The following is a 179,875-nucleotide window of genomic DNA, read 5'->3' as shown; positions in this document are numbered from 1 at the left end:
AGATAATATCCAAATTTAGTTACTAACACACTTTACAGTTAATGCTACACCATACACAGTCGATGATACACCGTCTACAGTTTAGGATACACCCGATGCAGTTTATGATACACCTAACACGGTTTAGGCTACACCCTGATCATGCATAAAGCCAATACTGACAAGGCTTTAAAGCGATCAAGGATCAATTTGGATCTATTAGGTTCATATTAGGTTCATATTAGGATAATTAGAACTGTGGATAAGTGGATAACTATTCGAATCCTTTATACTAAATTACTGACGGGGAACGCTTTTGGCGTTCCTGTGTCTGATTTATGCGATGGACAACTATTCGCTCGTACCTCACGAAAGTTGACCACACACAAATCTGAAATAAATAACTCAACACCTGATCTGAGAAAGATCTTTAAGCTTTGTTGTATATTGAGGCGATAAAAAGTTACGATTAATCTGCCAATGTTGTGTTGTTCCTTGGGAGAAATGACGGTCTCGATTTCTGAAAATACTTCAGACAAAGCTCATCCACAACCTGAAAGTTTATGGTAATCTTCTCTGTCAGAGCCTTTGCGTGGATAATATAATTCCCCCCACTCCAAAGTGGGCTTTTTTCTAACTTAGCTTCGCGTTAACGCTGTTCTTTTCCTGATGCCACTTCCCTTACCAAACTCTTTGAGGCCAGTCGAATCAATGGTGCAACGATTCCGTATTCAGCGGTTAAGCCTCTAATCTGATTAGCTCTAGCAGTTCTCTGAGCAATTAGTTCTTCTCGCACACGGTGCATTGATTGAATATCTTGTTGCTTGCTCATCTTTACAGACACAAAGCGCATATTCGGCCTATTTATCGCTTCGCAAATGGCTTCAGCATCGACTTTGTCATTTTTATTCGTTTTGACATAAGGCTTTACAAATTGAGCTGCAACAAGCTTCCTTGTATACCCCGCTTTGATAAGCTCTTGCCCAGTAATGAGAGGAACCACATGCTTCCATTCCAATGATTGCTGTAAAAGGCATTCGCTTCATTATCGTTTTTAGCCAAGTGTTTCTTGCATATTTTCCCTGCCAGTTCGTTTTTTCATTTTCATCAATAACATGAAGATGGAACACATTTTTTGCCAAATCGACACCCACACGAATAATCGTTCCCATTTGAGCCTCCCATCCTACAAATAAACCATGTTTATATAATCTGATCCAGTGTGATAAGGGTGAGGGGGCCCATACCATTGGCTACATTCACTTCCTCTCGTAGCCCTATGCCTAAACCTCGTTACAAAACAACCAATCACTCATTAACCGTGGCTCTCTGAACTTTTGGATTGATGAAGAGGCGATTAGCGGGTTGGCGCAAAGCAAACAGAATAAGCGCGGGAGGCCACGTCGATTCAGTGATTTGGCTATCACGACAGCACTCATGGTGAAACGAGGTTTTTCTATGCCGCTGAGAGCACTGCAAGGATTTATCGACTCGATATTTAGACTTGCCCATGTTCCATTAAGTTATCCGCATTACACTTGCATTAGTCGTAGATCTAAGCAAGTTGAGGTCTCATTTAAGACTAAAACGAGAGGGGCAATACAGCACCTAGTCATTGATACGACTGGCCTTAAGGTTTATGGCGAAGGTGAATGGAAAGTCAAAAAGCACGGGACAGATGGTAAGCGGAGAGTTTGGCGAAAGCTGCATATTGCCGTCGATACATGCACTCATGAATTATTGCAGCCGAGCTAAGTTTATCGACGGTTACAGGTGGAGAAGTACTCCCGAACTTACTGAAACAAACACGCCGAAGTATTCTTGAGGTGTCTGCTGATGGCGCTTATGACACGAGAGCGTGTCACGCTCGAAATCTCGCCGTGGGTTGCCAGAAGTTATACGGCTCAAATAAGTATTGGAAAGAGCGGTATGAATACCACAAACGTTCACTCTCAGAAACAGCGATGTATCGAGTTAAACTGTTGCTAGGAGGGCAACTGAGTTTAAGAAATTACAATGCACAGGTGGGTGAAACTTACGCGATGATAAAAGCGTTGAATAAGCTCACTGGGTTAGGTATGCCTGAAACTTGTCGTATTGACTAAAAAGCATGCGAAACAGGGTGACTCTGTCTCTAAACTGAATTACGCCACAAAGCCGCGTAGCTGCTATTTTCGTTGAACTTGAAGCCGAGATGGCAGGGTACTTAGAGGCGTTGGATTATGGTGCTTAATGGTTGAGTTTTAAAAAACTATCCATACTCATAGACAGGAGCTTAAGCGCTAAGCGACTTATTTAGATACAAAAATGGCTTTATTTGTGATCTGATGTTCATCGCAAAACAATACATCAAATACGAATAAAGCCGATGACGATTATCTCCTTAACAAACGACTATGGCGTCAATAGTTAATTTTTGGCGCTGTTTCATCCCATAGAACACCATCTCTGAGCATTGAATTTAAGATCACAACCATCTTGCGCACGCATGCAATAATAGCGACTTTCTTTGGTTTACCAGCGTCTAAAAGTCGCTGATATGTCGCTTTAAAAACAGGATTACATTGCATGGCTGACATCATTGCCATATATAACACAGTGCGTACTTGCGCTCGACCTCCTTGGATCACGCGCTTACCTTTGTAGCGCCCACTTTCGCGTGTTATTGGAGCGACACCAATCAGTGATGCCGCTTGTTTATTCGTGATGTAACCAAGTTCAGGTACGTTGCTAATTATTGATGCGCGGCAATGTTTCCTATTCCTGGGACGCTTTGCAATATTGTGTTTTTAGCCTGGTATTCAGGACTATCTTCAATGAGTTTAACGAGCTTTTCTTCTAACTTGGTGATTTGATTTTTTATAGTGGTTAGCATTGGTTTGATAGTCGGATGGAGAGAGGCGGGAAGTATCTGGATTCGGTTCTTTTCCATTGTTTGCATGGATAACAACTGGTTTCGGCGAATGACTAAGTCACTCATTAGGCGTATGTTTCTTGGCTTTATGACAGTAAGAGCTGGTTTGATTGCTTCTCCATAGTGAGCGATCAACTCTGCATCTAAACGATCATTTTTGGCTCTGCGGCCAATAGCACCAGCGAATCGTTTTATGTGGACAGGGTTTGCTCTGACAATTGGTAATTGAGCCTCTGCACATGCAAGAACAAAAGGCATTTCTAATCGGCCTGTAGCTTCAATAACGATTCGTTCAGGACTGTGACTTTTAATCGTTTTGAGTGCTTTTTTGATGCCTTTATCATTGTTATCTACTGAGAAAAATAGATCTAGTGGCCTGATGTGGATGTCTAATTGTGTTTTGCCAGTATCAACTCCAACGTTGATGCTTTGATTGATTTTGGTATTCATAATAAGCTAACTCATACTTGCGTAATGCGGGTTCGAGACCCAGTCGACTATTCGAGGTTTATGCTTGAAGTCCTATGTAGCGTTCATGTTTGTTATCGGTCTCTCGATAGAGGAGCCAGCATTTAAACGAACTGCTACATAGAAAGCTTTAGTTGCAGCTAAAGCCTGGGTCTCACATTACCCGATTGGAGTGCTTATTATCCATACAAATCAATTTAAACAATTCTTTAATGCTGACATCCTTCAAAAAATGGCTAAAAATACAGGCCTGATGAAACGGTGTCGGGCGATATTACCCGAGCAGTTAGTCATTAGCTTAGTGGCCGCGTTAAGCAAAGGAAACTGCACTTCCATCGCGGATTTACTGCGACAATTCAATGGCATGTGCTTAAGCCCTGAAGATGCCGTGGCATACAAGCTTTACCATAACCAGTTGAGAAAAGACGAGTTTCCGAAATTCATGCGGCAACTTGTCATGCGAGCAATAGCCCAATTTGCTCGCCAGCAGAATGTCGGCCTACCAGATAAGCTCGACACCTTTGATGATGTATTGCTTCAAGATGGCAGCTCTTTCCACATCCATTATGACCTGGCGGATGTTTATCCGAGTCGATTTAAACGTAACCCTGCCGCGGTTGAATGCCATATGACAATGTCGTTGAAAAGCTTTTCTCTAGTCGCGATGAGCATCAGCGCTGATACGGCATCAGAAAGAGATTTTTTACCTTAGCCCAAAACGATGAACAACAAATTGCTGTTGGCTGACGCAGGGTATCCTGTTTTAAATTTGTTCGCGAGCTTGAACAGTATGGCGGGCTCTATATTGTCCGAGGTGCGAAGTCTCTGAATCCTATGATTATTGAGGTGAGAAACGGCCAGGGGCGACTTCTGCCTAAGCTAGAAGGGAAGAAGCTGAAAGACATTACTCGAGGCACCAACCGTTCGCAAGTCCTTGATCTAAAAGTCCGTCGAGGTAAACAAGAGTTTAGAGTTGTGCGACGTTGGTTTGCCGAAGAAAAACGATTCTGCCTTTGGATAACTAACTTACCTTCAGACACCTATACTGCCGATGACATCATGGCGATCTACCGCTGTCGATGGCAGGTGGAGCTGCTTTTTAAAGAGTTAAAGTCTCACACCAACTGGCAACGATTTGTCACCGCACAAAAGGCCATCGTTGATGGGCTCATCTGGGCCAGTTTACTTGCGCTGATCATTAGGCGCAGTATTGCGCTTCAGATAATGCCATCGGTCTCACTATTTAAAGCGGCAAAAAATGTGGATGTATGGCTGTTGCCAATATTTGAATGTATCAGCCACAGAGCATGGTCAGAAATCAGCAATAAAATCGAATGGGCTGCCAGTTATATATCAGGAACGATCAAAAGTCCGATCAGAGGAAATCTAAAGAAAACATTACGTTAGACGGAATTTACGCTGGGCTTAATGCTTAAGGTTCAGTCTATGATCCATACTAGGAAATAACATAAAACCTGCTGTTAAAGCAGGGCTATTTGGTTCGGCTATAAAAAAGAATTCTATGTTCCACTTCAATAGGTCGTGAATTACTTTCCTTATACCTAATGTTGTTCTATAACTAGTAGGTGGGTGTTAAGAGTTATATTAATTATTTTCTCTTATGAGCAGCAGTTGGTTAGTACTTTTACTGAGGTCGTAATAATTTGTGTAGTCAATAGTTGGTTTGGAGTGTGTATGACTGGGAAGACTCGGGCCACAAAGCTCTCTTTAAGTATATTAATATTGTCACTCAGTGTGACAATAATGTGTTGGTCTATGGCTAGCGATTATGTTGAAAATAATGCTGAAAGTCATTTTACTAATTATACCCAAGAAGTTAAAGCGCTTATTCAAAACCGTATGTTGAATTATAAACAGGTGCTCTCAGGGGGCGTTGCTTTGTTCGCTGCTTCCGAGCATGTCAATCGTAAGGAGTGGGCGAAATATATTGATAAGTTACATCTTGGTTTATTCTACCCCGGTATACAGGGGATTGGTGTTTCTATTCCCGTCTCTGCTCAAGATAAAGAGGCTCATGTTTGGCAAGTTCGTGCGGAAGGTTTTCCCCAGTATGATATTAAACCTAATGGGATTCGAAATGAATATACTACCATTATCTATTTGGAACCTTTTGATGAGCGTAACCGTCAGGCATTTGGCTTTGACATGTATTCTGAAGCCGTTCGGCGTCAGGCTATGGCCAGGGCTAGAGATACAGGACAAGCCGCTTTATCTGGTAGAGTTGAGTTAGTTCAGGAAAGCCCCGAGGATAAACAGGCGGGCTTTTTGCTTTATTTACCTATCTACAAAACGACTTATTCACCTGAGACCCTTGAAGAGCGTAGGAAGTCCTTTGTTGGTTACGTTTATAGTCCATTCCGTACTACAGACCTCATGCAAGGTATCCTTCAGCCTGAAGTCTCAACGGTTAGCTTTCGGGTATATGATGGCGCTGATGATGATCCTAGTCGTTTGCTTTATGACGGGAATAACGCCTTAAATATTGATGAAGAGCAATTCAGACCGGCATTTCGAAGATCGGAAGTGATTAATGTTTCAGGCCGAGATTGGACTCTTATTTATACTTCTACCCCAGTATTTGAAGCAGCTCTCGACTTCACGCTACCTCGTCTTGTTGCTGCTACAGGGGGACTTTTAAGTATTCTGTTTTTTTTCCTTATTCGTATGTTGATGGTTTCGCATCAAACAGCTGAAAGGCTGAATCATGAAGCCTCGGCAAGACGAGAAGCTGAAGGGGCTCTCAAGGTTCTAAATCATGAATTAGAAAGCCGTGTTAGCAAACGCACTCAAGAACTAAAGCAACAAGAAGAGCTTAATCGAATGCTTTTAGAGAGTTTGAGCGAAGGGGTGGAGGCTTGTGACTCGGACGGAAATTTAACTCTGTTCAACCGCACAGCAAGAGAGTGGTATGGCTCCGATCCATCACTGCTCCTCCCCGAACAGTGGAGCAACTATTACAATTTATATGAAGTCGACAACCTAACGCCGTTGGCGAAAGAAAATATACCGTTGCTCAGAGCATTTAATGGAGAGCATATTCAAAATGAGGAATTTTGTGTGGTCGCTAAGGGGCAATCGCCCCGATTTGTTTTGGCCAATGGTGCACCAATTCATGATATCGATGGTAACCGGCTAGGGGCTGTTCTCGCTATGCACGATGTAACTGAAAATAGGCGGCATGAGCGCCGCTTCAGTGATATTTTTGAGTTTGCACCAGATGCGATGCTGATGATAGAGAGGGATGGCGGTATTACTCAGGCCAATAGCCATGCAGAGGTTGTTTTTGGCTGGAGGAAAGAAGCAATTAAAGGGCAACCAATAGAGTGTCTACTACCGGGTATTTCTTCCGAGATTAAGAGCTATTTCTTTGATAACGACGAATGGGGTGAAGGAGAGCGTGTTAAGCAACTCTCAGCAACGGTTAGACGTAAGGAGGGAGAGGATGTTCCAGTTGACATTAGTTTAAGCCCTGTTGAATCAGAAAAGGGCTTGCAGGTAGCTGTCGCTATTCGGGATATCACCCAACGTGTCCAGTCAGAGAGAGCAAATAAAGAAGCGATGGCTATGCTTAATGCTATTGAGGACGGAGCATTTATCTTTGATCCAGAAACGCTTCGCCACAGTTATGTCAATGAAGGTGCGGTTTGTCAACTGGGTTATTCCAGAGAGGAGTTGTTGGAGCTTACTGTGGTTGATTTTAAAGTTGATTATGATGAAAACCGTTACCGGAAGTTGATGGAGCCCTTGTTAAATGGTGAGCAGAAGGTTATTCACCTTTCTACCGTTCATAAACATAAAGATGGTCACCTCATTCCGGTTGAAGTTAGTCTTCAATACCTTTCTCTACCAGGAGGGAAAAGGCGTTGTATATCAATGGTTCGGGATGTAACTGAGCGTTATCAAGCCCTACAGCAACTCGAGGAGGCTGCAAAGCAACAAAAAGTAGCTAATCTTATCATAGATCAGGAGCGGAAAAAGCTTACTCAACGGGTATCTGAACGCACGGCGTCATTGCGAGCGACAAATGAAAAACTCGAACAGGCACGGACTGAGGCGGAGCAAGCAAGCCTCGCGAAATCGGCCTTCTTGGCAGCAATGAGTCATGAAATACGGACGCCAATGAATGGAGTTATTGGCATGTTAGATGTTTTGTCACACCGTCGATTGGATAGTCAGCAAATGGATGAAGTTAAAATTATCCATGACTCGGCGTTTGACCTGTTGGGGCTAATTGATGATATTTTAGATTTCTCAAAAATTGAAGCGGGGAAGTTAGACCTAGAACAGCTTCCAGTGTCTGTCGAAGAGGTTGTTGAAGGGGTCTGTACCTCGCTTCTCTCTGTTTCAGAGAAGCAAGACGTTGACTTGCAGTTATTTATTGCCCCAACTTTTCCAAGTCATATTCTGTCTGATCCAACCCGACTGAGGCAAATCTTCTATAATTTGATTGGTAATGCTATTAAGTTTAGCTGTGGCCGTGAGGAAAAGCGGGGAGACGTCTCGATCCGCGTAAATATTGTTGATAGTAAAATGGTTGTCAATATCGAGGATAACGGTATTGGAATGTCAGCGGAGGCCCTAGCTATGCTATTTACTTCTTTCTCTCAGGCTGAATCCTCCACAACGCGTCGTTTTGGAGGCTCGGGGTTAGGCTTGGCGATCACGAAGCGCTTAGTGGATTTGATGAACGGAGGTATCACAGTAAACAGTAAGTTAGGCAAAGGAGCAATGTTTACAGTTAGCTTACCTTGTGAAGTTAATAAAAAAGCGGTTTTACCGCCCTCAGCTATCCTTTCAAATACAAAGTGCATTCTAGTTGAGGGTTCAACATTTAAGACTGATGATCTACGAGTGTACCTTGAGCATTCGAATGCTAATGTTCGAGTCGTGAGCAACTATCCTGAAGCGTTGCGTCTTGCAGAATCACTTGAAGATATTGTTGTTATAATTATTGGTGCTCCAAAAAATGCCCCCGAACTTACCGCTGATTTTCTGAAAACATTGAATATATTACGAAGTGAAAGTGGGCATATTAGGCATCTTTTGATTAATCGAGATCAGCTTAGACCTCTGGCGTTCGAATCCCCGGATCTTGTTATCTTGAATGGTAACCTATTACGTAGGCAAGAGTTTTTACGGTCTGTTGCCGTGGCTGCCGGAGTCATTTCACCCGAAATAATACTTGAGAAAGCGAGAGATGAATATCTGCCGTTAACAGCGGGACTGAGTGTGGCACAAGCCCGCACAGAAGGACGGTTAATATTGGTTGCAGAAGATGACAGTATTAATCGAAAAGTAATCCTCAAGCAACTGAATATTCTTGGTTATGCCGCAGAGGTTGCTGAAAACGGACTGCTGGCTCATCAACTTTGGCAAGAGGGGAATTATGCATTGCTCTTGACGGATTTACATATGCCAGGACTGGATGGCTATGGATTAACGGAAGCGATCCGGAAGCAGGAGTCCGAGTTAACGAAAAAACCCATATTGGCCTTGACAGCTAATGCTCTGAGAGGTGAAAAGAATCGAGCAAAAGCGGTGGGAATGGATGATTATCTCACAAAACCAGTCCAGCTCCATTTGCTTAAAGAGGTACTCGAAAAATGGTTGCCTAACCAAAATGGGGCAATAATTGAAGAGGAACAGATTGAGCACACTGAAATATTAGCCGTCAGTAAGCTGGCTGAACTTGTGGGGGATGAACCAGTTGTTATAGGTGATTTTTTGGTAGATTTTTTAAGTTTAATGAAAATGCAGCATAAACAGTTAAGAGTCGCCTCTGTCGCCAAGGATAGTAGAAAAGTAAGCAGTATCGTCCATAAGCTCAAATCGTCATCTCGTTCGGTGGGTGCCATGAGGTTAGGTGATTTATGTGCTGAGCTTGAAAATGCCTGTACTACAGATGATGCCGTTGTACAGGCGTTGACAATGACCTTGTTAGAGAAGTGTTTTGCTGATACAGAAGAAGAGGTAGTAGGTTACCTCGATAAAACTAATCATAGAGGAGAAACTTATGGCGATAATGTTGATTGACGATGAATCGTTTTCAAGGAAGTTGGTTGCTCATCAGTTACAAAAATTCGTGAACGAAAAGGTTGTTTATGAATATGAACATGCTGTTGAGGCTCTTCAAAAACTAGAAAGTCAGTCTGAAGATATTGAACTGATTTTCTGTGATCTGCAGATGCCACAGATGGACGGAGTGGAGTTTGTCCGTCATTTGGGGTGTATAGGCTATCAGGGAGGTGTTATTTTAATGAGTGGTGAAGACCAAGCCATTCTAGACAGTGCTAAAAGGCTGGCAGATACTTATCGCCTTAATATTCTTGGTAGTCTTCATAAGCCTTTTAGTCTTGCTCAGTTAAAAGAAATTATTGAACTGCAAGCCCCTCATCTAGAGACGGTAGGTTTTGATGCTCCGAGAGAGTATTCTGAGGCTGAGCTTCGTTGTGCTCTTGAACAAGGTGAGCTAATCAATTATTACCAGCCACAGGTTAGACTTCGAGATGGTAAAACTGTTGGTGTTGAAGCCTTGGTACGTTGGCAACACCCTAAAGATGGCCTAGTGTTGCCTGAGAGGTTTGTCCCGCTCGCTGAAGAGTATGGACTGATAGGTGACTTGACGAGAGTTGTCTTGGCTGGGGCTCTAGAACATATCAAACATTGGAAATATTCGGAATTAAAGCTTTGTATGTCAATTAATGTCTCAATGGAAAGTTTGACGTCATTGGAATTTCCAGACTGGATTCAAGATACTGCAAGTAAGGCAAGATTTCCATTGTCAAACTTAGTATTAGAAGTTACGGAAAGTCGGATGATGAAAGATCGGCAAGTAGCTTTGGATATCCTGACGCGACTGCGACTTAAAGGCGCTGCTTTATCTATTGATGACTTTGGTACTGGGTATTCCTCGTTAGCTCAATTACGGGATATTCCATTCAGTGAGCTTAAGATAGATCGAATTTTTGTGCATGGGGCTCATGCGGATAAGTCTTTACGCGCGATTTTTGAAGCTAGTTTAAAAATGGCTCAACAATTAGGATTATTGACCGTCGCTGAGGGAGTTGAAAATATTGATGACTGGGTATTTTTACGTGAGGTAGGGTGTGATGTTGCACAGGGTTATTTTATTGCCAAGCCGATGTCTGCAAGTCATTTACCTCTCTGGTTAGATGAGTGGGAGAGCCAGCGAATAGGAGACAATACTATGTATGATTCTATTCATATTATGCCTGAGGAAATTTCTGGTTCTGAGTGAATATTTAGCGTGTCAAGAGTTTTTAGAAAAAATTAAATTGTATAGGGGCTTTGTTGCGTAATTCAATGGAACTAAATCCAGAGCCTACGATCTGATCAGTTACATCCACTATCTCTCGTAGCCTCATGCCTAAACCTCTTTACAAAACAACCAACTGGAAGCAATACAACCAATCACTCATTAATCGAGGCTCTCTGACCTTTTGGATTGATGAAGAGGCGATAAGCGGGTGGGCGCAAAGCAAACAGAATAAGCGCGGGAGACCACGTCGATTCAGTGACTTAGCTATCACGACAGCGCTCATGGTAAAACGAGTTTTTTCTATGCCACTGAGAGCGCTGCAAGGATTTATCGACTCGGTATTTAGACTTGCCCATGTTCCATTGAGTTGTCCACATTACACCTGCATCAGTCGTAGAGCCAAGCAAGTTGAGGTCTCATTTAAGAGTAAAACGAGAGGAGCGATACAGCACTTAGCCATTGATGCGACTGGCCTTAAGGTTTATGGCGAAGGTGAATGGAAAGTCAAAAAACACGGGGCAGATGGCAAGCGGAGAGTTTGGCGAAAGCTGCATATTGCAGTCGATACAAGCACTCACGAGATCATTGCAGCCGAGCTAAGTTTATCGACGGTTACAGATGGAGAGGTCCTCCCGAATTTACTGAAACAAACACGCCGAAGTATCCTTGAGGTGTCTGGTGATGGCGCTTACGACACGAGAGCGTGTCACGCTGCTATTAAGATTAAGCGAGCCGTTGCGCTTATTCCCCCAAGAGAAGGGGCAGCCTTCTGGGAGCGCGGTCATCCTCGAAATCTCGCAGTGGGTTGCCAGAAGTTATACGGCTCAAATAAGTATTGGAAAGAGCGGTATGGATACCACAGACGTTCACTCTCAGAAACCGCGATGTATCGAGTTAAACAGTTACTAGGAGGACGATTGAGCTTAAGAAATTACAATGCGCAGGTGGGTGAGACTTACGCGATGATAAAAGCGTTGAACAAGCTCACTGGGTTAGGGATGCCTGAAACTTGTCGTATTGACTAAGAAATACCCGAAACGGGGTAGCTCTATCTTTAAATATAATTACGCAACAAAGCCCCTCGGTTGAGCAATACTTACCAAATAAAACATGCCACTGCGGTGGTTGTGTTATTCCAAATAGAAAGCCTTTTAAACGACATCAACTCTTTAAAGGCGAGTGCTCATGGTGCGGTGATCAACATCAAGCCGAGCTTCCAGAGCATGTACCTGATGTTCAGATGGGGCCAAATCTGCATAGCTTTCTCTCAGTCCAAGCAACGCAACACCATCAAAGCATAGGTAAAATACAATCGATGTTGAAAGATGTCTTTCAGCTTAACTTCTCTACAGGTGCGATATCAGCCGCTCAAGGGAGAGTGACAGAATACTTAGCGGATACCCACAAACAAATCCATGAAGCAGTCAAAGCCTCCCGACTAATTATGGCTGATGAAACCTCACATCAGCGTAATAATGATAAACGTTGGATGTGGGCTGCACTTAGTAATGACGTAGCCTTTTTCCAGATTAACAGCGGTAGAAACCAACATGCGGCCAAGCGACTACTTGGCGAGGCTGTCTCACACCTTTTAGTCACCGACCAATACTCAGCCTACAAATATATTGATGAATCCAAGCGACAGTTATGTTGGGCCCACATCTTAAGAAACGTGATAGCTATCGAGGATAGTGTTTGCTCTGAAAATCAAAAAATAGGAGAAAAACTCGCTTTAATCGCTCATAGCGTATTTAGGTGCCACCATCGATATATCGAGAGTAAAACTACCGATAACCAATATTATCGTCGACTCAGGCGATTAAGAAAGAGCTGGCTTCAGTGGCTCAAACTCGGCAGTTATCAATGTTCAAAACGATATCGGGGTCGGTGCCGTAATCTCATCGCAGGTGATGCGATGGTCTGGCGCTTTATAGATGACTCCGAATGCCCGTTAACAAACAAGGCTGCAGAGCGAGTTCTCCGAAATTACATATTGATGAGAAAGTGCTGTTACGTAACTCGCTCATATCGAGGAGATCTATTCCGTGAGCGATGTTCTCACTTATCGAGACCGCTAAACTTCAACAGATCTCAGCTTATAAATGGCTGCGTGAAATCATCGAGCATCATATGTTCAAAGTGGATTATCAAACACCAGCGTTCTTAGCATAAACCGACGTCAATAGCTCGTGGGTGAATAGTTACCATGAATCAACTGTCGCTGGCCATCTCAGAGACTATGTTCTTTCAGAAAAAATTAAGCCTGAAAATGGTTGCAGCCAAAGTAAACTTTCTGCCACTCAAACTATTGCATATTTCGGAGCATTCCGATCAGTCATTTCGGGATAATCCGATCGCCCATTTCCCCCCTGTGTCAGCATAGTTGTCGCCTTAGAATTTAATTCAGTTTGGAGATAAATATGCCTAAACCGTCAATTGACCTAGAGATCCAAGAACAAGGTCGAACCTGGTTACTCCCACCATACAACTACTCCTTGCGAAGAGTGGCTAACGAACTTAATGTTGGCCATGCGACAGTTCATAAATGGAGGGAACAATTGAAGATAGAAGGCTTGCTAGACGGAGAAAGTTCAAATCAAAAAGAACTTTCAGCAGAGGAAATCTTTGCCATTGTCATCGAAACAGCTGTTATGACAGAACATGAACTAGCAGCATATTGTAGGTCTAACGGCCTTTTTGTTGAACAGGTCAAACAGTGGAAAATTGCATCAATACAAGCTCACCAACCTAAGAAGAACCCTGCTAACAAAATAGATTCAACTCACAGAGTGGATAAGAAGCGAATCAAGATATTAGAAAAAGAGTTGGCTAGAAAAGAGAAAGCTTTAGCTGAAACAGCCGCATTGCTTGTTTTGCGGGAAAAGTTCAATGCCCTCTGGGAACCAAGCGAGGAAGATTAACTCCTCTCTCCGAGCGGCTAAAAATAGTTACATTCATTGAAGACGCTATCAATAGTGGAGCCACTAAAACTAGAGCGTGCAGGTGCGTTGGGATATCGATAAGGACGATGCAACGCTGGGTGCAAGATGGGGGGCAGATAGTAGAAGATTTGCGTAACCTGCCAAAAGCAAAAACTCCTCACAACAAGCTCACCGCCCAAGAGCGGCAAGATATTTTAGATGTATGCAATGCACCTGAATATGCGGATCTGCCTCCCAACGTAATAGTGCCTATGCTTGCGGATAAGGGGATTTACATAGCCTCAGAATCAACAATTCTACAGAGTCTTAAAAGAGCACTCTCAACTAAAAAGACGAGGCGGCTCTGCCTCAATCAGTAGACCAAAGCCCAAGGCTCAGAAAGCGATAAAACCAAATCAGGTTTGGAGTTGGGATATTAGCTACTTACCATCAATTACTAAGGGTGAGCATTACTACCTCTATGTAATTATGGATATTTTTAGCAGGAAAATAGTTGGTGCAGAAGTATTCCAACAAGAGCTTGGCGAGCATGCTGCCGATTTGCTTCAACGTACAACTTGGAAAGAGAAATGCGTCAACAAAGGGTTAGTACTGCACTCTGATAATGGCGCACCTATGAGAAGCTATACCATGTTGGCCAAGATGAATGATCTTGGTGTAATGAGTTCGTACTCTCGCCCTAGAGTTAGTAACGATAACCCTTATTCCGAGTCACTATTTAAAACGGTCAAATGTATCCCGTCATGGCCAGTGGCAGGATTCAGATCCATTGAAGAAGCAAGGAAATGGGTTGGAGATTTCACCTATTGGTACAACTTTGAACATAAGCACAGCGGCATAAAATATGTGACACCTCAGCAAAGGCACACTGGTGAAGATCATCACATCTTAGAGCAACGGAAGCTTGTTTATCGTAAAGCTCAAGCAACAAGCCCTGGGCGGTGGAGCGGGCAAACTAGAGACTGGAGCTTTATTGACGAGGTGTTCTTAAATCCAGAGAACAAAGCTGCCTAAGATGTTGTAAATATGTAAAAATGACGACAACTTGCTTGAAAAACAGCGGAAATGAGCGATCGCAATCACCGAAATACGCAAACTATGCAACTTATCGAACATTTGACCGAGAATACCTATGATGATACTCATCAAATTGTCGACTATGTTAAAGAGGCGTTCGGCTTCAGGTATGAATAAATGGTTCACTACAATGGTTTTAGCTACAAGAAACCGAAAGGCATTCCGCACAAGTTTGATGAGTCAAAACTGCAAGCGTTCATTGATGATTACGAAGCTCTAAAGACAAGTTGCGGTGAGGATGAATCGATACTGCTCCCGCAGCCGCAGCACAGTCGACTAAAATTACCCATGGGTGGAGTTCTGGAAACGACAGGTAATCGTAGCCGGCTGAATATTATTGGTGTGTTAAACCTGTCTGACATTGGAGCGACCATTGTTAGCGATTACGAAAGTATTAACAATGGTCGTTTTTTCTGTAAGCTCCGAGATGGCTATCCAATTAAACCACAAGATCCATATCATCTCAGATGAAGCAGGATATCACCGCAGTGATTTAGTCAGAGATGCAGCATTTGTCCTTAACATTGAGTTGCATTATCTCCCACTTTACAGCCCAAATATCAATCCAATTGAACGGCTTTGGAAGGTAATGAACGAAAAGTCGAGGAATAACGTTTAAACGAGACTTCAAGGAAGCTATTGACCGATTATTTATTGTGTCTTTTCCTGAGTTCGCAGGTTCATTGACGTCTCGAATCAATGATAATTTTTAGGTGTTCAAGCCTATCTCTTCAAGTTGAACGGGTAAATTTTATTTGAAACTATTCTTCTTATTTAAGTTTCTATTTTAGTGGGATTGTATTTTCCTGCCAATAAACTCTTTATTATTTCAGAAACAACTTCATTGCTTACTGGCTTATGAATAACATCATTTTGTCCTGCTGATAATAATAAATATCGAGTCTCTTGGAAGGCGTCAGCAGTACAGCCTATAATTGGGATTTTTGATTTATAATTATCGTATGCACGTATTTTTTTTGTTGCCTCAATACCATCCATTTCAGGCATATATTGGTCCATGAATATAATATCAAAATCTGATTTTTCAATAATATTAATACACTCAATCCCATTTTTTGCAATCGTTACTTCATGTTTTTGTCCTTCTAACATCCATTTTAAAAAGAAGGCATTTAAAGTGCAATCTTCAACAATAAGTACTTTTAATATTTGATTTGTCAATATTTCTTTGGATTTACCGCTATCTAAAAGGTCATCAATTGCAATAGGGGGCTGGCCAATTTCATCAATTTCTAAATTTAAATGAAAGTTATACTGCATTCCTTTATAAGCTGGAATAGTTGCTTCAATATCTCCTCCCATTAATTTTATTAAATAACTAACAATACTTAAATGTACACCTGTTGCACCAGATTTTCTTGATGAAATTAAGTTGACAATTGAGAAAGGTTTAAATAATGTTTTTATATCTTCTGGAGATGACTGAATGCCCGTATCTTCTAATTGGAAGTTAATACGTTGCATGTGACTTGAAAAGTTTTTACCTGAATCTGCACTCACTTTGAGAGAAATGTGGCCGGTTTCTGTATAGGTAAATGCATTAGAAAGTAGATAATCAATTAATTGATAAAATCGCTTTTGGTCTCCGATATAAACATCATTAATTGTTTTATCAAGGGAAAACTCAAATATAATTGCCTTTGCTTTTGCTTTTTTTTGATATTTATTAATTATTAACTCTATTACTTTTTTTGGCGAAAATGGGTCTGAATCTAAAGTTATTCTTTCCATCTCAAAGTCAATTAACTCCATTACATCATTAAGTAAAAGGTTCAAATTTTCAGATGCAGTGATGATTTGTGTTAACTTAGCTTTTTGCTCAGAGTTTGCACTTTTTTCATTGGCAAATCGTGTTAATCCCATAATAATGTTAAGAGAAGCTCTTGATTCATAAGAAATAATTGACAAGAAGTTCGTTTTCATATTTTCGGCTAATTGACTGGCTTTTAATTTTTCTTTTAAATAAGCATTAATTCTTGCAATTTTTTTATTTTCTTTGCGAATTAAATTTGCAGAGAGAAATATTCGCCAGATTATAAAAAAACCCAAACAAATTAAATATATGTACAGTATGTTATTTGTTTCTTTCTTCTGATTTTTTAATTCTTTTTGTTGTTTATTGTTTTTTTCTTTTAATATATTTGCGGCATTTTTTAAATTATATTCAATGCTATATCTTTCATTATTAAGATCGATAACAAGAGGTAATACTTTGGTTTTTTGTAACCAGATGTTCTCTATTATTTCTAAATAATTTTCTAATTCATTTTTTAAATAAGATGAAATTTTTATAAGCTCAATAATGTCTCTTTTAAGCACCGAATATGAATTTTCAGATAATTCATCAAGAAATACATGATTTTCCATTGGAAGTCGGCTTATAATAGATAGTAATTCCCCCCCTTGTTTACTTTCATCTAAACGACCTAAAAAATTATAAAATGATGTATTAGCTTCCGAATTTAATATACTTATACGTAATGCATAATCTGAAGCTAAGCGCCAATAAGCTATGTTTTTTTCTAGTGATTTAGAAAAAGGAGTAGACTCAATGCCCATCTCTGTTATTAATAAATCAAGTTCTCTTAATTGGGTGTTTGTTAGTGTTTCTGACTCAATATCATAATCTTTCTCCCAACGTCTGGCATCTATATTTAAATTTTCTATCATAGCAAAAGCTTTTTCTAGCGAGGTATTATAGGATAGTAATTCCTTTTCTTCCTTATGGTAAAGAGAAGTTTGATAAGTCCAACCGTAGATACCTACCACAATAAAAATACAACTAAATAAAATTAGCATACCCAACCGACGAGTCTGCTCATAACTATTTTTTATACTATTTTTTGCCATTTTCATTATTCCGTATCAATAATTTAGGGGGAATTGATTTTTAATTCTGGTTAATTATTATCATTAATCTTCCACTTACTAATATCTTCATTTTTTAATTTAATAATTTTCACATAAACTCGCTGGTTTACAGCGTCGGATGCATCATGTTTATTATTAACCGATTTTGTATGTTGTCCTTGATTAACTATCTCAATATTATCAGGATTAGCACCATAATAAACTAATGCATCTTTTACTGCATTGGCACGTTGTAACTGCAATTTTTCATTCACTTCATTTGAACCAATTTCGCTGGTATGCCCTTCAATAAAAATAGTTGAATCGTCATGATTTTCAATATAATTAGAGTATTCTTCTAACTCGTTAGCATACCAACCCTCAATTTTAGCTGACCCAATTTTGAAAAAAATAATTATTTCTTTTACTTCCTCTACTGATTTAATAACAGCGCACCCATTATTATTAATAATAATATCTAATTCAGTGTCAGGGCATGCATCTCTTATATTAATCACACCATCACCATCTTGGTCTGCAAGTCTCGCCTCTTGATTAATTGATTTAATAGTATATTCATTAGTCTCAGTATTCGCACAAGAAATTATTATTAAGAATGTACTAAATATTAATATTTTTTTTATATTCATTGGCCTTTCTCCCATTCTTGAGGACGTTCAATATATAGTGATTTTAATAGATTACCCATTGCGTGCATTAGCTGGTAGGTTGCAATTTCTTTTTGAACATTTATTTCTAAATATGCTTTTTTTGCTTGGAATAAATCTGTCTTAGAAATAAGCAAATCAAGTAACTCTCTACGGCCAACTTTAAATTGCTCTTCATAACCTTCAGCAGCGATAGCTGATTTATCAACATTAGTTTTTAAATATTGCATTTGCTCCTGTAGTAAAAGATGGGAATTCCATGCTTTAATAACAGATTGATGGATTTGACGTTGTGTTAATTTTAAGGAATTGGTTGCTTCTACTTTACGCCAACTATTTGCATCTCTACGTGCTCCCCGTTTTCCGCCACTAAAAACATCAAATTCCATGTTAAGCATAATCTGCATCTCCTCTGTATCCCCCTGATTTGGATAAGCAGGGTTAGAATAACCAGAATAATCCTTGTAATTAGCAGAGGCTTCAATGTAGATTTCAGGATAATAATCAGATGCAGAAGCTTTATAGTCTTTGTTTACACTATTAATTTTTTCGACTGCGGATTGAATTGAAAAGTGATTAGCTAGCGCATAATCGACGGACTCTTGTTGTGTTTTAATTAAAAATGAGGTGTCAGGTTTTGGCTTAATTAAATTCTCTGCAGGAGACCCTACTAATAACATATATTCTGCTTCTAAATCCATTACTCGATTCTGAGCTGCAATTGTCGAGGCTCTTGAGTTTGCAACACGTGAAGCAACTTGTGCTAAATCTGATTGTGGTGCTAGTTGGTTATTTACCTTTACTTTTACATCTTCATATATTTTTTCGTGGTCCTGTTGATTCAGTTTTGAAAGCTGTAATAGTTGATTGGCAGACACTAAATTTAAGTACACATTAATCACATCCATTGCGCTTGATTCTGTTTCTGAAAATAGACTTAATCGTTCAGACTCTGCTTTATGACCCAAACTTTGTACATCATAATAAGTACTCAAACCAGTAAATAATGATTGTCTTAATACAAGGCTAGCTTCTTTTAATTGTGCATCATCATCAATTTTATTGCCTGATTCATTATCGTATTTTTGAAGCCCAGCGCCTACTTTTAAGGTTAAAGTAGGGTAGTAGTCCCCTCTACTATAATCTTGGTCTGACTGAAGAGTTTTAAGACGCGAAAATGATTGCTGTAGCTTAGGATCTATTTTTATTGCATGTGCAATACTTTCTTCAAGAGAAAGCGAAAAGGCAGAGCTTGATAAAAATAAAATTAATGAAAAAAATATTGATAGATAAATTTTTTTTGTCAAAAATTTAATTGAATTATTATATTTTTCTTTGAACTTTTTCATCGCTATTCCTCAATTATTAATAAATATTCTCAAAAAAATTACATTTCTCTCATTGCATTAGCTTTTGCTCTCAAAATTGGTTTTAACCAATATTGCATAATTGTTTTTTTGCCTGAAATAATGTCAACATTTGCTTGCATACCTGGCTTCATTACCGTTATATATCCAGAATCAGTCGTTGTATTTGATAAATTAACATAGCCAATATAATAAGCATTTCCCTCTTCATCAGTAATTGTATCGGCACTCAAGTGCGTGAGTTCTCCAGTTATCCCACCATAAATTACAAAGTCATAGGCGCTTAACTTAATAAGGGCTGGGAGCCCTATTTTTAAAAAACCAATATCTTGAGGAAGAATTTTTACTTCAACTAGCATCTCTTTATCAAAAGGGACAATCTCAATCATAGTTTCGCCTGGTTGGATAACGCCACCCGATGTGCTTGAGAAAATAGATTTAACAATTCCTGAAACAGGGGATTTAATCACAGTCCTTTTTACTTTATCTTGAATCGCTGTATTATTCGTTTCAAGTTGTGCAAGTTCACTCAACTTGTCATTCAATCGGTCTTGTGTTTCTACTTTTGCTTTAGCGATTAAGCCATTTAACTCTAATCCAGCCTCTTGTTGCTGTTTGATTTTTCTTTGAATATCAAATTCAGTAGCACTTAATTCAGCCTTAGTATCATTCACCGCTCTTTTTAGTTTAAGGATTTCAATGCCGGAGATCGCCCCTTTCTCAAAAGCAGGTAAATTTAAATTATGTTCTTCTTGGGTAATGCGTAAATTATCTTTTAAAACTATTAAATTATTTTTTTCTTCTTGAACATCTTTATTTGCTTGTTCGATTCGTTTTCTTAATGTATTTACTTCAAGTTTTAAAGACTCTATTGAGGCGTTAAAAGCTGCTTTTGCGCTACGGCGGGATGTGTTTGATAACGCATCATGGTAAAATTTATTAATGCTGACATGAGTTGTAAATTCACCTTTTTCTAAATAACTAATGGCAGCTAGTTCTGCTTGGTAGCGAGCAACATCCCCTCGTAAACTATCAATCTTTTGCAATTGTTCTTTAAGTGCTGCTTTAAAAGCAAGATCATCTAAACGAAGTAAAGATTGGCCTTGTTCAACGGGATCACCTATTTTTACAAAAAGATCACGAATAATCCCGCCTTCTAATGACTGGATCTCTTGTATATCTGTTCTAGGTTTTAATTTTCCCTGTGTTACAATTACTTGATTAAGCTGTGCAAAATAACTCCACACAATGATAGATATAATAAAGATAGCAATGGTATAAATAGTGAATCTTGGTCGAATTAATATATTATTAATTACTTGCATTATGCATCCTTCTTACGTAGATTATCAGCACTTCCATCATATTTTATACTACCTTGGTCAAGTACAATTACACGGTCAACGACTGAGAGTAGGGCTATATTGTGGGTGGAAATAATTATGGTTGTCGTTTTAGGTATTGCTTTTAGTGTTGTAAAAACCCGCAATTCCGTATTTTTATCCATCATTGAAGTGGGCTCGTCTAAAATAAGCAAGTTAGCTCGTTTATAGAAAGCCCTAGCAAGAGCAACACTTTGTACTTGTCCACCAGATAGACCTACATTGCCTTCGCCTATTTTTTTCTCTAATCCGCCTTCAATTTTTTCTAATATTATATCTAAGCCACTCTGTTTTAATGCGTGTGCTAAATGATGTGCGAGCACACTTCCATCTGTATTGATTGTTATATTTTTGTAGATGCTTTCTTTTAGTAAGTGTGGGTGTTGGTCACAGGTTGCTATGTGTTTCCTCAGTAAATCTACATCCCAGTATTTTGCTTCTAGATTATCGTAAAGTAAACGTCCTTGTGTAGGTAAATAGATAGATTGTAGTAACTTTAAAAACGTTGTTTTACCTGCTCCATTTCCACCTAAGATTGCAATGCGCTCACCAGGTTGGATAGTTAAATTGATATTTTTTATTGCAACAGAATCGCTTCCTGGATATTGAAATGAAACATTATGAAATTTAAGGTCACCGTAAAAACTTCTTCTTTCTATTTTTATCTCATCAGCAGATGGGCGTTCAGCTGGTAATTGAAGTAGATCATTGATTGAATTCATTCCTTCTTTTGCTTGCTGCCATCGGGTGATCAGGGTCGTAATTTGCATAATTCCACTAACTGATCGTCCACTTAACATGGTGACGGCAATCAAGCCTCCCATTGTTAAATCACCTTGCGAAATTAAGTAAACACCTGTTACAACAACCGCGATTGTTAACCATTGCTGTAAACTTTGTGTTGTATGATTAAGTTTGCTAATAACTTGGTTATTTTTAAGCGAACCATCGGCACATTGGTTCACTGATGATTCCCAGCGATTTAAAATCCATTGCTTACCGTTATTTAGTTTCAACGTATCCATTTGTTGTAACGCTTCAAATGATAATCCTGAGCGTTCTGATTTGAATTTTGATAATTCTTTAATATTTTTAGATATTTTAGGTTGGACTGAAAGAGTAACAAATAACATTAATAGCATAACGGCAGCAGGGGCAAGAACGAGAGGTCCCCCAACAATAAATATAACTAATAAAAATAGAATCGTAAAAGGTAAATCAACAATAGCGGTAATTGTCATTGAATTTAAGAAGTCCCTAACCCCTTCAAAGTCTTGAAATTGTTTTGCAAAACTTCCGATTGAATTAGGGGAGTTTTCACTTTTCGAGTTTAAAATTTTTGTGAGGATACGTGTTGAAAGGACAATATCTATGTGTTGTCCAACTTTATCTGTCAACATGGCTCGTGACGATTTCAAAATCCAATCAAATAGTAGGCCAATCATCACTACAGTTGTTAAGACCCAGAGAGTATCAAATGCTAAATTTGGGACAACTTTGTCATAAACACTCATTGTATATAATGGAATAAAGAGTGCAATAAGGTTAATAATAACGGAGGCAAGTAAGGCATCGCGGTAAATACCCTTATATTTGAAGACTTCTTTGACAATCCAGTTATTTAAAAAACCTTTTTTAAGAACAATTTCTTCTTCTTGTGGTTTTTTGAAGCTAACATGGAACTGTTCAAGCAATTTAAGCTTAATTAAGTCCTCTGAAGATAAATATTTTTCTGTTCGATTATGAGGGTCAAATACACGCCAGTGAGCAATTGTTTGTTCTAGAATGACGTAAAGAACACTATCTTTTCCTATTAACAAAAGAGGAATCGAGCCCTGTAAATCTTTTACTGTTCCTTCTTTAATAAATTCACTGGTTTCCATTGATAAGTGGTTTAGTTCACTTAACTCTTTAAATTGTTCAATAGAAAGTCGGGTATCATCAGGTATATTAGGTAGTTTATTTACTTCTTGATAAAAATCAAAATATGAAAGAAACCAAGCAATAATGTCAAAAGAGTCTTGGTAGGCGAGCACTTGTAAGTGCTCTACATCAGAGAAAATATCTTCATTATCATCTATTAGATCGCTTTCAATAGCGTCATTTTTAATGTGTTCCTGATCACCTTTTAACATTCATGTCTCTCCAAACATCCCATTAAACATATAATACCGGCCAAGTATTTTAGCGACTATAATGAATTGTAGTTAAAGTGTTGATAAAAGTATCTTATTTCGTAAAGTTTTTTGATCAATCTATTGGTTTCAAGTGGCTTTGATGCGTAGGGTGAGAGCGTGAACGTTCTTTAGGCTTTGATGTGGCGTTGTTACTAAATCAGTTGAACCTTTTCCAAACCCAGCGATCTGATCCTCTGTAGTGATTAGATTGGTGACGACATGGGCAAGGCTAAAAAGAAGATAACTAACTGGGAAGAGTACAATAAGGCTCTGTGCAAACGTGGGTCGGTTACGTTTTGGATAGATGATTCAGCCATAGATGCATGGCGATGCAAAACTCATCATGGCAAGCGTGGCAGAGGCTTTCAATACTCAGATACAGCGATTGAAACAGCCTTGATGATTAAGGGGATTTTCTCTCTACCATTGCGTGCGCTTCAAGGCTTTATTGATTCTATCTTTGAGCTATTAGATGTTCCACTGACGTCCCCTGATTACACCTGTATTAGTAAACGCTCTAAAACAGTTCAGGGGCGTTGTTGCTTAAATCGAATTGAATTTTTTCCATAACTACGATCTGATCTCTTATGAATGATTGAACGAGAAGAGAAATGGGAAATTCGAAAGCTAAAATCACGAACTGGAGCCAATATAACCGCGCACTCTGTAAACGTGGTGATGTGCTTTTTGGATTGATGATTCAGCCGTTAAAGCATGGAAATGTGCCACGCACCATGGGAATCGAGGCCGAGGGTTCCAAGACTCAGGTACTGCGATTGAAAAAGCCCTTATGATAAAGGGCATATTTTCTCTCCTACTTCGCGCTCTGCAAGGATTCATTGATTCAGTATTTAAGTAGATGGACGTACCGCTCAACTCTCCCGATTACACCTGCATCAGCAAGCGTTCGTAGATTGTGCAAGTAAAGTATCGAGGGCCAGTTCGTCATGTCGCCATTGATTCTACAGGCCTGAAAGTGTTCGGTGAAGGCGAATGGAAAGTCAGAAAACACGGCTATGAAAAGCGAAGAACATGGCGAAAACACTACCTTGCTGTTGATGTAGATACACATGAAGTTATCAGCGCAGAGGTAAGCTTAGTCAATGTCGGAGAGAGTGAAGTACTACCAACGTTGCTCAATCCGCTTCGAAGGAAGATTCACGCAGTCTCAGGTGATGGAGTGTATGATACGAAAGAGTGTAATAAGGTGCTGCAACGAAAATTTAAGACCGCCACGTAAAAATGCAGGGTTCTGGGAAGGCGGGCATGCAAGAAACGAAGCCGTACAAGCTTTAAAAGATGATGCTTTAGTTCAATGGGAAGCAGACTCTGGTTACCATGGCTGCTCAATATCAGAAACAGCAATGTTTCACTACAAAGGATTAGCTAGTGGCCAATTAAGCTTGAGAAATTACAATACTCAAGTATCAAGTATCAAGTATCAAGTAGGTTAAGCACTTGCTAACGTCAAAGCTATGAACAAGGTCATAGGCTTAGGTATGCCTTAGAAGTTAACAGATATAGACCATGAGGCAAGATCTACCTATTGTTTAATTTGATCATATATGGACACTCCTTATTGGCAAGTAGCAATTGAAAAAATGGTAGTAGATTGCAGACATATATCCGAGTTCTAAAACTCTTAATGATTTCCGCTGAATGTGCTCTTATCAACAACACGAACTTTAAGTCCCAAGATCAAATCAGAGTTTCACATTCACGGTCTTACCTGTCTTCTCATTTGCTTCATGCGCAATTTGATGAATTAGTTTGATTTTTATGCAGACAATAGACTTGGATTATACTCCTGTTGCTTTGAAAGCAATGCCCATGCAATACGTGCATTTCGATTAGCCAGTGCAACTATAGCTACATTTTTATGCTTGCGTTTAAGCAGTTCTGCTAACCAACGGTGGGTATAAGTCTCAGAGTTTTGTTTCAGATGACCAAGGACAGCACGAGCCCCATGAACAAGCAACCTTCTCAAATATCCATCGCCTCTTTTGCTTATGCCTAATAGGACTTGTTTGCCCCCAGTAGAAAACTGTTTAGGCACAAGCCCGATCCAAGCAGATACTTGGCGACCATTATTGAACGATTTTGGGTCACCGGTGCTAGCTACCAATGCTGTTGCCGTTATTGGCCCTATTCCTGGGATTTGAGCAATTCGCTGCGAATCTTCATTAAGTTGATGCCAAGAATCAATTTGTTTATTTAGCTCTTTGACTTGTATATCTAGTTCGTTGACTAGCTCTTTCAACTGCGACACCAGACTGCGGACAGTCACTGTCAGTCCATTCTCTGCATCCTCTAAAATCAGAGGAATTTGCTTATTCAACGCTGAAGATCCTTTAGGGATGACGATACCAAATTCACCGAGTAATCCCCTAAGTTGATTAACCTGTCCCGTTCTCATAGAAACTAATCGTTCACGAGCTTTATGTACCGATAGAATAGATTGCTGCTCTACTGTTTTTATTGGTACAAAGCGCATATTAGGTCGAGTAAGCGCCTCACAAATAGCTTCAGCATCAGCCGCATCGTTCTTATTAGATTTAACGTAAGGCTTTACAAATTGAGGAGGCATCAATTTAACGCTGTGACCCATTTTGATAAATAATCGAGCCCAATAGTGTGCTCCTGAACAAGCTTCCATTCCAATTAAACATGGTTCGAGCTTTGATATCACCTTAGCTAAGTTCGCTCTTCTAACATTCTTTTTTATCAACACAGAGCCTTGTTGATCTATGCCATGTAAAGCAAAAGATAATTTTGCCAAATCGATGCCTAAAGTTGTTACTGCCATGGTTTGTGTCCTCTTCAATGCTCACACAGTCAGTATAGGTGTGAGGTTGGGTAGGAGTGTCCATATCATTAACAACGCTCTCTTGCATCATTAGCATCGTTCTTTTGTTGACCAAAGAACGGCTTAACATGTTGTGTTGGCATGAGTGATACCTTAAAACCAAGCCCTAAAAAGACTCGTCCCCAATAATGTGCTGATGCACATTACTCCATAGCCAGTGGCGTATTATCTGGAAGTTGACGAATTGTATGGAGCAATCTGTCTCGATGAACCTTACGGTTTGACGAGATAATTCCGTCAATATTCAATATGCATACTTGAAAGAAATTTTTGGCTAAATCGATACCGAAAACTTTAATGGACATGGTTGTTACTCCTGCTTTTAATGGCTGTACTTTTAGTGTGGGACAACAAGGCTAGAAGGGAGGTGCGTCCATCACGTCAAAGCCTAGACAAGTAACAACAATACCTTTTGATATAGCAAACATTGAGTTGATATGTGAAGTAGACGAGCAATGGTCGTTTGTTGGCAATAAGAAAAATCAGCGCTGGCTTTGGTATGCTGGGAGCCTAGATATAAATGCCTCATAGCCCATGCTTTTGGTAAAAGAGACACCGATGCGTTTAACTAGCTACAACGTCTTCTATCGAAATTTATCATTCTTTTTTATTGTACAGATGACTACCGCGTTTATTTAGCTAACTTATTGATAGATAATTTCATTATAGGTAATGGTTATACACAAAGGATTGAACGAACCAATCTCACCCTAAGAACTCGCTTTAAACGACTAGTGAAGAAAACCATCGCTTTCACCTGATCAGAATAGATGAACGATAAGGTCATCGTCACCTTTCTCGAAAGAGAGTTTTACTCTTGAACAACAGGTTGGAGTCATGACCCTTTTTTCCATTTGATGAAGGTTTTTAGCCTAGTGAAGAATATCGTTCTATGCTTGTGTAATACTTTCTACGTTTATCAAAATTTTAAGGATCTTTATTATGCGCTACATAATACTAAAAAATCCAACCGAGTTATCTAATACAAATACAATATTATGGGTAATGTCCCCGTCTGGCAACATACTCCCTATATCTAAAGGGGTTGTTTTACCAGCGGGGACGGTTATAGGTATTAGTCAGGAAGTAAGTAGTGAGTATTTTATTGATACGTCACTTTATATCGCTCCCAGTAAGTCTGCACGTAGCTTTATGTCGGATAATATAGAGGATAACTTCAATGATAATATGGATGAGGACATTATTAAAAATACCTTATCCAGATTACATTCTGATACTGGTGATTATCGTTTCGACGCTCACTTCCTAGAATACGTTGATGTTACTGATCTATCCTTTTTGTCTAATGACAATGAGACATTGACAGAAGAAATTGAAGGTGAAGAGTTAGGTGAAATTGAACCTGATGAATCCACCAATGCAGCACCAACGCTTATCGCCAATGACAACACCTTCACCGAAGATGAACTTGGCACTGGCACTGGCATCAACATCGACGCTGCGACCAGTACTTTGCTCTATGGTGCCGCTGATATCGATGACGTCGACGCCACATTAGTGATTGGTAGTATAAATGGCGCAACAGTAAACGTAGGCGCGGCGGTAGTGGTGACCTTGGCGTATACGGATATAGATGGAAACGTACAAACCCAAGATGTGAATTTAACGGTGAATGCCGATGGGTCGTATAGCCTCGATGCGGTCGACTTAGACGCGCTGCCCGATGGCGTGAGTGCCACGGGTACGTTCATGTATCAGGTTGAAGACGACGAAGGCGCATTGTCGAATACGGTAACCAGTACTTTAGAGATTACCGGTACTAATGACGCGCCGGTACTCAACGTCGCCAATAACGGCTTCACGGAAGACATGGTAGAAGGTGGCATTAACATGCCAGCTAATGCCAGTAATTTATTAACCGCCGCCAGTGATGTTGATGGCGCGGCGGGTACGCTTCAAATCGGCACCGTCAACGGTGATGCCGCCAATGTGTTAAACCCAGTAGTGGTCACACTGAGCTACACCGACGCTGAGGGTGTTGCACAAACTCAAGACGTGAACCTCACCGTTAACTCTGACGGTTCGTATATCTTAGCGGCCTTCGATTTAGATGCGCTACCGAATGGCGCAACCGCTTCAGGTACTTTCGATTACCAAGTGCTTGATGACAACGGTGCGCTTTCTAATACCGTCACTAGTCGTATTGATATTTTCGGAACCAATGATGCTCCGCAAGCGGTCAACACAAACAACACTTTTGTTGAAGATCATTTAGGTGTGGGCATTAACATTGATGCCGCCACCAGTAATTTATTACTCGGTGCTACCGACATTGATGACGTCGACGCCACTTTGGTGATCGGCGCTGTCAATGGTGCGACAGTGAATGTTGGCGCGGCAGTTGTGGTTACTTTGGCTTTCACTGATGCTGATGGTAATGCGCAAACCCAAGACGTCGATTTAACTGTCAATGCCGACGGTTCATATAGCATTGCCGCCTTTAACGTAGATGCTATACCAGACGGTGGTAGCGCAAGCGGCACCTTCACGTATCAAGTTATCGATGATGATGGTGCACTTTCCAATACCGTCACTAGCACCATCGAAATTACCGGCAATAATGATGCACCAGTACTTACCGTTGCTAACAACTCAAATACCGAAGATGAATTGGCTGCAGGCATCAGTGTCGATGCTGCGACCAGTAATTTATTTGATGGCGCAACCGACATTGATGATGTCGATAGCACCTTAAGCATCTCTGCGGTTAATGGTCAAAACACCAATGTGGGTAACGCGGTTACTGTCACTTTAAGCTATACCGATGCCGATGGTAATGCCCAAAACCAAGATGTGAATTTAACCGTGAATGCCGATGGTTCTTACGATATCGCAGCCTTCGATTTAACAGCATTGCCAAGTGGCAGCGCGGCAACCGGTACCTTCACTTATGTGGTCACTGACGACGGTGGATTCGTATCGAATCAAGTCACCAGCACCATTGAAATTACTGGCACCAACGATGCGCCTGTTGCCAACGCCTTTAACAACACCTTTGTTGAAGATCATTTAGGTGTGGGCATTAACATTGATGCCGCCACCAGTAATTTATTACTCGGTGCAACCGACACTGATGACGTCGACGCCACTTTGGTGATCGGTGCTGTGAATGGTGCGACAGTGAATGTTGGCGCGGCAGTAGTAGTTACGCTGAGCTATACCGATGCCGATGGCAATGCACAAACGCAAGATGTGAACTTAACCGTTAATGCCTCTGGTTCTTACAGCATTGATGCCTTCGATTTAGACGCACTACCTGACGGTGTAAGTGCAACGGGTACTTTCACTTATCAAGTCGCCGACGATGAAGGCGCGCTATCTAACACCGTCACTAGTATGCTCGAAATTACCGGTAACAATGATGCGCCGGTGCTAACGGCTGCCAATAATTCATTAACAGAGAATGCGCTTGAGGTTGGTATTAATGTTTCGGCTAACGCCAGTAATTTACTTGATGGCGCAACCGATATTGATGATGCTAACGGCACACTAACGATTGGCACTGTCAATGGAACCAATTTAAACGTTGGCAATGCGATTACGGTAACTCTGAACTACAACGATGCTGACGGTAACGCACAAGTTCAAGACGTCAACTTAACCGTAAACGCTGATGGTTCTTATTCGATCGCAGCATTCGATTTATCCGTCTTACCTGCAGGTAATAACGCAACCGGCACCTTCACTTATACCGTGACAGATGACGGCGGATTCTTATCGAATCAAGTCACTAGCACCATTGAAATTACCGGTACTAATGACGCGCCGGTACTCAACGTCGCCAATAATGGCTTCACCGAAGATATGCTCGAAAACGGCATTAATATGCCAGCTAATGCCAGTAATTTATTAACCGCCGCCAGTGATGTTGATGGCGCGGCGGGTACGCTTCAAATCGGCACCGTTAATGGCGACGCAGCCAATGTGTTAAACCCAGTAGTGGTCACACTGAGCTACACCGACGCTGAGGGTGTTGCACAAACTCAAGACGTGAACCTCACCGTTAACTCTGACGGTTCGTATATCTTAGCGGCCTTCGATTTAGATGCGCTACCGAATGGCGCAACCGCTTCAGGTACTTTCGATTACCAAGTGCTTGATGACAACGGTGCGCTTTCTAATACCGTCACTAGTATGCTCGAAATTACCGGTAACAATGATGCGCCGGTGCTAACGGCTGTCAATAATTCATTAACTGAGAATGCGCTTGAGGTTGGTATTAATGTTTCGGCTAACGCCAGTAATTTACTTGATGGCGCAACCGATATTGATGATGCTAACGGCACACTAACGATTGGCACTGTCAATGGAACCAATTTAAACGTTGGCAATGCGATTACGGTAACTCTGAACTACAACGATGCTGACGGTAACGCACAAGTTCAAGACGTCAACTTAACCGTAAACGCTGATGGTTCTTATTCGATCGCAGCATTCGATTTATCCGTCTTACCTGCAGGTAATAACGCAACCGGCACCTTCACTTATACCGTGACAGATGACGGCGGATTCTTATCGAATCAAGTCACTAGCACCATTGAAATTACCGGTACTAATGACGCGCCGGTACTCAACGTCGCCAATAATGGCTTCACCGAAGATATGCTCGAAAACGGCATTAATATGCCAGCTAATGCCAGTAATTTATTAACCGCCGCCAGTGATGTTGATGGCGCGGCGGGTACGCTTCAAATCGGCACCGTTAATGGCGACGCAGCCAATGTGTTAAACCCAGTAGTGGTCACACTGAGCTACACCGACGCTGAGGGTGTTGCACAAACTCAAGACGTGAACCTCACCGTTAACTCTGACGGTTCGTATATCTTAGCGGCCTTCGATTTAGATGCGCTACCGAATGGCGCAACCGCTTCAGGTACTTTCGATTACCAAGTGCTTGATGACAACGGTGCGCTTTCTAATACCGTCACTAGTCGTATTGATATTTTCGGAACCAATGATGCTCCGCAAGCGGTCAACACAAACAACACTTTTGTTGAAGATCATTTAGGTGTGGGCATTAACATTGATGCCGCCACCAGTAATTTATTACTCGGTGCTACCGACATTGATGACGTCGACGCCACTTTGGTGATCGGCGCTGTCAATGGTGCGACAGTGAATGTTGGCGCGGCAGTTGTGGTTACTTTGGCTTTCACTGATGCTGATGGTAATGCGCAAACCCAAGACGTCGATTTAACTGTCAATGCCGACGGTTCATATAGCATTGCCGCCTTTAACGTAGATGCTATACCAGACGGTGGTAGCGCAAGCGGCACCTTCACGTATCAAGTTATCGATGATGATGGTGCACTTTCCAATACCGTCACTAGCACCATCGAAATTACCGGCAATAATGATGCACCAGTACTTACCGTTGCTAACAACTCAAATACCGAAGATGAATTGGCTGCAGGCATCAGTGTCGATGCTGCGACCAGTAATTTATTTGATGGCGCAACCGACATTGATGATGTCGATAGCACCTTAAGCATCTCTGCGGTTAATGGTCAAAACACCAATGTGGGTAACGCGGTTACTGTCACTTTAAGCTATACCGATGCCGATGGTAATGCCCAAAACCAAGATGTGAATTTAACCGTGAATGCCGATGGTTCTTACGATATCGCAGCCTTCGATTTAACAGCATTGCCAAGTGGCAGCGCGGCAACCGGTACCTTCACTTATGTGGTCACTGACGACGGTGGATTCGTATCGAATCAAGTCACCAGCACCATTGAAATTACTGGCACCAACGATGCGCCTGTTGCCAACGCCTTTAACAACACCTTTGTTGAAGATCATTTAGGTGTGGGCATTAACATTGATGCCGCCACCAGTAATTTATTACTCGGTGCAACCGACACTGATGACGTCGACGCCACTTTGGTGATCGGTGCTGTGAATGGTGCGACAGTGAATGTTGGCGCGGCAGTAGTAGTTACGCTGAGCTATACCGATGCCGATGGCAATGCACAAACGCAAGATGTGAACTTAACCGTTAATGCCTCTGGTTCTTACAGCATTGATGCCTTCGATTTAGACGCACTACCTGACGGTGTAAGTGCAACGGGTACTTTCACTTATCAAGTCGCCGACGATGAAGGCGCGCTATCTAACACCGTCACTAGTATGCTCGAAATTACCGGTAACAATGATGCGCCGGTGCTAACGGCTGTCAATAATTCATTAACTGAGAATGCGCTTGAGGTTGGTATTAATGTTTCGGCTAACGCCAGTAATTTACTTGATGGCGCAACCGATATTGATGATGCTAACGGCACACTAACGATTGGCACTGTCAATGGAACCAATTTAAACGTTGGCAATGCGATTACGGTAACTCTGAACTACAACGATGCTGACGGTAACGCACAAGTTCAAGACGTCAACTTAACCGTAAACGCTGATGGTTCTTATTCGATCGCAGCATTCGATTTATCCGTCTTACCTGCAGGTAATAACGCAACCGGCACCTTCACTTATACCGTGACAGATGACGGCGGATTCTTATCGAATCAAGTCACTAGCACCATTGAAATTACCGGTACTAATGACGCGCCGGTACTCAACGTCGCCAATAATGGCTTCACCGAAGATATGCTCGAAAACGGCATTAATATGCCAGCTAATGCCAGTAATTTATTAACCGCCGCCAGTGATGTTGATGGCGCGGCGGGTACGCTTCAAATCGGCACCGTTAATGGCGACGCAGCCAATGTGTTAAACCCAGTAGTGGTCACACTGAGCTACACCGACGCTGAGGGTGTTGCACAAACTCAAGACGTGAACCTCACCGTTAACTCTGACGGTTCGTATATCTTAGCGGCCTTCGATTTAGATGCGCTACCGAATGGCGCAACCGCTTCAGGTACTTTCGATTACCAAGTGCTTGATGACAACGGTGCGCTTTCTAATACCGTCACTAGTCGTATTGATATTTTCGGAACCAATGATGCTCCGCAAGCGGTCAACACAAACAACACTTTTGTTGAAGATCATTTAGGTGTGGGCATTAACATTGATGCCGCCACCAGTAATTTATTACTCGGTGCTACCGACATTGATGACGTCGACGCCACTTTGGTGATCGGCGCTGTCAATGGTGCGACAGTGAATGTTGGCGCGGCAGTTGTGGTTACTTTGGCTTTCACTGATGCTGATGGTAATGCGCAAACCCAAGACGTCGATTTAACTGTCAATGCCGACGGTTCATATAGCATTGCCGCCTTTAACGTAGATGCTATACCAGACGGTGGTAGCGCAAGCGGCACCTTCACGTATCAAGTTATCGATGATGATGGTGCACTTTCCAATACCGTCACTAGCACCATCGAAATTACCGGCAATAATGATGCACCAGTACTTACCGTTGCTAACAACTCAAATACCGAAGATGAATTGGCTGCAGGCATCAGTGTCGATGCTGCGACCAGTAATTTATTTGATGGCGCAACCGACATTGATGATGTCGATAGCACCTTAAGCATCTCTGCGGTTAATGGTCAAAACACCAATGTGGGTAACGCGGTTACTGTCACTTTAAGCTATACCGATGCCGATGGTAATGCCCAAAACCAAGATGTGAATTTAACCGTGAATGCCGATGGTTCTTACGATATCGCAGCCTTCGATTTAACAGCATTGCCAAGTGGCAGCGCGGCAACCGGTACCTTCACTTATGTGGTCACTGACGACGGTGGATTCGTATCGAATCAAGTCACCAGCACCATTGAAATTACTGGCACCAACGATGCGCCTGTTGCCAACGCCTTTAACAACACCTTTGTTGAAGATCATTTAGGTGTGGGCATTAACATTGATGCCGCCACCAGTAATTTATTACTCGGTGCAACCGACACTGATGACGTCGACGCCACTTTGGTGATCGGTGCTGTGAATGGTGCGACAGTGAATGTTGGCGCGGCAGTAGTAGTTACGCTGAGCTATACCGATGCCGATGGCAATGCACAAACGCAAGATGTGAACTTAACCGTTAATGCCTCTGGTTCTTACAGCATTGATGCCTTCGATTTAGACGCACTACCTGACGGTGTAAGTGCAACGGGTACTTTCACTTATCAAGTCGCCGACGATGAAGGCGCGCTATCTAACACCGTCACTAGTATGCTCGAAATTACCGGTAACAATGATGCGCCGGTGCTAACGGCTGCCAATAATTCATTAACAGAGAATGCGCTTGAGGTTGGTATTAATGTTTCGGCTAACGCCAGTAATTTACTTGATGGCGCAACCGATATTGATGATGCTAACGGCACACTAACGATTGGCACTGTCAATGGAACCAATTTAAACGTTGGCAATGCGATTACGGTAACTCTGAACTACAACGATGCTGACGGCAACGCACAAGTTCAAGACGTCAACTTAACCGTAAACGCCGATGGTTCTTATTCGATCGCAGCATTCGATTTATCCGTCTTACCTGCAGGTAATAACGCAACCGGCACCTTCACTTATACCGTGACAGATGACGGCGGATTCTTATCGAATCAAGTCACTAGCACCATTGAAATTACCGGTACTAATGACGCGCCGGTACTCAACGTCGCCAATAATGGCTTCACCGAAGATATGCTCGAAAACGGCATTAATATGCCAGCTAATGCCAGTAATTTATTAACCGCCGCCAGTGATGTTGATGGCGCGGCGGGTACGCTTCAAATCGGCACCGTCAACGGTGATGCCGCCAATGTGTTAAACCCAGTAGTGGTCACACTGAGCTACACCGACGCTGAGGGTGTTGCACAAACTCAAGACGTGAACCTCACCGTTAACTCTGACGGTTCGTATATCTTAGCGGCCTTCGATTTAGATGCGCTACCGAATGGCGCAACCGCTTCAGGTACTTTCGATTACCAAGTGCTTGATGACAACGGTGCGCTTTCTAATACCGTCACTAGTATGCTCGAAATTACCGGTAACAATGATGCGCCGGTGCTAACGGCTGTCAATAATTCATTAACTGAGAATGCGCTTGAGGTTGGTATTAATGTTTCGGCTAACGCCAGTAATTTACTTGATGGCGCAACCGATATTGATGATGCTAACGGCACACTAACGATTGGCACTGTCAATGGAACCAATTTAAACGTTGGCAATGCGATTACGGTAACTCTGAACTACAACGATGCTGACGGTAACGCACAAGTTCAAGACGTCAACTTAACCGTAAACGCTGATGGTTCTTATTCGATCGCAGCATTCGATTTATCCGTCTTACCTGCAGGTAATAACGCAACCGGCACCTTCACTTATACCGTGACAGATGACGGCGGATTCTTATCGAATCAAGTCACTAGCACCATTGAAATTACCGGTACTAATGACGCGCCGGTACTCAACGTCGCCAATAATGGCTTCACCGAAGATATGCTCGAAAACGGCATTAATATGCCAGCTAATGCCAGTAATTTATTAACCGCCGCCAGTGATGTTGATGGCGCGGCGGGTACGCTTCAAATCGGCACCGTTAATGGCGACGCAGCCAATGTGTTAAACCCAGTAGTGGTCACACTGAGCTACACCGACGCTGAGGGTGTTGCACAAACTCAAGACGTGAACCTCACCGTTAACTCTGACGGTTCGTATATCTTAGCGGCCTTCGATTTAGATGCGCTACCGAATGGCGCAACCGCTTCAGGTACTTTCGATTACCAAGTGCTTGATGACAACGGTGCGCTTTCTAATACCGTCACTAGTCGTATTGATATTTTCGGAACCAATGATGCTCCGCAAGCGGTCAACACAAACAACACTTTTGTTGAAGATCATTTAGGTGTGGGCATTAACATTGATGCCGCCACCAGTAATTTATTACTCGGTGCTACCGACATTGATGACGTCGACGCCACTTTGGTGATCGGCGCTGTCAATGGTGCGACAGTGAATGTTGGCGCGGCAGTTGTGGTTACTTTGGCTTTCACTGATGCTGATGGTAATGCGCAAACCCAAGACGTCGATTTAACTGTCAATGCCGACGGTTCATATAGCATTGCCGCCTTTAACGTAGATGCTATACCAGACGGTGGTAGCGCAAGCGGCACCTTCACGTATCAAGTTATCGATGATGATGGTGCACTTTCCAATACCGTCACTAGCACCATCGAAATTACCGGCAATAATGATGCACCAGTACTTACCGTTGCTAACAACTCAAATACCGAAGATGAATTGGCTGCAGGCATCAGTGTCGATGCTGCGACCAGTAATTTATTTGATGGCGCAACCGACATTGATGATGTCGATAGCACCTTAAGCATCTCTGCGGTTAATGGTCAAAACACCAATGTGGGTAACGCGGTTACTGTCACTTTAAGCTATACCGATGCCGATGGTAATGCCCAAAACCAAGATGTGAATTTAACCGTGAATGCCGATGGTTCTTACGATATCGCAGCCTTCGATTTAACAGCATTGCCAAGTGGCAGCGCGGCAACCGGTACCTTCACTTATGTGGTCACTGACGACGGTGGATTCGTATCGAATCAAGTCACCAGCACCATTGAAATTACTGGCACCAACGATGCGCCTGTTGCCAACGCCTTTAACAACACCTTTGTTGAAGATCATTTAGGTGTGGGCATTAACATTGATGCCGCCACCAGTAATTTATTACTCGGTGCAACCGACACTGATGACGTCGACGCCACTTTGGTGATCGGTGCTGTGAATGGTGCGACAGTGAATGTTGGCGCGGCAGTAGTAGTTACGCTGAGCTATACCGATGCCGATGGCAATGCACAAACGCAAGATGTGAACTTAACCGTTAATGCCTCTGGTTCTTACAGCATTGATGCCTTCGATTTAGACGCACTACCTGACGGTGTAAGTGCAACGGGTACTTTCACTTATCAAGTCGCCGACGATGAAGGCGCGCTATCTAACACCGTCACTAGTATGCTCGAAATTACCGGTAACAATGATGCGCCGGTGCTAACGGCTGCCAATAATTCATTAACAGAGAATGCGCTTGAGGTTGGTATTAATGTTTCGGCTAACGCCAGTAATTTACTTGATGGCGCAACCGATATTGATGATGCTAACGGCACACTAACGATTGGCACTGTCAATGGAACCAATTTAAACGTTGGCAATGCGATTACGGTAACTCTGAACTACAACGATGCTGACGGCAACGCACAAGTTCAAGACGTCAACTTAACCGTAAACGCCGATGGTTCTTATTCGATCGCAGCATTCGATTTATCCGTCTTACCTGCAGGTAATAACGCAACCGGCACCTTCACTTATACCGTGACAGATGACGGCGGATTCTTATCGAATCAAGTCACTAGCACCATTGAAATTACCGGTACTAATGACGCGCCGGTACTCAACGTCGCCAATAATGGCTTCACCGAAGATATGCTCGAAAACGGCATTAATATGCCAGCTAATGCCAGTAATTTATTAACCGCCGCCAGTGATGTTGATGGCGCGGCGGGTACGCTTCAAATCGGTACCGTTAATGGCGACGCAGCCAATGTGTTAAACCCAGTAGTGGTCACACTGAGCTACACCGACGCTGAGGGTGTTGCACAAACTCAAGACGTGAACCTCACTGTTAACTCTGACGGTTCGTATATCTTAGCGGCCTTCGATTTAGATGCGCTACCGAATGGCGCAACCGCTTCAGGTACTTTCGATTACCAAGTGCTTGATGACAACGGTGCGCTTTCTAATACCGTCACTAGTCGTATTGATATTTTTGGGACTAACGATGAGCCAGTAGTTACGGCCAATACCGTTGCTACAATTAATGAAGACAATGCGATAACGGTAACGGAAGCAGAACTTCTTGCTAATGCAAGTGATATTGATAATGCAACGCTAAGTGTCGTGAATGTTCAACTGGTTGGAACCGATGCAACGCTCATTGACAATGGTGATGATACTTGGACAATTACACCAAATGCGAACTTTAGCGGCGACGTAACGATCACTTATGATGTGAGTGACGGCCTAACAACAACCGCAAGCCAGTTAGATGTAACTGTCGAAGCGGTTGCGGATGCTGTGGTTGCAAGCCTTGCAGAATCTGTCGCCACTGACTTTGAAGAAGCCGATGGCTGGGTTAACCCTGAGGTATTTGGTTGGTCAACCGATAATGCTGATGGTATCGTAGAACGCTCCCCTGAAACGACTTATGGTGGTGTTGATGCAACCAATAACGTTGTCGAAATGGAAAAATTTGCGGGTGAAGCGAGTAACATGTATCGTGTTCTCGATACGCAACCGGGCGCTACCTACACCTTTGAGCTAGATGTTTCAGGGCGAAATAATGCCACTGCGGCAGACTCGCAAATTGAAATTCTATGGGAAGGCGTTGTCATCGACACCGTCGGCTATGAAAACTTTGGGTGGAACCATCACGCTTATGAGCTAGTGTCCACTCAAACCAACTCGCGTATCGAGTTTAGAGCGGCAGATCAAAGTGGCTCGGGCGGCTTGGTAGATAATATTAACCTTACGTTCACCGGTTTCGTTGGCGATGAAGATACCGCGATTCCAATCGATATCTCCGCCGAGCTTACTGATACTGATGGCTCAGAAACTCTATCAACCTCAATCACTGGCCTGCCCGTCGGTGCTGTGGTTACCGATGGAGTAAATGTTAAAACCGTTGCCGCGGCCAACGAAGTCATTGATATGAACGGATGGGATAATTCGAACGTTTCGATTACGCCGCCGACTGACTTTAATGGCAACGTTGATATTGTGGTTGCCGCAACTTCAACGGAAGCTAGTAATGGCGATACGCTGACCACCAACATACCCATCACGCTTGCGGTCAATGCGGTGAACGATGCGGTCGAAACCCCGGTAGATGTAGATATTGCAGCCAGTCTTGTTGCGGAAGACCTAGCCATTGGTTCCACCGTTGGCATAACAGGCCTTGCCAACGATGTGGATAACACGGCCGCCGAAGTGACCTATAGCCTCATCAATGAAAATGACACCGGTGCCTACACCGGCCCATTCACCATTGCTACTGCCACTGGGGTGGTTACCGTTTCTCAGTCGTTAGATAGAGAATTGGCGGAAACCCATTCGTTCAGAATTCAAGCGGACAGTACAGATGGCACCAACGCCATTAGTGCGGTGCAAACCGTCACCGTTACCGATGTTGACGAGTTCGATGTCAGCGTTGCAACCGATATCGACGCGACTGCAAATATCGTCGATGAAAATGCCACTGTCGGTACAACGGTGGGTTATACCGCGAATGCCACCGACGCCGATGCGACGACTAACACTGTGACTTATCGCTTGATGGATTCAGGCCCTACGACGCGCCTTGGTTCAGACGGTACCATCATCGCCAATGAAAACGGCTACACCACCTACGATGGTAGTGCATCAGACATCAACACGGTTATGTATATTGGTGGTGATATTCCCGCTGGCGGTGTGTCAAGCTTTACCTTTGAACATCTTGATGGTGGTCGCTTAATCATTGATATTTTGTCGGAAGATACTGTTGGTGCCGCAGGAGCGGCAAACTATAAAGACCTTAACGGTGATGGCGTTCAAACTAACAACATGGACCTTGCCATCAAAGTCTTTGACGCTGCGGGCAACTTGGTTGCGCAAAACGACGATGGCCAAGCTGGTGCCGACGGTAGTACCTCAACCTGGGACCCTTATTCTGCGTGGGCCGACAGTTTAACAGCTGGCACCTACACGGTAGAACTGCGAGAAGTTGCAGGCGATGCCACTCCTTTCCTTTTAAGCATGACTGGTAACAACAGCGCTGATTTGAATCCTTATGAAATGGCGCAAAGCACGGCCGACAGCCGCACCACGCATGTGATCGATGCCGCCACCATTTTGGCCAACGCAAACGATACTGATGGAGATAATATCCGTATTCAATCGGTAGAAAATGCCCAGCACGGTACAGTGTCGATTAACGGCAATGGCGATATTGAATTTGTACCTAACAATGATTACGCAGGCCCAGTCAGCTTTACTTATACCGTGGTTGACCCAGATGGTAACACTGATCAAGCACGTATTACCTTAAACGTAACAGGTACCAACACCAGTGGTGAAAATGCAACGCTTGATGCAGATCCTGAGTTTATTGATTCAGGCACTACGCCAGTAGACATTCCGGTTGCGCCTTATACTGGGCCATTGGCGATTGATACTAACACCGGCGTAATCACCGTTGACGACACCATTGACCATGAAACGGATGCTACGTTGGATTTTGTAGTTGAGTCCACCAGTGCCGATGGCTCGGTTAGCTATACCACAACACAAACTATCACGGTCAATGACCTCAATGATGATGGCATCACGGTAACTGCCAATGCCACGCAAAATGTCGATGAAGATAACGCCATTACGCTTACCCAATCAGACCTGCTGGCGAACTCAACACCGGATGTTGCGGGCACCGCCTTGACTGCAAATAACGTCATCTTGGTGGGCACCGATGCCACCTTAACCGATAACGGCGATAGTACCTACACAGTCACACCTAACGCCAACTTCAATGGCAATATCGACCTCAACTTCGATGTTACGGATGGTCAGTTCACTGAGTCGACAAGCATGAACTTAGCCGTCAATTCGGTGAACGATGCGGTAACTACCATTGGTAACATCGTCGCAGCAGTCGATGAAGACAATACGATTACGTTGACACAAGCAGAGCTATTGGCAAACGCATCTGACATCGAAGGAGACGCATTAACGGCGACTAACGTTGCGGTCGTTGGCACTGATGCGACGGTTACAGACAACCTAGATGGCACATTTACTCTTACCCCAGATGCTAATTTTAATGGCGCGATTAATCTGACCTACGACATCAGCGATGGTACGACGAACACAGCGACAGGCATAGATCTAACGGTTAACGCTATCAATGATGCGCCAGATAGCCCGTTGAATACCTATAACGCGACCGAAGATCAAACGTTTGTATTAAACGATGCCGATCTTTTGGCCAATGCGACGGATGTCGAGGGTGATGTAATTAGTGTGACGAACGTTACCTACGCGGGCACCGATGCAACCATGGTCGACACGGGTACCATTCAGTTGGGTAACGACACCAATAACCGCATAGAACTCGACACCCGTCTAGACGGATACGATGCTTTCACTTTTCAAATGGAATACACCTCAACGGGAACACATACAGGCGGTATCGAAAACATCTTCGGGGCCCCGCCAACGGGTGCACAAAATAACCACTTTAACGTGTTTGTAAATAACGCGACCAGTGGTTTAGAAATGAATTTATTTGGCGCCAATGTGGTTTTTGCCAATTCGCCAGACCTGAACGACGGTAACACACACAACATTACCATTGCTTGGGACAGCGCTTCAGGCACCATGACCGCATTCAATAATGGCGTAGCCTTTGATACGAAAACTGAATCTCAGGGTTCCGTTATGGGCGCGGGTGGCTATGCCATTATCGGTCAGGAGCAAGACAGCTACGGTGGTACTTTTGATGCCAACCAAGCGGCCACTAACTCAGAACTCGGTCATGTCTCCATGTCGTATGATCGAGTGTCAAATGCCGACATTCAAACGGGTGCAGACCTTGCCGATATAAGCACCGATGTCGCTTTCGATGTGCGGGTTGTTAACGACACAGTGGTCGATGCCGGCCCAGATGCGATGACACTCACCACCGCAGGCGATGTTAGCCATGTACGTGAATATGAATTCAAGCCGGATGCGAATTTCAATGGTGACATTTCTATTGATGTTGAGTACAGCGACGGTACTGACACCAACACAGTAACCCACACCGTGAACTTTGCACCGGTGAATGATGGCCCAGTAGCTACTGACCCTACCGATACGCTGATTAATGATAACGAAAGTATCACTTATACAGAGGCTGAGTTACTTGCCAACGCTAGCGATATCGACGGTGAGACTTTAAGCGTGACCAACGTGGCCTACGCCGGCACCGATGGTACTTTGGTGGATAACGGCGATGACACTTGGACCTTCACTCCCAATAACGCCTTCACTGGAACCGCCGATTTAGTGGTGACGGTAAGCGATGGCACTGCTACGGCTAACTTCACCCAAAAGGTGGATGTTAATATAGCGGTGAGCGCAAATGATGATGGCCGAGACGACAGTGGATTGATCGGTATTATGACGTCTAATACTGGCGTGTTTAACGGGCAAACAGTGACCGTAAGTGCGCACAACGAGGAGTCTGCGCCTTACGCTGCATGGAAGGCTGTTGATGGTGTTGACGCCCATGTGCTTAACAACTCCAACAGTTGGGCGGGTGATTTACTCGCTCCATCGGGCACTGGCGCGATCATCGGCTGGTACCAAGTTGACCTTGGTCAAACAACTACGCTGTATCAGTACGACTTGAAATCAATCGTGAACCAGGCCGTTGGGCGTGATCCGAAAGCATGGACGTTTGAGGGGAGTGACGACGGAGTTAATTGGAACGTGCTTGATACTCGCGCCAATGAGGATAATTGGGGCAGCGCGGAAACGCGCAGCTACACGTTAAACCAGCCTGAAAGTTATCGTTATTTCCGCTTTAATATTACCGAAAACAACGGTGATGCTGTTTGGGTTGGCTTCGACGGATTTCAGATGTATACAATGATAACGGTCGATGAGTCAGATGTAAATCACGACTTCGACGTACTGGCGAACGATGTAAATCTAGACGGCGACCCGCTCACAATCACTAGCTTGACAGATGTAGTCGATAAAAATGGTAACGTTGTCGGTACGGTTCAGGTAGTGAATATTGGTGGCACCGATCAAGTACGTTTTTCGCCTAATGGGGCGATTGCTCAAGGTGCGACTGAAGCGGCCAGTTTCACCTATACCGTAAGCGATGGCCGTTCAGAATCAACTGAAACTGTCAACTTCTTCCTAACTGGGCAATATGATGCTATTTCAGCAGGAGCCTCTGTGGAAACTAATGTGATTGAAGGAAACAACATTATTATGACTGTCGATGAGCTAACGGCTAATATCGACAATCCTGAAGGTACAGTATTAACATTGTCAAACTTTTTAGTCACAAACGGTACCTTTGTTGATCATGGTGATGACACATTTACTTTCAGTCCGGCAGCTAACTTTAATGGAATCATGGAGATCACTTACGACGTTAGTGATGGAACAACAACTCTAAATGCCTCAAGTGAGGTTACGGTACTCAATGAGGTAATAGGTACATTAATTGGAGAGAACTTAGACGGTGGATTTGATGCTGATGCTATATATGGTTTGGCAGGTGATGATATTCTTAGTGGGGGAGAGGGGGATGATACACTAACAGGTGGAGCTGGTGATGATACACTAACAGGTGAAATTGGTGCAGATACTTTTGCGTTCATAAATGGTGATGAAGGAACGGTAGGCACACATGCTGTTGATACCATCACTGATTTTGAAGTAGGCACAGATCACATAGACATTTCACAGTTCTTTGACAGCCAACCCAACTCAACGGGGGGCGATATGGCAAATGTTATTGATATACAGGAAGATAATGGTAATACTATTTTTTCTCTAAAATCTGATGGTAACAACATTGATCAAGAAATTATCGTAGAAAATACCACGTTAAATGAATTTTATGGAGGTGACAGCTCGGGTATTAGTGAAGCTGATATTTTACAAAAAATGATCGATGATAATAATTTAATAAGTTAAAAAACTTATTTTTAAGAATCATAATTCATGCCAAAGAAACGTTAAAATGTGTGATTCATAGACATCCTTTCAACTATACTGGGTGTCTATGGACAGAGAAATCCAACAAAGACTACAGTGGGTAAAAATGTATGAAGAATGTGCCGACGCTGTGGTATTTCCAGGCCAACATTACGCAAGTGGGTGAAGTGATATAAGCAGTTTGGAATCGCTGGTTTAGAAAGTCAGAGCAAACACCCCCACTCATCTCCAGATACTAAGATCACTGATGAGCTAAGGGCATTGATCCTTACTATGCGTGAAAAGCGCAATTTGGGGGCACGGCGTTTACAATTAGAATTAATCCGACTTCACCAAATACACCTAAGCACCGCGACACTCCATAAAGTACTATCAGCAGCTTCCGTGAAGCCGATAGTAACTTACCGCCGCAAAAAAGATTTCCAAAGATATGAGCGGCCAATCCCTGATGATAGAGTCCAGATGGACACCTGTAAAATAGCACCTGGTATTTATCTGTATACAGCTATCGATGACTGCTCCCGCTATCGGGTTCTAAGGTGCTACTCTCGGCGAACAGTAGCCAAGACAGTCGATTTTATCGTGGAAGAAATGCCATTTCCTATTCAGCGTATTCAAACGGACAGAGGGCGTGAATTTTTCGTTGATCAAGTTCAGAAGCAAATTATGACTTATGGCATTAAGTTTCTCCCAAATAAGCCTGGCTCACCTCATTTGAATTGCAAAGTCGAACGCTCACAGAAAACAGATAAACCCGAGTTCTATCCGACCATAGATGTCTCTGTGGGGCTGGAAGAGCTGGATCTGCTACTGGCTGAGTGGCAACACTACTACAACTGGGAACGGCCCACAGCTCGTTAAAGGGACTAACCCCGATAGACAGGATTACTGAGATATCTGACCAAACTCCTTTTTCTGAAGAGGTATCTCAGCACTCCCAGAGCAAGAAAGAACGGTTTCAAGAGCAGAATTACAAGCTCGATCTTCAGCTAAGAAAATTGAAACCATCTCTGTGAATAACACAGTTAAACACAAAGAATAAACTCGAACGGGTCAACCTTCACATTCTCTTTCAGCATCGCGGCGTAACTTTGTATTTCAGGTGAGCCTTCAGGAGCGATGCCTAAAGCATCGTAGACCTTAGAGAGCATCTCACTATGACGTCGGTTCGATAGAAAACCAAAGTATCGAATCATTTTGAAATGCTTATCTGGGATCTGCTCAATCATGCGAGTTATCAGCGCTTCCGGACTCAAGACGAGTGATTCTGTTTGTCCATTTCTATGATTTAGGTAATCAAATGTCACTACCCATCCTTGGAAGTTATGTCATAGACAGGATGCAGATCTGGGTGGGCGATTTAAGTATCGACCTAGGTAAGTCATGGTTGGTGTCACATTAGCCGTTTCTTTGCAAGGTGAAGCTTCCATCGGCGGCAATATTGGCTGATTAAAAATCGAGACCAATCTTGCTCATGACGAATATAAGGACAGCCCTCTCCAGTTAAGTCTAACTCTGAATAATTTGATTCGAGAAGTTGAGTGATGGCGGCACGCCAACACTTTTCAGTGGTTTTAGCTTTAAAGTTAATGGGCTCCCACAGACTCGTCTTCTTACATAATCCCCCACGCGTGACAGATAAATGGAGGCGCACATTCCAATTCAACTTTCTGCCGTAGGTGTGCAGCACACAGAACACTCCGATATCAATATCAGTTGCTTTACCCCCCAAGAATCTGTTGGCCGCACAGCCAAAGAGACGGTTGAGAAGAAATCACTTATCACGATAGATGGGCCATAGCGTATGAGGAAGTGTCAACGTAATACCAATCTAAGTGAAAATATGATCTAATTGAGGCTATTTCTTCGTGAAAAAAGACGCTATGGACAGCCTCGATAACATTGATTTTAAAAAGCTTGCTAGCCAACAAAAATCTATTCAAATGAAGATGCGATTGCTCGCCTTGGCCTATTTTAAAGATGGTCACTCTCGAACCCAAATTGCTAAGTTCCTTAAGGTAAGCAGAACTAGTGTGAATAAATGGGTACAAACATTCCTTGAAGAAGGATTTGAGGACTGCAAGAGAAACCAAGAACGGGTCGCCCAGCATTCCTCAACACTCAGCAACGTGAACAGCTAAGCCAGTTCATAAAGGCACGTGCCGAATATTCATCTGGGGGTAGATTAACTGGTACTGATATTCATGCTTATATCGTGAAAGAGTTTGGTAAACACTACCACCCAGATTCTATCTATTATTTGCTTAATCACATGGGCTTCTCTTGGATAACTTCACGCGGCTTTGTTGCGTAATTATATTTAAAGATAGAGCTACCCCGTTTCGGGTATTTCTTAGTCAATACGACAAGTTTCAGGCATCCCTAACCCAGTGAGCTTGTTCAACGCTTTTATCATCGCGTAAGTCTCACCCACCTGCGCATTGTAATTTCTTAAGCTCAATCGTCCTCCTAGTAACTGTTTAACTCGATACATCGCGGTTTCTGAGAGTGAACGTCTGTGGTATCCATACCGCTCTTTCCAATACTTATTTGAGCCGTATAACTTCTGGCAACCCACTGCGAGATTTCGAGGATGACCGCGCTCCCAGAAGGCTGCCCCTTCTCTTGGGGGAATAAGCGCAACGGCTCGCTTAATCTTAATAGCAGCGTGACACGCTCTCGTGTCGTAAGCGCCATCACCAGACACCTCAAGGATACTTCGGCGTGTTTGTTTCAGTAAATTCGGGAGGACCTCTCCATCTGTAACCGTCGATAAACTTAGCTCGGCTGCAATGATCTCGTGAGTGCTTGTATCGACTGCAATATGCAGCTTTCGCCAAACTCTCCGCTTGCCATCTGCCCCGTGTTTTTTGACTTTCCATTCACCTTCGCCATAAACCTTAAGGCCAGTCGCATCAATGGCTAAGTGCTGTATCGCTCCTCTCGTTTTACTCTTAAATGAGACCTCAACTTGCTTGGCTCTACGACTGATGCAGGTGTAATGTGGACAACTCAATGGAACATGGGCAAGTCTAAATACCGAGTCGATAAATCCTTGCAGCGCTCTCAGTGGCATAGAAAAAACTCGTTTTACCATGAGCGCTGTCGTGATAGCTAAGTCACTGAATCGACGTGGCCTCCCGCGCTTATTCTGTTTGCTTTGCGCCCACCCGCTTATCGCCTCTTCATCAATCCAAAAGGTCAGAGAGCCTCGATTAATGAGTGATTGGTTGTATTGCTTCCAGTTGGTTGTTTTGTAAAGAGGTTTAGGCATGAGGCTACGAGAGATAGTGGATGTAACTGATCAGATCGTAGGCTCTGGATTTAGTTCCATTGAATTACGCAACAAAGCCACTTCACGCTCCAAGCACCCTCGTCAATCCCAGCAAATCCAAGACGATTTTAAAAAATTCAAAATTGAAACGATCCTTAAGCTCCCTGGTCACATGGGGCTTGATAACGTCGATTTCTGGTTTCAAGATGGCCAGCAAAACACGACAACTCGACTTTGGGCTGAACGTGGGTCAAGGCCAAGAGCGGTAAAACAGCAGCAGTTTGAATATGCGTATTTGTTTGGCTCAGTATGTCCCGCTAGAGGTATTGGCGAGGAGATGGTCGTTCCTTGGGTTAACAAGGACATTATGGCTGAGCACCTTAAGCAGAGCTCCGCGGTGCTCGAAAAAGGTCGTCACGCAGTGGTCATTATGGATGGTGCTGGTTGGCATACAAATGACATTGCAGAACAGTTTAGTAATGTCAGTATCATCAAGCTCTCACCATATTCACCAGAGCTAAACCCGATAGAACAAGTGTGGAGTTGGCTCAGACAACACTATCTTGCCAATTAGAGTTTTACCGACTACCAAGATATTGTGTCGAAAGTATGCACTGCATGGAATCGATTCTTGGAGCGTGCAGATAGAGTTACCAAAATGTGCACCAGAGACTGGATTAACCTAACCAGTTAATTTTTCAGATTGGTAGAACGTGTTGATACTCACATTCAGGAAAGACATGTTGTTGACGTCGTATCCAACACTCTATCGCCTTAATACCATAACTGCTGCAAAAACGGGATTTACACGTTTGGTGAATGTATTTGTGATGAGGGCAATTTTCATGGCTGCCAAAGATAGCGGTGCTGCAAGCGAAGCGAGCATCTTAGTTACGTTTTCTATGACGGCTTGTCGGAGAGTTTTTCGATGCTTATTGAGGTAGTTTAACCAGTTACCTTTGGCATTGAAAAGTTGTTTGATGGGTTTATTCAAGTACATGAGTTATAGAATAAACGATTCATGGACACCCCCCCCCTAATTGATTGATTTTCTTTGTTTTCGGCCGTATGCCGCTAAGGCGACTACGTCGTAGGTTTTAACACCAAGCTAAGCGAATTTCGCTCGGTAATTAAGCGAACGACACAGTCGCTCGGTGCTCGCATTTCCGCACAAAAGTGCCTAAAAGATGATTCATGCTCTATTATTAGAATGTGGGGTTTATGGCTCGCTTACGATTGAGTTGTGCTTAGACATCATGAACCGCGAGAAATCAAGGTTGATGGCTCATCTCATCTAGAGGGGAAATCGATAGGCACAGGCATTTTAACTGCTTCTTGGGGGCGAGTTAACAGTGAGAATGTCAATGTTACAATTACCGCATCAACCAATGACGCTATAAATACGCCAGTCTCACTTCAGTTAATTCCGAGTCAGACGACAATCCCTAAAGGGGTATCAACACCAATTCAAGTGATTGCTCACTATGCCGGTGGTTTAACAGAGGACATCACTGAAAATGTTGAAACAGTGGTCACTTTCGCAGACCCAAGCATTTTAAAACTGAGTACTAATAACAACCATTTTGTTGGGGTTAACGTCGGTCAAACTCAAGTGACGGCATCGTATCTTGGGGTAACCAGTAATTCAGTGTTGATGACTGTAACAGATGCGGTGCCACTTTCGCTAACAATCAGTCCAACCACTCAAAATATTCCGAAAGGGCTGACGCATCAATATCAAGCGGTGGCGATTTTCTCAGATGGTACCACATTCGATGCCACCAATGATGTGACGTGGTATGTTGGTGATGCCAATGTGGCGACTATCGATAATTTGTACAACCTTGGTGTACTAACTGCTAATCAACTGGGTTCAACGACTGTATGGGCGCAACTTCAAAATGTTCTTAGTGAGACCGCAACCGCAACCGTCACCACGGCAATAATTCAAAGTTTAACCATTACCCCGAATCAACAAACCGTGGCGATTGGTGAAACGCTTCCATTTGTGGCTAATGCGGTTTTTTCTGATGAAACAACCTTAGATGTTTCAGGTAATGCACTTTGGCAAATTGGTGATACAAGTATTGCCACTGTTGACAATTCAGGGGCGGTCACTGGTGTCAGTGCCAATAACACCACGCTCATTGCGCACTTTAATGGCATGACCAGTGACGCTGCTGAAGTTGAAGTTATCACTGCAGTCTTACAGTCTATTCAAATTACGCCGGCCCTTTTAGATATTCCAAATGGACTGCATCAGCAATATCAAGCGATAGGCCACTATTCAAATGGTTCAACGGCCGATATTACAGGTACAGTAAGTTGGAATACCTCAAACTCAACGATTGCAACGATTGCCACTGATGGTCAACTAACCGCAGCTGCGATTGGTGCAACCACCATAACAGCTGTGCATGATGGTGTTACTAGTAATGACAGTGCGGTAAATGTTACTAATGCTGTTCTTACAGAGATACAGGTAACGCCGGCCGTAGAAACAACGCATGTAGGACTTCATCAGCAATATCAAGCGGTAGGGTTCTTCTCAGATAAATCTTCAAGAGACATTACCACTGAAGTGTCATGGCTGAGTTCAGCCACTAATGTGGCGTCAATGAATTTGACTGGACAGGTAACGGGCGTAGCGGTAGGCAATGCTGAGGTAACCGCAAATCTTAACGGTATTACCAGTAATACCGCACAATTGACCGTTGATAACGCAATTCTGGTTGAAATTGATATTGCACCGCTGTTAATAACCCTTCCTTTGGGTGAAACACAACAATATACGGCAGTAGGGCTATATTCTGATGGTTCTAATCAAGACATTACGACCGAAGTGACTTGGTCTATCGATGATACCAGCATCGCTACTATCGATAATACCGCTTTACTTACCGCTGCATCGCTTGGCACGACCAAGGTCAATGCTTCATTGAATGGGCTGACCAGCGCAACAGCTGCACAAGTGAATGTCACCAATGCAAGTTTAGTGCAATTGATTGTAACACCAGAGTCAACCGTCGATTTGCATTTGGGCTTGCACAGGCAGTTTCACGCACAAGGCGTCTTTTCTGACGGTTCTGCCCGAGATGTTACCAATGAGGTAAGCTGGGATAGCAGCAATATTAGCATTGCGACCATCAACACCACAGGGAGTACGGAAGCGGTAGGGATTGGCTCAACAAACATTACCGCCAACATGGCCGGCATTACCAGTAACACTGAGGTATTGACGGTTACGACCGCGGCTTTGGTGGAGATTGTAGTCTTACCAGATAATGCAATTATACCTAAAGGGTTAACCGTCAACTATACAGCTCAGGGGCATTATACCGATAGTACAACCCTAGATTTGACCAATGACGTTACCTGGCACTCACAAGACGCTAACATCGCAACGATTGTAAGTGGCGGTACTGCGACAACGGTCAATATTGGTACCACGGCTATTCACGCATCGTTTGGCGTCATTGAGAGTACTCCCGTCCAATTGACGGTAGATAATGCGACATTAACCAGCATAGCGATTACCCCGGAGATAGCCTCTGTCTCTAATGGACAAACACAGCAATACCAAGCATTAGGTACCTATACCGATGGCAATACTCTAAATATCACTAACTCAGTGACGTGGGTAAGTGGTCAGACTAACATTGCAACGATTGATACCGCTGGTTTAGCCTCGTCCTCTATAGTAAGCGGTACAACAACCATTCAAGCTACGCTTGATACGCGTGTGAGTAATACCGCAACGTTAAATGTCGGACCTGTACTGACTAGTGTGAGCCTTGAATATGGTGCTCCGGGGCTTGATACCACCATTACCAATGGATCATCTCGCAGTCTTAAGTTGGTGGGTCATTATAGCGATACGACACAAAAAGTGCTCAATACACCGTTTGACAATGGCTCTGTATGGACTCATACGGGCAGTGGATTTACGCATACCGGTAATGGGCATTATCAAGCAACAAGTACCTCGGGAACTATCTCTGTTACCGCGACTTATGAAGGGTTTTCGGACACGATGACCAATGCGATTACTGCAGTACCAGTGTCAAATAGGGATTGTGGTGTGTCGCCATTAACCTTGTCAAATGGAACAAGGGTATATTGCCCACTGAGAACAAATTCGCCAGAGATCGCCGATCCTAGTATTTATGGTTCTCAATCATTCACAGGCCTTGGTGGGCCAAATGGTATGGAGTTGATCACTGCGAACTACACTCAAGTCGAAGCTCTTTGTACAAGTTTGGGAAGACGGCTCCCAACACAGTTGGAATTTCAGTTGTTAACTCAAGAATATGCTTTAGAGGATGTACCCGCACCTCTATATGGTGTTTACCATTTAGTGGGTTGGCCTGCTGAAGTATTATTCTATACAGATTTCAATGAAAACGGCAAATTTGTACGGGCCAGTTTGACTGGTAGTTCAGGCTTACTACCTAATGGTACCGCACTGTATGGCGTTATTTGTGTTGATTAGACTTGAACCAGCTGTTTAACCCTATGCCTTCCCTTAGCTAATTGTAAGGGGAGGCTCAAAGTAACGTATGCGCCCCATAAACCCATCTGTCTTTCATACACAAATCCTGCGATTTTCATCGCAGGATTTGTGTATGAAAGACAGATTTTAAGAAGCGTTCCGGTGTCCATTGTGCATACTGACGATGATTTTCTGGTATGTGTTTTTCTAACGTACTGTAACCGAACTGTCGCTTCCTTGGGTGACTAGAGACAAGTTGACCGTTATGGTAAAGCGTGACTAGTTCACCGCTAATATGTGCCTCTAACTGCTCCCGAAGTAATCGGTATGGTACTGAGTAGTAATGCCCATCAAGCTCTACATGATAGTCCATATGAACGCGTACCTTTTTTACGTAGGTGTAGTGATACGCTTGCCGTGGGAGTGCGTTAAGCTCAGGTTTATCGGGTTGGGTGAAGAGTTCGTATCGAGAACTCTTTAGCTTCTGCATCGGTCTTTGACTGAGCTCGAGCAAGAGCTCCTTGATACGATAATTGAGTGAACTCAGGCTGAAGAAGGTTTCATGTCGGAGCTTAGCCATTATCCACCTCTCAACGACTTGGACGGCTGTTTCCACCTTTGCCTTATCTTTGGGCTTTCTTGGTCTTGCTGGCATCACAGCGACGCCATAGTGTGCCAACATCTGTTGGTAAGTAGGGTTGATGTCGGGGTCATACCGGCATGCTCTTGTTGTGCTGCTTTTTAAGTTATCAGGAACCACGATTTCAGGTTGTACCTTCCAGATAACCAAAGCATCGGACATGGCTCATGGACTGCCAGTTCAATCTTGTTCAAATCGCCCGAACACCAATAAGAAGACATGTAAAGATCAGAAGCAATGCAACGCCATACAACCCTGAATTTGCTAGATACTTAAAAGAGCGAAATCAGCCCAAGCGATGCAGGAATTTTTGGTCGGCTCCTGTCACTACTATGTTTTGATTGCTGGGTTCTTATATGGACTCCCAATTGTAATCAACAAAAAGTTTTAGATAAAGCAGTTGAGATGCGCGCTTATATACGGGCTTTTTTGAGGTGCTACCTCGCCCTAAAATGTAGTCGCACCAATAGGCTAAGTCTTAGGAACGGCATCATCATTTTGTGCCCAAGAACCCAACTAGTTTCTATTGGTCGGTCTTACCTGTTTATCATTGTCGCTCTCTGTTGATTATGCTGAATGTATCAAGCCAGTTTTTCTGGCTGATACATCAAGTCATTCTTTAAGATGGCATAAGCTGTTCGTACTGTTTTATTTGCTAATGCTATCGCAGCTACTTTCTTCCCACGTCTCTCTATCAATGCCAGCAACCACTGATCTTTGTTTGTTCTAGGGGGACGATTTACGACTTGTGCTATAACTGAAAGCGCTCCTTGAAATAGAGTTGAACGGAGTCGCTTGTCTGCACTACGTTTTGAGATATGCCCGATTCGCTCTTTACCACCAGATGAGTATTGCTTTGGTGTTAGCCCAATACTTGCCGAAGCACTTCTTCCGTTAGAAAAGTTCTCACCTTTACCTAGTCGTAAGGCCAATCCCAATGCTCCTATAGGCCCAACGCCTTCAAGCTTCATTAGTTTCTGACACAGCGGATTATCCTTAATTGCTTTTTCTAATTGTTTTGTAAGGGTATTTACATGGTCAAGCTGAAGGAGTAAATGTTCCCATAAACACAAAAGCGACTCTCGGAATTTAGCAGGTAAACCATTTTCAGCGTCCTCAAGAACATACGGAATTTCTTTTCTGAGTACCGCTAATCCTTGCGGGAGAATAATTCCAAATTCAAACTTTGGGCAATCTGATTATTTAGCGCTAGATTTCTGGCTCAATTTGTTGTCTACGAAACAGCAGTAAGATAGAGCTGGGCAGGAGGGGGTAAAACCCCTCCTGATTTAGGATTGTGAAGCATGGTCTAAGAGCGCCCTTATTCCTACGAACACGTTCCTCGATGAAGGTAGTGAGGCGTGATCTCTTTTCTGAAATGGCCAAACTCTTGGTTGATGATTTCCAGTTTACTTGACCACTTCACCTTACCCTACTAGGCCATACCATCCGGATGAAGGTGAACGTTAAGTGAGGAGATGATGAAAGGGGGCCACATGACTTAGCGTTAAATCGAAGAAGGTGCCTGTCGTATGACAAAAGAAAGTTTCCGCGTCGTTTTTTAGCTTGTCCTTAATTATTTATTTTTTTATTCATTTAACTATTTATCTTCATACGTAGTGTTCATAAGCGCCGCCCCTTATTGATCACAATTTTAGCCGTTTTTTTTATCCTCCTTTTATTGCACTGCTTTTCTCATGAAAAATCGTGAATAGAAAAATCCTTTCCGAATAAGGCCAAGCGTGCAAGTTAACCCTAAACAACCCGGTGATTAAAACAAGAAAAATGAGAGATAAAGCAGGGTAGGATAAGGTTCAGACGTGCTGATCCCTCCGCTTTCGCGGAGACAAAAATATCCCTTTAATTAGGGGCTAGGTCGGGTTGATACTCACTAAAGAAGGCTGAGGTTGATTGAGCGTACGTGTTTAATGTTGACGCATTGAAGATCTCTTGTATCCCTGACGCGATCTTACGAAAAGACAGCCACTGAAAGCTCAGTCCTTTCTTTGTCTGACGCTTCCGTGTCGCGAGGATCAATTCGCTGATGTTGGCGTAACGCACGACTTTTAAGTCATTAAAGAAGCGAGGGGTAAACTGTTTGTATGCAGGTGCGCTGCGTATCGTCCCTTCGTCTTGGTCGACACACACATTGATCCGCTCACTGTGAAAATAGCTGGCACGCTTTAGATACTTCACCGCTTTCGCAAAGGACTTCGGCGAAATAAACTCCCCAAAGCGCAACGCATAATCTTCTTGAAGTTGATCGTAGCTGATGGTTTTCAATCCCGCTTCTGTGGGCAAACCGATGCGCCCTCCAATGAGGTCTGTGTTCGGCAGAATGCACGCTAATACTTTCGCAATTAAGGTGCGACACTGCACATTATTCACCGCTTCACCGCCCCATGCATTGAGTGACGGGAAACGATTGGGGTTGGTAATAAATTCTTCACACCCTTTTAAGATCCGCGCGTATTCTGGCGGTAGGGTTTCTACCTTACCGCTTCGGAGCAACCGGCGAGACTTAAATCCGATCTCAAAAGGCGTCTTAGGGTTTCGTGCGTTCTCTTCTTCAACGACACGTTGATACAATTCGATCAAATCCAGTTTCCGAGCCTTACGCTTACGGCGATACTCCGCATCGTAACTCGATTTATCGAGCGGGGGAGGGGAGGAGTCGTGTCCAGGCGTCTTCATAACATTCACCGTCCACGTTTAAAACACACAACGCTTCATCCCGAGGGATAAACAAGCGGTGTTATTGAGAATGTGGAGTCTACTGGGCGTTAGCCCAAGCGAAGGCTGAGTCAAGGTCATATTTTGAAGTCCAAGAGGTTTTTGGGGTGTTTGGATTGGCCGTCCAAACGGTGAAATTTCACGCTATCTCAACCGGGAAAAGAAATCAAATGCCGGTTTTTTAGACACAAAAAAGCCGACTACTCTTGGAAAGTCGGCTTTTTTGCGAGTGCTATATAGTCAGAGTACCACCTCTAACACACTCTAAATCCTAGAAAAAACACACAACATTGGGCACTACAGGTTAGTGAGCAATGTTGTGTGTTTTAACCTTATAGACCTCAGGCAATTATAGCGTGTCGTCACCTGAGATTTCAATCTCGAAGTCTCAAAATGCTCTCTCGATGGTTAATTGTTAACATAATGTAAATAATACGCAGATATGAAAAATCCATAAATAACAACAAGATAAAAAATAACCTTAGAAAAATTTATAGCACATTGAGGGGTGGAAATTAAAATAATTAATCTATTAATTATATAAAATTCAAACAAGCCATCCGTTAAATATCATTTAATTTCTATTAAAATCAATAGTTTATTCTTATGCGTATTATTTACATTATGTTAAATTCAAGAAATGATAAGTCAGTCACAAACCCAACAAAATTAGACGCCAGTGAGCGATTACATGACTCATTGATGTTTCGGTCTGAACGAGAGCGTTTCGGTTTTTTCTATTTAGGAAGACTTTTGTATGAATTTTAAATCAGAATGTATGGTTGAGAACAAGGAAGTCGGTATCGCTTTTAATCTTTCATCAAAGGCGAATAAAACGTTAACGCTCTCGGCGAAAAGAGCAGAGCGGGCCAAAAAGCGCGAAGGGAAACTTCGATTAGAAGATCACCTCAAACGTTTTCCTAATTGGTCGCTGTAACGAATCAGATTGCCGTCTGGGATTATTACCTCTGATGGCCTCGAAGGTGGGCTGCCTTCACTATTGCAAAAAGCGCCGCAGAGGGGCGCAGGCCTGCGTAATATGCCTAACAAATTCAGGAGCCCTCTCTGGGGCGACGTCCAAGGCTGTTTTTCTACTCAATTAAGCACGCTGGTTGAGTGGTGAAATAGAGTTACTTGGGAATACCAGACACCACATCCTTTGGATGTGCGCCTTCTACTACAAGAATGCTCAAGCCAGTTTGTAGCACGGCTCTTGAAAGAGAGCCCATCGTTTTGTTTTTTTAAAAGAACAAAACAATGCCCTAACAAGGAGTGTGGACGATGCAAATTATCTACGGATATTGTCGTGAAGATGAGGCCGCGAGTTTATTAGGCCACTTTGTTGAACAAGGGGATTTTGTCAGCGTCAAAGAACTGGGAACGGTTGGGCGTGAACACATGGCGTTTGCCGCTTTGTTGCCTTTTACTGGGCACCTTGCATTTCCTTTCTGTTGGAAGGGTGTTCATTTGGTCGCGGTTCAAAAACAAGCTCAGTCAGTTAATCGTCTCACTCTCCCAACTTCAAATAATGCTTGTAAAAAACGTTATCGGAAGCTTAAGAACACCATCATTAGCGCTCAAAATTGGAAGCAACATGTGAGCCGTAATCGTGGTTTGAAGTACGCGAAGTCTTCGATGTTTTCTTAAGGATGTGGGAGGGAGCCCCCTTTCCCTCCATCCTGACCATGTACTTGATAATTTTATCACTCAATAAGGATACTTATTATGAAAACACGCACCCAGCGCACCCTCCTTGTCGGGCTTGGCGTTGCTGTTTCGACACTTCTTATCACTCAGCCTGCTCTGGCTGCCGATATCTTCGCGTCAGGTAAGCAAGCCATGAAAGACACGGCGGGCAAAGGCTCTGCGGTTGAAACCGCCATGCTGGGGACTGGGCTTGCAGGGGCGGTCGTCACTGGACTGATGAGCCGTAACTGGTTTGCGGCCGTTGGCGGGTTCATTGGTGGCTCAGTCTTGTGGAATGTTGGAGCGCCACTCGTCGGCTTAGGTTAAGGAGTCACAATGGAAGACCCTCATCAGTTTTTCTCTATCCCAAAACACATGAACAAAGGTCGCCGCTGGCTCGGGTTCCCTGTTGATGAACTCGTGCCTGCCCTCTGCATTTTTGGCCTCTCATTCTGGCTTAAACACGAAATGATAGGGCTGACGTTATCGCTGGCTTGGTTTGGGGGGTTGCGTTACATCAAATCACAATACGGTGATAATATCGTTACCCTGTCACTTTATTGGTGGGGCGCTTCTTTTGTCAGCCCCGCCCTCTTTAAGCGTACCCCCTCAGCCTGTCGTCGCTATTGGATTTTCTAAGGAGACCCTTCATCATGGACCCGTTTGTTAAACGGGATAAGCTGGCCGTCAAAAGTCTCCTCAATCTTTTTTTGAGTGCAGGCTTTCTTTTCATGCTTATCACTAACCTGGTGTTGGGTTACACCAGTTATCAAGCCCTTACCCATCAGAGCCGAACCCTAATCCCACCCACCCTCTCTCAAGCCTTTACGGTTTCGGATGGCACAGTCGATGAGCCTTATCTTGAGCAAATGGCGGATTATCTTCTCTACTTGAAACTCAACATTACGCCAGCCAGCGTTGGACGTCAGTTTGGTCAGTTACTTGAATATTTAGACGAGACAAGCTGGCACATCGTTCAACCTAAGTTGCTTCGAGAAGCCACGGTAATTAAAAAAGACAACATCAGCAGCCAATTTTCTGTCGAGTCTGTCCGTATTTCTCTCAACACTCTCCAAGTGCAACTCTATGGGAAACTCCAAAAGCACGTAGGCCAACGCGCCCTAGATCCGGAGATGAAGTGGTATCAAGTCAACTTTAGCTATGACCAAGGCGTCATAGGTTTACTCTCCATTGAAGAAGTCGAGGTCGACACCGATGAATCTTTATGAGCAATCATTCACCCCATCGCCGCAATGGCACCTTTATTTTTTGTCCATCGCGCTTTGGGTGGTCTTTTTCATCCCCTCTTTTGCCCTAGCTGAAAATGCCGCTATGGTGAGCTATGAGTTTGACGAAGGCGACACGATCCCCTTGTCACTCTCTTCCATTAACGTGAACCGTTTGCTGGTCAAAAATGACCGTATTATTTCGATCGTCTGCCCGAAAGGATTTTGTACCTCAACGGGCAACCAAAAAGACGCTTCCGGCTCTATCACCTTAAAAATTAACCTTCCCTTACCGTTTACCGCGCACCTGACGACAGAAAAAGGGCGATTGTTTGCTCTGTTTATTACCCCCAAAGCCACCCCGTCTTTGGTCACGGAGTTTGTTTGGTCGCAAAACTATAAAGAGCAGCAAAGCCCGACTGAGCAGGCGGCGGATTACCCCGCCGCCATGACAGCGCTCACCAAAGCCATGATGCGTTTTGTTCATGATGGCGCCCCCATCGCCGGCTTTAAACGTCACGACGTTGACCCCAAAACCTTACCCAAAGATGCAGCGTCACTGGCCATCATCCCTCAAACGGTCTTCGTTGGCCGTGATTACTCTGGGGTGGTTTATCAACTCAAAAATCAAAGCCGCAGTGACATGGCACTGACCACCGCACAGTTCTACAGCTATTCCGCACGCTCAGCCGCGCTCGATACCTATCAGTTAAAACCTGGGCAAACCACCACGCTCTATCTCATTACCGGAGGAGGCGCCACCCATGATCGATAACCCCAAAGACGCCTTTGACCGCTTTAAAAAACGCGTCTTCAAAGATACCGACGGTGACTTTGAAGACGGTGGCACGGTCAATGCCGTAACAAGAAAGCGCAATCGCACCATTACGTTCACGGTATTACTGGTGCTTGCCGCCCTGGCTTTTGCTGTTTGGCGGTTAACATTGCCTCCCCAAGAGCAAAGCAAGGACATTCAAGACGTCGGATTTGGTGCTGTCGTCACCGATGATTTTACCGACAAAGACAACCAGTCCGCCCTGACGTTTCAACAAGATAAAATCAACCAAATCGAGCAAAGCTTAGCGCGGTTCGAAGGCACCTTAAGTCGCTTTGGACAAAGCTTAACCTCTGAGTTGGAGAATATTAAAAAAGCCAATGAGCGCGATAAAGCATCGCAATTGACGGAGCTTGAGCAGCAGATGCAACAAAAGCTCGATGAAGTTGACGCGCTCAAGGTCCAACTTGAGACGCAATTAGCCTCAGCCCTCAATGCAGGCGATCCTTCGAATCAACATAGCGTAGAGATCCATCAGGGAAGCACTTTTGGCCAATACAAACTGCCCCCAAGACCTGCCATTAATAGCAACATAGATACCGCCAAGGTGAATGAGTTCCAGTACCAAGAGCAAGATGATGTGGCCTTTAGCGGGGATGCCTTTGATAGTTTTGAATTTCACTGGCAAGCCAGTGTAGAGGAGAGACAATCCCGTCGCACGACCGATAACTACGTGCCAACAGGCACCTTTGTGACCGCCGTGATCACCGGCGGCGCAGACGCTAATGGGGGCGTCTCTGGACAAGGGGATACCTCACCGATTGTCTTTCAGACCGTCAATCAGGGGATTTTACCCAACGGTGAGCAATCCAAATTAAAGAATTGCACGATCACCGGTGCCGTTTACGGCGAAATCTCATCCAGTCGCGGCGTCGCTCGCACCAATAGAATGAGCTGCATCCACCCTAATGGCGATATTCTCGATATCCCCGTCAATGCGACCGTGTTTAACTTTGGGCGCAATGGTATTCGCGGTACCACCATTATGAAAAACGGTAAAATCGTTCAAATGGCCGGCATTGCGGGGATCTTGCAAGGTGTCGGTGATGCGGGTAAAGCCCTGGCACAAACCACGACACCGACGGCGCTCGGACCAAGTCAAAGCATCAACAGCGATAAAATTGGGTTGAATCTGCTTGGCGGCGCCACGGAAAGCGTTGGCAGCAAATTGGCGGACTACTACATCAAACTGGCCGAGCTCTATCATCCGATAGTGGAAGTCAATCCTGGTGCCATCGTCAATATTGTCTTTTTGGAAGGCTTTCCATTAGATCCCCTATTGGCCGATGAATACGAAACCCGTATTAATGAGCAGCGTGAGCAAGTCTCCAACAGCAACCAGCTCTTGGATGTCATCACCAACGTTCCCTCTCTTCCACAAACCACTCAAACTGCCCCCATCAACCCATTAGCGCAAAAAATAACCCAACAAGGGTTAAGCGACGTGGGCTTTGGGCGTGAGGAATAACCATGAATAGGCATTCTTTGTTCTCACTATCGATACTCTTAGGTCTGACCGGTTGCAGCGCGGGCTTTGAGAGCGAATACAGTTGCGATAAGGTCGGCGGCGTTTCAGGGTGTGTCACCATGAACGAGGTTCGAGACAACCTATACGGTTATACCGGAGACAGTGGAAATGCCACCGTCTCTCCTCAATCTCGTCTCGCCCCACCTTCTGTCTTTACCTTACTGCCAAGGCGTAGCCGAGATGGTGAGCCTGAGCGAAGCCAAGAACACGTTAAAAAACTCACCGTCTTCCCTTTCATAGACAAAGACAATCACTACATCGATACGATGGATGTTTACTTTGTCTTAGACGATAGCCGTTGGTCTGGGCGCCCTGCGCGCGCGATTTGGAAAGATTGATTAGGAAAAAAAAGAAACGAAGCTTAAACATCATTTTTATCATGGGCGCGCGACATTCAGTCTCAGACTTCTCTCAATTAGGGGGTAATCCATCAAGCGATCCAAGATTGTGTCACGCCCCCTAACATTAAAATAGAAAAAGGGATCCCCCATGTTTTCCTCCTCACGCAGTGGCTTATCCGCCTTATTTCAAGAGGCCAAGCAAGCCCAAAACCACCTTCACCATGAACTGCCGTATCGAGACTACGATCCCATTGAGCAGGTGTTCGACAATACTCACTCTCGCGGTTTTGGTTTTAAAATCAGTCTCCTTGGGGGCGCTAACGACGATTTAATTCAGTCGTTAAGCCACCTTATGGGGGATTTACCCGCAGGGGATAAATGGGATTATCAAGTGCAGCTTTTTGGTCACAACCGAGTGGCGCACTATCTCGAAGGGAACCAAGCCCTTCTCAGTCAGCGGGGCGGTATCTGTCAGAAAATGGCCAACGATGACGCCATTTACGCCCACTACGCGGCGCAACACGGGTTTCTACATAGGCAAAAAAACAATCGCTTTGATTTGCGCGACTACGACGCATTCTTTTTTGTCTCCACCACGGAAAAAGACCCACAAGAGCTGCTTGATGCGAGAATGACTCTAGAAACGGGGCTGGCGCAGCTTGGTTTTGATTTACTGCCCGTCACGCCTGAGGGACTGTTGACCAGCGTCGGTGATACCTTAAACTTTGATAAAAGCCAAGACAGACCCAATGAAAAAAGCTACAACCCATTAGAACCTTTGAACCTGCAAGCGTTATCTCCCGATACCGAAGCGTTAACCCATCGTGGTCATATCGCCACCCGTCATACCAATGACCAAGGGGAAGAGGTACGCACACGCCTTGTTCATTTAGGGCTTTCTCGATTGCCTGGTGATTATCGCTTGTACGCTTTACCAGAAGCCTTTTCTTCAATCCGTAATGTGTCGCGTAACATCACTTGCCCTCATCGCGTTACCTTGAGTTTTCGCAATGAGCCAACCGGTAAGCAAAATGCGGATAACGATAACAAGATAAAAGACTTAACCAAGACGGTGAACAGCCAAATGGCGATACTCGCGCCCATGGCTGAAGATGAACTCAAAGAGCGCAAAGCCTTGCAAAAAGGGTTGTTGTCTAAAGAGTTCACCATTGCATCTATGGTGCTCACGGTCTCGCTGATGACCGATAAAGCCCACCAGAAAAAAGACACCCAAGCGGCGAAGGAGTCATTTAGCCATGCTGGCCTTGACATCATTCCACTGAAAATGAATCAGCCACAAGCGCTGCTCTCCACGTTGCCTTTTATGATGAGTGAAGGATTATGGGGCGATTGTAAAAAAGCGGGGCGCGTTCGTACCTTAAAGAGCTCTAACCTGGTGAATTTCTTTCCGCTCATCATGGACTTTAGCCAGCTCAAAGGTGGCGTATTGCTGCCCACTATGCGCCAACAAATTTCGTTCTTTAACCCTTTCACCTGTGGCAGTGATAACCAAAACATCGCCCTGACGGGAGGCTCAGGCGCAGGGAAAAGCTTCCTAGTCCAAGAAATCGCTGAAACGGTTTACGCCATGGGCGGTAAAGTGTGGATCCTCGATAAAGGAGCCAGCTATAAAAAGCTGACCCTGAGCCTTGGGGGGACCTACATGACCCACGCCAACATCTTCTTAAACCCGTTCACGCATTTAGGCGCCATGCAAAGTGCTGAGTTTGAGTTTGTGGATGATGACGGCAGACCTGTCGATCCCATGATGGAAGCGCTCGATAATATCACGGCGTTGTTTGCCACCATCGCGTCACCCTACGTACCACTGACGGCGTTTCAACAAAGCGTCTTAGGCGATGCGATAGTGACGGCATGGGAGCGTAAAGGTCATCAAGTCTTGGTGGATGATGTCAGAGACGCCTTGATTGAGATTGCTGGAGAAGAAAGCGACCGACGCATTAAAGACATAGCGGTGCAACTGAAAAAGTTCTGCACAGATGGCATGTACAAAGACGTGTTCAACAAGCCATCCATGCTCGACCCCAATGTGGAAATCACCACGCTTGAACTCGATGGGTTCCCGCCTGCTGTGCTCAGACCCGTGATTTTTGCTCTCATGGTGTCGATTAACCAGCAGATGTACCTAGCTGGATCTCGCTCTACCCCAAAGCTGTGCATCATTGAAGAGGCCTGGAGCCTCCTCTCTGGGGCAAACGAGCAAGCGAGGGAGTTCATCAACACCGGTTATCGCACCGCCCGTAAGTTCGGCGGCGCTTTTTGTACGGTGACTCAAGGGATTGAAGACTTCTTTAGTAACGAGGAAGCCAAAGCCTGCTACAACAACTCAGACATTCACATCATTCTTCGTCAAGGGGAAGGGTTTGATAAGTATCTGCTCCAAAACCCGGATGCCTTCTCACCGTTTGAGCAGCGCATCATTAAAAGCTTCGCCCCGTCTGTTGAAGCAGGATACAGCAGCGCGCGCATCAAAGCGGGTGGCCATGTCACCTATCACCGCTTTTTCGCCTCTCCGGTGAAACGCGCCATGTTCTCAACCGAGCCTAAGGAGTTTGAGTATTGTGAAAATCTTTATAAACAAGGCCAATCACTGGAGCGCGCCATTGAGCAAACCTCCAGGCACTTTTATGGCAAAGACATTGACGCCTTTAATCAAGCCATTGGGGCAAGCACTTAGTTTGCTGCCTTTTATCCTCGCAGCAGGCATGGCCACTTTTAACGCTCACGGGAAAGCGCTGGGGCAAGTCGCCCCGGTCTTCCCTATCGGTGAAATCGACATGCTGGAATGGATACACCAAAGACTGAAAGGGTTTGAGGCCAGTGGTCAATTGGCGGACATGCAAAACGAGTTCACTGAGCGCGCCCTGCAAAGCATTGAAAACCCGCCGCCGGTTGCAGGCTTAACCACCACAACCGATCCCCGCACCTTTTATGTAGATCCAAGCATCACTCTCCCTAAAGACATCATCGCCCCCACCACGGGGGCCGTGATTGCCAAAGCGGGCACCAGAGTGAACCCCTTTGATAGCCGCACTTGGCCAAAGGTAGACGGTCAAGACGTTTTGCCTCTATTTGAGCTCAGTAAGGTACTGGTCTTTTTTGATGCCAGAGACGCGCAGCAACGAAGGTTCGCCAGCGAGTATCAAAACGCCAAGCCAATCAAGTGGGTGCTGACGGGAGGCAGCCCGAATAAAATGGCGACCTTACTTGATGCAAGAATGTATTTTGCGCAGCAAGGCCACTTAACCCAATCGCTTAACATCACTCACGTCCCGGCCATTGCCTATCAAGATGGCACGCGCTGGCGCATCGATGAAGTGAACGTATCGGGTTTGCAGCCCTTGGAAGTAGAGCAATGATAATGAAATGGCCTTAGAAGTGCGCGCCTCCCCTTGATCATGCTTCCAATATCACTTCTTTTTCTATTAACCAAGCTCGCTTTTGGCTGCGATAATGTGGCGAAGCCTGTTGTCGAGACAAAAGGAGTCCCACGCTCTGCGTGGAAAAAGGACCCCACCATGACTCAACGACACTTGCGTTTACTGTTGTGCTGCCTATTGGTTTTTATTGCCCCATCAACCCTAGCAGCCAGTGCGGCGTGTAAAAGCCGTTTTATTAACCCCATTACCGATATTTGTTGGGATTGTTTGTTCCCGATGACAATAGGCTCATCCACAGTCATGCCGTCCAAATATCCAGACACCAATAACCCCACAATGCCTATCTCTTATTGCCCGAAACCGCCGCCTATCTTTGTGCAAATCGGCATCAACATTGGCTATTGGGAGCCTTATGCCTTAACCGATATCACGCGCGTCCCTTATTGTATGGTGAACATGGGCGTGCAAATGTCAGGCGCCAACACTCAGCGTATCGGTGGTCGCGTGACCGCTCGTGACAGTGACAGCAGTGACGGAGGTTTTTATCACGCCCATTGGTATAAGTACCCCATCATTTATTGGCTACAACTGATGCAATCCACCGCCTGCATGGCCACAGATGTGTTTGATGTTGCCTACATGACGGAAATTGACCCACTTTGGGACGACGATGAGTTATCCCTCATTCTCAATCCCGAAGCGTTACTGTTTGGTAACCTAGTGGCTCAGCTTGCGTGCGTGCCCGAAGCCATGTTGACCTCCACTAACACGGCCTTACCTATTGATGCGTTATTTTGGTGTTTAGGCTCACAGGGCAGTGCCTATCCGCTTACTGGCACCACCAACTATCGAGACACGCCCATCCAGGCGGCGACACTCTTGATGCAAAAGCTTAACTACAAACTGCATCGACAAGGGATCATCTGGGAGACGCGCGGCGAAGATGGCGCGATTTGTTATCAATATCCCGATCCTATTTTGCCAAAATCTCGTTATCGGTATCAAATGTCGGGCCCTATTCCCGATGCCGCCTGGTGTCACCCGTACACCACCACGACCACGCTCTGGGAAGCCGGCCATGACAATCCGGTCACAGGGGATAACTTTGGTTTTGTACAATGGCGAAAGCGCAACTGTGTCTTTTTATAAGGTGACGCGATGATGCCCAGACCTACCCACAAAAATGAGACTGACCTATTCATTGCCAGTCACCCTGACTCCCTTACCGATTTTTTAAAAACAGATCTCGCCAACCACAAGCACATTTACTGCTGTTTCTCGCTCTCGCAGTTTTGCTTCTCGTTTTGTCGCGATCTCAATGCTCGTCAGGTGCTGTCAATCAGCTGCCAAAACGCTCACACCCTCTACCCACCCTTTCAGCGGCCATAATGAAGAGGTTACTATGACCATTCCATCTTTTGAGAGCACCTTTAGGCGCTCTCTTGTTTTTCTGTGTTTTTTTATCGCGTTACCCACCCAAGCTTACACGGAGCAAGAGCTCAAAGCTTTTGCCAAGCTTGAGCAAAAAATGACTCAACAACCGGAGGCGGCGAAGGCGTGGCCTACGGACGACATACAAAATAAAGCCCAGGCTTATCGAGAAGAAGCGCTGACTCTCAGCCGCAAGGTTCAAGAGTTGATAAAAGAAGAGACTCTTTCCCCCTTGCTAGGAAGACAAAAGCCCACGCGCCACCCTGACCAAGCCCCAAAAGGGGTGATGGTGTTTGTGTCACTCACCATGCCCAAGACCGCGCTCAAGCAGCTTCTGATGCAAAGTGAACACTTAGGCGTGCCACTGGTGATACGCGGTGTCTTACCCGAAGGTTTTCCGGCCACGGTCAAGCGGATCGAGGCCTTGATACGCTCACCCAATAAGGCGCCCATTCAAAGCGGCTTTTCCATCAGCCCCGATTGGTTTAAGCAATTTGATATTCACCACGTACCGGCCTTTGTTTCGGTTAAAAAAAACCGCTGCTTACCTAAGCAGCCTTGTAAAACCAGTGACTACGACATCCTTTACGGCAACATTTCACTTTACCAAGCTCTGGATTACCTCGCTGCCGGGGATGCGCAGCAAAACATTCACCCGCTGCTGCGCACGCTCTATTCCCAATAACCCTCTCTCGCCCCAATTTTTGATGAGGTGCTCTATATGCGCATTGACCTTTGGACTGCGCTCACGCTCAGTCTTTTATCCACTATCTCGCTTGCCAGCGAACAACACACTTTTACCGAGAGCGCTCATTGGGCGAAACAAACGGCAAGCCAAGCGCTCACGCCTCATGCCCTCCCGCTCAATGTCGATGACTATTGCAAAGACGCCACGTGTCGAAAAGAGATCCGCAGTCCAAAAGAATCCACACTGTCAGACAGTGAGATCAATGCACAAAAAGGGACAGAGTTTGTGACCAATGAACTGGCTCAAGACATCAACGCGAACTTCAATAAAGGTCGACCCGATGTTAAATACGACCCGGCGATGCGCTTTGCCTTACTTGGCCAAGAGAATGCTTTTGAAATCACTCATGGCATCTCAAATGCCTATGTCGATTGTGATAGCGGCTCCCAGTGCCTTATCGAACACATTCCTAAACAGTGTCATCGTCCAACGAATAACAATGTGCCTTGTACAAAAGTTCCCGTTGCCTCCGTGAGCACCGGTGAGGTGAGCTACCGCTGTCCATCCGGTTGGACACAACAAGGGAGGGATTGCCAACGCCCCCTCCCACAATGCCGATACAATAATGACAATTACGTAAGGCAATCAGGGACTAGAAGAGGTTTTTCGGGATTAGAAACCACGTATTTTTGGGATGGAAAGATAGTCTCTCCCAACCAAGGCTACACGCTTGGCGAGTTAATACATACCATCAACTTAAACTGGCAATGGAGCGCATACTGGCATAAACGCTACCAGATTTGTCGACCCACCACACAAACGAAAAAAGCCACATTGAGCTGCTCAAACGGATTCTCTTTATCCGGGGGGAACTGCATCAAGAACAATATGACCTGGCGAACACAATGCAGCCTGATGAACTCGTGCAATGTCACTAGCCAGCAATGTCTTGAAGGCCGAGCCACACGCTCGGTGAATGGCATTCCCACCACGCTCAACTGTTGGAAATATCAGGTTAACCATCGTTGTGACCGCCCTGACACCTGCGCGGACCTCCCGAAAGACTGTACGACTCAAACTCGACATTGCAGCCTGAAGCAAAATGGGGTGTGCGTCGAGCAAGAGGTCACAAAGAGCTGTGCTGAGAAGACATGCCGAGCCACTGACCTGCAATGTGGTGAGCACTCCTTCTGTCTTGACGGAGAGTGCTATGTGCCCGAGCCCAAACTTAACGGCAACTTTGACAAGTCCGTCGCCGCGCTAGCGGGGCTTGCCGAAGCCGTGAAAGACATCGGAGACCCACCCAAAATATTCACGGGTAAGCCGATGAAGTGCAATAAGAAACTCGCGGGTTTTAACGATTGTTGTAAAGACTCAGGATGGGGGCAAGGATTGGGAGCGAAATGCAGCGAAGCGGAAGAAGCGCTGGGGAAAGCCAAAGAGAAAGGCTTAACCCTGTACGTGGGGCAATACTGCGCCAAGAAAGTGCTGGGTGTCTGCACACGTAAAAAGCGCAGTTACTGCGTTTACGACAACAAGCTGGCCAAAATCATTCAAGAGCAAGGCTCTATTCAGCAACTGGGTAAACGGTTAGGCAGTGCAAAAAATCCCACCTGCGCCGCCATTACTCCCGAAGAACTGGGTCAAATCAACTTTGAGCACATTGATTTTAAAGAGTTCTACCCAGAAATGCGAGCCAACACCAACCTCCCCAACTTTGATGAAATCAAGAAACGACTTCAAAGTGCCACGGGCGGATAACCACCTCGACTGAACCAAGGTCTATGATGATGAAAAATCCACTGCTTTGCGTCATTACCCTAACGCTGCTTGCCCACCTCCCACCCACTCTGGCTCATGAAACCCCTCTAGGGTGGCGATGGTACAACGAGCCTAAGGCAAGGCCCGACAAACCCAAACCTAAGCCGCTACCAAGCAACACGCAAACCACAGTATCAAGCCCTAAAACCCTATCGGCCACCGAACAGATGGACTGGTTTCACTCTGTGCATATTGAGGCGCAAAACGACGCGGTCATTCATCCCAAAGATAAAGACAAGCTCGCGAAGTTTTTAGCGTTAAATCATTTTATCACGGACCAAACCGACCAATTGGGCATGACCTTTAAAGCGCTGCTGCTCGAAAGACCGGAGTTTTCTTACACCAAAGACCATCCGACCGAGCAAGCAGCAAGACAGGTGTATTTAGAGTTAGAGGAGAAGAAGAAAACCGCGGCGGTTGAAAATATGAAGCAAGACGGATGGGGCTTTTTCTTTGTCTATGACGGGGAAGATACACTGAGCCAGCAACTCGCCCCATCCATTCAAGCGTTTGCTGACCGATACCATTTTGAGCTCCTTGGGATCAGTAATGACGGAACCTTCATCACTCACCTCAAAGAAAACCGCCACAATCAAGGCAAAGTCTCGGTGCCTTTTACGCCCGCCTTAATTTTGGTGCAGCCAAGCACTGGAGAGATGAAGCCACTGGCGTACGGCTGGATAAGCCAAAATGATTTAATTGGACGCTTTTACAACGTCGCCACCAATTTTGAGCAATCGGATTTTTAAAGCAACTTCGTCCATGCCGCTCTCTTAAAGGATGTTCACTCTCTTTTATTTCTTCCTAAAACGTCAGGAGGCGCTATGCCATTTTTTCGTACCCTTGTGCTGGCTTTTTTGATTCATGCAACCACCGCACATGCTGCTATGCAAAACCAATATGCCCTGGTGTTCTTTTTTGAAAGCACCTGCCCGTACTGCCATAAGACAGCTCCTAAAATCACTCGCCTTGGCGAACGATTTCAATTACCGGTTTACGCCTTCTCTGTTGATGGTCCAGGCATTCTAGGGTTTGAGGTCCCTATTCCTGTCACACCAGAGATAGGCAAAACCTTTTTTCCAGGCCAGAGGAAAACGGTCATGCCTGCGACCTTTTTAATGAACGTCAACAGCCGTAAATTCTCACGTCTGAGCATTGGAGACGTCCCAGAAAGCACGCTGGCTCATAGCATTCAGAACGCCCTTAACGATCCGCGTGTGCAGGAGGCGCTGCAATGAAGCGATCACTTTTCCACCACTTATCCACCGTTTCGGTGCATAAGCGAGTTATTCCTTTCGTTCTTATCAGCTTATCAAGCGCTAGCCACGCCGACACCAACCACTCACTGGCGCGTTTTTTTGATAACTCAGGGTATAACGCCAACGTCTCAAACCCAACGGCTTACCAAGGGCAGTCGGCCAACTACTACACCGGTGGCAGTTTGTTTGTGCGTAATCAAATTGTCGATGCACAATTGGTCAGCGTCACGGTCCCTTCAATCAGTACGGGATGCTCTGGCATTGATATGTTTATGGGAGGATTTTCACACATCAGCTCAGACCAACTGGTGAAACTGGGCAAAGCGATTATTCATAATGCTCCTCCTTTTATTGTCAATTTAGCCCTGCAAACCTGGGCGCCGCAGCTCAAACAAAACCTGGATAATCTCCAAGCCAGGCTCGACAAATATCTCAATCAATCGGTGAACTCTTGTGAAGCCGCGCAAGCGTCCATCGGTGGACTGGCCGCCTTTGCTTTGCCCGCCACCAAAAAGCACGTCTGCGCGGCCCTCGGCACACAAAACAATGCCTTCTCGGATTGGGTGCAAGGTCAGCAGGAATGTGGCGCAGGAGGCAAAGCGGCCGGTCAATTAGCGAACGCCAAAAAGGATCCAGCGCTAAAAGATATGACCCAAACCCATCACAACGTGGTCTGGTCTGCGATCATGAATAACGCTTTTTTGTCCTCCGACAAAAATCTAGCGCAATTTATGATGAGCTTGTCAGGCACTTACGTGTACGACAAAGACGGCAACCCGCGTTACTACCCTAGCCTTTTGACCGACAACAACAATCTGGTCAATGTCTTGCTCGAAGGGGGCAAGTCTGACGTTTATCAGTGTCGCAAAACAGCCCCTGATGCGTGCATTACCATTACCAAGCGCAATAACCTCTCCATCACTCAAGCCAACGGGATTCAAAACCAGATACGCAAACAACTGGACTCGATACTGCAAAAGATAGCCACCGACCAAAGACTCACGCGTCAACAAGAGGGCTTTCTGGAGCTGATTCAAACGCCGGTACTCAAGTTCTTTATTGACGACTTATCCGCCAAGCAACCCCCCGATACCAGCAACTACTCGCGAATGATAGCGGTGGAGCTGCTTAATCAGTACCTCGTGAGCATGTTAAATGTTGCCAGCCAATCCTTAGCCAACACCAACAACAGCCAGGATGACATCGCCCTCATCACTCGTGATATCGATAACGCCAAACGCTTTACCGCGGGGCTTGCCGATAAAGCCATTGAAGCGCTCAACAAACGCAATCAACTGATTGATTCGCAGAGAAAAACCGCGCTGCAAAGCACAAATGAAATCAGCACGACCACCAAACCTGCGCAAGCTTATGGGAACTGACCTATGATACTCGAATATTACACTTACACTTCCGGCGAAGTGGTCAACAAAGCCTTTAATGCGCTGGCCACTTTTTTTAGAACCAATACCTTTGGGGATTACTTACAGATGTGCATGATGCTGGGGCTTGTTACCAGTTTGTTTATCTTCATGCTGTCACGGAATCCCAAAGACCTCATCAAATGGATGGTGGTGTTCTTTGCTGTGCCCCTGTTTCTAATCAATATGAAAGCCGACATGCTTATCATCGATAAGACGCAACCGGGTAAGGCTTACAAGGTGGATAATGTCCCTTACCTCGTGGCCGTGCCTACTTACTTTTTCTCTTCTATCATGGTGGGGATGGCCGAAGGCGTGGAAGGCATTTTCACCACCTCTGACGATGAGCGTTATGGTCGGACTGGGATGCTGTTTGGCTCTGAGCTTTATCAGCTCTCAAGACAATCCAGAATCAATGAGTTGGCGCTACAAAAGCTCTGGCGAGACTACTTTCATAACTGCATGATTGGGGATGTGAGAATCAACGGGAAATACACCTGGGATGAACTCTTTGCCGCGCCTGATATTTTTGCCTTTCTAGACGGCGTTAGGCAAAGCCCACTGCGCGCCCTTTTTCTTGATGAAGGGGGCGGTCAAAGCACCTACAAGCGGTGCGAAGAAGCCTACCCTATCATCAAGCAGCGCTTTAATGATGCCGCAGATAAAAACATGAGTTTGTTAGCGCATCAATTGCTCGGCAAAGACGCGGACCGTTATAAACCCCAAGTGGTGCAATCGTTGCAGCGCAGCTACAACAAATTTTTTGCCATCAGTACCAGCGCGTCCAACACCATCAAACAAAATATGTTGATGAACGAGCTGCGCTATAACCTTGATAGCCTAGACCCAACGCAAGCCGCGCTCAATTACGCCTATACCACCAACAAACTGCAAACCACCTCGATGTGGGCGTCATTGGGCTTAATGGCGAGAGAATACTTGCCGATGCTCCATACGATGATGTTTATGTTGTTCGCGTGTTTGGGCTTCTTTGTTGCCGGGGCGGCAGTCATTCCTGGCTTAACCATGATGGTGCTCAAAAACTATTTTGGCACGTTTGCCTTTTTGGCCACTTGGCCAGCCTTGTTTGCCATCATCAACGGCTTTCAGCTTTGGGGGCTGGAGTCTCTGTCTACGGATGTCTCGGGGAAGTTCGGAGGGCTGGTGCTCTCCAACGCGAATACCGCGGATGAGCTTCACAGTCGCTTCGCCTGGATGACCGGTATCTTGATGGTAGCCGTCCCTATGATAGCCAAAGGGATTTTAAAAGGCGGTCAAGAAGTCCTGTCGAGCATGAACTATCAGCTATCGAGCATGATTAACTCGACCAATGCTAGAGCCAGTGCTGCGGCTTCCACGGGTAATCTGGATTTTGGCAGTATGCAGATTGACAACCACAGCATGAACAACACGCATGCCAATAAGTTTGATACAAATACCCTAACCAACCAGGGCCACACCTACACCCAAAACCCAGACGGCTCGGTGACCACACAACACGGAGATGGGCGCACCACCTACGACAGCTCACAAACCACCAGTCGCGGCAACATCAGCGCCAACACGCAAAGCATGCTGCAAGAGAGTGTGGCGAATGCCCGTAGTCACACAGCGCAAAACCTAGAGCAAAATAGCACCCAACTGGGTCAAACTATCCAAGGAGGCGCCGCGCTGAGCGACCGCTGGCATGACAGTGTGAGTAAAAACCTGGCTTACGGTGAAGGCAGCACCAGTGGCTTTAACACTCAAGTCAGTCAAGGCATGAATGACATGCAAACGGCAGTGAACAGCGTAAGTCAACAAACGGGTTGGACGAAAGACCAATCACAAGCTTACCTGCAAAGTGTCTATGGCGGCTTCGAGGGCGGCGTAGGCACAGGCAAAGGGGCATCGCCATTCAATTTAGGCGCCAGTGGCGGTGTGAAATGGTCTGATGATGAACGTACGGCTTACAGCAAGATGAATACCGAGCAAAAGCAGCAGCTTGAGCAAGCCACGAAACAATACACCGAAGGGGCCAATGCCGTGACCAGTGCCGGTACGCAGGTGGATAATAAAGACACCCGAACTTCGGTTGAGCAGTTTGCGCATGATTTTGCGATTAACGCCAGCAACACCAAGTCTCTTGGTGCTAGCGTGATGCAAAGCCAATCGGACTTGAACGCCCTATCGAATACTCAAACGCGCCTAGACTCTGGCAGTGCCAGCTTTACGGCCAACGCGATTCAAGGCTTCCAGAATTACCTAGAAAAACAGTTAGAACAACCAGACGTCCAACGCCTAATGACCGCCCATCAACCGGAAGATATTGCCGATGCTAAAAAGTCTTGGCAAGAATTCACTCGCACTGAAGCGTTCGCCACCATGGCGGGGCTCGATGGTGATGCGGCAAAAATTGTGGGCAAAATGAACCAAGCGCACCAAGCCACCACACCGACAGGGCCACTTACCCTCTCACCGGAGCAAAACAACACGATGGAGAAAGAATGGGGGAGTACCGTCGATACCGTGGCTGCTACCCGCACGGCTATGCTGCACAACAATGAAACGGGCGGACTGTTTAATCAAGAGCGCTTTGATGGTGTCACCGATGAAGTGAGGTATCAACAAGAGGAGGCGCAGAAACCCATCAGCAAACCTGAGCCGATGATTAAACTGACCATCGCGTCGCAAGTCGAAGAGGAGGTCACTCCACCCGAAAGGACGGAATACGTCACCTCCGACCAAGCCTATCCATCAGCGCCAAGATACACAAAAAAACCGAAAGCATAATATTGATCTCGATTCATAAAATAGAACTTTATGCACCACCTAGGTGCTGGTATTATGAACAGGGTTCTAAAGGGAGAGTGACCATGAAAACTGTCTTACCATTACTGCTACTTACCTGTGCGAGCGTGCAAGCTCAACCCCGCTCTCCTGAGCTCACTCAACTGCTGAGCGAGATACACGAGCAGTACGAGCTCGCGGTAATAAATAAAAGACCATATTCCCAAGACCTGCCAGACATCACCAAACTGCCCTACTTCTTGCAGCACATTGATGAAACAGACACTGTGGGATCCATACGCTTAAACGCCTACCTACAAGGTTTGCAATCCGCGTATTTTTATAGTGCTTACCGCCAGCAAAAATTAGGGGGCAATAACTGGTTTTGTATGCGCGATACGATGGCGCTCGATCCAAAGCGTCACCCTGAGTTCCTTGAAGAAATGATTTGGACGGTGCTTGAGAAGACAGCCAAAAACGATCCAAGAAAGTTTAGAAGAGATAATTACGCCGGCTCCTTCAGCGCGACTCTTGATTACATTATTGGATATGGATTACAAACCGAATACCCTTGCTACAGCCCTATTCCTAAATCGTTACAATTTAACGGTTGGAAATATTAATCTCGGCACAGCTATTTCTAGAACGAAGTGGCCCATTGTTAGTTTCTTCGAACAAATTTGTCTTTTTCAATCAGTCGCAATTTACCCAGATATTGCTCATAGGACGGAAGTGTTTTTTTAGAAACAATTAAAGCGTTACGACCTTTAAACATCCGAGGAGATAGGACATTCTCGCCTGAAACCTATCGAAAAACACTAAAAATATCTGTTAGTTAAATCATCATCTAACCTGTCGTTTTAAATCTAATGGACCGTTGAATTGAGCAGCCTTCGGCTTGTATTTAGAAGTTATTCGCAAAAGCGAATCGATGGAGAAGTTTTTTCGGGGCATATGAGTAGAGTTCATAGCAATCTGGACGAAAGAGAAGGCTGGTAATGAAACATAAACTGTTTAGCGTAACCGATTGGTCTAAATATCAAATCATAAAGGCAATGGACGCAAATTCAGCTGTACAAAGAGCACATTCAAGAAAAAACTATACGTTGATTCCTTCAAATGAACTTACAGAGTATACCGTAACCAATGTGATGTGCTGCGAATATAGTGGAGCTCTCAAGCATCGCTTGGATGCCTGCATAACTGATATAGATAGAATTTTATTGATGGATATGTCACCAGAAACCCAGCATTATCAGATAAGCTAACTACTCTTGAACTTGAACAATAAGACTAACAGTTTCATATTCTTTTGGGTTGGGTAGTTTGATATATGCTTCTTCGCAAGCCTCTCGACTTGGTTCATTCGGGTTTTTGTCTTAACTGAACCATCGTAATCAATTGAAACAACAAAACGACAGTTTTTAGTCTAGCCATTTTTATGGATTAAAAGTGTCTCACCCAGACGATTAAAAGCTTCGACTATCGCTCTCGCAAGTTTGAGCAAATGTGTTGACGTTATTATTTCTAATTCAGACTGAATCCCTAAAAGAGCTATTCCTTCCAAAATTTGTTGCCATCCGTATTAATCCTTTACACTCAGGCGGAATGGGATTTCCCTCATCTCAACCAGCGACAGCTCTCACAGATTTAAAACACAGTTCAGAGACCTCTTCCTTTGTCATTTGGCCTTCTAATTCTCGAAAAATGGAATTCTTACTCATTTCGCGATACTTCACGATAAAAACCTATATAAGCAAGAGGTTGTATAGTGTTAGTCTGCTTTAATGGCACCGTGTCCAGCCTTTGAACTGATATAAAAATGGACTTGGTGAACTGGCCTGTAACAAGACGCTAAGAAGAAGAATTAGCAACACGTGACATGTTTACTGTGCGCTGCGTTAAGTATTTACGGTAGTACACGAGAGCCTTAGCATTGCGCGCCACACCTTAAAAAACTACGCCTTTTGGGAGAAAATATGAAGTTTTACAAAGCAGATGAATATCAAGCATCTTGTGAAGCTCTATATCGTAAGTACGAACTTGAGATAGCTGCTTTGATTTCAGACGCAGTGATTGAGCATGTTGGAGCTTCTTCTATACCTAATGCTGTATCGAAAGGTGACTTAGATATACTCGTCGGTGTTAACGGAAGCAAATTAGAGAAAGCAGTAAAGCTGCTTTCTACCTTAGGCTTCAACGAAAAATCCAATACGTTAAGAACTCCAGAGCTTTGCATGCTGGAAAGTAATTCAGGTGAGGACGTAGCTTTCCAGGTTGTGGCGAATGGTTCGGAGTTTGACAGCTTTGTGGGGTTTAGAGACAAACTCCGCGAAAATTCTGATTTAGTTCAACAGTACAATGAACTGAAAATGTCTTGCACAGGTTGGTCTCCTCATGAATACCGCCGAAAAAAGGCAACTTTTATAGAGCGCGTGTTAGGACAAGCCTCGCATCAAATATGAAGTGCAACAGTTTCTACAAATGGGCTTCACTATCAAAACTGGACATCGAGTTAGGTGAATTTACATACTTTTAGTTATTCAGTGACTAATTTAGAGCATCCGCTAACAATTTTTTGCCCCAAAAACACTTAGATCAAATACTCTACACAATTAAGAGGGCGTGCGTTTATCCTACTAAAACTTATTCGATTGAGCTGATAACTCATCATTCCTGTTATTAGGCGACATCTTGTAATCTAACTTCCCTTTATGTGGCACAACGTATTGATTGTCAGTTGAGTTAATATAAAGATGAATGCATAACCAAAGGATAAAACACAACAATTTTTCGTCTAATAAGCGTTATATGCCAGTGCCTCAAAAAACGTGATATTATCTATCTCAATTAATGATTGATAGACATAAATGCATGAATAACCAAGCCATTGCTAATAAATATCAACAACTTAGACGTGCTGTGTTGGCTCAAGCTCAAAATGAGTTTGAGCAATTCGAGGCTGATTTTATTGGTCATATTGATTTAACTGAAATCACGGAAGATGCTATCCGTTCTCAAGACGAATGGGATATACCGGTAAATCGTCAGATAGGATGGGATTGGCGACAGGTACGAGACCAATATCGTAGAGATCATATGGCTAGGGTGGAGCTTGCTGTTTGGCACGGTGAAGAGCTCTGCGGTCTCATGATCGGAAAAGCCAGCGAAGGGAAATTGGTTGTTAAGATCAATTATATTCAGGGTGGTGAAGTTGAAAACCCTTTGAAAGGGTATATCGTTCCTATTGCTTCACGCTGTGCCGAGCTGTTTGCTGTTGCTATTGAGGCTGATTGGATTGGTATCCAAGATCCAATTGATGACGATGACTTATTAAACTACTATCGTGAGTTGGGTTTCGATGAAAGTGATCCATTTGACCCTAGGAATAATGCATTGTTTAAACGTGTTGTAGTAGATGAAGATTAAGCCGCTTTCCAACTTAGTGATGATCGGTTATAGTTAAGGAAACTAAGGGGGCTATTATGTTGACTGTAGCAGCAAACAAAACAAATGATGTGAACGTAGATAAAGCTATCAAGCGTATGCAAGCTCACGCTTCTAAAAGTAAATCATCGTTTGGTAAAGCTTTGAAGGTAAAGGCTCCTAAATCTGCTTATGGACGTCTCGCCGGACCTGCCAAAGCATAGATAAATTCAGATATTAAGCATCGCAATAGCGGTGCTTTTTTTATGCCTGAAAATGGCATACAAGCGTTTAAGACGGATTCCCAACGCTTGGCATTTTCGGTTTGATTCAGCTTTAGTGTTTACGGCACAATATTTTAGGTTAGGTGGTAGCGTTGCTCACCACTTAACGCGGCTACAATTCAGTAAGGTTCAATATGCAGAATGTGGATTATCATTTAAAGTTTTATAGGAAGTTCTTCTATTCAAAACGATTTTTGAGCTATATGACTTGGATTCATTCTGGGTGTTTTGCTGCTAGTTTTGCCTTTTTCTTGGCTCTTTTTAGTGTTGGGAAACCAGAAAATTTTTCGAGTTTTCTTGATGTATCAGGCTTTATGTTTGCCATCTCGTTAGTGGCGAATATGATTGCTACTTTAGTATGTATATGTGGTCAAAGAATACCTAGAGTAACAGCAAAACTGGTTAAATCTGGTTTGTTTCTAATGTTACCGTTACTTGGTGTTACTTCAATGACAGTTGGAGTATTGACCATGATCTGTCACTTTTCAGTCTCATATGCAGTTCTACCAAGTGTATTAATAATTCTCAGTGTAAAAGGCTTACTCAAATCTATCTCAGTGCTATCGTTAAACCAGAATGAGTTTGATGAAGTGTACAGTCGTCAAGAATAATTATAACAAGAGACTATGGCGTCAAGATACTTTTTCTAATCTTAGTACATTACGTTAGAGTCTTTGTTCTAACGTGCTTTTGTCCAAGGACGTGCTGGTGCTGATCTCTGCAAACTGTGATCTCTGCAAACACGGCTTTGCCCCCAAAACGTGCCAGCTCGATTTAGGGCCGATAAATTTCGTCCCTGATTTATCGGCACTGCCCGAGCGAACGGAAGTAAAGATTCGGTGAGCGATTTCTCCCATTTTCGGTCAAAAATGGCATACCGCTCTAAAATCATCGCTTGTATTGTTATGCAGTCATGCAAAGAAACCGAAACTGTTTACACACAGAGTTTTTCTACTAGCTCAGCAAAAGACGCATCGATAGTATGACCCGCTGTGTCAATCTTGATGACATCTGTTTTCCACTTGTCGTAGTGGCGATTCTGTACCTGTTGCCAATTTGGTAGATTTAGGTTCTCAATTTCATTATCTCGTGTCTTAACTCTGTGCTCGTGCTCAGTGAGATCTGAGCACACAACCTCGATATTAACGAAATTAGCCCCTGTACTTTTTGCAACATCTTGCCATTCGTGTCGTGTTAGCTCTATTGGATTACAAGAGTCTGAAATAGAGCTAATCCCGAGAGCCAAATTATCTCTAATTATTCGGTAACTTAATCTGTACCCCTCCCCTTCAACTTTGAAACTACATAGATCTCTAAGCCCCTGCTCGAAGGTGTCGATACGCACATACATTGCGCCTGTACGGCTAGCAAGTAACTTAGCCAGTGTAGATTTTCCTGAAGCTGGAAGACCTGAAAATATGTACAAAGTAGGAGTGCTCATTTCGCCTCTTTTCCTTCTGTTTCTTTACGCAATTAGTGAACACAAGCCCGTATTTAACAGTACTGATGAACAGTATGGCAGAGTTACCTACAAACTCTACCAGATATCACCTAATGCATGGAGTTGAATAATCTGATGAAAATTCTGAATAGGTTGAATCCAAGACTATCGGTCTAGGATGAAAGCTTTTGTCCATTTTCTATCACGAACGGCATCATTTGAAGTGGTGTCGTTCTGCTACTTGGGAGATGGTAAACTCTTTGATGGGTAGGTTTCGTCCTAAGCTTCAAACTCAGATCTGCCCCAAACTGCGTTGGAGTAGAAGCTCTACTATTATTGATAACCTGTCTTTTCTCATATCTAATCTAATGCCATCACAGCTAGTTGATCGACCTGAATGTAAAGCAAGGTATGCTCTTGTGAAACAGCTAATGGGTGCATAAAGCCTTGTTTTTTAATCTGCTATAATGGTAGCAAATAATGCCAAAAAAAACCTTAATTTGTCACTATAGTAGCAATGGAGACCCGTCACAGTGATGGAATTTTTTGTCATTCGTGTTAATGAAGTAATGATTGTCATTACTCTATATTTGCTACAATAATAGCAATTAGACTATGATTGGCGTTATAATTGATACCATAATAGCAACTTACGAGGCATGTATGTTATCTCTTTATACCGCTTATGATTTGCAGATGGAACTCAAAGAGTTTATCAAGTCTGCTCGGAAAAAAGATAAACTCAGTGTTCAGAAGATGGCCGCTCTCTCTGGCGTACCTTACGCGACGATCCGAAAGTTTGAGTCATCTGGCAACATCTCATTGCGTCAGTTCCTCATGCTTTATGAGACAGTCGGTGACTTGAAAAAAGTGAAAGAGCTAACAAAGTCGTCTGAGCCTGAATTTAAATCAATAGAGGATGTGCTTCGACATGCTTAAATCAGCCCTAACCGTAAAACGAACGCTTAGCACAGGTGAAAAGGTATTTGTCGGCAAGCTAGTTGAAAATAGTAAGCAAAGCTTCTTTCAATTTGATGAGGCTTATTTAGGCGCTCACTCAACCTCTCTGGCTCCGTTCAATTTAAAGGCTGATACGAGCCTACAAGTTGCGCCTAGAGGGCCGCATTACGGCATTCATGGGGTATTTGGAGATAGTCTCCCTGATGGTTGGGGCCTTTATCTCATGGATCGTGTATTTAGACAGAACGATCATAACCCAAAGGAAGTTACCGCCCTAGAGCGTTTGGCTTATCTGGGTGACAGATGCATGGGGGCGTTGAGCTATGAGCCTGAATTAGATTTACTTGATGAGTCCAAGGAGTCGATTGATATCATTACCCTTGGCCGAGCTGCGATTGAAGAGTTTGAAGGCACCGAGTCTGCTTTGCTTGAGCACTTGATGAATACTGGTGGTTCGGGTGGTGCTAGGCCAAAAATGAACGTGACACGTTTATTGAATGGGCAATATTCAACATTAGATGACGCACTAGGAACAAAGCTTATCGTAAAACTGACATCTGAAAAGTTTGACTTGAAGCACTCTGAATCATTAGTCGAATATTGCTACATGCAGATGGCCCGTAATGTCGGCATTGAGGTTCCTGACTTTGATTTAATTGATGCAGGTAATGGACGATTTTGGCTAGAGCAGGAACGATTTGATTGCACCGAGCAAGGCGGTCGAATCCATATGATTTCTGCGTGTGGGTTGTTAGATGCACCGTTTCGAGAGCCTTCTTTGGACTATGTGGATTTAGTTAAAGCTACGCGCATCATGTGTAGTGTCACTGAGTCTCAGAAGCTCATTAAGCGCTGCATGTTTAATTACCTAACTGTTAACCAAGATGATCACAGTAAGAACTTCAGTTTCCTTGCCAGTGACGCCGATAACTGGACGCTATCGCCTTTCTACGACATTGTTTACAACCCTAACCCTTACAAAGAGCATATGACGGCATTTGGTGGTAATGGCCGAACGCCAAAGAACGCACTAGACCAGTTAGCTGCTCAGTCGGGGTTGTCATCAAAGAAAGCGATTATGGTTATGGCTGAGGAAATATTTGAAACAACACGCTCGTTTAGTCTTGAGGCCAAACACCTGGGCTTGTCCCCTAATCTAATCAAGGAGATTGATAAGGATATGGTAGAAAAATTTAAGGCGCTGTAAGTGTAGGATGAATCAAATTCGCCATGACTTTGTAGATGATTTGAGGGTTTTACAGTGGCTGAGGTTATTCGAGTTAATCTGTAATATAAAGTTCGTAACAAGGTTTTGTCCAAAGATTAGTTTCAGTTATATCTGTCATGTTAATGCATACGGCAATCGTTTACGCCTCGTTATTCATTCGTAACTTGCCATCTTTCTTGTTGTGTCTGTGAAGTTGTCTGATACTTCGATACGTTTCATTGCGATGTTCATGGTGGGTTCGATTTTTTTAAGACGTGCTATATCACTGGCTATTCGTTTGCAGCCTAAAAACAAGATGCCATCGAGTGGTGTTATGACATCTCCAGCCTTGAGGCAACCAACGAGGGAGGTGGCAGAGAGTGGTGTTTTTGTCCCAGCAACGTAGCGGGTTGCCACAAACTCATTCGTATAGTGGATTTCTCTTGGTAACATTTGTTCGCTTTTAGCGTAAATCATTCCGCTTTGTTTACCATTAATAACTCGATGCTCTTTATACACTCGTGTTTCCTCGCCTATGGTGGCCATAGCTTGTGGTGCGCGGGTGATGAATAAGCGAAAAGGTAGATCTTCACTTGTGATGTAATCGACAAGGTTAAACGCTAATCTTGCTCTCGCGATCTCTCCGAGTGGTTTGTCACGACAGATTTGTAGAACCTGATCCCATTGGCTGGTCAGTCGAGTGCTTTCTTTATCGCTTCTAACTTTAACCTTTTGAATATCGTAGTGAATTATCTTTTCCATGGTTGATTTGGCCTTCCGTTTTGCTTGCTTCGTTAAATTCCAACCTAACATTATGTTTTTATAACAAATTATAAGCAGTTATCCACAAAGTTTGGACGTGACCTGTCTAAAACCTTCGTAGGTTGAGTTTATGCTCCTGGTACTAAATAGCTTGAAATCACCTAAAAATGCCGATAATTGTTTTCAAATTGAAGTAAAAAGCGCCAGTGATTCTTGAAGCAAGAATTAGAGCAACTGCCATTGATTTCTTGAGAGGTAATGGGGGTTGGTTAATCTATGCACCCTCGTCAGGGTACCAATAGGCTGATACATACTTATAAGCTCTCATCCGATCCAAATTCACGAGTTGTGATCTGATTTAACTTTTTGGTGAAATTACCTCTGTTAATCCCTAAAACCCTAGCAGCCTTAGACTGATTACCGCGCGTATGAGTTATCAACTCAGTAAACAATATTTCAAACACAGCAGGAGTCACCCAAGACATATCAGGGCTAACTGATTGCTTATCAAACCATGTCGGTTCCAGTTCTGCTCGGATAAGTTTTTTTAAATGGTCTTTGTTGATTGGAGTTAGTTGGTCATTCATTGAAGTTGAAGGTCATAAAGAACTTTATCATTCTAACAAATTTACCATGAAATCGCCTTGAAATCAGCCGGCGAGGGAAATTACGAATACGATGGATCACTGCCCAGCGCAATAAGCAACGAGGACATTTTTAATCATAGGCTCAAAGCCATTCGTTTCCAAAAACACTCGACCAATCACTGTCCGGTGATGCCCATCCTCAACATAAAGCTCACCATCTCTATTACACAGAGAGCAATTTCGCTTTTCTTCTGAAAAATAGTAATCAGGATTGCTTTGAAGGTTTCGAGCACAACACTGACCACGTTCGAGACCGTGACGATTATCAGCGCAAGGAAATAAAACCACCCAAGTTTTGCCAACATCTCGGGGCTCTACACAGCAATACCATTAGCCAACAACCGTTCAATTGTTGGCCAGCTTATCTGCATACGCAGGTAATTATCTAAAAAGTACTCCATTTCACTCTCAAGGAACCACGATGCCTAGACCTAAACGCGCGTCCGGCAACCACTTTACCCGTGGCGGACAAATTACTTTTCACTCCATTCGGATGTTCTTTCAAGTCAACAATACCTTAGTCTACGCCGCCATTTGGTCGGTGATAGCGCTCACTGGCGTTCTTACCTGGCTACGCGCGCCCGATAACGCCTTTTGGTCTGTGTTCTACTATTGGCGCAATCATATCTATGCCAGCCTTGGACACGATCTTAACAGCGAAGTCACGACCTTCTGGAGCGGGAAACGCTACATTGGCACGCTCGCTTCCCAACTGGACAACACCCAACTCATCAATCTCTACGATAACGTGATACGCCAAATACAAATCAACTTTTTGATTGGCATCGGTATTGCTTTCACCATCTTAATGCTCGCCATGACTTTCTTTAAACGACAAGGCGAAAAACAAAGTGAAGATTTTCACGTCCGAGGCTTTCAATACGCAGAGCCCAAAGTGCTCACTAACGATTTAAAAAAACGGGCAAAGAAACTCAAAAAACAGGGCGTAGGAAACGGACGGATTTCTGATTTCAAAGTGGATGGGCAGGCCTTATTTAAACATGAGTTTGAAGTTCAACATATGCTCATCGACGGCACCACAGGGGCAGGTAAATCCGTCATGCTTCGTAAACTATTACGCTGGATACGTAAACGTGGAGATAAAGCCATTATTTATGATAAAGGCTGCACCTTTACCAGTAAGTTATTTGACCCTACCCAAGACACCTTACTCAATCCCTTCGATGAACGCTGCGCCAATTGGGATGTGTGGTGTGATGCGAAAGAAGCCCCTGACTTTGAAAATATAGCCAGCGCACTTATCCCGCAACATGGCGAAGGCGATCCGTTCTGGGTGGATTCCGCTCGGACTATTTTTTCGAGTGCGGCGTATCGCATGAGCCAAGATGACAAGCCCTGCTCGACCGCAAGGCTGCTCAGTCTGATACTCACGTCTGAACTTGAAACCCTGGGTAATTTCCTGCAAGGCACAGAGTCTGCATCCCTGGTCTCGAAAGACATCAAAAAGACGGCCATCTCCATTAAGTCGGTGCTCGCCACCTACATCAAGAGCCTACGATTTTTGGATGGATTGGATGACAAAGACGCGAAAGGAAAGCCCAAACGCAAACCGTTTTCTATCACCGATTGGGTGCAAGACGATAAACAAAAAGGCTTTTTGTTCTTATCCAGTAACGCGCAGCAACACGCCTCTCTGCGTCCTTTGATTTCGACTTGGCTTGCCATTGCTTCTAACGCTATCTTGGGACTCAAAGACGATGAAGATCGCCGTATCTGGGTGATCATGGATGAAATGCCAAGTCTGCATAAACTGCCTGAGCTTGACACCATCATTGCCGAAGTGCGTAAGTTTGGAGGCTGTTATGTGATTGGTCTCCAGTCTTATGCTCAGCTCGTGAAAACCTACGGCAAAAACACCGCGGACGTCATTTTTGACTTACTCAACTCCCGTTTTTACTTTCGTGCCCCCTCCGCGCAAATGGCGCAAATCTCGTCAAAAGATTTAGGTGAGCAAGAGGTGGACGTGTCAATAGAGCACATTTCTTACGGTGCAAATGCGTTGCGTGACGGGGTATCGATTGGTCACCAAACCGTCACCCGCCCGGTTGTCTCTAGCAGTGAAATCCAAGCCATGGATGATTTGCAATGTTACCTTCGCGTACCAGGAAGCAGCTTTATCACTCAACTGGATTTGCACTTTGATAAGATGCGAGATGTGACACCGGCCTTTATTAAACGTCATTACACCCCATCGCCCGCCATGACCAAGGCGTATCAAAAAGCGATTTACTTTGAGTGTGTCGCCCCAGGTATGCTCCTCAACGAAGAAGAGCGTAACGCACTCACAGAAATCCAAGCCAAGCAATTTGAAACGCCGGAAGAGATGAAGCTGGAAACCGACCAAATCCAACAAGCACAACGAAGTGAGACAGTCAAAGCGTTAGCCAGCAAGGAGTCGGAAAAGCTCAAATCAGACAATGACCATCAAGAGCGCGCTCAAAAAGAGCTTGAAGAGTCGGCGATATCTCAAGATATCGAGATGGAAGCGGGCGATATGGTTGAATAGCGCATCAAATAGTCGATAGCCAAACAAGACAAAAATAGGTCATTGCAAACCAAATGTATTAGGTATTTTTATGTTACCGAGTTTGTCTAGATTAATCTTCGAGACCTTGGTCGTCTCACTCTTATTTTTTGCACTTTGTCTTATGCAGATCACCGAGAGTCAATTTCAGTAGACGCAACTTTTCATCGCGTCCACTGGCTTTTTATCACTGTATAGTTTGAAGCGCCTCGTGGTTTTTTTTGTTAAAAAACACCCCAACACTCCTCACTACATTGTACTCACCTCTGCAGGATTCGCTTTACTCCTGAGCATCAGCATGGAGTACTCGTTATTTGGTTTATTGAATTCGATAGGCCTGACTTTCATGTACTTAGCACCCATAGTGTTAAAAAGTGCACTGATTCAATCTTAGTCATGATTAGATATTTAGTTATAGTGCACCATAAGCGCACGTAAGCCCTATCATTGATGAGATTCCTCAAAGGAAAATCGATGAAAAGCGTAACGCCCCATAGAGACTGCACCCTAGAGCCTCATCATCTCGAATAATCACTCAACCACTATTCCAAGCCTTGCCATTGCAAGGCTTTTTTACGTTCATTCATCAAGGATTAACCATGCCAAATAAGACCCTCTTTAATTCTGACCATCTACCGATATTAAAGAAACAATTACACACTATATTCGATCAACTTACCTTCGCTGAAATCATTCAGGGCAACGCCCCCGAAAAAAACACATGGTTATCGATTTGCGCTCAAGCGGTAGGTTATGGTGACTGGGACGACTTAAAAGCGCAAGCAGTCACGCACCACGAGCCAACCCACAACATTCTATTTAACCAAGCATCCATCATTCCTTTCATCCAAAGTGTCAGAGTCAGCTTGGGGGAGCACATCGACAATATTGAAGGCTTTACCCATGTCATACTAAGAAACTTAACTACCGAAGAGTTAAACGCCATGAATGGCAATAAAGAAGAGCTTCCACCACTACCCAAAGCGCCAACGTCCTATACGTTAGAATTAGGACCGAATACGGCCTATGCCCGCGACCTTTTAGATTGGCTGTGGCCAAGAACAAAAAATTACCAAGTAGACCCTATCAACACTCAGTATCTAGCGCACATGAAAGAAAAGCGAATGAGCTTGAGCAAGTCTCAAGCAAAAGAGCGCGCTTTGGATGTTTACCCACACTCTGGCATGCTAATCAGAGACATATTAGAGCAACTGATTTCAGAAAATTACCTAGAACTCAACGATGATCAAAGGTGCGTAACTTTTACTCGCAAAGGTCTTAATTATCTCAACGGAAAAATGACCAACGAATATGACGACCAATGGAAAGAATGGTTTAAGGCATTTGCAGCGCATCTCAAAAAAATCCCATACCGATACATCAAGATAGATTGGACACCCTATATCGATTTATATGCCCGGGGCATGTCACCCATTGAGGCAGCAAAAAGTCTTGAATGGTCAGAATGCTACACTCAAGCACACTCAGAGATCCAATCGGCCATTAAACACCAACTCGACATCCATTTGCCTCAATACCCCAAGGAGCGATACCTTCAATTTACGCCTAGAATATTTCTGACACCTGAGCTGACCAGCAACAAGGTAACAGACATTCATTTTGAGTTTATAGGCCCCGACTGGGCGAAACCAAACGGCAATCTAAAAACAAAGCGCTTTTGGCCAAACAAACGCTACGTGTCTGTGCATTTAGAGACCTCGCCGAAAAGTCGAGGTTGGTATGCCGTCATTCCCGATGAGGTTGATTGTTTTCAAGTAAGCTACAAATGGACAAGCCAGTCCCATTCTTTTGCAAGCGTCACCCACCATATGACTTACCAGTTAGAGCCAAATATAGAGTGTGCTCAAGATTGGCTGTATGGCAATGAGTGCATGAAGCATTCTGATTCTTCGAAACTAGCGATGACCGCCGATGAATATAGCTTTAACCGCCTGGAATGCCTAACTCATGGCAAACATTTAACCAATGAAGAAATTGTAGCGTTAGACCGATTTAAAGCGGGCATTACATCCATTCACATTGATGAAAATGGCGTCATCATTCACGAAGAACGAACGTTAACCGCTAGCAATTCCTTTGCTTGTGTTGGGATCATTTTGTAACCACACCTCTTTTAATTCCACTTCCCCCTTAACCTCCACTCACCGCTCAGTTTTGCTGCTAGCGGCAATTTGCGTTGCATAAGGAAAATACTCATGCTTTCTATTAGCCCACTGAAATCCGCTTCTGGCGCTGCCAAATATTACCTCAGCGAAGAAAACCCCAAAGACCTACCTGACGTCTCTTTAGAAAAAGACGCGGACGATAACTATTACCTCAAGGAAAAAGACCAGGGAGAAAACACCTTCTGGCATGGAAAATTAGCCATCGAAGCGGGACTGGCGGGTAAACCCGTAGAGCAAGCCACCCTAGAATCGGTGCTTTCTGGCAACCTTGGTGGTGAAACCATTAAAGGGAAACGAGATAACCATAAATGCGGTTTAGATCTGACTTTGTCCGTATCTAAAGGCTTCTCCATTCTAGCGTTAGGCGGTGGGGATACACGATTACTTGGCATTCTCAAAGACGCAGTTAAGTTTGTCGCCAATGAAATTGAAAAAGACACCGCACAAGTCACGTCAACCAATAAAGAAGGGGAACGTGAATACATCAATACAGGTAACATGATTTTCGCAGCTATTGGCCATAAGACCAGCCGTGAAAACGACATGCAGCTTCATTACCACTTGTTAGCGCCAAATATGACACGAGATCAGGATGGACAACTTCGCTCACTCGCTTCAACCATTAAGCAAAAAGGGGGCATGATTAACGGGACTGGCGAGCGCATCTATAACTTCCAAAAATATTACACGGCGTTATTTCACAGCAAAATAGCGCATGACGTTGAAGGCATTGGATATCAAACTCATGGGCTAGGCAATGGACAGATAGACATCTCTGGTGTACCGCAACCTCTCATCGAAAACTCTTCCACTCGAACGCAGCAAATCAACCAACAAGCCTTAAACTTTGGAGACACACAAGCAGCAAGGGATATGGCAGCACTTGATACACGCAAAAGTAAAACTTACCTGAGCACCGGTGAGCTCACCACAAAGTGGCAGCAACAAATTAAAGATATGGGGTACAAGCCCGAAGAGTTGGTAAAGAATGCACAACAATTCACTAAACAAGAATTTCAGCCAGCCTTAATCGCTCAAGAAGCCCTGGCACGAGCTGTTTCTCATCTTGAACAAAATAATACAGCCCTTCGCTTGGAAAAAGTCGTTGAATTGGCCGTTTCTGACTTTACCAAAGGGGGTATTCAAGCCAATGCCATTGAAGTAAAAACCATCGCCGATGAATGGATTAAAAATGGCACACTCATACCTTTAGGAGAGAAAGGGCAATACACCACCAAAGGCTTAATTGATAACGAGAAAGCGCTTATCGACAGCACCCAAGGTCGGGCGCATCACATGCGCACCCACGTTGAATCCAGCACGCTCAACAAGCTTGCTATCCCTGAAAACCAGCAGCGTATCTTGACTGACCTGTACCACTCCACCAAACAGTTCCATGTGGTCCATGTACACGGCTCATCACAGGGTATTGCGCAGCAGCTACTCAATGTGGGCAATCACAGCGGTAAGCGCATCCAGCTGGTCTCCCAAAGCGTGAAAGCCAAGACAGAGGGCATGGAGAGCGTACAGCGCAAGAGTCAAACACTCAGCGCCTGGGTCGGTCAGCTCTTTTCACCAGAGCAGCGCCACACTACCCACAGCTTATTGCAAAGCGATACGCCGCTGACCAATAAAGACGTCTTGCTCATCGATGACGCCAATAAGATGAGCGCCAATGAGTTGTTAGCCCTCACCGATAAAGCCAAACAATCGAGCAGTAAAGTGGTGATGCTTAACCGCGTATCAAGCCGTCAGGGATTTAAAGCCAATAACGCTATCTCGCTGTATCAAAAAGGCAATGTGGAGAGTCATTCTTGGGTCGGCAAGCGAGCCAGCCATACCAACGTGAAACTGCATGACAATGACACTGATAGGATAGCGCGGGTGTACGCCGACCTCCCTGATAAAGCCAACACGCAAGTGATTGCCACCTCCGGCGTCGAGCAGCGGCGGTTAACCGAAGCCATTCGGGACAGGCTCAAAAATACCGGCGCCCTCGCCAGACACGAAACCACCCTATTCACTCAAACCCCTCACCACCTCTCCAAAGCGCAACAACCCCTCGTTCAACACTACAAACCAGGCATGACACTCACCCACTGGGAGAAAAACAAACCTCAGAGCTTTGTCATCGCCAGCATCGATAAAGAGAGCAACACCATGACCGCACTCAGCAAACGCGATGGACAGTCACACACCTTTGACCCGTCCAGTCGCACCTTTAAGCGCATGAAGATGCAAATCAGCAAACCGCAAAGCCTCAACATCGCCCAAGGCGAACGTCTTCGTACGTTAGGCAAACACTTCCCTGCCGGTTTGGACGCCAATCGAAGTTACCTTGTCACGCACACTGACAAAGAGAGCCTCACGCTTGAGAGCCAAGGTCAAACGCAGCGCGTCAACTTAGAGAGCTTAAAAGACGCGCCGCTGCAATACGACTATGTTCACGGCGCCCACCATATTGAGCAAAAAGCCCATACCTTGCTGTCAGGTAAAGCATTTACTTTATCTAAGCCCCTGATAAACGACCTGACCGAAAAAACAGAGCGCCTTGATATCTTCACCGACAAACCGGACAAAGCCCAAAGCGTACTTGAGAAAGAGCAAGTCTCCCCGTCAGCCATTGAGCGTGTATTACAGACGCAAAACGTCAACGACCGCTACCTAAATGACGCCACCCAAGATTGGCTAAAGCACGATGTCAGTCAGGCACTGTCAGCACTAGCCAAAGCGCAAAACGCCCCACTCATCGAAAAAGCGGTCAGTTTTGCCCTGAACCACCTCTCAGAGCGAGAAGCGGCGTTTAGCCAAAAAGCGTTAGTGGTGGAAGCGGTGCGTTACGCCTTTGAAGAAGCCGGTGGCTCTATTACCAAAGAGCAGGTTGAAACAGAACTGACTAAACGCAGCGACACCCTCTCTGCAGAGTACAGTGACGGCACACGCTGGACGACGCACGCCGCGCTGGAGACTGAAAAGCGCATCTTGCAAAACATCGATGATGGTAAAGACCAACATCAGCCTTTTGCCACACCTAAACAGGTGCAAGACTTTCTCAATACCAAGCCTCGCCTAACCCAAGGGCAAAAGGACGCCATCACCCTCATATCAACCACCAAGGACAGCTTTGTGGCCATCCAAGGGTTAGCCGGCACAGGTAAGTCCACCATGCTTGAATCCAATACTGAACTTATCCAGTTAGTGAAAGAAGCCAGCCAGCAACCAGAGCAAAGCGTCATCGGTCTTGCGCCCACTCACGCCGCGGTTGCAGAGCTAGAAAGCAAAGGCGTGAAAGCGCAAACGCTAGACAGTTTGCTTTCTGACATCCGGCAAGGCAATCGAGAAGCCAGTGACTATCAACACACCTTGTTCTTTCTCGATGAAAGCTCCATGGTCAGCAACAAGCAAGCCGATGAGTTCACAAAGCTCGTCAATGACAGTCAGTCCAAAACAGTCAAATTGGGCGATAAAGAGCAGCTTTTATCACTCAGTGCCGGTAAACCCTTTGAGCTAGCCATAAGCCAAGGCCGCATCGATACCGCTTACATGACCGACATCATCCGTCAGCAAAACGACACCTTACTTAATGCGGCGCAAAACATCATTGATAAGCAGCCACAGAGCGCCCTGGATAAGCTCCAGCAGCAAGCCCCTGATACTCAAGGCAACCGCCAGCATGTCATCTCTACGCTGGATGAACACCGTAAAGACCGACACAAAGCGCAGTTAGAAGCCACAGAAAAACTGCCCTATATGATCGCCAAGGACTATCTAGAGCGCACACCAGAGACGCGAGAAAACACACTTCTCATTCTTTACACCAACAAGGAGCGAGACCAAACTACCGAATACATCCGAGTCGGATTGATGAAAAAGAGTGAGTTAGGCAAAGAGAACGTCATCGCAACCCGGCTACGCTCAATCGGTGCGACGGGTGAAGAGCTCACCACCATGATGCCGTATCAAAAAGGCTTAATACTGAGCACCAGACCCGGTGAGTACGCGACAATCACTCACGTAGATTCAGAGCATGGCGTAGTAACACTTCAAGACGCGAGTACAGGTAAGACAAGGCCGTTCTTACCCCGCAATCGAGACCATACCTTCACGACACTGTTTAGCGTGTCAGAAAAACCCCTCTCAACGGGCGATAAAATCATCACCCGTTTTACCGATAAAGAGCGCGGCATTAAAGCCAACGTGGAGTACCGCATCACGCAAGCGACTACAGACAGTATTGTCGCTCAATCTAAGACAGGACAAACACTCAACCTTCACCCTAATGCGCTTAAAGACGGGCACTGGGACTACGCGTACAGTCGAACCGCAGACATGGCGCAAGGGTCCACCTATCAACACGTCATTAGCGCGATACAAAGCAAAGGCGCACTGACCAACTTAAGACGCGCCGGTATCGATGTGACTCGTGCCAGTCAGCACATTCGGCTCTATACCGACAACACAAAACAACTGGTCAAAAGCTGGCTTTCTAAAGATAGCCATAAAGCCAGTGCGATAGAAACCCTCAACCAAATCCCACCCAAAGACACCACTTACTTTAACCGTAATGCCCTCCCTCATGAGGACGTCCGGTTCCAAAATAAAAGCGGTGACTTTGACTACAACAAATTTAGGGAGCACATCAATACGCAACTACCAAAATACACAGAAAGCCTCGCCGTTCAGTTATTAGGCCAGCCGAATCAATCCAAATCAGACCGGGATTACTTAACCTTTGGCATTGGTAAATCAGCCATTAAAGTGACCCTAACAGGAGAGCATCGAGGGTATTTTAAAGACTACACCACGGGCGAAAAAGGCGCATTGATTAACCTAATCATGAGTCATAAGGAAATGAATTATAAAGCCGCGATGAATGAAGCGCACAAGATGCTCAATGAGCCGGACAAATATCAATTGGAGGAAAACAGTAAACACGAAAAATTACTGAGCACCACCCCAAGGCATATTGCGCAGTTTGAAGAAAGGGCTAAGGATTATATCAATCAAAGCTTACCGATGGATAACACACTGGCCCAAACGTACTTAAACAAGCTCGGTGTCAATAACATTGAAAACAACCATGTAAAATTCCACCCAGCGGTCTATTCATCCGAAGATAGATCCCTTCACCCTGCGATGCTAACCAACATCCACAATAAACAAGGTGAAACCAAAGCCATAGAAGTGACCTATTTAGACACTCAAGGAAATAAAGACTCCTCCCTAGATATTAATCCAAGAACCCTAGGAACAAAATCCAAACAATTAACACAATTCCATCAGGGGGAGGATTTAAACACCACCATCATCAGCACATCGATAGAAAACTCGTTTTTAATTCGAGACCAAACTCAAGGGCAGATTGACATTATCAACGTCAATCATAAGAACGACATTCAAAACATCTCTACCGATGAACTGAGACAGAACATCATTATTGTATTAAATCACGGCAACCACGATTTAAACCCGAACAACATTGAGAAAATCGTCGAGAACTTTAATGGTCGAGACATTCAATTCATGTCAGACGATAACCTTAAAGAGGACATCAAATCATGCCTTGATAAACTAGAGCAAGATAACAGCGCACATAACATTGAATTAAGTGAGCCACTCATTTCTCATCAAGAGAGCGAATTAGACACCCTCAACTATAATGAGAAAAAAGAAACCGACAGCCAATCACTCGATCACTTTGAGCCAAAAGAATATTCCCCTCAAAAAGAGATGGAATTTAATCAATCAGAGAAAGAGAGCCATTGGGAAGACAGAGAAATCGACAGAGAGTTAGAGCGATAATAAAAGGGTAGCCAATGGCTACCCTTTTTTTTCGCCTTCAAGATATTCATCGACGCTTTTATCAACCAAAGCGGTATTGGATTTTCTTTGCTCAATCGAATCCGCTTTATTCTTATAATACCCCTCCCCATCAAAGCTATGCGCCAAATTTAAATTTAGCACGCCTTGTACTTGCCTAACTCTACGATACGTTTCTTCCATCAACTCACGGTTCGACGGCCGTTCATCGTCACTGTCATTCAGTTTGATACGCAACGCCAAGGTGAAAAGCTGACGAGTTGCCTCAGCATCACTTAACTTTTCTCTATCTCTGAACTTCTTAAAATCTTGCTCTAGCTTCCCTCGAAGGGAGCTTTGTAAAGGGTAAGAACGCGACATAATTTAGCCTTTTCTCCTCAATGAATGTCAATGAAGTCCACTTTTAAACCCCAATGAAATCCAATAAACTCTCAATGTAAACCCATTGTACTTAGTTTAAAAAAACCGCCAAATCCTTACCTACAAAGGGATAAATAATAATTCAATTAAATCCCATTGGATTTAGATTGAAATAACCGCAACCCCTTATACAGAAAGGCGTCAATGATAATTCAATGTGATTACATATTTTCACACTAGGATTTCAGCGGCTAATTAGTTGAGATTTTGAAAATTTTTTCACGCTCTATCTCGCCTCCACTAATAAATATAAGTCATTATTTTTATTATATTTATATTTCTCACAGACAACCATTCACATTGAAATCAATGTGCCGTAGGGTGTGGTCACCAACTCAACTAACCAACAACTCAGAACAAATGATCTGAGTTCCTTAATCAAAGCGACGGGAAAAACTGACAGCGAAAGACGAAAGCCGACCAGGTGGCGAATGAATCTGACGAACGAGGGATGCGAGGATCTGGAAGTTGAAGGAAGAAAACGAGAGGAAAAGCTAAAGGCCTTGCACCGTTATGGTGCAAGGCCTTTTATTTAACGTTCATCTTAAAATAAACCGATTGGACTTTTTGGATGTATATTTTTCTGGCGTTCTCGGTGTGTTTGGAAAAACCCGCATTATACGCGCCGACACTGTTTCAGTTATAACCATGACTAGAAAAATTAGAACTTAATACCCACGCGCTAAGATGAACATTAAAGCAAGGGTTATAGATGTTTGTTTCATTCACATTAAATTCGGATAGTCAATCAAACCAATGGGAATTGATTTGCATCAATCCAAAATCACGACTAACCACCTCACCAACTTTATTTTTATTTTCATTGTACGCATTCGGCTTTAGGCTACTTTCTACCGTGACAAGGGATTTTAAAAGCTGTGGATCGACATTATAAAATCGCCCTGCCTCATCAAAGCAAAAAGCCCAACTGAAACACGGCGATAACAAAGAAAGGTAAAGCAATGGTTTCATCATAAAAAAGAGCCCTAATAATAGGACTCTCATTTTATGCCATCCCATTGAGATATCAATATTCACAAGGTAATAAAATAGTGGTCACGCTGCGATCTCGTTCTGTTATTACCCAAACCGTTTGATCACAAATCTTATAACTCGATATAACTCGCTCGCCTGTTTTGGTTGCTTCGTCATTGGTGATTTTATCATCAATGCAAGTCTCTCCCCAATCCCCACTTTGGTGGCGCTGTAAATAAATCGACAAGTTAACACCGACATTATTATCTAATAACTGCTCAATACCTTGCATATAGACCACTTTACCCAACGAAAACGGTACGGCCGTACACATGTAAAATTTTGCTTTTGTTTCTTCTCTATCTTGTGTAGCATTCAGAATGTTCATTAAATCTAACTCCGATGTAATTGAACATGCCTTGATATTTGATGGAACAAATATCAAGGCGCTTTAATGTTAACGCCTAATAAACGTCTTCCGTTTTACGAATATGATTAAACACTTCATAAATTTCATCGTAAGTGATGCCATACCCTTCGAGCTTTTCCACACAATCACAAATATCATTGGTGTAGAAACACTCATGATTAAATAACTCACGACGAATGATCGCTTTTTTACCATTTTCCTTGATATCTTCGGCGATCCCTTCTTGAGCAATAGAGTATAAACGGATCATTAATTGCCTCACGTTATCGGTGGGACAAATTAAACCCATACCTAGCGACGCATATTTCACGCCCTCTTTTTTTTCATCATCGAACTGTTGATTAGAAAAAGCAAAGAATGCCCCTGCCTCATTAAAAGCCTGAGTTTGTTTGTCTTGAATATAGTGTGAGAGATATTTCATTGTGTCGTTCCTTTTATTAAAAACAGAAAAAAGCCTGAGCCCTACGAATTAGAATCAGCGCCTAAAGAGATATCATTTTTTGGTGAGCTTTCGCTCTCCAACGGCGAGACGTTGGTCGCTGTTTGGCATTTAGGGAGAGTTAGGGTTGAGTTTTGTTGCGCCATGATGAGTTTCCTTTTTGTTTGAGTATCACTTTTCGGAGCCGCTTAGCTGTCCGCACTCACAACATCGTTCTGGATTGACAAAGGGCTAGCAGCCCTTAGCAACTTGTTGCTTTAGGGATGCAGCGCGAAGCCTCCCTTGCAAGACAGGTTGTGTTGAGAGAAGGTTAAACAGCTTGCGAGCCCGTAACGTGATGCGAGTAGAAAGGAAAATCAGCGCATAAATAAACCAGCCTTTACTCGAACTTAATGCCAGGCAGTGAAAGGCAACAAGGAGGTACTACGAGGCGCAACGAACGCAGTGAGAGGAGTGCGTTCAGGATTGCAGCGATATCCTTTTAGATAGGGACGGTAGAGAGGCACATTCTGGGGCGGCACGCAGTAACTCACCAAAGTGTGCCACTCTTAGGCCATAGATGAAAGATACAAGCGGGATGCCGCCCAGCGGAAAGCCTTGCCCGAAGGGTAAACGCCCAAGTTAAGCCCATACCACAACGCAAAACTTCAAATCGGCCTTAAAAAATTCGCCTAGAAGGTTCTGTAAGAGCAATGGCATCACCGCAGGGATGGTTATGATAAAAAATGACCGCGCTTGCATTTGTGGCCAGTGACTCTTTGACCACTTCACGCGGGTAAACGGAGGCGGCGTCAATGGTGCCGTTAAACATCTCTTTAGTGCGTAAAACTCGATGCTGACTCTCAAGAAAGATCACCCCAAACACTTCGCTTTCATTGGAAGCGAGTGAAGTCTGCTCTGACACAAACAACTTAGATTTTAAAATGCTCGCGGCAGAACGCCCAAAGGTTCAAAGGTTCAAAGGTTCAAAGGTTCAAAGGTTCAAAGGTTCAAAGGTTCAAAGGTTCAATATGAGGGTTTAGCAAAAAAAATCCCTACCTTTAAAAAGGTAGGGGTAATAACTTATTTAAAAACTTGGATAGCAAGGCTAGCAATAACACCGACAAGAGTAGTGACAAGCAACCAGTTCATACGGTCAAACTTCTTGTCGAATTTGGCTTCTAACTTCTCAAAGCGTTCATCGATTTTATCAAAGCGTTCATCGATTTTATCAAAGCGTTGATTAGTACGATTCTCTAGCGCCATGAGTTCTTCACGCGTGGCGTTATGCTGAGCTTGATCAAACAACAGTTTGAGCAAGTCTTTTTGAGTGATATCGTTATTGTTATCTTGGTTCATATGATTCTTCATTATCGTTCCCTTAGTGGATAATACCTTAAAGCGATGTTTTTTTCATCATGTTTACACGTAAGCTCAAGGTTTAAAATCAGGTTCTTACCACTTGTCTAGCGAGCGTACGAGTGGTGAGTGGTGAGTGGTAGGGTTCTTATTTTTGACCTAGCTTGAAAAGTGTGAACAAGAAGAAAACAGAGCGAGACATTGACAGTAAGGCTTGGTGATGAAGTTGAACAAAGGTAACGAAGCGTTTCACCAAAGCTAAAGGTCTCAGACAAGCGTATCACGCCACGCGTTGGGTGATTATTCGCAGGAACTTAATGCCACATCGAGCTGGCTCGATATGGGTGGCATAAGTTATCGCGGGAGGAGTGAAACGACGAAATGAACCGACCGAAGGGAGAACGCCAAAAGCATTCACCATCGCAACACTTTAACTTCATGCCTCAAGAAAAGGGGTTGATATCGAGTACGAAAACAGGCGGAAAAGCCGCCTGTCTCTTAAATCCAACCGCGTTCTGCAAATGAAACTACGTTCTCAGTTGAGATCACAAAGTGGTCAAGAACGTTGATGTCAACGAGAGCAAGTGCGTCGGTTAAACGTCGTGTAATACGGCGGTCAGCTTGGCTAGTTGTTGCATCACCCGATGGGTGGTTGTGGTAAAAAATGACAGCAGCGGCGTTCTCAGCAAGAGCTTTTTTGACAACCTCACGAGGGTAGACCGAAGCAGCATCAATCATGCCAGTAAACAATTCTACAGAAGCGCGAGCACGATGCTGAGTGTCTAAGAAGATGACACCGAACAATTCGTGTTCCTTAGCTGCTAATGAGTTTTGACAAAACAGTTTTACCATATTGGGGGATGTGAGAGCGGGTTGATCACTAACAAACATTTTCGACTTTAGGATCTCAGCGGCGTGAGACAATACTTCTTGCTCCTGCGTTGTGAATAGTGAAGTGTTTGTGTAGTTGATGGTTGATGGTTGATGGCTGATTCAGTCATGGCTTATATCCTTGTGTTCATGTTGTTGTCGCTTGACTGTCCGGCCTACTGTCATGGTTCTGGGAAGCAAGGGCGCGCAGCGGCGCAGCCTCCCTTGCAAACCAGGAGCTGATGGTAGACGGTTTAAAGGAATGCGATAAATAACTGAACACTATTAACACCCTGACTTGTCAACAACACGAACTGACCTCGCGGCCAGTTCATGCTAGAACATTTATACAGCGGTAGCCTTGTTGTAGTTAGCTCGGATAGTACGTAACACTGTTGATAGTTTACGAATGCTGTTAATCATTACTTGGATACTTGATTTCGCCTCTTCTAACGTCAAGCCTAAACCACTCACAACGACCTCATACTGATCACAAAGGTTTTCGATTTGCGGCTCTGTCAGTTCTGTCCACCTGGTGCGAACCATATCAGCATAAGCGTGTATACAACGCGTTTTCTCGTCATGCTCAAACACCTCATTCAATGGTGTATCTTCACTTGACATACCACATTCAGACACCGATGGGAACTCTGTATCTGGGAAATGTTGGCGTTCAAGCGCTTGTAAATCAGGTGTCACAGGACACTGTACATGACACAGCATTGGCTTTAACACCAAGTAATCGAGCGGTCGCATCTTTCAATATTTTAACGAGGAAAAGGTACTCACTGTTTTTACCAATCACATTACGCTCAAAATCCACTAAACCAACAAAACACGAACAGTTATTTGCCATATCGACAATCAACATTGGTAAGTCGTCGCGTTGATTGTATGTGTCGCTGATACTGAGACTCGGTTTCACGGTCTGGCCGTTAATATCAGAAAATGCTTGTTGTCGCTCTTCCAAAGGCATTTCTAAAAACAGCATCAGCGGAACATTATGACTCCGCAAATCGACATTACCTTTAATGGCATCGATGATGCCCGTCATTCTATGTTGTCCATCTAAGAATGAAATTTCGCTGTCCATACTCACCTTCAACAAACCCACATTGGCGTGTTCGGATCCAATGAACTCAGAACGTTCATTAATCACGCCCGTTAATGCCGTCAATACGTAGGTATGAGTGTTATCTTGAATGTATCTGGAAATGTTTTTAGCGCGGGTCGGATTAACATCACGTTGAGAGCGAGCCAACACATTGCCAGTATCAAATGCAACCAAACGTTGCAACACACCAAAGGGCGCGTTAAGGGTAAAGAACTCACGTACAGCGGGAATTTCAAAACAATAATCAGACATAATAATGATCTCTTTAATAAAAAATGAAGGGTTAGTTAAAGTTGGCCATGCCATGCTTCTTTCATTGCTTTGATGGTTCGATAATAATGACTGCACAACCAATCTCCCCACATGGAATAGGTTTCAACGAAATACAAAGGCTTATCGTCCACGTTGGAACAGTTCAAGCTATGGTAAATGTGCTCTTGATATTCGCTTGACCAGTTAAAGACATTGCATTTCTTGCCCTCGTCATAAAAATCAAAACGGCGCTTAGGAGTGATAACGGCTTGCTTCTTAAAGTCACGTCGAGTTAACTCTGAGAGCGCAACAAAAAAGATAGGTATATCCATACTCTTTCCTTACTACGCTAATCGAATATCGAAATTAAAGCCTATGCAGTGAAAAGCCTCACCCCTCTTTTGAAAGCGCAAGCCTGGGTACACAGAGCCGTAAGAGGCATATACAACCATCTCTTTTGCGCTCTCGTGTAGACGCCATTGGCCAAGTTCCACGACGTTACTTAGCTCTAACAACAGCTCATAAATGTCATGGCGCTGAAACGCTTGCTGACCAATATCAGGGAACTGAACCTTAATAGCTTCACGAACTTTCAACCCTTTCAAGTCGTCCACATCACCTAATTGCTCAGGGCTTTGACCACGACTGAACATTTTCAAATAATTCAAACGCTGCGTCATTGCTAAGCGTCGAGATGATAAGGTAGGTGTATTCACCGCACCTTCTGACTGACGCATCATTTTAAGTTGCTTACGAAGCGTTGAGCCTGCCGTATTGCTTAATAACCGTGTCATGTAAAATCCCCTACTTAGTATTCCGACGTACCAATCCAGTTGCCTTGTGCGTCAAACGCATCCCATTGCTGACGTTCGATAACTGCATTGCTCTCTTCCACCTGCTCAGCTGTCCCTTCCCAACACGGTTTCACATCCACAGGTTCATCGTGAGTGAGTTGGCTGTGGTAAACTTTAACCTTGGAGTTTTTAGATAATGCATTGAAGAATTTGGTGGGATGAACATGATCGGTTTGCACCACAAACTGCATAACCACATCTTTACTCATGTTCCAGACGTTCGTTTTTAAGTACTCAAAAGACGCTTCATCATTTAATCCCTCCCGCTGTGCTAGAACCTGCTTAGAATTGCAATCAATGAGTTGAATGAAACCGATTTGCCCTTCGCACAAAGAGATATCATTTTTTGGTGAGCTTTCGCGTGCCAACGGCGAAACGTTGGTCGCTGGATTTAATTTAGAGAGAGTTGGGGTTGAGTTTCGTTGTGCCATAATGAGTTTCCTTTCTGTTTGAGTATCACTTTTATGGAGCCGCTTGGCTGTCCATTCCTCAAACATGGTTCTTCTCTGCAGGGGCGCGTAGCGTTCATTTACCCTTGCAGATAAGGTTCTGATTTGAGGAGGGTTAACAGCCTGCGAGCGCCATCAAATGATGGCGAGTCAAAAGGAAAATCGGCACATAAGAAAACAAGCCCTTACTCGACCTTAATTAAAGTCAGTGAAAGGCAATGAGGAGGCACGACGAAGCGCAGCTACGTAGTAGCGGAGGCGTTCAGGATTGCAGCGATATCCTTTTAAATAGGGGCTGTAGAGAGGCACATTCTGGGGCGGCACGCAGTGACTCACCAGGGTGGTGCCACTCTTAGGCCATAGATGAAAGATACAAGCGAAAAGCCTTGCCCGAAGGGTAACGCCCAAAGCAAGGCTCAATTGTTCTAGGTAGAGGCTAACTCATTGACCTTAATCGAACTGTTATAATTAACCTATGCCATAACGAACACTATTTGGTAGAGCACACGTGCTTGTCCAATTTTGCATGCAAAAGTCACAATGCAAGATTGAAAGTCACTCGCCACGCGTGCAATGAGTTTTGAGTTAGTCATAACAGAAATATTCTCATACTTTCTAAATTAATCCTGAGCAATTTTGCATGCAAAATCGAGTGTCGCTTTAACGCCCTTTGAGTTTGATAGAAAAGAACGTTAAAAGAAGTAAAGAAGGGATACCGATCAAATCAATCTTGAACAATCTTAAATTCAGATCAGCTAGTCTCGCTTTAGGTTCATTTATTGGCTTTCCAGAATACGTCCAGGCACCGAGAATCCAAGTAATCACACGCTCTTCTAGCTCCCGTTTAAGAGTATCAACATTGTAATGTATCATTTGTCGGCAATGCTCTTCATCAGGAGTTACCACACCACTGTAATCCTCGATATCAAAATCGTTGTAACTAAGCGTAAAACCGATTCGAAGGTCATTTAAAATGCACAATAGATAGAAGTGATTTCTAGAAAAAGTCGTGAGAGAGTAAGAGCCTGAGCCTGAGCCTGAGCCTTTAATTGTGTGATTTATAGAGATGGTTTCAACTTTCTTAGCTGAAGATCGAGCTTGTAATTCTGCTCTTGGAACCTCTCTTTCCATATCCGATAATGCTGATATACCTCTTCAGATAAAGGTGTTTGGTCAGATAGTTCCGTAACCTTTTCAATTGGTGTTAGCCCTTTTAGAGAGCTATGTGGTCGTTCCCAGTTGTAGTAGTGCTGCCATTCAGATAGCAACAGATTGCGTATTTCGGAGCATTCCGATCAGTCATTTCCCCCCTGTGTCAGCATAGTTGTCGCCTTAGAATTTAATTCAGTTTGGAGATAAATATGCCTAAACCGTCAATTGACCTAGAGATCCAAGAACAAGGTCGAACCTGGTTACTCCCACCATACAACTACTCCTTGCGAAGAGTGGCTAACGAACTTAATGTTGGCCATGCGACAGTTCATAAATGGAGGGAACAATTGAAGATAGAAGGCTTGCTAGACGGAGAAAGTTCAAATCAAAAAGAACTTTCAGCAGAGGAAATCTTTGCCATTGTCATCGAAACAGCTGTTATGACAGAACATAAACTAGCAGCATATTGTAGGTCTAACGGCCTTTTTGTTGAACAGGTCAAACAGTGGAAAATTGCATCAATACAAGCTCACCAACCTAAGAAGAACCCTGCTAACAAAATAGATTCAACTCACAGAGTGGATAAGAAGCGAATCAAGATATTAGAAAAAGAGTTGGCTAGAAAAGAGAAAGCTTTAGCTGAAACAGCCGCATTGCTTGTTTTGCGGGAAAAGTTCAATGCCCTCTGGGAACCAAGCGAGGAAGATTAACTCCTCTCTCCGAGCGGCTAAAAATAGTTACATTCATTGAAGACGCTATCAATAGTGGAGCCACTAAAACTAGAGCGTGCAGGTGCGTTGGGATATCGATAAGGACGATGCAACGCTGGGTGCAAGATGGGGGGCAGATAGTAGAAGATTTGCGTAACCTGCCAAAAGCAAAAACTCCTCACAACAAGCTCACCGCCCAAGAGCGGCAAGATATTTTAGATGTATGCAATGCACCTGAATATGCGGATCTGCCTCCCAACGTAATAGTGCCTATGCTTGCGGATAAGGGGATTTACATAGCCTCAGAATCAACAATTCTACAGAGTCTTAAAAGAGCACTCTCAACTAAAAAGACGAGGCGGCTCTGCCTCAATCAGTAGACCAAAGCCCAAGGCTCAGAAAGCGATAAAACCAAATCAGGTTTGGAGTTGGGATATTAGCTACTTACCATCAATTACTAAGGGTGAGCATTACTACCTCTATGTAATTATGGATATTTTTAGCAGGAAAATAGTTGGTGCAGAAGTATTCCAACAAGAGCTTGGCGAGCATGCTGCCGATTTGCTTCAACGTACAACTTGGAAAGAGAAATGCGTCAACAAAGGGTTAGTACTGCACTCTGATAATGGCGCACCTATGAGAAGCTATACCATGTTGGCCAAGATGAATGATCTTGGTGTAATGAGTTCGTACTCTCGCCCTAGAGTTAGTAACGATAACCCTTATTCCGAGTCACTATTTAAAACGGTCAAATGTATCCCGTCATGGCCAGTGGCAGGATTCAGATCCATTGAAGAAGCAAGGAAATGGGTTGGAGATTTCACCTATTGGTACAACTTTGAACATAAGCACAGCGGCATAAAATATGTGACACCTCAGCAAAGGCACACTGGTGAAGATCATCACATCTTAGAGCAACGGAAGCTTGTTTATCGTAAAGCTCAAGCAACAAGCCCTGGGCGGTGGAGCGGGCAAACTAGAGACTGGAGCTTTATTGACGAGGTGTTCTTAAATCCAGAGAACAAAGCTGCCTAAGATGTTGTAAATATGTAAAAATGACGACAACTTGCTTGAAAAACAGCGGAAACAAGCGTTCGCAATCACCGAAATACGCAAACAGATCCAGCTCTTCCAGCCCAACACCAACATCTATAGTCGGATAAAACTCACTTTTATCTGTTTTCTGAGAGCGTTCAACTTTGCCATTCAAGTGAGGGGAACCAGGCTTTTTGGGGCGAAACTTGATGCCATAAATCATAAGTTGCTTCTGGACTTTATCGGCAAAGAATTCGCGCCCTCTGTCCGTTTGAATACGCTGGATAGGAAATGGCATTTCCTCGACTACATGTTCAATAAAATCGACTGTATTTGCTGCTGTACGCCGAGAATAGCACCTTAGAACCCGATAACGAGAACAGTCATCAATGGCAGTGTACTGGTAGCTCCCTGGCGCTATTTTACAAGTATCCATCTGAACTCTGTCACCAGGAATTGGCCATTCGTATCTTTGGAAGTCTTTCTTGCGTCGGTAAGTTACTATCGGCTTCACGGAAGCTGCTGATAGTACTTTATGGATAGTTGCTGTGCTTAGGTGTATTTGGTGAAGCCGAATTAGTTCTGTTTGCAAGCGTCGCGCCCCTAGATTACGCTTCACGCGCATTCCAAGTATCAATGCTCTCAATTCATTAGTAATTTTGCTATCTAGTGAAAAATGAGGTCGCCTGCTTTGGCTTTCCAAACCAGCGATTCCATCCTGCTTATATCGATTTGCCCACTTCCGTAATGTTGGTCTGGAAATACCACAACGGCGACATACGAAGCCTGCATCACCAGATTCCTCATACATCTTTACCCACTGTAGTCTTTGTTGAATTTCTCTGTCCATAGACATCCAGTATAGTTGAAAGGATGTCTATGAATCACATACTTTAATGTATGCAATAGCAAGTTTCTTAGCTAAAGCCTGTCTAGCGTCTTTAGCTCGTTTTTTTCTTGCTCATCTCTAAGTCGTTTCTCTTTAAGGTGAGTGAACTTATATTTAACACTCTCCAGGGCTTCTCTAGCTTTTTAGATATCTTCAACTTCTTCATCACTAAACAGTGACTTAGTATTTCGGTCTCCTAAAAGCTCCTCAGTTAAACCATTACTTAAACGCGTTAGCGCGGTTTGTTTTTTCTTGGCCTTATCTGAATCCCAATATTTGAATAGTTCTTCATCCATAATCAATCCCTTGAATATTTACTTATCTGAAAACGCTTAACCCTTTAGTAGACATACGCCAAAAAATCTTTGCCGTATTTCTTTGATAGTTATCACCAATAACGACTTGGCCATCTTTATCCAACACTCTGCGCTCAATAAAACCAGCATCGAGCAACAAATAAAGCACCTTATGAGAGTTACTAAGACTCGGCACATTAAGTAGTTGCTCTTTAAGCGAATTTGCCTCATAGAAACAGCTTTCATCATCTAATTTCAATCGTTCAACTTTGCCATTATCCAAGTTTAGATGACAAAGATTCATGATCGTTAAAAGCTGAAAGCAAAGCGATTGTCTAGGTAATTGAGAAAGCTCATGTAAGTGCTTAATTCTTTGTTCATATGAAAAAATCATGACGGATTCTCTTGTTTGTTTTTTGGCGTCATTGACTGCATTGATGCGACCAATCTGCGCTCATTGATTCTTTGTCTGTGAGAAGTTTGGATTTAGTCTTATCAAATAGCATACGCGCGCCAAGTTCTCAGTCTTCACGTTGTTCTACAGTATTAAAAAACACCAGAACTAACGTTTAGTTATTCGTATTCACCGGAGTTCTCATTTTGTGCTTGCTTGGCAAGTTCTAACCACTCGCCTAATAACGCTTTCCAACTTTCATTGATTGGGTAGTCATTCAAGAGAAGAAAGCGAGCTGCGATAGCTTTTTCAATATCAGTATTTGGCAACCAATCAAGTTCAATCAACAAATCAAAAGTGGCCCTACAAGCCCATTGAGGAGCACGACTTTCAATAACCCAAGCTTTCATTACTTCACCCGGGGGAGGGGGCCTATGAGCAACATAGGCCCGTTCAACCGCTCTAGTCGTTATTTGTTCAATAGCTTGAGTAGCGCTGCTTTCAAAGTTTAATGAGTACAACTTAATTAGGTTAGCTCGATGTGTATTCACGACTCGAGCCAGCTTCTTTTTATTAGTGGACATGCTCTATCGAGTGATACCCAATCACTGCAATATCTCTGGCTGGTACTGTCAATTTCCCTGAACTAGCATCGAGTACAATAACTATTTGGCCACTTTCGGCTTGGCCATTGAGATCAATGAAGCCTTGCTCACCCTTAAACGATATTCTTATTCCATTATTTTGTGGGGTAGGGGTAGCACCTGATACTTTAGTTTGAGTGACTTCATTTAAAGGCGTCTCATTCGGCGCTTCTAGAGACTTAGGGGAGGGTTGTTCTTCATCAGCTTGTTTTGATTTAGCCTCTTTCTTAGAAGCCTTTAGGCTTTTTACAAGCTCTTTAGCTTCTTTACGTGAAACAGGGGATTCAAGAAGTTTCTTTGTTTCTACCTCACTGAGTTCTCCTGCAATACGTAGAGAGTTGACGGTATCAACATCACGGATAATGCCATTGTGATAAGCAAGTTCAATATAAGGAGGGCATTGAGCTGCCTTTCGAAAAGCGCTAATACGAGATTCTGACAAGCTCACAACATTGGCTAGATCTTTGTTCTCAACAATCCCTTGCTCTTCCATTAGCAGCTCTAAAGCGCGGCCCGTTTCAAAAGGAGTAAGGTCGTTTCTATGAAGGTTTTCTGATAGTTGCGCTAACACTGTTCCCGCGTCACGCACCAAACATTCTACGTGAGTGATTTTATCACTCAGGTTGGCAGCTCTCCAACGACACTCACCCACTTGAATTTTGTAACCACGAATATCTTTATGAGTCACTACGATGGGTTGAAGCTGTCCAATATCGTCCATATTTTTAGATAGATCGGCAATGTACTCTTCATCAAAGAATTTACGTACTTGTTCAGTTGAATAGATATCCTCTTTAGGGATCAGAACAACGCTCTCGCCAGGTTTTACCTCGTTGATTTCTTCATCGAGCAACGATTTAGACTTATTATTCATTAAAGATTTAAAGTCTTTTTTACTACTCATGACAACGCCTCCGCTTTCAACTCAAACTCTTGCATCAAAGCATTGATATTGATGTATTCAGCTTTTTTAGCGTCGTACTCAATAATGCTTTGCTTGAACGCTGAGGCTTCTGAAACTCTAGTTGTATGGATCACCTGAGTCTTGAATACCAAGTCGCCATAATCCTCAGACAACTTGGTAGCGAAGTAATCTTGCAGTTGAGTTGAGACTTTTTTCACCATGTTTAGGTACATACCTAATACAGATACATCCAAACCATAAGTACTTTTGATACGCGCTACAGATTTAAGGATTTTCGATACACCTTGAAAACTGTCTTCTTCTGCTGTGGTAGGAATCAATAGACCATCACACGCGATAAGGGCCGAGTATTGCAGGTTTCCAACAGAAGGGGCGGTGTCGATAAATACGTAGTCGTATTGTTCAGCCAGTTTATTTATGTTTTGAGCAAAGAAACCAATTTCATCATTTGTACAGTTGTTAAGACTGCTGATGTTGAAAGTAGCACCAAAGATATGAAGATTAGAATTGAGTTCGACAGGCTCACCATAGAACTCTTCATCAAAGAATGAAATGACATTCGCCTCACCGACTTTTCGAGTGATAGAGGCGGGTTTCGCTTTGCTCTCGTCATTTTGGTCAAAATACTTATCCGTCAAATTACATTGCGGATCCATATCTACAACCAACACTTTTTTACTGCGCACATGAGAAAAGTAGTAAGCCAAGTTAACAACAGTAGTCGTCTTACCGACTCCACCTTTTTCATTACCGATCGCGACGATTTTACCCATTAGTATTACTCCTTTGAGACTGGCGTTAACGCCTGATTACAAGGTTAATACTACGGACAAGCCATTAAAAGGTCAATAAGAAAAAATAAGATTTTGCATGCAAAATTGAGCGGTCATAATTTATACACAATTTCAGGGGGTAACTACCGAATAACTTATGAGATCTTTTATCAAATTCCAATTATCGTGATACGCCTCTCTAAGATGTTAACGCTACTTTTCTGATAAACTAAGGCTTCAGTTATCTAGATAGAATAAACTCATGAGTCGGAACCTTAAACACTATCAAGCCCTTGATGAACTTGTAACAAATTCACTTCTCGGACTGTATTGCACGATGAGTCAGCAAGGCGGATTTTGGACAACTAAAAGAAGAAACGAGCTGTTAGTAAAGTTCATCAAACCAAAAGTAAAGCGCCCTCAGTTTTCGACATGTAAAAATGAACTAAAAACAATGCTCAGTATTGGCCGCAGTGGAACAGGTAACCTTGAAGCAAAACTATGGGATATCAATCGACTGAATCTCGAGTATCAAGCCAAATTCTCACAGGCTGACGAACTCTATATCATGTTAACGGAATTATTTGAGCAGTATCAATTCCCATCGCTGCTGGAAGATATAGAAAAAGAGATTGAACGAGACACTCTCTACATGAAAGAAAAAAGCGTTGAGCAAGGATTTGATGAAGACAGCAATCAAATAAAGCCATTGGCCATGACAGTGAAAACCCATCGATTGAAATTGTTAATTAAAGCACTGCAAGCCAAAGGGATTTATCGCGTTGAAATTGTTAGTGAAGATAAAGATGAAGTCATTCACCTTTTACTGCATCGTGAGAAGTAAGGGGACACTACTAAGGAGAGTGATTACTTCTATAAACATTTTTCTATTAGTTAATATGCTCACGAAAACAAGCACATCTAGTAAGAGCAGGGGGCTCTAGTCTATTTTTTTAACAATAAGAATAGATACAGTAGGGTGGTGCTCTACTACTTTTATATGTGTGATTCATAGAGATGGTTTCAATTTTCTTAGCTGAAGATCGAGCTTGTAATTCTGCTCTTGAAACCGCTCTTTCTTGATCTGGTAGTGTTGAGATACCTCTTCAGACAAAGGAGTTTGATCAGATATCTCAGTAATCCTGTCTATCGGGGTTAGCCCATTTAACGAGCTGTGGGGCCGTTCCCAGTTGTAGTAGTGTTGCCATTCAGCTAGTAGCAGATCCAGTTCTTCCAGCCCCACAGAGATATCTATGGTCGGATAGAACTCACTTTTATCTGTTTTCTGCGAGCGTTCCACTTTGCCATTCAAGTGAGGTGAGCCAGGCTTATTTGGGCGAAACTTGATCCCATAAATCATGAGTTGTTTCTGGACTTTCTCAGCAAAGAATTCACGCCCTCTGTCCGTCTGAATACGCTGGATAGGAAATGGCATCTCTTCCACGACACAATCGATAAAGTCGACTGTATTTGCTGCTGTGCGCTGAGAGTAGCACCTTAGAACCCGATAGCGAGAGCAGTCATCAATAGCTGTGTACTGATAAATTCCAGGCGCTATTTTACAGGTGTCCATCTGGACTCTATCACCAGGAATTGGGCGCTCATATCTTTGGAAATCTTTTTTGCGTCGGTAAGTTACGATGGGTTTGACTGATGCTTCAGATAAAACTTTATGGAGTGTCGCTGTGCTTAGGTGTATTTGGTGAAGTCGGATTAATTCCGTTTGTAAACGCCGCGCCCCTAAATTGCGTTTCTCACGCATCGTAAGGATCAATGCTCTTAGCTCATCAGTGAGTTTGGTATCTGGAGATGAATGAGGGCGTCTGCTCTGGCTTTCTAGACCAGCGATTCCACACTGCTTATATCGCTTAGCCCACTTGCGTAATGTTGGTCTGGAAATACCACAGCGTCGACATACGAGGCCTGCATCACCACATTCCTCATACATTTTTACCCACTGTAGTCTTTGTTGGATTTCTCTGTCCATAGACACCCAGTATAGTTGAAAGGATGTCTATGAATCACACATTTTATAACACCTCCACAGCTCCCATTTTCATGATCCCAATAGACTGTATCACCTTTGCCTACTGGATTAGCAAAATACGCAATAGTCCCTTCTGAACGCTCTACCTCTTCACTATCCTGGCTAACTATTATGAAATACTTAAATTTGTCAGTCATTTTTGTTTTCACCCTCGTTAAATGTTCCAAAAACAGTGATTAAAGCATCAACAAACTCACCGGCTTTAACTTCACCAAGAAAACACGGCTTGAAGGAATCTGTAACCATATATTTTCCTTAGCAGGAACGTAGATCATCGAATCTGGATTAGCCGCTAAATAGTCTTTAATAAATGTGGTCGAACCAATTTTCCAATCTCTTATTTTTCGCATACTTTATCTATTAGCAGCGTCTTAATGCTTTATCGTGATACTTCATTGTTGCCGCTCCCATAGACAATGTGCTAACAGCAAAGAAAGCAAACCAACGATAATTTAGATATTTAGTTACGGCTGACAATGCATCCGTTGGTACTGGTGATGTCCACGCAATAATGAAACTAATAACGCTACCTAACATAAGAGCAACGGTAATAATTATTCCAGTCTTAACTTTCCAATCAAAAAATTCAAAAAGCATGTTCTCCATTCCCTACGATATGAGATCAATTTAACGTCATGACAAATACTATACATACTGATGTATAGAAAGCAAACGACTTGACTTAAATAACGTCATGACAGAAAATGAAAATCATGAAAATTAAAAACGGCAAAAGAGGGCGACCTAAACAGGACGTAACTCTTGATAAAAAACAAGAAATTCGATGTACAGAGAATGATAAAGCGCTGTGGAAACTTGCAGCCCAAGATCATGAGTCGGTTAGTGAATGGGCTAGAGAAATCCTTACGCGAAGCGCTAAGAGGAAGGTTAAGGACAGTTAATGACTTGGAAAGGTTTCACTATTGAAGGCGACTTTTATGACTTAACCCATCTACAAAGTACCTCTCATGACATCGAGGTTGATGGTAACTCAGTAAAACTACATGTTAGTTACGCCAATCACTGCTTTACTGATGAGAAAGAAAATGGGCCAATACTTTTTAGGCAGGAAGGGCGATACTGGTGTCATGAGAGATACCAACGCAGCATAGAACTTCCGGATCTCATCAAAAATAAGCTTATCGATAACTATGCTGTGCCTTACATGACCAAGAAAGGCGAATCCTATCATTACATGGAAGCATTTGATTACGCTATCTTAAACCAAATGGCACTACCAATAAATTGAAACTTAGAGTCAATTCAGCTTATGAGGTGGACGACTGGGGTAAAGGAACTCTACCGAAGGGTAAAGCCAAGCGTGTTAGCTGGATACTTTCACAACGACTTCAAGGAAAGTCGGTGCTTAAAAGAAAGTAGTAGATATGAAAAAAGCACCCTAAAGGTGCTTTTAACAAATAAAAAATCTGGTCTGGTCTTTATCTTGGATTATCCTGTTCACTGACTAGGGGAATCTCTTCCGACACCAACACCCTCAAAGAGAGTTCCAGTATGTGTTGACACCTCTAATATTACGCAATAGCGTATCAATTACCAATAGATTTGACCTATCAAAAAATCAAATGCCTCCCCAAATTCCTATCTGAAAAGCCATATCAGCAATTGTTAGTATACTCACAGTATTTGTATCTGGGGTTTTGTGCCCATTTCAGAGAAAAGTCCAATGTGAGTCGCCAGCTCTTTATTTATAAGGGCTGAATGCTGGGGTATGTTTCTTGGGCCATCTCTTATAGCGTCAATGCTGTTTGGGGTTCTGTCGCAAATATTGCTAGAGGCGTGGCAGACCCGTCCTCCAGGTACAATTATTCCGCTAGCGCGTAAAATCGCTCAAAGGCTGTATCACCTTCAATTTCTATTTGGTCACGTTTCAGCATCGTCCACAATTCTTTACCGTGGAGGCTAGCTTTCGCTCCCTCCAACGACTTCCATCCGAGTGCTTGACGGGTTTTTTGTTTTACCCAGCGATGACTTTGATCCACGATATTGTTCAGATATTTGACATCCAATATCTCTATCAGTGACAGCATAAAGAAGCCTGTTAACCAAAGCTGGACATTCATTGCATCGATGGCAGCGTAGTTGCTTTTACTGCCGTCAATCACCACTTTGTCAGGGAGGCCGTATTGAGCTATCGCCTTATTCAGAAAGGTTTTCGCAGCTGCCTCATCCCGATTGTAACTAAGGTAATAATCAATGACTTCACCAAATTTATCGACAGCTCGATAGTAGTAGAGCCATTCTCCTTTCACTTTGATATAGGTCTCGTCCATACGCCATGAGCCAGATACAGGCTTCTTCCGACGCCTTGCCTTGTGCTCTAAAATTGGTGAAAACTTAAGAACCCAACGGTTAATCGTTGCGTGATCAACCGTTACTCCTCGCTCCCTCTGAATCTCTTCAATTTCACGATAACTGAGCTTGTAAGCAATATAGTAGCGAACGGTTTCAAGAATAACTTCGGAAGGAAAGTGACAACCTTTAAACATCATGATTCTGATTTGTAAGAGGAAACTGGGCGAATCTTAACCGATGTAAAAAAAGTTTGCGACAGAACCCATATTGTGCATTAAATACAAAAACGACTCCTTATTGAGAGTCGTTTTTATTGGGATTCTACTTTTACTATTTGGTGTTCTTTATATTTTTCTCATTAAAAATTAAGCTTGAGCTTGTGTTTTAAATGGGATAATTGGTGTTTCTATTTCCATGCTTTCAGCTTCCCAAGTATCTAATTTAGCTTGCATCATAATCCAAATGCCAACGCCAGTTCCGGTCGTTTCTGCTAGGCGTCTAGCCATTGCATGTGAGCATTTGGCTTTACCATTAACAAATTCACTGAGTGCTTTTCTTGTTACACCTAAGTTCACTGCTGCTTCGGTAATTGATATTCCTCTTTCATCCAAAATAGTGTGTTTAAAAAACTTACCTGGATGTGATGGTTTTCTCGTCATTCTCATTTCTACTCTCCTAAAGCCTATCTTGTATGTAACGAGATAGGCTAAGGTCACATGTATAGTGACCCGTAACCTAATCTTTTATTAGGCAGCTATCGGGCTTTTATTTTTTTCCCGTGATAATCGATATAATCAAGAAATTCAGCGCCTTCATCTTGTATTTGAAAAGTTATTCGCCAATTTCCATTAACTTTTATACTGTAAACCCCTTTACCAGAACCTTTCTTTTCAGAAAATTTATCTCTATAAATTGCTTTCAGATCTTTAGGGTGGTGTGAAGCTTCTACAGCATCCAGTATAAACGCAATGCTATCGATGTGATTTGGATTTAAGCCACTTTCGTTTCCGTCATAGTAAAATTGCTTAAGCCCTTTATGCGAAAAATTTTTGATAGCCAAAATGAGATCTTCCATAGGCAGTTGTTAAATATTTTCATTAAGCTAATGATATCCATTTGATATTCCTTTTAATTTTTTTTGTTATCAAAGAACTCGTACCTAGCTATTGAATATATTTTGCCTACGCAGTTCACATAGAGGTCGGTATTTGCAACCCTTGCAATGTAACGCGTAACGTAACAGGTGTCAACTATTTATCTTTACACCTTCTAGAACTTTATAAACAGTAGTTCGACTGCATTCTAACTCTTTACTGATCGCATGTTTATTCATACCTTGCTCTGCAAGCTCTTGAATACGTGTATGAAGCGTCTTATTAGGAAATCGGCCAAGATGCCTTCCTTCAGAGCGTGCACGCTCCCTTCCCTCATTACAGCGCTGTAAGATTCGTTTTCTTTCCATTTCAGCAAACGCCGATATGGTAGTGTAAATAACTCGACCTACATCGCTATTGATATCTAAATCCCCCAAATCATGAAAGACTAAACCGGCTTTCTTTTTCGCTAGCTGATCAGCAATTTGCAAAGCATCGATGGTATTTCGAGCAATGCGGTCGACTTTGGTAACATGAATAACATCTCCCTCCCTTGCAAAATCCAGCAACAGGTTAAGCTGTTCTCTATCAGAGGATTTACCGCTCGCTTGCTCTTGGTAAATTTTGTCACAACCAATACGTTTAAGTTGTTCAAGTTGAACATCGAGCGTTTGGTCTTGGGTGCTAACACGAGCATAACCAATTTTCATAAAATGGCCTAAAAGTGAACTTAAAGATATTGACACACAAGTGTACATGTTCACTTTAAATTATAAAGACTAACTGAACAGTTATTAGATGATTGTGAGCAATGTCCATAAAGTTACACCTTTATGGACACTACATCAGATTACCTTCAATCACAGAATCATACAAATTGGTTAAATCGTTCGATTCGTTTATAATGAACGAAAAGGAGAATATTATGCAATCACTTACTGCTAATACAGCTAAAACCAAATTTGGTGACTTACTGATGAAGGTTCAACGTGAACCTGTACAAATTAATAAGAACGGTTCACCCGTTGCGGTGATGATGTCTTGTGAAGAATATGAACAACTTGAAGCACTCAAATTGATGGTGGTGAAATCACGCTTCGAACAAGCAGAGGCCGATGCTCTATCAGATAACCTGGTCGACGGTAACGACTTCATGAACGCACTTAACCAAGGTAAATTTGATTAATGATGCACTACAAGCTTTCTTCTGCAGCGCAATCTGATCTCATTGAGATTCGTCGCTATACATTAGAGCGATGGGGGCAAACACAATGGACGACTTACTTTTCAGAGCTCAAGCAATCAATGGAATTACTGGCGAACAACCAGCTGCTTGGCATAGAAGTTTCTGAACTGGGAAAAAACTACTTCCGGTTTCCTTTAAAGCACCATGTGATTTATTACATCCAAAAGCAAAATCACATTGTGATTGCAGCCGTTCTTGGTAAGCACATGTCACCTGCCAAGCACTTTTCACAACTCTCTTAACCCTTAAGCTAATTTAAGGGTTAACCCGCGTCGCTTCATGTAGTCACGCAGCGTACTCGGCGCTTCGTCGATCAATTTGGCTGTAGGACGAATCCCCAAGCCCATCTTTAAATACTTCTCTATTTGTTCACGTTTAACATCGAGCTTCAACTTCTCAGCTTGGCCCTTTGGTCTTCCGAGAATCATGCCATTTTGCTTTCTAGCGGCAAGCACTTCCTTAGTCCTCATCGGGATAAACTCACGCTCTATCTCTGCCGCAAGTCCTAGCACCGTTGCGGTTATGCGAGATTGCATTGAACCATCTAGTTGTAAATTCTGTTTGGCGATATAGACATTGATCTTCTTTTCCATACACACTTCGAGAACCTCAAGCACTTGTAAAGTAGAACGTGCAATTCGACTGACTTCAGCAAACACTAAATTACCTCTCCCAACCTTACTGGTGTAGTCATAGATTCCGTGCTTTTGATTTGCCACATCTTGACTGTCTGATGAAACTCTTAAAGACGCCTAGTTCGCCATGATTCCCCCTTAAATAAAGCACTCAAAACTGGACAATCTGAGCGAAAAAACATGAACGAGTAATAGAGAGTGCGAGTTGTGTCAGATAAAAAAACAGCACCGAATGTCGGTGTTGTTTGAATGTGATAGAGGTCGCTTACAAAACGTCTCTGAGGTTTTTACGCTCTTCTATTTCCTCTTGCTCTGGAATAGTGCCAGGCAACGTAATTTTTTTAGGATTCTGCTTAATACTTTGCGCGGACCGAGCAAGCTTAGACCCTTTAGATTTCAAGCTGAATACCTGTGGATTAATAGTGAGGTTTTGTCTTACTTCAACCATGAACTCTTGATTTTCATTTTCAGGTAAATAATTGCTCTTAAGGTATTTAATCGATAAAGAGTCTTTGTTTCTCTTTAACGTAAACAAGCACTTTGTTAATCGCATTATTGATGTTAAACCTGCACCTGATGCCATGGTAATTTCTTGGTTACCGCGGATCTCATCTTTATTCACATGGTGAACAAGCAACAAACTGGCACCTGATTCATTAGCAAGGCTCTGAAAAACATTTTTGATTAAGCGATCGTGTTTTACTTCCTCACAACGGCCTATTGATTCCGTTACGGTGTCGACGATCACTAAATCGAATTCAGAAAAGGTTTGTTTGAGTTGTTCTAAATACTGCTTATGTACTGTCTGTTCTTGGACCGAGCTATCGGGTGGAATCACTATCGGTTCGATATCAGTAAGAAAGTGGAGATTATTTTTTAGCTCTGACTTTATAGTGGCAGTGCAATTAACCAGCTTTTCTTTCATGCGAGATTGAATCACACCGGCTCCGTCTTCTGAACTCAATACCAAGGTTTTTGCGGGTTTGTCGGCCGCACTCATCCCGAGTAAATACATTGAAGAAGCGTGTTCCATTGCTATGCAAAGAGCCAGGTGAGATTTACCGACGTTCGGTGCAGCAATCAACATGCCTACATGTCCTTTAAGTAAACCTTTTAAACTAAAACTTAGGTTCTGACTTGCAGGTGAAGACATCAAGCTATCAAGAGATTGAGTGATCATGACTCACCTTCCCCAATGTAGAAGATCTGTATGCCATTACCGACATCGCGAAATTGAAGGCTGAAGTCTTTTTCGATTTGTACGGCATTGGCTAACAGATCTTTTCTGAGATCACTACGAAAGCTATGGCTGACTTTCGAAGCAATAGATTGAATATAGCTATCGAGTGCCCACTCAAACTTCTTGTTGTGTAAGAATTCAGCTTTATGCGTGGTAATGTATTTTAAGAATGAACGAACCGACGGTTTACTGTAGTTGGTCATTTTGTGTTGTTCTAATCGGTAATAGTAGCCATGATCGCGTATCGCTTGCAACAAACGCATGTCTGGCACTAGGAACACATGGTTAGTGAGGTTCTTACTGTTTTTACGACCTGTTTTAAATTTACTTCGGTCACAATAAAATCGGTAATCTTGAATAAACTCTAAGGGCTTTTTGCTTACTACGTTTTGCTCTTCATCAAGTTCATTGATAACCAAGTGCGCCGTTGCTAATTGAGTAATACGGCGCTCAATTTGATCGTAGTTCGCGCGAGTAGTCGCCATGCCCATTCGGGTTGCTAATTCATACATGCTCATTGATAGAACGGTAGCGTCACGATCGATAAATGAATCAAAACCATCTTGTTGGGTATCTGAGATATCGCCATCAGTGATGGTTTGGTATACCTGTGACCAAGTTAACCGTGCACCAGCATCATAGGAAGTATCGTCCAGTTGGATAGTTTGCGCATACGCCAACATGGTTTCTAAGATATCGCGATGAGGTTGCAGTAGGTAATCAACATGTAGATCGACTCTAAAACTTTTTCCATAGCTGTTTATGTTCACGCTTTCTAACGGATAATTAGGGTCAGTACCACCACTTTGTGCGATCTCGATGAGCTTAGATTGCATGGTCGATGTTAAGCGTGAAGCTGGATGGAAAATGGTAGCTCTCGAAAACAGGATAGAAGAGATAAACCGATTTTTTCGGTCTTCTTCATTAATAACCGTCAAGCTAGAGTTCGATGATAACGTCATGATCATTACCTAAGGGTGCGATACGATCATTTTAACAGAGAAACTTACCCAACTCATTAACTTCGGTAAATATCTATACCATTTCGGTAAATATCTATAGTTCGTCACATAATTTATGTGTAAATATCGGTAAATAACTACTAGATTCGGTAAATGTTTAGTTATCTTTAGATGATCAAGCTTAAGATTAGATTAAGAGTTTAGCTGTTATTCCCGACTATTTTTTAATCAACTTTTTATAACGATCCTAATTTAGACTTAATTTATGATCTTAACCCTCATTAAGATCGGCTAATGTTAATACTAAAAAATCTAAGATCGGTAAATGTTTACATTGATGATCGTTTAATATCGATAAAGAATCGGTAGATGTTTATATTGGTTCGGTAAATATTTATATAAATTCGGTAGATGTTTAGGGTTTTGAGGACGACTAAGAAACTAGAACCTTTAGGATCTAGTTTCAAAATAATACCAACTTCACTTAGGTTCAGTCGGTGACTTAACAAGCAACACCAAATCTCTAGAGAGTTTTGATGTTGCTTGTTAAGTTAATGTCCTTATTGATAAAATGCGAATGTACTATTAGCTTTTCAAATGGATTACTTACGAATACCTGATACTAATCCAACCTATGAATAAACGAAGTTTTTAACTATTTGATCTTAAGTTGTTCGTATAAAAAACGGGAATATCTTGCAGTAAAAACAGCGAGTCCCCAAGAAGTAGAGTTAAGCCGCTAACTTTTTTTGATGCTTCGTTCGATATCGCTAGTAGGCTTTTGACTCTGGTTAACCTTACGATTATTTCCACGTTCACTATCTGACTTAACCCATAGGATGTCATTGTTCGTGTTGCTAGAGTTATCGAATACAAAGAGTTTTTTTGATTATCGAGATGAGTCTTGATTGATATAAGTTGGCTTTTCTATAGACGTATCGACTTTGACCGTCTTATTTGCGAAATCGTTACGAATTTAGCGTGATGCGATTCTTTGTTTTTCACCGGGGGTTGCGCTTAGGTCGCTCATACTCCCCCTTTAATGAATTTCTGGTAAGTTTCATATCAGTTAACAGTACTGTTGCGGACTACCTGACTAGGATATCGATAAAGCTAAGATGATGACTTTTTAGATTTGAAAAGCGATGTTTTTTATCAATGGGAGTATAAGTGCTCACTAGGCAGTACTTTTTCGTCTACCTTGGTTTTTCAAATACCACGCGTACAATTTCATTTACTGGCTGCCAGACTATCCCTTTATGGGCTTTCCCCCTCTTTGGAGGCTAGAGCGAAAGAGGGGGAAAATGGGGGCGAGTGTCTCAGATCAAGTATATCTTTTTAAAAGAGTTGATTTTTCTCATTGAAATATTTTAGCACCTGAAGCGAAAAATTTTGACCGTTGTGTGAGGTTAGGTATACCGAGCAGATGAGCAATTATTTTAAAACTTCGCTTACTTCCCCCACCCTACTGACGATATTCAAGACCAATGAAATGGTTCATTCCTACATTAATCGCTGCCCTAGCCTTTACATTGGGATTAGCGCGATGCCGCATTTACTTGGAGTGGTGTTAGCCACATATTGACTGAGGCGATGACAGTGTCTGGTGTGGGCTTTTTACCTTGCATCATCAGGTTAACCCATCTATTTTTTTGCAATTTTGTCCAGGCCCCTATCGAGTTGGCTAATTCTTTAAGGGGAGGATAATGTGGATTACCCTCTATCCCCTCAATGGTTGCAAGGCTTCTCCTCTTTGTTTTTCGAATGGGGAGGTATGTACCAAGAAGGTGTACTCGATGATCTGAGTGAAAAAATAATTACTTTAGACTGATTTAATTGGGGGGGGAAGTTGTCAATGCTCAGCCTGAGCATTGACAACTTTTATCGGTTTTTGAAAGATGATCTTAGTATGCAGATTTGTATTTTTTCCAGTAATCAAAGCTATTGAGTAGTGCTAGTTCAATACCTTTTCCGTAATATCTACACTATACATAGAATCGTTCGATATAATCTTAGAAAGATGATGGAACTCGTTGCTGGATAGCTGGCTTTTTTAGGGGAATGAACACTGACCATTAGGTAGTCTTAATAATGTGTATAAGTTGACAGGCCGAAAGACGAAGATCGCACGTAAATGTTTATTGTCTTCAAAAATATCGTTGATGCGTGCTAATTAGTGTTTTCCTTATATGGATTAGTTTATGCGCGTTTAGTACAGCCAACATCAATGAGCGGGGGATTAGTGTGCCTAGGGAAGACGCTAAGGTATCACCATCAGAAATTAAGCCCTACGAGCCCCCTACTTAAAAGGTCAAGCCCCCCACTACATCTTTGTCCCAACCCTTTCCCTCACGCCAGCACCAAAAGTGGATCCGGATGATATTTTTAGTACTGTGCTTAAGTGCTACTCAGAAAAGAGTAAATTTAAGCTCGATCTAAACCTAGTTACGGGCATGAAATCTAACACTGATGAATATGCTCCTGAAGGCTAGCTTGAAATAAAAGAGCTATATGGATTCCCCCGGTTGTCAAACATCCGCTAAACTTATGTTGATGGATTTTGGACTGCTGCTCTACATTCGGCCTACTTATCGACGATTCGCATACGTCGTGGCCCTGATGACTTGCGCGACTGCGGTGCCTTATTCGTTAGATGACATCTAGTGTGTCCGCCGCATTAACAGGCTCTCCGCAAGTGGTCTTAACCTATCTCCATCATTAGCGTCTGCAATGACCCGGTGGGTTTAACTCTTTATGCTGCTTAGGTTTCTACTTAAGCAGCATAGTTTTCATATTCGGTTTGATTGTGTAAAAGTGACCATATAATTCGTGCGTTCTTCGCGGCAAGTGCCACTATCGCTCGGTTCATTCCTCTCCGCTCTAGAACGCTTCGACACCACTGACTTATCTTGCTTGTCGCCAAGGTTGGCAATCACGGTCCTTGCGCCGTGAAATAATAGTGTTCGTAAGTATTGGTCGCCGTGTTTGGTTATCCGGCCTAAGCGAGGTTTTCCTCCCGTCGAATATTGCTTTAGTACTAAGCCTAGCCAAGAAATCGCGACTTTCATCAAATTGAGAGCCATTACCTATCGAAGTGAGTATCGCTGTTGCAGTTTGCGGCCTGATACCTCGAACCTTCATCACTCGTTGAACATTTGCGCTGACCTTAGCAAAAGAATCGAAGACTTGCTCAATATCGACGATACGTTGATTGAGTTCGTCAAGGTGGTGATAAGCATCGGCAATTACTGTTCTTGCGAGGAGTGGTAGTTCATTTTCTGCATCTTCGAGCATTAAGGGAACCTGTTTCATCAATGAAGAGCGACCAACAGGAATGATTAATCCGAATTCAGAAAGCAGGGCACGCATGCGATTTATAAGCGCGGTGTGTTCACGAACCCAATGCTCTCTCATTCTATGTACGGATAGGATGGCTTGTTGCTCGGGGGATTTTATGGGCACAAAGCGAGTCGATGGACGCTGACTAGCTTCGCAGATAGCTACTGCATCATTAAGGTCGTTCTTCCCTTTAGTTCGATAAGGAACCACGTATTTAACGGCCATGATACGGGCGTTATGCCCCAGTTTATTGAGTGTTCTTGTCCAATAATATGCACCACCACGCGCTTCAACGCCTACGGCATGAAGGCTAAAGTGGTTTTTAGCTAGGTCGATACCGCAGAAATAAGAATAATCAGACATGGTGCCTCCGATGCATTTAAGTACCATAGTAAGTGTGGTAGATCCTCGGTAGGGGGAATCCATGTCATTCGTTAATAGTGATTGCTGGCGCTATTTGTGCTGTAGTGTCACCGCCTCGTGTCGCTGTTTTTGTCGCTGGTACAACCGCACCTAATTGGTTTGAATACGCGCTTAATTTTGGTAATCGACACATTAATCATCAGGCTCTCCCATCTATTTTTTTGCAATTTTGTCCAGGCCCCTATCGAGTCGACTAACTCTTTAGGGGGGAGATAGTGTGAATTCCCCCTTTCTCCTGAACAAAAGAAAACCCAAGAATTAGAAGCTAGGATTAACCGGTTAGAACGAGAAAAATCCATATTAAAAAAGGCCACCGCTCTCTTAATGTCAGACGAACTCGAACGTTCTCGTTAATTGACAAGTTGAGGGAGCATGAATCGGTCAAAACGCTTTCCGAGCTGTTCAACGTAGCTTCGTCTTGTTATTACGAGTTTAAGCAGCGTAAACCGGATGCTAATTGCATTCGTCTAGCTAGCCAAATTGAAGAGCTCTTAAACATGAGTAGACCCTCCGCTGGCAGCCGTGCTCTTGTCTCTATGCTAACTGCAGAAGGCATCAAGATAGGGCGATATACGGTTCGTCAGATAATGCGTGAAGCTGGTTCAAAGAGGACCTACTTAGTCAACACCTCGTGGAGTGGTCTTTATTAGATAAGCGCGATGCTTAATTAGTACCTAAAGCTTTGGACATGGCTTAGGAGTAACGGGGATATCCGAGGAACGTGCTATTCCATTCAGATTAAGGGTGCCAGTACAGCAGTCGTAAATATCGCCAAAGACTTTGGCGATATCGTATAACTCGAAGTATGAGCTGTCGTGGTAATTGTTGGGACAACGATCCCATGGAACGGCTATTTAAAGTTTGAAAACCGAGTGGATGCCAGCAACAGGTTACCTGACACAATCTCAAGCTAAGAAAGAGATCAACCATTACCTGATGAGTTACTACAATCGGCAACGGCCTCATCAAGCAAATGATGGGCTGTCGCCAGTAAATGCTGAAAGTTGGCTTAATCCAGTGTCCGGAATTTGTTGATCACTATGGGAGGTATGGGCTAAGAAGGGGTGAACGATACTTTGAGTGGAAAAATAATTACTTTAGACTGATTGAGTTGTGGGGAAAAGTTGTCAATGCTCAGCCTGAGCATTGACAACTTTTATCGGTTTTTAAAGATAACATTAGTGTGCAGATTTGTGTTTTTTCCAGTAATCAAAGCTATTGAGTAATGCAAGTTCAATACCTTGCTCGTGATATCTATACGATACATAAAATCGTTCGATATAAGCATAGAAAGATGGATCTCGTTGTTGGATAGCTGGCTTTTTTTTAGGGTAATGAACACTGACCATTAGGTAGCCTACCACTTGTTTATTCTCTGTTTCAGCGACAAAAAAATAGGTATTTTTATTATTGAGCTTCTCTTTCATCAAGGATTCGGTGAAAAGTAAGTCAATAATTCTTAGTTTACTTAAGTTGTAATCATTCAAGCTGTATTCGTTTCGCTCTCTGCTGTAATGGCTAATTTTACTGTGGCACCCTGCCAGTTGTTCGTGACACAGAGTGTTAATAGAGGATATGTCGTTGAGAGTCGCTTTTCTTATTTGCACCTTAATCTCCTTTTCCTTCGGTTACTTATTGGGAAACAAAAATAAAAATGCTAAGCAAACACGAGGGAGGCTTACTAGTAATTAAGGATAATTTATTGGTGATTAATGGGGTGGCATGAACGTAGTATTCATAAGCGCGTTGTTTTAAGGCTTGAGTGTTGAACCAGATGATCAAGCCAATAAAGCGTCTGCAAATGTTCTAGCTGTGCTCTAAGAAGTTGTAGTTTATCTTTCTTAATTTTTCCCTTGAGGTAAGGCTTAGCTGAAACCTCAAAGGTATCTTTACTATTCGATTCTGAAAACGGCTCTGGCTCTATCGGTATTGTGCTATATCGAACATAAAGTAGGTACTCTTGTTCCGTTTCATTAAGTTGGGCTCCGCCGGGTAATGCTAAAGTATGCGATAAATTGACTTTCAATGAAGCAGTAGATCTTTGAACAATCTCAGAGTGATACTTTAAAAGTATATTGTTTATTTAATTATTCTTATTAATTGAAATTAAGGGGGTAGGGAAGACGTTTTTTCTGTATGACGATTTCTGTTTTGGGGGCGTTAAGTGCAGCTTTCTATCGTTTATTAATAGTTAATTTACGCTGAAATTAATATTCAAACATCGTTGATTAGTTCATTTTTATGTGACGGATAGGAACATTTGAAGTGGCCCTATATAGTGCAAATATACTAACGGATGACTTTCAATTTGTGTTTAACGAATATCTTAAGAATAGAAAATTTCTGGAGAGATACCTATGTCAGCAATTAGCAATAATCAAGAACACCCAATGGATTCGCACTATTTGCCGGAGCCTTATCGAATTAGAGTTATTGAACCAGTGAAAAGGACAACGGAGCGAGAGCGAGAGCAGGCGCTGATGAAAGCGGGGTATAACCCGTTTTTACTAGAGAGCGACGATGTGTTTATCGATTTGCTTACTGATAGTGGCACAGGTGCAGTGACACAGGCAATGCAGTCTGCCATGTTGAGAGGCGATGAATCGTACAGTGGGAGTCGAAGTTACAAGACATTAAGTCAAGCGGTAAAAAATATCTTTGGTTATCAGTTTACCATCCCCACCCACCAAGGGCGCGGTGCTGAACAGTTATATGTCCCCGCCTTGATTAATAAATGTGAGCGAGATAAGGGGTTAGAACGAGACAAAATGGCCGCTTTTTCAAATTACTTTTTTGATACCACACAAGGACACACTCAGCACAATAATTGTCGAGTGATCAACGTTCCCTCACCCGAAGCCTTTAATACTGAAATTAAAGCCGATTTTAAAGGCAACTTTGATTTGAAAGCGCTAGCCGCTGGAGTTGAAGAAGTTGGAGCCAAAAATGTTCCCTATATTGTGAGTACGATCACCTGCAATTCTGCAGGGGGGCAGCCGGTCTCTATAGCGAATTTGAAGGCGGTTTATGAGTTGGCGAGATCTTATGACATCCCGGTTGTTATGGACTGTGCGCGTTTTGCTGAGAATGCTTATTTTATTAAGCAACGCGAAGAGGGTTATTCAGAATGGAGCATTCAAGAGATCACTAAAGAAGCTTTTAAATATGCGGATCTCTTTGCTATGTCAGCGAAAAAAGATGCAATGGTTCCTATTGGAGGGTTACTCTCCTTCAAAGACGATAGCTTGTTAGATGTGCAGTTGGAATGTAAGACGTTATGCGTGTTATTGGAGGGTTTTCCAACCTACGGAGGCCTCGAAGGTGGGGCGATGGAACGTTTGGCTGTTGGACTTTATGATGGAATGGAAGAAGACTGGCTAGCGTCGCGCCTGCAGCAAGTGGAATATTTAGTGAGTGGCTTAGAAGTATTAGGGGTTCGCTGCCAGCAAGCCGGAGGTCATGCTGCTTTTGTTGATGCTGGGGCTTTGTTGCCGCATATTCCCCCTGGGCAATTTCCTGGCCATGCTTTATCTTGTGAGCTCTATAAAGTGGCAGGTATTAGAGGGGCTGAAATCGGGTCTTTACTACAAGGGTGTGATCTTGAAACAGGTGAGCAGCTTCCTTGTCCTGCGGAATTATTTCGTTTAGCCATTCCAAGAGCAACCTATACGCAAGCTCACCTTGATTACATTATTGCGGCTTTTAATGAAGTGAAAAAACGCGCTTCATCGATTTCAGGTTTGAAGTTTACTTATGAGCCTAAAGTTTTGAGACATTTTAATGCCACATTGGAACCTGCGCTCTAATTGGCGCCCCTTTTGGAAACAAAGGGGCTGTCTCTCGTTGAGACTAGGGAACTATGGGTTAGCGTGAGAGCGCTCTTGGGATTGAGATGTGAACTTATTTTGAGCGGTAGTGATAAATTTAAGTTCCTCTTTTTTAGTTAAACAGATTTGGCTCGATTGGTTATTGACATTGACATTGACGATGTCAAATTCGTGCCAAAAGTAGAAATAGATAATTATTAGTACGGAGAGAACCGTAGAAGATAAGCCAACAAGAGCCCATTGATAGAGTCTTAGGTAGTTATTGGACGTTTTTTTTAGCGGACACGAGAAGTTATGAGGGCGAGGGGATTTTATCTGTCTCGGTGGGTCTTGCGAAGTCTCAAACTCAGGGATATGCATCTTATAGCCTTTTCTTGGGACATTAACGATTTTGATACTATCAAGTTCTAAGACTTTTCTGAGGTTGGTAATAGCGACTGGTAAAGAGTTAGGGCCAATGATATCTGGATTCCCCCAAGCTGCAATAATAAGCTCTTCTTTAGTCGAGACGGATTGCTCTTTTTGGATAAGAGTTTCTAGTATGCAACTTTCAGGTAGAGTGATTGAAAATGATTTTTGATTACTGAGGATTAATTGAGCCCCCGATTCGTCTCTTTGCAATACGCAATTGCCTATAGGTAATTTTATATTGTTGAGTTGTGCTCTTAACATAGTGTTTCTCCATATCTCTAGAGAAAGGGAGTTTCTCTAGATTTTTATATAATGGCTCATATTTTGAATATTTTTAATAAATCTATGAATAAAGTTTGAATGAAAGTGGAAGTTTTTTTGAACACAAGCTTGTGAGATCAGTTTTATAGAAAGCTGAACGTGAGTTCTTTTCCTCCTTTGTCTTCCAAGTAGAGCTTCATCCAACACCTTTCTTTATCCTTAGAGGCTTTAAAGGTGCAGTGAACATTTTTCCCTTCAACGATATTGTTGTCGCAGAAATCGATAAATGATTGGAAAGATCGGCATATAAGTGTCTCCATAACCCCACAACTCCTTTTGAGTATTTATTCATACCAGAACCATTTAATTTATAGCCATAAGATTTTGGTTATATAAATAAAAAATGATTATTAATAACTTAAAATAGACGTTTAATTTTTTGGTTAATTGGTAGAATATTGGTCTTAAATTTTGTTTATTAAATTATTATTATTTATATATAAATTCCATTCAAAACAATACCTTATAAATTAATGTTTAGGTGATTTTAGAAAGGTTGCGTGGGTGCCTAACCATGAATATAGCAACCTCTTTTCTCTCCTAGCTGCTTCTTTTAAACCATAAATCTTTATTCACCTAGAACAGAAGCATTGATAAGGTCGAGGCGGCATCTTTTGAGATGATGGCTCTTGTTTTTAACGTAAGAGGAAATGAAGGAGGAGAGTCATGCTAGAAAATAGCGAGCTATTGATGTTTTTTACGGTGGTTCTTCTTTACGCTTTTATGCCAGGTCCAGCGATGCTTTATAGTGTCGCTCAGACGGTTTCTAGCGGTAGAAAAAGCGGACTATTCGCGGTATTAGGCTTGCACGTGGGGGGATATTTTCATGTCACTCTTGTTGCTTTTGGTCTCGCTACCGCCTTCATTAACACGCCTTTATTGCAAGAAATCGTGCAGAAAGTCGGGGCCATCTATCTTATCTATCTCGGTTATCAAAAGATAATCTCTCATGTCCATTTTCATTTTGATACTGCGTTTGAAGACCCTTCAATACGACCCCCTCAGAAAATATTTTGGGATAGCGTGGTTGTCGATGTCCTTAACCCTAAAGCCGCGCTCTTTTATTTTGCTTTCCTTCCTCAATTTGTAGTGAAAGAGTCGGAAATTTCAGTTGGATTACAATTGTTCATTTTAGGGACCTTTACGAATTTGGTGTTTAGTAGTGCAGATCTTTTGTGTGTTTTGGGGACATCGGGGTTAAGAAAATTGGCCATGCAGAAACAAGACTGGTTAGCTTATGGTGTTCGATGGGCTGGCGGTATATTGGTTATTTTGGGAGGGATGGCATTTTTGACGTAAGAATAAAGGCTATAGAATGATTTATTAGTCATAAATTAATGGTTTTTACATTATGTAAGGGGCATTCTTCCTAGCGTTAGGTTCGCATGAGCCAAACACTCTGCACTTTGCTAATGCTTATTTGGACTTAAAGGACGAAGTCACTTTTAAGCCTAATAACGAAGTTCCCCCCAACCAACTTTTTTGTTTATCAGGGTTTAGTCGTGTTACTTGTAGTCGTCCTATTTTTTTATTGAGAGACTATGAAGTGGTTAGGCGAAAGAGAAAGGCTCAGATGTGAGAGCCTTTGTTATCTGCGGGATTATTGATGTTTGCCTAACACTGATTGGATAGCGTGATCGAGTTCAACTTGGATATCCTTCGACAAACGGCCAAACTCATATGAGAAGTTGCGGCCTTTAACACGCTTACGAGCAAACATTCCCTTACTGTCGAATTCTGCTAGAGAGGTAAGGGTCGATTTGTCTGAATCTTGTTTGGCTTCAACGATCTTTAGCTCAGTTTTAATACAAGTAATCAGAACGTCTTTAGTGTCTTCTTGGCTCTGCTCAGCTTGAGCATTGACAACTTTACTGGCTATTTTTTTTATGAAACTGCTCAAAGCCTGTTTGTCATCGGCAAAGGTTTTCATCACCTTAGCCAAGAGTGAATAATCAGTATGAGACAAGTCATTGACAACAGGGAATAGGGCAATCAGTTTACTGTCAATACTAGCTGCTTTCAGTGCACGGCCGACCGCTTGACGGCTAATATTTAAAATTTTTGCCGTATCTTCTTGAGTGATCTCACCGTTCTGCATCAAAGTTTGACACTGTAAGCCAATCTCACGTTGGTTGTGCTCTTTGGCGGTTTGAAGCTGCTTAGCCAGAGCTTTGGCATCGGCGGTAGACAGTTCGTCTTGGGTGACGAGGATTCGGAATTTTTTTACGCGACCTTCTTGAAGTAAGAACCAAGCGCGGCGGCGAGAGCCATCCAGAACATCAATCTGTCCATCGACTTCTCGGCCAACCGCTGGATAGAACTGTTGAAACTCTAATGAGTTCAAATCTTCCAATGATTCTTTGGTTAGCAAAGATTGGTCACGACCATTAACATCAAATGTCACAAATGAGTTCTGCTTAACCTGATCGTATGACAATGTCACTTCATTAAAGGTCGCTGTTGAACCAGAAGCTAATTGCCAAACCATTTTTTGACCAACGGACTCTAATCCAAACTTTGTTCTAAGGTAATTTTCAGCGTTCTGCCCACTTTTTTCTAGCTCAGTGCTGAGTTGATTTGTCAGAGTGTCTAAGTTTGCTTTGGCCGCCGATTGTTGCGCTTGCTCTGAACCAGGAGCATTGCCTAAAGGGCTACCACCACGTTTCTTTGCCATTATTTGTTCTCCTGTTCACGCCAAACATTTAGAATATCGCGCAAGATCTGGCTTGTCACTTCATAGCTGTTTTGTTGCGCCCCTTGGAACGTCGCTTTACTTTTCGGGTATTCACTTTTTGACATATCAAACACCGTTGAGAGTAGGGAAGATGACTGACGGACGGCTTCACTGTGCTTAAACTCTTTTGAGTACAAGTAAGGAGAGAACTGATCGTATAGGTTATTCATTAACTCGGTCGTGGTTGAACTATCACGGTGGTTTGTCAGTAATATTTTCATGAAGTCGTAGCCTTCATGGTTAGCGTTCTCTAACAGTGCCCACACCTGCGGGATGTAACTGAAGTAAGAGCAGGTCGCATCAATGTCGTTCTCGGTAATCGATAACGGAAAAACCACATTCGTTGCCGCAAAATATGCGTTAAAGGTCGCATAGCCCAGAGAGGGTGGGGTGTCGATAATGATGATATCGAACTCGTCTTTAACACTATCGATGATGTCTTTTAGTAGTGAATAAGGTGAAGCTAAGGTTTGGCCGAACACTTGCTCATGAAACCAACCTTCCATCGCTCGGTCACTTTGTGCGGCAGGTAAAATGCGTAAGTTTGGGATAGTCGTTTCAAGAAAGGCTTCAGAGATGACTTGTTCAACGGTTTCACCTTCATCAAGGTCGAAGGTTTTCATCATCAAATCACCAATAGATAAGTTACCTTCTTGCTCAGCTTCGGGTGCGTAATACATCGAAAGTGTGGCTTGGCCATCCATGTCAATTAGACCAACACGGTATTCTTGATGAAACTCGGTCGCTAAACCTGATGCAATAGTCGCGGCAGAAACGGTTTTTCCAACCCCGCCTTTTTGGTTCTGGATAACCATCACTTGCGTTTTTTGCTGCTTACTGCGCATGAACTTAGCGTCTTTACGTAGATTGTCTGGCAGTAAGTTACGTACCTTGTACATTTCTGCAATATCGATCGACCACTGTGAGTCTTCATGACGACGAGGATCAATCGCCGCGGCAGTAACGTACCGATCAAGCGTTTTAGCATCTATGCCAAGGTAAGCCGAGGCCTCTGCTCGGGTAAAATTACGCAGCTCTTTGCGATGATTGGCCAGTAAACGTTGATTTCGACGTTGAATGTAAGCGTCTGCACCGGTTTTAAGCGCTTGAAATGTGGTTGTAGTGTGTTGGTTGTCCATTTCTGCCTCCATATAGGGATGATAAACAGTATATACCTCAATTTTTGATGTTGATACTAAAAATTGAGGTATTTTCGTTTAAATGATCAGGACAAATGGAGACAGTTGCTTGCTTAAATTATTTATTAATTACAAGTATTCATTTTCCAAATGCATCTTAATACTTCCTTAACGATATAAGGTGAGCTAAGTCGTATGAATCCATGAAAACAACAGGGAGTTATTGATATGAGCGAGAATGTTCTATTTACGAAAAAGACTAAGCGTTTTTGGCTACCGCTTGTGGGAGCGATTATGTTTGTCACGCCAACGTTGACTCATGCGGTTGAAGGCCAGGTTTTAAAGGGAGCTGTGGATTATTATGGGTTCGGTTTAACGTCTAGTGAGAACTTGTCGAACAAGGACAGCAGTGCGGCAGCTGGTATTGCACGGGTTACATTGAATTGGCGGGCTTACCAAAAAGAAGGGGATACTGGTGCATTGCAGTTGAGGGTCGATCATAAGCATGGTTATACAGAGAGTACACCCAAGGATTTTGTCATAAAGAATGTAGGCGGATTTGGCTTAATACAGCCGGCTTTCAGTGATATCGGTTTAAGGTTAACGAACCTATATTGGGCACAAACTTTTAATGAACAATCTACAGATATGATGGTGGGTTTTTTAGATGCAACTGATTATGTCGACACTTACCAGTTGGGTAACCCTTATTATGGTTTTTCTAACCTACAATTCAGCACCGGCTCAGGTTCAATTCCTATCCCTGATGAATCGACATTCGGCGGTGTTCTGCGTCATATGATGTCGGGAAACTATTATTTTTATGCGAGCTTTTCTGATGCAAAAGCTGATTCAACTCAACCTTTCGATGGTGTTGAACAGTTCATCAATGATAACCAATATTTTAAGTCCCTAGAAATAGGTTGGGTAGAATCGAAAGAGGATTTTTATTTGAAAAACTCTCACCTTACGGTGTGGCACAGTGATGGACCAAAAGAGCAGGTAAGCGAAAACTATGGGGCAAATTGGTCGTCTATATACCAAATGGGCTCATGGATACCGTTCTTTAGAGCCGGTGTTGCGAAAGGCCCTGAGGCTCTCTATAAATCCTCGGTCGTGTTTGGGACGGGGTATGATGGAGTTGGAACTGGTCTGCTTGGTTTTGCCTTGGGATGGGCTAAGCCTAGTGTCGCTTCTGATGTCGATGACTCTTACAACTCAGAAATCTATTACCGCATGAATTGGGATGCGCTTTCGTTAACCCCTAATGTGCAATATCTTCACTCTTTACCGTTTAACTCAAAAGCTGATGATAGTTGGATTATTGGAATGAGGGGTAATGTTCACTTCAGTTTCTAACGTAACCAAGTCACTCTCTTGATCTTACACCGTGGCAGAGTGGTTCTGTTATGAGAACTTAAAATACAAACCTTAAAAAACAACTTAATTATCAGTAATTAAGTTATAAAAAACGAATTTCATGTGAATGTGATTCTAAGATCATAATTAGCAAGGTCATACCGATGAAAGAAAGAAAAGGTCAATTCTCTCGGGACAAGATTCAGCAAGAATACAATGTGCTCGAAGGGGCGCGACGACGAATATTGTACCTTCTCGATAACTTTAGCCACTTTTATGTTTCGTTCTCTGGGGGAAAAGATTCAGGCGTTCTTTTAAATTTGGTTATTCAAGAATCAAGAAAGCGTGGCCGATTGCCTGTCGACGTTCTTATTGTTGACTTTGAAGCCCAATATCAAGAAACCCATGCCTTCATAGAGCGTATGATCCTTCTTGGCGAAGTAAACCCGTATTGGGTTTGTTTGCCAATCAGTTTAAGAAATTCCATTTCACAATTTCAACCTAAATGGCTTTGTTGGGATCCTGACAAGGAAGCGCAGTGGGTTAGGGAAAGGCCACTGCATGAAGGTGTGATTTTTGAATCAGACGTATTCCCATTTTTTCAAAAAGGGATGGAGTTTGAAGACTTCGTGTTCAAATTTGCGCACTGGTACCAACAAAAAAAAGGGACTCCAATCGCAGTGCTAATTGGTATCCGAGCAGAGGAGTCTTTACATCGTTTCAATACCATTAAGAATCGAACCAAAAAGAAATTTAAAGATAAATATTGGACTACTCAAATGCAGAGTGATGTCTACATGGCTTACCCTTTGTATGATTGGAAAACCCAAGATGTTTGGATCGCTAATTGTCGCTTTAACTGGGACTACAACCGTATTTACGACTTAATGCATAAAGCCGGTGTTTCTCTTTCACAGCAGCGGCTTTGCCAGCCTTTTGGGGATGAACAAAGAAAAGGGCTTTGGCTTTATCAAATTTTGGAACCGCATACCTGGCAAAAATTAGTCGCTAGAGTTGAGGGATGTAATTTTGGCGCTCGATACTCAAAAAGTCAGGGGCGTATCCTTGGTTATTATCGCTTTGAATTACCACCGGGGCTTAGCTACCGGCAATACAGCAAATACCTTCTGACAACCATGCCGCCGCATATTGAAAAACATTACCGAGATCGAATCTTTAAGTTCTTACAGTGGTGGCGTAAAAACGGCCCTCAAAAGGGCGTAACATTTATTCCTGATTATGCAGAGAGTAAATTGGAATCTAAGAAGCTAGTTCCTAGTTGGAGAAGAATTTGTAAAGTCCTGATTAAAAATGATTATTGGTGCCGAGGGCTCTCTTTTGGGTACAACAAGTCCTTAGCAAAACAATATCACGCACTCTATGGAGAAGAGCGTAATGGAAAGTGAACCTGAGCTAGCGTACCAACACCGTCCCAATAAGCCTTTGAAAGTGCCTAAGTACTCAAAAAAACAAGTGATAAATAAGGTGGCTATTTACAATAAAGCCGCAAAGGTGCTCATTGAGCTAATCCCCGATCTACCACCTGCTTGTCATGTTGAAATTATCCCACTTGAGGAAATAGAAGCTAACCAATATAACCCTAATAAGATGGCTCCACCGGAAAGTAATCTTCTCAAAACGTCGATGGAGAAAAATGGGGTAACCATGCCTATTCTGGTTAATCGTTTGAAGACTTCTGAGAAGAAATACGTCGTCATAGATGGCTTCCATCGTTTTCAATTATTATTGAATCACCCTGAACTGCAAACCTTAAAGGGGTATATCCCTGCGGTGGTGCTTAATTTGCCTGAAGAAAAGTGTATGTCCGCATCTGTTCGACATAACCTCGCTCGTGGTTCACACCAAGTAGAGCTCACAGCAAACCTAATCATTCAACTCAGAGAAATGGGGTGGGCGAATAATAAAATCTGTTACGAATTGGGGATGGACCAAGATGAAGTCTTACGCTTGCAGCAGGTCACTGGTCTTGCTGCAGCTTTTAAAGATCAGGATTTTTCCCGGTCATGGGAATAACTACTTTTATCAATATAAAAACCCCGATCATCGTTAGTTTTTCATGTCTAATTATTTTTCTAATTTAGTACGTAATTATTATTGTTGTTTAAAAGTTAAGCGCTAGAGTCCATGATTCTAGTGCTTTTTTGACTTGACCTAAGAAATTCTTCCCAACAAACACAACGGAGTGGGTTACAGAAATAAAAAGCAATGTCGAACCAATGAGAGGTAACCACTTATGGATAGTACGAAACCAGCAATGACCGCTAAACCGCCTTCACTTATCGGAGGGGCTTGTATTGTCGCATGCATTTGCGTGGGGGCTGGTATGCTTGGCCTTCCTGCTGCAGGAGCTGGAGTGTGGACTATCGGTGCTTTAATGGCTTTAGTCTTCACGATGTTCATCATGACAACCAGTGGCTGTTTATTACTCGAAGTTTTAAAAGATTATCCTTACCGGTCATCTTTCTCTTCTATAACGAAAGACTTGTTAGGTAAAGAGGTTAATTTCTTTAATAACCTAATGATTTACTTTGTCGGGGGGATCTTGTTGTATGCCTACATCACCTCTTCAGGACTAATTTTGAATGAATATTTTGGTATTGCCCCCCAACTAGCCTCCATCTTTTTCGTTTTTATCTTTTCTGGGCTAGTTTGGCATTCAACAAAAATGGTCGACCGTATTTCGATTGTGTTAATGCTGTTTATGATCATTACCTTTAGCTTTGGCACCGTAGGCCTTTGGTTTAACGTCAATCTCAGTACTTTGCTAGATACTGCTCATCTGAAATTTGAGTATGCGCAATACGTGTGGGTCTTTTTCCCCATTACCTTGACCGCGTTTGGGTACCATCATAGCGTCTCAACATTACGAGATTACTACCGTGAGGAAAGGCTAGCACAAAAAGCCATCATGGGCGGAACGATCATTGCTCTTTTTACTTACACAGTTTGGTTAATGAGTATTTATGGGAATTTACCAAGAGTAAATTTCGGACCTATCATTTCCGAAGGTGGCAATATAGACACCTTACTCATTAGCCTAAAATCCGTATTAGCAGAAGAGAGGTTATCAAATGTCATTAGCGCTTTTTCCGCGGCCGCTATTTTGTCGAGCTTTATAGGAGTTGGCTTGGGGGTATTCGATTTTTTGGCCGATTTATTCCAATTTGATACCACTTCGAAAGGCAGAACCAAAACTTGGGCAGTCACATTTATTCCACCTCTGATTTTCTCTCTTCTCTTTCCTTTCGGTTTTCTAGCCGCAATTGGTTATGCCGCATCGGCCGCGGCAATTTGGGCGTGTATTGTACCGGCATTGCTAGCTAGAAAATCTAGGTTAAAGAAAGCCATTTCTAACAACCAAGAAGATAATGAGGAACAGCCTCAGCAAGTGAAGCCTTATCAAGTACCTGGAGGGGAATTGGTGTTGATTGGGGTATTCATTTACGGGGTGGGCATCATTGTTATCAACGTACTCGTCATGTTCGAAGCTCTGCCCGTTTTTGATGGCGTCTAGTCTTCTTCATTAATAAGTGACACACCGTGTCACTTATTTACCACCAAAATTTTCAAATTCTGCCCAAGGATGAATGCTTTCATGTGACATTGTAACCTTGGTCACTCTCTAACTTGTAAAAATACGGCAAGGATTAACCACGACTTCGCGATAATTGAGGTGTTCGCTCTCGGGTGGAAGACGCCTAAACTCGGGAGATCCGCTAAGGGTTTATTATGTTCGGTGTTCATACGGGCTATTTAGTTTAGCAAGTTTAGTGAAGAGAAAGGCAAAGCGTAGGGGGTTACATTTATGCCTTTAACTGATAGGTCGCCCTTGATGTGTATTCTGCCATATCTAAAATGCTAAAAACCCCGCCTATTGTTGTAAAATTACACGCCCCTTCTTTTGCACAAGCAGAGAGACTTTTATTAAACCAAGCTCTTGTAAAATAACCCGATTCTTTTAATTGTGAGTAAGCTAATAGGAATTCAGGGAAAGTCACTCCTTTTTCATAGAAAGGCGTTTTTTTAGAATGAGAGGGAATACGGTAGATTAACGCCTCTTCACCTCTTCGCATGCCGATACCTTTGATTACGAAGTCAGCTTTCGCTTGTGGTTTTGGAATAACTTGACCTGTTTCTTTAGCCAATCCTCGGATAGCCTTTTCTATTTTTCTTCCTGAGGCATCGATGGCCTTGTTAGAGTCTTCTTTTCGATGTTTTATTCGTCCCACAACATGCTCCTGAGTTTTATTAGCGCAATAGTCTATGGTAAGTAAGTCGAGCACTGCACCTTCTTGAAACCAATAGAATGCCTTATCTAAGTTTGATTTTAAGGCATCAATTTGCTTCCGCGCTGTTGAGGATAATTTCCGACCTAGGCACTCTAGATCACTTAAAGGATACCCCTATATTCGACGAGCTGCCTCGTTCATCGTACAGGCCGTAAGGTTCGATGAAATCATGAGTTAATGAAAATAAACCACCCCAGCGCCTAGGCTGGGGCTAAAAAAATCACTAAACGGTAACAATTAAGGTGCAACAGCAACTGCCTCTATCTCAATCATGGCATTGAGAGGGAGTTTCGACACTTCGATACAGGTTCTTGCGGGAAAATAATTGGCGCCGTGTTTGATGAAAAAATCATTATATATTTCATTAACAACTGAAAATCTCATTATCTCGGTAAGGTAAATGGTTGTTTTCACTACGTCTGATACGTCAGCGTCTGCATGGAGTAAAATTGCTCTCATATTTTCTAAGCACTGTCTTGTCTGATTTTCAATGTTTTTTTTAACCAGAAACCCCGTTTGAGGGCTCAAGGGTAATTGACCCGAAGTGAATATTAACCCTCCAGAAATAACCCCTTGAGAATAAGGACCTATCGCTTTGGGGGCTGCTTGAGTATCAATGATTTTGCGCATTTTTTCAATCCAGTTATTTGGGTGGCCTAACGAAAATATAAGAAAGTTTGAAAAAATAATTATTATTTAATCATAATTAAAAATAATTTCTTGATGGTTAAGAAATACAATTTCTTGCTTAGTTTTATGGTTTCCCACGCGAAGTAAGAAAAAATCGATAATCCAAACATAGCATCCTATATTTAGTTAATTAGGCTAGTCACTAGCTTTAATATTTGGGATTAATCTTTTGCTCTTAATTTTTAGAGCCTTCCTCTATCGCCCCTTAACTTCGTGACCACATATCGAGAAGTGAATTTATTCTTAAATTAGAAGTCATCTTTATCTAAATTAATTATTAATAAATATCCTGTAATATGATTTTAAATTTATGATAAAAAATCATATTAATTGTAAATGAGTGAAAATAATGTTGGTATGAATTAAATCATACTTTTTGTTACTGCTACTATTCGGCTGTGAGGATACCGCTTCAGTTCAAGAGCCGAGGAAGACAGAGTTTGTGAAGGAATTTATTCTCTCTCAATATGAAATGGTTGATGTTTCAGACATCGTGAGGATGGGGTCTCAAACAGCCTGTTGCAGTGAGGACATAAAGTTAGAAGTAATCTCAGGGAAAGAGTTAATTAAACTAACTGAAGATAAGAAAGTCGTTGCGCTCAAAGATGGGGAAGTGCAACTAAAAAACAAACTGAATGGCAGTGTATATCGATTAAAAATAGATTCAAATGACTTAAGTACAGCATTCTTAAATCTAAATTTCATCGATTTATACACAGGGGTAGCGCTGGCTGATGATGTACTTACAGTAGGACACCGTTACGCTTTAGGCATGTCTAGTCGTTTTCCATTAAAACAGGGCGATGTGAAATTAAAGCCCACAAATGAAGAATTAGTCCAACAGGACACTGTAGGCAATATTTTCATTACTCCAACCCGAGAAAATAAGAGGGAAGGAGAAGAGCTCCTAGTAAATATTCAAGTCAATGGTCGTGAATATGCGAAATATTTTAAAATAAAAGAGCAAAAAATTGAAGGGAGCCGATTAATTACCGATCCTCAAAAACGTTTTTTGCCAGTTGGAGTCGAATTTACTCCGTTGGTCTCATATGTTGGCACAGATGATAAGGTACGCCCTGTTAGTGCCGAAATTTTAACCTACGAGGTCGAGGGAAAAGAGCTATCTCTGGCTGAGCTCCACGATTATCTGTTGGACCCAAAAAACCTAGGCCAGAAGCAGGTTTTAGTCAAATACCCTAATTTAGTAGAAGCCACTCTAAACTATGAAATAGTAACGTTAGGTGATTTTGTGAAAATGTTCGGAATCGAGACCAACCTTCCAACTTTTCCAGAGGCTTTGCAAGCCCACATAGATGTTCCGTATCATCTCGTTGTGAAAAGTAATGGAATCGACGTGACATCCTTAGTTGAATTTGATGTGGGATCCGAAAAAGCAGCTAGGGTTGATGACGGTTTTCTCGTAGTTTCTAACGAAAACGAAGAGGTGGGATCTTTTTTGGTTTCTTTCTCAATTGACGGGGATAAACCCTCAGCATTCATTCCCAATAATTCCGACTATTACAAAGTGAATGTAGATAAATCAGAATTACGTTTAAAGCTGGATGTAGCGGACAGTCTCTATACGAAGGGAAGTAAGGATTTACCCACACGTTTATTATTGAATGACATTAATGTTTCAGGCCGAAATTTAGGTGTAACATTCATTAATTCCACAGGAGGGGAGATCTCAGGAAGTGAAGGCCGAAAAGGGTGGTCAACCTGCAGTTTAAGTTTTTCTGAGCCACGGTCCGCGGTATTATTTGATGATAAAATTTATGGTGTGCCAGAAAGTCAAATGTATGAATCGCTGTTCACCTTTGATTGTCGAGAACGAAGTTATATCAATGCTTATCAAGCTATAGATTTTGTAGCGATAAGTAGTATGGGAGTAAATGGAGTGGTCGACCACTATGGTACGCCTTTACTACTTCATCCAGAAGAAAATGGGATTTATAGAATAGTGTATGATAAGTTTAACCAGCAATCGGTGCAGGTTAATGTCTCTCCATTTCTGAACGACATTTTCAACCATTATAGCAAAAACTGGCTTACGGGACCGTACACAGTTTCAGGCTCTGAAGACCTAATTGTAGATTCACGGGGAAACCTAACGTTTTTAGGAAGCTTCCAACCATCTCTCCTAACCCTCCAATTTCAGGGGAGGAACAAATAACCTATGATATTGATGTTGATTACAACAGTATCGAAGCATCAGATACTCACATCTATAATCAAAGTCATCATTCAATGACTCTTGCCAAAAACATTGAATTAAATGGTCAACAGCTACTTTTCGAAGATATACCTTACCTAAAATGGGGGATTCCAATAACGGTAAGTGCTATAAATGAAAAAGGTGAAAATACAGATATTACTTCTCACATTCGCCTTAAGGCCGATAGAAACACTGAGAATGCTGCCATAATATTAAGCGGTAATCGGTTGTACATGAACACTCAAGGGCTAGGTCAATATCAATTTGATTTGTTAGATAGAGATTACATGCAAGAGTTGTCAAGCGTCCTTTTTAATGTTGTCGATACGATGAAAATACATGTCATTCGAGGTCCAGTTTTTGATATGGCAATTCCCGTTGGCTCAAATGGTCGCTTGGCATTTAAAAGAAAAGATGGGTCAGATTACGAAATCCTTCTCAATCGAACGACTTCTTACTTAAGGTCTTATCAATACATGAGAGTCATGTTTAAAGATATTTTTTCGAAATCAGGGGGAAACATCTTACCAGTAGATGTTCAAACAGGGATAATCAATACAATAGGCTCATCTTATCGAAATGGCTTTGGTATCAGTGATAATCTTATGGTCGAACTAGAACAACCCATTCAATATGACTTTGAGATTATCGATCCCTCAGGAAACCTCTTGTTTTCATGGGCCAAGTAGAAAAATCGTAAAATAGCCGCCTTCTTTTGGAGGCAGCTTCCTACTCTAGGCTGTCTTTCTTGACACTTTGAATGGTGTCAGGTGACTTCTTTATTTTCCCTGAATTTATCTAAAAATATCTTCTAACCTAAAATGATTTCCCTATATTTTCTACGTGTCTGCGCAATTTTATTGAAGAGCCTGATTGCTTTTCGGCCCTTTTAACACCTTTTCCAACCTTACCTTCAAATCTCTCATACTTGTCTTTGAGCGTGTAGGCTAGATGGTATTTACGACTAAACAGGTGATGAACTTTTTAGGTAATAAGACTCATTAAGAAACAATCCGTCTATAGGATAGAAATCAAAACGAAAATATAACCCTTTTGGAAGCTTATGTGAAACAGTTCCAGCTGACTGTATATCGATGAAAAAGATAACCACCTGCCGAACAGGTGGTTATAGGTTTTGAACTCATATACGTTAAATGTTAAGGAACTGAGACGCAGGACGCGTACAATTCTTCTTCTAGACTCGCTCCTTCATTGCCCCCCCTGAGGCTTACATTTAAAAAGCCAGGTCCACGGCTTGTGCTTGACCAGTAGTTGAGCCTGACTGGCCAACCGCGCGCGTTGAACATATTGCCGTATGTATTGAAGAGCTCTAACTTTAACTCATTTCTTGTTGCCAAACGCCAATTAGTACGTCCTGCTAAACTCTCGTTACTATAGGTGGCACATAATCTGTTTGCATTCGCCCAATTGAACCAAACAAAATTTCCAGCAGGCCCAGAAGTTCCGATTTCTTGCGTAAAACCATTATTTACACTTCCTCCGATGCTATGTAGAGCGATTCTTGATGGTGAATTGGTAAACAACTTCCCATTGCCAACCTCGAATACATCAGTACATGAAACACCAGTGTTCCTACATATATACACCTCCACGCTCACCGTGTTACTGGTGACGTTGTCTTTAGTGGCGGTTATCGTTGTGTGTCCGACGTCGACGCCAGCCAGTCGGCCAGTCGGCGTTACTGTCGCGGTACTTAGAGCCTCCGAGGTCCAGGTGACGGAATCGCTCACATCAGAGGAAGTGCCGTCACTGTAGGTTGCGATAGCGGTGAGTGGTCTCATTTGACCCATTGCCAACTCACTCGCTGGCGGTGTGACCGCCAGCGTGGTGATGACCGCCGCGCTGACCTCCACGCTCACCGTGTTACTGGTGACGTTGTCTTTAGTGGCGGTTATCGTTGTGTGTCCGACGTCGACGCCAGCCAGTCGGCCAGTCGGCGTTACTGTCGCGGTACTTAGAGCCTCCGAGGTCCAGGTGACGGAATCGCTCACATCAGAGGAAGTGCCGTCACTGTAGGTTGCGATAGCGGTGAGTGGTCTCATTTGACCCATTGCCAACTCACTCGCTGGCGGTGTGACCGCCAGCGTGGTGATGACCGCCGCGCTGACCTCCACGCTCACCGTGTTACTGGTGACGTTGTCTTTAGTGGCGGTTATCGTTGTGTGTCCGACGTCGACGCCAGCCAGTCGGCCAGTCGGCGTTACTGTCGCGGTACTTAGAGCCTCCGAGGTCCAGGTGACGGAATCGCTCACATCAGAGGAAGTGCCGTCACTGTAGGTTGCGATAGCGGTGAGTGGTCTCATTTGACCCATTGCCAACTCACTCGCTGGCGGTGTGACCGCCAGCGTGGTGATGACCGCCGCGCTGACCTCCACGCTCACCGTGTTACTGGTGACGTTGTCTTTAGTGGCGGTTATCGTTGTGTGTCCGACGTCGACGCCAGCCAGTCGGCCAGTCGGCGTTACTGTCGCGGTACTTAGAGCCTCCGAGGTCCAGGTGACGGAATCGCTCACATCAGAGGAAGTGCCGTCACTGTAGGTTGCGATAGCGGTGAGTGGTCTCATTTGACCCATTGCCAACTCACTCGCTGGCGGTGTGACCGCCAGCGTGGTGATGACCGCCGCGCTGACCTCCACGCTCACCGTGTTACTGGTGACGTTGTCTTTAGTGGCGGTTATCGTTGTGTGTCCGACGTCGACGCCAGCCAGTCGGCCAGTCGGCGTTACTGTCGCGGTACTTAGAGCCTCCGAGGTCCAGGTGACGGAATCGCTCACATCAGAGGAAGTGCCGTCACTGTAGGTTGCGATAGCGGTGAGTGGTCTCATTTGACCCATTGCCAACTCACTCGCTGGCGGTGTGACCGCCAGCGTGGTGATGACCGCCGCGCTGACCTCCACGCTCACCGTGTTACTGGTGACGTTGTCTTTAGTGGCGGTTATCGTTGTGTGTCCGACGTCGACGCCAGCCAGTCGGCCAGTCGGCGTTACTGTCGCGGTACTTAGAGCCTCCGAGGTCCAGGTGACGGAATCGCTCACATCAGAGGAAGTGCCGTCACTGTAGGTTGCGATAGCGGTGAGTGGTCTCATTTGACCCATTGCCAACTCACTCGCTGGCGGTGTGACCGCCAGCGTGGTGATGACCGCCGCGCTGACCTCCACGCTCACCGTGTTACTGGTGACGTTGTCTTTAGTGGCGGTTATCGTTGTGTGTCCGACGTCGACGCCAGCCAGTCGGCCAGTCGGCGTTACTGTCGCGGTACTTAGAGCCTCCGAGGTCCAGGTGACGGAATCGCTCACATCAGAGGAAGTGCCGTCACTGTAGGTTGCGATAGCGGTGAGTGGTCTCATTTGACCCATTGCCAACTCACTCGCTGGCGGTGTGACCGCCAGCGTGGTGATGACCGCCGCGCTGACCTCCACGCTCACCGTGTTACTGGTGACGTTGTCTTTAGTGGCGGTTATCGTTGTGTGTCCGACGTCGACGCCAGCCAGTCGGCCAGTCGGCGTTACTGTCGCGGTACTTAGAGCCTCCGAGGTCCAGGTGACGGAATCGCTCACATCAGAGGAAGTGCCGTCACTGTAGGTTGCGATAGCGGTGAGTGGTCTCATTTGACCCATTGCCAACTCACTCGCTGGCGGTGTGACCGCCAGCGTGGTGATGACCGCCGCGCTGACCTCCACGCTCACCGTGTTACTGGTGACGTTGTCTTTAGTGGCGGTTATCGTTGTGTGTCCGACGTCGACGCCAGCCAGTCGGCCAGTCGGCGTTACTGTCGCGGTACTTAGAGCCTCCGAGGTCCAGGTGACGGAATCGCTCACATCAGAGGAAGTGCCGTCACTGTAGGTTGCGATAGCGGTGAGTGGTCTCATTTGACCCATTGCCAACTCACTCGCTGGCGGTGTGACCGCCAGCGTGGTGATGACCGCCGCGCTGACCTCCACGCTCACCGTGTTACTGGTGACGTTGTCTTTAGTGGCGGTTATCGTTGTGTGTCCGACGTCGACGCCAGCCAGTCGGCCAGTCGGCGTTACTGTCGCGGTACTTAGAGCCTCCGAGGTCCAGGTGACGGAATCGCTCACATCAGAGGAAGTGCCGTCACTGTAGGTTGCGATAGCGGTGAGTGGTCTCATTTGACCCATTGCCAACTCACTCGCTGGCGGTGTGACCGCCAGCGTGGTGATGACCGCCGCGCTGACCTCCACGCTCACCGTGTTACTGGTGACGTTGTCTTTAGTGGCGGTTATCGTTGTGTGTCCGACGTCGACGCCAGCCAGTCGGCCAGTCGGCGTTACTGTCGCGGTACTTAGAGCCTCCGAGGTCCAGGTGACGGAATCGCTCACATCAGAGGAAGTGCCGTCACTGTAGGTTGCGATAGCGGTGAGTGGTCTCATTTGACCCATTGCCAACTCACTCGCTGGCGGTGTGACCGCCAGCGTGGTGATGACCGCCGCGCTGACCTCCACGCTCACCGTGTTACTGGTGACGTTGTCTTTAGTGGCGGTTATCGTTGTGTGTCCGACGTCGACGCCAGCCAGTCGGCCAGTCGGCGTTACTGTCGCGGTACTTAGAGCCTCCGAGGTCCAGGTGACGGAATCGCTCACATCAGAGGAAGTGCCGTCACTGTAGGTTGCGATAGCGGTGAGTGGTCTCATTTGACCCATTGCCAACTCACTCGCTGGCGGTGTGACCGCCAGCGTGGTGATGACCGCCGCGCTGACCTCCACGCTCACCGTGTTACTGGTGACGTTGTCTTTAGTGGCGGTTATCGTTGTGTGTCCGACGTCGACGCCAGCCAGTCGGCCAGTCGGCGTTACTGTCGCGGTACTTAGAGCCTCCGAGGTCCAGGTGACGGAATCGCTCACATCAGAGGAAGTGCCGTCACTGTAGGTTGCGATAGCGGTGAGTGGTCTCATTTGACCCATTGCCAACTCACTCGCTGGCGGTGTGACCGCCAGCGTGGTGATGACCGCCGCGCTGACCTCCACGCTCACCGTGTTACTGGTGACGTTGTCTTTAGTGGCGGTTATCGTTGTGTGTCCGACGTCGACGCCAGCCAGTCGGCCAGTCGGCGTTACTGTCGCGGTACTTAGAGCCTCCGAGGTCCAGGTGACGGAATCGCTCACATCAGAGGAAGTGCCGTCACTGTAGGTTGCGATAGCGGTGAGTGGTCTCATTTGACCCATTGCCAACTCACTCGCTGGCGGTGTGACCGCCAGCGTGGTGATGACCGCCGCGCTGACCTCCACGCTCACCGTGTTACTGGTGACGTTGTCTTTAATTAGATAAACAGTGACATCCCCAGTTGTATTCCCCGTTGAAAATACGCCCGATTTAGAAAAAAACCCGGTCTCCTCGTTACTTGAACGCCACGCGCTTAAGCTTAAATTTGATAGTACCTTTGATGATCCATCAGAGTAATGACCTGTGGCGATGAATGCTTGCTTGTTACCTTTAGCTAATTTTAACTGACTTGTTCCTCGTGTTTTTAGAGGTGAGGGAATAATATCAATTCGTGTTAATATTGCCGTTGGTTCAATGGTTGGATTTTCTACTTCTTCCGGATTGCATCCTATTAGGGTTATTAGGATGAAAAAATGGAGGATAGTTATTATACGCTTAAGCATTGTCTTAGTTCATTATAATTGAAATGAATTTCATTAAATAAATATCTAATTTAAAATTCTAATTATTTATGGTTAATTTAATTATAAATGAACTTTTTATTACTTCTCACATCATGAGGAGGGCAATAGTTTTTTCTTTATTTAACTTAGTTAGGCAGAGACCTTCGGATCTTGTCACTTTTGGCAAAAATTAAAAATAGAGTAAAGCAGATGATGGAAAGTCCTGAAGATACTCCCAGCACCAACAAGCTTTCCTCATATATCAGCGGTAAGGTTATCGATAAAAAAGCTATCAGGACTACAAATAATTCGCATCCTGCCCCTAAAATAGGGTGCTGATGGCGAAATAGTGCTAATCTATAAACCATTGTTAAAACCTCCTTGCTTCTTTTTAAAGCACACCAATCTACAAAATAAGAAATATTCGTTTTCTAGATTTCATGATAACCCCTTGTCCCCTTGTGTCAAAGGCTCGTCTTTAAATATGACTATATATCTTATAAAATACTAATAATTTATTGGAAGTCAGTCGACCTTATCTTTCCCTACTCTCTTTGATTGGTTTGTTTTCTAGGTGGTACTCAGATCATGGAATAATATTTTTTTTCTTTAGCGAGAGGGAAATAGATGTTGTTATTATGATAATAACGCCACATGTGCTCATCCAACTAGGGATTTCATACCAAAAAATAACCCCCCAAAGTATATTGAAAACCAAGCCGATATAGCGGGTGACTGCAACTACAGCGGCGTTTTCATGACTGAATGCCTTTGTTAGGAACATTTGCCCAATGAGCGAAACAAGACCAATGGCAATTAGATGAATCCACGCAATGCCCTGTGGAACCACAAACTCATCTCTCATCAAGTAACCGGATACCAACATCGAAGTGAAAAGAAAATAAAACACAATCTCGTAAATATGGTGCCTCTTACTCAGGTGACGAATAGTGATAGAGGCAGCCGCCGCAAAAAAAGCACTCGCCACCCCTGAGAGGGCATACAAATTAAATGTGTCGAAGCTAAATGGATTTACAATTAAGGTAACTCCAACCAAAGCGAGCGGAAAAAGGAATGCTACTTTTTTAGGGACTTTTTCTCCCAAAATTAGGTTGGAAAGTAATATAACGAAGAACGGGGACAGGTAAGCCAAAATCACGGCGTCCGCTAGCGGCATGTGGGTAATCGCGTACACAAAAGCGAGCAGATAAAACGCCCCAAACAGGCCACGAAGCAAAAGCATTGGTATGCCCGTGGTAGAAAACCTGATACTCGCTTTCCACATTAACCCTAAAATCAGAACGGTTCCTATTGCGCTTCGGAAGAAGACAATTTCAGAGCTTGGAATCGTCAAACTGGCCGCTTTAATAAGTGCGTTCATGACACTAAAAATGAACGCAGAAAATATAGTTAACGCTACACCGTTGTTCATGATGGGTTTCTTTAAAGGTCGTATGATAGACGCACCCAACCAAGGTATTGGTGCGCTTGAGTGCGGGACTCTTCAATCAAATGGTGAGGGAGTTGAGAGCTACTTAACCAAGATTCGAATATGCCTAGCACACGGTTAACGCTCGGTAAGGCAATCCCATGCGCTCTGCCTAAGACTTGAAGCCAGTAAAGATTCTGTATATCTTCTTTAGGTATTCGAGGTAAAGACAACTTGCCTTTTTCCACCTTACCTTGGGCATAGGGCACGGCAGAGAAGTTGAAGTAGCACCCATTTTCATCCGGCTTAGAAAAAGGATCGATCAGAATCGCGCTGTATCGGACGTAAACCAAATATTCCTGCGCTATTGGAGTGAGCGACATAAACTGCTCAATTTGACGACGACGAATGGTTTCTGGATGCACAGGATAGTTGTCATCATTGAGAAATTGTAACAAGTTAAATGATGTTCCGTTAAAGTGAAGCATCAATCTCGATATATCGCGCCATAGCTCAACCAAAATGTGGATGGTTTCGGTTGTGATCGGTCCCTCAGGGAAAAGTTTGTACATGTACTTAACTTCTCTCGTCTCACTTAAGATATGATTGAGCGAGAAAGGGGTAATAAAAAATGCGGGATGAACGAAAGAGGTAATGTTTCGTCCTTCTACGCTAAACCCATTTTCCAACTCGACAACTTCAACACCGATACCCGCTAAAGTTTGAGTCAGTAGCTCTAGGACAGGGCATTTTTCTTTACTTGAGTAAGCATAAATACGTTTTTTAACCGCTTTGGTAAGGACACGAACGCCAGCTTGTTCCGTTATAAATTTAGTGGCCGCAAAGTAATTGGAAAATATCAATACGTTGGGAGTTAAATTCAGTTCTGAAAACAAGCCTTTCACAATCCGGTGCCCCCCAAATAAGGATGAAATGAGGACTACTATTTTTGCGGAACTCAAACACGATTTAGGTAAAGCCAATAGAACCGCTGAATAAGCATGAGATGGGGTGGCCAGAACCAACGTATCCCATTGTCCGCTTACATCGCGTAAATCTTCAAAAACCGCATCAAATATCACCTGCCCTGCCATTCGTTTCAAAGAGGATTTGGCAGCGATAATATGCGCAATACGTTCGTTGTGTAAGCTTTCGAACATCGGCTGCCAGCGCTCTGATGAGCGGTTTACTAACCCAAGTTGCTCGCACTGGTTTCTGATGATTTTTGCTGTCTGAAATGCGGCTGGCCCTGTGCCTACGATTAACACTTTTCCTAATGAAAGAGTCATTTTGCGCGCTCCATTAAGACGGTGTTATATATCGCTGCATCGTTATGGATCTGTTGTGTTTCCCACCCATCAATTAGGTTTGGGTTGAAAGGGTAATTGAAGGCGGACTTTAAACCATTACCGAATCGAACTAATACTCGGTGAGAGTGGTTAAGATGAGGTTTAAGCTGTCTGAGTAGCTCCCATTTATGTTCCACTAAAGAGGCTACTACAACATGAGTTGGCCGGAAAGAGGCAAACTCAGTGATTAGATCTTTGCAGCTAAAAGTGGTTGATAAGTTGAGTTGGTTGGCCATTTTCACTGCTTGCTCATCCAGGTCGATACCGTGCACGAGAGCGCCTGTGATCTGAGATATAGTAAAAGCAGAAACCGGATAGGACCCTGAGCCAATAAACAGGACTCGAGAGTTGCTTTCAATTCCTGCTTTTTTTAGTTCAATTTTTGTGTTTTCAGAAAGTTGGTATAAATATTCGCTGATGTCGATTTGATGGTCTCTGGCACACTGAGACTGATGTTTTTCCAATAAACACAGAGCTTTTACAGCAGTTTCGCGAAGCTGCTTGATTAGACGTCCGTACTCAGGGAACGTCTCAAAATCATCGCTAAGGGTTTTAGAATTTTCTTGCAAGATCCAAGCACATAACTCATCAATTTTATCTTGCAAAAGGACAAAACATTCACAATTTTCAAGACTGTAGTGAGTCAGGGTTTGAATTTGAGATTCAAACGTGGATAGAGAAACTAATAATTGATAATGCCTTTTATTCATGGTCATAAGAATGCCTAATCCGTTTCAAGAGCTCGAACTGGGGTGACGTGGGTATGTCCATGAACGCAACAACCTACGTCCACATGAATCTGATAGATTTGCCCCAACCTTTCAGAATCGAGCACATCTTTTGGTTTACCGCAATATTGGACTTCACCATCATTCATTAAGAGAAGATGGTCGCAGTATCGAGCAGCGAGAGAGAGGTCGTGTAGGACCGCAATTGTGATGATATTTTTGGCTCGAGTATATTGACGAACAAGGTCTAAAATTTGGACTTGATGCTTGAGATCTAAGGCGCTTGTTGGTTCATCTAAGAGCAAGACCTTGGGCTCAGCAACAAGAGCTTGCGCCAGTGAAACCAGCTGTTGCTGACCACCACTTAGTTGAGAAAACTGTCTAGGGGCGAGATTTCTCAAACCTAGATAATTAAGGATGGCGTCTGCTTTTTGTTCTTGTTCAAATGTGATGTTCCAACTTAGTTGATGAACCAAGCCCAACAAGACAAACTCAATAACCGTTAATTGGCAGGGAGATTTGTTGAGTTGACATAGGTACGAGAAGGATTGTAGCGGTAAGCTCAGCCCGTCCTCCCCACTTGAATTAATCTTCCCATCAGAAGGAATGATGCCCAGGATAGCTTTGAGTAATGTCGTTTTTCCTGCGCCATTGGGCCCTAAAATGGCGGCAAATTCGCCACCCAAAAAGTGGGCATCTACCTTCTTTAAAACGAGTTTTCTTCCAATTGGGACGGCAAGATTTTCTATTGAAAGTGACGTCATTAGATAAACCTCCTGCTTATCAGAAAATAAAGAAGGATCGGTACACCGACTAAGGAGGTGACGATACCAATTGGTATGATAGTGCCTGGGACAATCAACTTAGCAACAAGAGACGAGATACATAAAAGCAACGCTCCCATTAATGCCGCCAAAGGTAAGTAGAAACGCTGATCTTCGCCTATTAGCATTCTTGCTAGGTGAGGGGCAACCAAACCAATGAAACCAATGGTTCCGACAAACGACACTGCTCCTGCAGTTAATAAGGAACACAGTAAAAACATCTGTAGTCTTAACTTGCTGGTCTTTACTCCCAAGGCGAGTGCACGCTCTTCGCCTAAAGTGAGGGCGGTGAGTGCCCATACCTTAGATAACGCAAAGACCAAACCGAACAGGAAAACGGCTCCTGAAACAAAGAAGGACAACCAACTCGCCTTCAGGAGACTGCCAAATAACCAAAAAACAATTTGCTGCAGCACTTCTGGTGATGCCAAATATTGAATTAATGACTGTAAAGCCTGGAAAAAGAAGAGAACGACAATACCTGCCAAAATCAGGATTTTTGCGTCCATATGTCGGCTGCGACCAATTATGTAGATCGCCATACTCGCTAATCCAGATGTCAAGAAAGCGGCAAACGGCACGCCTAACCAATGCAAACCAAATACTGAAAAACCGGTTAAAAAAGCTATGGCTGCACCAAATCCAGCAGCAGCAGAGATACCAAGGGTATACGGACTGGCAAGTGGGTTGGCTAAGAGGGTTTGCATCAGACCGCCAGCGAGGCCGAGTGAGGCGCCAACCATAAGACAGGTGAGAGTGATGGGTAACCGAAGTTGCCAGACAATAAGTGTTGATAAGCTGTCACCAGAGGGACCACCTAGGAGGGCTTCAACAACTTGTTCAATGCCTAGCCACGATGAGCCAATACCAAGATCGAATAAAGCGGAAAAACTCGTTGCCAGAAAAGCGCCTAGCAAAATCTTAATCCTTTGCTTCTGCATTCTTTGATAAATAGCGCCGCTGGAATGATTCAGGTCAGACGATGCTTTAATGCTTTCATTCATGAGTTACGCCCACCTTAATCATGAAAGTGCCTTTGAGTGCTTGCGGCATGTAGTTCCGAAAAAATTCTTGGTGCAATTTCTTAGGTTCAATATCTTTAAATGCTTCTGGGTAAATAGACTTTGCTAGATACAACAAAAAAACGTGGTCGTAAATAGTACGTGTTCCCGAGTGGTATATACCGTAGACGTCACCATTTTTAACTGCCGTCAGTTGATTCCAGCCAGCTCGATTTAGGTAGGGGCGGTATCTAGTTTGCGCTTCTTCCATTGTGCTATTGAAACCAAGCAGGGCGCTGTCGTTATTTTTAGCCCAGTGAGCACCGGATATAAAGATCACCTCTGGATCTTGACTCAAGATATATTCAGGCGTTAGGTGGGCAGAGCCTTCAAACATTCCATGGGCAATGTTATCGGCCCCCGCCATTGTCAAAAGGTTGCCCCACATTGTCGTCGAGTAAGATTTACCGTATTCATTTGGTCCACCTGTACCTGCTTCCACATACACACGGCGTGCTGCGTGGTTTTCCAGATGCCTCGTAACACGTTGTTTAACCATGTTTACTGTGTTTTCGTATTCCGTTGCAATCGATGAAGCGCGTCCTTCTGTCCCCATTACTCTGCCTATAACACGTGTGCTAATGACGTGTTTTTCAAGCGTTTGAGCATTGAAGTCTACAACGACAACTCTGATACCATTCTTTTCAAGTATTTCAACTTTTTCACCAAGGGATTGATATTGCCACGCCGCAAGAAGTGCAACATCAGGTTTAGTTAACAAGAGTTTTTCGAAATCAAAAGTACCTGTATAAAGAGAACCTGAATCAATAATCGTTTCTAACTCAGGAATGATTTTTTTATAGGTGATCCATTGAGATTGACGGTAATCTTTCCAAGAGTGTCTTGGGAAAATAGCCACTTTTTTGTAAGCATCTGGTCCAGCGATCGCTAGGTAATCCTCAAAATAAAAACCTAGGAAAATTTTTTCTGCCGGCTTTTCTAAAGAGATGTCTCTACCGAGCACGTCTTTGAACTGAAGAGCTGCAGAAGCAGAGGCCATGTCACCCAAAACCAAAGTTGCCCAAAAAAGTGCTTTTACTTTTAAAAGGTATTCTTTCATTACCTCGACCTCAAATAGAACATTAACTGTTATAATGTAACAATGGTTCTAGGGTTGAAAGAGATAAATTTATTATTTATATCTATTAAATATAAATAATAAAGCTAGGTTGGAGTGATGGAGGTTTGTCTTATGAGCAAGAGCAGACATGATACGATTTGGAATTTTTCTTAATTACAAAGGTTAAAATTGTGGAGGGCTTAATAGCTATATATTTAATTAGAGCCAAATTGTTGTGAAGCCACAACACCGGTACCCGCTACTTTATCTATCAAAAATTATCCGTGAAGTCCTAAATTGGATGAAGTTGGTAGTGATAGCTTCCTAACTCTTGATTCATGTGATGTTGCTCAAATTTGAAGTAAAATTGCTCTGTTAAGCATTGAGTAAACTTATTGAGCTCGTTTGTATGTATGAACAAGGAGATTGGCGCTATTAGGCGATTATCATTATCAAAGCAGTTATCAATGTGTCTTCTATCGAGATAAACCACATCTACTTCTTGGATGGGAGTCTCTTCGACAAGTTTTGTATCTAAACCTACCTTCTCAAAAAGCTCTAATAATAAATAAAGATTATCAATATCGCTTTTTCTATCTATCGTTGATTTTTGAGTTAAAATCCTTTCTAAGTGCTTTTCGATTGAGCCAAATTTATCCTTCATAAGACAGACCGTTTTAAGCTTTTTCTTGATAGGCTGATATCGATCTTGTTTAATTCTTGTCTTAAAGAAATCAATAATGATTTTATTTCGTTGTTTTTCATTAACAAAGCCACGAGAACTGCTCACTTTGAAGTAAAGGTGAAGAAGAGCGTTCTCGAAAGTCGATTTAAGCAGTTGATGAGATGGATATTTTGACATTATAGAAGAGAGCTATTTATTGGCAGAAAGAGGTCATCATAAAATAATATTCTACAGTCGACAATAAATAAAACAACCACCTATCAATTATTACCCCATGGGCTCTAAACTCTGGACAGGAGACTAATGGATTAGGGTTTAATTATCCCAGCAATGAAAATGTCGGTACGGTTACCGGTTCTTTCGAGTTTTTAGATATCAAGAGAGCGGGTGTCATGCTTACCTCCAATCGAATTGGTCTACTAACTTATGACAGGAAAAATACAATAAATTTATTCATCACACAGTTAGACAGTGCAGGCTTGAGCCAATCATTTAAACACTAGATTGGTTGCTTGGCCAGGTAACTACGTTCGCAACCAACCCGCAACATCAGGGAGAGTGTTCAGGCCTCAAGCTACGTTGCTCGTCAGGATGACAAAGAGCTTCAATGTCGCGTAGGTAATTTGTCTAACCTTGTTATTTATGGGAGACCTCCAACTTGGTTATGATTGTTAGAATGAAATTAGCCCTTGAATTAACGTGTTTTTATGAGAAAAACAGCAGTTTTTAGGCGAGCTTTCATTCAGTCTGAAATTTGGTGCCCGACAGTTATTGTGTTCCCCTTTGGTTAATGCTTGTAAGTGCCCTTATATTGACGCTGAGAAAATGGGAGTAGCTCCGAGACGTTAGAGAAGACATTTACCGTAATCTTTTGAGGCATTAAAAAGATGACTTAAATGTAAGGAGCTTTTTGTTAATGGGTCATAATTATGGCAAGTAAAACAGCCCCTATCTTCTTCAGGGTGCGCTAAAGCAAACCATTGAGGGTTTTGGACATAGGTTTCCATTGTGCTATTTGATAATAACTTCGAACCACCTATTTCATTTTTCCAAGTCGGAGGGACTTCTCCTTCATTTGATTCGCTCTCGTTTGAGACTGTCCAAGATGCCCCAACAAGAAAATAGTTAGACCAAACAGATTGACGTGCTAGGTAATACCCTGACATTGCCTCGTTAAGCTCTTTTATATCTTTAGCCACTTCGGCTTTTGTTAAAACACCAGCCCCATAGGGCGTTTCTCTACACACTTGAGTTGGTTTACCAGGGAAATAAGTATTAAATTTCTGAAAGGACATAGGGTTGAAGAAGGTCCAACTACCTGATTTTTCAAATATTGATAGGTTAGGAAAATCAGCACAATCAGGCGCGTTTTCATTATGTTCAAATGTGGTCCAAATGAATTCAGGGTGATTAATGGTTTTCCTCACTATATGAATCCCAACTAAGCCCATTAGAAGATTACTCCTTACTGTCCCGTTTATCTCAACATCTCTCTGAATAGTGAAAAATTTTTCAGGGTTGTCATTATTAGACATTAATTTCCAAGAAGTTTTTACTTCTGTGGAACCTGGAGATATTTCAAACGAAGTTTTCCCACTATCAATATCAGCGACACATTGACTATTGTTCAATCCGTGTTTGACGATATCATCGTAGAATTTTTTATTGACACTTTGTTGATAAAATACAGGATTTCCCTCCTTATCGTTCAATGGGAAATTAGAGCCCGCTTGGAGGATCTCACTTTGTACTGATCCTTGATCACCTTTATTGTCCCAACTATCAGGAACCTCTTTAAATATTCTGTACTTCGGCATCATATTCAAGAATGATTCCGGTATTTTGTCGCTGGTATAATAGGAGAAAGATTGCCACGCAAACCGCATAAAACTGCAATTAATATAGGAATTACTGGTTTCTAGGGGCTCTAGGGGTAAGTGGGGGGAGTCTATCCATGAGGGATCCCCAGTACAGTCAATTACTTCATCATTTTTTTCTAACTCTAGTGATTTTTTTTGAGCAATCGAATTTGAGTAGGGGAAGTTTGGTAGAACATTGCTATTCAAGAACTCTGATGAATAACAAAGTAATGGGGATACAAGAAACGAAACAGGTAATATTTTATTTAAATATGCCATTTAAAAACCTTGGTTGTAATAATTCTCATTTTTATTTCTAATGGTTTAATTAATATAGAATAAACAAAAAATTAAATTAAATTAATATAAATTATTAAATAGAACGGCTTTTTGGTGTTCTTAAATTGGGTTCAAGCTAGTAGTGTTTACAGAAGGAGAAAGCTGAGGCCATCAAGCAAGCCAGATAAGCTCTTTACTATCGAGAAAGTCAAAAGCAAGAGAAAAGGGGGGAGACCGAAAATTAGATGTGGGTAATATGGTAACTAGCTTTTAAGTCAAAGTGCTTTCTGAGTGATCGAAGAGCTTAGTATTAGAAAGAGACTTAGAATATTGTAAACCCACCATAATTAGAGCCTCGATTCGCTATCGTCAAGGCTCTTGGAGGCAGTAAGTACGCTCATTTGCCAAACTAGGATCTTATATATATCAAGAGTAAACATCAACATCGTGCCTTTGCTTGACGACTTTTTTGTAAAGCACGATTACTTATACGTACGACATCAATCCAATGCTTCTCAAAATTTTTGGGCTGATATGCTCTGACATCTTAAAGAAAGGCAATATCGTAGGAGCTACACACATATACACAGGTGCCGATATTCAAGAACAACTAGTTTAGTGTGCTTGATTGCCTTGCTTCCAGTTAGTGACTACGATGTGCAGTGAATGTAGTTGTTCAGCTCACCTGACAAGTTGTCTTCGTATATGGGAGAAAATTTAGTTTACGGTTACATTTGCTTGCAGAATCGCTGAACTATTCTTGAATAAACCATTGAGGTATCTTTTACCTTTATAATTGAAGGCAACTACGATCCCATTATAATCAGCACCATTTTTAGTTAGGTCGGAACAACTTGTTGCTTCAACATTAACGACGTTATAGTAAAAATCAGATTTCGATGCAATGCCGCTGATTGTGCATTCTCCATTGAAAATAAAATACCCGTCTTCTTGTAAATACCAAGTTGAACCATCATCAGAATTTGTATGTGTTCCTGTAACTTCGGACAGTTCTATAAGCGCTGGTGTTTTATTGGTGAATGATTCATTAAACACATAGTACTGTGTACGAGCGGTGATGGAGACTTCTTTAAAGTCATCAAAAAATGTAATGTTAGACATCAAGTTAGAACCATAATCAAACAATCTGCTCCCTTGCCAATCTGTTGTTTCGTATGTCAATCCCTGTGTAGTCAATGATTGCTCATTTTCCCATGAATGACTGTCTGTGACATAAAAACTATCCCAGCGAAAAAGTCCAATAATGATTCCTTCTTTATCGCGTTTAGTATCAACTAGCATCCATAGTAGAGCATGATCACTTAAAAAGAACCCGTCAGAACTGTATGTAACGGGCTCGGGGAGGGGAAGAACATTTTCTGCATTGTCCTCGCTGCCAGTTGAATCTGTTGAGGTTGTGCTGGCGCTTTCACTACATGCGGATAACAAAATAACCCAAAGTAATGAATTAATAGAGATTTTTTTCTTTTTATAATTAAGAATCATTGTTCATCCCTTAGCTTTTGGAATTGCTAGAACTTTCTTCTCCACTCCATCCGCACTCCTGAGAGGAGTAATGTTGGCACACTTTTCATGTAGCTCGCGCACGAATCGAGCGGGTCTTAAGTAAAGCAACCAGAGTTAGCTTTGAAAACTTAGCCAAACTAACTGGTGAAGAGCAGAGAGATTTTAAATAGGTTATATTTAACCAATGTGTGTCTCGTTATTCTTGTCCTCTTATGTTTATCTTCAAAGTACTATTATCGTCATAGTTACTCCCAATACGTGCTGAAGGTGTATTTTTGTAGTTGATACAGGCATACGATTGTGAATTAACAAAAAATAACAGCAAAAACATTAAAGATGCATGGGGTATTTTCTTCACGGCCTTTTCCTCCAAATAAAGTTTATACCGCTTTTAAAATATCAATAAAAACATCTGAAAATGCTAAACCATTAGCTCTGTCATGGATTGTAATTAATTTAATAAATTATAGAGATGGGATGAAGGTAATTCTCAAATAGAATCTGAAGACATTAGCAAAAATCAAAGCTCTTCTGGTGTTATATTGATGCTCCAATGCCGTTCCGCTTATTCGCATGAGCCGACAGCGCTCTTCCAAGTATCTGACTCACAGCATGGTTGATTACCTTTTACTTATCTTCTTTCACTCCTCCTCCGATAACCTTAGCTAAACAACGTAATTCCTTTTTGGGGGGCTGAATCTTGGATTTTTCAACTAGTCACATTGCACGAACAAATCTACAAGCGGACCAACGTAGTCAGTATGAATCGAAATGAAGGTGAGGGGCCTTAGTTGACCACTTTATAATTAATTAATACCACAAATTAGCAAAGAGTTTGGTTATATTCTTTACTTTCGACATGTTCATTTTCTGGGCTCCAATAGGCTAAGTCACGGGCCCTAGAAACATCCTATTCTCGTTGTTGAAGAGGCAGCTCTGTGACGTGATGTTTTTAGCTGAGCGCCTCACTAACCCGCTCGTGAGTATAACCATAATCTAAAGCCCAGCGATGGAGATCTTCAATCGACATAGGTTTAGCGTAATAGTAACCTTGATGTTGAAAGACGCCTCTTAATAAAAGCCCGTTAGCTTCAAGCTTATTTTCAACCCCTTCCGCTACTAGATTCATTTCTAACTGCTTAGCCATTTTAATATACCCATCGAGAACAGCGGATTTTCCTTCATCAATGGAGCGTGTAAACATTTTGTCTATTTTGATAGTGTCAATATCGAAATAATGCAAATAGGAGTTTCCGCCATAACCGGTACCTGCATCATCAAGGCTTATTTTAAGTCCTAATGTTTTGAGTAAGGCGAGGCGCTGACTGGCAAACGCCAAATTTTCAATCGGTTGGCGTTCTGTCAATTCAAGCGTCAGTTTTGAGTAGTCGTGCTGAAACCGCTTTAAATAGTGGTAAAAATCGTCATTTTGTAGGTGCAGAGGAGTGATGTTGACACTGCAATAAAACTCAGCGTTTTGACTCATCAAAGACGATAAGTCGCGGTAAATGGTTGTAATGAGATTTTCTGTTGTTGGAATGATATCCCCACTTTGCTCTAGATAATGGATGAACTTGCTTGGTTCTATGACGCGGCCATCAGAGGGAAGCCATCGGAGTAAAGCTTCGACACCGAGCATTTTACCTGTTTGTGCGTCTACAATGGGTTGATAATAGGGGAAAAACTGGGCGTCTCGAACCGCTTTTTGAAGAGCAATTTCTTTTTTTGCGTGCCAATAGGAAACACATAACCAAAGAATGGTGAGTGAAATCATAAAGAGTAAAGTGGTGACCGGCCACAAGTTTTGCTTAAACTTCGAAAGCACTCGTGAGGCAGAGACGGAGGATTCAAAGGTAAGAGGAAGATAGTTTGAAGCAACTGAGTTCGAGTACAGGCGATCAGCATTGGGCAAACTGCCTATTTCAAGGATAGTGTAATTTTCTTTTGGTAAAGATAAACGAATAGAGCGTTGATGGTCTAAATCATTTTCAAGAAAAAGGTATTCCGTGCGTAATGGAAAGAGGAAGCCATATTGTCCATTCGAACCGTATAAATAGGGGGGATGTTTTGGGGTTGTGGAGAGAGAATAAATCGCTAAACGCCACATTTCCCCTTTTAATTGTGTACTGAGTAAGTTCTTAAAATTACGTTGTTCAAATTGCTCAACGCCGAAAGGAGAGCAATAGGTATAAGGTTTCTGCTTATCAAGATTAACGATGGGTATCGACATAAGTAGATGCGACACATAAAGCTTCTCTAACTGCTCTATAGTGTCAGTGGAGCATTCACCGCTAGCGACGCTGGCTTCAGAAAGAATGGGTTTTTCAAGCCCATATTTAATCGCAACAGAAACGATTTGATCGAGGTAGTCGACGTCATGCTTAATTTCATTATGAACTTGATAAAGACTGGTTGCTAATGAAGCCAATAAGCTAAACAACAGGGCCAATAACATAACACCAGTCTTATAGACCCATTGAGGGTGGGGACTGAATAAGCGGTTTAACCAAGGGTGTCTGGATCTCATGCTTAACTCTTTATAGTTATAAATCCAATGAATAGTGTTGAGTTATGAAATGTTATTATGCGGTTTAATTAATGTTGGTTTCTAGAAAAATACTTGACCTCAAAAAATAAATTATAAAAATGGAAAGCTGATCACTTTTTAACCCTATTAGAAAAGGGTGGGTTAGGACTGAATTCAGGGGAATTCTTCATCGGTGTTAATCTGTTTGGGCAGAGGCGTGCTAACGACGAGCAACTGTGATGACCGAAGGATTTTTTCGTTATCTTCTTCCTAGTCGCCCACCATCAAATATTCTTTCTTATTCAAGCATTAATGTCTCAGCACGTACCTCCCACCCCTCTCTCAGTCTTTCTTCAAACCAGATTTCTTACTGTTGAGTCCCTTCTCGAGATGTGAAACCGTTTTCTCATTTCACCATTTATTCTGACAGATGTTAGGTGAGACAATTTGAAATTTTTCCTCGACGCGTTAGCTGCAGTTTGGCTGGCCATACAAGTCGTTTATTCATCTTAGTATCAAATCCACGAGAGTAGGTTGTTTATAATTGATTAATATACCATTGCTTTCTCTCTGCATAATCTATGAGTAAGTGCTTTTTTCTTTTTTTGGAAGTCTTTTGACGTTTTTCTAGGGGTTCCTTACTCTTACATTTTCTGTCCTGACCAAACTACCTCACCAAAAATTTGGAAATCTTTGTGTTCTAAATCTTTTTGGTTGAGATCCCAAGTCTTATTAAGTTGGGTTATCGCTTACCACCTCGCTCTCCTCTGGTAAGAATTTCAGCCGTTTGACTTGCGCCTTTAAATGAATAACCGCTCAAAACGACAGAGACCACCTTCTTTGGCGGCCTTTGTGTCGATATTAGGAAGTCAAGGATTCGATTCGAAGATGCTTACGAATGAATTAAGATTTATAAGGTGAATTCCTAATTATATATAAATTATGTCTCTTTATTTATTCGCTCTCCTATTCTCAACAGAATGATGTCAATCGCTCTTCTATTGGGTAAGAATATGGTTATTGAACGTATATTTTTCTTAGGAACAAAGACGTTTCACGGACTACTGGGTATATTTTTTTTGGTATTCAGCACTATTTCATCAGCGTTTCAGCCTTCGAACGAAAGTTTTTCCCATTATGAATTTGGCAGAACTGATGCCAAATACGCTGTCAATATTGAGATGAGCAAGCTCAATGAGTTGTCAATTCGCCACGGAGCCGCGATCGACGGATTTGTTTACACCTATGAATCTGACGAAAGCATCTACCGGATCGGTGGTGAGAGTGGCGTCATTTCGCCGTTAGACACAGCTGGTTTAATTAAGATGAGCATATATAGTGGCCATTTTTACTGGGGAAGTGCTGAAAAGCCGACGATAGTAAAAATCGAATTTCACTATCAAAACGGGGAGGTGAATTCCTTTGGCAGTACCGATTATGCCTTCACCACTACCAAATATGAACACGAGATCCAGCAAGATTTAATCAGCATATCATTCTGGTCTGATGGCTGGCTTATTGATGGCCTCAGATTTAATTACCCCCGGTTAGAAAGTGCCCCTCCAAGTGGTGATTTTTCTGAAAATTTTCCTCAGTTAAAAATAAAAAGAGCACTCAGTCAGGCTGGCGAGGGTTTTCTGTATGCAGTTATGCCGACTTCAAAACGGATTGGTTTATTAACCTACGACGGGACAACAACCATTGATGTGCCAACCCACGAGCTAAATTACGAGCATCTGACCATTCTTGAGTGTGGGAGTAGCGACGATTTTGTTACCCGCCCAGCAGTGCAGAACCATGAAAACGTATTAGGTTTTACTGGCTATGAAAGCATCGACGACTCATGCCATGTGGCCAAAAACAACGAGTTTAAATGGTTTGCGGGTAATTCATCGGAGCTCAATTCTTGGTATTCGGACAGCTTGCAAGGGAAGCCCCAATGTTATTCTATTGATGGAGAACGCTGTATCACTCCGCTTGATTACACCCAGCAGAATGAGATTACTAATCCTTTCATCTTGCAAGAGATGGGGGCCAATACTAATCTGATTGCGGAATATCTTAGCAACATTAATCAATTAATTCTTAAATTCGATGGGAACCTTCAAGGGACAGGAACCTTGGCGAGTCTAGTGCTGCCCGAAGCCTCGGAACAGACGATTACCTATTCCGTCTCAAACCATTCAGCTTCTTATTTACAAGTAGAATCTAACGGAGAAGCACAACTCATCCCACCTGGTGCAAGGGCGGGTGATACTTACACACATCATTCACCTATCGAGCAAGGCAAGCGTGTCATAGTGGATGTGAGCTTGACGGAGTCACCAGTGACCGTCTATTTACCCAACGGGTCAGTCCATCGACTTTCGACTGGCGATAGGAAAATTTGGACTTTCCTTGGCGGCGAGTGGTTTGAGGAAGGACGCAATATTAATGACTATCCGGACATTGTCCGTCGTGCTCAGCCCGTCACTTGCCATCAGACCTTAACCGATATACCCGGGCATTGGTGTGCCAAAGCGGCCTCACTGGGACAAACATTCCGCCACCAGACGGTGCAAGCCAACATCGACGCTACATTGAGCAACATGGAGACCCTTTTCACGACGATGGAAGCCTATGAAGCACAAAGGATTAAAGACATTTACCTACCGCGCATCGCGCCCTTACAAGAACGTGTCGACAGGAAAGAACGTGAAAAGAAGGATGAATGCGGGTGGTCGTGGATATGGTGGATGGCGATAGCATGCAGCGTCACTTCCGATGAGTATGATGATTTACGAGATGCACTCGACGAGCTCCAACAAGAGTATGAAGCGCTTTTAGAATCCTCCCGGGAAAAAGTGCAACTGGCGCGTGGGAGTCGTTGGCATAAATTGCATGAAACTTGGGCAAATAATGATGGAACCCATTTTGCGGGTCTACTCTTGGAAGAAAGTAAGACCTTAGATGACCTTAAAACACTTAAAGCGGGCTACGATAAAAGCGCGCAACAAGCCAAAACGGATTATCAGGCTGCAATGACGAAGTACCTTAATGAAGCCAGCCCGGATCATATTCTGTTGAAGACGCTTGAAGCTCTGCCACTGGTTGGTCCGGAAATCAAACACATTGTCGATTATGCTCGCCACCCATCCGCGAAAAATCTCAGAAGCATGTTATTGGGGTTAGCGGGTCCGGTGGGAGAAGCAGTTGAAGGGGTGGTCGAGCTTACCACTGAACCAGGGGCGTTAAACCAAAAGGAAATAAAGTTTCTGACTGACGTGCTGACTGATTTAAGCAACGACTCGACCATTGGCGAAGGCTTACAAGACGTTGTCTCCGATGCCATCAATGATTTAGGCGATGAGGTGATTGAGAGCATTCGTCAAGCGGGCCTGTGGCGAGATAAATCGGGTGAAGTAAACCTTATCCAGTCTGACTATGAAAACCTGGTGGCTTGGCGTTCCCAAGCTCAACGTATCAACTATGACTTCTGGCAAGGCGACAGTGAGCAGGAAGTCAATGTCCAGCAAAAGTTTACGCCTCAGAATAGCAACTACACCTCGTTTTTGGCCCACCCGACGGTCTTTGATGCCAGTTCTTTGACTGAGATTGAGTATGCGAGTGGCGGCAGCCTCTTCGCCACAAAACTGGCGACCATTTTCAATCATTCCTTTGGAACAGGATATGAAGAAGTGGCTAAATCCAACCCTGATTATACATCATGGACACGCGAGCAGGTCACCAATGAACTGTATAAAGTCATTGCCGACCCAGCGTACTATCAGCAGCGCCAACCCTATTGGGTGGATTCTACAGCCATAGGCAAGCGTCCCGCCGGTCTGGTCTTTACCGAGCAACACGCGATGATCGTTATTAACTCTGATCTGGTGTCACGCAACAGTGCGGATTTCTATAAATTCTATTTCGAAGAATTGGGTCATCTAGTCAATTGGTGGCGGTGTAAAATTTTTGAGGTCAACGTCAGTCATTGTGAGTCACCGGGAGATGCTGGCGCACGTTTCAGGGATGCGGTTATGATTGACCCATCGCTTCATACCGCTACGTTACCATCCTTGCTGGCTGACTTACCTCAGCATCCGAATGTCGACAAACAGACAATACAATTTTCTGACAACAGCTTTGCGACACTGGAAGGCTGGCCGGACTACTACACCGTCAATGAGCACATTAGTGGTGATGGCAAATTTTCCTGGCTATTGCGCTTAGGTCTGGATGTGACTAGTCAGGATCTCAGGGGGTTGGTTGACGTGTTTGAGCTGGAAGTGATTATCAATGCCCCAAGCCCGGCGCTGAAAGGCAATCCATGGAAAAAATCGGCTAATGGCTACTGCAAAACCGATACAGACACGGACTGTAATATGCCGACGATGTGGATGTCGATTGCTTTCCGAGATGCATTGAAGGTGGTCAGTGGGAGTATGCCACAGTTTAAAGACGCGAAGGCATCACAAGCTGGCTTTGATCTGCTGCCAATGCTGGTGAGAAAGCATGGTGGTAAGCTGCCATTTCAGCTCACGTCGGTCAACAGTACCGACTGGCGCTACATGGGCTCACACGATATCTATTACAAAAAATTCACCGGCAGCCTGGTAGCAAGACTGAATTTGTGGAAAACGCAAAAACTGATGAGAGGTAAGACGCCGGGCACTACTTTCAAACCGGAGCTATCATTAAAAGCGGCGCCCGCCTCTGGGAGTTATGTGGTTGAAATTGCGACCAAGGATAAGGACGATTTTGCGGCTTGGTTGGCCGGCGATATCGTCTCTGCAGTGGCTGGATGCGCTGTAGGTTTTGTGGTGGGAGTGATAGCCGAAAGAGACCCAGTGACGCTGTGTCATGCTATGTCAGATCTCACCGAAGCGGTAGAGACGGCTTTTCAGGGATTGGACAAGCGCCCAACCATGTTCTTCGAAGCCGACGGTAATATCACCTTACCAGTATCGCTCGAATATCGATACGCGACAAGCGGTGATAAGCTCCGCAGGAGAACCGCGACAGAGGCTCCTTCAGGGCGAGTCCAATACAGCGCAGATGGGCGAGCCCACTACTTGGTGGGAGAGGCCCCCGGTTCTATCCCAGAGGAAGACATCAGTCACAATCGGGTCAGTATCACTACCAATCCGCAGATTTCTTCTTTTCGAACCAAAGCTGGGAAAGCTTTCTCTAAACTGGGAGCCAAGTCGATTAACCCAGTTGGGGTTTTTCGATTTAGGGTTGGCTTTGATTATGCTGAAAAGGTGATACAGAAAGGAGCGTACGCTTTGCCGTCTGCCGTGATAGAAGACTAAGACTAAGAGCGATAAAATTTATCACGTCTGACGTATGTCAAGGTCGTCCAGCTCTAGAGGGAAATGGGGGAGAGTTTCATGAGCAACAACTCGTTTGAGCGTGTTTATGATTGCTTTTTGGTTGATGTAAATGCAATGCAGACTATCGATAAAATGAGGGCACTCGCACTGATTATAAATAGGGCGTTATAGCTGGTGAGTTGTGGGGCGTAATAAGCCATCACAACGGCACCTACGCCTTGCGATATAGCAAAAGCCATTGTCATTGCCCCCCAAGATTTCGTATGGAGCTGTGTTCCAACTATTTCTAAGGTGTAAGTTGATACGAGTGTTACGGTGCCAGGGGTAAACATACCAACGAGTATAGATGAAGCAAAAAGTGCAATCTTATTTGTACTTAGCAAGGGGAGTGCTACCCCTATTGCTTTACACGAAAATGCCACCAATAGTGCTTTTTTAAGTCCGAACTTATCACCTAATATACCGGTAATTACTGGTCCAACAGCAGCACCGATGCCAAACATTGCCCAGTAAAAGCCACCACTCCTCAAACTCATTCCTAGCTCACGAACAATATAGTCGACCCAAAAGAGAGAATGAGGTAAATAACCAATAGCGTTAAAGGCATAAGCCAAAAGTACGCAGCTAATACTGACGCGCTCATACTTAGATAAGGCAGTAAACGTTGATGGGCTTTTAGCACAGTGATTTGGTTTAACCTCGAGAGGCCATGTGTTCCATGTTAAGACAGTGGCGAGGAAAGCGATCGCTCCCATACCCAACCATGCGCTTTCGACACTTAGAGAGCTAAGTAGAGGTATGAATGTTCCTGAAATCATCGCACCAAGACCAATTCCTGAAAATACTACACCACTGATTCTTGTTTTCATCTCTTGGGGGTGAAGGCTAACAATCATTGGTGGGACTAGCACCATAAGAGCGGCTCCCGAGACTCCAGCGATGGTTCTCAATATCAAAAACCATTCAAAGGGAGCAGATTTCAAAGCACAACCAAGGTAGCTAAAGCTACTTAATAACAGAGAGGCACGTATGAGTGTGCCCATTAAATAATACCTCTGTAAAAAACTTGAAGCAGGGGCCCCTAAGATATAACCAATGAGCGTTGCTGCGCCAAGAATGGAGGCCTCTTCGCTTGAGAACCAACTGCTCTGAATAAGCACTGGTATTAAGGCTATGTAGGCAAAGCGTCCAATGCCATTCCCGACTAATATTGCTGCTAGCCCTGCGAAAGAGGTGCGGTTTAATAGTTTAACTTGTGACATATTGTTCATCTTGAGCCTGAGCCTAAGACAACTGTTTAAATAGGGAGCTGACCGACCGACCTGCATCGATAATTGCCGTAGAGTTAACACCAGGTCTAGGTACGATAAAGGTGTAAAATTTATTGCCTTCTGTTGGAATACCCAACGCCCAAATGTTATTTTGCTCGATTCCGCTTGCATCGATCACATTCATGTTCGGTGTTACATCAATACCACCGGGGTGATAATCTCCATTGAAGTAAAGTCTTGTATATTGATTAGCTAAAAGGTTTTTCCAAAGCTCAGTCCCATCGTCTTCCGGGCTGTGCATAGAGATATTGGCATGAATTTTTATGTCGGCTTGTTCTTGTAGTTCAGGCCAGACCGTTGATTTGAGAGTTATCGAGTTTGTATTCGAACAATTCATTACTTCTGGCGAGGGGCCAAGATTTAACTTGAGTACACCACTTTTTAGCAAAGCGACCATCTCTTCTATTCTTTCTTTTGGTGGACCGACGGCGAGCCGGTTCATCAAAGGTATAAACACAGAATCAACCCACCGATGTGATTTTTCCGTCAGGCCTTTAAAGTCGATAACATCTCGAATTATGTCTCTTAAGTCACGTAATACGTCGCTAGCAGATTTTATTGGGCTATTGAGGTTCCCTTTTTTAGCTTCTTTAATATCGGCCTCAAGGTAATCTATTAGCCAAGCAATATAGACTTCTGGAGATTCAAGCGCGTAGCTTGGGACTGGTGCTGCGAGTTTCTCCCAACTAAACCTATCTTCAATCGCAATGGTTTTAGCTACTAGAACTTTCTGTTCATTCGTTTGTGAGTATAGAAACTGGTTACAGAATTTTTGCGCCGCAATAAGCCCTTTTTTTTGGCTTAGGTAGCTTTCGTAGTACGCATACTCCATATCTTTTATAAGCAAAGGCAGTATGTCTTTTATAAAATTGACGTCCCCTCGCTCTCTAAGGTTAGCTACCTTCGTAGGTGTTAGAAACTTAGCATGGTACTGCTCAGAGGTGCCTTTTTGGTTTTCTGCTCTCCCGGACAAAGGCAGACCAGAACGTGAATATGCGATGATTTTGGGCTCATTTCCAGAAGGTAAATATTGAAGGCTACCTCTTTGAGGACGGATGAACTCTCCACCACGTCCAATCGACAACTCTGCCAGAATGTCGCAAGCCGTCAATCCGAGCCCTTGGAGAGCGACAGTTTGATTTGAAGAGATATTTTTTAGTTTTTCTTTTATTGGGTATGGATTAAAAATTTCTTGGGCAGTATCAGGATTTATATATTTGGCTTTCGTATGCCCTGTAGTTAAGTAGAGATATTCAACATTGGTGATGATGCTTCGGTCATCAAGCAAATTCCAAGAATGATCATCCAACTTGTTGATATCAATAACTTCAGAAGGTACATAGTTGATCGTGATATGTGAAAAGGACATCTCAACAAGGTAGTGAAATACCCAATTTAGATACTCACCAAACAGAGCACGAGAATAGTATTCGTTCGGCGAGATTGTTTTAGGAGTTAACTCATCTTTGGGCCTTTCGCACAACCATTGATAAAAAGTAGGTCCTGAAATTACATTTTTAGCTTCACTCACACTTTCATCGGCGAACATAGTTATTTGAGAGCTGACGGTATTTACAAGTAAATGATTCGGTTGTTTGACATCATGACATCCAGAACCTGGAAGGTTTGGGTCAAATACCGTTATCTCTAATGGTTGATGAGGGGTATCTATTGAGAGGGCGATTATACGCTCTAAAACGCTTAGTCCTCGAGGGCCAATACCAATGATGCCAATCGTACGATTTTTCATAAGGAGCCTTGATGATTTTAATCTGTTATTTATTTGAGTTGTAAATGTAATTAATTAGTAATATATAAAATCTGTTCATAAAGGAGCTCCCTGCTCATGTTGTTTTATCCATAATTAATATTTAGAGTTGACATATCATTACTAATGAAATTCGGTTACGTACGTATATTGAATTTCGTTTAGGTCGCTGCGCACCGGACTTTAATGGTTGTTGACCAAAATTAACCCAGCAACAATAGAAAGAAATAATTGCATTAGGGCTGTCTGTAAAAAATAGTCTCTGATAGAGCTAGATTATTTAAAAGCTTCATTTCGAGCAAATGACCCATTCTCATAAGAGTCGTTTCATCAAGAAGGTAATCAGAGTCGGGGACATATTCTGTCAGCATTCGGACTAAGGTCATCACATCATTCTCTCGTTTGGCCACCGCCAGTTTCTGCATTAAACTATGTTTATTTTCTTTCTTTAACGGGTCAGACTCTTTATCTGGATGGATAACACTCGCAATGCGTTTGTACATTTTGTTGAGTTGAGTACCTCGGAACATTTCTTTGATGTTAAGCGAGTCGTCGTCTTCACTCTCAAAATAATCGAATTCAAAATCGTCCCAATCGTCCTCATTTTGGGCCCGTGGTGAAAACGAGTCGTTATTATGTTTAACAAAAGAGGCCCATAAGGCACTGATAAAAGCTTCAATGGCGAATGGATCACCAGAAGCCAGAATTTCACGGATTTTTTTGTGGGGTAAATCAATATCAGCGCCGAACATCTCCTTCATGCCGTTTTCAAATTCTCGACAAGCTGCATTGAGCGCTTGCTGTTTCTCTTTCTGAAATACTTTATTATGATAGGTTTCATACTCTTCGCACAACGCCTCGACTTTGTCTCTATCATTGATAAAAGGGCGATCAAGCAAGTCAATTAACTCCTGTTCAATCGCTTGCATCAAGCGATTGCGGATATTGGTTTTGAGTTTTTTTGAGGTCAAAAATGACATCAAGTGCTTAACCCAGGCACAGTGAAGATGGTCGAGCTTTTTATCATGGGGAGTCAGTTTATCTTTGTATTCAGAAAAAAGCTGATTGACCTTGAGCTCAGCCCTTTGATTACGCCGTTCATTTTTTTCAATCTTCCTCCAGAGCTCAGATAAATAATCCGACTGAGAATGTGGAACGTTGTTTGAGTGAAAAATAGGAAGTGTCATATCCGTCCTTTTCTCTTCTAGTAACCCATGTGTTTTTCTAGGCTAACAGCGTAAGAAGAGAAACACCTCGAAGTAATACTAATTTATGTTCCTTGAGTTTGAATTACCCTCTGACGCTGATAAATCGAAACGCTAATCTTAGTATTCAAGGGGCCATTCATTTTGTAAAGCAGCAAGCTTAAGCGGCTGAATAAGAACCGTGACCATTTAATGAAATTAAGAAGAAAGCCTCTCACAGCGCCATACTGCTCTTTTTAGGCTGCAATATTGACAGCACTAAAAACCCTCGCCCTGCTAAGCCATACCATCCGGATGAAGGTGGACGTTAAGTAAGGAGATGATGAAAGGGAGCCACCTGACTCAGCGTTTAATCGAAGAAGGTTCCTGTCGTATGACAAAAGAAGGTTGCCGCGCCGTTTTTTTTGCTTGTCCTTAAGTATTTATTTTTCTATTGATTTAATTATATTTATCTTTATACGTAGTGTTCATAAGCGCAGCCCCTTATTGATGGCCATTCTAGCGGTCTTTTTTATCCTTCCTTTCTTGCACGGCCTTTCTTATAAAAAACCGTGAATAGAGAAATCCCTTCCGAATGAGACTGCGTGCGCAAGATAACCCTGAATAACCTGTTGGGAGAAACCAGAAAAATGAGAGATAGAGCAGGGTAGGCTAAGGTTCAGACGTGCTGATCCCTCCGCCTTCGCGGAGACGAACGTGTCTTTTTAATTAGGGGCCAGGTCCGGTTGATACTCACTAAAGAAGGCTGAGGTTGATTGCGCATAGGTGTTTAACGTTGACGCATTGAAGATCTCTTGTATCCCTGACGCGATCTTACGGAAAGAGAGCCACTGAAAGCTCAGTCCTTTCTTGGTCTGGCGTTCCCGTGTTGCGAGGATCAATTCGCTGATGTTGGTGTAACGCACGACTTTTAAGTCATTAAAGAAGCGAGGTGTAAACTGTTTGTACGCGGGTGCACTGCGTATCGTCCCTTCGTCTTGGTCGACACACACATTGATCCGCTCACTGTGAAAATAGCTGGCACGCTTTAGATACTTCACCGCTTTAGCAAAGGACTTCGGCGAAATAAACTCTCCAAAGCGCAACGCATAATCTTCTTGAAGCTGGTCGTAGCTGATGGTTTTCAATCCCGCTTCGGTGGGCAAACCGATGCGCCCTCCAATGAGGTCTGTGTTCGGCAGAGTGCACGCTAATACTTTCGCAATTAAGGTGCGACACTGCACATTATTCACCGCTTCACCGCCCCATGCATTAAGTGACGGGAAACGATTGGGGTTGGTAATAAATTCTTCACACCCTTTTAAGATCCGCGCGTATTCTGGCGGTAGGGTTTCTACCTTACCGCTTCGAAGCAACCGGCGAGACTTGAATCCGATCTCAAAAGGCGTCTTAGGGTTCCGCGCGTTCTCTTCGTCAACGACACGTTGATACAATTCAATCAAATCCAGTTTCCGATCCTTACGCTTACGGCGATACTCCGCATCGTAACTCGATTTATCGAGCGGGGGAGGGGAGGAGTCGTGTCCAGGCGTCTTCATAACATTCACCGTCCACGTTTAAAACACACAGCACTTCATCCCGAGGGATAAACAAGCGGTGTGATTGAGAATGTGTTGGTTGGGCTTAGCCCACGCCAAGGCTGAGTCAAAGGAGTCATATTTTGAGGTCCAACAGTTTTTAGAGCTGTTCGGATTGGTCGTCCAAACGGTGAAATTTCAACCTATCTCAACCGAGAAAAGAAATCAAACGCTGGTTTTTTAGACACAAAAAAGCCGTCTACTGTTGGGGAGACGGCTTTTTTGCGAGTGCTATATAGTCAGAGTACCACCTCTAACACACTCTAAATCCTAGAAAAAACACACGACATTGGGCACTACAGGAGTAAGCAATGTCGTGTGTTTTAACCTTATAGACCTCAGGTAAGTATAGCGTGTCGTCGCCTGATATTTCAAACGCTAAGTGTGCCTTGGGATTTTTCCCTTAACATAACAAATATAATGCGTAACCAAAAATAGCAGATAAATAACAATGAGATAACAAATAACCTTGAAAAATTTATAGCACATCAAAGAATCCCAATAAAAATAATTAATGGATTAATTATTTAAAATTAAAAACAAAGGCAACGTTAAATTTAATAAAATAACCATTAAAATCAAAAGTTTAATTTGGTGCGTATTATATTTGTTATGTTAAATTGCAAGATTGAGAGACCCATCACAAAAGCAAATAAGTTTAATAATTCTGGGTCACTTTTGAACGATTAGAGGGTTCAGCGATATTTCAGTTTGAACTCGGTCGTTTCGGTTTTTCTTAATTGAAAAGGATTTTGTATGAATTTGAAATCAGAATGTAGGGTTGATAACAAGGAAGTCGGTATCGCTTTTAGTCTTTCAGCAAACGCGAATAAAACCAGCAAACGCGAATAAAACGTTAACGCTATCGGCGAAAAGAGCAGAACGGGCCAAAAAGCGCGAAGGGAAACTTCGATTAGAAGATCATCTCAAACGTTTTCCCAATTGGTCGCTGTAACGAATGATATTGCCGTCTGAGATCTTATTTCAGATGGCCTCGAAGGTGGGCTGCCTTCACGATTGCAAAAAGCGCCGCAGAGGGGCGCAGGCCTGCGTAATATGCCTAACAAATTCAGGAGCCCTCTCTGGGGCGACGTCCAAGGCTGTTTTTCTACTCAATTAAGCACGCTGGTTGAGTGGTGAAATAGAGTTACTTGGGAATACCAGACACCACACCCTTTGGATGTGCGCATTCTACTACAAGAATGCTCAAGCCAGTTTGTAGCACGGCTCTTGAAAGAGAGCCCATTGTTTTGCTTTTTTAAAAGAACAAAACAATGTCCTAAAAAGGAGTGTGAACGATGCAGATTATCTACGGACATTGTCGTACAGATGAGGCGGCGAATGTATTAGGCCACTTTGTTGAACAAGGGGATTTTGTCAGCGTCAAAGAACTGGGAACGGTCGGGCGTGAACACATGGCGTTTGCCGCCTTACTGTCTTTTACTGGACACCTTTCATTCCCTTTCTATTGGAAGGGTGTTCATTTTGTTGCGGTTCAAAAACAAGTTCAATCAGTTAACCGTCTCACTCTCCCAGCTTCAAAGAATGCTTGTAAAAAACGTTATCGGAAGCTTAAGAACACCATCATTAGCGCTCAAAATTGGAAGCAACATGTGAGTCGTAATCGCGGTTTGAAGTACGCGAAATCTTCTCTGTTTTCTTTATGATGCGTGCCTATACCTGTCGATTTTAACCTTTCTCCCTACGCGCCGTTTAATTTGCACGTTGCACGGTCTGCCTAGGACAACCTAACCCTTCTTCCCAGCTTCTCAGGCAAGGAGGTCTTTTACTCCATCATGACCAAACACTTGATAAATTTATCACTCAATAAGGATATTTATTATGAAAAAACGCACCCAGCGCACCCTCCTTGTCGGGCTTGGCGTTGCTGTCTCGACACTTCTTATCACTCAGCCCGCTCTGGCTGCCGATATCTTCGCGTCAGGTAAACAAGCCATGAAAGACTCGGCGGGCAAAGGCTCTGCGGTTGAAACCGCGATGCTGGGGACTGGGCTTGCGGGGGCGGTCGTCACTGGACTGATGAGCCGTAACTGGTTTGCGGCCGTTGGCGGGTTCATTGGCGGCTCAGTCTTGTGGAATGTTGGAGCACCACTCGTCGGCTTAGGCTAAGGAGTCACAATGGAAGACCCTCATCAGTTTTTTTCTATTCCAAAACACATGAACAAAGGTCGTCGCTGGCTCGGGTTCCGAGTTGATGAACTCGTGCCTGCCCTCTGCATTTTTGGCCTCTCATTCTGGCTTAAACACGAAATGATAGGGCTGACGTTATCGCTGGCTTGGTTTGGGGGATTACGTTACATCAAAGCGCAATACGGTGACAACATCGTTACCCTGTCACTTTATTGGTGGGGGGCTTCCTTTGTCCATCCCACCCTCTTTAAGCGTACCCCCTCAGCCTGTCGTCGTTACTGGATTTTCTAAGGAGACCCTTCATCATGGATCCGTTTGTTAAACGGGATAAGCTGGCCGTCAAAAGCCTCCTCAATCTTTTTTTGAGTGCAGGCTTTCTTGTTATGCTTATCACTAACCTGGTGTTGGGTTACACCAGTTATCAAGCCCTTACCCATCAAAGCCGAACCCTAGTCCCGCCCACCCTCTCTCAAGCCTTTACGGTTTCGGATGGCGCGGTCGATGATCCTTATCTTGAGCAAATGGCGGATTATCTTCTCTACCTGAAACTCAACATCACGCCGGCAAGCGTTGGACGTCAGTTTGGTCAGTTACTTGAATATTTAGACGAGACAAGCTGGTACAACGTTCAACCTAAGCTGCTTCGAGAAGCCACGGTGGTTAAAAAAGATAACATCAGCAGCCAATTTTCTGTCGAGTCGGTCCGAATTTCTCTCGACACTCTCCAAGTACAACTCTACGGGAAACTCCAAAAGCACGTAGGCCAACGCGCACTAGATCCGGAGATGAAGTGGTATCAAGTCAACTTTAGCTATGACCAAGGCGTCATAGGTTTACTCTCCATTGAAGAAGTCGAGGTCAACACCGATGAATCTTTATGAGCAATCATTCACCCCATCGCAGCAATGGCACCCTTATTTTTTATCCATCGCGCTTTGGGTGGTCTTTTTCATCCCCTCTTTTGCCCTGGCTGAAAATGCCGCCATGGTGAGCTATGAGTTTGACGAAGGCGACACGATCCCCTTGTCACTCTCTTCCATTAACGTGAACCGTTTACTGGTCAACAATGACCGTATTATTTCGATCGTCTGCCCGAAAGGGTTTTGCACCTCAACGGGCAACCAAAAAGACGCTTCCGGCTCCATCACCTTAAAAATTAACCTTCCCTTACCGTTTACCGCGCACCTGACGACAGAGAAAGGGCGATTGTTTGCGCTGTTTATTACCCCCAAAGCTACACCATCTTTGGTCACGGAGTTTGTTTGGTCGCAAAATTACAAAGAGCAGCAAAGCCCGATTGAGCAGGCGGCGGATTATCCCGCCGCCATGACAGCGCTCACCAAAGCCATGATACGTTTTGTCCATGATGGCGCTCCCATTGCTGGTTTTAAACGTCACGACGTTGACCCCAAAACCTTACCCAAAGATGAAGCGTCACTGGCCATCATCCCTCAAACGGTCTTCGTGGGCCGTCATTATTCTGGGGTGGTTTATCAGCTCAAAAATCAAAGCCGCAGTGACATGGCGCTGACCACCGCGCAGTTCTACAGCTATTCCGCACGCTCAGCCGCGCTCGATGCCTATCAATTAAAACCTGGGCAAACTACCACGCTCTATCTCATTACTGGAGGAGGCGCCACCCATGCTCGATAAACAAAAAGACGCCTTGGGCCGTTTTAAGAAACGCGTCTTCAAAGACACCGACGGGGACTTTGAAGACGGCGGCACGATCAATGCCGTGACAAGAAAGCGCAATCGCACCATTACGCTCACGGTATTGCTGATATTGACCGCCCTGGCTTTTGTTGTTTGGCGGTTAACACTGTCTCCCCAAGCGCCAAGCAAGGGCATTCAAGATGTCGGATTTGGCGCTGTCGTCACCGATGATTTTACCGACAAAGACAACCAGTCCGCCCTGACGTTTCAACAAGACAAAATCAACCAAATAGAACAAAGCTTAGCGCGGTTTGAAGGCACATTAAGTCGCTTTGGACAAAGCTTAACCTCTGAGTTAGAGAACATTAAAAAGGCCAATGAGCGCGATACAAAATCGCAACTGACAGAGCTTGAGCAGCAGATGCAACAAAAGCTCGATGAAGTTGACGCGCTCAAGGCGCAGCTTGAGACGCAATTAGCCTCAACCCTCAAGGCAGGCGATCCTTCGACTCAACACGGCATCGAGACCAACCAGGGAGACACCTTTGGCCAATACAAACTGCCCCCAAGACCGGCCATTAATAGCAACATGGATAACGCCAAGGTGAATGAGTTCCAGTACCAAGAGCAAGATGATGTGGCCTTTAGTGGTGATGCCTTTGATAGCTTTGAATTTCACTGGCAAGCCAGTGTCGAGGAGAAACAATCCCGTCGCACGACCGATAACTACGTGCCAACCGGCACCTTTGTGACCGCCGTAATTACCGGCGGCGCTGATGCTAATGGGGGCGTCTCTGGACAAGGGGATACCTCACCGATTGTCTTTCAGACAGTCAATCAGGGGGTCTTACCCAACGGTCAGGCCTCTAAATTGAAGGATTGCACGATCACCGGCGCCGTCTACGGTGAGATCTCATCCAGCCGCGGCGTCGCTCGCACCAGTAGAATGAGCTGCATACAACCCAATGGCGATATTCTCGATATCCCCGTCAATGCGACCGTGTTTAACTTTGGTCGCAATGGTATTCGCGGTACCACCATTTTGAAAAACGGTAAGATCGTTCAAATGGCCGGCATTGCGGGGATCTTGCAAGGCGTAGGGGATGCAGGTAAAGCGCTGGCACAAACCACGACACCGACGGCGCTCGGCCCAAGTCAAAGCATCAACAGCGATAAAATTGGCTTGAATCTGCTTGGCGGCGCCACGGAGAGCGTTGGCAGCAAATTGGCGGACTACTACATCAAACTGGCCGAACTCTATCATCCGATAGTGGAAGTCAATCCTGGTGCCATCGTCAATATTGTCTTTTTGGAAGGCTTTCCATTAGATCCATTGCTGGCCGATGAATACGAAACGCGTATGAATGAGCAGCGTGAGCAAGTCTCCAACAGCAATCAACTGTTAGATGTCATTACCAACACCCCCTCTCTTCCACCAACCACTCAAACCGCCCCCATCAACCCTTTAGCGCAAAAAATCACCCAACAAGGGTTAAGCCGCGTGGGCTTTGGGCGTGAGGAATCACCATGAATAGGCACGCTTTGTTTTCACTATCGATACTCTTAGGTCTGACCGGTTGTAGCGCGGGCTTTGAGAGCGAATACAGTTGCGATCAGGTCGGCGGCGTTTCAGGTTGCGTCACCATGAACGAAGTTCGAGACAACCTATACGGTTATACCGGAGGCAGTGGTAACGCCACGGTCTCTTCTCAAGCGCGTCTCGCCCCACCTTCCGCCTTTACCTTACTGCCAAGGCGCAATCGAGAGGGGGAGCCAGAGCGAAGCCAAGAAGACGTTAAAAAACTCACCGTCTTCCCTTTCATCGACAAAGACAATCACTACATCGATACGATGGATGTTTACTTTGTCTTAGACGATAGCCGTTGGTCTGGGCGCCCTGCGCGCGCGATTTGGAAAGATTGATTAGGAAAAAAAGAAACGAAGCTTAAACATCATTTTTATCATGGGCGCGCGACATTCAGTCTCAGCCTTCTCTCAATGAGGGGGGAATCCATCAAGCGGTCCAAGATTGTGTCACGCCCCCTAACATTAAAATAGAAAAAGGGATCCCCCATGTTTTCCTCCTCACGCTGTGGCTTATCCGCCTTATTTCAAGAGGCCAAGCAAGCCCAAAACCACCTTCACCATGAACTGCCGTATCGAGATTACGATCCCATTGAGCGGGTGTTCGACAATCCCCACTCTCGCGGTTTTGGCTTTAAAATCAGTGTCCTTGGGGGCGCTAACGACGATTTAATTCAGTCGTTAAGCCACCTCATGGGGGATTTGCCTGCAGGGGATAAATGGGACTATCAAGTGCAGCTGTTTGGTCACAACCGAGTGGCGCACTATCTCGAAGGAAACCAAGCTCTACTCAGTCAGCGAGGCGGTATCTGCCAGAAGCTGGCTAACGATGACGCCATTTACGCCCACTACGCCGCGCAGCACGGTTTTTTACACCGACAAAAAAACAATCGCTTTGATTTGCGCGATTACGACGCGTTCTTTTTTGTCTCCACCACGGAAAAAGACCCACAAGAGCTGCTTGATGCGCGAATGACTCTAGAGACAGGACTGGCGCAGCTTGGTTTTGATTTACTGCCCGTCACGCCTGAGATGTTGCTGACCGATGTGAGTGATATCTTAAACTTTGATAAACGACAAGACCGGCCAAAGGAAAAAGGCTACAACCCGTTAGAGCCTTTGAACCTGCAAGCCCTCTCTCCCGATACCGAAGCGTTAACGCATCGTGGCCATATCGCCACCCGTCATACCAATGACCAAGGGGAGGAGGTGCGCACACGGCTGGTCAATTTGGGACTTTCTCGTCTGCCTGGGGATTATCGCTTGTACGCCTTACCTGAGGCCTTTTCTTCTCTTCGCAACGTTTCTCGTAATATCACTTGCCCTCACCGCGTCACGTTGAGCTTTCGTAATGAGCCAACCGGTAAGCAAAATGCGGATAACGATAATAAGATAAAAGACTTAACCAAGACGGTGAACAGCCAAATGGCGCTGCTGGCTCCAACAGCGGAAGATGAGCTCAAAGAGCGAAAAGCCCTACAAAAAGGTCTGTTGTCTAAAGAGTTTACCATTGCGTCTATGGTACTCACGGTCTCCCTGTTTACCGATAAGACCCACCAGAAAAAAGACACCCAAGCGGCGAAGGAGTCATTCAGCCATGCTGGCCTTGATATCATTCCCCTGAAAATGAATCAGCCACAAGCGCTGCTTTCAACGTTGCCTTTTATGATGAGCGAAGGGTTGTGGGGCGATTGTAAAAAAGCCGGCCGAGTTCGCACGTTAAAAAGCTCTAATCTGGTGAACCTCTTCCCTCTCATCATGGATTTTTGTCAGTTAAAAGGCGGCGTATTGCTGCCCACGATGCGCCAGCAAATTTCTTTCTTTAACCCTTTCACCTGTGGCAGTGATAACCAAAATATCGCTCTGACCGGCGGCTCAGGCGCAGGGAAAAGCTTTCTGGTTCAAGAGATTGCCGAAACGGTTTACGCCATGGGTGGTAAAGTGTGGATCCTCGATAAAGGGGCCAGCTATAAAAAATTGACGCTCAGCCTTGGGGGGACGTACATGACGCACGCCAACATCTTCTTAAATCCCTTCACGCATTTAGGCGCCATGCAAAGTGCTGAGTTTGAGTTTGTGGATGATGACGGTAGACCGGTCGACCCCATGATGGAAGCGCTCGATAATATCACGGCGTTGTTTGCCACCATCGCGTCACCCTACGTCCCACTGACGGCGTTTCAACAAAGCGTCTTAGGCGATGCGATAGTGACGGCATGGGAGCGTAAAGGTAATCAAGCCTTGGTGGATGATGTCAGAGACGCCTTGATTGAGGTTGCTGGAGAAGAAAGCGACCGACGCATCAAAGACATTGCGGTGCAACTGAAAAAGTTCTGCACCGACGGCATGTACAAAGATGTGTTCAACAAGCCCTCCATGCTCGACCCCAGTGTGGAAATCACCACGCTGGAGCTGGATGGGTTTCCGCCTGCTGTGCTCAGACCCGTGATTTTTGCGTTGATGGTGTCGATTAACCAGCAGATGTACCTGGCTGGCTCTCGCTCTACCCCAAAGCTGTGCATCATTGAAGAAGCCTGGAGCCTCCTCTCTGGGGCAAACGAGCAAGCGAGGGAGTTCATCAACACCGGTTATCGCACCGCCCGTAAGTTCGGCGGCGCTTTTTGTACAGTGACTCAAGGGATTGAAGACTTCTTTAGCAACGAGGAAGCCAAAGCCTGCTACAACAACTCCGATATCCACATCATTCTTCGTCAAGGGGAAGGGTTTGATGAGTATCTGATCCAAAACCCGGATGCCTTCTCACCGTTTGAGCAGCGCCTCATTAAAAGTTTCGCTCCGTCTGCCGAAGCGGGATACAGCAGTGCGCGCATCAAAGCGGGTGGCCATGTCACCTATCACCGCTTTTTCGCCTCTCCGGTGAAACGCGCCATGTTCTCAACCGAGCCTAAGGAGTTTGAGTATTGTGAAAATCTTTATAAACAAGGCCACTCACTGGAGCGCGCCATTGAGCAAACCTCCAGGCACTTTTATGGCAAAGACATTGACGCCTTTAATCAAGCCATTGGGGCGAGCGCTTAAATCCCCCCTTTTTCTTTTGGTCGCTGGACTGGCAACGACAAATGCCGCTGGAAAGAACTTGGGCCAAGTGGCCCCTATCTTCCCCATCGGTGAGATTGACATGCTGGAGTGGATTGACCAAAGACTGAAAGGGTTTGAGGCCAGTGGTCAATTAGCGGACATGCAAAACGAGTTCACGGAGCGCGCCAAGCAAAGCATTGAAAACCCACCGCCCGTTGCAGGCTTAACCACCACGATCAACCCCCGCACCTTTTACGTTGACCCAAGCATCACCCTCCCTAAAGACATTATCGCCCCCACTACAGGAGCCGTGATTGCCAAAGCGGGCACCAGAGTGAACCCCTTTGAACCCCGCACTTGGCCAAAGGTCGACGGTCAAAACGTTCTACCACGATTTGAGTTAAGTAAGGTGCTGGTCTTTTTTGATGCCAGAGACGCGCAGCAACGAAGGTTCGCCAGCGAGTATCAAAACGCCAAGCCAATCAAGTGGGTACTGACAGGAGGCAGCCCGAATGAAATGGCGACCTTATTGGACGCAAGAATGTATTTTGCGCAGCAAGGCCACTTAACCCAATCGCTTAACATTACTCACGTCCCAGCGATTGCCTACCAAGAAGGCACGCGCTGGCGCATCGATGAGGTGAACGTATCGGGTTTGCACCCCTTGGCGATAGAGCAATAACAATGACATCGCATTGGAAGTGCGCACCTCCCTTGATCATGCTTCCAGTATGACGCTTTTTTCTCTTAACCAAGCTCGCTTTTGGCGGCGATAATGGGGCGAAGCCTCTTGTCGAGACAAAAGGAGTACCACGCTCGGCGTGGAAAAAGGACACCCCCATGACACAACGACACTTTCGTTTACTGTTGTGCTGCCTATTGGTTTTTATTGCCCCATCAACCCTAGCAGCCAGTGCAGCGTGTAAAAGCCGTTTTATTAACCCCATGACCGATATTTGTTGGGATTGCTTGTTTCCGATGACGATAGGCTCGGCCACCGTCATGCCTTCTAAGTACCCCGATACGCCCAACCCCACACTGCCTATCTCTTATTGCCCTAAACCGCCGCCTATCTTTGTGCAAATAGGCATCAACATTGGCTATTGGGAGCCTTATGCCTTAACCGATATCACGCGCGTCCCTTACTGTATGGTGAACATGGGCGTGCAAATGTCCGGCGCTAACACTCAGCGTATCGGTGGGCGCGTGACCGCCCGTGACAGTGACAGCAGTGACGGAGGCTTTTATCACGCCCATTGGTATAAGTACCCCGTCATTTATTGGCTGCAACTGATGCAATCCACCGCCTGCATGGCCACGGACGTTTTTGATGTGGCCTACATGACGGAAATTGACCCACTTTGGGACGACGATGAGTTATCCCTCATTCTCAATCCCGAAGCGTTACTGTTTGGTAACCTGGTGGCGCAGCTTGCTTGCGTGCCCGAAGCCCTGTTGACCTCCACTAATACTGCCTTACCTATTGATGCGTTATTTTGGTGTTTAGGCTCACAGGGCAGTGCCTATCCGCTCACCGGCACCACCAACTATCGAGACACGCCCATCCAGGCGGCGACACTCTTGATGGAAAAGCTGAACTACAAACTGCACCGGCAAGGGATCATCTGGGAGACGCGCGGCGAAGATGGCGCGATTTGTTATCAATATCCCGATCCTATTTTGCCAAAATCTCGTTATCGGTATCAAATGTCGGGGCCTATTCCCGATGCCGCCTGGTGTCACCCGTACACCACGACAACCACACTCTGGGAAGCCGGCCATGACAACCCGGTGACAGGGGATAACTTTGGTTTTGTACAATGGCGAAAGCGCAACTGTGTCTTTTTATAAGGTGACGCGATGATGCCCATTCTTCCCCACAAAAATGAAACGGACCTCTTTATTGCCAGTCACCCTGACTCCCTTACCGATTTTTTAAAAACAGAGCTCGCCAACCACAAGCACATTTACTGCTGTTTCCCGCTCTCGCAGTTTTGCTTCTCGTTTTGTCGCGATCTCAATGCTCGTAAGGTGCTGTCAATCAGCTTCCAAAACGCTCACACCCTCTACCCACCCTTTCAGCGGCCATAATGAAGAGGTTACTATGACCATTCCATCTTTTGAGAGCACCTTTAGGCGCTCTCTTGTTTTTCTGTGTTTTTTTATCGCGTTACCCGCCCAAGCTTACACTGAGCAAGAGCTCAAAGCTTTTGCCAAGCTTGAGCAAAAAATGACTCAACAACCGGAGGCGGCGAAGACGTGGCCTACGGACGACATACAAAATAAAGCCCAGGCTTATCGAGAAGAAGCGCTGACTCTCAGCCGCAATGTTCAAGATTTGATAAAAGAGGAGAGCCTGTCCCCCTTATTGGGGCGACAAAAGCCCACGCGCCACCCTGACCAAGCCCCAAAAGGGGTAATGGTGTTTGTTTCACTCACCATGCCCAAGACCGCGCTCAAACAGCTTCTGATGCAAAGTGAGCACTTAGGCGTTCCACTGGTGATACGCGGTGTCTTACCTGAAGGTTTTCCGGCCACGGCCAAGCGGATCGAGGCCTTGATACGCTCCCCCAATAAGGCGCCCATTCAAAGCGGCTTTTCCATCAGCCCTGATTGGTTTAAGCAATTTGATATTCATCGCGTACCGGCCTTTGTTTCGGTCAAACAAAACCGTTGCTTACCTAAGCAGCCTTGCAAAGCCAGTGACTACGACATCCTTTACGGCAACATTTCACTTTACCAAGCTCTGGATTACCTCGCGGCCGGGGATGCGCAGCAAAACATTCATCCACTGTTGCGCGCGCTCTATTCCCAATAACCCTCTTTCGCCCCCAACTTTTGATGAGGTGCTCCTTATGCGGATTTACGCCTGGACTGCGCTCACGCTCAGTTTTTTTTCGACTCTCGCGCTGACCAATGAACAACACACCTTTACCGAGAGCGCCAATTGGGCAAAACAAACGGCAAGCCAAGCGCTCGCGCCTCATGCCCTGCCACTCAATGTTGATGACTATTGCAAAGACGCCACGTGTCGAAAAGAGATCCGCAGTCCAAAAGAATCCACACTGTCAGACAGTGAGATCAATGCACAAAAAGGGACAGAGTTTGTGACCAATGGATTGGCTCAAGACATCAACACCCACTTTAATAAAGGGCGCCCCGATGTGAAAAGCGACCCAGCGATGCGCTTTGCCTTACTCGGCCAAGAGAATGCGTATGAAATCACTCACGGTCTCTCAAATGCCTATGTGGATTGTGATAGCGGCTCCCAGTGCCTTATCGAACACATTCCTAAACAGTGTCATCGTCCAACGAATAACAACGTGCCTTGTACAAAAGTCCCCGTTGCCTCCGTGAGCACCGGTGAGGTGAACTACCGCTGTCCATCCGGTTGGACACAACAAGGGAGGGATTGCCAACGCCCCCTCCCACAATGCCGATACAATAATGACAATTACGTGAGGCAATCAGGGACTAGAAAAGGTTTTTCGGGATCAGAAACCACGTATTTTTGGGATGGAAAGATAGTCTCTCCCAACCAAGGCTACACGCTTGGCGATTTAAAACATACCATCAACTTAAACTGGCAATGGAGCGCATACTGGCATAAACGCTACGAGATTTGTCGACCCACCACACAAACGAAAAAAGCCACCTTGAGCTGCTCAAACGGATTCTCCTTATCCGGAGGGAACTGCATCAAAAACACCATGATCTGGCGAACACAATGCCGCCTGATGAACTCGTGCCAGGTCACTCGCCAGCAATGTATTGAAGGTCGAGCCACCCGCACCATTAATGGCATTCCCACCACGCTCAATTGTTGGAAATATCGGATAGACCATCGTTGTGACCGCCCTAACACCTGCGCAAACCTCCCGAAAGACTGTACGACTCAAACTCAACATTGCAGCCTTAAGCAAAATGGGGTGTGCATCGAGCAAGAGGTCACAAAGCGTTGTGCTGAGAAGACATGCCGAGCCACTGATCTGCAATGTGGGGAGCACTCCTTCTGTCTTGACGGGGAGTGTTACGAGGGGGCGCCCAAATTGAATAGCAATTTTGATAAGTCCGTTGCGGCACTGGCAGGGCTTGCCGAAGCCGTGAAAGACATCGGCGACCCACCCAAAATATTCACGGGAAAGCCGATGAAGTGCAGTAAGAAACTCGCGGGCTTCAACGATTGTTGTAAAGACTCAGGATGGGGGCAAGGATTGGGAGCGAAATGCAGCGAAGCGGAAGAAGCGCTGGGGGAAGCCAAAGAGAAAGGCTTAACCCTGTACGTGGGGCAATACTGCGCCAAGAAAGTGCTTGGTGTCTGCACCCGTAAAAAGCGCAGTTACTGCGTTTACGACAACAAGCTGGCCAAAATCATCCAAGAGCAAGGGTCTCTTCAGCAACTGGGTAAACGGTTAGGCAGTGCTAAAAATCCCACCTGCGCC

At 43.8% G+C, this 179,875-nt stretch carries 127 protein-coding genes and 24 pseudogenes (1 of these 151 running past the window's edge); 77 read left to right on the top strand and 74 right to left on the bottom strand.

Translation table 11 applies throughout. The annotated features are described in order from the left end of the window. Positions 1-384: 384 nt before the first annotated feature. Positions 385-507: a DUF4113 domain-containing protein gene (locus tag OC193_RS25330; RefSeq protein ID WP_080967499.1), complete on the bottom strand. Its 123-nt coding sequence runs from the start codon at positions 505-507 to the stop codon at positions 385-387. Between the two features lie 184 nt (positions 508-691). Then, positions 692-1,151: pseudogene (locus OC193_RS26110) on the bottom strand (IS110 family RNA-guided transposase); the annotation flags it as partial. 107 nt (positions 1,152-1,258) lie between these two features. Here OC193_RS26110 and OC193_RS25315 point away from each other — a divergent pair. Then, positions 1,259-2,084: pseudogene (locus tag OC193_RS25315) on the top strand (IS5 family transposase). Between the two features lie 297 nt (positions 2,085-2,381). Here OC193_RS25315 and OC193_RS25310 read toward each other — a convergent pair. Further along, positions 2,382-3,343 (bottom strand): annotated as a pseudogene (locus tag OC193_RS25310) (IS110 family RNA-guided transposase). Positions 3,344-3,533: 190 nt separating this feature from the next. Here OC193_RS25310 and OC193_RS25305 point away from each other — a divergent pair. The 8 genes and pseudogenes from OC193_RS25305 to OC193_RS25270 all read left to right on the top strand — a co-directional run. Continuing rightward, a pseudogene (locus OC193_RS25305) lies at positions 3,534-4,797 on the top strand (IS4 family transposase). Positions 4,798-5,137: 340 nt separating this feature from the next. Next, complete coding sequence (locus tag OC193_RS25300; protein WP_230682257.1) at positions 5,138-9,415, top strand: CHASE domain-containing protein; 4,278 nt, start codon at positions 5,138-5,140, stop codon at positions 9,413-9,415. After that, positions 9,396-10,640, top strand: a complete 1,245-nt coding sequence (locus tag OC193_RS25295) for an EAL domain-containing response regulator (RefSeq protein WP_048659316.1) — start codon at positions 9,396-9,398, stop codon at positions 10,638-10,640. The genes OC193_RS25300 and OC193_RS25295 overlap by 20 nt, the downstream gene beginning before the upstream one ends. A 125-nt stretch (positions 10,641-10,765) precedes the next feature. Next, complete coding sequence (locus OC193_RS25290) at positions 10,766-11,686, top strand: IS5 family transposase (protein ID WP_048661579.1); 921 nt, start codon at positions 10,766-10,768, stop codon at positions 11,684-11,686. Positions 11,687-11,721: 35 nt separating this feature from the next. Further along, the gene (gene tnpC, locus OC193_RS25285; protein WP_315984275.1) at positions 11,722-12,828 is read left to right on the top strand and encodes an IS66 family transposase; all 1,107 of its coding nucleotides are present in this window, start codon (positions 11,722-11,724) and stop codon (positions 12,826-12,828) included. A gap of 38 nt (positions 12,829-12,866) precedes the next feature. Further along, positions 12,867-12,971: pseudogene (locus OC193_RS25280) on the top strand (IS630 family transposase); the annotation flags it as partial. A 110-nt stretch (positions 12,972-13,081) separates the two neighbouring features. Next, positions 13,082-14,617, top strand: a pseudogene (locus OC193_RS25275) (IS3 family transposase). A 78-nt stretch (positions 14,618-14,695) separates the two neighbouring features. After that, positions 14,696-15,393: pseudogene (locus tag OC193_RS25270) on the top strand (IS630 family transposase); the annotation flags it as partial. 61 nt (positions 15,394-15,454) lie between these two features. On the opposite strand, the gene OC193_RS25265 reads toward OC193_RS25270, so the two are convergent. From OC193_RS25265 to OC193_RS25245, 5 genes are read right to left on the bottom strand one after another with little or no spacing between them, the layout of a single operon-like run. Continuing rightward, positions 15,455-17,551 (bottom strand): response regulator, encoded by a 2,097-nt coding sequence (locus OC193_RS25265; RefSeq protein WP_048659827.1) that lies wholly within the window; start codon positions 17,549-17,551, stop codon positions 15,455-15,457. A gap of 50 nt (positions 17,552-17,601) precedes the next feature. After that, the gene (locus tag OC193_RS25260) at positions 17,602-18,201 is read right to left on the bottom strand and encodes an OmpA family protein (RefSeq protein WP_048659828.1); all 600 of its coding nucleotides are present in this window, start codon (positions 18,199-18,201) and stop codon (positions 17,602-17,604) included. Next, on the bottom strand, positions 18,198-19,568 hold the full coding sequence (locus OC193_RS25255; RefSeq protein WP_048659829.1) for a TolC family outer membrane protein: 1,371 nt from the start codon (positions 19,566-19,568) through the stop codon (positions 18,198-18,200). Before OC193_RS25255 ends, OC193_RS25260 begins: the two co-directional genes overlap by 4 nt. A gap of 38 nt (positions 19,569-19,606) precedes the next feature. Further along, positions 19,607-20,911, bottom strand: a complete 1,305-nt coding sequence (locus OC193_RS25250; RefSeq protein ID WP_048659830.1) for an HlyD family type I secretion periplasmic adaptor subunit — start codon at positions 20,909-20,911, stop codon at positions 19,607-19,609. Continuing rightward, entirely contained in the window at positions 20,911-23,103 is a 2,193-nt protein-coding gene (locus tag OC193_RS25245; protein ID WP_048659831.1) for an ATP-binding cassette domain-containing protein, read from the bottom strand. Before OC193_RS25245 ends, OC193_RS25250 begins: the two co-directional genes overlap by 1 nt. Positions 23,104-23,364: 261 nt before the next feature. Between OC193_RS25245 and OC193_RS25240 the strand changes: the two are divergent. After that, positions 23,365-23,676: pseudogene (locus OC193_RS25240) on the top strand (transposase); the annotation flags it as partial. A gap of 80 nt (positions 23,677-23,756) precedes the next feature. Then, a pseudogene (locus OC193_RS25235) lies at positions 23,757-24,599 on the top strand (IS5 family transposase). A 323-nt stretch (positions 24,600-24,922) separates the two neighbouring features. On the opposite strand, the gene OC193_RS25230 reads toward OC193_RS25235, so the two are convergent. Next, a complete protein-coding gene (locus tag OC193_RS25230; RefSeq protein WP_080967695.1) occupies positions 24,923-25,951 on the bottom strand; it encodes an IS110 family RNA-guided transposase in 1,029 nt (342 codons plus the stop codon). Between the two features lie 203 nt (positions 25,952-26,154). Then, positions 26,155-26,316, bottom strand: a complete 162-nt coding sequence (locus tag OC193_RS26105) for a hypothetical protein (RefSeq protein ID WP_155407274.1) — start codon at positions 26,314-26,316, stop codon at positions 26,155-26,157. 82 nt (positions 26,317-26,398) lie between these two features. Here OC193_RS26105 and OC193_RS25220 point away from each other — a divergent pair. From OC193_RS25220 to OC193_RS25210, 3 genes and pseudogenes are all read left to right on the top strand, one after another. After that, positions 26,399-26,772, top strand: a pseudogene (locus OC193_RS25220) (IS1 family transposase); the annotation flags it as partial. A 391-nt stretch (positions 26,773-27,163) separates the two neighbouring features. Continuing rightward, positions 27,164-43,726 carry a tandem-95 repeat protein gene (locus tag OC193_RS25215; RefSeq protein WP_261978810.1) on the top strand — a complete coding sequence of 5,521 codons (16,563 nt, stop codon included), beginning with the start codon at positions 27,164-27,166 and terminating at the stop codon, positions 43,724-43,726. An 88-nt stretch (positions 43,727-43,814) separates the two neighbouring features. Continuing rightward, positions 43,815-44,763 (top strand): annotated as a pseudogene (locus OC193_RS25210) (DDE-type integrase/transposase/recombinase). Between the two features lie 15 nt (positions 44,764-44,778). Here OC193_RS25210 and OC193_RS25205 read toward each other — a convergent pair. Further along, a pseudogene (locus OC193_RS25205) lies at positions 44,779-45,572 on the bottom strand (IS91 family transposase); the annotation flags it as partial. Positions 45,573-45,615: 43 nt separating this feature from the next. On the opposite strand from OC193_RS25205, the gene OC193_RS25200 reads away from it, so the two are divergent. Together OC193_RS25200 and OC193_RS26100 are read left to right on the top strand one after the other, a co-directional pair. Next, a complete protein-coding gene (locus OC193_RS25200) occupies positions 45,616-45,888 on the top strand; it encodes a helix-turn-helix domain-containing protein (RefSeq protein WP_230682325.1) in 273 nt (90 codons plus the stop codon). 74 nt (positions 45,889-45,962) lie between these two features. Then, positions 45,963-46,061 (top strand): winged helix-turn-helix domain-containing protein, encoded by a 99-nt coding sequence (locus OC193_RS26100; protein ID WP_230682327.1) that lies wholly within the window; start codon positions 45,963-45,965, stop codon positions 46,059-46,061. 39 nt (positions 46,062-46,100) lie between these two features. Here the strand turns inward: OC193_RS26100 and OC193_RS25195 are convergent, their stop codons facing one another. Beyond that, on the bottom strand, positions 46,101-47,021 hold the full coding sequence (locus tag OC193_RS25195; protein WP_048661579.1) for an IS5 family transposase: 921 nt from the start codon (positions 47,019-47,021) through the stop codon (positions 46,101-46,103). A 79-nt stretch (positions 47,022-47,100) separates the two neighbouring features. Between OC193_RS25195 and OC193_RS25190 the strand changes: the two are divergent. Next, positions 47,101-47,715 (top strand): annotated as a pseudogene (locus OC193_RS25190) (IS630 family transposase); the annotation flags it as partial. Positions 47,716-47,731: 16 nt separating this feature from the next. Here the strand turns inward: OC193_RS25190 and OC193_RS25185 are convergent. Continuing rightward, positions 47,732-48,021: pseudogene (locus OC193_RS25185) on the bottom strand (transposase zinc-binding domain-containing protein); the annotation flags it as partial. Positions 48,022-48,264: 243 nt separating this feature from the next. Between OC193_RS25185 and OC193_RS25180 the strand changes: the two are divergent. Continuing rightward, complete coding sequence (locus tag OC193_RS25180; RefSeq protein WP_048666368.1) at positions 48,265-51,513, top strand: beta strand repeat-containing protein; 3,249 nt, start codon at positions 48,265-48,267, stop codon at positions 51,511-51,513. 133 nt (positions 51,514-51,646) lie between these two features. Here the strand turns inward: OC193_RS25180 and OC193_RS25175 are convergent. From OC193_RS25175 to OC193_RS25160, 3 genes and pseudogenes are all read right to left on the bottom strand, one after another. Further along, a pseudogene (locus OC193_RS25175) lies at positions 51,647-52,322 on the bottom strand (Mu transposase domain-containing protein); the annotation flags it as partial. Between the two features lie 412 nt (positions 52,323-52,734). Then, positions 52,735-53,322 (bottom strand): transposase, encoded by a 588-nt coding sequence (locus OC193_RS25165; RefSeq protein WP_375792502.1) that lies wholly within the window; start codon positions 53,320-53,322, stop codon positions 52,735-52,737. Between the two features lie 691 nt (positions 53,323-54,013). After that, complete coding sequence (locus tag OC193_RS25160; protein WP_048661255.1) at positions 54,014-54,847, bottom strand: hypothetical protein; 834 nt, start codon at positions 54,845-54,847, stop codon at positions 54,014-54,016. A 796-nt stretch (positions 54,848-55,643) separates the two neighbouring features. Between OC193_RS25160 and OC193_RS25155 the strand changes: the two genes are divergently transcribed. From OC193_RS25155 to OC193_RS25065, 19 genes are all read left to right on the top strand, one after another. Beyond that, complete coding sequence (locus OC193_RS25155) at positions 55,644-55,823, top strand: TraY domain-containing protein (RefSeq protein ID WP_048661537.1); 180 nt, start codon at positions 55,644-55,646, stop codon at positions 55,821-55,823. Between the two features lie 344 nt (positions 55,824-56,167). Further along, complete coding sequence (locus tag OC193_RS25150; protein ID WP_048661538.1) at positions 56,168-56,533, top strand: hypothetical protein; 366 nt, start codon at positions 56,168-56,170, stop codon at positions 56,531-56,533. A 78-nt stretch (positions 56,534-56,611) separates the two neighbouring features. After that, positions 56,612-56,899 (top strand): type IV conjugative transfer system pilin TraA, encoded by a 288-nt coding sequence (gene traA / locus OC193_RS25145; RefSeq protein WP_048661539.1) that lies wholly within the window; start codon positions 56,612-56,614, stop codon positions 56,897-56,899. A 9-nt stretch (positions 56,900-56,908) separates the two neighbouring features. Then, a complete protein-coding gene (gene traL, locus OC193_RS25140; protein ID WP_048661540.1) occupies positions 56,909-57,211 on the top strand; it encodes a type IV conjugative transfer system protein TraL in 303 nt (100 codons plus the stop codon). A gap of 14 nt (positions 57,212-57,225) precedes the next feature. Beyond that, complete coding sequence (traE, locus tag OC193_RS25135) at positions 57,226-57,801, top strand: type IV conjugative transfer system protein TraE (RefSeq protein ID WP_048662546.1); 576 nt, start codon at positions 57,226-57,228, stop codon at positions 57,799-57,801. Further along, positions 57,788-58,573, top strand: a complete 786-nt coding sequence (traK, locus tag OC193_RS25130; RefSeq protein ID WP_080967332.1) for a type-F conjugative transfer system secretin TraK — start codon at positions 57,788-57,790, stop codon at positions 58,571-58,573. Before traE (OC193_RS25135) ends, traK (OC193_RS25130) begins: the two co-directional genes overlap by 14 nt. Continuing rightward, positions 58,563-60,101 carry a TrbI/VirB10 family protein gene (locus OC193_RS25125; protein WP_048669620.1) on the top strand — a complete coding sequence of 513 codons (1,539 nt, stop codon included), beginning with the start codon at positions 58,563-58,565 and terminating at the stop codon, positions 60,099-60,101. The genes traK (OC193_RS25130) and OC193_RS25125 overlap by 11 nt, the downstream gene beginning before the upstream one ends. Before the next feature lie 2 nt (positions 60,102-60,103). Next, positions 60,104-60,499, top strand: a complete 396-nt coding sequence (gene traV, locus OC193_RS25120) for a type IV conjugative transfer system lipoprotein TraV (protein WP_048657845.1) — start codon at positions 60,104-60,106, stop codon at positions 60,497-60,499. 151 nt (positions 60,500-60,650) lie between these two features. Beyond that, positions 60,651-63,200, top strand: coding sequence for a type IV secretion system protein TraC (traC, locus tag OC193_RS25115; protein ID WP_048669621.1), 2,550 nt, complete (start codon positions 60,651-60,653; stop codon positions 63,198-63,200). Continuing rightward, positions 63,151-63,882, top strand: coding sequence for a type-F conjugative transfer system protein TraW (traW, locus tag OC193_RS25110; RefSeq protein WP_080967333.1), 732 nt, complete (start codon positions 63,151-63,153; stop codon positions 63,880-63,882). Before traC (OC193_RS25115) ends, traW (OC193_RS25110) begins: the two co-directional genes overlap by 50 nt. 159 nt (positions 63,883-64,041) lie before the next feature. Continuing rightward, complete coding sequence (gene traU, locus OC193_RS25105) at positions 64,042-65,052, top strand: conjugal transfer pilus assembly protein TraU (protein ID WP_048661614.1); 1,011 nt, start codon at positions 64,042-64,044, stop codon at positions 65,050-65,052. Positions 65,053-65,305: 253 nt separating this feature from the next. Then, entirely contained in the window at positions 65,306-66,019 is a 714-nt protein-coding gene (gene trbC / locus OC193_RS25100) for a type-F conjugative transfer system pilin assembly protein TrbC (protein ID WP_171762886.1), read from the top strand. Positions 66,020-66,055: 36 nt separating this feature from the next. Next, a complete protein-coding gene (gene traN, locus OC193_RS25095) occupies positions 66,056-67,783 on the top strand; it encodes a type-F conjugative transfer system mating-pair stabilization protein TraN (protein ID WP_237300798.1) in 1,728 nt (575 codons plus the stop codon). 23 nt (positions 67,784-67,806) lie between these two features. After that, positions 67,807-68,592, top strand: coding sequence for a type-F conjugative transfer system pilin assembly protein TraF (traF, locus tag OC193_RS25090; RefSeq protein ID WP_132974765.1), 786 nt, complete (start codon positions 67,807-67,809; stop codon positions 68,590-68,592). Between the two features lie 75 nt (positions 68,593-68,667). Then, positions 68,668-69,081 (top strand): type-F conjugative transfer system pilin assembly thiol-disulfide isomerase TrbB, encoded by a 414-nt coding sequence (gene trbB, locus OC193_RS25085; protein ID WP_048661583.1) that lies wholly within the window; start codon positions 68,668-68,670, stop codon positions 69,079-69,081. Continuing rightward, positions 69,078-70,484: a conjugal transfer protein TraH gene (locus OC193_RS25080; RefSeq protein ID WP_048661582.1), complete on the top strand. Its 1,407-nt coding sequence runs from the start codon at positions 69,078-69,080 to the stop codon at positions 70,482-70,484. Before trbB ends, OC193_RS25080 begins: the two co-directional genes overlap by 4 nt. Positions 70,485-70,487: 3 nt before the next feature. Continuing rightward, positions 70,488-73,295: a conjugal transfer mating-pair stabilization protein TraG gene (traG, locus tag OC193_RS25075; RefSeq protein WP_237300799.1), complete on the top strand. Its 2,808-nt coding sequence runs from the start codon at positions 70,488-70,490 to the stop codon at positions 73,293-73,295. An 83-nt stretch (positions 73,296-73,378) separates the two neighbouring features. Next, on the top strand, positions 73,379-73,915 hold the full coding sequence (locus OC193_RS25070) for a hypothetical protein (protein ID WP_048666366.1): 537 nt from the start codon (positions 73,379-73,381) through the stop codon (positions 73,913-73,915). A gap of 375 nt (positions 73,916-74,290) precedes the next feature. Continuing rightward, on the top strand, positions 74,291-74,560 hold the full coding sequence (locus OC193_RS25065; RefSeq protein WP_048657863.1) for a hypothetical protein: 270 nt from the start codon (positions 74,291-74,293) through the stop codon (positions 74,558-74,560). 161 nt (positions 74,561-74,721) lie between these two features. Here OC193_RS25065 and OC193_RS25060 read toward each other — a convergent pair. Beyond that, positions 74,722-75,031, bottom strand: a pseudogene (locus OC193_RS25060) (regulator). Positions 75,032-75,271: 240 nt separating this feature from the next. Here OC193_RS25060 and OC193_RS25055 point away from each other — a divergent pair. The 4 genes from OC193_RS25055 to OC193_RS25040 all read left to right on the top strand — a co-directional run bounded on the left by OC193_RS25055 (position 75,272) and on the right by OC193_RS25040 (position 77,613). After that, positions 75,272-75,757 (top strand): GrpB family protein, encoded by a 486-nt coding sequence (locus OC193_RS25055; protein WP_048657862.1) that lies wholly within the window; start codon positions 75,272-75,274, stop codon positions 75,755-75,757. A 409-nt stretch (positions 75,758-76,166) separates the two neighbouring features. Then, positions 76,167-76,721, top strand: a complete 555-nt coding sequence (locus OC193_RS25050; protein WP_048657861.1) for a hypothetical protein — start codon at positions 76,167-76,169, stop codon at positions 76,719-76,721. Between the two features lie 56 nt (positions 76,722-76,777). Next, entirely contained in the window at positions 76,778-76,942 is a 165-nt protein-coding gene (locus OC193_RS25045; protein ID WP_155407271.1) for a hypothetical protein, read from the top strand. 263 nt (positions 76,943-77,205) lie between these two features. Next, positions 77,206-77,613: a hypothetical protein gene (locus tag OC193_RS25040; protein WP_132785188.1), complete on the top strand. Its 408-nt coding sequence runs from the start codon at positions 77,206-77,208 to the stop codon at positions 77,611-77,613. Positions 77,614-77,936: 323 nt separating this feature from the next. On the opposite strand, the gene OC193_RS25035 is transcribed toward OC193_RS25040, so the two are convergent. Then, a complete protein-coding gene (locus OC193_RS25035) occupies positions 77,937-78,443 on the bottom strand; it encodes an AAA family ATPase (protein WP_048657859.1) in 507 nt (168 codons plus the stop codon). Positions 78,444-79,106: 663 nt separating this feature from the next. On the opposite strand from OC193_RS25035, the gene OC193_RS25030 reads away from it, so the two are divergent. Both OC193_RS25030 and OC193_RS25025 read left to right on the top strand, forming a co-directional pair. Beyond that, on the top strand, positions 79,107-79,382 hold the full coding sequence (locus OC193_RS25030) for a helix-turn-helix domain-containing protein (protein ID WP_048657864.1): 276 nt from the start codon (positions 79,107-79,109) through the stop codon (positions 79,380-79,382). Next, positions 79,375-80,610: a type II toxin-antitoxin system HipA family toxin gene (locus tag OC193_RS25025; RefSeq protein ID WP_048657858.1), complete on the top strand. Its 1,236-nt coding sequence runs from the start codon at positions 79,375-79,377 to the stop codon at positions 80,608-80,610. Before OC193_RS25030 ends, OC193_RS25025 begins: the two co-directional genes overlap by 8 nt. Positions 80,611-80,784: 174 nt before the next feature. Here OC193_RS25025 and OC193_RS25020 read toward each other — a convergent pair whose 3' ends face one another. Both OC193_RS25020 and OC193_RS25015 read right to left on the bottom strand, forming a co-directional pair. After that, positions 80,785-81,372, bottom strand: a complete 588-nt coding sequence (locus tag OC193_RS25020; RefSeq protein WP_237300800.1) for an ECs1377 family protein — start codon at positions 81,370-81,372, stop codon at positions 80,785-80,787. Between the two features lie 314 nt (positions 81,373-81,686). After that, positions 81,687-81,959: a helix-turn-helix domain-containing protein gene (locus OC193_RS25015; RefSeq protein WP_048657775.1), complete on the bottom strand. Its 273-nt coding sequence runs from the start codon at positions 81,957-81,959 to the stop codon at positions 81,687-81,689. 481 nt (positions 81,960-82,440) lie between these two features. Between OC193_RS25015 and traD the strand changes: the two genes are divergently transcribed. The 3 genes from traD to traI all read left to right on the top strand — a co-directional run bounded on the left by traD (position 82,441) and on the right by traI (position 92,552). Then, the gene (gene traD, locus OC193_RS25010; RefSeq protein WP_237300801.1) at positions 82,441-84,546 is read left to right on the top strand and encodes a type IV conjugative transfer system coupling protein TraD; all 2,106 of its coding nucleotides are present in this window, start codon (positions 82,441-82,443) and stop codon (positions 84,544-84,546) included. A 617-nt stretch (positions 84,547-85,163) separates the two neighbouring features. Continuing rightward, positions 85,164-86,687, top strand: coding sequence for a hypothetical protein (locus tag OC193_RS25005; RefSeq protein ID WP_132785204.1), 1,524 nt, complete (start codon positions 85,164-85,166; stop codon positions 86,685-86,687). Between the two features lie 93 nt (positions 86,688-86,780). Beyond that, positions 86,781-92,552 (top strand): conjugative transfer relaxase/helicase TraI, encoded by a 5,772-nt coding sequence (gene traI / locus OC193_RS25000; protein ID WP_261978809.1) that lies wholly within the window; start codon positions 86,781-86,783, stop codon positions 92,550-92,552. A gap of 18 nt (positions 92,553-92,570) precedes the next feature. Here the strand turns inward: traI and OC193_RS24995 are convergent, their stop codons facing one another. The 15 genes and pseudogenes from OC193_RS24995 to OC193_RS24925 all read right to left on the bottom strand — a co-directional run. Further along, positions 92,571-92,930, bottom strand: a complete 360-nt coding sequence (locus OC193_RS24995; protein ID WP_016790675.1) for a hypothetical protein — start codon at positions 92,928-92,930, stop codon at positions 92,571-92,573. Between the two features lie 588 nt (positions 92,931-93,518). Then, positions 93,519-93,962: pseudogene (locus OC193_RS24990) on the bottom strand (lytic transglycosylase domain-containing protein). A gap of 55 nt (positions 93,963-94,017) precedes the next feature. Further along, positions 94,018-94,353 carry a hypothetical protein gene (locus tag OC193_RS24985; RefSeq protein WP_048659362.1) on the bottom strand — a complete coding sequence of 112 codons (336 nt, stop codon included), beginning with the start codon at positions 94,351-94,353 and terminating at the stop codon, positions 94,018-94,020. A gap of 76 nt (positions 94,354-94,429) precedes the next feature. After that, positions 94,430-94,816, bottom strand: coding sequence for a DUF7659 family protein (locus tag OC193_RS24980; RefSeq protein ID WP_048659361.1), 387 nt, complete (start codon positions 94,814-94,816; stop codon positions 94,430-94,432). A gap of 41 nt (positions 94,817-94,857) precedes the next feature. Continuing rightward, positions 94,858-94,980 carry a hypothetical protein gene (locus tag OC193_RS24975; RefSeq protein ID WP_261978808.1) on the bottom strand — a complete coding sequence of 41 codons (123 nt, stop codon included), beginning with the start codon at positions 94,978-94,980 and terminating at the stop codon, positions 94,858-94,860. A gap of 518 nt (positions 94,981-95,498) precedes the next feature. After that, positions 95,499-95,768: pseudogene (locus OC193_RS24970) on the bottom strand (JAB domain-containing protein); the annotation flags it as partial. Positions 95,769-95,896: 128 nt separating this feature from the next. Continuing rightward, positions 95,897-96,184 (bottom strand): hypothetical protein, encoded by a 288-nt coding sequence (locus tag OC193_RS24965; protein ID WP_048659360.1) that lies wholly within the window; start codon positions 96,182-96,184, stop codon positions 95,897-95,899. 486 nt (positions 96,185-96,670) lie between these two features. After that, positions 96,671-97,063: a RadC family protein gene (radC, locus tag OC193_RS24960; RefSeq protein WP_261978813.1), complete on the bottom strand. Its 393-nt coding sequence runs from the start codon at positions 97,061-97,063 to the stop codon at positions 96,671-96,673. A 324-nt stretch (positions 97,064-97,387) separates the two neighbouring features. Next, positions 97,388-97,765 carry a hypothetical protein gene (locus tag OC193_RS24955; RefSeq protein ID WP_230682263.1) on the bottom strand — a complete coding sequence of 126 codons (378 nt, stop codon included), beginning with the start codon at positions 97,763-97,765 and terminating at the stop codon, positions 97,388-97,390. Next, a complete protein-coding gene (locus OC193_RS24950) occupies positions 97,731-98,408 on the bottom strand; it encodes a DNA sulfur modification protein DndB (RefSeq protein ID WP_230682262.1) in 678 nt (225 codons plus the stop codon). The genes OC193_RS24955 and OC193_RS24950 overlap by 35 nt, the downstream gene beginning before the upstream one ends. 35 nt (positions 98,409-98,443) lie before the next feature. Beyond that, positions 98,444-98,740, bottom strand: coding sequence for a hypothetical protein (locus OC193_RS24945; protein ID WP_048659356.1), 297 nt, complete (start codon positions 98,738-98,740; stop codon positions 98,444-98,446). 12 nt (positions 98,741-98,752) lie between these two features. Then, entirely contained in the window at positions 98,753-99,202 is a 450-nt protein-coding gene (locus OC193_RS24940; protein WP_048659355.1) for a hypothetical protein, read from the bottom strand. 14 nt (positions 99,203-99,216) lie between these two features. Continuing rightward, entirely contained in the window at positions 99,217-99,693 is a 477-nt protein-coding gene (locus tag OC193_RS24935; protein ID WP_048659354.1) for a hypothetical protein, read from the bottom strand. A gap of 678 nt (positions 99,694-100,371) precedes the next feature. Continuing rightward, positions 100,372-100,842, bottom strand: coding sequence for a hypothetical protein (locus OC193_RS24930; protein ID WP_053083642.1), 471 nt, complete (start codon positions 100,840-100,842; stop codon positions 100,372-100,374). Next, positions 100,770-100,985: pseudogene (locus OC193_RS24925) on the bottom strand (integrase core domain-containing protein); the annotation flags it as partial. The pseudogene OC193_RS24925 and the gene OC193_RS24930, both read right to left, overlap by 73 nt. Positions 100,986-101,072: 87 nt before the next feature. Here OC193_RS24925 and OC193_RS24920 point away from each other — a divergent pair. After that, positions 101,073-102,608 (top strand): annotated as a pseudogene (locus OC193_RS24920) (IS3 family transposase). 82 nt (positions 102,609-102,690) lie between these two features. On the opposite strand, the pseudogene OC193_RS24915 reads toward OC193_RS24920, so the two are convergent. The 6 genes and pseudogenes from OC193_RS24915 to OC193_RS24890 form a co-directional block, all read right to left on the bottom strand. Then, positions 102,691-103,458, bottom strand: a pseudogene (locus OC193_RS24915) (DDE-type integrase/transposase/recombinase); the annotation flags it as partial. A gap of 182 nt (positions 103,459-103,640) precedes the next feature. Beyond that, positions 103,641-103,793 (bottom strand): hypothetical protein, encoded by a 153-nt coding sequence (locus tag OC193_RS24910; protein WP_155407273.1) that lies wholly within the window; start codon positions 103,791-103,793, stop codon positions 103,641-103,643. Positions 103,794-103,815: 22 nt separating this feature from the next. After that, a complete protein-coding gene (locus tag OC193_RS24905) occupies positions 103,816-104,187 on the bottom strand; it encodes a hypothetical protein (protein WP_048659333.1) in 372 nt (123 codons plus the stop codon). Positions 104,188-104,366: 179 nt separating this feature from the next. Further along, positions 104,367-104,597, bottom strand: coding sequence for a hypothetical protein (locus tag OC193_RS24900; protein ID WP_230682259.1), 231 nt, complete (start codon positions 104,595-104,597; stop codon positions 104,367-104,369). 163 nt (positions 104,598-104,760) lie between these two features. After that, positions 104,761-105,735, bottom strand: coding sequence for a ParB/RepB/Spo0J family partition protein (locus OC193_RS24895; protein WP_048659331.1), 975 nt, complete (start codon positions 105,733-105,735; stop codon positions 104,761-104,763). Then, entirely contained in the window at positions 105,732-106,529 is a 798-nt protein-coding gene (locus tag OC193_RS24890; protein ID WP_048659330.1) for a ParA family protein, read from the bottom strand. The genes OC193_RS24895 and OC193_RS24890 overlap by 4 nt, the downstream gene beginning before the upstream one ends. Positions 106,530-106,791: 262 nt before the next feature. Between OC193_RS24890 and OC193_RS24885 the strand changes: the two genes are divergently transcribed. Continuing rightward, positions 106,792-107,373 (top strand): DUF2913 family protein, encoded by a 582-nt coding sequence (locus OC193_RS24885; protein WP_048659329.1) that lies wholly within the window; start codon positions 106,792-106,794, stop codon positions 107,371-107,373. A gap of 165 nt (positions 107,374-107,538) precedes the next feature. Here OC193_RS24885 and OC193_RS24880 read toward each other — a convergent pair whose 3' ends face one another. The 3 genes from OC193_RS24880 to OC193_RS24870 form a co-directional block, all read right to left on the bottom strand. Further along, positions 107,539-108,516, bottom strand: a complete 978-nt coding sequence (locus OC193_RS24880) for an IS481-like element ISVch1 family transposase (RefSeq protein ID WP_048659328.1) — start codon at positions 108,514-108,516, stop codon at positions 107,539-107,541. A gap of 236 nt (positions 108,517-108,752) precedes the next feature. Then, on the bottom strand, positions 108,753-108,926 hold the full coding sequence (locus OC193_RS24875) for a hypothetical protein (protein WP_162200897.1): 174 nt from the start codon (positions 108,924-108,926) through the stop codon (positions 108,753-108,755). Between the two features lie 10 nt (positions 108,927-108,936). Continuing rightward, positions 108,937-109,173, bottom strand: coding sequence for a hypothetical protein (locus OC193_RS24870; RefSeq protein ID WP_048659326.1), 237 nt, complete (start codon positions 109,171-109,173; stop codon positions 108,937-108,939). A 116-nt stretch (positions 109,174-109,289) separates the two neighbouring features. Here OC193_RS24870 and OC193_RS24865 point away from each other — a divergent pair, with 116 nt between their 5' ends. Together OC193_RS24865 and OC193_RS24860 are read left to right on the top strand one after the other, a co-directional pair. After that, positions 109,290-109,478, top strand: coding sequence for a hypothetical protein (locus OC193_RS24865; RefSeq protein ID WP_048659324.1), 189 nt, complete (start codon positions 109,290-109,292; stop codon positions 109,476-109,478). Further along, the gene (locus OC193_RS24860; RefSeq protein WP_230682258.1) at positions 109,478-109,825 is read left to right on the top strand and encodes a hypothetical protein; all 348 of its coding nucleotides are present in this window, start codon (positions 109,478-109,480) and stop codon (positions 109,823-109,825) included. The genes OC193_RS24865 and OC193_RS24860 overlap by 1 nt, the downstream gene beginning before the upstream one ends. A 574-nt stretch (positions 109,826-110,399) precedes the next feature. Here OC193_RS24860 and OC193_RS24855 read toward each other — a convergent pair. The 4 genes from OC193_RS24855 to OC193_RS24840 all read right to left on the bottom strand — a co-directional run bounded on the left by OC193_RS24855 (position 110,400) and on the right by OC193_RS24840 (position 112,693). Next, positions 110,400-111,083, bottom strand: a complete 684-nt coding sequence (locus tag OC193_RS24855; RefSeq protein WP_422636392.1) for an IS6 family transposase — start codon at positions 111,081-111,083, stop codon at positions 110,400-110,402. Positions 111,084-111,254: 171 nt separating this feature from the next. Next, positions 111,255-111,554: a HigA family addiction module antitoxin gene (locus OC193_RS24850; protein ID WP_048659322.1), complete on the bottom strand. Its 300-nt coding sequence runs from the start codon at positions 111,552-111,554 to the stop codon at positions 111,255-111,257. An 89-nt stretch (positions 111,555-111,643) separates the two neighbouring features. Further along, entirely contained in the window at positions 111,644-111,964 is a 321-nt protein-coding gene (locus tag OC193_RS24845; RefSeq protein WP_080967496.1) for a type II toxin-antitoxin system RelE/ParE family toxin, read from the bottom strand. A gap of 171 nt (positions 111,965-112,135) precedes the next feature. Continuing rightward, the gene (locus OC193_RS24840) at positions 112,136-112,693 is read right to left on the bottom strand and encodes a recombinase family protein (protein ID WP_048659321.1); all 558 of its coding nucleotides are present in this window, start codon (positions 112,691-112,693) and stop codon (positions 112,136-112,138) included. A gap of 215 nt (positions 112,694-112,908) precedes the next feature. Between OC193_RS24840 and OC193_RS24835 the strand changes: the two genes are divergently transcribed. Both OC193_RS24835 and OC193_RS24830 read left to right on the top strand, forming a co-directional pair. Then, a complete protein-coding gene (locus OC193_RS24835) occupies positions 112,909-113,169 on the top strand; it encodes a type II toxin-antitoxin system Phd/YefM family antitoxin (protein WP_017061972.1) in 261 nt (86 codons plus the stop codon). Then, the gene (locus OC193_RS24830; RefSeq protein ID WP_017061973.1) at positions 113,169-113,471 is read left to right on the top strand and encodes a type II toxin-antitoxin system RelE/ParE family toxin; all 303 of its coding nucleotides are present in this window, start codon (positions 113,169-113,171) and stop codon (positions 113,469-113,471) included. The genes OC193_RS24835 and OC193_RS24830 overlap by 1 nt, the downstream gene beginning before the upstream one ends. Before the next feature lie 3 nt (positions 113,472-113,474). Here OC193_RS24830 and OC193_RS24825 read toward each other — a convergent pair whose 3' ends face one another. The 3 genes from OC193_RS24825 to OC193_RS24815 all read right to left on the bottom strand — a co-directional run bounded on the left by OC193_RS24825 (position 113,475) and on the right by OC193_RS24815 (position 116,066). After that, the gene (locus OC193_RS24825) at positions 113,475-113,948 is read right to left on the bottom strand and encodes a recombinase family protein (RefSeq protein WP_230690977.1); all 474 of its coding nucleotides are present in this window, start codon (positions 113,946-113,948) and stop codon (positions 113,475-113,477) included. Positions 113,949-114,129: 181 nt separating this feature from the next. Continuing rightward, a complete protein-coding gene (locus OC193_RS24820; protein WP_048660680.1) occupies positions 114,130-115,044 on the bottom strand; it encodes an AAA family ATPase in 915 nt (304 codons plus the stop codon). After that, complete coding sequence (locus tag OC193_RS24815) at positions 115,041-116,066, bottom strand: hypothetical protein (protein ID WP_048660681.1); 1,026 nt, start codon at positions 116,064-116,066, stop codon at positions 115,041-115,043. Before OC193_RS24815 ends, OC193_RS24820 begins: the two co-directional genes overlap by 4 nt. A 1,708-nt stretch (positions 116,067-117,774) precedes the next feature. Between OC193_RS24815 and OC193_RS24810 the strand changes: the two genes are divergently transcribed. Continuing rightward, complete coding sequence (locus OC193_RS24810; protein WP_259739813.1) at positions 117,775-117,897, top strand: hypothetical protein; 123 nt, start codon at positions 117,775-117,777, stop codon at positions 117,895-117,897. Positions 117,898-118,839: 942 nt separating this feature from the next. Here OC193_RS24810 and OC193_RS24800 read toward each other — a convergent pair. Then, a pseudogene (locus OC193_RS24800) lies at positions 118,840-119,768 on the bottom strand (IS110 family RNA-guided transposase). A 422-nt stretch (positions 119,769-120,190) separates the two neighbouring features. Here OC193_RS24800 and OC193_RS26095 point away from each other — a divergent pair. Both OC193_RS26095 and OC193_RS26090 read left to right on the top strand, forming a co-directional pair. Further along, complete coding sequence (locus tag OC193_RS26095; protein WP_372450054.1) at positions 120,191-120,478, top strand: IS3 family transposase; 288 nt, start codon at positions 120,191-120,193, stop codon at positions 120,476-120,478. Then, positions 120,466-120,863 (top strand): annotated as a pseudogene (locus tag OC193_RS26090) (DDE-type integrase/transposase/recombinase); the annotation flags it as partial. The gene OC193_RS26095 and the pseudogene OC193_RS26090, both read left to right, overlap by 13 nt. Before the next feature lie 143 nt (positions 120,864-121,006). On the opposite strand, the gene OC193_RS24790 reads toward OC193_RS26090, so the two are convergent. Continuing rightward, positions 121,007-121,435 carry a GNAT family N-acetyltransferase gene (locus OC193_RS24790; RefSeq protein WP_048613782.1) on the bottom strand — a complete coding sequence of 143 codons (429 nt, stop codon included), beginning with the start codon at positions 121,433-121,435 and terminating at the stop codon, positions 121,007-121,009. Between the two features lie 750 nt (positions 121,436-122,185). On the opposite strand from OC193_RS24790, the gene OC193_RS24785 reads away from it, so the two are divergent. Continuing rightward, complete coding sequence (locus OC193_RS24785) at positions 122,186-123,634, top strand: tryptophanase (RefSeq protein ID WP_261978812.1); 1,449 nt, start codon at positions 122,186-122,188, stop codon at positions 123,632-123,634. A 51-nt stretch (positions 123,635-123,685) separates the two neighbouring features. Here OC193_RS24785 and OC193_RS24780 read toward each other — a convergent pair whose 3' ends face one another. Beyond that, the gene (locus tag OC193_RS24780; RefSeq protein WP_048660682.1) at positions 123,686-124,327 is read right to left on the bottom strand and encodes a winged helix-turn-helix domain-containing protein; all 642 of its coding nucleotides are present in this window, start codon (positions 124,325-124,327) and stop codon (positions 123,686-123,688) included. A gap of 726 nt (positions 124,328-125,053) precedes the next feature. On the opposite strand from OC193_RS24780, the gene OC193_RS24775 reads away from it, so the two are divergent. Continuing rightward, positions 125,054-125,686: a LysE family translocator gene (locus tag OC193_RS24775; protein WP_048613777.1), complete on the top strand. Its 633-nt coding sequence runs from the start codon at positions 125,054-125,056 to the stop codon at positions 125,684-125,686. Between the two features lie 301 nt (positions 125,687-125,987). On the opposite strand, the gene OC193_RS24770 is transcribed toward OC193_RS24775, so the two are convergent. Further along, positions 125,988-127,061 (bottom strand): ParB family protein, encoded by a 1,074-nt coding sequence (locus OC193_RS24770; protein WP_048613775.1) that lies wholly within the window; start codon positions 127,059-127,061, stop codon positions 125,988-125,990. Then, entirely contained in the window at positions 127,061-128,260 is a 1,200-nt protein-coding gene (locus tag OC193_RS24765; RefSeq protein WP_048613773.1) for a ParA family protein, read from the bottom strand. Before OC193_RS24765 ends, OC193_RS24770 begins: the two co-directional genes overlap by 1 nt. A 228-nt stretch (positions 128,261-128,488) precedes the next feature. Here OC193_RS24765 and OC193_RS24760 point away from each other — a divergent pair, with 228 nt between their 5' ends. From OC193_RS24760 to OC193_RS24745, 4 genes are all read left to right on the top strand, one after another. Continuing rightward, positions 128,489-129,619 carry a carbohydrate porin gene (locus tag OC193_RS24760; protein ID WP_048660684.1) on the top strand — a complete coding sequence of 377 codons (1,131 nt, stop codon included), beginning with the start codon at positions 128,489-128,491 and terminating at the stop codon, positions 129,617-129,619. A 164-nt stretch (positions 129,620-129,783) separates the two neighbouring features. After that, on the top strand, positions 129,784-131,025 hold the full coding sequence (locus OC193_RS24755; protein ID WP_048613768.1) for a DUF3440 domain-containing protein: 1,242 nt from the start codon (positions 129,784-129,786) through the stop codon (positions 131,023-131,025). Further along, on the top strand, positions 131,015-131,653 hold the full coding sequence (locus OC193_RS24750; RefSeq protein ID WP_048613766.1) for an IbrB-like domain-containing protein: 639 nt from the start codon (positions 131,015-131,017) through the stop codon (positions 131,651-131,653). Before OC193_RS24755 ends, OC193_RS24750 begins: the two co-directional genes overlap by 11 nt. 220 nt (positions 131,654-131,873) lie before the next feature. Continuing rightward, positions 131,874-133,154, top strand: coding sequence for an aromatic amino acid transporter (locus tag OC193_RS24745; RefSeq protein WP_048663234.1), 1,281 nt, complete (start codon positions 131,874-131,876; stop codon positions 133,152-133,154). A 117-nt stretch (positions 133,155-133,271) separates the two neighbouring features. On the opposite strand, the pseudogene OC193_RS24740 reads toward OC193_RS24745, so the two are convergent. The 3 genes and pseudogenes from OC193_RS24740 to OC193_RS24730 form a co-directional block, all read right to left on the bottom strand. Next, positions 133,272-133,349, bottom strand: a pseudogene (locus OC193_RS24740) (type II toxin-antitoxin system RelE/ParE family toxin); the annotation flags it as partial. A gap of 94 nt (positions 133,350-133,443) precedes the next feature. Then, positions 133,444-133,869, bottom strand: a complete 426-nt coding sequence (locus tag OC193_RS24735) for a hypothetical protein (protein ID WP_230682289.1) — start codon at positions 133,867-133,869, stop codon at positions 133,444-133,446. Positions 133,870-134,166: 297 nt separating this feature from the next. Continuing rightward, entirely contained in the window at positions 134,167-134,559 is a 393-nt protein-coding gene (locus OC193_RS24730; RefSeq protein WP_048613761.1) for a Rid family detoxifying hydrolase, read from the bottom strand. A gap of 502 nt (positions 134,560-135,061) precedes the next feature. Here OC193_RS24730 and OC193_RS24725 point away from each other — a divergent pair. Further along, a complete protein-coding gene (locus tag OC193_RS24725) occupies positions 135,062-136,792 on the top strand; it encodes a hypothetical protein (protein WP_132957368.1) in 1,731 nt (576 codons plus the stop codon). A gap of 74 nt (positions 136,793-136,866) precedes the next feature. Beyond that, a complete protein-coding gene (locus OC193_RS24720; RefSeq protein ID WP_048660688.1) occupies positions 136,867-137,523 on the top strand; it encodes a hypothetical protein in 657 nt (218 codons plus the stop codon). A 468-nt stretch (positions 137,524-137,991) separates the two neighbouring features. On the opposite strand, the gene OC193_RS24715 is transcribed toward OC193_RS24720, so the two are convergent. The 11 genes from OC193_RS24715 to OC193_RS24665 form a co-directional block, all read right to left on the bottom strand. Continuing rightward, positions 137,992-142,479 carry an Ig-like domain-containing protein gene (locus OC193_RS24715; RefSeq protein ID WP_261978811.1) on the bottom strand — a complete coding sequence of 1,496 codons (4,488 nt, stop codon included), beginning with the start codon at positions 142,477-142,479 and terminating at the stop codon, positions 137,992-137,994. 586 nt (positions 142,480-143,065) lie between these two features. After that, positions 143,066-143,911 (bottom strand): DMT family transporter, encoded by an 846-nt coding sequence (locus OC193_RS24710; RefSeq protein WP_048666142.1) that lies wholly within the window; start codon positions 143,909-143,911, stop codon positions 143,066-143,068. 11 nt (positions 143,912-143,922) lie between these two features. Continuing rightward, positions 143,923-145,197: an opine metallophore biosynthesis dehydrogenase gene (locus tag OC193_RS24705; protein WP_048660692.1), complete on the bottom strand. Its 1,275-nt coding sequence runs from the start codon at positions 145,195-145,197 to the stop codon at positions 143,923-143,925. Continuing rightward, entirely contained in the window at positions 145,194-145,973 is a 780-nt protein-coding gene (locus tag OC193_RS24700) for a nicotianamine synthase family protein (RefSeq protein WP_080967720.1), read from the bottom strand. The genes OC193_RS24705 and OC193_RS24700 overlap by 4 nt, the downstream gene beginning before the upstream one ends. Before the next feature lie 8 nt (positions 145,974-145,981). Then, positions 145,982-146,749: an ABC transporter ATP-binding protein gene (locus tag OC193_RS24695; RefSeq protein ID WP_048660693.1), complete on the bottom strand. Its 768-nt coding sequence runs from the start codon at positions 146,747-146,749 to the stop codon at positions 145,982-145,984. Beyond that, positions 146,749-147,813, bottom strand: coding sequence for a FecCD family ABC transporter permease (locus OC193_RS24690; RefSeq protein ID WP_048666141.1), 1,065 nt, complete (start codon positions 147,811-147,813; stop codon positions 146,749-146,751). Before OC193_RS24690 ends, OC193_RS24695 begins: the two co-directional genes overlap by 1 nt. Beyond that, on the bottom strand, positions 147,806-148,930 hold the full coding sequence (locus OC193_RS24685) for an ABC transporter substrate-binding protein (RefSeq protein ID WP_048666140.1): 1,125 nt from the start codon (positions 148,928-148,930) through the stop codon (positions 147,806-147,808). The genes OC193_RS24690 and OC193_RS24685 overlap by 8 nt, the downstream gene beginning before the upstream one ends. Positions 148,931-149,222: 292 nt before the next feature. Then, positions 149,223-149,792 (bottom strand): DUF2913 family protein, encoded by a 570-nt coding sequence (locus tag OC193_RS24680; protein ID WP_048666139.1) that lies wholly within the window; start codon positions 149,790-149,792, stop codon positions 149,223-149,225. A gap of 668 nt (positions 149,793-150,460) precedes the next feature. Next, positions 150,461-151,753, bottom strand: a complete 1,293-nt coding sequence (locus tag OC193_RS24675; protein ID WP_048666138.1) for a hypothetical protein — start codon at positions 151,751-151,753, stop codon at positions 150,461-150,463. 717 nt (positions 151,754-152,470) lie between these two features. Then, positions 152,471-153,259, bottom strand: a complete 789-nt coding sequence (locus OC193_RS24670) for a hypothetical protein (protein WP_048660699.1) — start codon at positions 153,257-153,259, stop codon at positions 152,471-152,473. 973 nt (positions 153,260-154,232) lie between these two features. Further along, positions 154,233-155,735 carry an EAL domain-containing protein gene (locus tag OC193_RS24665; RefSeq protein ID WP_182796496.1) on the bottom strand — a complete coding sequence of 501 codons (1,503 nt, stop codon included), beginning with the start codon at positions 155,733-155,735 and terminating at the stop codon, positions 154,233-154,235. Positions 155,736-156,820: 1,085 nt separating this feature from the next. Between OC193_RS24665 and OC193_RS24660 the strand changes: the two genes are divergently transcribed. Then, positions 156,821-161,101: a beta-prism lectin domain-containing protein gene (locus OC193_RS24660; RefSeq protein ID WP_162200895.1), complete on the top strand. Its 4,281-nt coding sequence runs from the start codon at positions 156,821-156,823 to the stop codon at positions 161,099-161,101. A gap of 104 nt (positions 161,102-161,205) precedes the next feature. Here the strand turns inward: OC193_RS24660 and OC193_RS24655 are convergent, their stop codons facing one another. The 4 genes from OC193_RS24655 to OC193_RS24640 form a co-directional block, all read right to left on the bottom strand. Then, positions 161,206-162,384 carry a YbfB/YjiJ family MFS transporter gene (locus OC193_RS24655; RefSeq protein ID WP_048660703.1) on the bottom strand — a complete coding sequence of 393 codons (1,179 nt, stop codon included), beginning with the start codon at positions 162,382-162,384 and terminating at the stop codon, positions 161,206-161,208. A 22-nt stretch (positions 162,385-162,406) separates the two neighbouring features. After that, a complete protein-coding gene (locus OC193_RS24650) occupies positions 162,407-164,203 on the bottom strand; it encodes an FAD/NAD(P)-binding protein (protein WP_048660704.1) in 1,797 nt (598 codons plus the stop codon). A gap of 254 nt (positions 164,204-164,457) precedes the next feature. Beyond that, positions 164,458-165,408 carry a hypothetical protein gene (locus tag OC193_RS24645; RefSeq protein ID WP_207895004.1) on the bottom strand — a complete coding sequence of 317 codons (951 nt, stop codon included), beginning with the start codon at positions 165,406-165,408 and terminating at the stop codon, positions 164,458-164,460. Between the two features lie 722 nt (positions 165,409-166,130). After that, complete coding sequence (locus tag OC193_RS24640) at positions 166,131-166,964, bottom strand: hypothetical protein (protein WP_048666136.1); 834 nt, start codon at positions 166,962-166,964, stop codon at positions 166,131-166,133. Positions 166,965-167,832: 868 nt separating this feature from the next. Between OC193_RS24640 and OC193_RS24635 the strand changes: the two genes are divergently transcribed. The 13 genes from OC193_RS24635 to traN (OC193_RS24575) all read left to right on the top strand — a co-directional run. Further along, the gene (locus OC193_RS24635) at positions 167,833-167,958 is read left to right on the top strand and encodes a TraY domain-containing protein (RefSeq protein ID WP_244155004.1); all 126 of its coding nucleotides are present in this window, start codon (positions 167,833-167,835) and stop codon (positions 167,956-167,958) included. Positions 167,959-168,301: 343 nt separating this feature from the next. Further along, complete coding sequence (locus OC193_RS24630) at positions 168,302-168,670, top strand: hypothetical protein (RefSeq protein ID WP_048660709.1); 369 nt, start codon at positions 168,302-168,304, stop codon at positions 168,668-168,670. A gap of 175 nt (positions 168,671-168,845) precedes the next feature. Further along, entirely contained in the window at positions 168,846-169,133 is a 288-nt protein-coding gene (gene traA, locus OC193_RS24625) for a type IV conjugative transfer system pilin TraA (RefSeq protein WP_016800088.1), read from the top strand. A gap of 9 nt (positions 169,134-169,142) precedes the next feature. Continuing rightward, positions 169,143-169,445: a type IV conjugative transfer system protein TraL gene (traL, locus tag OC193_RS24620; protein WP_048666135.1), complete on the top strand. Its 303-nt coding sequence runs from the start codon at positions 169,143-169,145 to the stop codon at positions 169,443-169,445. Positions 169,446-169,459: 14 nt separating this feature from the next. After that, positions 169,460-170,035, top strand: a complete 576-nt coding sequence (traE, locus tag OC193_RS24615) for a type IV conjugative transfer system protein TraE (protein WP_048666134.1) — start codon at positions 169,460-169,462, stop codon at positions 170,033-170,035. Then, positions 170,022-170,807, top strand: coding sequence for a type-F conjugative transfer system secretin TraK (gene traK, locus OC193_RS24610; protein WP_017096434.1), 786 nt, complete (start codon positions 170,022-170,024; stop codon positions 170,805-170,807). Before traE (OC193_RS24615) ends, traK (OC193_RS24610) begins: the two co-directional genes overlap by 14 nt. After that, the gene (locus OC193_RS24605; protein WP_048666133.1) at positions 170,797-172,341 is read left to right on the top strand and encodes a TrbI/VirB10 family protein; all 1,545 of its coding nucleotides are present in this window, start codon (positions 170,797-170,799) and stop codon (positions 172,339-172,341) included. Before traK (OC193_RS24610) ends, OC193_RS24605 begins: the two co-directional genes overlap by 11 nt. Next, entirely contained in the window at positions 172,338-172,733 is a 396-nt protein-coding gene (traV, locus tag OC193_RS24600; RefSeq protein ID WP_017104313.1) for a type IV conjugative transfer system lipoprotein TraV, read from the top strand. Before OC193_RS24605 ends, traV (OC193_RS24600) begins: the two co-directional genes overlap by 4 nt. A gap of 150 nt (positions 172,734-172,883) precedes the next feature. Further along, positions 172,884-175,433 carry a type IV secretion system protein TraC gene (traC, locus tag OC193_RS24595; RefSeq protein ID WP_132957374.1) on the top strand — a complete coding sequence of 850 codons (2,550 nt, stop codon included), beginning with the start codon at positions 172,884-172,886 and terminating at the stop codon, positions 175,431-175,433. Beyond that, on the top strand, positions 175,384-176,115 hold the full coding sequence (traW, locus tag OC193_RS24590; protein WP_048660715.1) for a type-F conjugative transfer system protein TraW: 732 nt from the start codon (positions 175,384-175,386) through the stop codon (positions 176,113-176,115). Before traC (OC193_RS24595) ends, traW (OC193_RS24590) begins: the two co-directional genes overlap by 50 nt. A gap of 158 nt (positions 176,116-176,273) precedes the next feature. Beyond that, positions 176,274-177,284, top strand: a complete 1,011-nt coding sequence (gene traU, locus OC193_RS24585; RefSeq protein WP_207895005.1) for a conjugal transfer pilus assembly protein TraU — start codon at positions 176,274-176,276, stop codon at positions 177,282-177,284. 253 nt (positions 177,285-177,537) lie between these two features. Beyond that, the gene (gene trbC, locus OC193_RS24580) at positions 177,538-178,251 is read left to right on the top strand and encodes a type-F conjugative transfer system pilin assembly protein TrbC (RefSeq protein ID WP_132970467.1); all 714 of its coding nucleotides are present in this window, start codon (positions 177,538-177,540) and stop codon (positions 178,249-178,251) included. A 37-nt stretch (positions 178,252-178,288) separates the two neighbouring features. Further along, positions 178,289-179,875 carry the 5' portion of a type-F conjugative transfer system mating-pair stabilization protein TraN gene (gene traN / locus OC193_RS24575; protein ID WP_132957380.1) on the top strand. Its footprint extends 141 nt past the window's final position, so the window shows 1,587 of its 1,728 coding nt (coding positions 1-1,587); the start codon lies at positions 178,289-178,291; its stop codon lies beyond the right edge, outside the window.

It is taken from the genome of Vibrio crassostreae (assembly GCF_024347415.1).
Taxonomy (GTDB): Bacteria; Pseudomonadota; Gammaproteobacteria; order Enterobacterales; family Vibrionaceae; genus Vibrio; species Vibrio crassostreae.
The sequence above is the reverse complement of the archived record's forward strand: the minus strand, read 5'-3'. Positions and strand labels throughout refer to the sequence as shown.

Bases quoted from the DNA above. Each gene is read 5' to 3' on its own strand.
- OC193_RS25300 (WP_230682257.1), top strand. From the start codon at position 5,138: ATGGCTAGCGATTATGTTGAAAATAATGCTGAAAGTCATTTTACTAAT.
- OC193_RS25295 (WP_048659316.1), top strand. From the start codon at position 9,396: ATGGCGATAATGTTGATTGACGATGAATCGTTTTCAAGGAAGTTGGTT.
- OC193_RS25290 (WP_048661579.1), top strand. From the start codon at position 10,766: ATGCCTAAACCTCTTTACAAAACAACCAACTGGAAGCAATACAACCAA.
- OC193_RS25265 (WP_048659827.1), bottom strand. From the start codon at position 17,551: ATGGCAAAAAATAGTATAAAAAATAGTTATGAGCAGACTCGTCGGTTG.
- OC193_RS25260 (WP_048659828.1), bottom strand. From the start codon at position 18,201: ATGAATATAAAAAAAATATTAATATTTAGTACATTCTTAATAATAATT.
- OC193_RS25255 (WP_048659829.1), bottom strand. From the start codon at position 19,568: ATGAAAAAGTTCAAAGAAAAATATAATAATTCAATTAAATTTTTGACA.
- OC193_RS25250 (WP_048659830.1), bottom strand. From the start codon at position 20,911: ATGCAAGTAATTAATAATATATTAATTCGACCAAGATTCACTATTTAT.
- OC193_RS25245 (WP_048659831.1), bottom strand. From the start codon at position 23,103: ATGTTAAAAGGTGATCAGGAACACATTAAAAATGACGCTATTGAAAGC.
- OC193_RS25230 (WP_080967695.1), bottom strand. From the start codon at position 25,951: ATGGCAGTAACAACTTTAGGCATCGATTTGGCAAAATTATCTTTTGCT.
- OC193_RS26105 (WP_155407274.1), bottom strand. From the start codon at position 26,316: ATGTCCATTAAAGTTTTCGGTATCGATTTAGCCAAAAATTTCTTTCAA.
- OC193_RS25215 (WP_261978810.1), top strand. From the start codon at position 27,164: ATGTCGGATAATATAGAGGATAACTTCAATGATAATATGGATGAGGAC.
- OC193_RS25195 (WP_048661579.1), bottom strand. From the start codon at position 47,021: ATGCCTAAACCTCTTTACAAAACAACCAACTGGAAGCAATACAACCAA.
- OC193_RS25160 (WP_048661255.1), bottom strand. From the start codon at position 54,847: ATGAAGACGCCTGGACACGACTCCTCCCCTCCCCCGCTCGATAAATCG.
- OC193_RS25155 (WP_048661537.1), top strand. From the start codon at position 55,644: ATGAATTTTAAATCAGAATGTATGGTTGAGAACAAGGAAGTCGGTATC.
- OC193_RS25150 (WP_048661538.1), top strand. From the start codon at position 56,168: ATGCAAATTATCTACGGATATTGTCGTGAAGATGAGGCCGCGAGTTTA.
- traA (WP_048661539.1), top strand. From the start codon at position 56,612: ATGAAAACACGCACCCAGCGCACCCTCCTTGTCGGGCTTGGCGTTGCT.
- traL (WP_048661540.1), top strand. From the start codon at position 56,909: ATGGAAGACCCTCATCAGTTTTTCTCTATCCCAAAACACATGAACAAA.
- traE (WP_048662546.1), top strand. From the start codon at position 57,226: ATGGACCCGTTTGTTAAACGGGATAAGCTGGCCGTCAAAAGTCTCCTC.
- traK (WP_080967332.1), top strand. From the start codon at position 57,788: ATGAATCTTTATGAGCAATCATTCACCCCATCGCCGCAATGGCACCTT.
- OC193_RS25125 (WP_048669620.1), top strand. From the start codon at position 58,563: ATGATCGATAACCCCAAAGACGCCTTTGACCGCTTTAAAAAACGCGTC.
- traV (WP_048657845.1), top strand. From the start codon at position 60,104: ATGAATAGGCATTCTTTGTTCTCACTATCGATACTCTTAGGTCTGACC.
- traC (WP_048669621.1), top strand. From the start codon at position 60,651: ATGTTTTCCTCCTCACGCAGTGGCTTATCCGCCTTATTTCAAGAGGCC.
- traW (WP_080967333.1), top strand. From the start codon at position 63,151: ATGGCAAAGACATTGACGCCTTTAATCAAGCCATTGGGGCAAGCACTT.
- traU (WP_048661614.1), top strand. From the start codon at position 64,042: ATGACTCAACGACACTTGCGTTTACTGTTGTGCTGCCTATTGGTTTTT.
- trbC (WP_171762886.1), top strand. From the start codon at position 65,306: ATGACCATTCCATCTTTTGAGAGCACCTTTAGGCGCTCTCTTGTTTTT.
- traN (WP_237300798.1), top strand. From the start codon at position 66,056: ATGCGCATTGACCTTTGGACTGCGCTCACGCTCAGTCTTTTATCCACT.
- traF (WP_132974765.1), top strand. From the start codon at position 67,807: ATGATGATGAAAAATCCACTGCTTTGCGTCATTACCCTAACGCTGCTT.
- trbB (WP_048661583.1), top strand. From the start codon at position 68,668: ATGCCATTTTTTCGTACCCTTGTGCTGGCTTTTTTGATTCATGCAACC.
- OC193_RS25080 (WP_048661582.1), top strand. From the start codon at position 69,078: ATGAAGCGATCACTTTTCCACCACTTATCCACCGTTTCGGTGCATAAG.
- traG (WP_237300799.1), top strand. From the start codon at position 70,488: ATGATACTCGAATATTACACTTACACTTCCGGCGAAGTGGTCAACAAA.
- OC193_RS25070 (WP_048666366.1), top strand. From the start codon at position 73,379: ATGAAAACTGTCTTACCATTACTGCTACTTACCTGTGCGAGCGTGCAA.
- OC193_RS25065 (WP_048657863.1), top strand. From the start codon at position 74,291: ATGAAACATAAACTGTTTAGCGTAACCGATTGGTCTAAATATCAAATC.
- OC193_RS25055 (WP_048657862.1), top strand. From the start codon at position 75,272: ATGAAGTTTTACAAAGCAGATGAATATCAAGCATCTTGTGAAGCTCTA.
- OC193_RS25050 (WP_048657861.1), top strand. From the start codon at position 76,167: ATGAATAACCAAGCCATTGCTAATAAATATCAACAACTTAGACGTGCT.
- OC193_RS25045 (WP_155407271.1), top strand. From the start codon at position 76,778: ATGTTGACTGTAGCAGCAAACAAAACAAATGATGTGAACGTAGATAAA.
- OC193_RS25040 (WP_132785188.1), top strand. From the start codon at position 77,206: ATGACTTGGATTCATTCTGGGTGTTTTGCTGCTAGTTTTGCCTTTTTC.
- OC193_RS25035 (WP_048657859.1), bottom strand. From the start codon at position 78,443: ATGAGCACTCCTACTTTGTACATATTTTCAGGTCTTCCAGCTTCAGGA.
- OC193_RS25030 (WP_048657864.1), top strand. From the start codon at position 79,107: ATGTTATCTCTTTATACCGCTTATGATTTGCAGATGGAACTCAAAGAG.
- OC193_RS25025 (WP_048657858.1), top strand. From the start codon at position 79,375: ATGCTTAAATCAGCCCTAACCGTAAAACGAACGCTTAGCACAGGTGAA.
- OC193_RS25020 (WP_237300800.1), bottom strand. From the start codon at position 81,372: ATGGAAAAGATAATTCACTACGATATTCAAAAGGTTAAAGTTAGAAGC.
- OC193_RS25015 (WP_048657775.1), bottom strand. From the start codon at position 81,959: ATGAATGACCAACTAACTCCAATCAACAAAGACCATTTAAAAAAACTT.
- traD (WP_237300801.1), top strand. From the start codon at position 82,441: ATGCCTAGACCTAAACGCGCGTCCGGCAACCACTTTACCCGTGGCGGA.
- OC193_RS25005 (WP_132785204.1), top strand. From the start codon at position 85,164: ATGCCAAATAAGACCCTCTTTAATTCTGACCATCTACCGATATTAAAG.
- traI (WP_261978809.1), top strand. From the start codon at position 86,781: ATGCTTTCTATTAGCCCACTGAAATCCGCTTCTGGCGCTGCCAAATAT.
- OC193_RS24995 (WP_016790675.1), bottom strand. From the start codon at position 92,930: ATGTCGCGTTCTTACCCTTTACAAAGCTCCCTTCGAGGGAAGCTAGAG.
- OC193_RS24985 (WP_048659362.1), bottom strand. From the start codon at position 94,353: ATGAACATTCTGAATGCTACACAAGATAGAGAAGAAACAAAAGCAAAA.
- OC193_RS24980 (WP_048659361.1), bottom strand. From the start codon at position 94,816: ATGAAATATCTCTCACACTATATTCAAGACAAACAAACTCAGGCTTTT.
- OC193_RS24975 (WP_261978808.1), bottom strand. From the start codon at position 94,980: ATGGCGCAACAAAACTCAACCCTAACTCTCCCTAAATGCCAAACAGCG.
- OC193_RS24965 (WP_048659360.1), bottom strand. From the start codon at position 96,184: ATGAAGAATCATATGAACCAAGATAACAATAACGATATCACTCAAAAA.
- radC (WP_261978813.1), bottom strand. From the start codon at position 97,063: ATGTTTGTTAGTGATCAACCCGCTCTCACATCCCCCAATATGGTAAAA.
- OC193_RS24955 (WP_230682263.1), bottom strand. From the start codon at position 97,765: ATGCTGTGTCATGTACAGTGTCCTGTGACACCTGATTTACAAGCGCTT.
- OC193_RS24950 (WP_230682262.1), bottom strand. From the start codon at position 98,408: ATGTCTGATTATTGTTTTGAAATTCCCGCTGTACGTGAGTTCTTTACC.
- OC193_RS24945 (WP_048659356.1), bottom strand. From the start codon at position 98,740: ATGGATATACCTATCTTTTTTGTTGCGCTCTCAGAGTTAACTCGACGT.
- OC193_RS24940 (WP_048659355.1), bottom strand. From the start codon at position 99,202: ATGACACGGTTATTAAGCAATACGGCAGGCTCAACGCTTCGTAAGCAA.
- OC193_RS24935 (WP_048659354.1), bottom strand. From the start codon at position 99,693: ATGGCACAACGAAACTCAACCCCAACTCTCTCTAAATTAAATCCAGCG.
- OC193_RS24930 (WP_053083642.1), bottom strand. From the start codon at position 100,842: ATGGAAAGAGAGGTTCCAAGAGCAGAATTACAAGCTCGATCTTCAGCT.
- OC193_RS24910 (WP_155407273.1), bottom strand. From the start codon at position 103,793: ATGGATGAAGAACTATTCAAATATTGGGATTCAGATAAGGCCAAGAAA.
- OC193_RS24905 (WP_048659333.1), bottom strand. From the start codon at position 104,187: ATGATTTTTTCATATGAACAAAGAATTAAGCACTTACATGAGCTTTCT.
- OC193_RS24900 (WP_230682259.1), bottom strand. From the start codon at position 104,597: ATGAAAGCTTGGGTTATTGAAAGTCGTGCTCCTCAATGGGCTTGTAGG.
- OC193_RS24895 (WP_048659331.1), bottom strand. From the start codon at position 105,735: ATGAGTAGTAAAAAAGACTTTAAATCTTTAATGAATAATAAGTCTAAA.
- OC193_RS24890 (WP_048659330.1), bottom strand. From the start codon at position 106,529: ATGGGTAAAATCGTCGCGATCGGTAATGAAAAAGGTGGAGTCGGTAAG.
- OC193_RS24885 (WP_048659329.1), top strand. From the start codon at position 106,792: ATGAGTCGGAACCTTAAACACTATCAAGCCCTTGATGAACTTGTAACA.
- OC193_RS24880 (WP_048659328.1), bottom strand. From the start codon at position 108,516: ATGGACAGAGAAATCCAACAAAGACTACAGTGGGTAAAAATGTATGAG.
- OC193_RS24875 (WP_162200897.1), bottom strand. From the start codon at position 108,926: ATGCGAAAAATAAGAGATTGGAAAATTGGTTCGACCACATTTATTAAA.
- OC193_RS24870 (WP_048659326.1), bottom strand. From the start codon at position 109,173: ATGCTTTTTGAATTTTTTGATTGGAAAGTTAAGACTGGAATAATTATT.
- OC193_RS24865 (WP_048659324.1), top strand. From the start codon at position 109,290: ATGAAAATTAAAAACGGCAAAAGAGGGCGACCTAAACAGGACGTAACT.
- OC193_RS24860 (WP_230682258.1), top strand. From the start codon at position 109,478: ATGACTTGGAAAGGTTTCACTATTGAAGGCGACTTTTATGACTTAACC.
- OC193_RS24855 (WP_422636392.1), bottom strand. From the start codon at position 111,083: ATGTTTAAAGGTTGTCACTTTCCTTCCGAAGTTATTCTTGAAACCGTT.
- OC193_RS24850 (WP_048659322.1), bottom strand. From the start codon at position 111,554: ATGAGAATGACGAGAAAACCATCACATCCAGGTAAGTTTTTTAAACAC.
- OC193_RS24845 (WP_080967496.1), bottom strand. From the start codon at position 111,964: ATGGAAGATCTCATTTTGGCTATCAAAAATTTTTCGCATAAAGGGCTT.
- OC193_RS24840 (WP_048659321.1), bottom strand. From the start codon at position 112,693: ATGAAAATTGGTTATGCTCGTGTTAGCACCCAAGACCAAACGCTCGAT.
- OC193_RS24835 (WP_017061972.1), top strand. From the start codon at position 112,909: ATGCAATCACTTACTGCTAATACAGCTAAAACCAAATTTGGTGACTTA.
- OC193_RS24830 (WP_017061973.1), top strand. From the start codon at position 113,169: ATGATGCACTACAAGCTTTCTTCTGCAGCGCAATCTGATCTCATTGAG.
- OC193_RS24820 (WP_048660680.1), bottom strand. From the start codon at position 115,044: ATGATCACTCAATCTCTTGATAGCTTGATGTCTTCACCTGCAAGTCAG.
- OC193_RS24815 (WP_048660681.1), bottom strand. From the start codon at position 116,066: ATGACGTTATCATCGAACTCTAGCTTGACGGTTATTAATGAAGAAGAC.
- OC193_RS24785 (WP_261978812.1), top strand. From the start codon at position 122,186: ATGTCAGCAATTAGCAATAATCAAGAACACCCAATGGATTCGCACTAT.
- OC193_RS24780 (WP_048660682.1), bottom strand. From the start codon at position 124,327: ATGTTAAGAGCACAACTCAACAATATAAAATTACCTATAGGCAATTGC.
- OC193_RS24775 (WP_048613777.1), top strand. From the start codon at position 125,054: ATGCTAGAAAATAGCGAGCTATTGATGTTTTTTACGGTGGTTCTTCTT.
- OC193_RS24770 (WP_048613775.1), bottom strand. From the start codon at position 127,061: ATGGCAAAGAAACGTGGTGGTAGCCCTTTAGGCAATGCTCCTGGTTCA.
- OC193_RS24765 (WP_048613773.1), bottom strand. From the start codon at position 128,260: ATGGACAACCAACACACTACAACCACATTTCAAGCGCTTAAAACCGGT.
- OC193_RS24760 (WP_048660684.1), top strand. From the start codon at position 128,489: ATGAGCGAGAATGTTCTATTTACGAAAAAGACTAAGCGTTTTTGGCTA.
- OC193_RS24755 (WP_048613768.1), top strand. From the start codon at position 129,784: ATGAAAGAAAGAAAAGGTCAATTCTCTCGGGACAAGATTCAGCAAGAA.
- OC193_RS24750 (WP_048613766.1), top strand. From the start codon at position 131,015: ATGGAAAGTGAACCTGAGCTAGCGTACCAACACCGTCCCAATAAGCCT.
- OC193_RS24745 (WP_048663234.1), top strand. From the start codon at position 131,874: ATGGATAGTACGAAACCAGCAATGACCGCTAAACCGCCTTCACTTATC.
- OC193_RS24730 (WP_048613761.1), bottom strand. From the start codon at position 134,559: ATGCGCAAAATCATTGATACTCAAGCAGCCCCCAAAGCGATAGGTCCT.
- OC193_RS24720 (WP_048660688.1), top strand. From the start codon at position 136,867: ATGACTCTTGCCAAAAACATTGAATTAAATGGTCAACAGCTACTTTTC.
- OC193_RS24715 (WP_261978811.1), bottom strand. From the start codon at position 142,479: ATGCTTAAGCGTATAATAACTATCCTCCATTTTTTCATCCTAATAACC.
- OC193_RS24710 (WP_048666142.1), bottom strand. From the start codon at position 143,911: ATGAACAACGGTGTAGCGTTAACTATATTTTCTGCGTTCATTTTTAGT.
- OC193_RS24705 (WP_048660692.1), bottom strand. From the start codon at position 145,197: ATGACTCTTTCATTAGGAAAAGTGTTAATCGTAGGCACAGGGCCAGCC.
- OC193_RS24700 (WP_080967720.1), bottom strand. From the start codon at position 145,973: ATGACCATGAATAAAAGGCATTATCAATTATTAGTTTCTCTATCCACG.
- OC193_RS24695 (WP_048660693.1), bottom strand. From the start codon at position 146,749: ATGACGTCACTTTCAATAGAAAATCTTGCCGTCCCAATTGGAAGAAAA.
- OC193_RS24690 (WP_048666141.1), bottom strand. From the start codon at position 147,813: ATGAATGAAAGCATTAAAGCATCGTCTGACCTGAATCATTCCAGCGGC.
- OC193_RS24685 (WP_048666140.1), bottom strand. From the start codon at position 148,930: ATGAAAGAATACCTTTTAAAAGTAAAAGCACTTTTTTGGGCAACTTTG.
- OC193_RS24680 (WP_048666139.1), bottom strand. From the start codon at position 149,792: ATGTCAAAATATCCATCTCATCAACTGCTTAAATCGACTTTCGAGAAC.
- OC193_RS24675 (WP_048666138.1), bottom strand. From the start codon at position 151,753: ATGGCATATTTAAATAAAATATTACCTGTTTCGTTTCTTGTATCCCCA.
- OC193_RS24670 (WP_048660699.1), bottom strand. From the start codon at position 153,259: ATGATTCTTAATTATAAAAAGAAAAAAATCTCTATTAATTCATTACTT.
- OC193_RS24665 (WP_182796496.1), bottom strand. From the start codon at position 155,735: ATGTTATTGGCCCTGTTGTTTAGCTTATTGGCTTCATTAGCAACCAGT.
- OC193_RS24660 (WP_162200895.1), top strand. From the start codon at position 156,821: ATGGTTATTGAACGTATATTTTTCTTAGGAACAAAGACGTTTCACGGA.
- OC193_RS24655 (WP_048660703.1), bottom strand. From the start codon at position 162,384: ATGTCACAAGTTAAACTATTAAACCGCACCTCTTTCGCAGGGCTAGCA.
- OC193_RS24650 (WP_048660704.1), bottom strand. From the start codon at position 164,203: ATGAAAAATCGTACGATTGGCATCATTGGTATTGGCCCTCGAGGACTA.
- OC193_RS24645 (WP_207895004.1), bottom strand. From the start codon at position 165,408: ATGACACTTCCTATTTTTCACTCAAACAACGTTCCACATTCTCAGTCG.
- OC193_RS24640 (WP_048666136.1), bottom strand. From the start codon at position 166,964: ATGAAGACGCCTGGACACGACTCCTCCCCTCCCCCGCTCGATAAATCG.
- OC193_RS24630 (WP_048660709.1), top strand. From the start codon at position 168,302: ATGCAGATTATCTACGGACATTGTCGTACAGATGAGGCGGCGAATGTA.
- traA (WP_016800088.1), top strand. From the start codon at position 168,846: ATGAAAAAACGCACCCAGCGCACCCTCCTTGTCGGGCTTGGCGTTGCT.
- traL (WP_048666135.1), top strand. From the start codon at position 169,143: ATGGAAGACCCTCATCAGTTTTTTTCTATTCCAAAACACATGAACAAA.
- traE (WP_048666134.1), top strand. From the start codon at position 169,460: ATGGATCCGTTTGTTAAACGGGATAAGCTGGCCGTCAAAAGCCTCCTC.
- traK (WP_017096434.1), top strand. From the start codon at position 170,022: ATGAATCTTTATGAGCAATCATTCACCCCATCGCAGCAATGGCACCCT.
- OC193_RS24605 (WP_048666133.1), top strand. From the start codon at position 170,797: ATGCTCGATAAACAAAAAGACGCCTTGGGCCGTTTTAAGAAACGCGTC.
- traV (WP_017104313.1), top strand. From the start codon at position 172,338: ATGAATAGGCACGCTTTGTTTTCACTATCGATACTCTTAGGTCTGACC.
- traC (WP_132957374.1), top strand. From the start codon at position 172,884: ATGTTTTCCTCCTCACGCTGTGGCTTATCCGCCTTATTTCAAGAGGCC.
- traW (WP_048660715.1), top strand. From the start codon at position 175,384: ATGGCAAAGACATTGACGCCTTTAATCAAGCCATTGGGGCGAGCGCTT.
- traU (WP_207895005.1), top strand. From the start codon at position 176,274: ATGACACAACGACACTTTCGTTTACTGTTGTGCTGCCTATTGGTTTTT.
- trbC (WP_132970467.1), top strand. From the start codon at position 177,538: ATGACCATTCCATCTTTTGAGAGCACCTTTAGGCGCTCTCTTGTTTTT.